The organism is Sediminicola luteus, assembly GCF_040566555.1.
Classification (GTDB): Bacteria; Bacteroidota; Bacteroidia; order Flavobacteriales; family Flavobacteriaceae; genus Sediminicola.
The window spans coordinates 1-230,686 of sequence record NZ_JBEWYP010000005.1; the positions used below are offsets into that span (position 1 = coordinate 1).

Annotated in this window: 195 protein-coding genes, 3 tRNA genes and 1 riboswitch (1 of these 199 cut by a window edge); of the genes, 81 read left to right on the plus strand and 117 right to left on the minus strand. The window is 40.4% G+C overall.

Going from position 1 to position 230,686, the window contains the following annotated elements:
* From ABXZ32_RS09780 to ABXZ32_RS09805, 6 genes are all read right to left on the minus strand, one after another.
* On the minus strand, positions 1 to 427 hold a 427-nt coding region (locus ABXZ32_RS09780; protein WP_354618499.1), incomplete at its 3' end, for a fibronectin type III domain-containing protein.
* Between the two features lie 182 nt (positions 428 to 609).
* The gene (locus ABXZ32_RS09785; protein WP_354618500.1) at positions 610 to 3,099 is read right to left on the minus strand and encodes a T9SS type B sorting domain-containing protein; all 2,490 of its coding nucleotides are present in this window, start codon (positions 3,097 to 3,099) and stop codon (positions 610 to 612) included.
* Positions 3,100 to 3,220: 121 nt separating this feature from the next.
* Entirely contained in the window at positions 3,221 to 4,105 is an 885-nt protein-coding gene (gene fabD, locus ABXZ32_RS09790) for an ACP S-malonyltransferase (RefSeq protein ID WP_354618501.1), read from the minus strand.
* A 261-nt stretch (positions 4,106 to 4,366) separates the two neighbouring features.
* A complete protein-coding gene (locus tag ABXZ32_RS09795) occupies positions 4,367 to 4,882 on the minus strand; it encodes a gamma carbonic anhydrase family protein (protein ID WP_354618502.1) in 516 nt (171 codons plus the stop codon).
* 35 nt (positions 4,883 to 4,917) lie between these two features.
* Entirely contained in the window at positions 4,918 to 5,649 is a 732-nt protein-coding gene (locus tag ABXZ32_RS09800; RefSeq protein ID WP_354618503.1) for a LytR/AlgR family response regulator transcription factor, read from the minus strand.
* The gene (locus tag ABXZ32_RS09805; protein ID WP_354618504.1) at positions 5,649 to 7,853 is read right to left on the minus strand and encodes a histidine kinase; all 2,205 of its coding nucleotides are present in this window, start codon (positions 7,851 to 7,853) and stop codon (positions 5,649 to 5,651) included. Before ABXZ32_RS09805 ends, ABXZ32_RS09800 begins: the two co-directional genes overlap by 1 nt.
* 216 nt (positions 7,854 to 8,069) lie before the next feature.
* On the opposite strand from ABXZ32_RS09805, the gene ABXZ32_RS09810 reads away from it, so the two are divergent.
* A complete protein-coding gene (locus ABXZ32_RS09810) occupies positions 8,070 to 9,248 on the plus strand; it encodes a vWA domain-containing protein (protein ID WP_354618505.1) in 1,179 nt (392 codons plus the stop codon).
* Between the two features lie 46 nt (positions 9,249 to 9,294).
* Here the strand turns inward: ABXZ32_RS09810 and ABXZ32_RS09815 are convergent, their stop codons facing one another.
* Entirely contained in the window at positions 9,295 to 10,284 is a 990-nt protein-coding gene (locus ABXZ32_RS09815) for a PorP/SprF family type IX secretion system membrane protein (RefSeq protein ID WP_354618506.1), read from the minus strand.
* Positions 10,285 to 10,407: 123 nt separating this feature from the next.
* Between ABXZ32_RS09815 and ABXZ32_RS09820 the strand changes: the two genes are divergently transcribed.
* The 4 genes from ABXZ32_RS09820 (at position 10,408) to ABXZ32_RS09835 (ending at position 14,667) form a co-directional block, all read left to right on the plus strand.
* Positions 10,408 to 11,310, plus strand: coding sequence for a NifU family protein (locus ABXZ32_RS09820; protein ID WP_354618507.1), 903 nt, complete (start codon positions 10,408 to 10,410; stop codon positions 11,308 to 11,310).
* Positions 11,311 to 11,389: 79 nt separating this feature from the next.
* On the plus strand, positions 11,390 to 11,590 hold the full coding sequence (locus tag ABXZ32_RS09825) for a dodecin family protein (protein ID WP_354618508.1): 201 nt from the start codon (positions 11,390 to 11,392) through the stop codon (positions 11,588 to 11,590).
* Between the two features lie 134 nt (positions 11,591 to 11,724).
* The gene (locus tag ABXZ32_RS09830) at positions 11,725 to 13,776 is read left to right on the plus strand and encodes a thioredoxin domain-containing protein (RefSeq protein ID WP_354618509.1); all 2,052 of its coding nucleotides are present in this window, start codon (positions 11,725 to 11,727) and stop codon (positions 13,774 to 13,776) included.
* A gap of 72 nt (positions 13,777 to 13,848) precedes the next feature.
* Positions 13,849 to 14,667, plus strand: a complete 819-nt coding sequence (locus ABXZ32_RS09835; protein ID WP_354618510.1) for a mechanosensitive ion channel family protein — start codon at positions 13,849 to 13,851, stop codon at positions 14,665 to 14,667.
* Here ABXZ32_RS09835 and tsaB read toward each other — a convergent pair.
* From tsaB to ABXZ32_RS10000, 33 genes are all read right to left on the minus strand, one after another.
* Positions 14,664 to 15,338: a tRNA (adenosine(37)-N6)-threonylcarbamoyltransferase complex dimerization subunit type 1 TsaB gene (gene tsaB / locus ABXZ32_RS09840; protein WP_354618511.1), complete on the minus strand. Its 675-nt coding sequence runs from the start codon at positions 15,336 to 15,338 to the stop codon at positions 14,664 to 14,666. The two genes, ABXZ32_RS09835 and tsaB, sit on opposite strands and share 4 nt — an antisense overlap.
* 18 nt (positions 15,339 to 15,356) lie before the next feature.
* Positions 15,357 to 16,706: a TolC family protein gene (locus ABXZ32_RS09845; RefSeq protein WP_354618512.1), complete on the minus strand. Its 1,350-nt coding sequence runs from the start codon at positions 16,704 to 16,706 to the stop codon at positions 15,357 to 15,359.
* Between the two features lie 29 nt (positions 16,707 to 16,735).
* A complete protein-coding gene (locus ABXZ32_RS09850; RefSeq protein ID WP_354618513.1) occupies positions 16,736 to 17,866 on the minus strand; it encodes an efflux RND transporter periplasmic adaptor subunit in 1,131 nt (376 codons plus the stop codon).
* A 33-nt stretch (positions 17,867 to 17,899) separates the two neighbouring features.
* A complete protein-coding gene (locus ABXZ32_RS09855) occupies positions 17,900 to 19,162 on the minus strand; it encodes an ABC transporter permease (protein ID WP_354618514.1) in 1,263 nt (420 codons plus the stop codon).
* A 1-nt stretch (position 19,163) separates the two neighbouring features.
* Positions 19,164 to 20,393, minus strand: coding sequence for an ABC transporter permease (locus tag ABXZ32_RS09860; protein WP_354618515.1), 1,230 nt, complete (start codon positions 20,391 to 20,393; stop codon positions 19,164 to 19,166).
* Positions 20,386 to 21,087: an ABC transporter ATP-binding protein gene (locus ABXZ32_RS09865; protein WP_354618516.1), complete on the minus strand. Its 702-nt coding sequence runs from the start codon at positions 21,085 to 21,087 to the stop codon at positions 20,386 to 20,388. The genes ABXZ32_RS09860 and ABXZ32_RS09865 overlap by 8 nt, the downstream gene beginning before the upstream one ends.
* Positions 21,088 to 21,481: 394 nt before the next feature.
* Complete coding sequence (locus tag ABXZ32_RS09870) at positions 21,482 to 21,700, minus strand: hypothetical protein (protein WP_354618703.1); 219 nt, start codon at positions 21,698 to 21,700, stop codon at positions 21,482 to 21,484.
* Positions 21,701 to 21,715: 15 nt separating this feature from the next.
* Positions 21,716 to 22,249, minus strand: coding sequence for a DUF420 domain-containing protein (locus ABXZ32_RS09875; protein ID WP_354618517.1), 534 nt, complete (start codon positions 22,247 to 22,249; stop codon positions 21,716 to 21,718).
* A gap of 1 nt (position 22,250) precedes the next feature.
* Positions 22,251 to 22,976 carry an SCO family protein gene (locus tag ABXZ32_RS09880; RefSeq protein WP_354618518.1) on the minus strand — a complete coding sequence of 242 codons (726 nt, stop codon included), beginning with the start codon at positions 22,974 to 22,976 and terminating at the stop codon, positions 22,251 to 22,253.
* Complete coding sequence (locus ABXZ32_RS09885) at positions 22,976 to 23,608, minus strand: hypothetical protein (protein WP_354618519.1); 633 nt, start codon at positions 23,606 to 23,608, stop codon at positions 22,976 to 22,978. Before ABXZ32_RS09885 ends, ABXZ32_RS09880 begins: the two co-directional genes overlap by 1 nt.
* A gap of 69 nt (positions 23,609 to 23,677) precedes the next feature.
* Positions 23,678 to 24,061 carry a cytochrome C oxidase subunit IV family protein gene (locus ABXZ32_RS09890; protein WP_354618520.1) on the minus strand — a complete coding sequence of 128 codons (384 nt, stop codon included), beginning with the start codon at positions 24,059 to 24,061 and terminating at the stop codon, positions 23,678 to 23,680.
* Positions 24,062 to 24,126: 65 nt separating this feature from the next.
* Complete coding sequence (locus ABXZ32_RS09895; RefSeq protein ID WP_354618521.1) at positions 24,127 to 25,101, minus strand: cytochrome c oxidase subunit 3; 975 nt, start codon at positions 25,099 to 25,101, stop codon at positions 24,127 to 24,129.
* A gap of 154 nt (positions 25,102 to 25,255) precedes the next feature.
* Positions 25,256 to 25,834, minus strand: coding sequence for a cytochrome c oxidase subunit 3 (locus ABXZ32_RS09900; RefSeq protein WP_354618522.1), 579 nt, complete (start codon positions 25,832 to 25,834; stop codon positions 25,256 to 25,258).
* A 6-nt stretch (positions 25,835 to 25,840) separates the two neighbouring features.
* Positions 25,841 to 26,740 carry a heme o synthase gene (gene cyoE, locus ABXZ32_RS09905; RefSeq protein WP_354618523.1) on the minus strand — a complete coding sequence of 300 codons (900 nt, stop codon included), beginning with the start codon at positions 26,738 to 26,740 and terminating at the stop codon, positions 25,841 to 25,843.
* Positions 26,741 to 27,007: 267 nt separating this feature from the next.
* Positions 27,008 to 27,712, minus strand: a complete 705-nt coding sequence (locus ABXZ32_RS09910) for an energy transducer TonB (RefSeq protein WP_354618524.1) — start codon at positions 27,710 to 27,712, stop codon at positions 27,008 to 27,010.
* Between the two features lie 52 nt (positions 27,713 to 27,764).
* Positions 27,765 to 28,166 (minus strand): VanZ family protein, encoded by a 402-nt coding sequence (locus ABXZ32_RS09915; protein ID WP_354618525.1) that lies wholly within the window; start codon positions 28,164 to 28,166, stop codon positions 27,765 to 27,767.
* Positions 28,159 to 28,539: a glycine cleavage system protein GcvH gene (gene gcvH / locus ABXZ32_RS09920; protein ID WP_354618526.1), complete on the minus strand. Its 381-nt coding sequence runs from the start codon at positions 28,537 to 28,539 to the stop codon at positions 28,159 to 28,161. Before gcvH ends, ABXZ32_RS09915 begins: the two co-directional genes overlap by 8 nt.
* A 126-nt stretch (positions 28,540 to 28,665) precedes the next feature.
* Complete coding sequence (gene sov, locus ABXZ32_RS09925; RefSeq protein ID WP_354618527.1) at positions 28,666 to 35,829, minus strand: T9SS outer membrane translocon Sov/SprA; 7,164 nt, start codon at positions 35,827 to 35,829, stop codon at positions 28,666 to 28,668.
* A gap of 5 nt (positions 35,830 to 35,834) precedes the next feature.
* Positions 35,835 to 36,416 (minus strand): Holliday junction branch migration protein RuvA, encoded by a 582-nt coding sequence (ruvA, locus tag ABXZ32_RS09930; protein ID WP_354618528.1) that lies wholly within the window; start codon positions 36,414 to 36,416, stop codon positions 35,835 to 35,837.
* A 9-nt stretch (positions 36,417 to 36,425) separates the two neighbouring features.
* Complete coding sequence (locus ABXZ32_RS09935; RefSeq protein ID WP_354618529.1) at positions 36,426 to 38,723, minus strand: NADP-dependent malic enzyme; 2,298 nt, start codon at positions 38,721 to 38,723, stop codon at positions 36,426 to 36,428.
* Positions 38,724 to 38,846: 123 nt separating this feature from the next.
* Positions 38,847 to 40,181, minus strand: a complete 1,335-nt coding sequence (locus ABXZ32_RS09940; protein WP_354618530.1) for an MFS transporter — start codon at positions 40,179 to 40,181, stop codon at positions 38,847 to 38,849.
* 208 nt (positions 40,182 to 40,389) lie between these two features.
* Positions 40,390 to 41,310 carry a tRNA epoxyqueuosine(34) reductase QueG gene (gene queG / locus ABXZ32_RS09945; RefSeq protein ID WP_354618531.1) on the minus strand — a complete coding sequence of 307 codons (921 nt, stop codon included), beginning with the start codon at positions 41,308 to 41,310 and terminating at the stop codon, positions 40,390 to 40,392.
* Positions 41,311 to 41,315: 5 nt separating this feature from the next.
* Complete coding sequence (locus ABXZ32_RS09950) at positions 41,316 to 42,638, minus strand: cytochrome P450 (RefSeq protein WP_354618532.1); 1,323 nt, start codon at positions 42,636 to 42,638, stop codon at positions 41,316 to 41,318.
* 66 nt (positions 42,639 to 42,704) lie between these two features.
* Positions 42,705 to 43,727 carry a Holliday junction branch migration DNA helicase RuvB gene (gene ruvB / locus ABXZ32_RS09955; RefSeq protein WP_354618533.1) on the minus strand — a complete coding sequence of 341 codons (1,023 nt, stop codon included), beginning with the start codon at positions 43,725 to 43,727 and terminating at the stop codon, positions 42,705 to 42,707.
* Positions 43,728 to 43,791: 64 nt separating this feature from the next.
* Positions 43,792 to 44,619 (minus strand): GIN domain-containing protein, encoded by an 828-nt coding sequence (locus ABXZ32_RS09960; protein ID WP_354618534.1) that lies wholly within the window; start codon positions 44,617 to 44,619, stop codon positions 43,792 to 43,794.
* Between the two features lie 138 nt (positions 44,620 to 44,757).
* Positions 44,758 to 46,584 carry a cytochrome c oxidase subunit I gene (locus ABXZ32_RS09965; RefSeq protein WP_354618535.1) on the minus strand — a complete coding sequence of 609 codons (1,827 nt, stop codon included), beginning with the start codon at positions 46,582 to 46,584 and terminating at the stop codon, positions 44,758 to 44,760.
* A gap of 40 nt (positions 46,585 to 46,624) precedes the next feature.
* On the minus strand, positions 46,625 to 47,686 hold the full coding sequence (locus ABXZ32_RS09970) for a cytochrome c oxidase subunit II (protein WP_354618536.1): 1,062 nt from the start codon (positions 47,684 to 47,686) through the stop codon (positions 46,625 to 46,627).
* Positions 47,687 to 47,719: 33 nt separating this feature from the next.
* A complete protein-coding gene (locus ABXZ32_RS09975; RefSeq protein ID WP_354618537.1) occupies positions 47,720 to 49,048 on the minus strand; it encodes a quinol:cytochrome C oxidoreductase in 1,329 nt (442 codons plus the stop codon).
* Positions 49,049 to 49,065: 17 nt separating this feature from the next.
* Positions 49,066 to 49,626, minus strand: coding sequence for a c-type cytochrome (locus ABXZ32_RS09980; RefSeq protein ID WP_354618538.1), 561 nt, complete (start codon positions 49,624 to 49,626; stop codon positions 49,066 to 49,068).
* Positions 49,627 to 49,636: 10 nt separating this feature from the next.
* Complete coding sequence (locus tag ABXZ32_RS09985) at positions 49,637 to 50,158, minus strand: DUF3341 domain-containing protein (RefSeq protein ID WP_354618539.1); 522 nt, start codon at positions 50,156 to 50,158, stop codon at positions 49,637 to 49,639.
* A gap of 2 nt (positions 50,159 to 50,160) precedes the next feature.
* The gene (nrfD, locus tag ABXZ32_RS09990; protein WP_354618540.1) at positions 50,161 to 51,888 is read right to left on the minus strand and encodes an NrfD/PsrC family molybdoenzyme membrane anchor subunit; all 1,728 of its coding nucleotides are present in this window, start codon (positions 51,886 to 51,888) and stop codon (positions 50,161 to 50,163) included.
* A 30-nt stretch (positions 51,889 to 51,918) separates the two neighbouring features.
* Positions 51,919 to 55,032, minus strand: a complete 3,114-nt coding sequence (locus tag ABXZ32_RS09995) for a TAT-variant-translocated molybdopterin oxidoreductase (RefSeq protein ID WP_354618541.1) — start codon at positions 55,030 to 55,032, stop codon at positions 51,919 to 51,921.
* Positions 55,033 to 55,071: 39 nt separating this feature from the next.
* Entirely contained in the window at positions 55,072 to 56,427 is a 1,356-nt protein-coding gene (locus tag ABXZ32_RS10000; RefSeq protein ID WP_354618542.1) for a c-type cytochrome, read from the minus strand.
* Positions 56,428 to 56,657: 230 nt separating this feature from the next.
* Between ABXZ32_RS10000 and ABXZ32_RS10005 the strand changes: the two genes are divergently transcribed.
* The gene (locus tag ABXZ32_RS10005; protein ID WP_354618543.1) at positions 56,658 to 57,029 is read left to right on the plus strand and encodes an SPOR domain-containing protein; all 372 of its coding nucleotides are present in this window, start codon (positions 56,658 to 56,660) and stop codon (positions 57,027 to 57,029) included.
* A 74-nt stretch (positions 57,030 to 57,103) separates the two neighbouring features.
* Here ABXZ32_RS10005 and infB read toward each other — a convergent pair whose 3' ends face one another.
* The 6 genes from infB to ABXZ32_RS10035 all read right to left on the minus strand — a co-directional run bounded on the left by infB (position 57,104) and on the right by ABXZ32_RS10035 (position 63,737).
* Positions 57,104 to 59,905, minus strand: a complete 2,802-nt coding sequence (gene infB, locus ABXZ32_RS10010) for a translation initiation factor IF-2 (protein WP_354618544.1) — start codon at positions 59,903 to 59,905, stop codon at positions 57,104 to 57,106.
* 43 nt (positions 59,906 to 59,948) lie between these two features.
* Entirely contained in the window at positions 59,949 to 61,181 is a 1,233-nt protein-coding gene (gene nusA / locus ABXZ32_RS10015; protein WP_062058072.1) for a transcription termination factor NusA, read from the minus strand.
* A gap of 13 nt (positions 61,182 to 61,194) precedes the next feature.
* The gene (rimP, locus tag ABXZ32_RS10020; protein WP_062058068.1) at positions 61,195 to 61,656 is read right to left on the minus strand and encodes a ribosome assembly cofactor RimP; all 462 of its coding nucleotides are present in this window, start codon (positions 61,654 to 61,656) and stop codon (positions 61,195 to 61,197) included.
* Positions 61,657 to 61,798: 142 nt separating this feature from the next.
* Complete coding sequence (locus tag ABXZ32_RS10025) at positions 61,799 to 62,263, minus strand: PepSY-like domain-containing protein (protein WP_354618545.1); 465 nt, start codon at positions 62,261 to 62,263, stop codon at positions 61,799 to 61,801.
* Position 62,264: 1 nt separating this feature from the next.
* Positions 62,265 to 62,477, minus strand: a complete 213-nt coding sequence (locus ABXZ32_RS10030; protein WP_354618546.1) for a hypothetical protein — start codon at positions 62,475 to 62,477, stop codon at positions 62,265 to 62,267.
* A gap of 12 nt (positions 62,478 to 62,489) precedes the next feature.
* The gene (locus tag ABXZ32_RS10035; protein ID WP_354618547.1) at positions 62,490 to 63,737 is read right to left on the minus strand and encodes a Pycsar system effector family protein; all 1,248 of its coding nucleotides are present in this window, start codon (positions 63,735 to 63,737) and stop codon (positions 62,490 to 62,492) included.
* Between the two features lie 288 nt (positions 63,738 to 64,025).
* On the opposite strand from ABXZ32_RS10035, the gene ABXZ32_RS10040 reads away from it, so the two are divergent.
* Complete coding sequence (locus tag ABXZ32_RS10040) at positions 64,026 to 64,181, plus strand: hypothetical protein (RefSeq protein ID WP_354618548.1); 156 nt, start codon at positions 64,026 to 64,028, stop codon at positions 64,179 to 64,181.
* Positions 64,182 to 64,462: 281 nt separating this feature from the next.
* Here ABXZ32_RS10040 and ABXZ32_RS10045 read toward each other — a convergent pair.
* Positions 64,463 to 64,534, minus strand: a tRNA-Gln gene (locus ABXZ32_RS10045).
* Positions 64,535 to 64,700: 166 nt separating this feature from the next.
* Between ABXZ32_RS10045 and ABXZ32_RS10050 the strand changes: the two genes are divergently transcribed.
* Entirely contained in the window at positions 64,701 to 68,036 is a 3,336-nt protein-coding gene (locus ABXZ32_RS10050; RefSeq protein WP_354618549.1) for a DUF2723 domain-containing protein, read from the plus strand.
* Positions 68,037 to 68,077: 41 nt separating this feature from the next.
* On the opposite strand, the gene ABXZ32_RS10055 is transcribed toward ABXZ32_RS10050, so the two are convergent.
* The 3 genes from ABXZ32_RS10055 to ABXZ32_RS10065 all read right to left on the minus strand — a co-directional run bounded on the left by ABXZ32_RS10055 (position 68,078) and on the right by ABXZ32_RS10065 (position 70,474).
* Positions 68,078 to 68,374 (minus strand): thioredoxin family protein, encoded by a 297-nt coding sequence (locus tag ABXZ32_RS10055; protein ID WP_062058062.1) that lies wholly within the window; start codon positions 68,372 to 68,374, stop codon positions 68,078 to 68,080.
* 91 nt (positions 68,375 to 68,465) lie between these two features.
* Positions 68,466 to 69,695, minus strand: coding sequence for a metallophosphoesterase (locus ABXZ32_RS10060; protein WP_354618550.1), 1,230 nt, complete (start codon positions 69,693 to 69,695; stop codon positions 68,466 to 68,468).
* 56 nt (positions 69,696 to 69,751) lie between these two features.
* On the minus strand, positions 69,752 to 70,474 hold the full coding sequence (locus ABXZ32_RS10065) for a copper homeostasis protein CutC (protein ID WP_354618551.1): 723 nt from the start codon (positions 70,472 to 70,474) through the stop codon (positions 69,752 to 69,754).
* Between the two features lie 42 nt (positions 70,475 to 70,516).
* Between ABXZ32_RS10065 and ABXZ32_RS10070 the strand changes: the two genes are divergently transcribed.
* Both ABXZ32_RS10070 and polA read left to right on the plus strand, forming a co-directional pair.
* A complete protein-coding gene (locus ABXZ32_RS10070; RefSeq protein WP_354618552.1) occupies positions 70,517 to 71,512 on the plus strand; it encodes an isoaspartyl peptidase/L-asparaginase family protein in 996 nt (331 codons plus the stop codon).
* A gap of 57 nt (positions 71,513 to 71,569) precedes the next feature.
* Positions 71,570 to 74,407 carry a DNA polymerase I gene (gene polA / locus ABXZ32_RS10075; protein WP_354618553.1) on the plus strand — a complete coding sequence of 946 codons (2,838 nt, stop codon included), beginning with the start codon at positions 71,570 to 71,572 and terminating at the stop codon, positions 74,405 to 74,407.
* 74 nt (positions 74,408 to 74,481) lie between these two features.
* Here the strand turns inward: polA and ABXZ32_RS10080 are convergent, their stop codons facing one another.
* Both ABXZ32_RS10080 and ABXZ32_RS10085 read right to left on the minus strand, forming a co-directional pair.
* A complete protein-coding gene (locus ABXZ32_RS10080; protein ID WP_354618554.1) occupies positions 74,482 to 74,964 on the minus strand; it encodes a lipocalin family protein in 483 nt (160 codons plus the stop codon).
* Between the two features lie 70 nt (positions 74,965 to 75,034).
* A complete protein-coding gene (locus ABXZ32_RS10085) occupies positions 75,035 to 77,656 on the minus strand; it encodes a DUF5916 domain-containing protein (RefSeq protein ID WP_354618555.1) in 2,622 nt (873 codons plus the stop codon).
* Between the two features lie 260 nt (positions 77,657 to 77,916).
* On the opposite strand from ABXZ32_RS10085, the gene rplM reads away from it, so the two are divergent.
* From rplM to tsf, 4 genes are all read left to right on the plus strand, one after another.
* The gene (rplM, locus tag ABXZ32_RS10090) at positions 77,917 to 78,372 is read left to right on the plus strand and encodes a 50S ribosomal protein L13 (protein ID WP_354618556.1); all 456 of its coding nucleotides are present in this window, start codon (positions 77,917 to 77,919) and stop codon (positions 78,370 to 78,372) included.
* Positions 78,372 to 78,758, plus strand: a complete 387-nt coding sequence (gene rpsI / locus ABXZ32_RS10095; RefSeq protein ID WP_062058039.1) for a 30S ribosomal protein S9 — start codon at positions 78,372 to 78,374, stop codon at positions 78,756 to 78,758. Before rplM ends, rpsI begins: the two co-directional genes overlap by 1 nt.
* 268 nt (positions 78,759 to 79,026) lie before the next feature.
* Positions 79,027 to 80,025, plus strand: a complete 999-nt coding sequence (rpsB, locus tag ABXZ32_RS10100; RefSeq protein WP_062058036.1) for a 30S ribosomal protein S2 — start codon at positions 79,027 to 79,029, stop codon at positions 80,023 to 80,025.
* 102 nt (positions 80,026 to 80,127) lie between these two features.
* A complete protein-coding gene (tsf, locus tag ABXZ32_RS10105; RefSeq protein WP_354618557.1) occupies positions 80,128 to 80,952 on the plus strand; it encodes a translation elongation factor Ts in 825 nt (274 codons plus the stop codon).
* A gap of 285 nt (positions 80,953 to 81,237) precedes the next feature.
* On the opposite strand, the gene ABXZ32_RS10110 is transcribed toward tsf, so the two are convergent.
* Positions 81,238 to 83,100, minus strand: coding sequence for a M61 family metallopeptidase (locus tag ABXZ32_RS10110; protein WP_354618558.1), 1,863 nt, complete (start codon positions 83,098 to 83,100; stop codon positions 81,238 to 81,240).
* A 183-nt stretch (positions 83,101 to 83,283) separates the two neighbouring features.
* Here ABXZ32_RS10110 and pyrH point away from each other — a divergent pair, with 183 nt between their 5' ends.
* The 7 genes from pyrH (at position 83,284) to ABXZ32_RS10145 (ending at position 93,262) form a co-directional block, all read left to right on the plus strand.
* Positions 83,284 to 83,991: a UMP kinase gene (gene pyrH, locus ABXZ32_RS10115; RefSeq protein ID WP_062058021.1), complete on the plus strand. Its 708-nt coding sequence runs from the start codon at positions 83,284 to 83,286 to the stop codon at positions 83,989 to 83,991.
* Between the two features lie 44 nt (positions 83,992 to 84,035).
* Complete coding sequence (gene frr / locus ABXZ32_RS10120) at positions 84,036 to 84,590, plus strand: ribosome recycling factor (protein ID WP_062058019.1); 555 nt, start codon at positions 84,036 to 84,038, stop codon at positions 84,588 to 84,590.
* 81 nt (positions 84,591 to 84,671) lie between these two features.
* The gene (locus ABXZ32_RS10125) at positions 84,672 to 87,182 is read left to right on the plus strand and encodes a DUF5686 and carboxypeptidase-like regulatory domain-containing protein (protein WP_354618559.1); all 2,511 of its coding nucleotides are present in this window, start codon (positions 84,672 to 84,674) and stop codon (positions 87,180 to 87,182) included.
* A 47-nt stretch (positions 87,183 to 87,229) separates the two neighbouring features.
* Complete coding sequence (locus ABXZ32_RS10130) at positions 87,230 to 89,626, plus strand: efflux RND transporter permease subunit (RefSeq protein WP_354618560.1); 2,397 nt, start codon at positions 87,230 to 87,232, stop codon at positions 89,624 to 89,626.
* A gap of 98 nt (positions 89,627 to 89,724) precedes the next feature.
* Positions 89,725 to 91,158: an asparagine--tRNA ligase gene (gene asnS, locus ABXZ32_RS10135; protein ID WP_354618561.1), complete on the plus strand. Its 1,434-nt coding sequence runs from the start codon at positions 89,725 to 89,727 to the stop codon at positions 91,156 to 91,158.
* Positions 91,159 to 91,199: 41 nt separating this feature from the next.
* A complete protein-coding gene (gene rpoN, locus ABXZ32_RS10140) occupies positions 91,200 to 92,657 on the plus strand; it encodes an RNA polymerase factor sigma-54 (RefSeq protein WP_354618562.1) in 1,458 nt (485 codons plus the stop codon).
* Complete coding sequence (locus ABXZ32_RS10145) at positions 92,657 to 93,262, plus strand: hypothetical protein (RefSeq protein ID WP_354618563.1); 606 nt, start codon at positions 92,657 to 92,659, stop codon at positions 93,260 to 93,262. The genes rpoN and ABXZ32_RS10145 overlap by 1 nt, the downstream gene beginning before the upstream one ends.
* On the opposite strand, the gene ABXZ32_RS10150 is transcribed toward ABXZ32_RS10145, so the two are convergent.
* The 8 genes from ABXZ32_RS10150 to ABXZ32_RS10185 all read right to left on the minus strand — a co-directional run bounded on the left by ABXZ32_RS10150 (position 93,257) and on the right by ABXZ32_RS10185 (position 98,485).
* Entirely contained in the window at positions 93,257 to 93,949 is a 693-nt protein-coding gene (locus ABXZ32_RS10150; protein ID WP_354618564.1) for a porin family protein, read from the minus strand. The genes ABXZ32_RS10145 and ABXZ32_RS10150 overlap by 6 nt on opposite strands.
* A gap of 90 nt (positions 93,950 to 94,039) precedes the next feature.
* A complete protein-coding gene (locus ABXZ32_RS10155) occupies positions 94,040 to 94,522 on the minus strand; it encodes an ExbD/TolR family protein (RefSeq protein ID WP_354618565.1) in 483 nt (160 codons plus the stop codon).
* Positions 94,523 to 94,543: 21 nt separating this feature from the next.
* The gene (locus tag ABXZ32_RS10160; protein ID WP_354618566.1) at positions 94,544 to 95,170 is read right to left on the minus strand and encodes an ExbD/TolR family protein; all 627 of its coding nucleotides are present in this window, start codon (positions 95,168 to 95,170) and stop codon (positions 94,544 to 94,546) included.
* A 12-nt stretch (positions 95,171 to 95,182) separates the two neighbouring features.
* Complete coding sequence (locus ABXZ32_RS10165; protein WP_354618567.1) at positions 95,183 to 95,626, minus strand: hypothetical protein; 444 nt, start codon at positions 95,624 to 95,626, stop codon at positions 95,183 to 95,185.
* A 26-nt stretch (positions 95,627 to 95,652) separates the two neighbouring features.
* Positions 95,653 to 96,441 (minus strand): MotA/TolQ/ExbB proton channel family protein, encoded by a 789-nt coding sequence (locus ABXZ32_RS10170; protein WP_062057988.1) that lies wholly within the window; start codon positions 96,439 to 96,441, stop codon positions 95,653 to 95,655.
* A 79-nt stretch (positions 96,442 to 96,520) separates the two neighbouring features.
* A tRNA-Ser gene (locus ABXZ32_RS10175) sits at positions 96,521 to 96,608 on the minus strand.
* Positions 96,609 to 96,674: 66 nt separating this feature from the next.
* Positions 96,675 to 97,703, minus strand: coding sequence for an asparaginase (locus ABXZ32_RS10180; RefSeq protein WP_354618568.1), 1,029 nt, complete (start codon positions 97,701 to 97,703; stop codon positions 96,675 to 96,677).
* Positions 97,704 to 97,717: 14 nt separating this feature from the next.
* Positions 97,718 to 98,485 (minus strand): TatD family hydrolase, encoded by a 768-nt coding sequence (locus ABXZ32_RS10185; RefSeq protein WP_354618569.1) that lies wholly within the window; start codon positions 98,483 to 98,485, stop codon positions 97,718 to 97,720.
* 36 nt (positions 98,486 to 98,521) lie between these two features.
* On the opposite strand from ABXZ32_RS10185, the gene ABXZ32_RS10190 reads away from it, so the two are divergent.
* A complete protein-coding gene (locus ABXZ32_RS10190; RefSeq protein WP_354618570.1) occupies positions 98,522 to 98,974 on the plus strand; it encodes a retropepsin-like aspartic protease family protein in 453 nt (150 codons plus the stop codon).
* A gap of 32 nt (positions 98,975 to 99,006) precedes the next feature.
* On the opposite strand, the gene odhB is transcribed toward ABXZ32_RS10190, so the two are convergent.
* Positions 99,007 to 100,236: a 2-oxoglutarate dehydrogenase complex dihydrolipoyllysine-residue succinyltransferase gene (odhB, locus tag ABXZ32_RS10195; RefSeq protein WP_354618571.1), complete on the minus strand. Its 1,230-nt coding sequence runs from the start codon at positions 100,234 to 100,236 to the stop codon at positions 99,007 to 99,009.
* Positions 100,237 to 100,263: 27 nt separating this feature from the next.
* A complete protein-coding gene (locus ABXZ32_RS10200; RefSeq protein WP_354618572.1) occupies positions 100,264 to 103,065 on the minus strand; it encodes a 2-oxoglutarate dehydrogenase E1 component in 2,802 nt (933 codons plus the stop codon).
* 142 nt (positions 103,066 to 103,207) lie between these two features.
* Here ABXZ32_RS10200 and ABXZ32_RS10205 point away from each other — a divergent pair, with 142 nt between their 5' ends.
* Positions 103,208 to 103,699, plus strand: a complete 492-nt coding sequence (locus ABXZ32_RS10205; RefSeq protein ID WP_354618573.1) for an alpha-ketoglutarate decarboxylase — start codon at positions 103,208 to 103,210, stop codon at positions 103,697 to 103,699.
* Here the strand turns inward: ABXZ32_RS10205 and ABXZ32_RS10210 are convergent.
* The 4 genes from ABXZ32_RS10210 to ABXZ32_RS10225 are packed head-to-tail and all read right to left on the minus strand — an operon-like array spanning position 103,696 to position 107,547.
* Complete coding sequence (locus tag ABXZ32_RS10210) at positions 103,696 to 104,049, minus strand: hypothetical protein (RefSeq protein ID WP_354618574.1); 354 nt, start codon at positions 104,047 to 104,049, stop codon at positions 103,696 to 103,698. The two genes, ABXZ32_RS10205 and ABXZ32_RS10210, sit on opposite strands and share 4 nt — an antisense overlap.
* A 31-nt stretch (positions 104,050 to 104,080) precedes the next feature.
* Positions 104,081 to 105,358: a metal-dependent hydrolase family protein gene (locus tag ABXZ32_RS10215; RefSeq protein ID WP_354618575.1), complete on the minus strand. Its 1,278-nt coding sequence runs from the start codon at positions 105,356 to 105,358 to the stop codon at positions 104,081 to 104,083.
* A 9-nt stretch (positions 105,359 to 105,367) separates the two neighbouring features.
* Positions 105,368 to 106,387: a UDP-glucose 4-epimerase GalE gene (gene galE, locus ABXZ32_RS10220; RefSeq protein WP_354618576.1), complete on the minus strand. Its 1,020-nt coding sequence runs from the start codon at positions 106,385 to 106,387 to the stop codon at positions 105,368 to 105,370.
* A gap of 5 nt (positions 106,388 to 106,392) precedes the next feature.
* Positions 106,393 to 107,547, minus strand: coding sequence for a DegT/DnrJ/EryC1/StrS family aminotransferase (locus tag ABXZ32_RS10225; RefSeq protein ID WP_354618577.1), 1,155 nt, complete (start codon positions 107,545 to 107,547; stop codon positions 106,393 to 106,395).
* 93 nt (positions 107,548 to 107,640) lie between these two features.
* On the opposite strand from ABXZ32_RS10225, the gene ABXZ32_RS10230 reads away from it, so the two are divergent.
* The gene (locus ABXZ32_RS10230) at positions 107,641 to 108,876 is read left to right on the plus strand and encodes a 3-deoxy-D-manno-octulosonic acid transferase (protein WP_354618578.1); all 1,236 of its coding nucleotides are present in this window, start codon (positions 107,641 to 107,643) and stop codon (positions 108,874 to 108,876) included.
* 118 nt (positions 108,877 to 108,994) lie between these two features.
* Positions 108,995 to 110,347: a sugar porter family MFS transporter gene (locus ABXZ32_RS10235; protein WP_354618579.1), complete on the plus strand. Its 1,353-nt coding sequence runs from the start codon at positions 108,995 to 108,997 to the stop codon at positions 110,345 to 110,347.
* 405 nt (positions 110,348 to 110,752) lie between these two features.
* Here ABXZ32_RS10235 and ABXZ32_RS10240 read toward each other — a convergent pair whose 3' ends face one another.
* The 4 genes from ABXZ32_RS10240 to ABXZ32_RS10255 all read right to left on the minus strand — a co-directional run bounded on the left by ABXZ32_RS10240 (position 110,753) and on the right by ABXZ32_RS10255 (position 115,557).
* Entirely contained in the window at positions 110,753 to 111,148 is a 396-nt protein-coding gene (locus ABXZ32_RS10240; RefSeq protein WP_354618580.1) for a response regulator, read from the minus strand.
* Complete coding sequence (locus ABXZ32_RS10245; RefSeq protein ID WP_354618581.1) at positions 111,138 to 113,393, minus strand: PAS domain-containing protein; 2,256 nt, start codon at positions 113,391 to 113,393, stop codon at positions 111,138 to 111,140. Before ABXZ32_RS10245 ends, ABXZ32_RS10240 begins: the two co-directional genes overlap by 11 nt.
* A gap of 492 nt (positions 113,394 to 113,885) precedes the next feature.
* Positions 113,886 to 115,190 carry an NAD(P)/FAD-dependent oxidoreductase gene (locus ABXZ32_RS10250; RefSeq protein WP_354618582.1) on the minus strand — a complete coding sequence of 435 codons (1,305 nt, stop codon included), beginning with the start codon at positions 115,188 to 115,190 and terminating at the stop codon, positions 113,886 to 113,888.
* A gap of 160 nt (positions 115,191 to 115,350) precedes the next feature.
* The gene (locus ABXZ32_RS10255) at positions 115,351 to 115,557 is read right to left on the minus strand and encodes a YgaP family membrane protein (protein WP_354618583.1); all 207 of its coding nucleotides are present in this window, start codon (positions 115,555 to 115,557) and stop codon (positions 115,351 to 115,353) included.
* A 393-nt stretch (positions 115,558 to 115,950) separates the two neighbouring features.
* Here ABXZ32_RS10255 and ABXZ32_RS10260 point away from each other — a divergent pair, with 393 nt between their 5' ends.
* The gene (locus ABXZ32_RS10260; protein WP_354618584.1) at positions 115,951 to 116,712 is read left to right on the plus strand and encodes a hypothetical protein; all 762 of its coding nucleotides are present in this window, start codon (positions 115,951 to 115,953) and stop codon (positions 116,710 to 116,712) included.
* A gap of 190 nt (positions 116,713 to 116,902) precedes the next feature.
* Here the strand turns inward: ABXZ32_RS10260 and ABXZ32_RS10265 are convergent, their stop codons facing one another.
* On the minus strand, positions 116,903 to 117,481 hold the full coding sequence (locus tag ABXZ32_RS10265) for a hypothetical protein (protein WP_354618585.1): 579 nt from the start codon (positions 117,479 to 117,481) through the stop codon (positions 116,903 to 116,905).
* Between the two features lie 282 nt (positions 117,482 to 117,763).
* Between ABXZ32_RS10265 and ABXZ32_RS10270 the strand changes: the two genes are divergently transcribed.
* Positions 117,764 to 118,045, plus strand: a complete 282-nt coding sequence (locus ABXZ32_RS10270; RefSeq protein WP_354618586.1) for a hypothetical protein — start codon at positions 117,764 to 117,766, stop codon at positions 118,043 to 118,045.
* A 266-nt stretch (positions 118,046 to 118,311) separates the two neighbouring features.
* On the plus strand, positions 118,312 to 118,776 hold the full coding sequence (locus ABXZ32_RS10275; RefSeq protein WP_354618587.1) for a YybH family protein: 465 nt from the start codon (positions 118,312 to 118,314) through the stop codon (positions 118,774 to 118,776).
* 428 nt (positions 118,777 to 119,204) lie between these two features.
* On the opposite strand, the gene ABXZ32_RS10280 is transcribed toward ABXZ32_RS10275, so the two are convergent.
* The 9 genes from ABXZ32_RS10280 to ABXZ32_RS10320 all read right to left on the minus strand — a co-directional run bounded on the left by ABXZ32_RS10280 (position 119,205) and on the right by ABXZ32_RS10320 (position 130,521).
* The gene (locus tag ABXZ32_RS10280; protein ID WP_354618588.1) at positions 119,205 to 120,563 is read right to left on the minus strand and encodes an NAD-dependent succinate-semialdehyde dehydrogenase; all 1,359 of its coding nucleotides are present in this window, start codon (positions 120,561 to 120,563) and stop codon (positions 119,205 to 119,207) included.
* Between the two features lie 109 nt (positions 120,564 to 120,672).
* Complete coding sequence (locus tag ABXZ32_RS10285; protein WP_354618589.1) at positions 120,673 to 121,932, minus strand: C45 family peptidase; 1,260 nt, start codon at positions 121,930 to 121,932, stop codon at positions 120,673 to 120,675.
* A gap of 120 nt (positions 121,933 to 122,052) precedes the next feature.
* The gene (locus tag ABXZ32_RS10290; RefSeq protein WP_354618590.1) at positions 122,053 to 123,615 is read right to left on the minus strand and encodes a biotin carboxylase; all 1,563 of its coding nucleotides are present in this window, start codon (positions 123,613 to 123,615) and stop codon (positions 122,053 to 122,055) included.
* A 17-nt stretch (positions 123,616 to 123,632) separates the two neighbouring features.
* Positions 123,633 to 126,380, minus strand: a complete 2,748-nt coding sequence (locus ABXZ32_RS10295) for an aminotransferase class I/II-fold pyridoxal phosphate-dependent enzyme (RefSeq protein WP_354618591.1) — start codon at positions 126,378 to 126,380, stop codon at positions 123,633 to 123,635.
* Between the two features lie 3 nt (positions 126,381 to 126,383).
* Complete coding sequence (locus ABXZ32_RS10300; protein WP_354618592.1) at positions 126,384 to 126,791, minus strand: VOC family protein; 408 nt, start codon at positions 126,789 to 126,791, stop codon at positions 126,384 to 126,386.
* Between the two features lie 18 nt (positions 126,792 to 126,809).
* Positions 126,810 to 127,751 (minus strand): carbon-nitrogen hydrolase family protein, encoded by a 942-nt coding sequence (locus ABXZ32_RS10305; RefSeq protein WP_354618593.1) that lies wholly within the window; start codon positions 127,749 to 127,751, stop codon positions 126,810 to 126,812.
* Position 127,752: 1 nt separating this feature from the next.
* On the minus strand, positions 127,753 to 129,066 hold the full coding sequence (locus ABXZ32_RS10310) for an aspartate aminotransferase family protein (RefSeq protein WP_354618594.1): 1,314 nt from the start codon (positions 129,064 to 129,066) through the stop codon (positions 127,753 to 127,755).
* Between the two features lie 103 nt (positions 129,067 to 129,169).
* A complete protein-coding gene (locus ABXZ32_RS10315; RefSeq protein WP_354618595.1) occupies positions 129,170 to 129,577 on the minus strand; it encodes a PepSY-like domain-containing protein in 408 nt (135 codons plus the stop codon).
* Positions 129,578 to 129,813: 236 nt separating this feature from the next.
* Positions 129,814 to 130,521 (minus strand): Crp/Fnr family transcriptional regulator, encoded by a 708-nt coding sequence (locus tag ABXZ32_RS10320; RefSeq protein WP_354618596.1) that lies wholly within the window; start codon positions 130,519 to 130,521, stop codon positions 129,814 to 129,816.
* 287 nt (positions 130,522 to 130,808) lie between these two features.
* Here ABXZ32_RS10320 and ABXZ32_RS10325 point away from each other — a divergent pair, with 287 nt between their 5' ends.
* The 13 genes from ABXZ32_RS10325 (at position 130,809) to ABXZ32_RS10385 (ending at position 150,408) form a co-directional block, all read left to right on the plus strand.
* Positions 130,809 to 131,522: a hypothetical protein gene (locus tag ABXZ32_RS10325; RefSeq protein ID WP_354618597.1), complete on the plus strand. Its 714-nt coding sequence runs from the start codon at positions 130,809 to 130,811 to the stop codon at positions 131,520 to 131,522.
* Positions 131,488 to 132,834, plus strand: coding sequence for a DGQHR domain-containing protein (locus tag ABXZ32_RS10330; protein ID WP_354618598.1), 1,347 nt, complete (start codon positions 131,488 to 131,490; stop codon positions 132,832 to 132,834). Before ABXZ32_RS10325 ends, ABXZ32_RS10330 begins: the two co-directional genes overlap by 35 nt.
* A gap of 236 nt (positions 132,835 to 133,070) precedes the next feature.
* A complete protein-coding gene (locus tag ABXZ32_RS10335) occupies positions 133,071 to 136,241 on the plus strand; it encodes a sacsin N-terminal ATP-binding-like domain-containing protein (RefSeq protein WP_354618599.1) in 3,171 nt (1,056 codons plus the stop codon).
* Between the two features lie 671 nt (positions 136,242 to 136,912).
* Positions 136,913 to 138,280 carry a DNA (cytosine-5-)-methyltransferase gene (gene dcm, locus ABXZ32_RS10340; RefSeq protein WP_354618600.1) on the plus strand — a complete coding sequence of 456 codons (1,368 nt, stop codon included), beginning with the start codon at positions 136,913 to 136,915 and terminating at the stop codon, positions 138,278 to 138,280.
* Entirely contained in the window at positions 138,274 to 139,806 is a 1,533-nt protein-coding gene (locus tag ABXZ32_RS10345; RefSeq protein ID WP_354618601.1) for an ATP-binding protein, read from the plus strand. The genes dcm and ABXZ32_RS10345 overlap by 7 nt, the downstream gene beginning before the upstream one ends.
* Positions 139,806 to 141,992, plus strand: coding sequence for a Z1 domain-containing protein (locus ABXZ32_RS10350; RefSeq protein WP_354618602.1), 2,187 nt, complete (start codon positions 139,806 to 139,808; stop codon positions 141,990 to 141,992). The genes ABXZ32_RS10345 and ABXZ32_RS10350 overlap by 1 nt, the downstream gene beginning before the upstream one ends.
* Before the next feature lie 2 nt (positions 141,993 to 141,994).
* Positions 141,995 to 142,972 (plus strand): PD-(D/E)XK motif protein, encoded by a 978-nt coding sequence (locus ABXZ32_RS10355; protein WP_354618603.1) that lies wholly within the window; start codon positions 141,995 to 141,997, stop codon positions 142,970 to 142,972.
* 5 nt (positions 142,973 to 142,977) lie between these two features.
* Entirely contained in the window at positions 142,978 to 143,679 is a 702-nt protein-coding gene (locus tag ABXZ32_RS10360; RefSeq protein ID WP_354618604.1) for a hypothetical protein, read from the plus strand.
* Between the two features lie 320 nt (positions 143,680 to 143,999).
* Positions 144,000 to 144,809, plus strand: a complete 810-nt coding sequence (locus ABXZ32_RS10365) for a hypothetical protein (protein WP_354618605.1) — start codon at positions 144,000 to 144,002, stop codon at positions 144,807 to 144,809.
* Between the two features lie 2 nt (positions 144,810 to 144,811).
* Positions 144,812 to 145,663, plus strand: a complete 852-nt coding sequence (locus tag ABXZ32_RS10370) for an SIR2 family protein (protein WP_354618606.1) — start codon at positions 144,812 to 144,814, stop codon at positions 145,661 to 145,663.
* A gap of 39 nt (positions 145,664 to 145,702) precedes the next feature.
* On the plus strand, positions 145,703 to 145,924 hold the full coding sequence (locus ABXZ32_RS10375; protein WP_354618607.1) for a hypothetical protein: 222 nt from the start codon (positions 145,703 to 145,705) through the stop codon (positions 145,922 to 145,924).
* 219 nt (positions 145,925 to 146,143) lie between these two features.
* Positions 146,144 to 147,721, plus strand: coding sequence for a hypothetical protein (locus ABXZ32_RS10380; protein WP_354618608.1), 1,578 nt, complete (start codon positions 146,144 to 146,146; stop codon positions 147,719 to 147,721).
* On the plus strand, positions 147,718 to 150,408 hold the full coding sequence (locus ABXZ32_RS10385) for a phospholipase D-like domain-containing protein (RefSeq protein ID WP_354618609.1): 2,691 nt from the start codon (positions 147,718 to 147,720) through the stop codon (positions 150,406 to 150,408). Before ABXZ32_RS10380 ends, ABXZ32_RS10385 begins: the two co-directional genes overlap by 4 nt.
* A 346-nt stretch (positions 150,409 to 150,754) precedes the next feature.
* Here ABXZ32_RS10385 and ABXZ32_RS10390 read toward each other — a convergent pair whose 3' ends face one another.
* A complete protein-coding gene (locus ABXZ32_RS10390) occupies positions 150,755 to 151,021 on the minus strand; it encodes a hypothetical protein (RefSeq protein WP_354618610.1) in 267 nt (88 codons plus the stop codon).
* A gap of 51 nt (positions 151,022 to 151,072) precedes the next feature.
* A riboswitch (SAM-I-IV-variant riboswitch) is annotated at positions 151,073 to 151,166 on the minus strand.
* Positions 151,167 to 151,272: 106 nt separating this feature from the next.
* Positions 151,273 to 151,488, minus strand: a complete 216-nt coding sequence (locus tag ABXZ32_RS10395) for a hypothetical protein (RefSeq protein WP_354618611.1) — start codon at positions 151,486 to 151,488, stop codon at positions 151,273 to 151,275.
* A gap of 448 nt (positions 151,489 to 151,936) precedes the next feature.
* On the opposite strand from ABXZ32_RS10395, the gene ABXZ32_RS10400 reads away from it, so the two are divergent.
* From ABXZ32_RS10400 to ABXZ32_RS10430, 7 genes are all read left to right on the plus strand, one after another.
* Positions 151,937 to 152,245 (plus strand): hypothetical protein, encoded by a 309-nt coding sequence (locus tag ABXZ32_RS10400; protein ID WP_354618612.1) that lies wholly within the window; start codon positions 151,937 to 151,939, stop codon positions 152,243 to 152,245.
* A 19-nt stretch (positions 152,246 to 152,264) separates the two neighbouring features.
* On the plus strand, positions 152,265 to 152,882 hold the full coding sequence (locus ABXZ32_RS10405; RefSeq protein WP_354618613.1) for a hypothetical protein: 618 nt from the start codon (positions 152,265 to 152,267) through the stop codon (positions 152,880 to 152,882).
* 225 nt (positions 152,883 to 153,107) lie between these two features.
* Complete coding sequence (locus ABXZ32_RS10410; RefSeq protein WP_354618614.1) at positions 153,108 to 154,439, plus strand: MBL fold metallo-hydrolase; 1,332 nt, start codon at positions 153,108 to 153,110, stop codon at positions 154,437 to 154,439.
* 390 nt (positions 154,440 to 154,829) lie between these two features.
* Positions 154,830 to 155,039, plus strand: coding sequence for a hypothetical protein (locus tag ABXZ32_RS10415; protein WP_354618615.1), 210 nt, complete (start codon positions 154,830 to 154,832; stop codon positions 155,037 to 155,039).
* 73 nt (positions 155,040 to 155,112) lie between these two features.
* Entirely contained in the window at positions 155,113 to 155,397 is a 285-nt protein-coding gene (locus tag ABXZ32_RS10420; RefSeq protein ID WP_354618616.1) for a GIY-YIG nuclease family protein, read from the plus strand.
* Between the two features lie 346 nt (positions 155,398 to 155,743).
* Positions 155,744 to 156,139: a response regulator gene (locus tag ABXZ32_RS10425; RefSeq protein ID WP_354618617.1), complete on the plus strand. Its 396-nt coding sequence runs from the start codon at positions 155,744 to 155,746 to the stop codon at positions 156,137 to 156,139.
* 331 nt (positions 156,140 to 156,470) lie between these two features.
* Positions 156,471 to 156,617, plus strand: coding sequence for a hypothetical protein (locus ABXZ32_RS10430; RefSeq protein ID WP_354618618.1), 147 nt, complete (start codon positions 156,471 to 156,473; stop codon positions 156,615 to 156,617).
* Between the two features lie 171 nt (positions 156,618 to 156,788).
* On the opposite strand, the gene ABXZ32_RS10435 is transcribed toward ABXZ32_RS10430, so the two are convergent.
* Both ABXZ32_RS10435 and ABXZ32_RS10440 read right to left on the minus strand, forming a co-directional pair.
* A complete protein-coding gene (locus ABXZ32_RS10435; RefSeq protein WP_354618619.1) occupies positions 156,789 to 157,019 on the minus strand; it encodes a hypothetical protein in 231 nt (76 codons plus the stop codon).
* Positions 157,020 to 157,549: 530 nt separating this feature from the next.
* Positions 157,550 to 159,472 carry a S9 family peptidase gene (locus ABXZ32_RS10440; protein WP_354618620.1) on the minus strand — a complete coding sequence of 641 codons (1,923 nt, stop codon included), beginning with the start codon at positions 159,470 to 159,472 and terminating at the stop codon, positions 157,550 to 157,552.
* Between the two features lie 311 nt (positions 159,473 to 159,783).
* Here ABXZ32_RS10440 and ABXZ32_RS10445 point away from each other — a divergent pair, with 311 nt between their 5' ends.
* The 3 genes from ABXZ32_RS10445 to ABXZ32_RS10455 all read left to right on the plus strand — a co-directional run bounded on the left by ABXZ32_RS10445 (position 159,784) and on the right by ABXZ32_RS10455 (position 161,624).
* Entirely contained in the window at positions 159,784 to 160,422 is a 639-nt protein-coding gene (locus ABXZ32_RS10445; protein WP_354618621.1) for a hypothetical protein, read from the plus strand.
* Between the two features lie 65 nt (positions 160,423 to 160,487).
* Positions 160,488 to 160,841 (plus strand): DUF805 domain-containing protein, encoded by a 354-nt coding sequence (locus ABXZ32_RS10450; RefSeq protein WP_354618622.1) that lies wholly within the window; start codon positions 160,488 to 160,490, stop codon positions 160,839 to 160,841.
* Positions 160,842 to 161,297: 456 nt separating this feature from the next.
* Positions 161,298 to 161,624 (plus strand): hypothetical protein, encoded by a 327-nt coding sequence (locus ABXZ32_RS10455; protein ID WP_354618623.1) that lies wholly within the window; start codon positions 161,298 to 161,300, stop codon positions 161,622 to 161,624.
* A 38-nt stretch (positions 161,625 to 161,662) separates the two neighbouring features.
* On the opposite strand, the gene ABXZ32_RS10460 is transcribed toward ABXZ32_RS10455, so the two are convergent.
* A tRNA-Leu gene (locus ABXZ32_RS10460) sits at positions 161,663 to 161,744 on the minus strand.
* Between the two features lie 255 nt (positions 161,745 to 161,999).
* On the opposite strand from ABXZ32_RS10460, the gene ABXZ32_RS10465 reads away from it, so the two are divergent.
* The 4 genes from ABXZ32_RS10465 to ABXZ32_RS10480 all read left to right on the plus strand — a co-directional run bounded on the left by ABXZ32_RS10465 (position 162,000) and on the right by ABXZ32_RS10480 (position 167,160).
* Positions 162,000 to 163,388, plus strand: coding sequence for a dipeptidase (locus ABXZ32_RS10465; protein WP_354618624.1), 1,389 nt, complete (start codon positions 162,000 to 162,002; stop codon positions 163,386 to 163,388).
* Between the two features lie 285 nt (positions 163,389 to 163,673).
* Positions 163,674 to 164,039 (plus strand): BlaI/MecI/CopY family transcriptional regulator, encoded by a 366-nt coding sequence (locus ABXZ32_RS10470; protein ID WP_354618625.1) that lies wholly within the window; start codon positions 163,674 to 163,676, stop codon positions 164,037 to 164,039.
* 2 nt (positions 164,040 to 164,041) lie between these two features.
* Complete coding sequence (locus ABXZ32_RS10475) at positions 164,042 to 165,838, plus strand: M56 family metallopeptidase (RefSeq protein ID WP_354618626.1); 1,797 nt, start codon at positions 164,042 to 164,044, stop codon at positions 165,836 to 165,838.
* A 221-nt stretch (positions 165,839 to 166,059) separates the two neighbouring features.
* A complete protein-coding gene (locus ABXZ32_RS10480; protein WP_354618627.1) occupies positions 166,060 to 167,160 on the plus strand; it encodes a DUF4407 domain-containing protein in 1,101 nt (366 codons plus the stop codon).
* 50 nt (positions 167,161 to 167,210) lie between these two features.
* On the opposite strand, the gene ABXZ32_RS10485 is transcribed toward ABXZ32_RS10480, so the two are convergent.
* Positions 167,211 to 167,348: a hypothetical protein gene (locus ABXZ32_RS10485; protein WP_354618628.1), complete on the minus strand. Its 138-nt coding sequence runs from the start codon at positions 167,346 to 167,348 to the stop codon at positions 167,211 to 167,213.
* Between the two features lie 265 nt (positions 167,349 to 167,613).
* A complete protein-coding gene (locus ABXZ32_RS10490; RefSeq protein ID WP_354618629.1) occupies positions 167,614 to 168,420 on the minus strand; it encodes an energy transducer TonB in 807 nt (268 codons plus the stop codon).
* 133 nt (positions 168,421 to 168,553) lie between these two features.
* On the opposite strand from ABXZ32_RS10490, the gene ABXZ32_RS10495 reads away from it, so the two are divergent.
* Positions 168,554 to 169,417 (plus strand): winged helix-turn-helix domain-containing protein, encoded by an 864-nt coding sequence (locus ABXZ32_RS10495; protein ID WP_354618630.1) that lies wholly within the window; start codon positions 168,554 to 168,556, stop codon positions 169,415 to 169,417.
* Between the two features lie 162 nt (positions 169,418 to 169,579).
* Here ABXZ32_RS10495 and ABXZ32_RS10500 read toward each other — a convergent pair whose 3' ends face one another.
* Positions 169,580 to 171,232: a solute:sodium symporter family transporter gene (locus ABXZ32_RS10500; RefSeq protein ID WP_354618631.1), complete on the minus strand. Its 1,653-nt coding sequence runs from the start codon at positions 171,230 to 171,232 to the stop codon at positions 169,580 to 169,582.
* Positions 171,233 to 171,484: 252 nt separating this feature from the next.
* Between ABXZ32_RS10500 and ABXZ32_RS10505 the strand changes: the two genes are divergently transcribed.
* Positions 171,485 to 172,345: a hypothetical protein gene (locus tag ABXZ32_RS10505; RefSeq protein ID WP_354618632.1), complete on the plus strand. Its 861-nt coding sequence runs from the start codon at positions 171,485 to 171,487 to the stop codon at positions 172,343 to 172,345.
* A gap of 27 nt (positions 172,346 to 172,372) precedes the next feature.
* On the opposite strand, the gene ABXZ32_RS10510 is transcribed toward ABXZ32_RS10505, so the two are convergent.
* On the minus strand, positions 172,373 to 176,086 hold the full coding sequence (locus tag ABXZ32_RS10510) for a metallophosphoesterase (RefSeq protein WP_354618633.1): 3,714 nt from the start codon (positions 176,084 to 176,086) through the stop codon (positions 172,373 to 172,375).
* Between the two features lie 54 nt (positions 176,087 to 176,140).
* Here ABXZ32_RS10510 and ABXZ32_RS10515 point away from each other — a divergent pair, with 54 nt between their 5' ends.
* On the plus strand, positions 176,141 to 177,343 hold the full coding sequence (locus tag ABXZ32_RS10515) for a Pycsar system effector family protein (RefSeq protein WP_354618634.1): 1,203 nt from the start codon (positions 176,141 to 176,143) through the stop codon (positions 177,341 to 177,343).
* Positions 177,344 to 177,442: 99 nt separating this feature from the next.
* Here ABXZ32_RS10515 and ABXZ32_RS10520 read toward each other — a convergent pair whose 3' ends face one another.
* Positions 177,443 to 179,815 (minus strand): GAF domain-containing protein, encoded by a 2,373-nt coding sequence (locus ABXZ32_RS10520; RefSeq protein WP_354618635.1) that lies wholly within the window; start codon positions 179,813 to 179,815, stop codon positions 177,443 to 177,445.
* A gap of 112 nt (positions 179,816 to 179,927) precedes the next feature.
* On the opposite strand from ABXZ32_RS10520, the gene ABXZ32_RS10525 reads away from it, so the two are divergent.
* Positions 179,928 to 180,833, plus strand: coding sequence for a metallophosphoesterase family protein (locus ABXZ32_RS10525; RefSeq protein WP_354618636.1), 906 nt, complete (start codon positions 179,928 to 179,930; stop codon positions 180,831 to 180,833).
* A 90-nt stretch (positions 180,834 to 180,923) separates the two neighbouring features.
* The gene (locus ABXZ32_RS10530) at positions 180,924 to 181,802 is read left to right on the plus strand and encodes a cation diffusion facilitator family transporter (RefSeq protein ID WP_354618637.1); all 879 of its coding nucleotides are present in this window, start codon (positions 180,924 to 180,926) and stop codon (positions 181,800 to 181,802) included.
* Between the two features lie 38 nt (positions 181,803 to 181,840).
* On the opposite strand, the gene ABXZ32_RS10535 is transcribed toward ABXZ32_RS10530, so the two are convergent.
* The 3 genes from ABXZ32_RS10535 to ABXZ32_RS10545 form a co-directional block, all read right to left on the minus strand.
* Positions 181,841 to 182,254, minus strand: a complete 414-nt coding sequence (locus tag ABXZ32_RS10535; protein ID WP_354618638.1) for a hypothetical protein — start codon at positions 182,252 to 182,254, stop codon at positions 181,841 to 181,843.
* 108 nt (positions 182,255 to 182,362) lie between these two features.
* A complete protein-coding gene (locus tag ABXZ32_RS10540; protein ID WP_354618639.1) occupies positions 182,363 to 183,094 on the minus strand; it encodes an energy transducer TonB in 732 nt (243 codons plus the stop codon).
* Positions 183,095 to 183,271: 177 nt separating this feature from the next.
* Positions 183,272 to 184,033, minus strand: coding sequence for a slipin family protein (locus ABXZ32_RS10545; protein WP_354618640.1), 762 nt, complete (start codon positions 184,031 to 184,033; stop codon positions 183,272 to 183,274).
* Positions 184,034 to 184,524: 491 nt separating this feature from the next.
* Between ABXZ32_RS10545 and ABXZ32_RS10550 the strand changes: the two genes are divergently transcribed.
* Both ABXZ32_RS10550 and ABXZ32_RS10555 read left to right on the plus strand, forming a co-directional pair.
* Complete coding sequence (locus tag ABXZ32_RS10550; RefSeq protein WP_354618641.1) at positions 184,525 to 185,169, plus strand: hypothetical protein; 645 nt, start codon at positions 184,525 to 184,527, stop codon at positions 185,167 to 185,169.
* A gap of 29 nt (positions 185,170 to 185,198) precedes the next feature.
* A complete protein-coding gene (locus ABXZ32_RS10555) occupies positions 185,199 to 185,909 on the plus strand; it encodes an SGNH/GDSL hydrolase family protein (protein ID WP_354618642.1) in 711 nt (236 codons plus the stop codon).
* Between the two features lie 19 nt (positions 185,910 to 185,928).
* Here the strand turns inward: ABXZ32_RS10555 and ABXZ32_RS10560 are convergent, their stop codons facing one another.
* Positions 185,929 to 188,103, minus strand: a complete 2,175-nt coding sequence (locus ABXZ32_RS10560; RefSeq protein WP_354618643.1) for an acylase — start codon at positions 188,101 to 188,103, stop codon at positions 185,929 to 185,931.
* Positions 188,104 to 188,330: 227 nt separating this feature from the next.
* Between ABXZ32_RS10560 and ABXZ32_RS10565 the strand changes: the two genes are divergently transcribed.
* Positions 188,331 to 190,067, plus strand: coding sequence for an ABC transporter ATP-binding protein (locus ABXZ32_RS10565; RefSeq protein ID WP_354618644.1), 1,737 nt, complete (start codon positions 188,331 to 188,333; stop codon positions 190,065 to 190,067).
* Between the two features lie 72 nt (positions 190,068 to 190,139).
* Here ABXZ32_RS10565 and ABXZ32_RS10570 read toward each other — a convergent pair whose 3' ends face one another.
* From ABXZ32_RS10570 to ABXZ32_RS10610, 9 genes are all read right to left on the minus strand, one after another.
* A complete protein-coding gene (locus tag ABXZ32_RS10570) occupies positions 190,140 to 190,469 on the minus strand; it encodes a 2Fe-2S iron-sulfur cluster-binding protein (RefSeq protein ID WP_354618645.1) in 330 nt (109 codons plus the stop codon).
* A gap of 104 nt (positions 190,470 to 190,573) precedes the next feature.
* The gene (locus ABXZ32_RS10575) at positions 190,574 to 191,629 is read right to left on the minus strand and encodes an NAD(P)/FAD-dependent oxidoreductase (RefSeq protein WP_354618646.1); all 1,056 of its coding nucleotides are present in this window, start codon (positions 191,627 to 191,629) and stop codon (positions 190,574 to 190,576) included.
* Between the two features lie 66 nt (positions 191,630 to 191,695).
* Positions 191,696 to 191,938 (minus strand): NifU family protein, encoded by a 243-nt coding sequence (locus tag ABXZ32_RS10580; protein WP_062057665.1) that lies wholly within the window; start codon positions 191,936 to 191,938, stop codon positions 191,696 to 191,698.
* 2 nt (positions 191,939 to 191,940) lie between these two features.
* Complete coding sequence (locus tag ABXZ32_RS10585) at positions 191,941 to 193,080, minus strand: Mrp/NBP35 family ATP-binding protein (RefSeq protein ID WP_354618647.1); 1,140 nt, start codon at positions 193,078 to 193,080, stop codon at positions 191,941 to 191,943.
* Positions 193,081 to 193,238: 158 nt separating this feature from the next.
* The gene (locus tag ABXZ32_RS10590; protein WP_354618648.1) at positions 193,239 to 193,586 is read right to left on the minus strand and encodes an MGMT family protein; all 348 of its coding nucleotides are present in this window, start codon (positions 193,584 to 193,586) and stop codon (positions 193,239 to 193,241) included.
* Position 193,587: 1 nt separating this feature from the next.
* On the minus strand, positions 193,588 to 194,217 hold the full coding sequence (locus ABXZ32_RS10595; protein WP_354618649.1) for a LysE family transporter: 630 nt from the start codon (positions 194,215 to 194,217) through the stop codon (positions 193,588 to 193,590).
* 3 nt (positions 194,218 to 194,220) lie between these two features.
* On the minus strand, positions 194,221 to 194,892 hold the full coding sequence (trmB, locus tag ABXZ32_RS10600; RefSeq protein WP_354618650.1) for a tRNA (guanosine(46)-N7)-methyltransferase TrmB: 672 nt from the start codon (positions 194,890 to 194,892) through the stop codon (positions 194,221 to 194,223).
* Between the two features lie 139 nt (positions 194,893 to 195,031).
* Entirely contained in the window at positions 195,032 to 196,087 is a 1,056-nt protein-coding gene (locus ABXZ32_RS10605; protein ID WP_354618651.1) for a sensor histidine kinase, read from the minus strand.
* Positions 196,087 to 196,773, minus strand: a complete 687-nt coding sequence (locus ABXZ32_RS10610) for a response regulator transcription factor (RefSeq protein ID WP_354618652.1) — start codon at positions 196,771 to 196,773, stop codon at positions 196,087 to 196,089. The genes ABXZ32_RS10605 and ABXZ32_RS10610 overlap by 1 nt, the downstream gene beginning before the upstream one ends.
* A 181-nt stretch (positions 196,774 to 196,954) precedes the next feature.
* Between ABXZ32_RS10610 and ABXZ32_RS10615 the strand changes: the two genes are divergently transcribed.
* From ABXZ32_RS10615 to ABXZ32_RS10640, 6 genes are all read left to right on the plus strand, one after another.
* Positions 196,955 to 199,786: a TonB-dependent receptor gene (locus tag ABXZ32_RS10615; RefSeq protein ID WP_354618653.1), complete on the plus strand. Its 2,832-nt coding sequence runs from the start codon at positions 196,955 to 196,957 to the stop codon at positions 199,784 to 199,786.
* 36 nt (positions 199,787 to 199,822) lie between these two features.
* On the plus strand, positions 199,823 to 201,790 hold the full coding sequence (locus ABXZ32_RS10620; RefSeq protein ID WP_354618654.1) for a hypothetical protein: 1,968 nt from the start codon (positions 199,823 to 199,825) through the stop codon (positions 201,788 to 201,790).
* A gap of 140 nt (positions 201,791 to 201,930) precedes the next feature.
* A complete protein-coding gene (locus tag ABXZ32_RS10625; protein WP_354618655.1) occupies positions 201,931 to 202,239 on the plus strand; it encodes a T9SS type A sorting domain-containing protein in 309 nt (102 codons plus the stop codon).
* A gap of 180 nt (positions 202,240 to 202,419) precedes the next feature.
* The gene (locus tag ABXZ32_RS10630; RefSeq protein ID WP_354618656.1) at positions 202,420 to 202,743 is read left to right on the plus strand and encodes a T9SS type A sorting domain-containing protein; all 324 of its coding nucleotides are present in this window, start codon (positions 202,420 to 202,422) and stop codon (positions 202,741 to 202,743) included.
* Between the two features lie 100 nt (positions 202,744 to 202,843).
* Positions 202,844 to 203,821, plus strand: coding sequence for a LuxE/PaaK family acyltransferase (locus ABXZ32_RS10635; RefSeq protein ID WP_354618657.1), 978 nt, complete (start codon positions 202,844 to 202,846; stop codon positions 203,819 to 203,821).
* 237 nt (positions 203,822 to 204,058) lie between these two features.
* On the plus strand, positions 204,059 to 204,601 hold the full coding sequence (locus tag ABXZ32_RS10640) for a quercetin 2,3-dioxygenase (RefSeq protein ID WP_354618658.1): 543 nt from the start codon (positions 204,059 to 204,061) through the stop codon (positions 204,599 to 204,601).
* A 65-nt stretch (positions 204,602 to 204,666) separates the two neighbouring features.
* On the opposite strand, the gene tyrS is transcribed toward ABXZ32_RS10640, so the two are convergent.
* A complete protein-coding gene (tyrS, locus tag ABXZ32_RS10645) occupies positions 204,667 to 205,962 on the minus strand; it encodes a tyrosine--tRNA ligase (protein ID WP_354618659.1) in 1,296 nt (431 codons plus the stop codon).
* Positions 205,963 to 206,146: 184 nt separating this feature from the next.
* On the opposite strand from tyrS, the gene ABXZ32_RS10650 reads away from it, so the two are divergent.
* The gene (locus tag ABXZ32_RS10650; RefSeq protein WP_354618660.1) at positions 206,147 to 207,160 is read left to right on the plus strand and encodes an NAD-dependent epimerase/dehydratase family protein; all 1,014 of its coding nucleotides are present in this window, start codon (positions 206,147 to 206,149) and stop codon (positions 207,158 to 207,160) included.
* On the opposite strand, the gene ABXZ32_RS10655 is transcribed toward ABXZ32_RS10650, so the two are convergent.
* Genes ABXZ32_RS10655 through ABXZ32_RS10665 form a run of 3 tightly spaced genes read right to left on the minus strand, consistent with a single transcriptional unit; the run spans position 207,135 to position 209,642 of the window.
* The gene (locus tag ABXZ32_RS10655; RefSeq protein WP_354618661.1) at positions 207,135 to 207,578 is read right to left on the minus strand and encodes a DUF4296 domain-containing protein; all 444 of its coding nucleotides are present in this window, start codon (positions 207,576 to 207,578) and stop codon (positions 207,135 to 207,137) included. The two genes, ABXZ32_RS10650 and ABXZ32_RS10655, sit on opposite strands and share 26 nt — an antisense overlap.
* Positions 207,575 to 208,912 carry a dihydroorotase gene (locus ABXZ32_RS10660; RefSeq protein ID WP_354618662.1) on the minus strand — a complete coding sequence of 446 codons (1,338 nt, stop codon included), beginning with the start codon at positions 208,910 to 208,912 and terminating at the stop codon, positions 207,575 to 207,577. The genes ABXZ32_RS10655 and ABXZ32_RS10660 overlap by 4 nt, the downstream gene beginning before the upstream one ends.
* Before the next feature lies 1 nt (position 208,913).
* Complete coding sequence (locus ABXZ32_RS10665) at positions 208,914 to 209,642, minus strand: polyprenol monophosphomannose synthase (protein ID WP_354618663.1); 729 nt, start codon at positions 209,640 to 209,642, stop codon at positions 208,914 to 208,916.
* Between the two features lie 128 nt (positions 209,643 to 209,770).
* Between ABXZ32_RS10665 and ABXZ32_RS10670 the strand changes: the two genes are divergently transcribed.
* Genes ABXZ32_RS10670 through ABXZ32_RS10680 form a run of 3 tightly spaced genes read left to right on the plus strand, consistent with a single transcriptional unit; the run spans position 209,771 to position 212,846 of the window.
* Entirely contained in the window at positions 209,771 to 211,438 is a 1,668-nt protein-coding gene (locus ABXZ32_RS10670) for an ArnT family glycosyltransferase (protein WP_354618664.1), read from the plus strand.
* Positions 211,438 to 212,094: a DUF4271 domain-containing protein gene (locus tag ABXZ32_RS10675; protein WP_354618665.1), complete on the plus strand. Its 657-nt coding sequence runs from the start codon at positions 211,438 to 211,440 to the stop codon at positions 212,092 to 212,094. Before ABXZ32_RS10670 ends, ABXZ32_RS10675 begins: the two co-directional genes overlap by 1 nt.
* Positions 212,095 to 212,099: 5 nt before the next feature.
* Positions 212,100 to 212,846 carry a uroporphyrinogen-III synthase gene (locus tag ABXZ32_RS10680; protein ID WP_354618666.1) on the plus strand — a complete coding sequence of 249 codons (747 nt, stop codon included), beginning with the start codon at positions 212,100 to 212,102 and terminating at the stop codon, positions 212,844 to 212,846.
* 34 nt (positions 212,847 to 212,880) lie between these two features.
* On the opposite strand, the gene pckA is transcribed toward ABXZ32_RS10680, so the two are convergent.
* Positions 212,881 to 214,497, minus strand: a complete 1,617-nt coding sequence (gene pckA / locus ABXZ32_RS10685; RefSeq protein WP_354618667.1) for a phosphoenolpyruvate carboxykinase (ATP) — start codon at positions 214,495 to 214,497, stop codon at positions 212,881 to 212,883.
* A gap of 72 nt (positions 214,498 to 214,569) precedes the next feature.
* The gene (locus ABXZ32_RS10690) at positions 214,570 to 214,956 is read right to left on the minus strand and encodes a DUF423 domain-containing protein (RefSeq protein ID WP_354618668.1); all 387 of its coding nucleotides are present in this window, start codon (positions 214,954 to 214,956) and stop codon (positions 214,570 to 214,572) included.
* Between the two features lie 80 nt (positions 214,957 to 215,036).
* Here ABXZ32_RS10690 and ABXZ32_RS10695 point away from each other — a divergent pair, with 80 nt between their 5' ends.
* Positions 215,037 to 216,410, plus strand: coding sequence for a saccharopine dehydrogenase family protein (locus tag ABXZ32_RS10695; RefSeq protein WP_354618669.1), 1,374 nt, complete (start codon positions 215,037 to 215,039; stop codon positions 216,408 to 216,410).
* A 47-nt stretch (positions 216,411 to 216,457) separates the two neighbouring features.
* Complete coding sequence (locus ABXZ32_RS10700) at positions 216,458 to 216,928, plus strand: Lrp/AsnC ligand binding domain-containing protein (RefSeq protein ID WP_354618670.1); 471 nt, start codon at positions 216,458 to 216,460, stop codon at positions 216,926 to 216,928.
* 54 nt (positions 216,929 to 216,982) lie between these two features.
* Here ABXZ32_RS10700 and ABXZ32_RS10705 read toward each other — a convergent pair whose 3' ends face one another.
* From ABXZ32_RS10705 to leuS, 4 genes are all read right to left on the minus strand, one after another.
* The gene (locus ABXZ32_RS10705) at positions 216,983 to 217,678 is read right to left on the minus strand and encodes a zinc metallopeptidase (RefSeq protein ID WP_354618671.1); all 696 of its coding nucleotides are present in this window, start codon (positions 217,676 to 217,678) and stop codon (positions 216,983 to 216,985) included.
* Between the two features lie 127 nt (positions 217,679 to 217,805).
* Positions 217,806 to 218,906 (minus strand): alanine dehydrogenase, encoded by a 1,101-nt coding sequence (gene ald, locus ABXZ32_RS10710; RefSeq protein ID WP_354618672.1) that lies wholly within the window; start codon positions 218,904 to 218,906, stop codon positions 217,806 to 217,808.
* 251 nt (positions 218,907 to 219,157) lie between these two features.
* Positions 219,158 to 219,415: a SemiSWEET family sugar transporter gene (locus ABXZ32_RS10715; RefSeq protein ID WP_354618673.1), complete on the minus strand. Its 258-nt coding sequence runs from the start codon at positions 219,413 to 219,415 to the stop codon at positions 219,158 to 219,160.
* Between the two features lie 107 nt (positions 219,416 to 219,522).
* Positions 219,523 to 222,363 (minus strand): leucine--tRNA ligase, encoded by a 2,841-nt coding sequence (leuS, locus tag ABXZ32_RS10720; protein ID WP_354618674.1) that lies wholly within the window; start codon positions 222,361 to 222,363, stop codon positions 219,523 to 219,525.
* A gap of 218 nt (positions 222,364 to 222,581) precedes the next feature.
* Here leuS and ABXZ32_RS10725 point away from each other — a divergent pair, with 218 nt between their 5' ends.
* From ABXZ32_RS10725 to ABXZ32_RS10750, 6 genes are all read left to right on the plus strand, one after another.
* The gene (locus ABXZ32_RS10725) at positions 222,582 to 224,471 is read left to right on the plus strand and encodes a T9SS type B sorting domain-containing protein (RefSeq protein WP_354618675.1); all 1,890 of its coding nucleotides are present in this window, start codon (positions 222,582 to 222,584) and stop codon (positions 224,469 to 224,471) included.
* A 107-nt stretch (positions 224,472 to 224,578) separates the two neighbouring features.
* Complete coding sequence (locus ABXZ32_RS10730; RefSeq protein ID WP_354618676.1) at positions 224,579 to 225,457, plus strand: cell division protein FtsX; 879 nt, start codon at positions 224,579 to 224,581, stop codon at positions 225,455 to 225,457.
* Positions 225,458 to 225,466: 9 nt separating this feature from the next.
* On the plus strand, positions 225,467 to 225,730 hold the full coding sequence (locus tag ABXZ32_RS10735; protein ID WP_062057567.1) for a DUF3098 domain-containing protein: 264 nt from the start codon (positions 225,467 to 225,469) through the stop codon (positions 225,728 to 225,730).
* Positions 225,731 to 225,733: 3 nt separating this feature from the next.
* Positions 225,734 to 226,519 (plus strand): undecaprenyl-diphosphate phosphatase, encoded by a 786-nt coding sequence (locus ABXZ32_RS10740; protein WP_354618677.1) that lies wholly within the window; start codon positions 225,734 to 225,736, stop codon positions 226,517 to 226,519.
* The gene (truB, locus tag ABXZ32_RS10745) at positions 226,519 to 227,223 is read left to right on the plus strand and encodes a tRNA pseudouridine(55) synthase TruB (protein WP_354618678.1); all 705 of its coding nucleotides are present in this window, start codon (positions 226,519 to 226,521) and stop codon (positions 227,221 to 227,223) included. Before ABXZ32_RS10740 ends, truB begins: the two co-directional genes overlap by 1 nt.
* Positions 227,224 to 227,294: 71 nt before the next feature.
* Positions 227,295 to 228,023 carry a hypothetical protein gene (locus ABXZ32_RS10750; protein WP_354618679.1) on the plus strand — a complete coding sequence of 243 codons (729 nt, stop codon included), beginning with the start codon at positions 227,295 to 227,297 and terminating at the stop codon, positions 228,021 to 228,023.
* Here the strand turns inward: ABXZ32_RS10750 and ABXZ32_RS10755 are convergent.
* From ABXZ32_RS10755 to ABXZ32_RS10765, 3 genes are all read right to left on the minus strand, one after another.
* Positions 228,006 to 228,632, minus strand: coding sequence for a thioredoxin family protein (locus tag ABXZ32_RS10755; protein ID WP_354618680.1), 627 nt, complete (start codon positions 228,630 to 228,632; stop codon positions 228,006 to 228,008). The genes ABXZ32_RS10750 and ABXZ32_RS10755 overlap by 18 nt on opposite strands.
* An 83-nt stretch (positions 228,633 to 228,715) precedes the next feature.
* Positions 228,716 to 229,645: a YitT family protein gene (locus ABXZ32_RS10760; protein ID WP_354618681.1), complete on the minus strand. Its 930-nt coding sequence runs from the start codon at positions 229,643 to 229,645 to the stop codon at positions 228,716 to 228,718.
* 73 nt (positions 229,646 to 229,718) lie between these two features.
* Positions 229,719 to 230,686, minus strand: partial view of a TolC family protein gene (locus ABXZ32_RS10765; RefSeq protein WP_354618682.1) — the 3' portion only. 436 nt of this gene lie beyond the right edge of the window; the window shows 968 of its 1,404 coding nt (coding positions 437-1,404); its start codon lies off the right edge, out of view; it ends in the stop codon at positions 229,719 to 229,721.

Below are 230,686 nucleotides of genomic sequence, written 5' to 3' on the forward strand. Positions count from 1 at the left end.
TCGCGGCCAGTCCCGTCGGTGCGCTGGGAGGTGTCACATCACCTGTAGTGGTCACATCAAGGGCCACACTCTGAGCAGAGGTGTTAGTTCCGTCCGTGGCCGTCACCGTATATGAATAGGTAGTGTTCGGGGACAGTCCAGTCACATTAAAGGTTGTTGTCGCTCCACCAGTGGTTCCTATACTAATACCGTCCTGGAAGATTTCATAGTTGGTAATAGGTCCTCCTCCAAGATCTGATGAAGCATCCCAAGTTAGTGTGAAACTTGTTGCTGTAATCGCACTTGCCGTTAAATTCGTCGGAACACTCGGAGCCTGCCCATACCCACTAAAGCCAAAAACTAACAAAGACCCCACAAAAAGAAGAGTCTTTAAATGTTTTTCATAACCAACGATGGTAAGAAATTTATATAGTATTTTCAAAATCATAGTTCATAATCTATAAACCCACCTATTTCGAACCACAGTTTAGCTGTAATTAATCGAAAAATAAGGGGCTGTAATATTACGAAAAAAGGAGCCTATAGGCTAACTATCAGGGTTAAATAAACAAATATCAGATAAATGGCCAAATACCATAGAAGGTTTAAATTTTGTAATCCTATTCTTAATTATCTCATGATCTGGATCCACCCCTTTTTTACTTCCGAGCCATCACCTAGATTCATTACGTAAAAATAGGTGCCTTTTGGCAATTGCCCGTTAGTACCCTCGCCTGTCCAAGTATTATCATATCTGGATACCGAAAAGACCTGATTGCCATTTCGGTCGAATATTTCCAGCTTATTGTTGGGATAGTTTTGGACATCATTGATTTTCAACACATCATTGACCCCATCCCCATTGGGTGAAAACTGATTAAAGACAAAACCGGACTCATCTCTGGTGATGGGACCTACCACAACTGTGGCCGTACCCACATTGTTTTCCGCATTCCCATCTGTTGGGGAAGAACTTACCAGAGAGGCTATATTTTGATAGGATCCCTCCTTTGGTACCGTTACCATTATGGTCAGGGTACTTACCTCTTCTGGCGCAATGGCCATTAACTCCCATTTACCGGCTCTTTCATCATAGAATCCGTTGGAAGCCACGTGTGACACATATTGAAAGCCCAAATTCACGTCTATAAGTTCATTGATGATCACATCCGCAACTGCAAATTGACCAAGATTGGTCAAGGTGATGGTAAAAGTTATTTGCTGTCCCACTATTGGGTTGGCATTGTTTACCTCCTTGACAAGCTCAAGGTCCGTTATACATGCTGCTGAAATATTTGGGATACAGGCATCTTCATTGGCAGGATCCAATTGATCTACCACCCCATCGTTATCAGAATCCAAGGTATTGGAATCCAAAGCATCAATTATCCCGTCTCCATCTTCATCCAAGGGATTGTTGAGATCATCGCCTACTTCCACCCCATCATTTATCCCATCCCCATCCGTATCTGGATTATTGGGGTCTGTGCCCAAGGTGTTTTCGCTCACATCAGCAATGCCATCATTATCTGAATCCACGGTACAAGCCGTTACCGAGATGGTAACTGACACCGAGGTATTGGCACATGGGGCCTGCGCCCCTGTAGTGGTATAGGTAAATACATAATTACCATTTTCTTTTCCTTGAAAATTAACGACATTTCCCGCTCCAATTTTAATTGATTTTGAAGGATCTGTCGTGACTGTCCATTTGCCGGCATCTGCGCCAGTAAGGGTATTGTCCAGATCCAAGGTGGTCTGCCCTCCAGAAGTCTGACTGCAAACAGACCTATTTCTTGTTGTTCCTGCATTAGGCTCTTGATTCACCGTTACCGTCACCGGCACCCTTGCAGAGGTACAGTCATTGGCCGAGGCCTGTGCATAAAAGACTCTGGTAACACTTACATTGGCCTTAAAGGTAGGCCCTTCGGCCAATATTGTGGTGCTCATATCAGAGTCGTACCACCTGATAGTAGCATCCTCACTTGCGGTCGCTACCAAATCAACCGTGCCTGCCCCACAGATCGGTTCAGGATTCGTACCAGAGATCTCAGGGGCCTCATTAAGCTCCAGTTCCAAACTGGCCCCTGGGCCATAACAATCATTGGTAGCATCATAGAAAAATCCGAAATAGGTTGCAGCAGTAGTAACAACTGTATTTGTAATCCTCCCGGCAACATTATAGGGATCCGATACCCTACTCCAGACAAGGGAAATCCCTGATGGAATGGCACTAACATACTCGTTCAGATCTTGATTTATATTACCACAAAATACTGTGGCGACGGTAGGATCCAGTTCCGGGGTCGTGTTTTGTATGGAACACACCTCATCGTCCACAATGGTACCGATACCCGTATCATCAGTAATACCCACCAAAACACTGCTCACATTGCTCAAGGTCACCTTGAAAGTTTCCTCTTTTTGCTCCACCACCATATCGTTGAGAATAGGAACTGATATGGTCCTGCGCTGACCACTCTCACCTGTAAAACTCAATGTGCCGCTGGTGGTCGTATAATCCTGACCTGCCATTGCAGTGCCGTTTGATGTAGTGAAATCGAATGTAAAACTTCCGATGGAATTACCCGTTAAGGTGACTGTAAAAATTGCAGGGCCTCCATTCTCGTTCACCACCACATCATCAATGGAAATATTAGATTCCACCACAGTTTCATTGTCCTGATTGGTGACTTGAATCTTACGATCCTCTAATTCGTCATAATCCTCGTCATCAGTATCATCAATACCAATGATGATATTATAGGTAATTGGGCCATCAGGAATAGCATCATCTACCGGTTCAACTTTAACCGTCTGCTTTTTGCTCCAATTTGATCTTTTAAAGGTCAATGATTTTTTGGACACTGTTCCTTCCGTCAAATCTTCAGAAACAATAAACAACTTGACATTATCGTCGGGACGGGAATTTAGCACCACCGTAAACTCAACATCATCGCCTCCTTCTATTGTTGTCAGTGAAGTTGGAGTAATCGTTATCCCCGCCTGCCCATAAGTATTGGAGTAAAGTAAAAACACGGCGCAAATCAGCAGTGATCTTACTATAGATCTACCTGCGACAGGATACGTATTACGGAAGAATGAGTAAATTATCTTCATTTAATGCAATTAAAATTGATTAAATATAAATCACCCAAAAAAAGTCAAAAAAAATGGATTGGGCTAACCTGTATGCATTAAAGAATTAGCTCAATCCATTATATGGTATTATGTAGGTAAATTAGGACAGTTCAGCGGATTTTGTTTCTGCTTCCGGGTGTATTTTTTTGACCAAACCTTGTAATACTTTCCCTGGACCAACCTCTGTAAACAAAGTGGCCCCATCTTGCACCATATGCTGTACACTTTGGGTCCATTTTACTGGCGCGGTCAATTGAGAAATCAAGTTCTTTTTAATTTCGTCGGCATTGTTTACTGCCGTGGTAGGAACATTTTGATAAATAGGACATGTAGGTGTACTGAATTTTGTGTTTTCAATCGCAGCTGCCAATTCTTCCCTTGCAGGCTCCATCAAAGGAGAATGAAAGGCCCCACCTACCGGTAATACCAACGCTCTCCGAGCTCCAGCTTCCTTTAGTTTTTCACAGGCTTCATTAATGGCTTCTACCTCTCCGGAGATCACCAATTGTCCCGGACAGTTATAATTTGCCGGTACAACAATTCCCTGTATCTTAGAACAAACCTCCTCTACAACAGCATCATCCAAACCTAAAACGGCCGCCATGGTACTTGGCTGCAACTCACAGGCTTTTTGCATGGCTAAAGCTCTTTGTGAAACCAATTTTAATCCGTCTTCAAAGGTCAAGACTCCATTGGCCACCAAGGCAGAGAATTCTCCCAAGGAGTGTCCAGCTACCATATCCGGTTTAAAGCTTTCACCCATTACCTTGCTTAAAATAACCGAGTGTAAAAATATTGCCGGCTGGGTTACTTTGGTTTCTTTAAGATCCTCAGGCGTACCCTGGAACATAATATCAGTAATGGAAAATCCCAAAATAGCATTGGCCTTTTCAAAGAGCTCCTGCGCCAATGGATATTTTTCATAAAGATCTAACCCCATTCCAACAAATTGCGCTCCTTGACCGGGAAATATATATGCGTTCATTCTATTTAAGTTTAAGTTGAAACAAAAATAAGATTTTTGAATTAATGAGGCGTATTTGCGCCATGGTTATCCTAATCAAATGTAATTTTCCATCTATGAGCATGTCTTATTATAACACGGCTGGACTCGATATGATCCTCTAAATGGCTAAAAAAAATAATATATCTCGACTGCCCTCGACATGAACTATCCTGAAGCTGGCACTTTCACGCAATTAGTCCTCTACTGCCCTCGTCCTGACATCGTAAAATTTATAAAGGCTTATTCTTCCTTGAACCAACTAGAGTATTTCACATAGGCATTGGCGATCCTATCGACCTCTCCCGAGCTAAGTTCCGGACTGATATCCTTGATTTTTTTTGCCGGCATCCCAGCAAAAATGGTTCCAGCAGGCACATGGGTCCCTTTGGTAAGGACTGCTCCTGCAGCAATAATACTGTTGCTTTCAACCACACAATCATCCATAATGATACTGCCCATACCAATAAGCACATTATCATGAATGGTACACCCATGAACCAAGGCGTTATGCCCAATGGAAACATTGTTCCCAATGGTAGTGGCAGCTTTTAAATAAGTACAGTGAATAACGGCCCCATCCTGGACATTGACCTTGTTGCCCATTTTAATGAAGTTTACATCACCCCTTAAAACAGCATTGAACCATATGCTACATTGACTGCCCATAGTCACGTCCCCAACGATGGTGGCGTTATCTGCGATATAACAATCTTCTCCAATTACAGGTGTTTTTCCATTTACGGTTTTAATGACCATTGTCTATTTATTTGTGTTCAATTACGTTTAACTCTTTACTCAAAATACGATAAAAGCTGCTGTTTTCTTGAGGCCGATACCAATAATTCCTTTCCATTGGATATCACGACACTCCCTCCTTTTCCTTTTTTATATTTGACTACCTCGTTTACATTGACCAGATAGGACTTATGAATTCGGGCAAAAGCAAAATCCGATAGCGCTTCTTCAAAATATTTTAAGGTCTTGCTTACCACCAATCTTTGGTTTTCCAAATAGATTTCCGTGTAATTATCATCTGCCTTGCAATACAATATATCTGACACATTGAGTACCTGAAAACCATCTTGTTGGGGAAGGGTTATTTTTCCATCAACCCTATTTATTACCGGGGTAAGGATTTTATCTTCCAAAGCATTTTCCCGCTCTTTCACCTCAGCTACATAGGCTACCGACTTCACCAACTCATCTATATCAATGGGCTTCATCAAATAGTAGGCCGCATGATGGTTTAGGGCATCCATGGCATACTGGTTATATGCTGTTACAAAAATAGTCTCAAAAGTCCGATCTGGCAATTGATCCAATAAATCAAAGGCATTTCCATAAGGCATTTCTACATCCAGGAACACCATATCGGGGTTATTTTTATTCAACAAAACCAACCCCTCCTTTATGGTGGCTGCTTCCCCCAGGACGCTTACATTCTTACAGTATTTGGCTAGGTAATTCCTCAGGATCTCCCTGCTATTGGCCTCATCTTCTATGATCAATGCTGTTAATCCCATTATTCTCTTTTTAATGTCAATTCTACCTTGGTACCAGTTTCATCCTCAAAAAGGTCAGCTATGGAAACGGTTATCCTATCCTTATACATATCGTTTAAAATGGCGATTCGTTTTTTAATATTCCCCATTCCTTTGGATTGCTGTTTCTTTTGATTGGAGGTTTTTAACTCCCCAGATTTTTTACGACCAATACCATCATCTGAAATAGTGATCAATATCTCATTTTCCTCTTTTTGATGTAGTTCAATTTTTAAAAATCCCTTCTCCTCCTTATAACGAAGACCATGCCAAATGGCATTTTCTATATAGGGCTGAAGCAACATGGGCGGGATTTGAAATTTATCAATCTCTATTTTTTCATCTACATATAAATGGTACTCAAATTTATCTGGAAACCTACTATGCTCCAATTTTACATAGAGCTCCAATAAGTCGAGTTCTTTCGACAAGGGAATAAAATCTTCCTCTGAATTCTCAAGAACTGACCTCATCAACATTGAAAAATCACTCAAAAACCTATTCGCGGCTCGTTCATCATTTTTGGCGATATAATTATTGACAGAATTAAGGGCATTAAAAATAAAATGAGGGTTCATTTGTGAACGCAAAGATTTTAAAGCCAATAAATTATTGGCCAGTTTTTGTTGCTTATTGCTCCTATAAAAGAAAAACACCACCAATCCCATTAATAACAATCCAAAAACCAAGGAATAAATGACCCAAGTCTGCCTTTTATTATTTTCTGCAATCAGCTCTTGCTCGGTTAGGGCAAGGTCATATTTACTTTGCGATAGCTCCCTCTCCTGCTCCAATCCCGATATTCTGCTCTGCTTGGCCGCTATTTCCCGATTAAAACGTGCCGCTCTTGAAATTTCCTGTTCCTTTCTTACGTAGAGCGTATCCACCACGGAAACATATTGCTGGTAGGTTTCCAAGGCTTTGGAATATTCTCCTTTATACTTGTAGACCTCGGATAATTTCCGCGTCGCATCCTTTTGCACTACCAAATCATCCTCGGCATCGGCTTCTTTGATACTTTGTTCCAAGTAGGGAATGGCCTCTGTTAACTTGTCCTGAGCTATGTAAGCATTGGCAATCTTATAATTGATGCGTTGGGTGGTTATTGTATCTGAAGTGGTAGTACCCCTATTTTTTGTCGGCTTGGACTTGGGAATCTTGTTCAATTCGTCCAAGCTTTTTTTCCTCAATTCAATTTCTGCCGAATATTGACTTTTTTGATTATAAAAATCGGCTACTTTCTCTTTTTCCTGTACGGCACGCTGGGGCGCTTGTTTACTGGCCAGTTCCAAAGAACTATCGTAAAACTCTGCAGCCCGTTCCATTTTATTATCTCGGGCATAGGCATTCCCAATCTTGGAATTAAGATCGGTCATCTTGGGTGTAATCAAGTTCCTTTTGGCCAACTCCAATCCCAAATTATAATTCGCCAAGGCCTCTTTGTTTTTCCCAAGACCCATATTGGCATCCCCTAAACTTTCATATATCTCCACTTTTTGATAAGGGATGGTCGTTGCGTCTTTGCTTAGGGAGTTAAAAATGACTTCGGCCTTTTTGTACTCCTTATTCATGAGATAGGCCTTCCCCAATAAGATTTCTGTTTTCACTGATTTCTTGTTCCGCAGTGCATCCAGATAGTTGGCGATCGCCAAATCATATTGCTTATGGTAATGGTATATTTCTCCCAGGGTACTCAAGGATGCTGCCATTTGACCCTTATCACCCCTATTTCCCAATTGCAAAATGGATTTTGTTATAAAATCCAAACTCTTTTCAATATTCGATTTCTTGTAGCGGAGTGCAGAATCCAATAACATCTGATGGGAAATCTTAGATCCCAAATCATCCCTATCCTCAAGACTCCCCTTTTTATTCACTTCATAACCTTCCACCAAGACCTTTACGTCCTCTTGATTTTTAATAGTATAATAAACGGTCTGGAAATCCGGACTTTCAATCTGCAAGCGATCCCCAACAACCACATTTATTCTGAATTCGCCAAGTCCATTGGTAGTGGTATAGCTCCCTCTTTGATTGGAAACGCCCACCCCACTTAAAGGAGCATTATTTTCCTTACCTACTACAGACCCCTTTAATTCAAAAGCACCCTCCCTTTGCTTTACCTGGGATGTGACCGCGGTAAAACTAAAAAGAAGAAGGACTAAAAAATATTTTGTTCTGGGCATGAGGACTATTGAATGCGTTAAACTTAACTGATTTAAATGATATTAAAAAATGTGAAAATCACGATGTATTCGATGTTCAATCCAAATTTTGCCCCTTCACACAATCAAAGTTTAAGTTCACTCATTGGAATAGCAGCTTCACTCATTATCGGTTTTATTTATAAAAAGATGGATTTAGATTTAAGGGTAATTCATTATTAATTAAAACCAAGAAGTATGAAAAATTTAATACTATTTCTAAGTATAGGTTTCCTTATCTTAAGTATGGGAGAAGCTTTTGGAGCTACCAATGAAGGAAACAACAGTGATGCTCCCTTTGGCTATAAGGTAGAAGCAAAACAATCGGCATTCAAATCCAAGCCTACTGTAAAGATTGCGCTCTTATTGGACACCAGTAATAGTATGGATGGTCTAATCAATCAGGCCAAAGCGCAATTATGGGATGTAGTCAACAAATTTGGGTATGTTAAATGCGGTAATGACACTAGGCCCCAATTACAAATAGCGATTTATGAGTATGGCAATGACAACCTTTCTTCTCGTGAAGGATACATAAGACAGGTAATAGGTTTCAGCAGTGATCTGGATGAGATCTCTGAAAAACTCTTCTCTTTGACAACCGATGGCGGGGAGGAATATTGCGGACAGGTCATACAGACTTCTTTGAAACAATTGGACTGGGGTAAAAATGAGGACGACCTAAAACTGATCTTTATCGCCGGGAATGAACCATTTTCTCAGGGCAAATTAAATTATTGGGACGCTGCTGCCAATGCCAAAGAAAAGGACATTGTTGTCAACACCATCTTCTGTGGAAATTATGAGCTGGGGATCTCCACAAAATGGAAGCATGGCGCCATATTGACTGGAGGGGAATATATGGCCATAGACCATAATAGAAAAGTAGTACATATAGTTACTCCTTACGATGATGTGATCTTACAATTGAATGTCCGACTCAATAGGACCTACATTTCCTATGGTGCCATGGGTGCCACAAAAATGGCGATGCAAAGCACACAAGACCAAAATGCGGAAGCCATGGAGGAGGCGGTAATGGTAAAGAGGGCAGTAAGCAAGAGTTCCAGATTATACAGCAATTCTGAATGGGATTTAGTGGATGCCTCTAAAAAAAGAGACTTTGACGTTTCCAAAGTTGAGAAAGAGCAATTGCCACAGGAATTAAAAAATAAATCTGATAAGGAGATCACCCAATTTATCAATTCCAAAAAAGAAGAAAGGGAGAAAATCCAAAAAGAGATACAGGAACTGAATAGTAAGCGTGAAGCCTATTTGGCAAAAAACCAAAAGGACAGCTCTAAAGGGGAATTGGAAAATGCATTATTATCAGCGATCCAAAAACAGGCCTTGAAGAAAAATTATACCTGGGAATAAAATAGAATTCAAGCTTATTGTGTTTATGCGATAAGCTTGTTTTTTTTTAATTGACGGCAGGACATTTACAATCGTACCTTTTTTCAGTTTGACCAAAGTCGTACCCCAAGGTAATCTGGTGGAAACCACCATTGTCAAACCTAATATCACCCATCTGATAGGAATAGTTATAGGATACCAAAAACTGACCTATATTGGCGCCCACTATTGGGGTCACCAATTGTAAGCGTTGTTCTCCAAAGCTACCGTTGGTCTGAAATTGTGCCCCATCAAAACTTCTTCTATAGGAGAGTCCGCCCCAAATCGTACCAAAAGGAACGCTTTTATATACCTTGGCGTTGATATCAATTGTTTTTTCTTTCGTGAAATCTGTCATCTGAAATAACATGGACGGCTCCAATTGTATTTCACCTTTTCCAAAGACATAACCTACAGAAAACAAATATCTCCTAAGGTTATCAAACTCGTTTGCAGTGTACAGATCGCGTCCACTTCCCAAGGCATTCAATACTGCCGTATGCGCATAGAATTCCAAAAAATTATATGAAAAACCAAAATCCACATTAAAATAGGCCGCCGTATTTTTAACTCCGGTAATCACCGGATCAGGAACAATGGACCTAAATTCAGTTTCATCAAGGCTGCTAAGAATTACACCTACACTTGCTCCAAAGGATAATTGATTTAGAAAACGCTCATCCCCACCTAATTTCAGGTGATGGGCATAAGTTCCTTTAAAACCTGTTTGGGAATGGTAGCCATTGGAATCGTTAAAAAGAATTCCGCCCAAACCACTATTTTCACCAACCCTAAAATTGGCATTAAAAGTCTGAAGACTGGGAGCTTCCTCTACATTGAACCATTGTTTTCTGGCCGTTAGCCTTATTTTACCACCATCACTAATACCCGCCATAGATGGGTATACCAAATAATAATTATCCGCTAGGTAATCAAAGTAAACTGGAATACCTTCCTGTGCCACGGCTGGCGTACTAAGCGCAAATGAAGCCATTAAAGCCAAAAGAAGTTTTTTCATCTAGAATATGGGGTAAAATATTTAAAACCGTTCAAATATAAAATATAACGGATGAAATACTACATTAGTATAAAGTGGGTTAAATAGGAATTCCTTCGTACTTTTGCATAAAATATTTTTGCCATGAAAGAATACACAATCACCATATACGAAACTACCAATCCACATATACTAAAATTTGAGACTAATCATTTCATAACCAAGAACAACAATTACGAGTTCAAGGATATTGATCAGGCCAAGAATTCACCATTGGCACAACAACTTTTCTACCTGCCATTTGTAAAAACTGTTTATATCTCCGGTAATTTTATTGCTTTGGAACGATATGATATTGTACAATGGTCCGATGTCAGGGATGAAGTGGCGCAACAAATTGTGGAATATCTTAACAGTGGTGCACCTATTGTTCATGAAGAGCAGGACGAAAAGAAGGTACCCGCCACGGTTTACGCAGAAAACACACCAAATCCGGCAGCCATGCGCTTTGTGGCCAATAAATTGTTGGTTCCTACTGCTTTTGAATTTAAAAATATTGACGAAGCCAGGGATTCAGCTTTGGCAACAGAACTATTTAAATTTCCTTTTGTCAAAGAAGTCTTCTTTGACGAAAACTATGTATCCGTCACCAAATATGAAGTTGCCGATTGGAATGATATCACCCTGGAAATAAGGGAATATATAAGAAATTTCATTGCCGATGGCAAAGAAGTGGTCTCTGCCAATAGTGTTGCCAAGCAAAAGGCAGAAGCGCCGTCGAGTCAAGTACATTTAGATAGCTTGGACGACACTTCAAAAAAAATAATTGACATTTTAGAAGAATATGTAAAGCCCGCAGTAGCCAGTGATGGTGGTAATATCCTTTTCAAATCGTATGATGAGAAAACCAAAACTGTAAACGTTGTTCTTCAGGGAGCATGTAGCGGCTGCCCTTCCTCTACCTTTACTTTAAAGAATGGTATAGAGAACATGTTAAAAAACATGATGGGAGATAAGATCAACCAAGTTGTTGCCCTAAACGGTTAATTTGTTGCACTATATGAATAATTCATAGTGATTTTAAGGGAAATTTTCTATTTTTAAGAGAACTCTAAAATTATATACTATGTCAGTTTTAAAAGTGATCGAAATATTGGCTAATTCCAATAAAAGTTGGGAAGATGCAGCAAAGAATGCCGTAAGTGAAGCCTCAAAATCTGTGAAAAACATCCGTTCTGTTTATATCAATGAACAGAGTGCTACAGTAAAAGACGGGAAAATGGATAATTATCGCGTTAACGTCAAAATTACATTTGAAGTTGGATAAATTTCCAATAATAATTGAATTAAAGCGCCTCTTAAGGGCGCTTTTTTTATGTCCATTAAAGCCCTCTTTTGTACCTTCATACAATAGAACTTAATTATAATTCCTTTTTTTCTCATTTTATAGAAACATAGAGCATGACCCATAAACACACCAATAACCTAATTCACGAGAGCAGCCCCTATTTATTGCAGCATGCCCACAATCCGGTACATTGGGAAGCCTGGAGCCAAGAACTCATGGCACGGGCAAAAAAGGAAAACAAATTGGTATTGGTAAGTATAGGATATGCCGCATGCCATTGGTGCCATGTCATGGAACACGAATGTTTCGAGGATGAAACTGTGGCCGGGGTAATGAATGAGCATTTTATTTGCATTAAGATAGACAGGGAAGAACGCCCGGATATAGACCATATTTATATGGATGCCCTGCAAATGATGACCGGAAGTGGTGGATGGCCGTTAAATGTTGTCACCCTTCCAGATGGAAAACCCTTTTGGGGTGCCACCTATGTGAAAAAACAAGACTGGATGACCGTGCTGCAGCAACTTGCTGACTTGTATAAAAACGAGCAAAAAAAGGTCATAGAATATGCCGAGAATTTGGCCGAAGGAATCCGCACCATCAACCTGGTTGAAAAAAAAGAAGGGGCTCCCGTTTTTTCAATGGCACAATTGGATGAGGCCATAGTACAATGGTCCTCCTATTTTGATACTTTTTTAGGGGGACATAAACGTGCCCCTAAATTTATGATGCCGTGTAACATAGATTTTCTTTTGCATTATGCCACAATAAGAAATGACCAGGCCATTAAGGACTACGTGAACGTAACTCTGACACGCATGGCAAATGGTGGAATTTTTGATCATGTAGGAGGTGGATTTTCCAGATATGCCGTGGATACCAAATGGCATGTGCCTCATTTTGAAAAAATGTTATATGACAACGGGCAAATGGTAAGTTTATATGCCAAAGCATTTGCAGCTACAAAAAACAACCTCTATAAAAAGACGGTAGAGGAAACGATAAGCTTCGTGACTGAAGAACTTATGGCCCCGAACCATGGATTCTACTCATCCTTGGATGCCGATAGTTTAAACACTGAAAACAAGTTGGAGGAAGGTGCTTACTATGTTTGGACGGTTAGTGAATTAGAGAATTTGTTAGGGGACGACTTTAAAATCTTTAAGGATTATTACAACATAAACGACTATGGGCATTGGGAGCATGGCAACTATGTCCTAATTAAGGATGTACCTGACCTGGAAATTGCGGCCAGGCATTCATTGACCATTGAGGAATTAAATGCAACCATTGAAGCATGTAAGGTTATTTTAAAAAATGAAAGGGATAAAAGAAACCGACCCAGATTGGATGACAAGATCCTGACCTCATGGAACGGCCTGATGCTAAAAGGATTGGTAGATGCGTATAGGTATCTTCAAAACGATGCTTATTTGGATTTGGCAGTTAAGAATGCCAATTTCATTCTGAATCATTTAACCACTGAGGAAGGCGGGCTATTTCACAACCATAAAAATGGAACAAGTTCCATCAACGGATTCCTCGAAGATTACGCATCGGTAATAGATGCACTTTTTGCACTTTATGAGGTTACATTTGATGAGAATTGGCTCTTAAAAGCAAAAGAACTTTTGGACTTTTGTATCACTAATTTTTATGATGAAGGAAGTGCGCTCTTCTTTTTCACCGCAAAAAGTGATGCCTTTGTAATTAGAAGAACCTTAGAAGTTGCTGACAACGTCATCCCGGCATCTAATAGTATTATGGCGCATTGTTTGTTTAAAATCGGGAAACTCTTTCCCAAGGAAGGCTATGATGATCTTGCACAGCAAATGCTCTTAAACGTCCAAGAGAATTTTACCAAAAATGCCCAGGGCTATGCCAATTGGCTTCATTTGGTCCTCTATTACCAACAGAACTTTTATGAAATCGCTATTGTAGGCAATGAATCGGGGGTAAAAGCAAAAGAATTAAATGCCCATTATTTGCCTCAGACTCTCGTGGCAGGAAGCAATAAACCAACAAACGACCTCCTATTATTACAAAATAGATTTGTGGAACAAGCCACACCAATTTATATCTGCCAAGATGGGAGTTGTAAATTACCAGTCAATACCATTGAAGAAACTTTGTTACAGGTGAGCACTATTAGCGAGGATTAACAGTACTTTAAGCCCATAAACTTGATAGGCGGTCCTATTTTTTGTTTTTTTGTTAAAATTTTAGAAAAGTATATGATAGAAATAGAGAAAGTTGAAAAATACGTAGGCGATTTGACCCAATGGGCCATTGAATTCTTACCTAATATAATAGCTGCAGTGCTGATCCTTTTTATAGGACTCTGGGTAGTTAAAATGATTAACAAATTGGTCCGCAAGTTCTTTGAAAGACAAGAGTTTGATTTGGCCCTGGAGCACTTCCTACAAAGCTTTATCAGCATAGCCTTAAAATTCCTATTGTTTGTATTGGTGATCACACAATTGGGGGTACAATCATCTTCTTTGGTAGCCATTGTGGGTGCGGCCGGACTTGCTGTTGGTTTGGCACTTCAAGGCTCTTTGGCGAATTTCGCCGGCGGGGTACTGATACTGATCTTTAAACCTTTTAAAGTAGGAGATTTCATTTCTGCCCAAGGTGTGGATGGTACGGTTACGGAAATTTCTATTTTCACCACAAAACTGAGCACCTTTGGAAATCAGACTGCCATTATTCCCAATGGACAATTATCCAATAACAACATTATCAATTACAATGCTCAGGACACTAGGCGGGACAAGATCACCATGGGGATAGGATATGGTTCCAATATTAAAGAAGCCAAAGAAATATTGCTTAAAATCTGTGCAGAAAATGAAAAGATCCTTAAGGATCCAGCCCCAGTGGTTTATGTAGATGCTTTGGCGGACAGTTCCGTAAACCTTTCACTCCGTTTTTGGGCGAACAATCCAGATTTCTGGGAGGCGCACTTTCATGTAATGGAAGAAACCAAATATAGATTTGATGCAGCAGGGATTGAAATTCCATTCCCACAAAGGGTTATACACCAGGCCTAGGCCTTTTTCTTCTGCAAAACAAAATCCTTTAAATAATACGGTTCGAAGTAGGCGACATTTTCAAAGTCGTTTGCTTCGAATTTTTTTTGGGACAATTGCGCCATCTCCCGAGCAGAAGGAACAACTGTTGTATCCAATACAATATTGGGGTGATTTAAGACTCCCTTGCACTTCTCCGCTCCACTGCCCATGATATGAACGGTGTGGGTGTCTGTATATTCCTTAAATGAGTCCTCATTGATGATTTCAGCTTCTGTAGCCCTTATCTCCTTCAAATCCCGGCTATAAACAGCGGAATAAACCTCCATTCTTCGGGCGTCTAGAACGGGAATGATCAGGTGACCCTCTGGCACAACAAGCTGATGGGCCATACTCTCTAGAGTTGGGATGGAAATAAGCGGGACGTCCAAAGAAAAACAAAGCCCTTTAGCTGCCGAAACACCAATACGCAGTCCGGTATAAGACCCAGGACCTTTGCTTACAGCTACGGCATCTATATCTTGCAATGAAAAGGAAGCCTCTTTCAAGACTTCCATTATAAAATTATGTAATTGTTCCGCATGCGAATAATTGGCACTGTCATATTCTTTGATGGAAATTACCTTCCCATCTTTTGCCAAACATACCGAACAATTTGTTGTAGCGGTTTCTAAATTTAATATCAAAGCCATAATGGCTACAAATATACTTTAGTTTACGGTTATAGGAATACCAAAATAAAACTCTAATACCTTCAATCTAAAAATATAGTCATATTTTGTACGTATCAAATCAGCCTCGGCATTATCTACCCTAGCTTGTGACTGGCTAAAATCGAAGGCATTCATCAATCCTACTTCAAAACGCTCCCTTGTATACTCATAAGCAGTTCTTCTCGCCTCTAAGCTCTTTTGAGCCGCTTCATAGGACTTGTAAGAATTTTTGACATCGGCATATGCTTGGTTCACGTTGGCTTCCAAAGCCAATTTATCCTGCTCTAACTGAATCCTTGATCTGTCAACATTAATTTCTGACCTCTTGATATTATTTTTTACACTAAAGCCATTGAATATGGGAATGCTTAACTGGGCACCATAGGAGATACCATCGTTCATCCATAATTGATCCCCAAAACTTGTGGTCATAAACGTATTGGTATTGGGATCAAATGTCGGCTGATCCGAGTATCTGGTATTGTAATTAAAAAATCCTCTTAACGTGGGATAAAGTGCACCCTTGGCAATGTCCAAATCTTTCTCCGCAACATCTACATTAGATTCTGATAATTTAATATCGTTTCTGAATGTAAGAGCCTTATCAAAAATAGTCTTGGGCGAATTGTCCAATATATTAGATGGGGGCACCATAAATTCTTGGTCTACTATATCAAAATTATCGTAATCCGTGATTTGAAGCAATTGGGCCAGATTGATACGGGAAATAAACACAAGGTTCTCCGCATTTACAATTTGTTGCTCCTGAGTAGCAGCAGTGGCTTCTACCTCCAATAAATCGCCTTTTGGCACTACGCCCGAGTCTACCAATTCTTTGGTACGTTTTAAATCCTGTTCCGTAACGGCATACTGTGCCCTAAAAACAATAAGGGATTCCTTGTTCAATAATATTTGCAAGTATCCATTGGCTACAGCCAATCCAATATCGTCCTTTAAATCTTCCAATCTATACTGACTGGCCAGTGCCGCAAGCTTGGCACGGTTCAATCTATGGATGTTTCTTAGGCCGTCAAAAAGAACTGCGGAAGATGACAATCCACCAGACGCCGTAACAATGGTTGTAGTTACGGGCTGATTGTTGGTTGGGTCAAAGGATAATCCAGTATTTCCCGATAAGGTGGAAGAGGCACTTAAACTTGGAAGAAAACCTCCAATGGCATCCGATTTATCAAGCTTTATACTTTCCAAATCCAGTTCAAACTGCTCAATACTCAAGTTATTCTCGTAGGCGTAATCGACACACTCTTGTAATGTCCATTTCTTCATTTGTGCCGTAACCGATCCTATTGAAAAAAGAACCAAAACTATTATAAACTTAATTTTCATTGGTAACTGTTTTTGATGATTGAACTAGTTTAGTTTTTTTCTTCGTCTTCCTCAGTTCCCTTCTTAATAGGCTCTGTCTTGTTCCAAATCTTCACTTTGTCATCCTTGGTAAGTCCTTCTAAAATTTCAACATTGACTCCGTCCGAAATTCCGATTTTAACCTCCCTACGCTCAAATTTCTGGTCGCCAATTAAGACTTCCACATAAGGCTCATCCGTTGTTTTGTCAAATTGCAACAAAGCCTCCGGAATCACCATAACACTGTCTTTTTTCTCCAAAACAAGGGAGGCATTGGCACTATAACCGGCACGAATTAAAAACTCTTCCTCAACCGTCACATCCCCTTCAATCTTAAATTGAACTGCTCCTGATTCTTCCACACCTTTTGGTGCAATAAACCTAAGTTTGGCATCAAATTCCTTATCATTGATGGCGCCCAAACTAATCTTTAAAGGCATCCCCAATTGTAACTTTCCAACTTCCCCTTCATCTACCTTTCCTTCAAAGATCATAATACTTAAATCCGCAATGGTGGCAATGGTGGTTCCATCATTGAAATTGTTACTTTGGATCACTTGATCCCCTTCCTTTACAGGGATCTCCAATATAGTTCCCGATACAAGAGCCCTAATATTTGTATTAGCGGTTGCAGAGCCTCCTGCAGAGCCTACACGAATGATCTGATAATCGGATTGTGCATTTTGCAATTCCAATTTAGCTTGGTCATACCGAAGTTGTTGTGAATTAAAATCCTGACTGGAAACAACTCCTTTATCAAATAGTATTTTATTTCTGTCGAATTCAATTTTGGTGTTATTCAATGCAATTTCGGCATTCCTTACCCGCCCCTTGGCTTGGTTTAAAGATTGCTCATTGGGCACCACCTTAATTTTTGCGATCAAATCCCCTGCCTTCACTTTAGCACCTTCCTTTAGATATATCTTATCTATAATACCTGAAACCTGAGGTTTAATCTGCACCTCATCCTCTGGCACTACCTTCCCCGTCGCCACAGTTTTCTTTTCTATATTGGCGGTAAAAGGATTTTTTGTTTCGTATGTAATGGCAGATTTGCTATTCGTTTTTACGAAAAATGCTGCAGCCCATAATGCTCCCAACACTACGACACCTATCAATACGTATTTTAGAATTTTGTTCATTTTGATCGTCTTTATTTAATGATATAGTTTAGTTTATTCTTCTCTTAATGCGTCAATTGGTTTTATGCTTACGGCACGTTGGGCGGGTATCAACCCGATCAATGTTCCTAAGACGACCATAATTGCCAAGGCTCCCAGAACATAAGGGATTGGCACTGTTGGGTTGGCATAGGGAAAATCTGAATCCTGTGTAAACCTGTTGATAAGACTCAGCACTCCTGCACCCAATATGATGCCTATAACTCCCGCAATCATGGTCAAAAGAACCGACTCCATGATAATAAGGGCGCGTACCTCTCTTGGTGTTGCACCTAAAGCCCGCCTAACTCCTAATTCTTTGGTTCTTTCCTTAACGGAGATCAATAGAATATTACCAATTCCTATGACCCCGGCCAGTATAGTAGCTATCCCCACTACTAGGGACAAAAATGTCAGGCCTTCAGCAAATCCCACAATTCTATTAAAAATCTCCCCCAGATTAAAGGAACCAAAAGCCCTCTCATCTTTGGGATTTACATTGTGAATGGATTTAAGGAGTGTCTTTACATCTTTTTCCACCTGAATAACATCTGCATCGTCATAGGCTGCAATGGTCAACCATGAAACATCTTCACCCGTATTGTACAATTTTCTAAATGTGCTGAAAGGAATGTAGATATCCGAATCACTTTCAAAACCGCCCCCAGGTGTAAATTTATGCACCCCTACTACTTGAAAGAACACATTATCTATCCGAATAAATCCTCCTATAGGATCCTCCCCTTTTTCAAATATCTCTTTTTGGGTTCGTTCTCCAATGACACAGACCTTTCGTGCCTGGTCTATATCCTCATCATTGATAAATCTGCCTCCATCATATATCTTCTTAGTGGCTATTTTTGTCAATACAGGATAATCCCCATAAACCGCATAATTTCCAGACTTAGTACCTCTAATAATCTGGGCTGGACCGCTGCCAAAAATACCCTTTACGTTTCTTGGGGCTATATATTGAATCTCAGCAATCCTATTTTCCAGTACGGTTACATCCTTTAATTTTAGTTGTAACTGCCTTCCGGTTTTAAATCCTTTATAGGGCATACTGGTATTTTGTGCCCAAGCGAACATACTGTTCATGGCCACATTTTCAAATTGTTTTTCAAAACCATTGTCCAACCCCTTTGCCGCACCGGACAATACGATATAAATAAAAATACCCCACAAAACACCAATCACCGTAATGATGGTACGGGTCTTGTTCTTACTTATAGAACCGTATATTTCCTGCCATGTATTTCTGTCAAATATAAATCGCATGTTATTCGTCTCTTAAGGCTACAATAGGTTTAATATCGGCCGCTCTTTTTGCAGGTAAATATCCTGCAAGCGCACCAAATAAAATCAATACTATAGTGGCTGATATGGCCATGGTTAAATTGATAAATGGATTGGTAATAAAATAATCCTTCAGCGTATCTCCAAGAGACCCCAATAGGGCAATCCCCAAGATCATTCCTATAAAACCAGATATAGTGGTTATAAAAACTGATTCCAATAGTATAGTGCTGATAACAGATTTAGGTGTGGCACCCAAAGCTTTTCTTATTCCCAGTTCCTTGGTTCGCTCCTTCACCACAAACACCATAATATTACTGATACCTATAATTCCGGCAATAATGGTCCCAAAGGCCACGAAGGCAACAATTATCTGTAAAACCCTTGCGAATTGCTGATTTTGTTTTAGCTGATCGGCAATATTTCTGATAAAGATTCCGCTCTCATCATCTGGGCTAATATTTTTCTTATCCTTGATGAACCTGGTCAGACTCCTGTCAAAGGCCATCGCCCCGACATATCCAATTTCTGGTCTAAACCCAACGATAATTTGATCTATCTTATCTGTATTCTTCTCAATAAGCTGTCTTGTAGTGTATGGGATATATATGGTCCTTTCCTCATTGTCCCCACCCTCGTCCTGAAAAACTCCAATGACCATAAATGCGCTTCCGCCTATGTCAATATAGTTGCCAATGGAATTATCCGAGCCAAATAGATCCCTTTCTACCAATCTTCCGATAACCGCGTATTTAGTTCTATTGGTAACATCAGCTTCGTTGATGTACCTACCTTTCATCATTATGGTCTTTTCAGCATACTGATGGGCAGGACCTACAGCTCTATTGGAATAGTTGTTGGATTCATTTTTATATTTTACCAAGCTACTTCTAGAAATCCTTGGGGTGGTATACTCCAAAAACATGGGAAAATTCTTTTCTATATCGGCTAAATCGCTGTTTTCAAATTCTATTTGCCTATTTGCCTTATAGCCCTTGTATGGTTTTGTGGTCCTTCCTGGGAATACAAAAAATACGTTGGTGGCATCGTCCCCAAAAAATTCATCAAAGGTATTGATCAGTCCGTTTCCGAAACCAAAGAGTACCACGAAGATGAAAATACCCAATGCAACGGTAAACCCGGACAAAAAAGTCCTCAGTTTATTCTTTTGAATCGTCTGGAAGATTTCTTTCCAATTGTCCCTACTAAACATATTGCGACGCTCTTACCTGTTCAACCTTTTTATCTTCCAGAATTATCCCATCCTTCAAATGAACAATTCGCTTGCACATATTGGCTATATCAGGTTCGTGCGTAACAATTAAGATGGTGTTTCCCTTATCGTTAATTTTTTGGATAAGATCCATTACTTCATAAGAAGTTTTACTGTCCAATGCTCCCGTTGGCTCATCTGCCAGCAATACTTTTGGTTCTGCCGCCATGGCCCGTGCAATGGCCACACGCTGTTTTTGTCCACCGGAAAGCTCATTGGGCAAGTGTCCGGCCCATTCCTTTAGACCTACCTGTTCCAAATACTTCAAAGCCTTTTCTTGTCGTTCTTTCCTCCCTACCTTTTGATAGTATAGAGGCAGGGCCACATTTTCAAGAGCAGTTTTATAATTGATTAGGTTGAAGGATTGAAATACAAAGCCCAGAAATTTGTTTCGATAATTAGCCGCCTTGGTTTCGTTTAGATTGATGATGGGTACACCATCTAAAGTATAGGACCCTTCATCCAATTCGTCCAACATGCCCAGAATATTCAATAAGGTTGATTTACCAGATCCTGAAGAACCCATGATGGCTACCAACTCTCCTTCTTCAACAGAAAAATTAATACCTTTTAGAACATGGAGGGAATTGCTTCCCATCTTATAGGATTTATGAAGATCTTTAATTTCTATCATAACAAAATTGAATTGGCTATTTGCGTTTAAATACGCTGATAAGACTAGGTAGATTCCTTTTTGTTACAACTTTTGGTCTAAAATATTTTCAAATGGACTACTTCTTTATTTTTTTGAGGTTTTCAAATTAAAAGAAACTGCCGCCAAATGACCAATCACCCGCACAATATTAGCGATTATGGAACAGGGCAACTTTCAACACCTCAGTTACACTAATTAGCATGTCCAGGGATAGGCATAATCAGGTATAACTAGGAGAAAGGCAATTAATAAATAAGAGTTGTAAAAGGTGAAGGAGTCGAAATGGAAGTAGTTCACATGTAGCCGGCAACGATGAGGGATAGTAGAAGGTATTCATAGAATATGCCAGCATCCCAAGGAGGTGCGAACCTTCCTAAGTTCTCATCTTTCTATAAATAAAATAAAATAAACCTGCTACCAGAATATAGGGAACCGCCATAAGGTAAACTATCCCGTTATTGATCCCTTCTGCAGCAGAAGTATCAGCCTCGCTCTCCAAGACCGCCCGACACATGGCACATTGGGCCTCCATTAATTGTGGCAGGAAAACCGCTAAAAGAGTTAGAACAACAAGGATGCTTTTATTTTTCAAAATGCGTACTTTAAATTATTGAATATAGTAAGGGGATATCATCAAATATACTACCACCCCCGTCACAGCTACATACAGCCATATTGGAAAGGTAATCTTTGCCAATTTCCTATGTGCTTCAAACTTCTTCAAATAGGCTCTAGCATAGGTTCTCAATACCAATGGAATAATAGCAATGGACAAAATGATGTGTGTGATCAATATAAAATAATAGACCCATTTGATCCAACCTTCCCCACCGAAGGTTGTGGAATCCGAGGTCATATGATAGGCCACGTACATGACCAAGAACGCCAAAGACAAGGCAATACATGTAGTCATTAGGTTCTGGTGCAACGTTCTCTTCCCATTTTTTATGGCCCAGACTGCCACTATCAACAATAGAGCGGTAAGTCCGTTCGTAGCCGCATAAATTGGAGGCAAAAAGGAAAGTGGCTCCACATTCGGCAATTTTACACCAAACAAAATAGCAACCACTACTGGGATCACTATAGAAACCAAGGTAATCAGTTTATTAAATTTCTTCTCTTTTAAAGCAACGGTATCCATCCTATTCTTCCAATAATTTTTTAATATCCTCTTTTAAAATAGCAATCTGTTCTTTTTCGCCCTGTTCGTTCTCACCCTCAGATTCCGAGATGGTCCCCCTGTAGTAAATAATTGGGTTCCCAAAGTCATCCACCCGAGACCTGATGAATCCTTTTTTATCAATCAAGGCAAATAGTCCCGAATGTTCAAAGCCTCCAGGGGCATTGGGTGTTTGGGCCGCAAAAATATTAAAGCCATTATTGGCCAAGTCATAGATTTCTTCATGACTACCGGTCAACAAATGCCAATCTATATTAGTTATCCCATAGGATTCGGCATACTTCTTTAAAACCGTAGGGGTGTCGTACTCTGGATTAATGGTAAACGAAGCCACTCCAAAATTTTGAAAATCTTTAAATTCTTCTTGAATCTCCACCAAATTCTTGTTCATTATGGGACAGATACTCGGACAGGTAGTGAAGAAAAATTCTACTACATAAACTTTACCCCTATAATCCTTTTCTGTAATGACCAGGCTGTCTTGGTTGACCAATGAGAATGTTGGAACCCTTCTTTTTTCACCGTTAAATTCTATGTAAGACAAAGCTCCGCTGTTATCCTTTACGTTCATTCGATCGTTCTCCACAACTGTTCCGCTCTGAATACGGTCCACAATTCTAGGAATAAATATGATTCCAAAAATCAGTACAATCAATGAAACCCAAACATACGTGTATTTATTCTTCATTAGTTGCTTCTTTCGGCGTTGTTCTTCTTTAAGGCCATGCGGTATTCCGCAAAGATGATCTTTACATCATCTTCCATCTTATTGTTCAGATCTGCCACTGAGGATGTATTAAAACCGTATTTGGTGCCATTGCCTTCATCGTCCTTTCTTCCCCTAAGGCTTATATCCTTATCCACAATAAAAACAAAGGGAGTACTCAGATTTTCCTCTAGTGTAAGATCGGTTTTTAAGCTAGCGAACATGGTCTTTATTTCATCTGGCTCCCCATATATGAACTTCCATTTGGAAATATCCCCTAGACTTCCTAAATCTTTTTTTAATTCCTCCACCTTAGCCTCTGTACCCTTGGGCATGACCATGACGAATTGAAAATCGTTGAACTCGTAGAAAGGTTTATATATCTTTTGGTTCAAGTTAAAAGCGTTCCCTTTTTTAAGCTCTACATTCTCCCCCAAAAATCCAAGTATGGTAATTTTATCCTGCAACGTATATGCCGGATCTATCACGGAAATATCGGAGACTTTTTCTGTAAGTATTGGAAGTTTTCCAAAATTATTTATACCTGATGCAAAAAAGAGATAGGCAACTATGGGAAGTATAAATAAAACGACTAAAACGAATACTTTTTTCATGTGGTATGGTAGGGTACAAAAATAAAAAAGACGGTATAAATACCGTCTTTTAATACTGTTAATAATACGTTAGAAATTCCATTTGATGAAACCATCCTTGTATACTTGAAAGATATAATCTGCTTCGAACAACAAAATAAACATAAGATAGGCAACCAGAAAAATTGGAGTCCATACTATGGTTCTTCTCAAAGAGCTTTTCTCATCCCGCAAGTGCATAAAATCCCAAGCGATATAGTATGCCTTGACCAAGGTCAAAATGATGAATATCCAGTTAAGCGATTTCATCCCCAAAACATAAGATTTGGTCAACATTTCGGGCTTGGCTATACCTAAGGCAACCTCTACAGCTGTAACCAAGGTTAAAAAAACCAATACTCCCCATATTTTTTGGGTGTTCGACTTAAATTTCAAAAGACCTCTAAATATTTCTAATTTATGCGTGTGTGCCATTTTGTATGTTTTATATGGACCTTCAAAAGTTTAAATTGTTTTGAAGGTTGTATTTTTTATTATGATTAAACCAGATAAAAGAATGTGAATACGAATACCCAAACCAAATCCACAAAGTGCCAGTAAAGTCCAACTTTTTCTACCATTTCATAGTGTCCCCTGCGCTCGTAAGTACCTAAGATAACATTGAAAAAGATAATAAGGTTGATCATTACCCCAGAGAAAACGTGGAATCCGTGAAAACCTGTGATAAAGAAAAAGAAATCTGCAAACAAACGACTCCCATATTCATTATGGATCAAATTTGCTCCTTCCACCACGTATTTGGCATTATTTAAAGATTTTAAGGATTCATCCCTACTAAGAACTGTTTTCTCACCTTCTTCATTTATCATTTCTGTACGAATGACAATATTAGAGTTGGCCTTGAAACCTTCAACCACTTCATTTACGGAGTAGGTAGGCAACGTCCCTTCACCAACAAACCAAAGTCCGCTTTTTCTTTCATGAGCTACTCGCTCTTCTGGTAATTGGGTTGTAAAATCACGTAAGGCAGCACGTTCACCACTATCTGCCTTTACAAATTGTAGGATACGTCCTCCTTTGGTCTCAATAGCGCCATAGTCACCTTTGATAAAGGTAGCCCATTCCCATGCTTGGGAACCAACGAAGATTGCACCTCCGATAATTGTCAGGAACATGTACCAGATAACGCTGTTCTTTTTCATTTTATGTCCAGCATCCACAGCCAATACCATCGTTACGGATGACATGATCAGGATAAAGGTCATAAACGCCACATAGTACATTGGGAAATTCCCATGAAAGAAAGGAACGTGGGTAAATACCTCATCGGCAATAGGCCATGTTTCTATAAACTTGAATCTGGAAAATCCGTAAGCCGCCAAAAAGCCGGAAAAGGTCAAAGCATCAGATACAATGAAGAACCACATCATCATTTTACCATAACTTGCTCCTAAAGGTTGGTTACCGCCTCCCCAAACGTTTTCTTCTGTACCCGTTGTTACCGTAGTATCCATATTTGAATTATCGTATTAATAAAATTTTCACAAATTTACATTTTTTTCGTCTACACAAAATTTTTGCCTTTTAAAATATGGGAAAAATTTCAAGTATTTTGGGAAGTAGGTCCTATTTAAGACCCTATTCCCCAAGATTTACCTTTATTTAGTTTTAATAGAAATAAAAGAACAAAATTAGATAGACCCATAAAAGGTCCAAAAAGTGCCAAAAGGTAGCCCCCAATTCCAATCCTAGATATTCCTTGGAGGAGTATTTTCCTTTAATCTGTTTGTACAACACCACTAAAAGTGAAATTAGCCCGGCAACCACGTGCAAGATATGCACCACCGCAATCAAAAAGATGTAGGACATGGTAATGCTGCTCGTTGGCCCGGTAAAATAATATCCTTGGGCAATCATTTGGGAAAACCCGTTGAACTGCAAAAAGATAAAGCTTACTCCCAAGACCAAGGTAAGCAACAGCCACCTGGTACACATCTTGGCATTATCGGCCTTTACGGCAGATTTAGCCATCATATAGGTTATGCTGCTCAGTACCAATACCAAAGTACTATATAAAAACGAGGATGGCAATTGTAGATCGGAAAGCCAGTCTTCCCGGGTACTACTCACAATGTAGGCACTGGTCCAACCAGCAAATCCCATAATTAAACTTACTATCCCGAACCAGAGCATCATTTTCTTTGCCCTATCGTTCTTCTCCTTCGGAGTACCTGTTGTTAAATCCATAAATTATTAAATAAATTTATCCACTACATAAACCACTTGCATCAATGTAATATAAGTGACACTTGCCAACATAAGATTTTTGGCAGATTTGTTATCTTTTCTTTCATAAAGCCGCATCGCAAAAAACAACATCCCCAAGCCCATCGCAAAAATTAGAATTGCGGCTACAATGGACAATTGAAGTCTTCCCGTTATTCCGAAAACCGGAATAATAGAAATTACCATCATCCAAATAGTATACATGATTATCTGAAGGGCGGTGCCTTTGTCTTTTTTACCCGTGGGCAACATTTTAAAACCTCCTTTTTTATAATCCTCATCCAACATCCATCCCAAGGCCCAAAAATGTGGAAACTGCCAAAAGAACTGTATCATAAAAAGAGTTCCGGGCTCTATTCCAAACTCATTGGTTGCGGCAACCCAGCCCAACATAAATGGTATGGCCCCAGGAAAAGCCCCTACAAAAACAGAGAGGGGTGTCTTGGTCTTTAAAGGCGTATAAACACTGGTATACAAAAAGATGGAAATGGCACCGAACATTGCTGTCTTCGGATTCAAAATATACAAAGATACCAAGCCGACAATGGTTAAAACCACTGCAATGACCATTGCGGTAGTAACCGACATTCTTCCAGAAGGAATAGGCCTGTTTTTGGTCCGGTTCATCAGGGCATCCAAATCCTTTTCAATAACTTGGTTAAAAGCATTGGACGCACCTACCATGCAATACCCGCCAAAAGACAATAAAAAAAGTGATAGATAACTAATCTCCACCGCACCAAGAAAGTATCCGGCGATAGATGAAAAAACCACGCTTACCGCCAGCCTAGCTTTGGTAATTTCTTTAAAATCAGCAAATATCAAAGACCATAAGGTGCTTTTTGCTGTTTGAACCGCAGTCTTCATCTAGAATTTTTAAAAGGAGTGCAAAGATAAGACCCAAATGATTTTTTTCCAACCTAATACGGGTATTTATGTTATTTAGAAGACATATTACCTTCTCCTTCCTTAAAACCATTAGTATGGGAGAAAATAATTGTACACTCACCACCATTTTTAACACGTATAATTATAATCCTGGGAGTATAGAAAAAGAAAAACCCAGGCCTAGGCCTGGGTTTTTTATTACTTCTAAACAAACCCTCCAAAAAGGGGATGTCCTTAACTTCGTTATTACTGTAGCTTAAAGGTAATTGGAATACTAAATGGAACCCTTACAGCTCTACCTCTTTGCTTACCAGGAGTCATCCTTGGTAATTTACTGATAATTCTTTCTGCTTCTTTTTCCAAGTTTTGGTCAGGTCCACGCATTCTAACGTTTCCGATACTACCATCTTTTTGGATCACGAACATAACACTAACTCTACCTTGAACCCCCATTTCTTGGGCAATTTCAGGGTAACGGAAGTTTTTACGGATGTGTTGTTGCATCATATCATTGAAACATGCTCTTTTATCCTTCTCGTTTTCACAACCTGGAAAAACAGGAACGTCTTCAATAACCGCGAAAGGAACGTCGATATCCTCTTCTACATCCTCTACTGCGATATCATCTACTTCAATGATTTCCTCCTCTTGGGAAGTTTCAGTAGATTTTATTACTGTCTCCTCAACCTCAACCTCATCTTCAACAACGGTAATGATCTCCGGTGCTGCTGGTGGTGGTGGTGGTGGTGGAGTTTTTATTTGCTCTGTCATTGGAACTTCTTCATCCAACATATCTTCTACGTTCAAAGAAACGTCATAGGTAGTCTGTTCATCGTAAGTCTTCCATTCCAAAGCACGCCATATAATCAACATTACAACAGCTAAGCCTATAACGAAGTACATGCCGCTGTTTTTTGTCAAATCTGCTTTTGGATTCTTTTTTGGTTCCATATAGTTAGTTTTAAGGTTTGCTAATTTAATTATTAATTTAGTAAAAAAACAATTAATTTTTCCATTTTAACTGCCTTTTCCCAGAAAATGCGAGTTTTATTGCCAGAGCCCCTACTAAAGCCCCTAAAGTATTGGCCATTACATCAAATACATCTCCCTCTCTATCAACAGTTAACTCGCTTTGTACTACCTCAATAACTATACCATAAAGTATAACTGCGATAACAATTGTTAGAATTGATTTTTTCATATCATTTTCACCCTGAGTTCTTTCCCTAAGGAACAAAGCCCCTAAGACCGCTGCCATAAAATAAAAGATAAAATGAACCAGCTTGTCCATAAAGGGCAGTTCAAAATCTGGTAAGTCGCCTTCTGAAAATGAAAATAAGCTGAGCAGTGTTATGAACACCATCCAGCTTATAAATGCAATTGTAAAGATGCTTTTCTTAAGCACCTATCAATTCTTTGTAATCCGCATCACTAAGAAGACCGTCAACTTCCGATGGGTCACTTAGTTTTATTTTTATCATCCATCCCTCTCCGTAAGGATCGGTGTTCACTTTTTCAGGTTCATCCTCCAACATTGTATTGAACTCAATAATCTCTCCACTCAAAGGCAGAAAAAGATCAGAAACTGTTTTGACAGCTTCTACCGTTCCAAATATTTCTTCCTTATCCAAAGTTTCATCCAAGGTCTCTACCTCTACGTAAACGATATCCCCCAATTCCCCTTGGGCAAAATCTGTGATCCCCACTGTTGCAATATCCCCTTCAATCTTAATCCACTCGTGGTCTTTGGTATACTTTAATTCGGATGGTACGCTCATGTCTTTTAATTAAATGTTAGAGCCGCAAATGTATGGGATTTTGGTAATCTATTCAAAAAAAGTAATCCATTATTAACAAATCACAACTAAGACCTTTCCCAGGCATTAAAGTGGATTCTTAACTTCCTAGTTACCAAAATTATACCTTATGGTAAACCCAGTATTTATTGTTGATTGTGGAAATGCCGTAGAAACCGCAAACTGCGAAAAAGAGTAATCATAAAAGAACAGGGCATTCAAGGTTTTACTCAAGGCGTAATCTGCCGTAAATTTAACCGAGAGCAGGTTTTGTCCAGAGGTAATTTGATTGTTCGTAATATCCAAATTTCGTATAATGGTCACATTGTCCCTTAAGGTTGCGTCTGCTTTCAAATTCAGATCCCCTTTGAAACGTTGTTTCTCACCCCCGATATTGGTCACCAATTTCACATCCTTGAATCTGTATCCCAAGCCAACGGTATACTCTTTTCCATTGATCTCCGTAAGTAGGTCGTTATCAAAACTTAGGGACAACGCCCTATCTGTTCGTACCTCCGCCACAACGCTCATGGAATTTTTCATTTCAAAATCGACCCTCATCAAGGGATTGAACTGATCCGTCAATACCACATTATTAATAATATTGTCCGGCAGAAAATCGCCGTTCTCCGGGTCAATGGAAGTATTTTGTTTCTCTAAATTGGTCTGGAAGGAATTGATACTATAAGCGGCCCTATACCCATGACTCAGGGAGAAGCGCTTAAACTTACTCTTAAACCACTTGTTCTGCATCAAGCCGGTATACTTTATATTCCAGTTGGGAATTGGAATATCCCTAAAGGCATCCAAGTTCACCCTATTCACATCTTGTCCCGTATAGGCTGCAAAGAAGGCCGGCAATAAGACTTCTTGTTGATTCTTGCCATATCGTTCCGGATAACCATCTGCATCCACCTGACCTGTTCCCTGTCCTCTATCGGACACCAATCTGTTGGCTATGACGATTCTATTATTTTTAAACTCTTGAAAGCTCTCTGAAGTAAATTCATCGCTTTTTCCAAAGGAGGTCCCTATCATGACCGTAGAAATACTGAAGTTCCCATAGTTGTTCCCCAGTAAATTTTCATACTCAAAAGAGCCGTCTCCCAACTCATTCACCTTAAAATTTTCCTGATAGCTTTCTGAATACTGCCTGTCAGCCACCAAATCTATGGTAAGATCTTTTATGGGTTGTGCCGTTGCGGTGATGTTCAATTGCTTATTGGTACGTTCTATAAATTGTTGGTTAAACTCTGTAAAAGTGGTAAGCCATCCATTCCGGGCAGCTTCAAAACGCACATCGGCCTGACTCCCAAAAACAAATCCTATAGTTGGCTTTGCCGTACCGATAAACCCGATGGATCTGGTATATCCAGGAAGTACCTTTCCATTATTCTCACTGTAATTAAAATTCACCCTTTTTACCATGGTCAAGATGTCCACAGCAGTATTGAATAGGCCACTGGTTTTCTTTTGGGCTTTTTGTTCTGCCTCAGCTTTTTTAGTAAGGTTGCCTGCCTTATCCCTCCTAGTGGAATTGACACTTACCACATCTTTGGCAGTTCTTTTCTTCAGCCCTAAATAATCATACAATTTCTGCATCCCCAAAGAAGCGGTAATCGTATGGGTATTGGCGTTTTGGATGGTGTTGATGGACACGTTTTCCTGTCCTGGTTCCAATCTCGCTATTTCATTAAGTGCATCTCCGCCCCTTTGCCAGTCAAAATTACTAGTGTAACTGTATTGGGCATTGATAAAATCCAACGCGGGTATTTTGTTAAAAGGCACCTCATAGTTCAATTGCATCTGCTGGGCATGCCTATTGGGTTCCCCAATATCCCAAAAACCATCCCACAATCCTAGGGCCGGATCTATTCCCGAATCCTCATTGCCCGCCTCTTCAAAATAGTTACGGACAATATTGTTATTGGAAGCTGTTAAATTCAATCGCAAAGACTTGCTCAGGCTATAGTTTAATGCATATTGCCAATTAAAGAGATAGTTACGCTGCTGTAATACCGGCAGATCCAATGATTCTACCCCTGGTTCCAATACATCCCTAAAACGTTGTTGGTTGAAAGATCGGTTGATATTTGAATTGACGGCAATACTTGTTGGCAGTAAGTTAAAGTTTACATCTTTCAACCATTTCAAATACCTACCATTGAATAAAGAATCCTGCTTTGCAAAAGGAGCCACAGAGGCGGGCTTAAAGTTATGGTTGTAGACCATTCCCGTTACCACGTTTTGATCTCTTAATTCCGCTATTTCAAAATCCCTATGGTCCGTTTCATTATAGGAATAGTTCAAGGTGAAGTTTTCAACATCGTAAAAATTTGCATCGGCTTCCTCTCCACGATTTTTTCGAACCCCAATAAGGTTGATACTTGTTCTTTTGGTATAATCTTCGGCCTGCTCCTTAATGGCATCGGCTTCAGCCTGAGAACTAGCAGTAGCTACTCTGTCCTCCAATTTTAAATCATCGTATACGGGATCAAATTCGGGAGTTATTAGTTGTTCTGATATCCCATAATTGAAGGGCAATTGAATCCCCCATTTTTTGGGCAGCAATTGACCTACGTTCACATTGGTCACCACGTCATAAGAAATAGCGTCCTCCCTTGATCTCTCGTTCGGCATTTGATCTATGCCCCCGAAGCCTGAAGTGCTCTTGCTACCCGTAGCCGAGAAGTTTGCGAAATCGGCAATATTGGCATCCACGGCGGCCACGGCAGCCCATCCCCCATTATTGTCCAGACCGGCAAGTCGCAATTCATTAAACCAGACCTCACCTCGAGCGGGTAAATTATCAATGTTTTTAACCCCCACCATTACACTTCTTAAACTCCCCAAGGATGGGTTACCTCGTATTCCAATACGAGCCCTTCCCGGTGTTCTCGGAGCAAATTCTTCGACAGCTACCACATCCCCATCCACAATTTCATAGTAGTTGACAGTGTTCAAGGATTGGTTGGATATGCCCAAAGACTTTACCTTAGAGAGGTCATTTAAAGGAATGTCGATCTCATTCACTTCTGGCCAAATATCAGTATCCAAGGAAGACCCGAATGGCGTAAACTGTAATGGAAGTTCAATTTGATAAAAGTTTTGGCTGAAATCTGTTCCAATTCTTAAGAAACCTACCAAAGGTGTTTCGTCATTGGTATAATCACTGTCCACAATTTTCTCGGCATGCATGAACATCTTTAAACGCTCATACTGTCTAATATCTATATTCACATTTTTGAACACTCCCCTTGAATCCTCAGATTCCAAATTTTCCACCACAAAGGAAAGGGATTGTTCATTTTGGCGAATTATAGTGTTGTTATTGTTCAATTGCTCCCTGATGACTCCAGGAGGCAGGACATATGGTATAGGTGTTCTTCCATTGTTTTCTTCAATATTCACCGTATTCACATCCACAAAGGTACCATCGTCAGCAGGGTTATTATCTACCTCTGGCTGCAAGGAATTTGTGTAGGTACGCCAATCGCCACGGACCAGATCCAAGGTCGCGAAACGAAGGACCACATTATCGGAGAAATTAGTGAGGTACATACGCATAAAGCTAATGGACCTAAAATCACTAATACCGCCAACGGCATCCGTAAAATCACTAAGTGGAATTTTGTATTGTATCCAACGACGGTTCAAAGTTGTGCCATTGGGTAACTGAGGGGTAACCCCTTCTTTTATATCGGTTACATACTTGTCATTAATAGTGGTGTTGGGCTTAATGGCGATACGATATTCATAATAACTGTTGACCGTATTCATGGTAAGATCCCTGTCTATATCTTCTACATCGGGCAAGGTGGTGGAACCCCTATTGGTATTGGTGACCTGCACAGGAGAGTTGCCTTGCGGGTTGTTAAAATCCAAATATCTATTTAAAATGCTCCCATCCCTATTCAGGTAATATTGGTAGTTATCCAAGGCAGGGTCATTCCCTGGGTTGTTGGTATAGATTGATCCTTCTGCAGCATCATCAAGACCATCAAATCCTAAATCCTGTAAACCCCTGTTGGTTTCATTGGTATCAAAAGCATATACCAAAGATTGGGTTGCGGGTACTTTTCCCCAGGCAGTAGGAGTTACCAAATCGTTGCTATTTACACCTGGCAAACCATTCTCATATTGTTTTCTCCCATCTTTTAGAATATCCTCAGATATGTTACCAAAGTTGAAGACCAATTCCCCACTGGAGGTGGTGTTCCCGTCTACATAAGGATCCAACACCCAAAACTGAACAAACTCCACATTGGACTGCTCAAAATTGGTGCTGCTCAAGGAACGCATGATTCCTCCCCATTTAGAATTCGGTTGTTCTCCCGCAAAATTTGGGTTATCGTTGTATGGTCCTTTTGCATTTGGGAAATAGGAAACATCCAATGTGCTCTGAACAGTCGTTTGTCCTTGGGCAATATCTACCTGAGGAAAAACCTCATCAATAAATACCCTTCTTGTCGGATTGGTAGAAACATCGGAATCTGTAATTCCTGAAGGTCTTTGATTGGTGTAAAAAATAGGATCGATCGTATACCACGCCATTTTCGCCCTTTGGTATCCTGTTTCCAATCCGCTCTTTCCATCTGCAAATTCTACCGGGGTACTGGCCAAAGACCAACCTAGGGAAGAGCGGATATCTATAAGGGACTGGGCCCCTTCAAAATCATCTACATACGTTGTTGTTTCCCCTTCAAAATCTGCATTTTTAGGCGATCCGGGCTGCAGCCAAGCTATCTCACCTCTTACTGATACATTGGAAGGTACATCGGTATCTATATTGGGCAATTTATTTGCCAATCTTGTAAGGAATGGCACTTCGGTAGAAAAATTCCCGTTAACGCCAAAAATACTATTGTTGACCGGCTCCACCCCATAGTTCGATTTTTGGGTCAAGGGACGTTCATTAAGATTCAACAAGGTGGCACCCAATAGGAAATTCTTATTAAATTGGTGCTCCACATTTACTCCTGTAAACCTTCTGCTCTGTTGGCCGAATACCGCATTGTTCTCCACGGAGATGTTAATAGGGGTATTGGAAGCCTCCAAACTTGGATCTAAAATCTGCACTGTTCCCGCTTGGTAGTTTACGGTATAATCTATCCCTTCTTGCAATTGGCGACCTCCAGCAGTTACTCTAACCGATCCCTGGGGCACGTTAAAGGCTCCGATAGGAATACCATTACTCCCCTCCGATTTATACTGACCTTTTAGGATAAACTTGTTTTTATCTGCGTCCTGAAGTGCTGCTGCCTTGGTGAGGGCATACATATTCCTAAAGACATACTTCTGTTGGTTCACATTGTATCCCTGACCATCATTGACGTCATAGGTACCGCCTCCCAACGTTTCAAATAAATATTCGCCAAAGGGTTCTACCTTGGTGAAAATAATTCTTCCCGATTGAGTATCCACGGTGATTCCGGGCACAAAATCAAAAAAACCATCCCCTCCGCTTTGGACATCGTTGTATGTATTTAATCGGTCAAGATTAAATACATCCAAAAGAATTCGTTCTTCCAACGGCTTAGGTGTATTGGGCCAACCAGCCCCTGGAGAATTATCTACTGGAGTAATGTAATTTCTTGGGGTAGGATCGGAATATAAAATGTTCAACTTGAAATCATCCTGGCTCAACTGAAAAGCACCTGTGGAATAGATGTTTTTCATCATTAAGTCCCAAATAGGATCTATTACATTGGTGATATTGCTCTTTAATAGCTTTAGTACTAGAGTATTATTGTTGACTGCCGGACTCTGGGCTCCCGAAGAAACGGTGGTGGCATCTATTCCCCCATTGGCAAATTCACCCACTTGGTAAACTTCCCCATTGTAGGTATATTGATATGCAACGGCCAAAACCTCATCATTGCTAAGGCGTTGGTTCAGGGAAACATACCCTAATTGAGTACTGAACTGGTAGTCCCGTCCATTTTCCAATTTCCGTGCATTCTCCAAGATGGCATAATCAAACCCTTGGTTCACATCATAACCCGGTATATTAAATCCGTTATCTACAGTGGCTATATCCCTCACCTGTGGGGTTAATGCACCTCCATTGCCGATCAAGGCCGGATCGTAATCATTGGCATTGTTCCTTGGCAAATCTCCGGCTGAAGAAGAATTAAAAAACCCTGGTGGGTTTCCGTTGAGCCTACCTATTCTTGTTTTGGAAGGCACCGCCTCCCCAAGATCCTGTAAGGCCACAACATTTCTCACATTTAAGGTCTGCTGGCTTCTGTTGGTCACCCAAACTTCGAGCCTGGTAATCTGTACCTGGCTTCTGATGTACGGGTAATTTTCCAAGGCCCTATCGTAGTTGTCCCTGAAATACTGTGATATAAAAAAATGCTTGTCCTCATCATAGTCGAGCGAGGATAGGGAATAATCATTTAATGTTCCCCCACCTTGAGCTACTACGGTATTACTTTGTGAGCGTTGTTCCGAAAAAACAGCAGTTACACTGGTCTTTCCGAATTGCAACTTCGTTTTAACCCCAAACAAACTTTGAGCTCCCGTGATCAAAGAGCTGTTCAATGGCATATTCACGTTTCCAACTTCTATGGATTGGATAATATCATCCTCTGTGGGTGTATAATCTAACTTCACCAGATTTTGGAAATCGAAAGTGGCCTCGGTATCATAATTGGCGGTAACTTGAAGTCGCTCTCCAATTTTACCCAACATGCTTAAGCTTATACGTTGATCAAAATCAAAGGATAGGTTGGTACGATTTCGGGGGGAAAGTGCAGGATTGTCGTTCTTTTGCCAAATGACACCCAAGTCCATGGCAACCGATCCCTGTGGGATCACCTCAATGGTATTGCCACCAAAGATAGATTCAAAAAAATTATTGTTGACGTAAAAATTGGGGAGTAAGTTTTTGCGAGCTTCCTCACTTCCAGCTTTCTTTCCGGAATAGGCATCCCTCTTTTCTTTAAAATAGGATTTCATATCCTCCTTTTTTACCAGATCCTGGTACTGTTCCGGAGTTAGAATGATCGGATAGCTGATATCGTATTTCCCAACACTTTCCGTATAGATATAACGGTCCATTTTGGGATCATAGGTATACTTTGCGACGATGCTATTGGGGTCTTTCATCAAAAGTCTCCCAAGGGCTACTCCTGTTTTTGTAGAATCTACTTCTTGTTCTTCCGTTTCCTGGGCAGAAGCAGTTTGTAGGGTCGCCATAAAAATGACACCAATTAGTGAAAGCTTAAATAGAAAAGATGTAAGAAATGATTTTGCCCCTGTTTTCAAACTTTTTACAAATTTTTAAGCGCCAGTTTAATAATATTCTCAACGCTTAGTGAGGGATCTTGACCCAAAACTTTATCCACCACTTTTTCTGCATGTTTACGGACAAATCCAAGAACCTCTAATGCTGATAACGCTTCATCTTTGTTTGTATTGTTTGAAGTAGCCGAAACTTCATCGATATCATAAATTTTAAGAATTTTATCCTTCAAATCCAAGATTACCCTTTGGGCCGTTTTTGCTCCGATCCCTTTTATTCCCTGTATTGTGGGGACATCACCAAGGGCAATTGCGTCCCTAACTTGACCAGGTGACAAGGAGGACAACATGGTCCGTGCCGTACTGGATCCTATTCCCGAAACAGACAATAAAAGTCGGAATATTTCACGTTCAGATTTTTCAGCAAATCCAAACAAGGTATGCGAATCTTCCTTCACCTGTAAATGGGTAAAAAGCATGATGCTTTCCGAATCTCCAATTTTAGAAAATGTATGTAAGGAAATATTAACAAAATATCCTACCCCTGAGCACTCAATGACTACATGGGTAGGATTTTTCTCAACTAATTTCCCCTTTAGATGGGTCACCATAAATGTTGCTTATTTAGCCTCAGATTTTGCTTTCTTTCTTCTTTCTCTTTCTTGCGCATCCACAACGGCTACGGCGGACATGTTGACAATTTCATCAACACTGGCCCCCAATTGCATGATATGGACAGATTTACGCAACCCGACCATTATTGGACCTATAGAATCTGCCTTATTCAATTCCTTTAGGAGTTTATAGGTGATGTTCGCCGATTCCAAGTTAGGGAACACCAAGGCATTGACGTTCTTCCCTGCCAGTTTGGAAAATGGGAACTTGCTTTGGTGCAATTCCTTGTTTAAGGCAAAATCGATCTGCACTTCTCCATCTACGACCAAATCAGGATTTGATTCGTGTAAAATCTTGACCGCCTGCTTAACTTTTGAGGCGTTTGGATGGACAGAAGAACCAAAATTGGCATAGGACAACATTGCCATCACAGGCTGAAATCCGAATGTTTTTGCAACGTTTGCGGTCATCTTGGCTATTTCTGCCAATTCTTCCGCATTAGGATCTATATTAATGGCGGTATCCGCTAAGAATAAAGGCCCACGATCTGTGATCATTATATTTACGGTAGCAACTTTCTTTACGTCCGATGCCTTTCCAATAACTTCAAAAATAGGTTTTACCACAGTTGGATAGGCCCTAGAGTATCCAGAGATCATACCATCTGCATCCCCTTCCCTTACCATCATGGCGCCAAAATAATTACGCTCCCGCATTTTTATGCGAGCTCCGTATAAGCTTACGCCACTTCTATTCCTTGATTCGCAATATTTAATGGCATATTTATCTTTAGTAGCACTGGATTCGTCGCTATTGGGATCTATAATGAGTACGTCTGCATCAAATTCGAGCTCCTTTTTAAGCTCAAGGATAACCTCTTTTCTACCTAATAAGATAGGAATAGCGATCCCCTCGTCATAGCTGATCTGCGCTGCTTTTAATACATCCAAATGATCTGCCTCGGCAAATACAATCTTCTTCGGATTGGATTTTGCCCTGTTATGTAGCAAACGAACCACCTTATTATCATTTCCGGATCGTTGCAGGAGCTCTTCCCTATATTTATCCCAATCTTCAATAGGCAATTTGGCAACACCACTTTCCATGGCTGCCCGTGCTACCGCTGGTGGGATTTCTGAAATAAGTCTTGGGTCAAATGGCTTAGGAATAATATAATCCTTCCCGAAGGTCAGCCTAGTTTCACCATAGGCAATATTCACTTGTTCTGGAACAGGGGCCTTGGTAAGTTCGGCCAATGCCTTAACCGCCGCCATCTTCATTTCCTCATTGATCTTGGTGGCCCTAACATCTAACGCCCCTCTAAAAATAAATGGGAATCCAAGCACATTGTTAACTTGGTTAGGATGATCTGACCTTCCTGTGGCCATGATAATATCTTCCCTCGTCTTGTACGCTATTTCATAGGCAATCTCAGGATCTGGATTGGCCATTGCAAAAACGATAGGGTTATTGGCCATGGACAATAACATCTCTGGACTTACGATATTGGCAATGGAAAGACCTACAAAAACATCGGCATCTACCATCGCTTCCTCTAAAGTGTCAATCTTTCTGTCCGTCGCAAATTCCAGTTTCTCCCCTGTAAGGTTGTCCCTGTCACTACGGATTACCCCTTTGCTATCGAGCATTACAATATTCTTACTACTGGCTCCGAAGGCCTTGTACAATTTGGTACAGGAAACGGCCGCAGCGCCGGCACCACTGATGACGATACGTACGTCCTCTATTTTCTTTTTGGTAATCTCAAGAGCGTTCAGTAGAGCGGCAGCAGAAATTATTGCCGTTCCGTGCTGATCATCGTGCATTACAGGAATATCCAGTTCCTCCTTTAGCCTTCTTTCAATTTCAAAGGCTTCAGGAGCCTTGATATCCTCAAGATTGATTCCTCCAAAAGTTGGGGCGATCATCTTAACGGTCTCTACAAATTTGTCCACGTCCTTGGTATCAATTTCAATATCAATACCATCGATATCCGCGAAAATCTTAAATAGAAGACATTTACCTTCCATTACTGGCTTGGAGGCCTCTGGCCCTATATCTCCCAATCCCAAAACTGCGGTTCCATTGGAAATGACCGCAACTATATTGCCTTTGGCTGTATATTTATAAACGTTATCCTTATCCTTTGCAATTTCCAAGCAAGGTTCCGCCACACCAGGGGAATATGCAAGACCTAAATCCCGCTGTGTCGCATAAGGTTTTGTAGGGACAATCTTTATCTTTCCAGGTTGTGGCTTGGCGTGATAGACCAAAGCTTCCCTTCTCCTTTTTTCTTTGCTCATATAAATGTGATTTAAAAAATCAAATTTAAAGGTAATCTTTATAAAAGCGTAAAAAGATCCCAGTTTTATCCAAACAAAATGAGCCTCCCAGACTGGGGCATAAAAGTATTGTCCAATTAAATATTAAGCCTCAACGGATTCTTTGGCTTTTGAAACGTTTAATCTTAGTGCCAGTACTGCTGCAATAACAAAAAATACACCAGCAAAAAGGATAGCGTTAACAGCATTTCCGCCCAAGAGATATTTATAGATGGGACCAAATGTCAACGTTTCAATTCCCATGGGAATAACAATCATCATGTTCAAAATACCCATGTATACCCCACGTCTTTCTTGTGGAACTACTTTGGAGACCATGGTATATGGTATACCCATCATCGCCGCCCATCCGATACCAAATAATACCATTGGAACAAGCACTAATTTTGGATCACCAATGAAAGGAATAGAGAATAGTGCCAAGGCCACACCCACCAAACTTATGGAGTACACGTTTTTACCCCCATATTTCAAAGTCAAAGGGACCAATGCCAAGGCAACGATCATAGTGACAATGTTATAGGTTAAACTCATTTGTGCCGATTGCGAAGCAGCTTCAGAAATCCCATAATCCATGGTAAGCATGAAGAGAGGAGTTATATACTGCCAGTACACGAATAACGCGTACCATTGAAAAAGATAGACTGCTCCCAGTTTCCACATGAAAAGCGGCATCTCCTTTATAGCGCTTACAATTTCTGCAAAAGGTTTTGCTATGCGCTGGCCTATTGGTTTTGCCCTAGTTTCATTGATTTCAGCCAGTTCTTCCGGAGTCGGTGGAATTTCCGGGGTTTTAAATACGGACCATAATATGGTCGTAATAGAGAGCATGCCTCCTATATAAAACGAATAATAAATCCATTTAGGAATCTTGCCTGCAGTTTCAACGGTTTCGGCCCCGAAGATATATTGGAACAATACAATTGATCCCATAGCCAAAAGAATTCCGGCACCCACAAAAAGACTTTGCATTTGATAGCCAAGACTCAATTGCTTTTCCGGTAATTTATCACCAACAAAAGCACGGTATGGTTCCATGGCCATATTATTACCAACATCCAATATCCATAATAGCCCTACTGCGAACCATAAGGCCGGACTAGATGGAAATGCGAACAAACACAAACTACCAATAATGGCACCGATCAAAAAGTAAGGCTTACGTCTACCCCATTTTGGAGACCAGGTCTTGTCGGACATGGCACCAATAATAGGCTGAACGATTAATCCGGTTACCGGACCGGCAATATTCAAAATAGGAAGCATTTCTTCCGATGCGCCCAGGAATAGAAAAATAGGGTTAATGGCGGTTTGTTGCAGTCCAAAGCTGTACTGTATACCCAAAAAACCAACATTCATATTAAAGATCTGCCAGAAACTTAATTTCGGCTTTTTTATCATTGTCAAAATCTTATTCATGTTCTCTAAAATATGTTACGTTTTCAGCCTTTTTGTTCGCAGACAAACAACTATACTGTTATTTAGATTTGTTAAGTTTCACAGTCAATTCTTGAGGAATTCACAAAACCTACAGTCCCCGAATATAGTATAATTAGTTCCTTCTTAAAAAAAACTTAAAAAGAAAATCAAAATATACTTTACGAAAACGATGTAGTGAACCGCTGTTTTATTTTAGAAAATCAATATTCCTTGACAAACCTGAGAATTTTGTTCGTTTCACTGCTGATTTTTGGAATACTTTTTTGAAGACGTCCTCGGTAATTTCTTCCCAATCCTTTTTTGTCATCGACAATAGATCGGGATGTGGATTAAATAGGGGTTCGTTGTGGGATTTAGAAAACCTGTTCCAGGGGCATACATCTTGGCAAACATCACAGCCAAACATCCAATCGTCCATTTTCCCCCTAAAATCGGACGGTATCTGATTCTTTAATTCTATGGTAAGATAGGAGATACATTTACTGCCGTCCACCACGTATGGCTCCACAATGGCTTGTGTGGGACATGCATCCAAGCAAGCGGTACATGTGCCGCAGTGGTCCGTTACTCTTGAGTCATATTCCAAATCCAAGTCGACGATCAGCTCGGCTATAAAATAGAAGGATCCCACTTGTTGGGTCAATAAATTGCTGTGTTTTCCTATCCATCCCAACCCGCTCTTCGCCGCCCATGCCTTATCCAAGACGGGTGCGGAATCTACAAAAGCCCTTCCGTTCACCTCCCCTATTTCCTGGGTGATAAATTCCTGGAGCAACTTTAGTTTGGTTTTTATGACATGATGGTAATCTTGCCCATAAGCGTATTTTGAGAGCTTATAACTATCGTCGTTTTGTTCTACCTGTGGATAATAATTTAGTAGTAATGAAATGACGGACTTGGCCCCATCGACCAGTAATCTTGGATCTAAACGTTTGTCGAAATGGTTTTCCATATACCCCATTTCGCCGTGCATATTTTTGCTGAGCCATTGCTCCAGTCTCGGTGCCTCCTCTTCCAAAAATTCGGCTTTTGATATGCCGCATGACAGGAAACCGAGCCTTTTGGCTTCGGCTTTTATTAGATCGGTATGTTTTTGAATATTGCCCAAATCAATTATCGTTCTTCAAACAATAAAGGTACACACTTTGGCTTCAAAGATATCAATGGATTGATTTCCACTTTTCCCAAAGAAGTTTTGATCTTGTATTTTTTAGTGATTTCCGCTACCGCCAGGATCATTTCGTACATAGCAAAATTATTGCCAACGCACATCCTGGGCCCTGCCCCAAAAGGATAGTAGTAATCACTATAATCCTTCTTATCCGTAGTATTGAATCGACTAGGAATAAATTCTGAAGGTTTCTCCCAAAAATCGGCATATCTGTGTAGTTCGTAAACTGACATTAATACAAGGGTATCCTTTGGAAGGGATATGCCCTCAAAAGAATCATCTTCTGTGGCAATCCTATCTATCACGTAGGCCGGCGGATACAAACGTAGGGCCTCCTCCAAGCACTGTTTTACCAATTGAAGCTGCATGGCACCCTGCATGAGATCCATCTCGGGATCATCAAAATCTACCTTAGAAACTTCCTGATAAACCTGTTCCTGGATTTCTGGGTGACTTGCCAATAGAAACAATGTAAAGCTAAGGGCATTTGCTGTAGTCTCATGGCCCGCGGTAAAAAGTATCAATACTTCATCGATCAATTGTGCGTCGGACATGGGCGACCCATCTTCATATCGCGCCTTAAGTAGCATATCCAGGAGATCGTCTTTTTCCTGGCCAGAAGTCCTTCTTTCCTCAATAATTTCCAAGAGCAACTTTTGGCCTTCCTTGCCCATGGCCAAGTGTCGGTCTATTTTGCCACTTAACCGATACCACCATCGCAAATAGGGCTGTCTCATCTCTTTGATCAGCATCCGTTGATTCGCTTCCGTAATATGTTGCAATTGGGACATTTTCTCCCTGATGTCGGTACTGCTAAATAGGGATTTTGCCACCACTTGAAATGCGAGGTCCCCCATGAGCGGAAAGATATCCTCTTCTGTATTGGGTTTTATACGCTTGAGTTCAAAGCGTATTGACTCCCTTATGACCCCCATTAAATTCTGTAGCTTCTTTTTGTGAAATGCAGGCTGTACCATCCGCCTATGGACCCGCCAATGTTCTCCAGTGGATGTAAGGATGCCATGACCTATATATTTGGCAAGATCCACCGTTTGTAAAGGTGATTTTTCGAATTTTTTATGCTGCTTTTGTAGAATATGCTTAATGAGCCCTGGATTTCTGGTAAAAAGAACCGTTTCCTTGGTGGTCAACTGTACTTTAAAAGAATCCCCATGGGCCTCAAAATTTTCATGGTGAAAGGGCAAGGGATTTTTTAGAATTCTCCTTGCATTCTTTAAGACTTGAAACCTGGATATTAACTTCAAAATGTTCTTTTGATTACGGGACCTTCAGCATAAATACCAAATATGGACTACTGGGTGCGGTAGCGTTTAAAAAAGTCCGCCTTGGACACTCCCTTTGATTCTTCCCAAATGTTTGTAGGCCAATTCTGTAACTTCCCTACCTCTAGGGGTACGCATGATAAAGCCCTGTTGAATCAAGAAAGGCTCATACACCTCTTCTATGGTTTCAGCACTTTCTGAAACTGCTGTAGCCAGAGTGGTGATCCCCACAGGACCTCCTTTAAATTTATCTATAATGGTCGTCAATATTTTATTGTCCATTTCATCCAAACCATGGGCATCTACATGTAATGCCTTTAGACCAAAGCGAGAAATTTCCATATCTATCTTTCCATTGCCCTTAATTTGTGCAAAATCCCGCACTCTCCTTAAAAGGGCGTTGCAAATTCTAGGGGTTCCCCTGCTCCTTCCGGCTATTTCGATAGCAGCATCTTGGGTGATTGGGGTCTTTAAAATTTCCGCACTGCGTTCCACGATGGTAGACAGCAGTTCTGTGGAATAATATTGTAATCTACTCTGAATTCCAAAACGGGCGCGCATGGGAGCGGTCAATAATCCAGAACGGGTGGTAGCTCCAATAAGGGTAAAAGGATTCAAATTGATTTGTACAGATCGGGCATTGGGGCCCGATTCTATCATAATATCTATCTTATAATCCTCCATGGCGGAATATAAATATTCCTCCACGATTGGACTTAATCTGTGTATCTCGTCTATAAAGAGAACATCCCTTTCATCCAAGTTGGTTAACAAACCCGCTAAATCCCCTGGTTTGTCGAGCACGGGACCTGATGTCATTTTTATTCCAACCCCAAGCTCATTGGCCAAAATATGGGCTAAGGTAGTCTTCCCCAAACCTGGAGGACCATGAAACAAGGTATGGTCCAGAGCCTCCCCTCTTAAATTGGCGGCCTGAACAAAAATCTTTAGGTTTTCAAGAACTTGTTCCTGACCCGTAAAATCATCAAAGGAAATGGGGCGCAATGCCCTTTCAATATCAAATTCCTCGTTGGAAAGATTATCAGCCGTTGGATCTAGGTTCTCATTCATATACCTACAAAGATAATGGAAAATGCCGCTACTTCTTTAGGGCATGGGTCGTTAATTTAAAGCCCTAATCCTTTCTTTTGATCAGCTCAGAAGTATCCAAAAACTCCATAATAGTAATCTTGGGATTGCCATAGATATAGGTCTTGGAGGACCCGCTAGTAGTCAATTCCAAATCTTCCAGAGCCCTTAGATAAGCGCTCGTTGAATTTTCCAATTTAACCTTAATTACCTTTGCCTCATATCGTTCTGCTTTGAAGTCGGCATTATCAACGGCTTCAACTTGAACCATACCTACGGTGCCTTCCATACTAGCCGAAGCGTTAGAAGATAATTCTATATAACTTGATTCTCCAACTGTATAAATTCTGGCATCTGCCCTATCCTTCATATTCACATGCAGGGAGTCTGCTGCGAAGTTGAAGTCCCCAGAACTTTTCTCGTCCATTCGTACACGCACTAATGCAGCGCTTGCGTTGATTTCCATTCTTGCAGATCCCAATACTTGAATATCTAAAATATCAGTTGCAATAGATTCTTTGGACACCATTTTCCCATCTTGTTGAACAAGCTGCACCAAATCTGTGTAATACACAGTAATATCCAGTTTCTTTTTGGATTGTATCTTATAGAAAGAAGAAATATAAAGGGTACTATCCTCCACTTTAAACTTCAAAACATCCAGAAGATTATCGTCTGCTACAACCTTGTAGCCTTCCATTGGAGCTCTCACCAACTCAATTTCCAAATCGTCCTTTAGCTCTATGGCATTAAATGCCGCTAGCTCTTCCTTTACCTCGGCAACGGTCCTATTACCCTTAATTTTCGGTTTTCTCTGTGCCACTACACCCACATGGACCAATAGCAACAGAAGTACAGTTAATTTCTTCATCATTTTAATTTTTACCCAGCTGGGCTTTTTATTACCAGTATTAAAGATATTATAAAATAGTATAATACCCATTCATTAGCCGTGGATATAAAAAAACCCCCAACTAAAATTAGTTGGGGGTTTTCACTTTATCTTAGAACCTTAGTGGTGCATTTCTTCTTCATTCTCCTGTAAAGGCGTCGTTTGTGGAACGAAATCCTGTCCAGGAATTATGTATTCCCCATTTTCATAGGTCTTACTGTAATCATAAGCCCAACGGTGTACTTCCGGGATTTTACCAGGCCAGTTTCCATGCATATGCTCTACAGGAGTAGTCCATTCCATAGTGTTGGATTTCCATGGGTTTTGAACTGCTTTCTTTCCGTAGAATATACTGTGTATAAAGTTATACAAGAAAACGATCTGAGCCACACCTGCGATAAGAGCGAATGTAGTGATCAATATTTGAACATCGGTAAGATCATCAAACATTGGGAATGCCGTATTTTGATAGTAACGTCTTGGTACTCCAGCCATCCCAACAAAGTGCATTGGGAAGAATACCCCATAGGCACAGATTGCCGTGATCCAGAAATGAACATACCCTAAGTTTTTGTTCATCATTTTTCCAAACATTTTTGGGAACCAGTGATATACACCTGCGAACAAACCATAAAGCGCAGAGATACCCATTACCAAATGGAAGTGGGCTACTACGAAATAGGTATCGTGAACGTTGATATCCAAAGTACTATCCCCAAGTATAATTCCTGTTAAACCACCACTAATAAATGTGGAAACCAAACCAATTGAGAATAGCATGGCCGGGTTTAGCTGAAGGTTACCCTTCCATAATGTAGTTATATAGTTGAAAGCCTTTACCGCTGATGGTATCGCAATCAATAGGGTTGTAAATGTAAATACAGATCCAAGGAATGGGTTCATACCAGAAATAAACATATGGTGACCCCATACGATAGTTGATAGGAATGCAATGGCCAAAATAGAGGCAACCATCGCCCTATATCCAAAGATAGGCTTACGTGCATTGGTAGACATAACTTCAGAAGTTATACCCAAAGCAGGCAAAAGAACAATATATACCTCAGGGTGACCCAAGAACCAGAACAAATGTTCGTAAAGTACAGGGGAACCACCTTGGTAGTGCAACACTTCTCCTTGGATAAAAATGTCCGATAGGAAAAATGAAGTTCCAAAACTTCTATCCATGATCAGCAACAATGCTGCTGAAAATAGTACAGGGAAAGATATTACACCGATAACTGCCGTTACAAAGAACGCCCAGATTGTTAATGGCAATCTTGTCATGGACATCCCTTTGGTACGCAAGTTTATTACCGTAACGATATAGTTCAAAGAACCAAGTAAAGAGGAAGCGATGAAAATAGCCATAGAAGACAACCACATTGTCATTCCCAATCCAGAACCTGGTTGGGCCATCGGCAATGCAGACAACGGAGGATAAACCGTCCATCCTGCAGCTGCCGGTCCTGATTCCAAAAATAGGGAGCCCATCATTATCACAGAAGACAAGAAGAACAACCAATAAGAAATCATATTCAAAAGACCAGAGGCCATATCTCTTGCACCAATCTGCAAGGGAATCAATAAGTTACTAAACGTACCACTTAATCCCGCCGTTAAAACGAAGAAAACCATGATGGTTCCGTGGATGGTCACCAATGCCAAGTAGACATCAGCATCCATTACTCCTCCAGGTGCCCATTTACCCAATACAGCTTCAAAGATTGGGAAAGATTCACCAGGCCAAGCCAATTGCATTCTAAACAATAAGGACATAGCGATACCAACAAAACCCATGATCAAACCAGTAATCAAATACTGCTTTGCAATCATCTTATGATCTTGACTAAATATGTATTTAGTTATAAAGGTTTCTTTATGATGATGCCCATGATCATCTGCGTGATCCTCTACATGTGCGTGTGCGTGTGCTGTTGCAGACATAATCCTATTCTTATTTTATATTAATTTTCTTTTTATAGCCTTATTCCTGGATTGAAGCAATTGTAGCCGCAAATGTCTGCTGTTCAGCCATCCATTTGTTGTAATCCTCTTCAGATTCTACAATAATCTTCATTTGCATGTTATAATGTGATTTTCCACAAATCTTATTACATAGCAATATATAATCGAATTCCCATGGTTCGGAGTTAGGTAAACCTTGGGCTGCTTTTTCCGCCCTGATACCATTAACTCTTTTCACCTTATCCACTACGTCCGGATTTAGACGCATTTCTTCTGTTGTAATTGTAGGAGTATAGGAAAATTGTGTAATCATCCCTGGAACACAGTTCATTTGAGCTCTAAAGTGAGGCATATATGCAGAATGCAATACATCCTGAGACCTCATTTTAAAGTTCACCTTTCTACCAACAGGTAAGTGTAATTCCTTAACAATGATATCATCACCGGCATTTGGATCGGATTCATCCAATCCCATTACATTGGCCCTATCGATATCAATCATCCTTACGTTGGCCTCACCAAGAACATTGTCCTCTCCACCATATCTCGCTGTCCAGTTAAACTGCTGCGCATATAATTCCACGATCAACGGATCATCCTCATCATTGATATCCATGATATTGGTCCATGTGTAAAGTCCCCAAAGAATCAATCCGGCCAAAACCACTACTGGGATGATGGTCCAAATAAACTCCAAACGATCGTTATCAGCATAGAATAATGCCTTTTTACCTTTTTCACCTCTGTACTTGTACGAGAAGTAATGAAGTAATGCCTGAGTTAACGTTTGAACGATAAAAATAATAACAAATGATGTTATCATCAAACTATCATATTCCCCACCATGCTCAGATGCAGCTTCAGGAAGTAATACTTTGGTGTATTTCCAGAAACTGAAAATGGTTATTCCGTATAGGAATATTAAAAACGCAAACATGAGGTAACCGTTATACTTGTTATCCTTGTCGTTTGCTATTTGCGAATTATCTGTCTTGATCTGAGACAATTCAAATATTTTGGTCATTTGCCAAATTGCAATTGCCACTAATACTAAAACAGCTATTGTTAATAATGCAGTCATTGTATGATTTGATATTATTCTTTAAAACTAATTCTAATAATGAAAATGCTTACTCTCTTCAATGAACGGGTTACGTTTTGGTTGCATTGGGGCCTTTGTCATTGCCCTAAAGATCCAAAATATAAACAATCCACCGAATAATAATACCGCTCCAATTTCAGGAATCCCAATATACCATTGGTCACCTACTGTAGATGGCATTATCATATTAAATATGTCTATGTAATGTCCACATAATATAACAACACCTGCCATTACGATAAACCAATTCATCCTTTTGAAATCGCTGTTCATCAAAATAAGAACAGGGAATAAAAAGTTCATGGCCACCATGCCGAAAAATGCCAGTTTGTAATCAGCGATACGCGTTACGAAATAGGTTACTTCCTCCGGGATGTTAGAGTACCATATCAACATAAATTGAGAGAACCATAGGTAAGTCCAAAATATACTGATACCGAACATAAACTTAGCCAAATCGTGTAAATGACTATTATTTACCTCTGGTAGAAAACCTCTAGATTTTAAATATATGGTAACCAAAGCGATTACAGTAATTCCAGATACGAACATACTGGCAAATACATACCAACCGAATAACGTACTGAACCAGTGTGGGTCAACACTCATGATCCAATCCCAAGACATCATGGATTCCGAAACCAAGAACAACACCAAGAATGCGGCAGAAGCTCTAAAATTCTTTACAAAGCTACTGTTATCGCTTGACTCATCTTCACGTAATGACAATTTTCTTGAATACTCACGGTATCCGATCCAAATAGCCAAATAGATAGCTGCCCTGATCAAGAAAAAGGTTGGATTTAAGTAACCCGCTTTACCCTGCAACAACTTATCCTCTGCAACTACTTCGGGATCCATCCAAACGAATAGATGGTTCAAGTGCATCGTGGAAAGTACTAAAATAACGAATACAATAATTCCTCCAGGAACTATGTAAGACGTAATTCCTTCCATTACCCTAAATAACAAAGGGGACCATCCTGCCTGTGCAGCACGTTGGATTGCATAAAATGCCAAGGTACCCAATGCCAACATCATAAAGAAAAAAGCTGCCACATATAGCGCAGACCAAGGTCTGTTCTGTAATTGGTGCAACAAATGCTCGTCATGTGAAGAGTCATGTGCCTCGGCAACAGTAGCAGCTCCATGCTCACCTTCTTCAGCGTGCATTGTTTCCGCTCCATGATCACTTCCGTGTTCATCACCGTGGCTGGCAACCATAGCTTTTGCTTCTTCAACATTGGACGGCATTGAAACGAATCCAACTCCAACACCCAGTGCGCCAACAACCATTAAAATAATTGAAGCAATTTTTAGTCTATTTGAAAAAGTGTACATACTTCTAAATCTATGTATTATTTTGTTAAGTCTTGTTTCAGTTTCATAACGTACTCGGCTACTTGCCAACGTTCCTTATGATTCAGTTGGCCTGCGTAAGACCCCATGGAGTTTAGTCCATAATAGATGGTATGATAAGTACCTCCCACGCTAATGTTACGTGCCGCATCGTCATAACTTGGAACACCCAATATTTTTTCACGCTCCACCAAAGTACCTACGCCATTACCTTTTTCACCGTGGCAAATAGCACAGTAAATATTGTATAATTCCATTCCCACCTTCATATTGTCCTCCGTCTGAAGAGAATCTAGTGGACTAGCCTGTAACTTGGCCAAATCCCTACCCTCAGGATCATTCTCGAATTCATAGGGCATCCAACCTCTAGGAATGGTATTGTCCGCAGGTAACTGAGCCTCCATTTGACGTGGAAGAAAATCTACCTTTTCATAGGTCTCATAACCAACAGGAACATACATGTTAGGCATGTACTGATAGTTTCGGCTATTCTTATCAGAACAAGATGCTACTGATAAAACCAATCCTAAAACAATTACTATTTTGCTAAAACTGCTCATAATATTATGACTACTTTTCTGTAATATTAATTTCCACTGCCCCTGTACTCAGCAACAATTCTTTTAATTCAGCTTCATTATCATGAATCTCTATTTCCATCAGGAAATGATCATCTGTTGTTCTTACATCTGGATTTTCAGCTTCTTTGAAAGGCCACAATTTACTTCTCATATAAAAAGTGATCACCATTAAGTGAGCCGCAAAAAATACCGTAAGTTCAAACATAATTGGAACAAAGGCCGGCATATTCTCCAAATAACTAAAACTTGGTTTACCACCAATATCCTGAGGCCAATCTTGAATCATCATATAATTCATCATTGTAATGGCTACTCCCAAACCAATACATCCATACATAAAGGACATAATAGCAAGTCTTGTTGGAGCTAGACCCATGGCTTTGTCCAAACCGTGCACAGGAAAAGGACAATACACCTCTTCGATATGGTATTTGGCAGCCTTTACTTTTTTGACCGCGTGCATTAACACGTCGTCGTCATTATAAAATGCATGTATAACTTTAGATGACATAATTACTTCTTGTTATTTAAAATCTTAGCCTGTCCTGCCCAATCATCCCTCTGTGCCCTTCCTGGAAACGATCCAGTTATTGAGTCCAACAAGTCATATTCTTTTTGGGTCATTCTACTTACCTGAGCAAAAGTATATACTCCAATTTGATTTAAGGTAGCCTCCATTTGAGGACCAATACCTTTTATCTGCTTCAGATCATCCGGAGTATCAACTGCACTGTCAAAAACACCAATTGATGTTAACAAGGCAGATACTTTCTCTTTAGCATCTGGTTCAGGAAGAGACTTTTTCTCTACAATCTTTTCCTTTATGTCAGCTATCCTATTAATTTCATATAATGGCTTACCTGCATCTCTTAAGGTCTTGTATTTCTCACCAGAAGATTTTAAGATCGACTTAACTTCTGCCTGCGCAATTACAGGGAAGGTTCTTGCGTACAATAAGAAAAGTACAAAGAAGAAACCAATTGTTCCTATAAATATCCCAATATCCACAAAAGTTGGGGAGAACATGGTCCATGAAGATGGAAGGTAATCCCTGTGCAAGGAGGTAACGATAATTACAAAACGCTCAAACCACATTCCTATGTTCACCACAATGGAGATAAAGAAAGAGAACATGATACTTGTTCTTAACTTTTTGGACCACATAAACTGTGGAGAGAACACGTTACAGGTCATCATTGCCCAGTACGCCCAAGCGTATGGTCCAGTTGCCCTGTTCAAGAACGCATACTGCTCGTATTCCACACCGGAATACCATGCCATGAACAACTCCGTAATATATGCACATCCAACGATAGAACCTGTAATCATAATTACAATGTTCATCAATTCAATATGCTGTATAGTAATATATGCTTCCAAGTTACTCACCTTTCTCATAATGATCAACAAGGTGTTCACCATTGCGAAACCAGAGAAAACTGCACCAGCAACAAAGTACGGTGGGAAGATAGTGGTATGCCATCCTGGGATTACCGAGGTAGCAAAGTCAAAAGATACAATGGTATGTACAGAAAGTACCAGTGGGGTAGCCAAACCGGCCAATACCAAAGAAACTTCCTCAAAACGTTGCCAGTCTTTTGCACGACCTGTCCAACCAAAACTTAGCAAACTGTATATCTTCTTCTGGAAAGGCTTCACAGCCCTGTCACGGATCATCGCAAAATCTGGCAATAATCCTGTCCACCAGAACACCAATGATACCGAAAGGTAGGTTGAGATTGCGAACACGTCCCAAAGCAATGGGGAGTTAAAGTTCACCCATAGCGATCCAAACTGGTTTGGGATTGGCAATACCCAATACGCCAACCATGGTCTACCCATGTGGATGATTGGGAACAATCCTGCCTGAATTACAGAAAAGATGGTCATAGCCTCCGCGGAACGGTTAATGGCCATTCTCCATTTCTGTCTGAACAATAGAAGTACAGCGGAAATCAACGTTCCTGCGTGACCGATACCTACCCACCAAACAAAGTTGGTAATATCCCAGGCCCAGCCCACAGTTTTGTTCAATCCCCAAGTACCAATACCTGTAGAAATAGTATAAATAATACAACCGATTCCCCAAAGGAATGCCAATAGTGATATGGAAAAAACAATCCACCAGTGTTTGTTGGCTTTCCCTTCTACCGGAGCTGCAATATCAACGGTTACATCGTGGTAACCTTTGTCTCCAATTACTAGGGGTTTTCGAATAGGTGCTTCGTAATGCGACGCCATAATTTATAATATAGTTACTTTACTTTTTTATTATGCTTCGTTTGTATTTCTCACTTTTACATGATAGAACACATTAGGTTTTGTACCTACATGCTCCAACAAGTGATACATACGGTCACTCTTTTTCAACTCAGCAATCTCACTTTCTGAATCATTGATATCCCCGAACTTCATAGCTCCATTGCTACATGCAGCGGAACAAGCGGTCTGGAATTCATCATCCTTAACCGTACGGCCCTCTCGTTTGGCATCCAAAATACTCTTTTGTGTCATTTGAATACACATAGAACATTTTTCCATTACCCCACGGGAACGTACATTGACATCAGGGTTGATTACCATTTTACCCAAATCATTGTTCATATGGTAATCAAATTCATCGTTGTTGTTGTATAAGAACCAGTTGAAACGACGCACTTTATAAGGACAGTTGTTGGCACAATATCTCGTACCCACACATCTGTTGTATGCCATGTGGTTCTGACCTTGACGGCTATGCGATGTAGCAGCAACAGGACAAACAGTCTCACAAGGAGCATGGTTACAGTGCTGACACATTACTGGCTGGAAGGCTACCTGTGGATTGGTCGCTGGATCTTCCAACTCTCCAAATCCTCCTAAAGAACCTTGATCACCCGATAATCCGGCAAAATCATCTTTTTTCTGATCATCCTGTGCAAAGGTATCTTCTGAAGAGTAGTACCTATCGATACGCAACCAATGCATATCCCTAGATTTTCTCACTTCTTCCTTACCAACTACGGGAACGTTATTTTCTGCATGACAGGCTATAACACATGCCCCACATCCTGTACAGGCATTTAAATCTATAGATAGATTGAAGTGATGTCCTATGGATCTATCAAAGCTGTCCCATAAATCAACAGAAGTAGCATCTACCTCTTGGTGATCCAAAGACACCTTTGGCACTTCATTCCATATATGGGCATCTTTAGTATTGAACACCTCCAAAGTAGTTTCTTTGATGATATCCCCTCTACCCATTAATGTTTTCTGTAATTGAACACATGCAAACTCATGCATTCCGGCAGACTTCTCAATGCTTACCGCTTGCTCACCGGCAAAACCTTGATACAACACATAGGCGTTAACACCTGTCTGCATCTCGTCTTTCATTCCTGCTTTTCTTCCGTATCCAAAAGAAAGACCTACTGAACCGTTTGCCTGTCCTGGCTGTATGATAACAGGAACATTATCTACACTTACACCATTTACGGTCAATTTGGCATAACTACCATTTAAACCGCCGTTGGCTACATTTTCATTGATCAAGCCAAGCTTTTCAGCATCGGCCTTGGAAACAGTCACATAGTTGTCCCAAGAAACCCTTGTAATAGGATCTGGAAACTCTTGCAACCAAGGGTTATTGGCTTGCTGCCCATCTCCCATTCCAATTTTGGAATACAAGGACAACTCCATCCCTGTTGTGGATGTCGCTGAAGCCAAACTGCTTATAGCTGAAGCTAATGGTACCGCTGTACTTTCCATGGCATCAGCCACAGGAGCAACAGTTTCAGCATCAACTGCCGGAGCGGCCGATGCGGCAAAAACACCATCGTGCAATGCTTGGTTCCACTCTCCGGAACCTAAAATACCAGCTCCCCAAGTTTCCTTGATATATTCATAATACGTCTTATCGCTATCCATCCACTTTAAAAGGGCAGTCTGAAGCTGACGCGTATCAAACAATTCCTTTATCGTAGGCTGCATTAAGCTATAATGACCTTTTTTCATTTCTGTATCGCCCCACGATTCCAAAAAGTGGGAAGAAGCACCAACATACTGCGCCACAGCAGCAGTCTCAGTGTTATTCAAAGCAAAGGCTACAGATAAATCAACTTTTTTAAGTCCCTCTGCAAAATCAGCGCTGTTTGGCAATGAATACATTGGGTTTACACCATCAATGATCAAAGCACCAACAGTTCCCGCATTCATATCGGCAATCAACTTATTAACCGCCGCTACATTACCTTGCCTTACATATTTAGGAGCCTTGGCATCGAAAGCCTTGCTCTGCAACATCTCATTAATTGCCAATACCACAGACTGTGCATTGACATCGTCCAATCCTGTTACCACTACGGCATCAGATCCAGCTTTTTGGATCTCTTTTGCGGCAGCTTCGACAGCCTTGGCTATTTTTTCCGGCAGCTCCCCACCAACAGACGTTCCGTTCAACTGACCGTACAACTTGGCCAAAGCCACTTTTTGTTGTGATGGTGTTAACGCGGTACGCTTATCAGCATTGGCACCAGCCAAAGACATATTGGATTCAAATTGTATATGTCTGGACATTTTTCCATTCTTCGGTATACGACCTTTGGAATATCCACTATCATATCCTCCACCTTGCCAATCTCCCAAGAAATCAGCACCAAAGGATACAATAAGTCCAGCTTTTTCAAAATCATAATCAGCCAAAGCCCTTTCGCCATATTTGGCAGCAAAGGCACTTAAAGCAGCATCTTCAGAAACAGCATCGTATACCACATGGTTCACATTGCCAAAAGCCTCTTTAAAATCCCCAACCAATCTTGATGTAGACGGACTAGCATAGGTTTGTGTCAAGATCGCGATCTGCTTTCCTGAATTCTTCAAAGAACCCAATTTAGCTTTAACAGCATTGTCAAGAGTACTCCATTCAACAGGCTCCCCATTGAACATTGGCCCTTGCAATCTTGTACTATCATACAAGGACAATACAGAAGCCTGAACTCGTGCATTTGCACCTCCGTTCACTTTGGCATCAGTATTATTCTCAACCTTGATAGGTCTGCCCTCACGTGTTTTGATCAAGATACTTGCAAAATCAAAACCGTTGGCTATAGTTGTAGCGTAATAGTTAGCCACACCTGGAATTATGCGTTCTGGTTGAACCACATAAGGTATAGACTTAATTACAGGTCCCTCACAAGCCGCCAAAGAAGCTGCAGCTGTACTAAAACCAACGTACTTAAGAAAGTCCCTTCTGTTTGTTGAAGTGGATGCCAAATTGTCCTTATTCCCCAAAAACTCATCTACTGGGATATCCTGGACAAATTCATTCTGTCTTAGCGTCTCAACAATGGAATCGTTAGGATTTAACTCCGCCTCGCTCTTCCAATATTTTTTGTTTGATGACATATGATATATCTGAAAATTATCTTCTTGTTAACCTTAATATTAATAGTGACATTTACCACATTCCAATCCACCCATCTGAGCAGCAGTCAGTGTTTCTACACCGTACTTTTTGGAAAGTTCCTCATGTATCTTATCGTAGTACTCGTTACCCTCAACTTTTACATTGGTCTCCCTATGACAGCTGATACACCATCCCATTGTCAATGGTGAATATTGGTACATTATTTCCATTTCCTCCACAGGACCGTGACATGTCTGACATTCAACCCCGGCCACAGAAACGTGTTGGGAGTGGTTAAAGTAAGCAAAATCAGGAAGGTTGTGGATTCTTACCCATTCTACAGGTTGTGAATCACCAGTATACTTCTGGTTCTCCTCATCCCAACCGACAGCTTTGTAAAGTTTTTTAATTTCCCCTGTATAAAAATCATTGGTGTACCCGTTTGCCAAATCTTCTGGACTTGGCCCTTCTGGGTTACCTTTGTATTCGTAGATGGATTTATGACAGTTCATACACACATTCAATGCAGGAATTCCAGAATGTTTGGAAACTCTTGCAGAGGAATGACAGTACTTACATTCTATTTCATTGTCACCCGCATGGATCTTGTGCGAATAGTGAATTGGTTGCACCGGTGCGTACCCTTGATCGATCCCAACTTGCATAAAGTAACCATATACATAATAGGCACTTCCCAAAAGAAGAAAGATCACGGTAACCAAAACTAAAAATTGATTTTGGGCGAAAGCTTTCCAGATTGGCGTTCTTTTCTGCGCCTTATCCTTTTCTACTACAACCCCATTGGCCTCAGCAATACGCCTCAAGGTCTGGTTGACCAAGACAAGCATTACCACCAATAAACCGAATACCAAAACCAAGGCACCCAAAATAAGCTCATTTGAGATTCCGGATGCAGCAGGTGCCTGCCCAGGAACTGCCCCTGGAACGGGAGGAACTACAGCCGCAACTGGAGGAGCATCGGTATAAGCAAGGATATTATCAATATCAGCATTGCTCAATGTCGGAAAAGCCGTCATTGCCGCCTGATTGTACTCATTGTAGATTTTCACAGCAGCAGGATCGCCTGATTTAACCATTCCTGCACTGTTCTTGATCCAAGTGTACAACCACTCCCTATCATGCCTTTCAGTAACGCCAGCCAAAGCAGGGCCGGTCATTTTTCTATCCAAAGCGTGACAAGCAGCACAATTTTGATTAAACAATTGCTTTCCTTTTGCTGGGTCACCCGCAGACGCAGTAGCCTCTGCAGCAACCTCCGTATCCGCTGCAACAGCCTCCTCTTGAGAAAAAAGAGATGTTGAAGACAGTAGAAACACTACCAAACTGATACCTAAAAACTTAGAAATTTGATTACGGTATGGAACCTTTTTCATATTAAAAATATTTCTATCGAAATCTTGGCACGATATTTACTTGATATTGTACAAGCTATACTTATCGCCGTTTAAATTGCTGACAAAAATACGACATAGACTTTATTTTGGAAATGTTAATGGATTGATAATTTATAATTTATAGCCATTCTAAATAGAAAAATATTATACTTGTTTGAAGGATAAAAAATTACTTTTGCAAAAGTCTTTAATACTAAGCTAGATACACTATGAGAACAGTTTTCAACGCCCTGATATTGCTATTTTTTTCTACGGTAAGTTTTGCCCAACAGGGAACAATTTCAATAGAGCAAGATCCAAAAATTGACGCCCTGGTCCAGATTTATAAGTCGAGCCCCGACATAGCGTCCGTGTATAGAATACAGATATATTTTGGATCCCTCAATGATGCAAAGGACATTAAAATGCAGGCGGAAGGGGATTATCCAGATTGGTATTCCAAGATAGATTTTATCTCACCAAGCTACAGGGTGAGGATAGGCCAGTTTAAAACAAAGCTCGATGCAGAGCGCAATCTTATGGATGTTCGTAAGAAATATCCAAGCGCGATGCTTATACAGCCAGAGAAAAAACAGTCTTAATATTCTTACCTTTTTAAAACAAAAAAACCTGTCTTCCGACAGGTTTTTTTTATGTAATATTCTAAGTATTTAGCTTACTTAAGCTTCTTCTTAACTGCTACTTCTTGGAAAGCTTCTACGATATCCAATTCCCTGATATCATTGTAGTTCTTAACCTGAAGACCACAATCGTATCCTTTGGCTACTTCCTTGACATCGTCCTTGAATCGTTTCAAAGAGGACAATTCACCGGTGTAAATAACAACACCATCACGGATCAAACGAATATTGGAGTTTCTAAAGATCTTCCCACTGGTAACCATACAACCTGCAATGGTTCCAACTTTAGATATTTTAAAGGTCTCCCTAATTTCTGCCGTACCTGAGATCTCTTCCTTCATTTCTGGAGAAAGCATACCTTCCATGGCATCTTTTAGATCATTGATCGCGTCATAGATAATGGAGTACATTCTGATATCTATTTCTTCTTTTTCAGCCATGGCCCTGGCATTACCCATTGGCCTTACGTTAAATCCAATGATTACCGCATCTGAAGCCGAAGCCAACAATACATCTGATTCTGTTATTGGACCAACCGCTTTGTGAATAATATTCACCTGGATCTCATCGGTCGTTAATTTCTGGAAGGAATCCGTCAATGCTTCCACAGAACCATCCACATCCCCTTTCAGGATAATATTCAACTCTTTAAACTCACCTAATGCAATTCGTCTTCCAATCTCATCCAAGGTAATGTGACGCTGTGTCCTTACAGACTGCTCTCTCATCAACTGGGCTCTTTTGGCAGCTATCTGCTTAGCTTCCCTCTCATCTTCCAGAACATTGAATTTATCACCAGCTTGTGGTGCTCCATCCAATCCTAAAATGGAAATAGGTGTAGAAGGTCCTGCTTCTTTAACGATATTACCTCGTTCATCCTGCATGGCCTTAATCTTACCACTGCAAGTTCCCGCCAAGACATAATCTCCAATCTTAAGCGTTCCAGATTGTACAAGGACAGTGGAAACATATCCTCTTCCCTTATCCAAAAATGCTTCAACTACGGTTCCCGTTGCCAAGCGATCTGGGTTAGCCTGCAATTCCAATATTTCGGCTTCCAACAATACTTTTTCCAGAAGCTCCTTAACTCCTGTTCCAACTTTTGCAGAGATATCATGGGACTGTATCTTACCTCCCCAATCTTCTACCAGTAGGTTCATTTGAGCCAAACCTTCCTTGATCTTATCAGGGTTTGATGTTGGCTTATCAATTTTGTTGATGGCAAAGACAATAGGTACACCAGCCGCTTGTGCGTGGCTAATAGCCTCTTTTGTCTGTGGCATGATCGCGTCATCCGCAGCCACTACAATAATGGCTATATCGGTGACCTGTGCTCCACGAGCCCTCATTGCGGTAAACGCCTCGTGACCAGGAGTATCTAAGAATGCAATCTTCTGACCGCCTTCAAGAGTCACACCATATGCTCCGATGTGCTGGGTAATACCCCCACTTTCACCTGCAATAACATTTTCCTTTCTAATATAATCCAGCAAAGAGGTCTTCCCGTGATCCACGTGACCCATTACTGTAACAATTGGAGCTCTAGGCTTCAAATCTTCGGGTGCATCTTCAGCAACCTCGATAGTCTCCTCGATATCTGCTGAAACGAATTCTACCTCATACCCAAACTCATCGGCTACGATAGATAGTGTTTCCGCATCCAATCTTTGGTTCATGGTTACCATGATCCCCAAGGACATACAAGCAGATATAATTTTTGTAGTAGGAACATCCATCATCACCGCTACCTCGCTTGCCGTAACAAATTCGGTAACTTTAAGGATTTTGCTCTGCAATTCTTGCTGCTCAAGATCCTTCTCCGTTTGTTGACGGTGCTGATCTCTCTTGTCCCTTCTATATTTTGCTCCCTTACCTTTTTTGGATTTCCCTTGCAATTTCTCTAGGGTCTCACGTACTTGTTTTTGAACATCTTCCTCGGTAGGCTCTACTTTAGGGCCTTGGCTAAAACGTTGTCCAGGTGGCTTTCTTGGACCGCCTGGTGCATTTTTACCCCTTGGACCTGTTCCAGATTGTCTCGGACCTGTTTTTTGACCCGGAGTACTAACAATACGTTTTCTTCTCTTCTTTTTATCAGCACTGTCACCAGCTTTGGAAACCTCTTTCTTCTTCTTAGGTTTCGCAAATTTTGATAAATCTATTTTGTCCCCAGTGATTTTTGGACCACTAAGTTTCTGGTATTGCGTTGTGAGCGTTTCATTCTCAGGGGTCTTTTCAGCTTCTTCAGCAGGAGCTTTTTTCTCCTCTACTTTTTCTGCTTTCTCGGCCACCTTCTTTTCAGCAGGCTTTTCTGTCGCTACAGGTTTTTCAACCTCTGCTTTTTTCACGGGCACCTCAGCTTTCACCTCGGGCTTCTCCGCTACTACTTCTTCTTTCTTCTTCTCCTCTTTTACCGGCTCTGCAGCTTTTGCAGGAGTTTCCTCGACTGCCTCTGGCTCTTGCGCCTTCTTTTTAGGGGAAAGATCTATCTTACCTACTGTTTTTGGCCCAGATAGCTCCGCTTTCGCCTTCACTACCTGCTCTGAAGCAGCTTTTTTCTCCCTCGCCAGTCTCTTCTCCTCTTGCTCTTGCTCCAATTGTTGACGCAGTGCCTCCTTCTCCTTCCTCTTCTCCTCACCAACTTCCTTGGATGCAACTTTCTTGCTCATATCCGTCTGGAACTCGTCCAAAAGAACCTGATACACCTCATTGGAAATTTTTGTTGTAGGCCTAGCTTCCACATCGTGACCTTTGGCCCCAAGGAAATCTACCGCCCTGTCCAGTGAAATATTAAGTTCCCGTAGAACTTTATTAAGCCTTATAGTTGCATTATCTGCCATAAATAGATATTCGTATTCTTATATTTTCCCGCTAATATATAGCTTAATCTTCTAATTCTTCTTTTAGCACACGCACAACTTCTAAAATTGTCTCCTCTTCTAAATCAGTACGTTTAACCAAATCATTCACATCCTGCTCGAGGACGCTCCTTGCTGTATCCAACCCAATTTTCTTAAGCTCGTCAATAACCCAGCCTTCAATTTCATCAGAAAATTCAGTCAATTCAACATCTTCTTCCACACCTTCGCGGAAAACATCAATTTCATAACCGGTCAATTGTCCGGCCAGTCTTATATTGTGACCTCCCCTACCAATAGCCTTGGAAACCTCCTCTGGCCTAAGGTATACTTGGGCTGTCATCTTTTCATCATCCAATTTTACCGAGGAAACACGAGCTGGACTCAATGCCCTGGTCACCAATAATTGTGCATTACTGGTCCAATTGATAACATCAATATTTTCATTCCCCAATTCCCTAACGATACCATGGATACGGGAACCTTTCATCCCCACACAGGCACCAACTGGATCTATCCTATCATCATAGGAATCCACAGCTACTTTTGCTTTTTCTCCAGGAATACGTACCGCCTTTTTAATAGTGATCAAACCATCAAAAACTTCCGGAATCTCTTGGAAGAACAACTGCTCCAAAAACAATGGAGAAGTTCTGGACATAATAATGACAGGCTTGTTGCCTTTCAGCTCCACACTTTCAATTATTCCGCGAACGTTATCACCCTTCCTAAAGAAGTCTGCAGGAATCTGCTTGTCCTTTGGCATGATGATTTCATTGCCTTCGTCATCCAATAAAATAATGGCCTTATGTCTAATATGGTGAACCTCTGCAGTGTAAATTTCACCTTCCAGATCCTTAAACTGCTTATAAATGGTTGTATTGTCGTGTTCGTGGATTTTAGAAATAAGGTTTTGACGCAAAGCCAAAATTGCCCTTCTTCCCAAATCTATCAATTTCACTTCTTCAGAAACATCTTCACCCACTTCAAAATCGGGCTCAATCTTGCGCGCTGCAGTAAGTGAGATCTCCTCATTGGGATCCTCAACCTCACCATCCTCTACAACAACCCTGTTTCTCCATATCTCTAAATCTCCTTTATCAGGGTTTATAATGATATCAAAGTTGTCATCTGAGCCAAACTTTTTCTTAAGAGCGTTTCTAAACACATCTTCCAAAATCGCCATCAGCGTAACCCTGTCAATGAATTTATCATCCTTAAACTCGGAGAAAGATTCTATCAGCGCAATATTTTCCATTCTGAACTACTAATTAAAATTTTAATACAACTTTTGCTTCTTGAATATCAGAAATTGCAATCTCTTGCTTTTTCTGAACTGTTACTTTACCCTTGCCCACAGGTTTGGGTTCACGTGCCTTCCACTCTAAAGTGATGCTATCTTCCGTTGCAGCCGTAAGTTTTCCTTCAAAATTACTATCTTGACTCCTTACTTCCAATATTCTTCCTATATTCTTTTTATACTGTCTTGGCATAACCAAAGGCGTGGTAGCTCCCGCAGATTCAACTTCTAAGGCAAAATCATGCTCTTCCCTGTCCAAATTGTGCTCAATGGTCCTACTTACCGCCATGCAGTCTTTCAACGTTACCCCGTTATCACCATCTAACGTCACCTTGATCTTATTATCGGATGACATCTTAAAATCGATCAAAAACAGTGATTGATTCTCCTCTAGGGCCTGATTTAAAAGTTCTGTTACTTTGTCCTTCAACATAAATTTAAGTAATAAAAGAGGGGACTAATAGTCCCCTCATGAATACTTTATATTCTTTCAGCGGTGCAAATATACGATTTTTTATTTCACTTCCCAATCAATTTTTGATCAGGGCTTTAAGAGAAACTCAAAAAGATATCATTTAGTTCAGTCGCCTTCCATCAGCCGTAAACTCTATATCTTTTTTTTCACCGTCACGTTTGAATTCCACATCATAAAAAACACCTTTTGAATGATGATCCACCTTTTCAATTTCTACGATTTCATAATCATCAAATTGTTCCTTGATCAGATCCCTTACTATTTTTGGCAAGTCGTCCTTATCTATACTTTGTTCCGTTTCAATCCAATCCCCATTAGGTGAAAAATCGGCGCGGTAATGTTTCCCGTCCTTTTTAAATTTGGATTCGTAGTTCCCATTGCTGTCCTTTTTCCAATCCGGATCGTTCTCCCCTGGATATTTGCTTTCAAAAGAGGCCTTTACCTCATCTGGAACTTGGCCCTGGGCTTTGGTTTGGCAGGCGGTCAACACCATTACCAGACCGGCAATCATTACAAGTGATTTGCCCATGCCTTGGAAAACAGACCCCATAGTGCTCTTCTTCATTTTAATTATCATCTGTTTGTCCATCTACCTCTTCTTTTACATCTTTATAAGCTCCTTTCACCTCTTCCGCGGCACGATCAACACCATCCCCGGCCTCTTCACTTGCCCTTTCAATGGTATCCCTATCTTCCACTTCCTTCTTTTCCTCCCTGCAACCACTAATTCCGAAAACTAGGGAGGCGACCATTACTAATCCAAATACTGTTTTTCTCATGATACTTAATTTTTAATTTACTGTTTTATTCGCTTCCTCTTTTGGTAATTCAGTCAAGGGCTTAACCGCTTCCATTACTTTTTCGGACCCATAAAATTTTAATGCCACCCCAAAGGATATTACCGAGAGGATGATTCCTATCATAAAAATCGAATATGTCCAACGAAGAATCCTATACTTGCGACTAAGGACAGACCCCAAGTAATACAGGTCCATCGTCAACATCTCATATATCGCATCCTTCGTCTCTACTGTTCTTTTTATAGCCTTAATAAAATTGTCGATGGGTATCTGCTCAAAATTTCCAAAAAAGAGCAGGTTGATCTTCTCATTCTCTAAATTGTCCACATCAATTTCCGATTTGGTAACATTGGGCCTAGTTGCCAGCACTGACAATACCATTGAGGCTATACTGAAGAGAATAAAGATGGATGTAGGTATCAAAAGATAGGTATTGGAAGGGTCGTCCAAAATTGGCACTAAATTGGCCAGTAAAAGAGAGATGATAATCGCATTGACCGAAAGCAATATGTTGGCTTTGGTATCCGCAATATCACTAAGCTTCATATGGTTTCTCAACGTAACACGATAGAGGGTCTGCACTCCACGTTGCGGACTCTGATCCTTCATCTTCACTTTTATCTCCGCCTTCCTAAATTCCTTTTTGTCCTTCTTTTTGGCCTTGATCAAACTCTTTAGGTTATCATCCTTCCCTTTGCTCCATTCATTTTTAGCATAAGAAGTGTAATAAGTATGTTTTCCAGATAATAGCTTAATATATTTTTTTCTCCATTTTCTAAGCGGAAATTCCTTTTGATTTAATTGGGTTTGCTCTTTGCGATGTAATTCTATTTTTTCAGGCAGACCGTCAGTACTGTAGTAGTAAGAAACGGCATCATGCAGCAACTCCCCTTCTGGGGTTTGGGGTCCTTCTTTCGAATGCAATTCCATGATAAGCCCCTCCACACGATCAATACCTTCCTTAGGGTATTCATTTGATTCCAAAAATTTCCTGGCTATGGCCACACTGTCCGCTGCCACATCCTCCACTTTGCCCGAAAAACCAGTATAGAGAAACCATGCTGCCAAAAGAACAACCTCTTTGTCCGCTTCATTTAATTCCTCTTCCTTTGATAACTCTTCCACTGCACCCACAACTTCCCGGGTCCTTTCTGGATTATGAAACACACACTCATTACCCAACTTGACCTGAAGTATATCCAGCACAAAATCTTCAGCCTGTTTTATTAGTTTTCCCATTAGTTTACCTACAATTAAGTCTCCATGTTAAAGCACCTCCAAAAGCTCTTCCCGGTCTAATCTGACCACTTCTGATTTTACTTGATATAAAGGTATTCTGCCGGTCGTCAACAAGAAGACCTTATTGCTAAAAATAATAACGCAATCCAACTGAAGGCGTAAGCCCCTTGGCACACTGCGCCAACACTGGGGTAAATCAATTGAGTTAATTTAAACTAGAAAAACGCACATCCCATCTTAAGAAGCCAATTACCTTAGCCACATATTACAACCCAAATAAACAAACACATGAAAGTCATCTCTTGGAAATTTATAGCAGCATTATTTTTTGCATGGATCATTATATTCTTTCTTTTCCCACAGGTTGGGGAAATCATCCATATGCTACCCCTGATTTCAGGTTACCTCACCATCAACAAACTGATCACGGGATCTGAGATCTAATAAGGTTTCATATTAATTGCCGATAACCCAATTTGAAAGCTCGGAAGATTTTTAATTCTTCTTTTACCCGGCAAACCACTTTTCTACATCAAATGTGTTCTGGCGTATCCAATCTCGGGATATTCCCCTTCCCACCTATAAGTATAATTCCAATTTTCGCTGTATGATCCAAGCGGACAATTGTGCAGTTCTTATTAAGAATTTCTTAGTTCCCACAGAATTAAATAATTAGCAAAAAAAAATCCCGATACTTTTCAGTATCGGGACTTCCATTTTGGATGTTGGCCTACTAGGACTCGAACCTAGAACGACTGGACCAAAACCAGCTGTGTTGCCAATTACACCATAGGCCAGCATTGCTTAAGAGCGTGCAAATTTAAAACAAAGTTTAATATGCGCAAATATTTTGGGCAACAATATTAAAAAAATGAAAAAAAACCCTGTTAAAGGTTTGCGAAAAATTTCATCGCATATCTATTTTAATTAGTAAATTCGCCCCAACTGGTAAATTTGGCATACATGTTTTCGAAAGATTTTGAGAAATGGGACACCATCCTTGGATGGGTCGTTTTTTTTATAGCCCTAATCACATATGGTATAACCGTTGAGCCCACGGGCAGTTATTGGGATGCTGGTGAATATATTGCCACCTCGGCAAAACTTCAAGTAGGTCACCCTCCGGGAGCACCGCTACTCCAAATGTTGGGGGCTTTTATCTCCATGTTCGCCCTGGAGCCGGGACAGGTTGCCAAAATGGTCAATTACCTTTCGGGAATTTCCAGCGCCTTTACCATTTTATTTCTATTCTGGACCACGACCAACCTCGTAAAAAAATTGATAGGCAAAGATGAACCAATTACAAACAGTAAGGCAATCGCCATATTGGGAAGTGGTTTAATCGGCGCCTTGGCGTTCACTTATTCTGATAGTTTTTGGTTCAACGCTGTCGAAACAGAGGTTTACGCCATGGCAAGTTTAATCATGTCCCTACTACTTTGGTTGGGATTGAGATGGACAGATGACCTGGACGATCCAAGAGGCAACAGATGGCTGATCCTTATGTCCTTTGTGGTGGGTCTAACTTTTGGAATACAGTTTATGGGCTTTTTGACCATTCCTTCCATTGGCCTATTGTACTACTTTAAAAAATACAAGACCACTACCGTTAAAAATTTCCTGTTGGCCAATATTTTGGTCGTGGCACTTTTGATGCTGGTCTATAAATTTTCCCTGACCTATGTCTTGGTTGCATTTGGCTGGAGTGAGATATTCTTTGTCAATACCATTGGACTTCCCTTTAATTCAGGGACCATCATCATGGGACTTATTTTCATAAGTGTCTTTTATTTTGGCTTGAGCTATACCCGAAAAAACGATTTTAGGAAAGCAAACACCCTTGTTCTATGTGCCATGTTCCTTTTCCTAGGGTTTTCTTCATGGCTGATGCTCCCCATTAGGGCCAATGCCAATACGGTCATCAATGAAAACAACCCTTCGGATGCACGTTCCTTATTGGCCTATTACAACAGAGAACAATACCCAGGGGTAGATAGTCCTATTTACGGTACTTACTATTCCAATTTGTTTGCTACCTCAGGCACAGAGGTGGATGATAAGCCTAAATACGAAAAAGATGAAAAGCTGGGCAAATATGTTATTGTCAACCATTACAAGGAATCTGTACCAGGTCCCAATAAAGACCATGTAGGGCTACTTCCAAGGATGTGGAGTGAACAAAATGCGGAGAATTATATGAAGTATTTTGGACCTTTGGATTTCAAGATAAAACCAGAATACAGGTCCAACGGAGAACTCCGTGATGCCGTAAACCAATTTAGGAACGGACTCACCACCGGTGAGATCCAAGAAGAACAATACATACGCTTCCTAAAGGAATTTAGTGAATACATAGAAGTTATACCGCCGACTGTTTGGGAGAACGTCAAATATATGATCGACTTCCAATTCGGATATATGTATTGGCGTTATTTTATGTGGAACTTCACAGGTAAACAAGATGACATTCAAGGCAGGTACGACAATCATGGCAACTGGCTGAGCGGTATTAATTTTATCGATAATCTTTTTAGGGGGAGCCAGGATAATCTACCCAGTGATGTCCTGAACAACAAAGGTAGGAACACCTATTTCTTCTTGCCACTACTCTTGGGGATCATTGGCCTTATTTTCCAAATAACTAAAAACCCAAAACAATTCTGGGTTTTACTGGTATTTTTCCTATTTACAGGGCTCGCCATTCAATTTTACACGAACCCCTCTATTTTTCAACCAAGGGAAAGGGATTATTCATTGGTAGGCTCATTTTACGTATTTGCCATATGGATCGGAATTGGGGTGTATGGATTGTTTGATGAATTTAAAAAATTGATCGCCCCAAAAATATTGGCGCCTGCATTGACAATCATATGCCTTTTGGCCGTTCCAGGGGTGATGGCTTACCAAAATTGGGACGACCATGACAGATCCAATAGGTTTACAGCAGAATCAACGGCAAAGGCATATCTGGAATCAACCCAAAAGAACGCTGGGTCCATGTTGTTTACCATTGGGGACAACGATACCTTCCCATTGTGGTATGTACAAGAAATAGAAGGTTACAGAACGGATGTCCGTGTTATCAATACAAGTCTTTTTGCTACAGATTGGTATATCGACCAGATGAAAAGACAAGCCTATGAAAGCGCCCCAATTCCTTCACAACTCACCCATGACGATTATAAATACGGTTCAAGGGACGCCATTTACTACCAAGGGGTGACGGAAAGTCGTTGGAATATTAAAGACTTCATGAATTGGGTGGGAAGTAACAAACCACAGACTAAGTTTAAACATATTTTACAAAAACAAGGTGCGGACCTCAGCGATTATTCCGAAAGCAACCAGGACATAGTTTACTACCCTACCAATAAGATCAGGATTCCCGTGAACAAAAAGAATGTCTTGGAAAGTGGCTTGGTAAAACCAAAAGATTCTGCCCTTATCGTTGATTATATAGATATAGACCTTCCTAAAGGGGCACTGCCCAAAAATAGGATCATGATGTTGGATGTGATCGCCAACAACGATTGGAAACGTCCCATCTACTTTTCTGGAGGTAGTTTTGATGACGGGGAGTACATTTGGATGAAGGACTACCTGCAATTGGACGGTCTTGTCTATAAACTTATACCAATCAAGACAGAGCGATTAAGTCCGTACGAAATGGGACGCATCGATTCTGACCTGATGTACGATATTGTAAAAAAATGGGAATGGGGCAATGCGGGAAGCCCAGATATCTACCACGACCCACAGACTAGGTCCCAAGGTCTTTCCTTTAGGGGTAATTTAGCTCGACTAACAGAAACGCTCATTGCGGAAAGGAAGATTGACAAGGCCAAGGAGATCATCAATATAGCCATGGAAAATATGCCGCTGGACTATTTTGGATACTACGCCTTTGTTGAACCGTTCTTGGACGGGTATTACAAAGTTGGGGAAACCCAAAAGGCCAGGGACCTGTTCCAAAGATTGAAGAAGAAATATCAGGAGCGATTGGAATATTATGAGAATATCCCATTGAATCAGCAATATGAAAACATCAATGATATCATAGCCGATATGGAGGGGTACCGAAGGAATATTGATATTCTAATTGGCAACAGGGATAAGGACCTTGCGGAAAAGGAAACCCTGATCTTTAATGAATACATAGATAAGTTCAGCCACTTTTACAAGGACGATATGTTGGAAGACGACCTCCCTATGGAAGAAGAGCTGGAAATGATGGACAGTATGGAAATTGATGGTGGCACGATGCCAATGGACACGGTCCCTTCAGTCATTGAAGAATAGAGCAATAAAAAAGCGGGATGATGATCATCCCGCTTTTTTGTTTAAATATATTCGTTTAAAATCCCAATCAAGGTATTGGCATCCTGTTCGCCACTTTGGCGCCAAACCATTTCACCTTTTTTATAGATCATAAGGGTTGGCAAGCCTTTCACCCTTAATGCCTGTGACAGCTCTTTGTTCTTTTCAACATCGATCTTAATCACCTTTCCTTTATCGCCCAAGGCTGCTGCAACATCCCTCAATACGGGATGCATGGCCGTGGATTGTTCATTCCACTCTGCATAAAAATCTAACAGAACAGGTACGTCTAAATCAATTAGTTCACCAAACTTGGACATATAGAAACATTTCGGTTATCAATCAAAAGTAAGAAAAAATGTTAAAATACTAACGATAGCTGTGTTTTTGTAGAATTTTAGTGCGTTAAAACTACACCATTGGTTTCTTTTTCAAAGTAATTACCGTTATCTCAGGCCAAATGCCCACCCTTCCAGGATAGCCTAAAAAGCCAAAACCACGGTTCACATTTATATATTGTCCCAATTCCTCATAGACCCCTGCCCAATATTTATACCTCCATTTTACCGGACTCCACTTCACCCATCCTGGAATCTCTATCCCAAACTGCATCCCATGCGTATGTCCGCTCAACGTTAAGTGATAATGATAATCATCATGGATCACCTTGTCCTCCCAATGGGATGGATCATGACTCATTAAAATTTTGAAATCGTCCTTAGCTATATTGGATTTGGCCATATTAAGGTCTCCAGCTTTTTTGAAGCCCCCTCTTCCCCAGTTCTCAACACCTATCAAGGCAATTTTGGCACCGTCCTTTTCCAGATACCTGCTTTCATTCAATAAAAGGTCAAACCCAATGTTCCTTTGAAGGATTTTTAAATCCTCGAGATTCTTCATTTTCTCTTCTGGGGTAGCCCAATCTATATAATCCCCATAATCATGGTTCCCCAAAACGGAAAACTTTCCATCTTTCGCCTCCAGGGTAGAAAACAATTCTGTCCATGGATGCATCTCGTCAGCTTTGTTGTTTACCATATCCCCTGTAAACAAGAGCACATCACTTTTCTGACGATTTATAAGATCAATGGCATACTCAATCTTCTTCCGATCATCGAAACTGCCACTGTGCACATCTGAAATCTGGGTGATCTGGTAATTGTGAAAGGCTTCCGGTAGATCATCAAACTCCAAATTGTACTTAAGCACCTTAAAATTGTATTTTCCCTTGTACATCCCATACAATAGGGCACTAAAGGGAACAGCTGCAATCCCCATGGCCAGGATACTTAAAAAACGTCTTCTTTCCGGGAAAGTAAATTCTTTTGCCGTACCGAACAATTTCTGGTATCCCCCACTCATCATTCGAAAGATATCTTCTGAAAACAGAAAAAGGATCGTGATCAACTTAAAGGTCAGCATTGTCAACAAGAGTCCAAATGCATAACTTTTGGGCCTATTTAAGACCCTACCTGTATCATCCCCAACGGTAAACTGATATACAAAATTCCCCAAGACCAAAAGTGACAACAGAATAAAGGCATAATACACCCAGGGATATCTGGAAACCGTTTTTAAGGCTTGAAGGGTATACAAACCCAAGGCAAGATAGATGGCAATAAATATGATCCAACGAAGCATAGACTACTTTTTTACAAAGATATTTTATAATTAGGACGACCTGCCTATTTTATATTTCATTTAACCAATCCCTTAATTGCTCTTATCATACTTTCATCCGTCAGGGCAACAGCTTCCTCCCTAAAAAAGGCTGGGCTGTTCATAGATATACGGGGAAGGGCATCCAGGGTTTTATAAAATTTTGTTCCAGATAAATGTACCGCTTTAAATTCCCTTTTCTTAAACTCCAATACATTTTCTGGTTTAACACCTCCTCCAGGCATTATCGTACAGGCAGAAGCCTTTTCCTGCAATCTTTCCAATGACTGCATCCCTTTTACGGCAGTAGTCTCTTGACCAGAAGTCAAAATATTGGCTACCCCCAGCCCTTCAAGTTGCTCCAAGGCTTCTATAGGATCCAACACCCAATCAAAGGCCCTGTGAAAAGTAAATTCCATTCCCTTGGCCACGTCTACCAATTCTTTGGTGCGTTTTACATCAATTTTAAAATCTTTATAAAGCACGCCAGAGACAACACCCTCAAACCCCATGTCCCTGCAAAAAAGAATATCATTTTTGATTGTTTCAAAATCGGATTTTGAATAGGTAAAATCCCCACTTCTGGGTCTGACCAGTACATGAACGGGGATGGAAATATGCTCTTTTACACTTTTCATCAGCCCTGGGGATGGGGTAATTCCACCAACTCCAAGTTCCACACAAAGCTCTATCCTATCTGCTCCTCCGTTTTGGGCGTTCAAGGCAGATTCCAAAGAATTGGCACATACTTCTATGATCATATTCCCTATATTTAGGTCCTTAAAAATAAGCAACCCAGACAGATGAAACGCAGAAATTTCCTTAAAAATTCCACGATGGGCACGGCTGGATTAATTTCTACACCCATACTCGCTTCCTTAGATAAAGACCGGTCCAATCCCTTAACGGATGCACAAAGCCTCATAAAACCGTTTCCTATTGTAATCTGTACCTGGAACTTCGCCAATGCCACAGCCAAAGCCTGGGAAGTGCTCAACGCCGGAGGAAATTCACTTGATGCCGTGGAACAAGGTGTTATGATTGAGGAGGCCGATGTGGACAACCAAACCGTGGGCAAGGGAGGTAGGCCGGACAGGGATGGAAATGTTACCCTGGATGCCTGTATTATGGATAAGAATGGTAATTGTGGAGCTGTAGTTTACCTTCAAAACATTACCCATGCCGTTTCCGTAGCCCGTAAAGTGATGGAGAAAACTCCGCATGTGATGTTGGCCGGGAAAGGGGCAGAACAGTTTGCATACGCAAATGGTTTTGCAAAGGAGGACCTCCTTACCGAAAAATCCAAAAAGGAATGGCTGGAATGGAAAAAAACTAGCCAATACAAGCCTATCATCAATATTGAAAACCACGACACCATAGGGATGCTCGCCATTGACAAAAATGGGGACATTTCCGGGGCTTGTACCACCAGCGGGATGGCCTATAAATACGGTGGACGTATAGGTGACTCGCCTATAATTGGTGCTGGATTATTTGTAGACAACGAGGTAGGTGGGGCTACGGCCACTGGAGTTGGAGAAGAAGTGGTACGCACCGTCGGGAGTTTTTTAATTGTGGAACTCATGCGACAGGGAAAATCACCACAGCAGGCCTGCGAGGAGGGCGTCCGAAGAATCATGGCCAAAAATAAAGACAGAAAGGATTTTCAAATTGGCTTTATTGCTATCAATAAAAAAGGGGAAACAGGATCTTATTGCGTGCATCCGGGATTTTCCTATAATATGATTTCAGATCAAGGGCAGGTGAACCAGCCTTCAGAATCCTATATTAAACCTTAAGTGCTTCCAAAAAGATCATAATCTTTGTAGCTTTGAAAATAAATTAGACCACCCGAAATGGCAGAACAAAAAAGACTTTTTTTACTTGATGCTTATGCATTGATTTTCCGAGGCTACTATGCCTTGATCAAGAATCCAAGAATAAATTCCAAGGGGATGGATACCTCTGCCGTGATGGGCTTTGTAAATTCCCTTTTTGATGTTATCAAAAGAGAAAAACCGGATCATTTGGCGGTTTGTTTTGATAAGGGAGGAAGCACCGAACGTACAGAAATGTTCGCAGACTACAAGGCCAATAGGGATGAAACTCCGGATGCCATCAGGCAGGCAGTGCCCTATATCCAGGATATTCTGAAAGCAATGCACATCCCTGTCGTGGAGCTTTACGGATTGGAAGCGGATGATATTATTGGCACCTTGGCCAAACAGGCAGAAAAAGAGGATTATAAGGTATTCATGGTGACCCCGGATAAGGATTTTGGGCAACTGGTTTCAGAAAACATTTTTATGTACAGACCCGCCAGAATGGGCAATGGGATAGAAATTTGGGGGATTCCAGAGGTAAAAGAACGCTTTGGAGTGGAGCGTCCCGAACAGGTCATAGACTATTTGGGAATGATGGGCGATGCCAGTGATAATATCCCTGGACTCCCAGGCGTTGGGGACAAAACGGCAAAAAAATTCATTGCGGAGTTCGGTTCTATGGAAAACCTTTTGGCGAATACGGATAAGCTTAAAGGCAAAATGAAGGAGAAAATCCAGGAAAACAAGGAATTGGGGATCCTATCCAAGAAGTTGGCAACCATTTGCGTCACTTGTGATGTAACTTTTGATGCCAAGGACTATGAATTGTCCATGCCCGACAGCGAAAAAGTCCAAGAACTCTTTGAAGAATTGGAATTTAGAAGACTTAAAGACCAGTTCTTGAAGTTATTCTCTACCGAGGAAGAAACAACAACCACCCAAGTAAGCAGCACCCCAACTGCCAAAAAACAGGCGCAAGAGGCCGGAGGCGGTCAGTTTTCATTATTTGGAGGGGATGTCAACCAACCTTCAGGAACACTGGAATCGGTATCGAGCAGAAAATCCATAAAGGAGGTTCCCCATGTTTACCAAAGTGTAGCACCGGGAATGGCGATGAAATTGTTTATTCAGAATTTGCTAAAGCAGACCTCGGTTTGTTTTGATACGGAAACAACCTCATTAAATCCTTTGGAAGCACAACTGGTAGGGATCGCCTTCAGTTGGGAACCTGGCAAAGGCTTTTATATCCCATTTCCAGAAGAAAAGGAGGAGGCCCAGGAAATCATAGAACAATTAAGGCCCTTTTTTGAATCCGAAAATATTGAAAAAATAGGACAGAATCTTAAATATGACATCAAGGTTCTGGATAAGTACAAGATAAAGGTAAAAGGCAAATGTTTTGATACCATGCTTGCGCATTACCTTATCAATCCAGATATGCGGCACAACATGGACGTATTGGCCGAGACCTATTTGAACTATACACCCATATCCATTACCGAATTAATTGGGAAGAAAGGAAAAAACCAGATGTCTATGAGGGAAGTGCCTCTGGACAAGCAAACAGAATACGCCGTGGAAGATGCGGATATTACGTTTCAATTGGCACAAAAATTTAGACCAGAACTTGCCGAGGCAAAAACAGAAGATCTTTTCAATGATATAGAAATCCCACTTTTGCACGTCCTGGCAGATATGGAGTTGGAAGGAATTAAATTGGATACCGAATTTTTAAATTCCTTATCCAAAGACCTGGACAACGATATCAAAAACCTGGAAACAAAAATTTACGAAGACGCTGGGGAAGAGTTTAATATTGGCTCCCCAAAGCAATTGGGAGAAATTCTTTTTGACAAAATGAAACTGGTAGATAAGCCCAAGAAAACCAAAACCGGGCAATATTCCACCGCGGAAGACGTACTTTCCTATCTTGCCAAGGACCACCCTATCATCCAACATGTTCTTGATTATAGGGGACTTTCCAAACTAAAGAGCACCTATATAGATGCCCTACCGGGACAAGTGGAACCAACTACGGGTAGAGTACATACAGATTATATGCAGACCGTTGCGGCTACAGGAAGACTGAGCAGCAACAACCCTAACCTCCAGAACATCCCAATACGAACCGAAAGAGGAAGACAGGTTCGCAAAGCTTTTGTTCCAAGAAATGAGGATTATATTTTATTGGCCGCGGATTATTCCCAGATAGAACTTCGCATCATTGCGGCACTGAGTCAAGAAACCACGATGATAGAGGCCTTTAAAAATGGAGAGGATATCCATGCCTCAACTGCCTCTAAGGTTTTTAATATCCCATTAGACGAAGTGACCAGAGAACAGCGTAGCAATGCCAAGACCGTCAACTTTGGAATTATCTATGGGGTATCGGCATTTGGACTGAGCAATCAGACCGACCTTTCCAGAGGAGAGGCCAAGGACCTGATAGATACGTATTACAAAACCTATCCGAAATTGCGCAACTATATCAGCGAACAGATAGATTTTGCCAGGGAACACGGTTATGTACAGACCGTTTTGGGCAGGAGAAGATATTTAAAGGATATAAATGGGAGCAATGCAATTGTCAGAGGTGCTGCGGAACGAAATGCTGTGAATGCGCCCATACAGGGAAGTGCTGCGGATATCATAAAAATAGCCATGATCAATATCCATAGGAAATTGGAGGAGGGCAATTTCAAGAGCAAGATGTTGCTGCAGGTACATGATGAATTGGTCTTTGATGTATACAAACCTGAATTGGAAGAACTAAAGACCATGATTAAAACCGAAATGGAAAATGCCTATACGCTATCCGTACCATTGGATGTGGAATTGGGGGTTGGGGACAACTGGTTGCAGGCTCATTAATAAGGATCCAACATTAAACAAAAAGCCCTTTTGGAGATCCAAAAGGGCTTTTATTATATGATATGTTTTAGATATTATCTTTTCTTGAAGACGATTTCTGTTCCTGTTAAGCTTTCTGCTTCGATATCTTCCCCAGCAACAATTAAACTACTACTATTAAGCTGTATGGTTGCCGTCTCCGCCATCCCAGTAGCATCGGTAATGGTCAGCTGGTCACCTTCCAAGCTCCATGTTGCATCTTCTTCCTCGAAACTTGTGGGACAAGGGATGGATGTTGCATTGAAATCGATCGTAATATCACTGACACCACTTCTGGTGATCAACGTGCCATCGGCCTTAAAGGTAAGTGCCAATAACTCACAATCCTGTGCAATCAAGACATCAAAGATTCCCTTAGCAAATAAAAGATCTTGATTGCTTGAATCATCGACCTTTAATTCTGCCACATCCCAAGTACCCTCTATGGAAGCAGTTCCCATCGGGTTTTCTTTATCCGATGAACATGAAAATCCCAATAAGGCAACAATTACTAGACTTAAAAAACTACGTGTGATCATGTCGAGGGTTTTAATTTTAGGACTAAACGACGAAAATAGTTATTTATTTCCTAATCACAGCCCTATATTTCTATTTCGCAAATCTGTAGGTAGCTTTTAAAAGAAAGGTGTTGTTTAATTTCTCATTCAATATTTGACGATCCAAACTTCGCCCTAAGGTATCCCTTGGATCCCCTAAGCCAGTAACCCCTTGTGCCCAAACCAAGAAAATTTCACTCCCCGGAATATACTCCCATCGCAAGACCAGATTTGACCTAAACTGTACAAATGAAAAGTCGGGATCACCAATACTATAATCAACGGACCCATTACTGTCCTCGTCCACATTGTAAACGCCATTGTCCATGGATATTTGATTCTGATCAAAGAGCGTAATACGTTCATTCAAGTCTTTGGCAATTGGATTGTTCACGTAATTAAAATCAGTGTACCTACCCCTCGAAATGAACGGCTGACCATAATACTGTATGGACAAGTTGGGATTGATGGTATAATTGACCCTCAACGTGGTCGCCCAAGTATCCTGACGAATATTGGCGGTAATATAACGGGGTACTCCATCAAATGACGTTTCAGTCACATATTGGGTTTTGTTTGGATTTTTCTCATACTCCGTCTGCAAGTTGATGCTCAGGGCATTAAAAGGCTGGTAGTTTAGCCTGCCCACAAATCTAACAAGAGAAAAGTTATCCTGTTTAGCCTGGCTATTTACATGACCCATCACAAAACTCAATTTCTTTCGCCTGTCCGATCCAAAAAATAAGTACGCAAAATTCTCTTCAGAAAAACGCCACCTCGGTCCGCCTCTTAAAAAGGTATTGATAAATATTCTAGGTTTGTGCGCTGCCCCAAATTCTGCCCACCAATTATTCCTGAAAATAAATTCACTGTTCAGGTCGTACTGTGTCCTGTTAAAATTACCATCAAAATCATAGGTAGTCAGTTGGCCTACTCCTATATATATATTCCTAAAATTCTCCAAGGGCTTAATTGTTCGCCAGCTCACACTGGAATATTGTCTAATTTCATCGGCTTGCCTGAGAAACCCAATATCATTAAGCTCCAATTCAGGAGACTTCCAGCTCATCCCTGTATTGTACAACCAATGGCCTCCCCCTGCCTTACCACCTTCTAGCTTACCACCGGTTCCCGTTAAGGATGTCCTATCGCCATCTACCTCTACATGCCCGGCATCTACCCTTTGGAACAAATGAGTGATGGATTCTTGGGTTGCCCTAATAGACTCTTCACTGCCAATCACATGACTGGCGACTATATTTCCTTCGATAAAATATTTACGATCCTTCCAACTATGTTTAAAATCTACTCCCCCTGAATATGCCGCTTGCCTAAGAAAATCTAGACTTGGTTCCAAATCCCTGTTCGTTGCCGTAAAAATACCCCCAACATAAGAGTTCCGTTCATTAAAATCTTTTTGTGCCCTGGCCACTAAATAATTCGTCAGAGGCTCTACCAATTCCTCCCTTTCCTGTCCATTATTATTTATCTGGGCGAACATTCTACCCGTTACACTCTCCAAAACCCCCAAGGACCATCCATTTTTAGTTTTTCCAGAAAACTTGGCCGCCCCTAAAATGGTAGAGTTTTGAGGCTGATTCACAAAATCGCCATTAGTGACAGTAGCACTCCCTTGCGGACTCCGGCCTATACGTCTGGAGTAAAATACATTGTCTTGATTGTTGGCGAACCTGTAGTCGAATATATTTTTGTTCTCCACAAAAAATGGCCGTTGTTCTTGGAAAAATATCTGAAAGCCATCAAGGGCAATGGCACCAGGATCGGCCTCTACCTGTCCAAAATCGGGATTAATGGTAAGGTCGAGCGTAAGGTTGTTGGTGATTCCGATCTTCGCATCCACCCCTCCGTTCAATTTGGTATCGGACCCATCCCTAAACGGATTCCCTTCCTCCTTAGGATAGGTGTCCAGCTTAACTACGGTAAAAGGTTGGATCTCCAATTGCCTTTGTGGCTCAATGTCTATCAATCCCCTAAGTTCCCCAAATTCACTTACCCATCCTGGAGCATCACGCGGCACGCGCTGCCAAACAGAACGCTCATCCTTCCTAAAAAGGATCCGTTGCACCTGTAGACCCCAAACTTGCTCTTGGCTCTTTCCAAACCGAAGTTGGCTAAAAGGAATTTTCAGTTCTGCGGTCCAACCCTCCCCATCTAAATTGGTCTTGGTATACCAAATAGGATTCCAACTGGCATCCCAATTATTACCATTTTCGGAAATAAATTCGTCCCCTTTTACCCCTGCTGCCGAAACAGAAAATGAAAAACCGGTCCGCTTATCCAAATAACTATCTATATTGACCTCTACAATATCCCCTTGAAACCCATCCCTTCTCGACAATCGTTTTTCGATGCTGTCCGGCGCCTTATCAAAAGCTTGTATCCCGATGTATAAATTCTTGGCGTCATAGACAATTTTGAATCGTGTGCTAAAAGTTGGAGGGGTATTCTCATCTGGTCTCCATTCCACAAAATCTCCGGCCCATTCCGTTTCATTCCATGCGGCATCGTCCAGCAAACCATCTACTTCCGGGGCTTCCTGTTCAGATACCACATGTGTGGTGTATGAACGCTTTGCAATGGTTGATTTGGTCGTTTGGGCCGAAAGCACGGTGGTCGCAAGAAGAAAAAGGGCGAATAGGTTATGCCTTTGCATTTAATTTAGGTTGATTAGGATTGCTCCTCTAAGGACTTACAAAACCACGGTATTGTTACAGTATAATTTCTATTTAATATATTTTTAACATTTAAAAAAAATGAAGTTCTCAAATTTGCAATGTAATATTCGACCTAAAATGCACTGGCTTAAATCTTTGAAAAAATAATACCAAACAACCATTTGTATTTCAAGTTAATAGTTGTACATTTGCAGCCCGTTTAACGGGATTGAAGTGTTTAATAAATAAATAAATTAGTGTGGACACATTAAGCTATAAGACAATTTCGGCCAATAAAGCTACCGTTCAGAAGGAATGGTTATTGGTTGATGCTGAAGGGGAAACATTAGGAAGATTGGCTTCCAAAGTGGCTAAAATGCTACGAGGAAAGTACAAGCCTAATTTTACACCGCACGTTGATTGTGGAGATAACGTAATCGTTATCAATTCAGAAAAAATCCAACTTTCTGGAAACAAATTAGAGTCGAAGACCTACATACGCCACACAGGGTATCCTGGAGGACAGAGGTCACAGACTGCTAGTGAGTTGATGGAAAAAAATCCTGCGCAAGTTATAGAGAAAGCTGTGAAAGGGATGTTGCCTAAGAACAAGTTAGGTGCTGAACTTTTCAGAAATCTAAAAGTGTATGTAGGATCTGAGCACAACCAAGAAGCGCAAAAACCAACAGCAATTAACTTAAACGAATTTAAGTAATGGAAGTAATTCACAAAATCGGTAGAAGGAAAACCGCTGTTGCTCGTGTTTATGTTTCAGAAGGTAAAGGAAACATCACAATCAACAAAAAAGACTTGAATGTATACTTTCCTACTGCTACTTTGCAGTACAAAGTAAAACAGCCTTTCGCATTGACAAGCAACGACGATAATTTTGACGTAAAAGTCAATGTTTATGGTGGTGGTATCACTGGACAAGCAGAAGCGATCCGCTTAGCTTTATCTAGAGCTCTATGTGAAATGGATGCTGAGCACAGACTTGTTTTGAAGCCAGAAGGCCTTCTTACTAGAGATCCAAGAATGGTTGAACGTAAGAAATTCGGTCAGAAGAAAGCTCGTAAGAAATTTCAGTTCTCGAAACGTTAATACTTTATTGTTTAAAGTATTGCGGTGGGTGGGATCAATCCCCAACATATTGATCCAAAAAAAGCTGAGGGCAACCTTAGCCATTCATTAAAGTTCATTGATATATCCTAACCAGTTTAGGATAAATTTAAACCATGTTGTCGTTGTCCCAAAGGAACACGTAAGACACTTTGGAGCATAGTTTAGCATCTAAATGCTGAAGGCTACATTATAATGATGTACCACTTTAGTATTGCTAATTCAACAGAACGTAAACTAGTACAAAAAAATGGCAAACAATATTGAAGTAAAAGACCTTCTAGAGGCAGGTGTACATTTTGGTCACCTTACAAGAAAATGGAATCCAAACATGGCTCCCTATATCTATATGGAGCGTAACGGGATTCACGTTATCAACTTATACAAAACTGTTGCAAAATTAGAAGAGGCTAATGAAGCCCTTAAAAAAATTGCAGCATCTGGTAGAAAAATTCTTTTCGTTGCTACCAAGAAACAAGCAAAAGACATCGTAGCTGAAAAAGCTGGAAATGCAAACATGCCTTACATCACTGAAAGATGGCCTGGTGGAATGTTGACCAACTTTGTAACTATCCGTAAAGCCGTTAAAAAAATGGCCTCTATCGATAGAATGAAGAAAGATGGTACTTTCAACACCCTTTCTAAGAAAGAGCGTTTGCAAGTTGAGCGTTTACGTGCAAAATTGGAGAAGAACTTAGGTTCTATTTCTGAAATGACACGTCTACCTGCTGCTTTGTTCATTGTAGATACCATGCGCGAGCACATCGCCGTTAAAGAAGCATTAAAATTGAACATTCCAATTTTTGCTATGGTAGATACCAATTCCGATCCAAGACCTATCGATTATTTGATCCCATCCAATGATGATGCTTCTAAATCTATCGATGCTATCTTGTCACACGTTTCAAATGCTATTATCGAAGGATTGGCAGAACGTAAGTCGGAGAAAACAGAGAAAGAAGAGCCTAAGGCTGCTGCTCCTAAAAAAGCTGCAAAACCAGATGACTTGACTAAAATTGAAGGTATCGGTCCAAAAATTGCCGAAGTTTTCAACGAGCAAGGCATTATGACTTTTGCTGATCTTGCTTCCAAAACTGAAGATGACTTAAAAGAAATCTTGGTTGAAGCTGGTTCTACTTTTGCTTCCAACAACCCAGCTTCATGGGCCAAGCAAGCAAAAATGGCTGCTGAAGGTAAATGGGCAGAGCTTAAAGAATGGCAAGAAACTGTAAAAGGTGGTGTAGAATAAACCCCTTTTTCCATACTATAAACTAAATATTAATTTAACATTGCCCTAAACCAAATTGCGTACCACGTAATTACTTTAGGGCAATATTAAAACATACACAAAATGGTAAAGATTACCGCTGCAGAAGTAAATAAATTAAGACAGACCACAGGTGCTGGAATGATGGATTGCAAAAAAGCCTTGGTGGAAGCTGAAGGTAATTTCGAAACTGCAATTGAAATTCTACGTAAAAAAGGTCAAAAAGTAGCTGCCAATAGAGCTGATAGAGAATCTTCAGAAGGTGCAGCTATTGCAAAAGTTAGTGCTGACAATACCTCTGGTGTTGTTATCTCTTTGAACTGTGAGACCGACTTCGTAGCTAAAAACGAATCTTTCGTTACTTTGGCCAACGAACTTGCTGATCTTGCTTTGAATTTTGACAAAAAAGAAGATTTTCTTGCTGCAGATTTCAAAGGTATCACTGTACAGGACAAACTTATTGAGCAAACTGGAGTTATCGGAGAAAAACTTGAAATCGGTGGTTTCGAGAGATTGAGTGCTCCTTTTGTTGGATCTTACATCCACGCAGGAAACAAAATAGCTACATTGGTTGGACTTTCTGCTTCTGTTGATGGTGCAGATGTTGCTGCTAAAGATGTTGCTATGCAAGCTGCTGCAATGAATCCTGTTGCTTTGAACGAAGCTGGTGTAGACCAATCTATCATAGACAAAGAAATAGAGATCGCTAAAGACCAATTGCGTCAAGAAGGCAAGCCAGAAGCTATGTTGGACAATATCGCTAAAGGTAAATTGAACCGTTTCTTTAAAGATAACACCTTGGTAAACCAAGATTTCATTAAAGACAGCAAACAAAGCGTTGCACAATATGTAAAATCTGTAGATTCAAACCTTGAAATTACAGGATTTAAAAGAGTTGCCCTAGGGTAAGCTCTTCCTTATATAAATTAAAAAACCGCTTCCATAAGAAGCGGTTTTTTTGTACCCAAGAATTAAAACTTGCATAGTATTCCATTTGCCCTCAACCGTTTTTTTGAAACACTATTACATACGATATCCATTTTGATACCAAAGACTTTTCCGGCACACCTACCAATTAATTGTTCTGGTTGTTATATCAACAAACCAGAGCATCTATCCCTCCACAAGTATTCAAAATAAAGGGGTGCTACTCTTACGAATAGCACCCCTTTATTATAGTTTTTTATATCGCTCTTAGCCTTTCATCCAAACGTTCCTTAAAGCCACTTGTTCTGAAGTTGCGTTTTCAATAGGGACAATAGTTTCTAGCTCTACCATAGGAGTTCCCACTGTACCCGATAAGGTAATTTCTTCACCATCGCGCGCCACAACCATTTGTATCTCCTTATCAGCAGTCCAACCAAAACTCGCTCCAATAATGGGTCTTATGGTCTCCAAAGATATGTTCACTCCATCTATATTCTTTATTACGTCACCCCCCTTGGCTCCCAAATCAATAAAAAAGCTGTTCAAAGTGATCCCTTCCCTTATAAAAATAGCATTGTCGTTGTTTTCATCAACGTCGATATATGGAATATCCCCATTCAAAAAATAACCACTCTCCTGGGTTACGTCTGTGATCGTTAAACCTACTTTAGATAAATAGGCAGGGTAATCAATAGGGGAATTTCCAATCACATGGGTTTCAAAAAATTCTCCCACTTCCGGATAGGTCATTGCGGTAATTTCACCAATTAGCTCACTGTCCTCAAAAGGAACTTGATCTCCGTATTTCTTTGAAAGCTCCTTTAACAGCCATAAGACCCCTTTTTCACCTTTACTCAGATCCCGTAAGGTAATGTCCAAAGCCATATTGATCAAGGTTCCCTTTTCATATACATTGGCATAATTCTCCTTATATGGAGCCACTAAGATGTTTTTGCTCATTTCCGTAAAGGACATGTTATCATCATAACTTTTGGCATTATTGATCTTGTCCATAATTCTCTTGTAGAATTCTGTCTCATCAATGAGTCCCTGTTGAATTTGGAATAGATTGGCAAAATATTCGGTAGTACCCTCGTACATCCACAGATGCTCGGACATTTTTGGATCGTTAAAATCAAAAAATTGAATTTCCTTGGAATGTACACTCAAGGGCGTAACGATATGGAAAAATTCATGGGATACAACATCAACCATGGCCTGTTCCAAACGATCCAAGGGCATTTGCTCAGGCAATACCACCACGGTGGACGTATGATGTTCCAAGGCCCCAAAACCTGACGCATCTTCCTCCCCTAACGTGGAGAGGTATAAAATAATATTGTATTGTTTGGTACTATTGACTTCTCCCAAAAATGATTTTTGAGCGCCCATCATGGTTTGCATTCTTTCCTTAAGATCTGAAGCCGTGTACATCTGGTTAGGGGAATAAAGCACCAAGTTAACGGTGATCCCACTTATTTCAAATGATTCAGCGGTAGCTTTTGCGTACATGATAGGATTGTCTATCACCTCAAAATACCTACCGGCCACAAAAGTATCCATCCCATTGGTCCCACTCTTTTTGGTCAAGGAAGTGGTTGATGAAAGATTAGAAGGAGCGCTTATGGCAATCTCATAAGGTACCTCTTTTAATCCGTCAAAATACCCTACAAAACCATGCAGATTTAGCATGAAGTTCTCCCCTTTTAGAATATTGGTACCTGCTGGCGAAAAAACTGCTTCCTGCACCTCCCCTTCCGTATCATAGGTATCATTTACCTCATAGGTTACCTTATCCAGGACTTTCCCATTGCTTATATTCCAGGTATTATCATCCGATTTTGAAAAAGACAATTCTTTCCCTTTATAATCATAAGCCTTAAAATTTTGGATATATTTTCCATAATTATCCTCACTGTATGTCCCGGGAACAGTTTTTGGGATAAAAAACGTAACATTATCCGTGGTAAAGGCGCCTGGATCTACACTCACCTTGACCCGATCATCCACAACATTCACTAAATCTATAGAAGTCATAATAGGCCTATTGGAGGCAGGTACCAAGTTCTTGGACGCACCGCAACCCATTAGAGATAATCCGGCAAGGATAATCAATACAGTTTTTTTCATTTTAAAATTTTAAGAAGTTTGTCTCGGGCCGCAAAGTACAATCCCGATAATTCCTACAAGATTATAAAATAATATACAGACAATCATCTCTCTTTACAAATAATTAAGACTACATTAAAGACATACGAAGGCTTCCGTAAATTATTTTGATTATTTTTGCTTCGATTAAATCAATAAAACACCATGCAGTATAAAAGAATACTTCTAAAACTTAGCGGAGAAGCATTAATGGGGGAAAGACAATATGGAATTGACCCCAAACGCCTTTCCGAGTATGCCGAGGAAATAAAAATTATTGTCGATAAAGGAGTAGAAGTTGCCATAGTTATAGGTGGTGGAAATATTTTTAGAGGTTTATCTGGAGAGAACAATGGGATAGACAGGGTTCAAGGAGATCATATGGGGATGTTGGCAACGGTCATCAATGGCCTTGCACTACAAAGTGCCCTAGAGGTAAAAGGTATCCCTACCCGCTTACAATCAGCCATAAAAATCAACGAAGTTGCCGAACCATTTATCAGAAGGAGAGCAATCAGACATTTGGAAAAGGGAAGGGTTGTGATCTTTGGAGGAGGAACCGGTAATCCATATTTCACCACAGATTCTGCCGCTGTCCTAAGAGCTATTGAAATTGAAGCCGATGTAATCCTTAAGGGAACAAGAGTAGACGGAATTTATAGCTCAGATCCAGAAAAAGACAAAAATGCCACCAAGTTCAACACCATTTCCTTTACGGATGTGCTGAACAAAGGGTTGAAGGTTATGGACACCACAGCGTTCACTTTGAGCCAAGAAAATGAGCTCCCAATTGTGGTTTTTGACATGAACAAAAAAGGAAATCTACTTAAAATTGTTTCCGGAGAGAATGTTGGTACCATGGTAAACATTTAATTTTTGTTACTTTTAGATAGATTAGTTTTTAAATTTTAGCATATATGAACGAAGAGATAAGTTTTATTATTGATACGGCCAAGGAATCTATGGATGCTGCCATGAAACATTTGGAAAAGGCGTTTGTAAAAATTAGGGCCGGAAAAGCGAGCCCAATTATGCTCTCCAGTGTAATGGTTGAATATTATGGCTCTCAAACTCCATTAGGACAAATTGCCAACGTAAATACTCCGGATGCAAGAACAATATCTGTTCAGCCATGGGAGAAAAACATGCTTCATGAAATTGAAAAAGCGATCATGAACGCCAACTTGGGATTCAACCCCATGAACAATGGTGACAACATCATCATCAATGTGCCGCCCCTTACCGAAGAGCGCAGAAAAGACTTGGTAAAACAAGCCAAGGCAGAAGCGGAAGATGCCAAAATTGGAATTCGTAATGCGAGACAGGAAGCCAACAAAGAAATAAGAAACGCAGATATCTCCGAAGATTTACAAAAAAATGCTGAGGCAGATATCCAAGAGCTTACCAATACATACATTAAAAAAATTGACTCCGTTTTAGGCATTAAAGAAATTGAAATAATGAAAGTCTAATCGCATGATTAGCTAATTGAACAAAGAGCGCCATATGAGTCGCTCTTTGTTTTTTTAAATATCCTTAACTACAATATACTTGTGAAAAGCGCCTTACTCTATTTCGTATTATTTTTCACAACACTGACTTGGTCCCAGACAATATCTGGCATAGTCAAGGACAGGAAAACCAACAAACCCTTGCCCTTCGCCTCTATTGAACCCAACAACGGTTCTGGCACCATCACAGATTTTGACGGCCAATTTGTCTTGGAAAACGCCAATGACATTACCCTGATCCAAGTGGGCTATATTGGTTATGCCCCACTGGAAATTACCATTACTCCCAATAAATCTTTTTACACCATCCTAATGGACCAATCCATGGTAGTCCTGGATGAAGTGGTCCTAAATTCCTATGTAAAATCTACCGAGGAGATCATTAAAAAAGCCATCGCCTATAAAAAAACGAACAAACCAGAAAAAATTCTGGACAGTTATTCCTTTAAGGCCTACCATAAGCTTTTGGTCACTGCTCCGGTAGATTCCATTAATCCGGCCATTGATTCCATCTACGTACGGGACAATGGCGAATTGCGCTTAAAAGAATTGGATTCCACCAATTTTAATTTAAAAAAACAACTTACCAGATCGCACCTGTATATAGGGGAAGAGGCCTCCTCCTATAAATACACCAAGGACAATGGCAGGCAAAAGACCATTAATGCAATCCGCATGGCGGGTTTTAAGGAGCCTATCTATGAAGTTTTGGGACTTCAATTCCAATCCTTTTCCTTTTATGACTCCGATTACATCCTTCTGGAAAATGAATATATCAATCCACTTTCTGCACTAGGCCTAAAAAAATATAACTATAAAATATTGGAGGTGACCAAAGACGGGGCGTCATCTGCATTTATGATTTACTATTCCCCAAAAGATCAAAGTCAAACCCAAGGCTTAGAAGGTGTGCTTTACATCAATACAAGCACCTATGCCCTTCAAAAAGCCATTGCCCAGACTAAGGAAGTTTTTGATGTAAAGGCTACCCAGACCTTTAAGTATCATCCCGAAGAAAATATCTGGTTCCCTCACAGTAAAGAAATAAAAATAAAAAAAGGTGACACGCCTAAAAGCCTATCCTTTTTAGGAAATAGATTTGAAATTAGAAAAGGTCAACAAGACTCTACCTTGGTACATTCCAATCCCCAGAATGCCGAAGATCTCGTATATCTTATCTCTGAAGAGCATAATTTTGATGTTGCCCTCAACCCGCCCATAAAAATTAAAAGAAAAGGCCTGGCCATTAAGATTGAAGACGACGCCTACCAAAGGGACGAGGTCTTTTGGAACACGTTTAGAACAGATACCATCACCCCCCTTGGGAAAGAAACCTATGTTTATATGGACAGTTTGGTGGATCAAAAAAATGTGGAACCCAGATTGAACCGCACAAGAAAGCTATTGCAGGGATATTACCCTACCAAGTACTTTGATTTTGATTTGAGGTATATCCTTAAATACAATAACTACGAAGCCTTTAGGCTAGGTCTTGGCGCTATCACCAACAATAATTTTTCCAACAAACTTTTCCTCAACGGATATGCCGTCTACGGCACCTTGGACCAAAAGTTCAAATATAGCTATGGGGCAACGACCAGGCTGAGCAAGGAATACAATACCTGGCTGGGCATCAATTACACCGATGACCTAGTGGAATCTGGGAGCTCAAAATATATTACGGACAAGCGAACTTTCTATTTGTTTGAGCCGCGGTTGTTCAATATTTCTTCTTTTTATGCCACCAAGAACACTTCGGTGTACCTGGACCATGATTTCACCCCCAAATTGAACAGTAGGCTACAATTCTCCAAAAGCTTCAATGACCCCACTTACAATTACACCTATGTGTTGGATGGGCAGAATTATAATACGTATGATTTAACCGAGGCCACCTTAAGTTTTCAGTGGAACCCGTTTTCTGAATACATGCAGGCCCAAGAGGAAAAGAGGACCCTAAAGGATGGCTTTCCCCAGTTCACCCTGCAAGTTTCACAAAGTCTCCCCAACGTTATGGATGGCGATTTTAATTTTACAAAATTCAACTTCAAGGCCTTTTATGTCAAAAGATCCCTCAACAAAACCAGGACGGAAATTTTGCTCAATAGTGGCTTTGCCTTCGGGGATATCCCGCTTACCCACCTGTACCACATCTCTCCAAACCAACCTGACGGAAGTGTTATCATGGACCGATTTTCGGTCACTGGTAGGGAAAGTTTCGAAACTATGTTCTTTGATGAATTCTTCTCGGACCGCTTTATCATGGGGCAAATAAGGCACACCTTGAGACCCTTCAAAATCAGTGGTCGCATTAGACCTCAATTAGCCCTGATCACTAGAAGTGTTATTGGCGATATTTCAAATATTGAAAATCATGTAGGCCTAAATTTTGGGTCGCTTAATAAAGGATATTTTGAAAGCGGCGTTGAATTGAACAGGATTTTGGCAGGATTTGGGCTAAGCTTCTTTTACAGACATGGAGCCTATCATCTCCCAACTTTCGATGATAATATCTCCTTTAAATTCACCTATTATTTCGGTTCTGGTTTTTAGGTACGTTAGCAATGATTTTCTACCTTTGACAACTATAAAAAATCTCAATGGTAGCTAAGCTAACACAAGGGTTCTGGGCAAAAACGGCCAGGCTGATCCTCCGCAATAGAATCTTGATCTTAATACTCATTGCTGCAATTACTGTTTTCCTTGCACTTCAGTGGCAGAATATGCGATTTTCCAATTCAGAAGCAAATCTGTTGCCGGACGATCATCCCATCAACTTGGAATATCTTTCTTTTCTGGAACAATTTGGCGAAGAAGGAAATGTGGTGGTCATTGCCGTACGCGATAGTTCCTTGTTCACTCCTGAGAAGTTCAACCGATGGAACAAGCTCAGTAAGCAAATGGATGCCTTTCCTGAAGTAGATTTTGTATTGTCAACGGACAATTTGCAGGAACTGGAAAAGGACAATGAAAAACAAGAGTTTACCTTAAGGCCCTTCATCAAAAAAACGCCTACCACAAAAAAAGAAATCGATAGCCTCACCAACCACCTGTTCAACGACCTGCCTTTCTATGACGATGTCATCTTCAATAAAGAGAGCAAAACGGTAAGGACGTTGATCTATTTGGACAAGGATATAGTGAACACATCGGTGCGAAAAGACTTTATTCTTCAAGATTTCAACAAACTGATTGCCAATTTTGAAAAGGAAACTGGCATGGATGTCCGTATTTCAGGGATGCCCTATGTACGGACCATGAATTCCCAGAATATCATAGACGAGATCGGGAAATTTATCCTGGCCGCCTTAGGAGTTACCTCCTTGATCTTCTTCTTTTTCTTTAGAAGCTTCAGGGCCACCTTTATTTCCATGTTCGTGGTGATCATAGGTGTAATGTGGGCATTTGGAATCCTCGGCCTGTTGCGATATGAAATAACGGTATTAACAGCCTTGATACCGCCCCTTATCATTGTGATCGGGATCCCCAATTGTATTTTCCTGATCAACAAGTACCAACAGGAAGTTAAGAAACACGGGAACCAAGCCCTTTCCTTACAACGTGTTATTTCCAAGATTGGGAATGCCACCCTCATGACAAATATCACCACGGCATCTGGTTTTGCTACCTTCATCATTACGGATAGCAAACTCTTAAAGGAATTTGGTATTGTGGCATCTATGAATATCATTGGGATATTTATCCTGTCACTTTTGATCATTCCTATCGTTTACAGTTTTATGTCCCTTCCCAAGACAAAGCATTTAAAGCATTTGAACACTAAATGGATAGAGACATTCGTCACCTGGATGGAACGAATAGTCAGGGAAAGAAGAATTTCCGTTTATGTTGTCTCTATTGCCCTTCTCGTGGTCAGCATCATTGGGATGTACCAAATAAAAATTTCAGGGAGCCCCATTGAGGACATGCCAAAGAATGCAGAGTTCTTTAAGGATATCCGATTCTTTGAGGAGGAATTTGATGGCATTATGCCGGTAGAAATTGTCGTGGACACCGAGCGCAAAAAAGGGGTTCTAAAATCTGCCAACTTACGGAAAATGGACCAAATTGGAGAGGTCATCCAAGAAATTCCGGAATTATCCAAGCCCATTTCCGTGGTCAATATGGTCAAATATTCCAAACAGGCCTTTTACAATGGCCTTCCAAAATACTATCAGTTGCCCACCACCCAAGAAAGCACATTTATCATGGATGTGGCAAGGAAGTCATCAAATGATGGCAACCTGTTGAAGAGCTTTGTGGACAGCACAGGCCAAACTGCACGGATCACCACCTATATGAGGGACGTGAAAACGGAGCGTATGGAAGAAATCCAAGGCAAGCTCCAGGAGAACATAGACAAAATTTTTCCTGAGGACAGATACAATGTTTATCTCACTGGAAAGGCCCTGTTATTTCTAAAGGGAACCAAATACCTGGTAAAGAACCTCGTTATGTCCCTGGCCCTGGCCATTGGTCTGATCGGACTTTTTATGGCCTATTTGTTCCGTTCCTTCAGAATGATAGTAATTTCTTTGATCCCCAACCTTTTGCCACTGGTCATAACGGCAGGGGTCATGGGCTTTGCCGGCGTACCCATAAAACCATCTACTATTTTGGTATTTAGTATAGCGTTTGGGATTTCGGTGGATGATACCATACATTTCCTTGCCAAATACCGGCAAGAACTGATCGCAAACCAATGGAGGATCAAAAAATCCGTTTATGCCGCATTGAGGGAGACCGGAGTAAGTATGTTCTATACCTCTATCGTTCTGTTCTTCGGCTTTTCGGTATTTATGATCTCCAGCTTTGGGGGCACAGTAGCATTAGGGGCCTTGGTGTCGGCAACATTATTGTTCGCCATGTTGGCCAATCTTATTTTACTGCCGAGTTTATTGCTTTCCTTGGAGCGAAGCATAGCCAATAAAACAGTTCTTAAAGAACCACAGATTGATATTCTTCCAAAAGAGGAACTCAATAGCACAGAAAAATAAAATATTTATACCGTCAAAAGCAGCATTATGAAGTTGTCAATGCGGTCACTATTTACCAAAAAACTATCTTTACAATATTAAATTAGAAGTATTTTCAAATGAAATCACAAAGTATCCAAGAGCTCTTGAGCGGCAAAAATGTATTACAGGAAGTCACCGTTTTTGGGTGGGTAAAAACTTTTAGAAGTAACAGGTTCATTGCATTAAACGATGGCTCAACACTCAACAACATTCAATGTGTTGTCAATTTTGAAGATTTTGAAGATGAACTTCTAAAACAAATATCCACTGGTGCCGCCCTAAAAGTCACCGGAACACTAGTGGAAAGTCAGGGTAAAGGCCAGTCTGTAGAGATTCAGGTCAAAAATGTTGAAGTTTTAGGATCGGCAGACCCAGAGACTTATCCGATACAACCCAAAAAACATTCCTTGGAATTCCTAAGGGAAAAGGCCCATCTTAGGATTAGGACCAATACGTTTAGTGCCGTAATGCGCGTACGTTCTGCCCTATCCTTTGCCATTCACCAATATTTTAGGGAGAACGGGTTTTATTATGTACACACTCCTATTGTAACGGGATCCGATGCAGAAGGTGCAGGTGAAATGTTCCGAGTAAGTACCTTGGATGCCAAAAATCCTCCTTTGACAGAAACAGGGGAAGTGGATTATAAAGAAGATTTCTTTGGCAAGGAAACTAATCTTACCGTATCCGGACAATTGGAGGCCGAAGCCTATGCTATGGCATTGGGCAAGGTCTATACCTTTGGTCCAACCTTCAGGGCAGAAAATTCGAACACCTCACGACATTTGGCAGAATTTTGGATGGTGGAACCTGAAGTGGCCTTTAATGATCTGGACGCCAACATGGACCTATCGGAAGATTTCATTAAAAATGTGATCAAATATGTGCTGGAGCATTGCCAAGAGGACCTGCAGTTTTTGGAACAACGCTTGTTGGATGAGGAAAAATCCAAACCACAAGCCGAACGCAGTGAAATGGCTCTAATTGAAAAATTAAAGTTTGTCGCGGAGAACAACTTCAAAAGAGTTACCTATACAGAGGCCATAGATATCCTTAAGAATTGCAAGCCGAACAAAAAGAAAAAATTCAAATATATCATCGATGAATGGGGTGCAGATCTGCAAAGTGAGCACGAACGTTATTTGGTGGAAAAACATTTTCAGTGTCCAGTAATCCTTTTTGATTACCCAGCTAAAATTAAGGCCTTCTATATGCGTTTGAACGAAGATGGGAAGACGGTTAGGGCCATGGATATACTTTTCCCTGGGATTGGTGAAATCGTAGGTGGCTCCCAAAGAGAGGAACGCTTGGATGTCCTAAAACAAAAAATCAGTGAGTTGGGCATAGATGAAAAAGAACTATGGTGGTATTTAGACCTAAGAAAGTTTGGAACGGCAGTTCACAGTGGTTTTGGACTTGGTTTTGAGCGTTTGGTGCTATTTACAACCGGGATGGGTAATATTAGGGATGTAATTCCGTTTCCTAGAACACCACAGAATGCGGAATTCTAATTGGAATTCTGTAACTTTATAAGAAAGCCTGCAACCCAAATATGCTAAAGCAACACTTACAGTTTAAGTTATCACAAAAATTATCTCCACAGCAAATTCAGCTGATGAAGTTAATTCAACTCCCTACGCTTGCCTTTGAACAACGTTTGAAACAGGAGCTGGAGGAAAATCCGGCCTTGGAAACGGGAAAGGAGGAAATTGAAAATCAGGAGGATGAATATGATGACATCTATGAGGATGAGTCCGACAGTGAAAACATAGCTGCTGAGGATATTAATATTGATGAGTATTTGAGTGATGACGAAGTGCCCGATTATCGGACGCAGGCAAACAACTACAGCTCAGATGATGAGGAACGCACCATTCCCTATGCTGCTGGCATTTCCTTTACCCAGTACCTCATAAATCAGCTGAACACGGTTTACCTAAGTGATGACGAGTGGGCCATTGCAGAATTCCTGGTAGGAAGTGTAGATGAAAGCGGGTATATCCGCAGGAGCATTTCAGATATTACGGACGACCTTGCCTTTACACAAAACATATATACCGACGAAAAAACGGTAGAAAAAATATTGAGGATCGTGCAAGAATTGGATCCTCCAGGAGTTGGAGCCACCAGTTTGGAGGAGTGCCTTATCATTCAATTAAAAAGAAAAGATCCTACTCCCAATACAGAACTGGCCATTGCCATTTTGGAAAAATCTTTTGAGCAGTTCACCAAAAAGCACTACGCCAAACTTATACAAAAGCACAATGTCTCTGAAGAGACCTTAAAGGAAGCCATTACAGAAATTGAACGCTTAAATCCAAAACCGGGCGGTTCCTATTCTGGAAATACCAGAATGATAGAACATATTGTTCCCGATTTTTCCATAAGAATAGTAGATGGCGAACTGGAACTTACCCTAAATGGCAGGAACGCCCCCGAACTACACGTGTCCAGGGAATACAATAATATGCTCGAAGGCTACAAGAACGCCAAGGACAAATCCAAGTCACAAAAGGATACTGTCATGTTCATCAAACAGAAGTTGGATGCCGCCAAATGGTTTATAGATGCTATTAAACAAAGGCAGCAAACACTTTATGTGACGATGAATTCCATCATGAACTATCAAAAGGAATTTTTCCTTACAGGAGACGAACGCAAGTTGCGCCCAATGATCCTTAAAGATATTGCCGATGAGATAGGAATGGATGTCTCAACAGTCTCCAGGGTTGCCAATAGCAAGTATGTGGACACCCCATATGGAACTAGGTTGATCAAGGATTATTTTTCAGAATCCATGAAAAATGAACAAGGGGAAGATGTCTCTACCAAGGAAATCAAAAAAATCTTGGAAACCGTTATTGGGGAGGAAACAAAGAGGAAACCTTTGACCGATGACAAATTAGCGGCCATTCTAAAGGATAAGGGGTACCCTATCGCCAGGAGGACCGTAGCCAAATACAGGGAACAATTGGGCATCCCGGTAGCAAGGATGAGAAAGGAAATATAATGAGGGCCTTTTATCAGCTAATCTCGTATTTGTTCCATCCTTTATTTATTCCTATTGGAGGCACATTGATGTACTTCATTATCACCCCCAAATACACCCCCTTGGAAATGCAGAGTGGGAATATCCTTCCCATTTTTATTCTTACGGTAATCATCCCCATCATTTGCTATTTCATTTTGAGGAATCTAGGAATGGTCACCTCCGTTTTTATGCCCACCATCCAGGAACGCAAATACACGCTCTATATAAGCATATCCTTGCTTTTGATGATAGTATACAAGGTAATCCCCAATAATTACTCCAGTGAGCTCTTTTACTTCTTTTTTGGGCTTATAACGGCAGCCTTGTCCTGCCTTTTGCTATTGTTCTTCAAATTTAAGAGCAGTGTGCACCTAATGGGAATGGGCAGCTTATTGATGTACCTCATAAGCCTTAGCATTCATTTTGAGATAAACGTGGTGATAGCCATAAGCGCCTTGACTTTGGCGACGGGACTAGTGGCCACCTCAAGACTGTACTTAAGGGCGCATAGCCGGTCAGAATTATTTGTCGGATTTTTAATCGGGACTATTACCCAATTAATGACCTTGAAATTCTGGTTATAAAATATAAAAAATGATTCCTATCCGAAGAGGTTTCACCTCTATAGGCTCCATGGTATCCAGAACAACACCATCTTCCAATAGTCTACTGAGGGCATAATAAATATGTATGTTCCATGTGTTATAGCCAACATTGAACATTAGGCCATATTGCAGCTTTTTGATGTCGGGATTGGAAAATCCGGTCTTCCCCGTATCGTCAACAAACTTAGACCTGCCTTCAAATATATATCCCAGTTTCCCCCCGGCGTAAACACGCCAAAATTTATAATCTGTTGCATTGGAGTTTCTCCATCTTATTTCAAGTGGAAATTCGATAACGTGGGTCTCTAACTTGCTCCGTTTAAAATCATCACTGGAAGTAAGGCCAGAATATGATATTTCTCCATTGACCTCTGCTGCAAAAAGATTGGTATAATATGAATTGAGGGCATAGCCCACTCCAATTCCAAGACCAAAGTTTCGGTCGTCATTCAAGGGAATATCTTTGATAATCCCTCCCATGATCCCATAGGAAAGATTCCTTTGTGTTATGTCCGTTGGCTTATTGAGCAACAAATTGTACGTAACACCCAGATAAAACTGATCCTCCAGGTAATTTTCGTCCACCGGAGCGCTCGCAGGAGGCTCTTGGGACCAACCCTGGACCGCGATAGTACCCATCAGAAATAACATTACATACTTCATCATATGAACCTTGTAAAAGTAAGATAAGATATAAAAAAAACGCTCCAAATTTACTTTGGAGCGCTTTGATCTATAAACTAATAATTTTTAAGCTTACTGTAAATTTCTGAAAGCATCACCCTCAAATGTGGTGTAGTTCACTTTCAGGGCATTCACTTTTCTTAATTCTAATTTGATATCGGATATGATACCCATATTGGCATTTTTGTCCACTTTAAGTGCAGTGGTAAGTACATTTTGCAATTCTTGAGGCTTTTTGGCCCTTTCAGCTAAAATATAATCCCCAACTTCCGAAGCACTGGCAAATTTATCGTTCAATTGAATCTTTGATTCTTTCCCATAAACTTTTTCGTACTCACGGGTTGGTTTCCCAACATAGATATAGATTACCCTATCCTTCTTCTCCAATTTCTTGATCTCAGAAGCATTTGGCAATGTATTCTCCACTTTCAATGTACTATCTTTCATAACGGTCACCGTCATAAAGAAGAACAACAACATGAAAACAATATCCGGAAGTGAAGCTGTGTTCACTGCTGGTAAAGCAGCATCCTTTTTCTTATTGAATTTTGACATTTTATATTGTTTTAGTTCTCTTTAGTTAGACGTCGCAGTTTCCGCCTCAGATAATTTCTGTGGAAACAGATCCTGGATTTTTGCTACCCTCTCCTTTAACTCATCACGCACAGCGGATGGTGTCTCTGGGTTTAGATACAAGGCTTCCATTTCTGTGAAATCCCTCTTATACAATCTCTGCGCTTCTCTATTACGCAAGTCATTATATGCTCCTACCAATTCGTTCTGTACAGTAATGTACGTTCCGTACTTGGTTTCCCTATCATTCTTTAAAGAAATAATAGCCTTAGTAGGATTATCAGAAGAAGCGGCATCTCTTTTCCCTTTACAGTAGCTACAGTATTCAGGTGTACCAGAAGCAGCGCCTCCGTTATCCAAGAAAGCTACGGCTTTCTTTCTAAGGTCCTTAATATTGGTCAATTCATTCTCAACCAATAACTGGCCATTTCTGTTGATGTTAACCGTAAAGATATTCCTTTCCTTAATAATCGGCGGTTCTTCTGTAGGCGGCTCTATCGGTGGCAACATACGATCCAAACCTGCATCTGTTTCAATAGTGGTAGTCACTAGGAAAAAGATAAGTAACAAGAACGCAATGTCTGCCATAGAACCGGCATTAACCTCTGGTGGTGCTCCTCTTCTTGGCATAACTATATAATTTTATTTACTAAACATTTTTTTGATTCCAGGAACGATCATCAAGAGAACAGCTACAGCGGTCAGGATGAAAAACACATTCAATCCCATACCTATTGTTCTAACTGTACCTTCCGTTGTTGGAATACCTTTGTTGGCCATTTCGGTAAGATCTACATCGGTACCTGTTGCCAATCCGTAAGAAACAGCAACTACCAATAATAAACCACCTAGGGCGAACAACGCTTTCTTCATATTATCAGGAGTAGTCAACAAGTTTTTAAGTGCAAAAACAACACTAAAAACAATTGCTATCCCCAATAGGATGTAAGTAATTATGAACATCAAGTTCATAGGCGTACTATTTACCGCCTCTGAAGCCGGCATATCTGCACTAGGCAACTGGAACCATAACAAGGCACCAATTAAGCTTAGGGCAACCAATATATATTTTAATATTTTGTGCATAACGCTTTCTGTATTAGGGGTGCGACTTATTTTTTGTGATCTACCAACATATCAATCAAAGCGATTGATGAATCTTCCATATCATTAACAATACCATCGATCTTAGCGATGATGTAGTTATAGAAGATTTGAAGGATGATCGCAGTGATCAAACCAAATACCGTTGTCAATAACGCCACCTGAATATCACCAGCAATAAGGGAAGCACTTAAGTTACCTACTGCAGCAATCTTTTGGAAGGCCTGAATCATACCAATTACAGTTCCCATGAAACCAAGCATCGGTGCAACAGCGATAAATAAAGACAACCAAGAAACGTTTTTCTCTAATTGGCCCATTTGAACACCACCGTAAGCAACTACAGCTTTTTCAGCAGACTCTACACCCTCTCCAGCTCTGTCCAATCCTTGGTAGAATATAGAAGCAACCGGTCCTTTGGTATTTCTACAAACTTCCTTAGCAGCTTCAACACCACCGGAAGCTAAAGCATCTTCTACGCTTTGCTTAAGTTTTGTTGTGTTGGTGCTAGCAAGATTTAAGAAAATAATTCTTTCAATAGCTACTGCCAAACCTAAAATCAAACATAAAAGAACGATACCCATAAATCCGGCACCACCTTGAATAAACTGTTCTTTCAATACTTGAGTAAAGCCTTTTTCTACTTCTGCAGGAGCTTCATCTTGTAACATTACTGCTGTTGTAGCAATTGACGATAGGTTTGAAACCAACGCTGTTGCTCCAGCTTTTGCATTTACGGTATTTGTGCTTAGTACAAACAACCCGGCCATGGCCAGGATAGAGAATAATCTTTTCATTTCTTTGAAACTTAAAATTAGTTAGTTAATAGGGTTAAAGATAAAAAAAATTTGTGATTAAAAAATTAAAACTTAAAAGCAGAGAGGAAGGGATTCGAACCCTCGATACCCTTTTGGGGTATACACACTTTCCAGGCGTGCGCCTTCGACCACTCGGCCACCTCTCTATTCCTTTGTTTTAGGGAGGCCAAATAACAAAAAAATAATTAGTAAAAGAAATTAAATCAGTTAATTTATTGCATTTCCCCTCTCAGCGAAGTTTCAAATATGGTTTTGAACAACTTAGCGGAAACATTGCTCCCCAGGAGATACATCAGTTTGGTAATGGCCGCCTCCGTTGTAATATCCTTACCATTAATAAGTTGCAGTTTTTGCAAATGTTCACTGGTTTCATATTGACCCATAATTACACTTCCTCCCGAGCATTGGGTAACGTTTACAATATGCAGACCGCCATCAATTGCATCCTTTAAATCTTGCAGCAACCACTCATCTGTTGGGGCATTTCCTGCTCCATATGTTTCCAAAACCAATGCTTTTAGCCCTGGAATTTTCAAAATACTTTGCAAAACGGATCTGTTTAACCCTGGAAAAAGTTTTAAGATAGCCACATTATCGTCCATTTTTTTATGGACAATGAACTTTTTATTTCTATTTCCCACCCATAAATGGTCATAGTGAACCTTTAAATGCACTCCAGATTCCGCCAGTTCGGGATAATTCAAGGATCCAAATGCCTCAAAATGCTCCGCATTGAACTTGGTGGTCCTATTGGCCCTGTATAACTTATATTCAAAATAAAGACAAACTTCTTTGATCACGGGTCCAGAACCATTTTGCAAGGCCGCAATTTGAATGGAGGTGATCAAATTCTCTTTGGCATCTGTCCGCAAATCCCCAATGGGCAATTGGGATCCGGTGAAAATCACAGGCTTGGCCAAATGCTCCAACATATAGCTAAGTGCCGAGGAGGTGTAGCTCATAGTGTCACTTCCATGTAAAACTACAAAGCCGTCATAATTTGCATAATGCTCTTCTATAATTGTTGCTATGGAAACCCAATGTGTGATATTCATGTTTGATGAATCTATCGGGGTGTCAAAGGAGACGCTATCAATGCTACAATCCAACTGACTCAATTCCGGGATATGCTTTTCCAATTTTTTAAAATTGAAGGCCTTCAGGGCGCCAGTGCTATAGTCTTTGACCATACCAATGGTACCTCCGGTGTAGATCAACATGATCTTGGTTTTATCTTCCATTTCCTTACTTCTTATTATATCCCAAAAATAGCTTTGGAGTTGGCCGTTGTAATTTCGGCAATTTCTTCTTCACTTCTTTTATAGATTCCCGAAAGCTTTTCCACTACGTTGATAAGGTACGCACTCTCATTTCTTTTCCCACGATAGGGAACGGGCGCCAAATAAGGTGAGTCCGTCTCCAAAACAATGTGTTTGGGGTCTATCTGGTCCAAGAAGATGTCTATTTTCCCATTTTTAAAGGTCACCACGCCCCCAATTCCCAATTTCATATTAAATCCAATAGCTCTTTGCGCCTGTTGGTAATCGCCGGCAAAACAGTGGAAGATACCAAAAAGATCATCCCCTCTCTCGCCTTCCAACACCTCAAAAATCTCATCAAAGGCATCCCTACAGTGGATGACAATGGGCAATTTGTGTTTTTTTGCCAGTTGGATCTGAAATTTAAAGGCTTCCTGTTGCTCCTTCAAAAAGGTTTTATCCCAATAAAGGTCGATTCCGATTTCCCCTACCGCATAAAACTTGTGGGTGGACAACATCTCCTCCACATGCTCCAATTCTTCATTAAAGTTTTCCTTTACATGGGTGGGATGTAGGCCCGTCATAAGATAGATATTGTCCGGATACGCTTTTTCCAACGCCAACATGGAGGCCGTATATGAAGAATCTATGGCCGGGATAAAAAATCGTTTTACCCCTAGATCCATGGCATTTTTTATGACCTTCTCCCTATCCTCATCAAAAGCCTCACTATATAAATGTGTATGTGTATCTGTAAGTATCATGCCGCAAAAATAGCCTTATCTTTGCCAAAAAAATAAATGAAAAGCCTCAAAAAGTTTTTAAAAGGCAAAAACTATATTCAGGTGCCGTTAGATCTAACTGCAACAGACCACTTTGAGATCATTGCCAAGATCAATGGCATCACCGGTAGATTTATTTTGGATACAGGCGCTTCCAATACTTGCGTCGGACTTGATAAAATTGAATATTTTGAACTGGTTTCCAAGAACTCCAAAATTAAGGCCGCAGGGGCTGGAGCCACCAATATGGAGACCCAAATTTCCACCAAGAACACTATTGAAATTGGGCAATGGTCCCAAGAGAAGGTGAAGCTCGTCCTTTTTGATTTGGTCCACGTGAACGAAGCTTTGATATCCCACAATGCACAACCTGTTGATGGGGTGGTTGGGGCCGACGTCCTAAAGAAGGGGAAAGCCATTATAGATTACGACAAAAAGTGCATCTATCTAAAACAAAAAAGCCCGAAGTAGACTTCGGGCTTTTTTTATATCTAATTTGAGGTTTATAGCTCCAAACCTTTATTTACATCATTATCCATCAACAATTCTACCGGACTCTCCAATGCCTCTTTAACCGCTACCAAGAACCCTACAGATTCCTTCCCGTCAATTATTCTATGGTCATAGGATAGGGCCACATACATAATAGGAGCTATAACCACCTTACCATCTTTGGCAATTGGTCTTTCCACTATATTATGCATACCCAAAATAGCACTTTGTGGTGGATTGATAATTGGAGTGGACAACATAGAACCAAAAACCCCACCATTGGTAATGGTAAAGGTTCCCCCCGTCATCTCATCCACGGTAATCTCACCCTCACGAGCTCTTAATGCCAATCTTTTTACTTCGGCCTCTACCCCTCTAAAAGATAGGTTCTCTGCATTTCTGATAACAGGTACCATTAACCCTTTGGGCCCGGAAACCGCGATACTGATATCACAAAAATCAAAGGAGATCATTTCTTTTCCATCTATCATGGAATTTACAGAAGGGTACATTTCTAATGCCCTGATCACTGCTTTAGTGAAGAACGACATAAAACCTAGACCTACTCCGTGCTTGTCCTTAAACTGATCTTTGTACTGGTTGCGAAGTTCAAAAATAGGCGACATATCCACTTCGTTAAAAGTGGTCAACATGGCCGTTTCGTTTTTCACCATCACCAAACGTTCCGCTACCTTACGGCGCAACATGGATAATTTTGTTCTTGTCTCACCTCTCTTACCGCCTTTAGGGGTACCCATGGATGGAACTGCATTGACTGCATCATCCTTGGTGATCCTACCATCCCTACCGGTGCCTTTGATGGAAGAGGCATCCATATTCTTTTCCTCTAATATTTTCTTAGCTGCCGGGGAAGCTGTCCCTGATGCGTACGTCTCTTTTGCTTTTGCAGGTTCTGCCGGTTTTTCAGCCTTTTTAGGCTCTTCCTTTACCTCTTCCTTTTCAGCTTTGGCACTAGCTTCCTTATCTCCACCGGCCGGTTTTTTGGCACTTGTATCGATCAAGCAAACTACTTCTCCTACTGCAACCGCATCACCGACCTCAGCCTTTAAAGTTATAATTCCACTATCTTCCGCAGGCAGTTCCAATGTGGCCTTATCGGAATCAACCTCGGCAATGGCCTGGTCCTTTTCCACATAATCACCATCCTTTACCAACCATTCTGCTATTTCTACCTCGGTAATAGATTCCCCAGGAGAGGGAACTTTCATTTCTAAAATCATTATTTTATAATTTTAATAGATGCGTTATTATTTTATATTTTCTCTTACCATGTTGTCCTTTGTCTTATCAAAAACATAGGTAATGACTTCTTGGTGACGTCTTTTGGAACGTACAGCGCTACCGGCAGCTGGGGAAGCATAGAATCTTCTTGAGGCTACCCTGAATTTGCTTACATCACTGAAGTGCATCAACAAGTGGCTCCAAGCGCCCATGTTACGTGGCTCTTCCTGTGCCCATACGATGTCATCCGCATTTTTATATTTTGCAATGATATCCTTCATTTGGGCCGCAGGTAATGGGAACAATTGCTCTACCCTTACCAGGGCAACATCATCCCTATTGTTTTCCTCTTTTACCGCCAACAGATCATAATAGAACTTCCCGGTACAAAATACCAAACTTTTTATCTTTTTAACATCTGCCGTTACATCGTCTATCACCTCCTGGAATTTACCATTGGCCATCTCATCTGCAGTGGAAACTGCTTTTGGATGACGCAATAGACTTTTCGGGGTAAACACGATCAAAGGTTTTCTAAAATTGGATTTCATCTGTCTTCGCAACAAATGGAACATGTTTGCAGGGGTGGTACAATCTGCAATGTACATATTATCCTTGGCACACAATTGCAGGTATCTTTCCATCCTTGCCGATGAATGCTCTGCTCCTTGTCCTTCATAACCGTGTGGCAACAACATCACCAAACCGTTTTGAAGCTTCCATTTATCCTCAGCTGCAGAAATATATTGATCGATCATGATTTGGGCCCCATTACTGAAATCCCCAAATTGTGCCTCCCAGATCGTCAAGGTATTGGGACTGGCCATGGCATAACCATAATCAAAGCCCACTACCCCGTATTCTGATAATAGGGAATTGTAGATTTGAAATCTTCCCTGATCTTCGGAAAGCATGTTCAATTGCATGATCTCCTCTTCACTTTCTTCTACTTTTACTACGGCATGACGGTGTGAAAACGTTCCGCGCTCTACATCCTGACCGGACATACGCACTCCGTAACCTTCATGCAACAATGTGCCATAGGCCAAAAGTTCTCCCATGGCCCAATCCAAAGTGTCCGTTTCAAAGAACATTTTCCTTCGGTCCTCGATCAACTTCACCACCTTGCGCAAGAACTTTTTCCCCTTGGGCAATTCTGTGATGATCTTGGCAATCTCTGTCAATTTCTTTTTATCGAAAGTGGTGTCCACCGGCTTCATCATCTCCTCTTCCTGCACCGCTTCAAAACCACTCCATTCATCTGCCATAAATGGCGTAATGATGGTTTTATCCAATTTTCTGGAATCTTCCAGATCCTCTTCCAAGGAAGCCTTGTATTCCTCTTCCAATTTAGGTACAAAATTTTCGTCGATAACGCCTTCTGCAATTAATTTCGCCGCGTAAAGATCTCTCGCATTCTGATGACTGGCAATAGCCTTGTACAGTTTAGGCTGGGTAAATCTAGGCTCATCACCTTCATTATGCCCGTACTTTCTATATCCCAATAAGTCCAAGAAGACATCCCTTTTAAAGGTCATCCTATATTCCAGGGCAAACAGGGAAGCGTGTACCACTGCCTCTGGATCATCTGCATTGACGTGCAATACCGGACTCAACGTCACCTTTGCCACATCGGTACAATAGGTAGAGGTTCTGGCATCCAGATAATTGGTAGTAAATCCTATTTGGTTGTTCACTACAATATGGATGGTACCATTTGTTTTGTACCCGTCCAAATCTGCCATTTGCACCACTTCGTACACCAAGCCTTGACCGGCTATGGCTGCATCACCATGGACAATAATCGGCAATACTTTAGAAAAATCGTCAGGGTAATACTCATCTTGCTTGGCCCTTGTGATTCCTTCCACAACCGCACCTACCGTTTCCAGGTGGGACGGGTTGGGTGCTATGTTCATTTTTATTTTATTTCCATTGTCGGACATCCTATCGGAGGTCCATCCCAAATGGTACTTTACGTCTCCATCAAAAATATCCTGCTCATAATCCTTCCCATCAAATTCCCCAAAAATATCCTTAGGGGATTTTCCGAAAATATTGGTAAGCACGCTCAACCTACCCCTATGGGCCATTCCCATCACGAACTGCTCCACACCCATTTCGGCGGCCCTTTCCACAACGGCGTCCAAAGCTGGGATCAAAGACTCGTTCCCTTCCAAAGAAAATCTTTTCTGCCCCACATATTTGGTATGCAGGAAGCTTTCAAAAGAAACAGCCTCATTTAATTTTTTTAGAAGATGCTTTTTACGGTCGTTACTGTAATTGGGATGGTTGTCGTTTATGTTCAACCTATTTTGAATCCATTCAATACGTTCAGGGGTTCTGATGTACATGTACTCTACCCCTATGGCGTCACAATAGATGCTCTGTAAGTGGTTAATGATCTCCCTTAAGGTGCTAGTGCCTATCCCAATGATTTGTCCCGCTGTAAAAACGGTATCCATATCCCCTTGTTCCAGGCCAAAGTTTTCTATGTCCAGGGTGGGGGTATACTTACGCCTTTCCCTAACGGGATTGGTTTTTGTAAACAGGTGCCCTCTACTGCGGTACCCATCAATAAGTTTTACGACCTGGAATTCCTTCTGAAGAGTTTGCGGAATTTCCACTTGCTGCCCCTGGGGCATGGTCGCACCAGCAGTTGAAGCTGGCAGATCCATTTCATCCCACGCACTCTCCTGCCCAAAGTCAAAACCTTGGAAAAACGCACGCCAACTTGGCTCAACGCTATCGGGATTCGTTAAATACTTGTCATATAGTTCTGCGAAAAAGGAAGTATGCGCAGCATTTAAAAAAGAATATTTATCCATGAACGGTTATCTCTGTCTTTTGAACAAAATTTAATCAAAAATACAACAATTAACATTTCCAAGCTTACCTTAGGGGTGAATATTGTAAAAATTAACGATTATTATGAAAAGGCAGCATTTCCTCCCAAAAAAAATTGTTTTGATGTTATTTTTCACGCTCAGCAGTTTTTTAGCTACAGCTCAGGACTATGGAAATTCAGGGGATTTTTGGAACAACGTACGCTACGGAGGTGGCATCGGTCTCGGTTTTGGCAGGGACACCTTTAACGCCGCTCTTTCACCAAGTGCCATATACCAGGCCAATGAACAGATTGCCTTCGGGTTAGGGCTCAATTTTAATTACTCTAAGTTCCAGGAATCCAGACTCATGGCTTATGGTGGCAGTCTTCTTACACTTTTCAATCCTATACGGCCCATTCAATTATCGGCAGAACTGGAACAGTTACGGGTGAACAGGGATTATGAATTTGAAGGCGCCAATATTGAGGATAACTACTGGTCTCCTGCCCTATTTATAGGCGTAGGCTACAGCAACCGCAACGTGACCTTTGGAATAAGATACGACCTGCTTTACGATGATGAAAAGAGTATTTATGCGGACCCGTTTATGCCCTTTGTGAGAGTCTATTTCTAATTGTATTTTGCCTTGAACCAGACTTTTTGCCATTCCCTTTTTAGGATAAGGAAAGTGACCTCATCGGCAACTTCAACCACATCTACCGCGGTGATGGCCTTCACCGTATTTTCGGGCACGTCAATAATATAAAGCAGATTGAGGTAGTCCGCGAATTTCTCCATGATAAGCACGTAGATTTTTTCGTGGATGACCTTTTTTAGATCTTCAGGGGCAATACCCTCCTCTAGTTCTATGAATATATTGGCCAAGCCGAAGTCTTTGATCAATTGGGCCACCAATTTGCCATATAGGTTTTCTGCCTCTGCTGTCTCCAGCAATTTTGCGCTATTGGGAAAATTTACTACCATATGCTATCTACGGATAATCCCAAGTTTTGGTTTACTCGTTTTTATAAACAGTGCCATTTTTCATAACAAAGGTCACTTTTTCCAAGGTTGCCACATTATCCACGGGATCCTCATCAACCGCCACGATATCTGCCAAATACCCTGCTTTTAACTGTCCAAGACTCTCGCCCATCCCCAATAGATCGGCATTGGTCACGGTAGCAGACGCCAAGGCTTCCATAACTGGCATTCCTCCTTCTACCATATACCCAAACTCCCTGGCATTAAGGCCATGTGTAAATACTCCGGCGTCCGTACCAAATGCAATAGGCACACCTTTTTTATAGGCCCTTTTGAACATGTCCGCCACCAAGGGTCCTACTTCTCTTGCCTTTTGGGCCACCACTTCTGGAAAATAACCTGGGATTGCCGCTTTCTCCACTACCTGTTTCCCGGCTATAATGGTAGGCACCAGATAGCTGTTGTATTTTACCATCATGTCCATGGTAGCATCACTCATAAAGGTCCCATGTTCAATGGTTTTTACGCCTCCCAAGATAGCTCTTTGCATCCCCTCGTCTCCATGGGCGTGGGCTGCGGTAAGCATTCCATAATCTTTGGCGGTTTCGGTAATGGCCTTTATCTCTTCTACGGTAAACTGTGGGTTACTCCCGCTTTTTGCGACACTCAGTACGCCTCCCGTTGCGGTAATCTTAATAACGTCGGCACCATCCTTATAGCGCTGTCTTACGGCTTTTTTACCATCTTCAGGAGAATTCACAACCCCTTCTTTTGGTCCTGGATCTCCCATAAGGTCACTTTTCATGCCGTTGGTAGGATCTGCATGACCCCCTGTGGTGGCAATAGATTTCCCGGCCGTAAATATTCGTGGGCCATCCACCAATCCTTTATTGATGGCATTTCGCAGGGATATGTTTACCCCACTGCCCCCTAAATCCCTAACAGTGGTAAAACCTGCCATTAGGGTATTCTTGGCATATACAGTTGATTCAAAGGCGATATCAGCCTCATTTTGCACATACCTATTGATGTATGTCTTGGGGTTGGATTCGCTTTCAATATGCACGTGCATATCGATCAATCCAGGGAGGACCGTTTTATTTTTTAGGTCGATACTCTTATCCTTTTCCCCTCCGGATACATAACCGTTTTTAATTTCCTTGATCTTATCTCCGGAAACTATGATGGTTTTTTCGGTCAAGACCTTGCCCGATTTCACGTCCACCACTTTACCACAGTGCAAATAGGTGTCCTGGGCGGTGACCAAAAAAGGCAATAATGCCAAAACGGATAGGAGTATCTTTTTCATAATATAATACTATTTATTTCTAACTTTCAATTCCCAATCCCAGGCAGATTTCATGGCTTCATCCAATGTGGATTCAGCTTTCCATCCAAGTATGTTATTGGCTCTGGTGGTATCCGCATAGGCTGTGGTAATATCACCGGCCCTACGGTCAACAATTTTGTAGTTCAACTTTTTCCCGGATACTTTTTCAAAACTTTTGATGACCTCCAAAACGGTACTTCCCGTTCCGGTCCCCACATTAAAGACCTCATAGTTCTCCTTGTTTTTTCCTTCTAGAAGCCTTTCCAATGCCACTACATGTGCCTTGGCAAGATCCACCACATGGATATAATCCCTTATACAGGTACCATCAGAGGTTGGGTAATCATCCCCAAAGACCGATAACTGCTCTCGCAATCCTACCCCGGTCTGGGTGATAAAGGGCACCAAATTTTGTGGCACTCCAATAGGCAATTCCCCAATGGCGGCAGAAGGGTGGGCGCCCATAGGATTAAAATACCGCAACGAAATGGCATTAAGACCAGAGGTCACCTTACAGGTATCCCTGATAATCTCCTCTCCTATTTGTTTGGTATTCCCATAAGGGGATTCAGCCGGTTTTACCGGCGCGTCTTCCGTGATGGGCATGGTGTCTGCCTGTCCGTAAACCGTGCAGGAAGAGCTAAAAATAAATCCAACTTTCTCCTTTTGGGTCAGCTCTTGAAGGATATATACCAAGGTGTTGATATTGTTCTCGTAATAGTGCAAAGGCATGTCCACACTTTCGCCCACCGCTTTTGAGGCTGCGAAATGGATCACCCCCTGAACATCCTGGTGTCTTTTAAAAAAATCGGTCACTTTTCCTTTTTCCCTAAGATCCATTTTTTCAAAAACGGGCTCTTTGCCGGTAATGGAGGTAATGCGCCCCAATACCTCTTGGGACGAATTGGAAAGGTCGTCAATGATGACGACCTCAAAACCTTTATTTTGTAATTCTACAACTGTATGCGAACCTATAAATCCAAGTCCACCCGTAACGAGTATCTTCATTTTATTTAATCGTTTATGAACTCAATAATTGTCTGTGTGATAAATTCGATCTGCTCCTCATCGAGCTCGGTGTGCATGGGCAGGGAAATGACTTCCTTCACCAATTGGTTGGTCACCGGAAAATCTGCCTCCTTGTACCGCTCATCCAAATACGCCTTTTGACGGTGCAACGGAATGGGGTAATAGACTCCACAAGGAATTCCCTTTAAACCTAAATGTTGCACCAGGGCGTCCCTTTGCCCGTTCATGATCCGCAAGGTATATTGATGGAAAACATGGCAGTCACAGGTATCACAAATGCCCTCACAGCCATTTACAGTTTTAGGGACCCTAATATTTTTCTGCCCCTGAAAAGCTTTGGAATAGCTCCTAGCGGCATCACGTCTCTTATTATTATAGGCATCCAGTTTCGGCAACTTTGCCCTTAGTACTGCCGCTTGAATGGAATCCAATCTGGAATTGACCCCTACCACATCGTGGTGGTAACGCTCATACATCCCGTGGTTCACGATCCCCCTTAAGGTATGTGCCAGGTCATCGTCATTGGTAAAAATGGCCCCGCCATCCCCGTAACAGCCCAAATTCTTAGATGGGAAGAACGAGGTTGCCGCAACATGTCCGATAGTTCCCGCCATCACTTTGGTGCCATCTGCCGATGTATGGGTGGCCCCAATCGCTTGGGCATTATCTTCAATAACAAATAAGTTGTGTTTTTTGGCGATTGCCATAATCACATCCATATTGGCACACTGGCCAAAAAGATGTACCGGGACAATGGCTTTTGTTTTTGGGGTGATCGCCTTTTCCAGGGCTACCGGATCTATATTGAAGGTGTCTGGATCAACATCCACCAAAACAGGGGTAAGTTTTAATAGGGCAATAACCTCTACCGTGGCGGCAAAGGTGAAATCTGCGGTGATCACTTCATCCCCTTGTTCCAGCCCCAAGCCCATCATGGCAATCTGCAGGGCATCCGTACCATTGGCACAGGGAATAACATGCTTTACGCCCAAATAGGTCTCAAGCTCCTTTTGAAAGGCATGAACCTCTGGTCCGTTTATAAAAGCTGTGGTTTCTAGAATTTGGGATATGGATGAATTGATCTGTTCTTTAATCGACTGGTATTGCCCGTTAAGGTCTACCATTTGTATTTTCTTCATCTTCAATATTTATATAACAATAATACAAAAATAAGGAACTGAAGCCAAGGTATTGTTGTAAAGAAACGTAATTTAGCACGAAACGATTACCGAGTGTTATTTCTATATAATTTAGCAGTACTAGTAGCGTCCTTCGTCCTAAAATTGGTCGCCAATTTTAGTCCCAAACTAAAATTGTTTGTAGATGGTAGAAAAAATGTCTTTTCCCAACTACAACAGGAAATCTCCGAACAAGACAAGGTTATCTGGGTACATACGGCCTCCCTTGGGGAGTTCGAACAAGGCCTTCCGATCATAGAAAAGCTAAAAATCGCCTATCCAAACTATAAGATCCTTGTGACCTTTTTCTCGCCTTCGGGCTATGAGGTCAAAAAAAATACATCTGTTGCCGATCTGGTCCTCTACCTGCCCTTGGACACGAAAAAAAATGCAAGGAAATTTATTGAATTGGCCAGGCCAAAGCTTGCCATTTTTGTGAAGTATGAAATCTGGCCCAACTATTTACAGGAACTCAAGCAACAGCAAGTCCCCACCCTTTTAATTTCGGCGATTTTCCTAAAGAGACAGGTTTTCTTTAAGGGTTACGGCGATTTTATGAGAAAGAGCCTGCATACCTTCTCCCATATTTTTGTGCAGGACAAAAATTCCCAGGATCTGCTCAATTCTATCGATATCAACAAAAGCACCGTAGCTGGGGACACCAGATTGGACCGGGTGTCGGAGATTTTGGAGCGGGACAATTCCCTGGATTTTATGGCGACCTTCAAAAAAGGGGACCTTTGCATGGTGGCCGGCAGCACCTGGCCAGAAGACGAGGCCATTCTCTTGGATGCTATCAATAAGGCCGACGAACAAATAAAATATGTGATAGCGCCCCATAATATCAAAGAGGCCCATATTCAAAAGCTCAAAGGGGCCATCACCAAAAAAACCGTGCTGTTCTCAGAGCTGGACAAAACCGAGTTTGCCGATGCCGAGGTGCTGATCATTGATACGGTCGGACTCCTTACCAAAATATACAGCTATGCCGATATCGCCTATGTGGGTGGTGGGTTCGCCACCGGACTCCACAACACCCTGGAGCCTGCCGTTTTCGGAATTCCGGTGATCATCGGGCCAGAATTCAAAGGTTTTAAAGAAGCGGAGGACCTGGTCCAACTAAAAGGGGTGCTCCCTGTTTCCGATAAGGTGGAATTGCAAAAGACTTTGGATGGACTGGTACAAAATCCTGGTTTTAGAAAAGAAACGGGAACACGCAACGCCAACTATATCACCCAAAACAAGGGGGCCAGTGTTAAAATACTTCACCATATAAAAACGCTGTTATAACGGGTGATTAGCTATTCCGGCAGGTACTTTTAAAGGTTTGGAACACAATCCAAAAAGCGGACTTTTTTTTATATCTCGATTGTTTTTTTAGTATGTTTACATACTTTGACCAACCACCATGAACAAACGTATCTTAAGAATTTCCCTCACCGCGGCCTTAGCGGGATTTTTATTTGGCTTTGACACAGTCGTTATCAGCGGCGCCAATTTACCCATCAAAGAACTATGGCAGACCTCCCCCTGGTTTCATGGCACCTTTATCATGTCCATGGCCCTATGGGGTACTGTTTTGGGATCGCTTTTTGGCGGTATCCCCTGCGACCGTCTGGGAAGAAAGAAAACCTTGTTTTGGATCGGGATCCTGTACACCATTTCCGCTTTAGGATCTGCTGTGGCCACTGATCCCTATATATTTTCCTTCTTTAGGTTTATAGGTGGCTTGGGAGTAGGTGCATCATCAGTAGCCGCGCCCATTTATATCTCGGAAATTTCTACCGCTCAGAATCGCGGAAAACTTGGAGCCTTATACCAGTTCAATATCGTTTTTGGTATTTTCATTGCCTTTATTTCCAATTACCTCTTGAAGGGATTTGATGGTGCCAATGATTGGCGTTGGATGCTGGGGGTCGAGGCCATCCCAGCGGTGATCTATTCGGTCATGGTCCTACAAGTACCAAACAGTCCAAGATGGCTTGTCCTTAACAAAAAAGACGAAGTGGGAGCCCTCAAAATGCTTACCTATATCTCCGATAAGGCGCAGGCATTGGTGAAACTCGAAGAAATAAAAAATTCCATCGGTGTAAAAACCGCCAAAGCCGGACTCTTTGAAGGGAAATACAAAAAGCCCTTGATACTGGCCTTCCTGATTGCTTTTTTCAACCAGTTGTCGGGCATCAATTTTGTGCTGTACTATGCCCCAGAAATATTAGAGAGAGCTGGATTGGGGGGAAAGGAATCCCTTTTCAATTCCATATCCATCGGAATTATCAACCTCATCTTTACCCTCATCGGTATTCAACTGATCGATAGATTGGGGAGAAAACAATTGATGAAAATAGGCTCCTTGGGCTATATTATCAGTTTGTCCATGGTGGGCTGGTGTTTCTATACCGGGGCGAGCTCTACCCTTCTTTTAATTTTCATCTGTGCTTTTATCGCCTCCCATGCCATTGGACAGGGAGCTGTGATCTGGGTGTTTATTTCCGAGATCTTTCCCAATAAGGTACGGGCCTATGGGCAGTCTTGGGGAACAGGGGTACATTGGGTTTTTGCAGCGGTCATCACCCTGATCACCCCTATATTTTTGGACAGCACGGATGGCGTTTTTAAGGACAATCCTTGGCCTATTTTTATATTCTTTGCCTTTATGATGGTCCTACAATTGTTTTTCGTGATCTTTATGATGCCGGAGACAAAGGGGATTTCCTTAGAGGATCTGGAGAAGCAATTTACCAGGGACAAAAGCGTATAACAGAGGGATCGGCAGCGACCTTAAAAAACAAAGGGAACTGTGGGATTTGTGGTGTATTCACCGTATTTGGACGATATTTTCAAGGATTCAATTGAAGATTCGCAATTTATTATGTAAATTTAGAACAAAGGTTCATCAAATGGAAATGGAAAACGAATTGACCATCGGCATAAAAATCCTGAACGGATTTCTCAGGATTATGGTTGCGGTATTGATAGTGATATTGATAGCCGTTATTTTTTGCTTGATATTGGCCGCCTTTGGTTTCTTTTAAACCACTAGGCTTGTTCCCTCGGCTTTAACACTGTACTACTTAACCAAATTAATTTTTATTTAGCACCCGTATCTATACGCTAACGGCTGATTTGCGTACCTCATATTTACGTTTTGGAGGGCGACCCAAAATTACCCCTGTTCCAAATATTCCAGGAGAACAGGAATAGCACCAACCTTATCTACGGTCAAGGGTTTTTGTTCAAAACTGATAATATTGTCATACTTTTTAGCCTTTTCCATATCCAAGATATCCACGGAAGAGGTCAATACAATAACCTTCATGTTACTTTCCAAGCCCTGCTCGTACACCGCATCCAAAAATTCCCATCCATCCATTATAGGCATGTTGATATCCAACAAGACCAAATAGGGCGTACCTTCTTTCCCGTTCCCTTTAAAATACTCAAGGGCATCGGAACCATTATCGAATTGCGTAATTAATTGGGAGGAATATTTTTTTAAGATCCGAAGATGCACATATTGTATGATCGGATCATCATCCACAAGAACAATCTTATTGGTCATTATTCAGTTGTTTGGTTTTCAATTCATTGGTGATCTGCGCAATATCCCTTGTTATCTGATCTATTTCATTGGAGGACTTACGAATCTCCTCCAACAAAAATTTATTCTCCCCCTCCATATTTTCCTCCGGATCCAACAATAAATTGGTAAGGCCCATCATCCGTACCAAGGGCGCCCTAAGTACATGGCTCTGCATCCAGGCAATCTTATTGAATTTAGAATTTTGGGATTCAATGGTCTTGATATGCTTGGTCAGTTCAGAGATATCAAAGGCCACTACCTGTCTACAGACACGTCCTTTAAAATTAATGGGATTGCTGTAGATACGGACATCAAATTCTTCCCCGTTGCTCTTACAGTGCCTAAATACCCCTTTATAAATCCGTTCGGAATTTGAACGCACATTCTCAATCTCCATCATCAATGGCTTAATCTCGCCCTCTGGCCTAATATCGGCAAGGGTGAGCTTCATAAACTCCCCTAGGCTATACCCATAACAATCTATGGCCGCGGAATTCACATCTAAAAATCGCAGGGTTTCAATATCATAGACCCAGGACGGTTGGGGCGAAAGATGAAATAGGTCGTTGTATTTTTTTTCGGATTCCTTCAGCTTCTCCAAGTATCTATTGGCCTCAGAAACATCCCTCATAGAACCCACCATACGGAAAGGACCCCCATTATCATTTCTTAGGATACTGGCTTTTTCGTGGATATCTATATAGGTGCCATCGCCCTTTAGAAAACGGTATTTCACCTCAAAATAATTCTGATCCGGATTTTTGAGCAACTCTTTTAATTCGTTCAATACCCTATGCACATCATCGGGGTGCATGTGATTGATCCTGGTCTGAAGCGTGACTTTCTCCTCCGGAAGTTCATGCCCAAACTGCTTCACATACCCAGAACCCCAGTACACATCTTCATTGATGATGTCCCAATCGTAAATTACTTCCTTGGTAAGGTCAATAATTCGCTGAAAACGTTCATTGGCAATTTTTGCCTTGAGCAGGTAGTTGTTTTTTTCTGTTATATCACAAAGGGCCCCGATCATACGAACGGCCTTCCCGTGGGCATCCCTGATGATAAAGGCCTTATCATTGACAGTAAGATATTCTCCGTTTGCTTTTCTAAATCGGTATTCCTCCTCCCAGTTTTCATTGTCCCCCAATAGGGAGTTATCAAAGCTGGTCTCTACCCGCACCCTATCTTCCGGATGGATGTTTTCTATCCACAGGGTCAAGCCTGCAACCGCATACTCTTCCGGTTCATGTCCATAATTTTCGAAAAAATTATCGTTCCAGTGCAAAGTTTCATTCTCCAGATCCAGATCCCAAATAGCATCTGAAGTAGCCTTGGACAGGTAGGTTAAACGCTGTAGCGCCCCTTCCAGATGTTTATAGTCCGTTTGCATTTGTGTGACATCCTCAATAGTACCCACCAATTGCAAGGGAACCCCTTTATTATCGCGTTTTACAGTATTGCCCGACTCCAGGAACCATTTCCAAGTGCCGTCTTTATGCCGTATTCTATAACTTACCTTGTAATTGCCAATAGTACCGTCCAAATAATCTTTCCATCTCCCTTTGAGCACCTCCAGATCTTCCTGGTGAATCATGGACTCCCATTTTAGCAAGGTCAAAGTATGTAACTCTTCCTCTTCATAACCCAGGAATGCAGCCCATTTGGCATCAACATATAAAATATCCTCCTCTAGATTACACGTCCAAAGGCTCAGTTTAGAGTTCTCAACAATATTTTTATTGATCTCTTTTTGCAGTTCAAGTTCCTTTTGCACAAAATTGAATACCTCCAAGGCCGGCTCCTCTTTCAATTCATCGGATACCTGTGAAACCACCGTGAGCAAGGCTTTTTCTTGATCGGAAGTGAACTCAAAGGGAGCATCGAAGATTAAACTCAACACCCCCAAAAATTTTCCTTCCAAGGAGGACAAGGGGCAACCTATAAAACCTGTAATAGCAACATCCCCCTTACCCCATTTTCCCGGATCGGGGCTATCTAGCTTTTGCACATTGGGTATGATGGTGATGTGGCTTGGGGAGTTTAACGTTTGGACCAGAAGTGGCTCCAAAAGACCTTTATCTTTAAGGGATAGGCTTTCCCCTGAAGCATGGTAGCTCTCCCTTTGATCCCCAGTTCTTGAGAGGACCACAGTAGATGCCCTACCAATATATTTGGCCAGATCCAGTAACGGCAGTATTTTTTCCAGCTGATTACTTTCCACGCTTGGGGATGGTTTTCTTGGAATTAAAAAAAATAGTCCTGTTCATTATCACCTATCACTATGTAAATACTACACCTTTTTGTTAATCACAAATGCCAGTTGTCATAAAATCAAAGCCTTATGAAATGGCACTATCCTTACAAGGTGTCTATAACACATAAGTAAGAAAATTATTATAAAATATCCAAGATTTGTAGGGCAAAATTAGGTTTTATTTCCGAATGATTGTCCATACTATGACGGATAATAGGCACAAAACGAAAGAGCGCCTTGAGCAACCGCAACAATCCAATCCAGAATCATAAAATCTACCCAAGAATTATTGAAATAGTATTTTCCTTTTTGGCGTACTTGGTCCTACATTAATAGCCCAGCATCCCAAGTGATAAAATACTACAGACCAATAAGGTCATATTTTAAAAATTTGTCGTAAAAAAAAGAAGATGAAACTTGTTATGTTTCATCTTCTTACCATGAATGGGGGAAATTTAATTATACGTTCTTGCCTTTCATCATTTTGTTCCAGTAGAGATATGGCAGCCCATATTTCTTCAGCATCCACAGTCTCCAATGCTCTTTGGCACTATCAAAAACAAGCATCTGCTTTAATTTGGGATCAGGGGTAAAGTTATTTTCATAATCAAACTCTGCCAACACCATTTTTCCATAATCAGTCACTAAAGGACAGGAGGAATACCCATTATAGGCTTTTGTCCCGATTTTGTTTTGTTTGATCAACAGGTCTATATTTTCCACCACAACGGGGGCTTGTTTTCTTACAGCCGCCCCTGTTTTTGCAGTAGGCAGGGAGGACACATCTCCCAAACTAAAAATATTTGGGTATTTGGTATGCTGCATGGTTTGTTTGTCCACATCCACCCATCCTGCCTCGTTCACCAAGGAAGATTCCCTTACAAACTTCGGAGCAACCGATGGCGGTGCCGTATGCAACATATCATAATGAATACCATAACGGATTCCTTCAATAGTCACTTTTACATCTTTGTAATTATACTGAAAAGTTTCATCCAATGGTTTCGCATCATCCCCTGACTTTACAACACAGGTTCCAGGCGCAATATCTTTGCCCAGTTCATACCAGGCAATCTGCTTTTCGCCATCTACCTCCACGAGTTTGTGATAAAACCTAAGATTGATATCCTTCCTATCTACCACCTTCAATAACGTATCGGCGATCCTTTTGATCCCAAATATTTTTGTCCCTGAGGTTGCAAAGACCACCTCCATATTTTTTCTAACCCCGGCTTTTCTAAAATAGCTTTCAGCCAAATACATGATTTTCTGTGGTGCGCCACCACATTTTATGGGCGTGGTTGGCTGTGTGAACAAAGCCGTCCCTCCCTTGAAATTTTTAATGACGTCCCAAGCGTGTTTGGAATCGGTATAGGTACTGCATACCACCCCTTTATCTATGGCGTCCCCCAATCCCGGCACCAAACTAAAATCGTAGGCCATTCCGGGAGCAACCACCAAATAATCATAGGTAACATCCCCTTTGCTTTCCGTATGAACCCGGTTATTATCCGGATCAAAACCAGTGGCCTTATCCTTTATCCAGGTAGCGCCCTTAGGTATGATGGATGCCATGGGTTTCGCTGTTTTGTCAAAGTCGTACGTACCGGCTGCCACCAAGGTCCAAGCCGGCTGGTAATAATGTGTATCAGATGGCTCGATAATAGCAATATCCTTTACTTTTTTCTGTCTCATAAGTTGTGAAGCTACCATAATGCCGGCCGTTCCCCCTCCAATAATCAGTACTTGATGATGTGATCCCATTCTAGGTATTTTGTTTAGTTGTACTTAAAGGTAGACCCTAAATTTCACTGGTACAGCAACAATAGTTACAAAGGGTATCCTTAACAGATATAAATTACAGAACACAACAAAGGGTATTGACCATGCCCATGTCAATACCCCTTATCAAACAATTCCATTTCTACTTTTTTGTCTTACAGGTATTAAGACCTACAATACTGTAAAGCGGACAAATGCTAACAAAACTGGTCAATACAAATATCCCCGCTAACGTCAGGAGTACATAGGCCAGTGTACCATCTATGATTTTCTGCCAATACAAGACACCGATCACAGCGGCAATAACAAATCGAATCATGCGGTCTGTGCCGCCCATATTTTTTTTCATGTTCTATAATTTAGTTGATTACATATTTTAGTCCTAACACAAAGGCGGTGATCAACCCCACACAAATAAGGCAAACCATAACTAACTTTAAAACCTTCCTTTGTTTCATGTTCAAAAATATATAACTCCCACAGAGAATTTACTGACCATTGTCATGAATTACCCAATTTGCAATCGCTCTTGGCTTTGGCCCCCTACCGTTTATTTTGATCATTCCTAATAAATGATTGGGTTTCCCCTTATGTGGCCCACACCCTGGGATATATACTAGATACCCTTCTTAACCGTTATACTTTCTTACGTAATTGATGTAGTTCAACGAAAAAAAGTAGGGTAAAACCAAACTCAGTTGTTTTACTATAATGTAAACCCAAATATTTAAAAATTACTACTATGAAACAATTAAATCAATGGCTCGGACTTGCACTACTTAGTGTATTCACCTTAATTTCCTGTTCTAAAGAAGAATCCGGATCGGGTTCTGGGAAACTGGCGTTGAGCGCAAAAAGCACAACTTCAGCATCAACCTCCTCCAAAGCAGGGACCACCTCCAAAAGTGTGGCAGAAGGTATTGAGATCACCGACTTCGTCATCAACCTTGTGGAATTTGAACTGGAAATAGACGTGGAAGAGCTGGAAATGGAAGATGATCAGAACGAAGATTGGGATGACGATGGTTACTTTGATTTCGAAGATGAAATTGAATTGGAAGGCCCCTTCACCCTAGACCTAATGGCGGGACAGATCAGCTTTCTGAATGTTACCGTTCCTAATGGCCGTTATGAGGAATTGGAGTTCAAGATCAACAAAAGCAAGGATGTCAACAGTGAGATTTTTGATAAATCGGTACTGATCAAAGGCTTCGTAAACGATGTTCCTTTTATTTTCTGGCATGATTTCATGGATGAAATAGAGATCGATTTTGAGGATCCTACAGTGGATGTTACAATTTCCAATAACACCGAAAACTTGGTGATCGACTTTAACCTATCCCTTTTGTTCAATTCCGTTAGCGGGATCGACCTCAGTGGGGCCACGGATGGCAACAACGATGGCATTATAGAGATTTCTCCCCGTGATGAAGACGGCAACAACGATCTTGCACAGATCATACGCAATAAGATGAAGGACATCATCGACCTATTGGAAGATTAATCCTGGAGAATATGATATATATAAAAACCTGGCTTGACTGCCGGGTTTTTATATGGCAACGCATGCTGTACCACCTAACCCTTAGATAACACAAAAAAAGCCTTCCGTTTCCGGAAGGCTTTTTGTATTGTACTGGTGTAGAGGAACATATCTTACACCCTAGGCCGCCAAAATGAGCGACTTCTCGTCCTTAAATTTTAATGCGTTTGTGCTCCATACTGTGCACCAACTGGGTCACAAACCATTTGAAGCTTTTGAATAATTGCTTTGTTTTCAGCAAGAACTGTGGCAAGGCGTAAGGCTCAAAATCGAACCTCAGGATTACCTCTTTGGCTTCGTCCCCGTGTATTTGAAGTCCGCCTTCGATCTCAAAATCGAGGCTATCAAAACGGGATACAGGTTTTGAACTGCGATCGCTGTATACAAAACTGTTTCCTGCCTTCTCCAGATAGAACCTAAAGGATGTGTATTCCCCAGGGTTCAGCTCCAGTGCGCTTTTGGACCTCAAAAAATGCCCTGTATGTAACCCTTTGATGGTCAAATTGGCCAAGGATGGGAAATCCTCAATAAAATGTTCCTTGCCAGCTTTATCTGTAGCAGACAATTTGATGATGTTAAGGGTCATTTCAGAAACTCCTTGCTTTGTGGCCATGTTATTTTTGAGCACCAAATCCTTGATTCTCTTTCCTTCTGCATTCCATTGGTCAACCATATCAAATGAATATGGGATCGTTTGATATATACTTGGATAAAATTTTACTTTCGTCATGATTGTATAGTTTTAAAAATTATACACTGCAAAGTTCCGACAGAATAACCCTTCAAAACTCCGCTCCCTTTTCCACTTTCTATGCTGTATTACCTTTTTAAGATAATATTAAGGAAGTATTATGTTAATATATCACAAAACCAGATAGTTATGGGTGATGTCATTGCGAGGTAAGCGCGGTAGAACAAACCGTCATTGCGAGCGGAACGGAGTTGAGCGTGGCAATCTCTTCAATGGAACACGAAAGAACAAACTGTCATTGCGAGCGGAACGGAGTGGAGCGTGGCAATCTCACCAATGGAACACACAAAGAACAGATTGCTTCACTGCGTTCGCAATGACGGTGGGGAAGATTGCTTCACTGCGTTCGCAATGACAGTCGCCAAGGGTCATTGCGAGCGGACCGCAGGGGAGCGTGGCAATCTTACCAATGGAACACAAGAAGGGCAGATTGCCACGGCTAAAACGCCTCGCAATGACGGCAGTGAAAAACAGATTGCTTCGGCCAAAACGCCTCGTAATGACGGTAGGGAAAAAGTCGGATCCTTTTTAGAGCAGGTTTAATATGACTCATTAAAACTACAGACCCAACCCACAAAATCTATATCGCTGTATTACTGTCACTTACACCCCTTAGTTACACAATCCGTCATCTTTTTATAACAAGTGGTAAAGCAATAACGACCGATTATACAAAATAGAATAGGTTCCTTACGAAAAGGGAGGAATGACCTGATTTATGAATTATCTTAGAGTATGAAAATCAACACTTTACGGGTGTTTATCAATGGTAAATTGCAATCATATTTCTAACCTTAAAACTATAGATCATGAAAAAATTCTCACTTGTATTCATTTTGCTCCTAATTATTTCTTGCGCCCAAGAACAAGAAAAGGTCGACACTGAAAAAGAAGAACAAGCACTGATGGAACTCAGCAGGGAATGGTCCAAAGTTGCGGCGACGGATGATATTGATAAGATTGTCAGTTATTGGTCAGATGATGCCATATTTATGATCTCTGGCCAGCCCACCCTAACAGGAAAACAAAGTATAAGGGATATGGTTGAAGAGATGTTCAACACTCCTGGTTTTACCATCAAGTGGGAACCCATAAGTGCCTCCGTCTCTGAAAGTGGGGATATGGCCTATCTGATAGAAAAAAATACAATGACCGTAAACGACTCCCTTGGAAATCCCATGACCAGTACCAGTAGGATTGTTTCTATTTGGAAAAAGAATGAAAATGGGGATTGGAAAAATGTGGTAGAGGTTGACGCTGCGGATCCGGAATAGACCAAACCGTCATTGCAAGCGGACCGCAGGGGAGCGCGGCAATCTCAACAATGGAACACACAAAGAACAGATTGCTTCACTGCGTTCGCAATGACGGTAGATTCAAGGGTCATTGCGAGCGAAACAGAGGGGAGCGCGGCAATCTTACCAATGGAACACGGAACGAACAGATTGCTTCACTGCGTTCGCAATGACGGAATTAAACTGTCATTGCGAGCGAACCGCAGGGGAGTGCGGCAATCTCAATAATGGAACCCGGAAAAGACAGATTGCTTCGGCCTAAAGGCCTCGCAATGACGGCAGGGAAAAACAGATTGCTTCCCTGCGTTCGCAATGACGGTGGGAACCAACAACGGACAGATTGCCACGGCCAAAAGGCCTCGCAATGACGGTGGGGATTCGCAATGACGGATTACCACAGCAATCTTTTAATGCTTCACATAAACCGTTTTTCTATTGACAAACTCCATCATCCCATCTTTGGCCAATTCCCGTCCGTAGCCTGAGTTTTTGGTGCCTCCAAAGGGCAATCTGGGATCAGATTTCACCAGTTCGTTCACAAAATACGCCCCATCACTAACTTTATGGGCATGTTGTAAGGCCAGGTCGGTGTTTTTGGTACAAACCGTTACCCCTAGCCCATATTTCGAATTTTCCGAAAGTTCAAAAGCGTGGTCTATATCCTTGGCCCTTATCATCGCGGCCAAAGGTCCAAAGGTCTCCTGGTCAAAAGCGGCCATTCCCGGCACTACCTCCCCCAAAATGGTGGGTTCGTGGTAACATCCGTTCTGATTGCCCCCTAATAACAGTTTCGCACCCTGCGCCACCGATTCCTTCACCTGGGCGTTCAATTGGTCGGCGAGATCTCGTCGCGCTAGCGGTCCTATGGTGGTATTGGCTTCCATCGGATCCCCATCTTTCAACTGCTTTGCCGCCTCGGTGAATTTCTGTACGAATTCATCATAAATGCCATCCATTAAAATAAAGCGCTTGGCCGCAATACAACTTTGCCCGCAATTCATCATCCGTGCCGTTACCGCAATTTTTACGCTCTGATCAATATCCGCATCGTCCCAGACGATAAAAGCATTGTTGCCCCCTAGTTCCAGCACCGTTTTCTTTATATAGCGCCCCGCCAATTCTGCCACGGCCGATCCTGCCCTTTCACTCCCCGTTAGGGTTACCGCTCTTACGGCATCGTGGGCAATGATTTTCTCGGTTTGGTCATGGTGCACAATCAGGTTCTGAAACACATATTCTGGATACCCTGCCCTAGTGAAAACCTCCTCTATTTGTTTGGCACAACCAAAGACATTGGGGGCGTGTTTTAGCAACCCTGTATTGCCCGCGGTCAACGTAGGTGCAGCATACCTGAACACCTGCCAAAAAGGAAAGTTCCAGGGCATAATGGCCAGAACAGCACCAATGGAGTCATGTCGCACAAAACTTTTTTCAGCATCGGTACTTATGGTTTCGTCAGCAAGAAAGTCCGACGCATTATCGGCATAATAATCGCACACCCATGCGCACTTATTGACTTCCCCCTTAGCTTCCGAAAGGGGTTTCCCCATTTCCAAGCTGATCATCTTTGCATATTCCTCCACATTATCGCGCAAAACCGCTCCTGCTTTTTTGAGCAATCCACAGCGCTCTGCAAGGGGTACCTTTTTCCAGGCCTCATGGGCGATCTTGCTTTTATTGAGTTTTTCCTCCAGTTCTTGTTCTGTAATAGATGTGTATGCTCCTACTTCCTGCCCATTGTAAGGGTTTATGCTTTTAAATTCCATATGTTATTAATTATAGGGTTCTACCCCTATTATTGATGATAGTTCTGTATGTATATAAACTGATTTTTTCAATTCAGTTAAATCTCACTTAAGGGGTTTCCTTGACTCTTTAATTCTTCCAATGGTCCCAATACCTACTCCCTACTTTTGCCCAGTAATCCGCTAATATTTCCCAAGAAATCTCACCTCTATGTACCAAACGATCACTCAGGGTCTGTAATTTTTCTCTTTCCCTGAATGGCGCAGCATGATCCATAGTATTCACAAGGGATGCTGCAACAGTTTCCTGCCAATCGGCATGTAAAGTACCATATGTCAGAGATTCCTGGGGCCATACTCCAGAGGTTTCCGGTGAAGCATTCATCAAGGTATCACTATTCTTTAGAACTTTCGCGGGTTCCCCAAACTGAATCAATTTGTGTGCCTCCGTAAAATTGTCGAACGACTGGTACATGACTTCATTGGGCCAACGCAGTTGCATGGTTCCTGCCACAGGTTGATAAGAACTGGTATACAACGTTCCAAAACCTTCACTGAAAAGTGTATTATAAAGGGGTCTTCTCAAGAATGCATCGGCCAAAGTTTTTGCATCCAAACCCTTTTGGGCCAAGAGATCGTTTAAAAATGCCGAACGCTCAAGGGTTTTGTTGAAAGTGGCGTTTTCAGGCCAATCTACCTGTATTTGGTGATTGGTGGCAAAGGCTGCATCAGTCACCAACGGTGTGCGATCCGGGGACAATAGCACGGTCTTAAATATACCCCTGCGGTCTACTACGGTTACGTTGTAGGCCATGTGCGAGGGAATACGGATCAATGCTGCAACTGCCTCTTCCACAGTATCGCAAAATTCAAGGACGTAACGCAAAATAAAGGGTATGCCAAAACCTTCCCCCACTACCTTTCGTCCGCCGAAGGTAAGTGAAATGGCCAGGCCACTCTCGTTCATCCCATCTACTGCCCCTATGAGACAATCGCTGGTTGCCATCACCTTTTTACCATTCCAGGAGCTCAGCAAAAGGGTCCCTTCAAATAGGTCCGGATGATAATCATAGTTCCTTACCAAGTGCACTTCATTTTCAACCAGCACAGCCTGTGAACATGCCGAAATATAGGCCGGCGGCTGAAAGCCTGTAAGAAATCGGGCCGCTACCACATCGGCATTGACCAGGTAACACAGCCTTTCGTATGTCGGGACCATTTCGGGCATATATTTTCTCAAAGCAGCCTGTGAAGTGGCCAAATCTGGAACAGAAGCTGCCCCTTTGGAGGTCAACCAGGAATGATAGGCTGGCCAATATGAATCAAATAAATTTTTGAATTTAGCACCAGGCTCCCCTAGTTCTGAAATAGCATTAAATTGTAATTGCATATTCTATGATAGATTAATTCTCCAATACAAAGAAATAAGGTCTATACAAAATTAACCTAAAGCCTTGAAGACTTGAGATTTATTATAGACCCATTCCCTTATAATAATTAATGCTAAACGTTATTTGGTCAAACTTCCGGTGAGTGCCAAAGGTTCTCTCTTATCTTCTGTAATTTGTGAAACATATTTTCCACGGATCGCTTTTATCCAAGCTTTTGCACGGTCGTTCAATTGAAAATCATCGGTCATCATACGGCCTCTTGACACCAAGATGCCCATATCTGCCCCTTCGTACAAATAATTCCCTTCCTTGGCAATATGCAGGAAAAATGCCTCGTTTTCTGACTCTACGGCCCTTCTATGGGTATCCATCCTGTCAAATTGTATATGCCCATTATCGAACATTTTCCAAATTCCCGATGGTGGGGCTTCGGATATATATTCAATGGTATCCTCGGTATGCTTGATGATCAATTGGCTCCATCCATCTATATTCTCCTGACGGGCCCATCTTTCGTTCAAATGTTCCACATCCAATTCATAATCCACATTCATCCATTCCAGGATATGGAATACAAAAAGTGGCGCATCTGCCAGAGCAAAAACTGCGTGGTTGGTAATGGAACTCGCACCTGTTACCCTAGGGTTCAATTCGCCAAGATAGATTTCTCCGTTGTCTTGATCGATTAGGAAATCCAGTTCAAAATAACCTTTATACCCTTCTTTTCGTAATTGGTCCCCAAAGAGTTGGGTATATTTTGTTGCCTTTTCCCGAATTTCTGGCGTAAAGGCATTTGGATAAATTTCATTACCGCACCATCCGCCTTTGTAAGGGGTCATTTCTTTAAACCCTACAAGCTCGGTCATCAAAGGGGCTACAATGGTCCCGTGCTTTGTCACACAGGCTTCAATAGCAGAACCTTTGCAGTTGATCCGCTTCATTATTTTTACTTCCTTTTCCTTTACAATTTCCTCTTCGTACTTTTTAAATTCTTCCTCATTGGAGATAAAAAAGGTGGTATGCCCAGAATCCCCAAATGGGGTTTGGATCACCAGATCAGTACCCAAAACCTTGGAAACTTCATTTAGGTGTGCATAATCCTTTACACGGGAAAGTACATAAGGGACACAAGCCACGCCTGCCTTTTCGGCAATTCGGTTTGTATTCACCTTGTTGTCCATGAAGGTCCTCATCTTGGCACTAGGGAACATAATTTCCAGTCCCAACTTTTTTGCCAGTTTCTCCGTCTTTTCATCAAACATAAGAAACATGGCCTTGCCGGCCGACTTCCCTTTTTTTCTAGTCGTCAGATAATCTTGGACCTCTGGATGTTGCAAGAGGTAGTTATTGATATCTTCTATACTCGTGAACTCGTCATGTGGTATTTCTTCCTTAGGGGAAAATACATTGGGGTGCTGCCCGTCAAAACATTCAATATGACAGATAAACTTAAAACCCTTGATCCACTCATCGGCCCCAAGCATATTAAAATTGGTGGCACTTATAAAATAAAGAGGCGTCTTATTTTTATGAAAAAATCGTCTTATATCGGATACCCCCTTAAGAACGGGCTTGGCAGCCACTTTCTTTACCGGAGTTGCAGCCGCTTTTTTAGCTGGGGTTGCTTTTTTGGCAACGGGCTTGGCGACTTTCTTTACTGTTGTTGTTTTCTTAGTTGTCATTTAAAATATTTTAATAGTTAGATTAGTTGCTTTTTCTTCTTTCCCATGGCCATTCCGCCGATGGATGTCGTAATCATATGTCTGTCCAGCACCTTTTCCTTAAATACCCTAAGTCCCAAATCGGATCGGTATCCGTGGATCTCGCTCACATCGAGCACCGTAAGAAAATTGATGATTTCCTCGCTCACTACCTGCCCTGGCACCAGTACGGGAAACCCGGGAGGGTAAGGAATTACAAAGGTGGAGGCTACCAGTTTTCTGCCTTTTGCCATGATCGACAAGACGTCGTTCAAGGGAACATATTCATAATTTTCTTCATCATAGGCCAAGAAATAGGCTTCCCTCAAATTACCTCCAGGGACACCAGGGACAGCCTGAAAGGAGTGATGGAAATAACTGAAATCTGGCAATGGCGGCACCTCTTGGGTCAAGGAATAAATACGTTTGTCCCGTATTTCCTTTTCCTTGTCGCTCAAGGATTTTACCTCATCGTCCAATTCATCCGCAATTTTCAATAGCGCATTGGTCAAATAGGTGATACTTCCTCTGGTGGTCCCTATGTTCGTCATGAAAAGCACCGTGTTCCTGGAGGTCTTGTTGATCTGGATATTGAATTTATCCATTAAATATTTGTTCTTGAAGGTATCCCCATCAACCCCTGTTTTTCCTATGTACAGAGTAATCTTGGTAGGGTCCAGCACAAATTCGTCCTTCTCCCATGCCTCTTCCATACGGTTCCACCCTTCATTTTTGGTATAGTATTCCTTGAGGCCTGTTTGTCGGTATTTATCCGGAATAAAATCTTGCACCGTCAGTACATCAAAGTATTTGCTCAACTGGGGATTATCATTGATCTTGGCCCTTAATACCATGGCCAGTTCAATACTCTTTTCCACCAGTTCAAAGCCTTCAAGCTGCACCTGTCGTCTCCCGATATCCAAGGAGGCCAACATCTGGTAATTGGGGGAGGTAGAGGTATGGGTCATATAGGCTTCGAGAAAGGTATTCTCGGTTTTGCGACGGAAATCCTCATCAAAAATATGGATCATGGAGCCCTGTCTAAAACTGCTCAAGGTCTTATGGGTACTCTGGGTGGCATAGACCCTTATCTTCACCTTATCGGGATCGGGCAATAAAGATTGTTCTCCCTCCTTTAAGCCTTTGATATGCTCCTTGTACTTCGCCCTATATTTTTCACTGCCGTATCTATCACAAAGCTTTTTAGCGGTATACATCCCCGTACGTTGCTTATAGTTATTGGCGAACCCTGCAAAGGCAAACCAGGCTTCATCCCATAAAAAGACCATATCCGGTTTTATAGCGAGCACTTGTTCCATCACCCGCTCCACATTATAAACAAGGCCATCAAACGTACAATTGGTCAGTAGCAACATCTTTACATTGTCCAACCTTCCCGCATCCTTTAATTGTAGCAATTTGGTCTTGATCTGCTCCAAGGGCACCGCCCCGTACATGGAATATTCTTCTATGGGGTAGGAATCCAGATACACGGGATAAGCGCCTGCCAAAACCAGACCGTAGTGGTGCGACTTATGGCAATCCCTGTCGATAAGCACTACATCCTGTGGTTTTACCAAGGCCTGCATCACAATTTTATTGGCGGTAGATGTTCCGTTCGTCACAAAATAGGTGTATTGGGAACCATAGGCATCACGTGCCATCTCCTGGGCCTTTTTTATAGGTCCCGTGGGCTGCAAGAGGGAATCCAGCCCCCCTGTGGTGGCCGAAGTTTCCGCCAAAAACATATTCCGACCATAAAAATCCCCGAAATCGTTGATCCATCTGGACTTGAAGACCGAATTCCCACGTGAGATGGGCATGGCATGAAAGACCCCTGTGGGTTTCTGGCTATATTCTACCAAGGCCGAAAAGAAGGGGGTGTTGTACCGCTCCGCAATTCCGCGCATAATGGTAAGATGCAGCTCCTGTATGTCCTCTGTTTGATAAAATATTCGTCTAAACCCCTTAATAGTGCTGTCCTTGAGATGTCCCAAAGCCGTATCGGTCACATAATAGGTATCCAACTCTGGGCGGTACTTCTTGATCAGTTCTCCCATGAGGGGACCCAGTTCGGTTTCCGGTTTCGATGAAAAATCGAGCTTGGTCACCTTTTCAATATAGGGCATGATAATTGGCGTGATCTTCTTTGAAAGATAGGGCGGCGCATAACGCACCACTACCGCCTGGATGTTGTGGTTGAACAGAAGGGCAATCATCACATCCTGAAAAGAACGCTGCACCACCACGCCATAGGTAAACTTGTCGTTGGGGGTCCGTAGGGCCCTTAGGCTATGCCTTAATTTACCCTCTTCCTGTTCGGAAATATCATCCACGAACAAGACCTCAAAATGGTTTTTGCGAACACTGACATGTTGATCGTGCTCTTCGGCAGATTCCATGCTCTGCTCATCAAAATCTATAAAGTCAGGGTTACTTCTATAGCTGTCCCCCACCAATTGTTTTGTGGTTTCTGCCACCATATGGCTCAAGGAGTCGTGCTCCTGACTGTTAAAGGCATTTAGGAGTTTGCGCATCCGCCCTTTTCCGGGGGAAGCAAAATAGCACTCCACCCCTTTCAGGTCCGTCAGCAATGCCTCGACCTTTTCCTTATGGTTTTTTTCGTTGGCGGACCCCTTCTGGCATCGGCCGAGCTCTGCCGTTTCGATTTTCAGTTTGTTCCAATAATCCACACGGAGTTGCCCGATGTTGTAATATGGTGCTCTTTTAGTTTTGTTCTTGGTCACGGTCTAGTTGTTTGAATGTAAAGCGAGTTTGTTTCCTTGGCAATCGATGAAAATGGCAAAGTACCCCGCATCTTCGCTGATCAGGGTCTTGGGCATCACGATGCGTCCGCCTGCCTCTTCCACCTTGTTGAGCACAACGCCCAGATCATCACCTCCGTTCAAATAGAGCAGCGGGCCCGTATCACTGGGAACTGACCCAGGGCCGGCAATGATAGCCCCACCAATGCCCTTGGTCGCAGGAAAAAAAGCCATGGCATTCACCTCCGTTACGTTTTGGGCCATTTCTATCCCGAAAATATGGTTGTAAAAATTCACAGCCTGCGTAAAATCGATCGCGGGAATTTCGAACCAACTCACATAATTTTTAATTGTCGCTTCCTTTTTCTTTTTACCAGTTGGAATTCCACCCATATTCGTTTGTTTTTAGATTTATAGTATGCCGTCCCCTTTGTAGTGGATGGGCGATGCTTGTTGATTCAATTCATTTTCCTTGATTTTCAATTCCGCGAGGGTATCGAGTCGCGTGGGCTTGATCAGCGGCCCCAGAGAATCCAGATAGGGCGTGGGCAGGTTGGGCTGGTAAATACCAAATTGACCCGTATGGATATGGTCCCTAAAACTCTTTAGGGGTTGTCCCAGACGTAAAATTCCCAATTCCCGACTCCTTCTGGCCCTTTCAATATCCAGTTCAAGCGGAATGATTTCCTCGGTCCCTTCAGACTGGTGCAGGATGCGGCCATCTGGCCCACAAACGATTGATCGTCCACAGCCTCCGGTATCCAGACCGTTCACATCAAACAAATAGCATTGGTTCACGGAGGCCATCGCCCTCACGATGGACAGTTCAATCTCCCGATCGATGGTGCCCGACATGGTAGGGTGCAAAATAACCTCTGCGCCCATCACCGCCAACGTACGTATGGTTTCTGGAAACCACATATCGTAACAGATAGATACGCCAAAACGTCCCACCTCAGGGACATCAAACACACAGTAATCCTTTCCTGGGGTTACTCCGGTCTCGTATGGATAAAACGGAAACATTTTCCTGTAGCGGGTCACGATTTCCCCTTCAGGGTTGATTACCGTGGCCGTATTGTAAATCTCGTCCCCACTTTTTTCGAAAATAGATCCTGGGAGCAACCAGATCCCATATTTCTTTGCCATGGCCTGCATTTCGGCCTCAAAGTTATTGGGGATCGGCTGTGCCGTATGTGTCAATGGCCCGTAGGCGCATAGTTCACTGAACATCACCATTTCTATCCATGGGTAAAGGTTCATCGTAATATCAAGTTTCAGCTTCATCATTTCCACATTGGAAGCGACCGCCGATACCTTCATCTGTATTCCTGCAATTGCGAATGGTTTCATTTTATTTTTTTCTAGCTTTTCTTATTTCGTTTTCAAAAATGGTCATCCCTTTGTCCAATTGTTCCGGGGTGATGACCAAGGGCGATAGTATTCTGATAATATTTTTATGGGTCCCGGCACTCAGCATGATCAGGCCGTTGTCCGAACAGCCCTTTACAATTTTGGCACAGATCTCTGCATCGGGTTGATTGGGATCGCCGTTTTTGACGAATTCGATGCCGATCATGGCACCAATTCCCCTCACATCCCCAATTTCGGGACACTCTTTCATTAAATTTTCCAAACGGGTCATGATGGTTGCCCCTACTTCCAAAGCTTTGGCATTGAGGTTTATCTCCTTCATGTATTTAATGGTGGCCAATGCCGCCACACTACAAATAGGACTCCCTATATAGGTACCCCCGATAGATCCTGCTGCTGCTGCGTCCATAATATCGGCACGGCCCACAACGGCTGCAATGGGTAGGCCAGAGCCCATAGATTTGGCATATGTGCTTAAATCCGGTTGCACCCCGTAATGCTGCCAACTGGCCCAATGGCCTGTTCTACAGAAACCACTTTGCACCTCATCCATAATAAGTAGGATGCCATGCTCATCACAAAAGGCACGCAGCCCCTCCAAATATTTTTGTGGAACGGGATTAAATCCGCCTTCCCCTTGGATAGGTTCCAAAATAATGGCCGCCACGCTTTTTATATCCACTAAGTTAAGGGCACTCTCATGCAGTCTTTTCAGTTCATCCTTTACAAAGGTGGCCTCATCCCGTTCCCCACTATAGCGGTACACATTAGGAAAGGGCAGTCTGTACACTTCTGGGGCAAAAGGACCACAGTCGTACTTATAGGTCACCTTGCTCGTCAAGGTCATCGCCATCATGGTACGCCCGTGATAGGCATCTGAAAAGCAGATCACTGCAGGCCTCTTGGTGGCCTGTCTTGCAATTTTTATGGCGTTCTCCACAGCTTCTGCACCCGTACTTACCAGCATGGCTTTGGTCTGCTCGCCGTGAGGCAGAATATTGATGAGTTCCTCACACAGTTCAATGTAGGGCTCATAGGTGACTACGTTAAAACTGGTATGTAAATATTTTCCTGCCTGTTCCCGGATGGCGGCAACAACGGGTTCCGGGCAATGTCCGGCATTTACTACCCCGATGCCCCCGGCAAAATCTATGAGTTCGCGCCCATCGGCATCAATAATTATAGCCCCTTTGGCTTCTGATACCGTAGCGGTATTGAATACACCCACACCATTGGCCACGGCATTCTTTCTTCGGTCTAGGAGGGCCTGGGATTTTGTCAATTCTTCTATCATGTTGAAATTTTCCTTTTTATTAGAGTTGATCGGTTACGCTATGTTGTAACCGGATATATGTATTTTGGTATTGGGGCAAGCTTTAGCTGTGAAAGCTGAATAGCTACATGAGCAGCCTCCCTACAATGTTGCCCGTAAGATCAAAGAGCAGTTTAATAGTAGCGGAACCTTCTGTTGAACTCATCTCGTAATGACTCCTATTTGGAGTTTGCACGTGGTAGATTTGTTTGTGGTCTTTCTTGGTATATTTTTCCTGTAGCGACAGTTGCAACTGGTCTGGAAGATTCTGCAAGGGCATGGCCGTTACCGTTTCTAGCCATTGGCCATCTCTGTTGAACAAGGCCGTGCATTTTTTCTTATTCAGGGTGAAGCTCACCTGCCATTTTAAAAGACCAACTTGATGCCATACAAGGTCTGTGGCTCTGGGAAATTGAGAGCTAAACGCAACAAATACAAAAGGGCTCACCTGGGACTTTTTATTTCTGAAGATCCGCAAAAGTGATAATGCCATAAGAGGGTTGTATTTTAGCTAGAGTACACGTGGTAGTTCCAGCAGATAATTCCAAAATCCAAAAAAAAGTGATAGCTCTTTGTAGAAGTTGCTTGCACATAGGGCCACCTTGGCCTACCTGTCTGTTCTAAAGATAGGGATTTAAAGCTTGATAAACAGGTACCTAGGTACCACTTTGGGATAATTGTTTAAAATAGGCAGGAAAGAAGAAGGGATTTTTGGTAGATATGTACCCCTTAAGGAAGGTGCTTTTCTTCGGCGATGGCCAGGAGGACTTCCAAATTTTTCACATTTATTTTTCTACGGCTCACGGAGATGGCCCCTACCCGTTTGAGTTCCTGGATATGCCGGCTCACCACAGATCTGGTAGTGCCAATAAGACCTGCGATCTCGTCATTGGGCAGGTTGTTGATCAGTTCCAGTTTACGGGTTTCCCCATTGATGTTTTTGAGGAGGAGGGCGGCAAGGCGCACTAGGGTACTGTGCAGGGTCACATCGGTGGCAATATTCATCAGCTGTTGCATCCGTTCCCCTAAGTAGGATATGATGGCCTTGTGCATTACGGGATATTCATTGATCCACAACCGCATTTGGTCCATGGGTATTTTTAGGACCTCCAGAGTGTCCAGGGCTTCCCAGTACACATCATTGGGTTCGGTATCCAGGAGCGAAAGCACATCAAAGACATCCCCTTTGGACAATACAAAGACCGTGTGCTCCCTTCCCGTATCGGGATTGGATTTGTAGACTTTTAGCCTGCCAGAAACAATAAAATGAAAGGTGGTGGCCACGTCCATGCTGTTTCTAAACGTCTTGGCCCGCCATTGTTCAGCTGTCATCTGGGAAAGAAGCTGGTCGAGGGCCTCTGCTTTGGAATCCTTTAAAAAGGAGGATTGTTGCAGGGCTTGTATATATCTTGGATAATCGTTGTGGTCCGAGGTCATAGATTGGAATAATTTTAAAGATATCAAAATTAGTTGAAAAGTGTATCCAGGAAGGGTATTTGGGATGATTAAACAATGGAACCCCTAAGAATGAAATGGTTGGAAATGCAAATCATTCTTCTCCTTTTGATCCAGGAGTACCCTATTCCGAACCATTCATACATCTCCCCCATTTAGCATGTAAGAAAATTCGTTTCGTTGCGTTTATATACTATATTAGGGGATTGAAGTTAATAGGTATATTTTAGCAAAACGTTGGCAGCCAGGAAAAAAAAACTAAATAATTAATGAAAGGATATAATTTACTATTAAATACAATTGCAGCAGTAGTTATCGGACTATCTGTAATAGGTTTAATTCTGATAACGATAAAGTCTCTTAACGTTGAAGAACCGATAACCAAAACAATATTAATTGAATACCACGGAATAAAAACAGATTCGATTAATGAACAGAATAAGTTAGAGATAATTAAGTTTGATTCTCTTTTAAAAGAAATAAAAGAAACTTCTAATAAAATTCAAAATCGACAGCTTGATTTAATCCAAGAAAAGGAAAACAATAATTTCTTTAATAAACTTTATGCAGCAATAGTCGCCATAATATTGGCTATTGCAGGCTTCTTTGGGTTTAAATCAACAAATGATATCAGATCAAGAGCAGTGGAGGAGGCTAAAATAGAATCTACTAGAATTGCAAAAGAAATTGCAGAACAATCTGCAAAAGAAGAATTTAAAACAATATTTGACGAAGAATATAGAGGGGAAGTCTTTGAACAAGCTACAAAAGCAAGTTCAGAAGTATTAAGAAAGGAAGTGGGAGAATTGGAAAATACTATTTTCAAATTAACTAAGAGAATTGATAAATTAGAAACTTCGAAAGAAAAACCAACTGAATCAGAACCAACAAGCTCGGATGAATCAATTAATAGTGATTCAGATGACAACGGAACAGACAATGGTATTAATGAAACAGAAAACCCTTTTGATAATGAACAATAAAACTAAAGAAATAAAGGGAATTTTGGTTAATCAATTAACCTCTAAACCTATTGGAATTAGCGCTATTGATTTTCCGACATTGCGCAATATAGTTAAGTTCACCGCTCGTGAACCTCAAAATTATGATCCTTTTGTTCCAACAAAAAGTGTGGAGCGGATTGAGAATGACGTTAAAAATTCCTATTATCAAAGACTAACCAATGACAAAAGAGTTAATAATATTTATAGATTTTTATTAAAGGAAATATCCAATATTCATTCTTCAAAAACAAATGCTTTAGGTTCATTTCCAACATCAGTAATTATTTCACTTGATTTAAATCAGGAATTCGACACAAAAAAAGAATATGTGGAATTTATTAAATCTGCCATACAAGAAGATTATATAGGTGCTTTTTATAGGGAAATTGAAGAAAATGAGTTTGAATTAACTATTCCAGACGGAAAGTTTGCCCTAATAGTTGATGGCCAACATAGAATAATGGGAATGATCAAGCTATTTATAGATGCTTCTAATAATGAAATTAAAATAGGCAGAAATAAATTAAATGATGAATATCCCTATTTAACCAATCAACATGTTTTAGATTATATAAAACAATTTGAGTTTAATTGTACTCTTTTATTAGGTTTCGACAAATGGGAACAAGGAAAGGTGTTTGCAGATGTTAATTTTAATCAAAAACCTGTAAACAAGTCTTTATACTACGATATTTTCGGTTCATATCCTGATCCTAATAAAAATGATATTTTCTTGTCTCATATGCTTGCTATGCACCTTAACAATAATAAAGATTCAGTAATTCGAGGTTTTATTAAAATGTTAGGTTCGGGCAAAGGCTTTTTCTCACAAGCATTTTTTGTAGAGGCCATTCTTAATCATTTTAGACCTAAGGGTATTTGGGCATCTTTGCCTATGGATTATTTAAATGATGGAAGCGATTATAAAATACTGCCTAAATTTTTTAAATCTTACTTTAAAGCGATCAAAGAAGTTTTCAATCCCTATTGGCCAAAAGATGATCAAGATAGCTCACGAAAATATCCTAACATTTTAAGTAAAACGACAGGGATGGGAGCATTAATTAAACTAATTGATCCTATATATAGAAAACTAAAGCTAAACACAGATTTTAATTCCATATCGGCTGAAGAGCTTACTATATTATTAAAATCTGAATTAGTTAAAGCAAAAGACAAGGGTTATGATTTCTTCTCGAAAGAGGGAGATTTTTCAGGCTCAGGAAGTTTAGGTTTACAGAATAAATTATATATAGCTTTAGGAAAGGAATTGGGCTATATTAAAAAATAAATTCCAGCTGCCAACAATTTATATAAAAAATAGCTAATATGGGCTTTTCCAAAGGTTTTTGTGTATTTGCGAAAACCGCCAAATTTTCAAATTTGGTTTTTTGTAAATAATTAAGATAAAAAGAAAAACTTAAAAATTCGGCTCGTATATAATCCGAAACAACAGCGTCTTTTAACACGCAACGTTTCATATACGGAGACGTTGTATACCATTAAAAACACAAGTCGCAAGCTACCATGCAAGAAGATAGAGACCTATTAATAGAGAAAACCCGTAAGGAAGACGAACGTTCTGATTTAAAACAGCATGCAGATGGCATGCTGCGTGATTTTGAAAAGTTCAATAAAAACTCTTCCAACCGAGCCATTTGGGAATTGGTTCAAAATGCCTGTGATTTAACCACGCAATGCAAAATCGAAATTGATTATCGATATAACCAATTTTCTTTCTCACATAACGGTAAAGCGTTTACCACTAAAACTTTAATATCTTTAGTAAAACAAGTAAGTGGTAAATATGGTGATGAAGATATTCCTGAAGTAGGTAAATATGGTACAGGTTTTTTAACTACTCATACTTATGGAAGGCGATTTAAGCTTAATTCCATTCTAGATGCAGGTGGATACTATTTGCCTATTAAAGATTTTGAAATTGACAGAACACCTAAAAATTGGCAAGACCTAAGCGACAATATTTCGGATCAGAAAAAGCGTGTTTATGATTTATTAGAGAGGGAAAGTGCAGTAGAAGTATCTGACTTAAAAACCACTTTCACCTATTTGCCCCAATCAGACAAAGAACTTGAATACATCAAAGAATCATCAAAATATTTAGATGATTACATTCCTTTGGTTTTTACCATAAACAACAGGTTGCAAGAAGTTGTAATTCGTCAAGAAAATGGAAAAACGGACACCTATCGATTTCAAAGTAAACATGAAATAGAAAACGACAAAGGGATTGACTTGCACCAATCTATTCTTCTTAAGAACAGTGAAGAAATTCATCTATATAGTATAAAAGATGAGAAAGAAGAAATTGAAATTATTCTACCAATTAACAAGAATAATGAGGTTATTGAGTTTAATGAGAACATTGCTCGTTTATTTTATTACTATCCTTTAATTGGATCAGAAGATTTTGGTGTAAACTTCATCATTAACTGTAACAAGTTCTTTCCGACAGAACCTAGAAACACCATTCACCTGAAAAGCGACAAAGACCAAGTAAAAGCAGATGAAGAAGCGAATAGGCTTATTGTCGATAAATGCTCGAACCTTATTTTTGCGTTTTTAGAAAGCAACATCATTGAGGTTAAAAACCCATTACTATACACCAATGTTTACTTTAGAACGAACAGTGACGATACTTTTTTGAACGGGTACTTCAATGAGCTAAATAATAAATGGAATTCTCGATTAAGTGAACTGCCCTTTGTTAAAATAAATGATGGCTATAAGTCTATAAATAGCGTAAGTTATCTATCGGAAGATTTTTTAAATACAGAGGATGGCCTTTTCGATTGTTTTTATGAACTCATCTCAAAGTTTTATTACAACATCCCTGTTAAAGAAGATATTATCAAATGGAGCAAACACGCCATTAATTGGGATAATGAATCTACCACTTTTATTACCCATAGTGATTTACTTGATAAAATAAGTGAATGTAGTCTTCAAGATTTTAATGAAACTATACTTGTACAATACTATAAACACATTATTGATTTTGTTGATCTGGCCTATTTCAACGATTTAGCCTTAATTCCCAACATAGAAGGGAATTTCAACAAAATTGGAGTGTTACAGAAACCCGACAACCTCAATGATACACTTATTGAACTAGGGAGAGTTTTAATACCTGCCTCAATTTCAAAATTGATTCACCCTGCCTTTAATTTCAGCTTTTCTCTAAATTTATTTAATCGCAGGAATTTCTCTGATGAGGTTAAAAACGCCCTAGATGAAAAAAACATAAGTGATTACATTTTTTATCCTGAAAATCTAAACAGTGAATATTACCATTTTGATTTAGTGGAATCGAAAAATAAAGTTGACGAACCCTATTTCAAATCGTTATTAGAGTTCTGTAAACTTACCAATAGTTTAGATTCAACTAGTAAACCAAACCAGCTATTAAAAAAGATTTCTACATACTACAACTGGGATGAAAACCTAATTCACCTTCCTAGTTTAAGTGAAGACATTGAAAATGTTGAGTACCGTTCAACTCGAAAAATATTGATTAAAATATTTCTCAATCTAATTGCACTGCACAATAACGATTGGGTAAAAGGGAATACTACTTTTATGAGTGACTTGTGTTCGCTTTATGACGATAGCTACAAAGAGATTTATAAGGAAAGTAAAATATATCCCAATCAATTATTCGAACTGCATTTGGCTGAAGATTTAAGGAGAGATAAAGGCATTACCCCTGAAATCAAACAGTTCTATTCAGCAGTTGAAAAAAAAGACATCAACGAAATATTAAGTATAGCAGGGTTTAACAACTTTTTGCCAGAAGATAGCTTCATTAATAATAGATACCTCACGACTATTATTGAAGAAACCTTATTTCAGGGTAATATAAGTGATATAGAAAATCATCCATTTAAAAGCACTATACTCAAAATCATCCCACTTTTAACAGACCAGAATTATCAACTATTGTTTCCTCAGTTAAATGATAAAAAGGCTAGTATAATGATTTCGGTGGTTTCTAAAGAAGAAACGAAAGAAGATATATTTTCAATAGTGACCCTGGATGATGAAAAAATCAAAATCATTGGTGACCTTGTAAGAAAATCCAATTTCGAAGAAATTTTGAATAAGGCACTTGAAAGTATTGAGGATGAAAATCAACATAAAGCGAATTTTCAATTCAAACATCGAATCGGAACTCACATAGAAGAAAAATTGAAACAACACTTAAAACTGTTATTTCAGCCTGAAGATATTAAATGTGAAGTATTAGGTGAGCAAGATGGTCAGGATATCGTGATCAAAATAAAGGATGAGATCAAATATTACATAGAGGTAAAATCAAGATGGGATAAACGGACTTCAATCAGAATGTCAAGGAATCAAACCTTGAGGTCTAACGAGCATCATGAAGTTTATGCGCTTTGTTCTGTAGACATGACTGACTATCATGAAGAAGACAGATTTGAAATTGCAGACATCAACAAAATATTAAACAAAATAAAGTTCGTCAACAATATTGGAGAAAAAGTTGAACACTTAGTAGTTGTTTTTGAGCAAACAAAACAGCTTGATGAAATCCACCTAGATGGAGACTATAGAACATTAGTGCCTCAAAAAGTAATTGAAGAATTTGGAATAAGTTTTAATCAATTTGAAGATTACTTGATAACTTCATTAAAAAATACAATAACTGTAATTTAAAATAAAAACGGCATACAAAAACGCATATAAAAATAGGCGAATTAGCAATAAATTTAAGGCTTTTGGCTCGTATCAAACTTTGTGCTCAACTGGAAGTTTTGTGCTTCGTAATCGCCTACTTTTCATATACTAACCGTTGTAGCCAATTTGAGAAATGTATGCATTTACTGAAAATTTAGAATATTACATCGACCAATACCACTTGGAAAAACAAATATTCCGAATTGGTAAAGCAATCAAAAAAAGAGGTTGGCTCGAAAAATCTAAATTTTTATCAATCTGTCTCTGGAAATCTAGAAGACCGAAACGTTTATATAATTTAAACACGGACGAAGAAGTGATTTCCAAAACAAAATTCTACCATTGGTAACCATATACAAATAAATAAACAGCGTATTATTAATAACTTAATGATAATTTTTATACTCATATCGCGAGACACAAAAAAATGTTATTTAGATTGTGCCACTAAACTAGATTTTCAATTTTATGAACCGTATTAAAGAGGTTTTAGAACAAAATGGAATAAAGCAAGTTTGATTGGCTGTATAACTTGGAAAGAGGTGCAATTTGGTAAACCACTATGTTCAATAATCTCCAAACAAATATTGTAAACCAGCATAAAATTGCACATATAATAAATGTATGTGTAAAAGAACTATCAATTGATAATGAGTAATAAACTAAAATTTATTGATCTTTTTGCAGGCATAGGAGGATTTCATTATGCTTTGAAAGAATTAGGGCATAAATGTGTTCTTGCCAGTGAGATACAACCAGATTTAAGAAAAATGTATGCTATAAATCATCATGATCTTCCTTCAGAGAACATTATTGGGGACATCCATAATGATATTAGGACAGAGGATATTCCTTCTTTTGATATCTTATGCGCTGGATTTCCTTGTCAACCTTTTTCTCAAGCTGGGTATAGAATGGGATTGAATGACCCGGTGAATGGAAATCACTTTCTTAAACTAGTGGAGATTATAAACTTTCACAAGCCCTCTTATATTTTTTTAGAGAATGTTCCGAACTTAAGAGGGCATGATGACGGAAATACCTGGAAAATAATAAAAACATCACTAGAAAAGGAGGGGTATAAAGTAGATGAACGTATATACTCTCCAGATCAGTTTGGAGTGCCTCAGCATAGAAAGAGGATTTATATTGTAGCTATAAAAACTAATGGTAAAAAATTAGATATTATTTACCCGTCTCCAGAGGAAAATATAAATATCAATTTTAATGATTATTTAGAAAAGGGCCCTAACGAAGACATACCCTTAAAAGAAGAAACATTAAAACACATTCTTCATTGGGACAAGTTTGTTACGAATATCGCTGAAAAAGAAGGGAAAGATATTCCGCGCTTCCCAGTTTGGTCAATGGAGTTTGGTGCTACCTATCCATTTATGCCTAAAGCAACGAGCAAATATGCCCTATCAGACCTAAACAAAACCAAAGGTAAATTTGGTCTTTCCATAAATGCTAAATCAAGAAAGGACTTAGAAAACTATCTTCCCAAATACTCATTGACTGATCAAGATGTTTTCCCTAGATGGAAGACTAGTTATATAGAAAGTAATAGAAAATTTTTTTTGAGACATGCTGATTGGATAGAAGATTGGAAAAAGGATATTGTTAATTGGAAATTGAGTCATCAAAAATTTGAATGGAACTGTGGCACTAATGTAGACTATTCTCTAGAAGATAAAATCATTCAATTTAGACCTTCAGGAATTAGAGTAAAGAACAGAGATAGATTCCCAGCATTAGTATTGTCTACAACTCAAGTTCCAATCATATTTGATAAATATAAAAAAGGAGGAGCCGGATTTAGGTATATCACAAAGAGAGAGGCTGCAAACCTTCAAAGTATGCCAAAAGAGAACTTTGAAATAATGGATAATCATGTTTCAGCATATAGATCATTTGGAAATGCAGTGAATGTAAAAGTTATCAAGGAAATTGTAAGATCGGTAATTGGAACAGCAATAAAAACTATGAACAAATCAGATAAGGAAAAGATATGCTAAAAATAGGAGACAGCGTTTCAATAAAAATACAAACTGGGGTTTACGGGCAGTTTCGAAACTTAAACAATAAGGTTTGGTATGCTTTGGGCGAGTTCGTAGATAACGCTGTTCAAAGTTTTGAAAACAATAAGCATACATTAACTCAAATTCATGGAGCTAATTATTCTTTGGAGGTTAGAATAACAATCAATAAAGATGATGACTTTATTACAATAAAAGATAATGCTGCAGGCATTGGTTTGGATAATTACTATCGAGCTTTTGAACCTGCTCATATCCCTATTGATAATACAGGCTTGCATGAGCATGGCATGGGTATGAAAACTGCTGCCATTTGGCTTTCAAATGTATGGACTGTAAAAACAAAGGCAATTGGAGAAGATGAAGAAAGATTTGTGGAGTTTGATTTACAAAAAGTAATTAATGAAAAGAAGGAAGTTTTAAATTTAATTAAAACACCTAAGAACAAGGAGGAACATTACACAGAATTAACGCTAACTAAATTATCTAATAACTCACCATCTAATCATCAATTTGATAAGATTAAGAGACATTTAGCAAGTATATATCGAAACTTTATTCGATCGGGTGATTTGAAACTTTATATAAATGGGGAGTTATTAACCTATGTTGATCCCGAAATCTTAATGGCTCCTTATTTTAAAGACTTAGATGGTAAAGATATTTTATGGAAGAAGGAAATAGATTTTTCATTTAGCAAATATTCAGCAAAAGGATTTATAGGGGTGCTAAAGACAATGAGTACGAATAAATTGAATGGAATTTCTTTATTTAGAAGAGGAAGAGTTATTGTTGGAAGTCATGATGAAAAATACAGACCCAAAGAATTATGTGGGCAAATTGGCTCACCGAGGTACAAGAGAATATTTGGAGAGTTGGAATTAAATGGTTTTGGAGTTAGCTTTAATAAAGGAAGTTTTGTTGAAGTTGAAGACCTTGAAGCATTAATGAATGCACTAAAAATCGAAATATCTAATAAAGATTTTGATTTATATAATCAAGCCGAAAAATATGTAAAGCCTAAAGCTAAGGAACACAATATTGATGTTGCTAAAAAACTTGTAAAAGCATTTAAAGTAGCAAACAGAAATAAAAGTATTGATGATAAAACATCTGCTTTGGATGTCCCTCCTCCCGAAGATGAAGCTATTCAAAAAAAGAAACTTCAAAATGTTGAAACTATAGATTCTTATGTTGACAAATTTACTTTGAAAGGTAAAGATTATGAATTTAAGCAAGAGTTTATTACTGATCAAGAAATTAGCAGTTTGTATTTTTTGGAAATGGAGAAGAATTCAGACAATAAAATAAAAGTGGTTTATAAGATAAATTTGGCTCATGTTTTTTTTAGTCAATTTGAACAATTTAAAAAGGATTCAGATTACCAACCCATTGTAACTATTATAAAAACTCTGGTTCTTTCCGAGCTAATTGCTCCTGAAGAAGGAACAACCAATGGAAGTAATATTAGACTAAATTTCAATAAATTTCTAACCAATATTTAATGACTTCGAAAATTAAAATAATTAAGGAAGAAGGCAATTTTGAGGTCAAATTAGGAGAAAGAACTCTGGAATTAATCAAAAGATTGGAAAAGTTGAATGAGGAGGAAAAAGAGACTTTACTCAAAGAATCAGCAGAAATTTTATCACATTGTGTCAATCCTATTGATACCATTGGTCAAATTACTGGATTGGCTGTTGGATATGTTCAAAGTGGAAAAACAATGTCATTTACAACATTATCTACTCTTGCCATTGATAATGGATTTAGAGCAATTATCTATTTTGCTGGAACAAAAAACAACTTACTTGAGCAAACTACTAACCGACTAAAGAGGGACTTACTAACTTCATCAAAAAACAGAAAAAATTATAAAGTTTATCAGAACCCTTTAAGCGATGACAACCATACAAATAATATTCACAATGCCTTTAAACAAAGAAACTCTCCGACTATTCTAATTACCATTTTAAAATCGGAGAAATATATCACTGAATTAGCAAAACTTTTTAGTAGCTATGAAATAAAAACTGAATTAGGAAACAATGGCGTATTAATTATAGATGATGAGGCAGATCAGGCAAGTTTAAACCGCTATGCTAGGTCGAATTGTAAGTCAGCAGATTGGGAGGAAAACCAATACAGTTCTACATATGCTAGTATTTTGAAACTAAAATCAAGTTTACCAAATCATTCTTACATTCAATATACCGCAACCCCACAAGGTCCTTTGTTGATTAATTTGATGGATTTACTATCTCCTGAATTTCATGTGGTATTGACCCCTGGCGGAGCATATACAGGAGGTAAGGCGTTTTTTGTAGACAACCCGGATTTAATACTTGCTATTCCTCCGAAAGAGGTTTATCACCATAAAAAAAATAATCTCACAGAATGCCCTGAAAGCTTAGTAAATGCATTACAAGTATACTTAATTGGTGTTGCACTACAAGTTAATATTTATGAAAAGGAAGAATTCCTTTCTATGATGATTCATGCGGATAGAGAAACAGATGCTAGTAAGAAATTTATTTCATGGGTCAGTAATATTATAACTAGTTGGGGAGATAAACTTGCCTTACCGGATTCAGACCCAGGTAAATTAGAGTTATTAAGTTCTTTTGAAAAAAACTATAATGAAGCCGTTAGAAGGATAGATTCAACTCCTTCTTTTGAAAAAATTATGTTTGAGGTTTTAGAGGTAATTCTTGATACAAATATTCATTTGGTTATTGGGAAAAATAATCCTGAAGTTAAAAGTGGTAATGAAAAAATTGACTGGAATAATGCTTCTTCTCATATTTTAATTGGTGCAGATTTACTAGATCGTGGATTTACAGTTGAAGGACTTGCAATAACTTATATGCCTAGGAATTCTGTAAGTAAATCTAATGCAGACACCATACAACAAAGATGTCGCTTCTTTGGTTATAAAAAATCATATCTCGATTCTTGTAGAGTATACCTGCCAATCGATTCAATTCTAGACTATTGCGAATATGTAGAGCATGAAGAGATTATAAGGAAACAATTAAAATCATCAACCTTGAGGGAATTGGAGCAAGTGATGGTTTTAGGTGATCAATTGAACCCAACAAGAAACAATATTTTATCCGATGATGTTATACGTCACAAACTAAATGGGTGGAGGCAAATGAATGCGCTTGAGCATATCAATGAAAATATTGAGTATGTAGAAAATTTTATTAGTTCACAATCATTCGAGATTTATGAAGACTATGGAACTGTGCAAAGAAATCACAAGTTTATTAAGTTGCCAATTAACGATGTGATTGAATTTTTAAATAAATTTAAAATTGCCGGAGTGCCTGATGCCCTTAGAAAGTCTTCGACTATTCAATATTTGAGATATTTGGCAGATAAAAGCAAGATAGATTATGCTTATATATTTTTAATGGCTTACGATGCACCAGAAGGTCGAGAACGCAGACTTAATGATGTAAATGAGCACTTATTTATTAATAATATTTTTATGGGTCGATCAAATGATGGAGGTGAAACTTATCCTGGTGATAAAGGCATTAAGATGGATGACTCATTATGTATTCAAATACATAAAGTGAAATTAAAACATAATTCTTCGAAATGGAATCAAACAAAACTTTACACTCTTGGTCTATATTATCCTGAAGAATTGTCTCACACGCTAATTGGAATTGTAAATTAAACATGGTAGATCTTTTTAAAAAATATCTAAAACTTAAGGAGAAGGGCACTACAAAAGATGGTTTTATACTAGTTGACACTATTCCTGAAATTAACTGTCATAAAATGGGAGTTTCTAATGCTGGATTACCGATTTTTTTTATTGCAACTCGAGATCGTGATGAAAGTGCCCTTGACATCAAATTAAAACTGATTCAAGTTGAATTTCAAAAGAATTGTGAACTAATCTCTGAACAAGGAGAAAAGAAAAATGGAGTTTACAGTATAGTATCATTAAAATCTGACTCTGAAGAATTAGTTAAATACTTCATAAATACTGTATTTTATTTAATAAGACAATTAGAAGAAGATCCTTCATTTAGCCAGATTAAATCTGAATTAAATAATTTAGTTAACCTATTTCAGAGTTTAACTAAACCACCAAAAAAAACCATACAAGGTTTATGGTCAGAGTTATTATTTATTGAACAATCTGTAGATCCATACTATCTAATTGGCTGTTGGCATCAAAACAAATCTGATAGATATGATTTTAATGATGGCTATGAGAAATTAGAAGTTAAAAGTACAAGTAAGCCAAATAGGGTGCATCGATTCAGTTTAAGTCAATTGCAAGTAATAAGTAATACATTAGTTTTAATAGGTTCTACATTTACTATTGAAATAGCAAAAGGAGTAAGTGCAAATGACTTGATTCAAGAGATTAGTAGAAAGGTAACAGACTCATCATTAATGTTTAAAATAAATAAGGTAGTTGCAGAAACTATGGGCAATGAAATTGAACGCATCTACGATACATATTTCGATTATAAACTAGCCATAAATTCAATTAAATACTATGACATTCAAGATGTCCCTACGATTGTTAATGCTCTAATACCTCTGGAAATTACCAATGTTAAATTTGACTGTGATCTAACTGGAGTCTCTGAAATCCATGAACAATCAACTAACTCAAAATTATCAAACGCATTATTTTAAGAGGTATGAGAAAACTACCAAAAAAAGAACTGAAGGATCTGTTTATTACTGAAGTCGCAAAAGAAGGTGGTATATGTGCCAATAGCAATCCATTTATTCTTAAAATGGGAGGCTTTAGTTATTACGTGTTTATAAAGAATATATCACCAGCTTATTATAAGAACTATCCAGATATTACTCGAGTACAACTACCAACTAGCGACAGATTTAAAGTTGTGATTGATAGCGATTTAGAGTTTATTATTCTAGGATATGATTTAGAGAACGAAGTGTTTGTCTCATGGAATCCATACAAGATAAAGGATCGCCTGAACTCAAAGGGAAATGTATCTCTTTACTCAAGGTTAAGTTTACAATCAGAAGTGAATGTAAATCAATTCAAAGAAGGATATTTATCAAACGGGGATAAAATAGTGCTGTTCAAAAGAGAACAGCTAAATAAATTCTTCATTGAAATTGAAAGATTTTATGAAGATTTTAGTATCTCACAGGCAAATAGGAATTATATAGGTGAAAGAGATAATCACAACAACAATCTTGAAGTCGAGGAAATAAGAAAAATCATTGAACCTTTATTGTTGGAACATAAAGTATTGCAAGCGGTAAGTTTATTGGCTGATAAATATAAGGGTGGTCATTCTGATAGAGAATTAACATTTAAAGAATGGTTCGAAATTGTCAATGTTCATTATAAAAATCTATTTTAAACTCTTTGGTCTGCTTAAACAAAATGACATTTATGATTGGTTACATCATTGTTTAAATTAACAGGCACATCATAATTCAGGTTCCTTAGGTTGCCAAAGTAATTGAGTTAATAACAGACTATATCTATCAGAAAAATTCTAAACTAATAATATGTTCAATAAGGATTTTAAAATAAGTGAAACAAGGCAATTTGAAAGTCATATTTAGACAGATTGCAAGAACCTCGTTTTTATCATAATTCGTGTTAAGTAGAAAAAAAGCGGATGATTCCTTCACTTTTAGAGGTGTTAAGTATAAAATCTTGGAAATAAGATAAGATATGATAGAAACCATAAAATACGCTACCATAAGTAAGATCTACGTGAAAAATATGATTTTCTATGACAATAATAAATCTGATGAACTAATAAAACTGTGCAGATCTTATGGCATAACATATTTGCCAGGGCAAGATAGAAAATCTTGTTATCGCCTAGTTGATAATGAATTCCATTTATCAAAGCTAACCAAGGATCTCATCTGCTATCCATATGATAGATTATTTAATGAAGCTACTCTTCGAAAATTCGAAAGTGGTAATCATGACGAAGTCATGTTTGTTATTGAAGATGATAAAATAAAGGGTGTGGTCCACGTTGTTGACTATAACACAGATTTCATCAACTATGAATTTTTTAAAGCTACCTACCAATTTGAGAACCTATTGCGCCAATTATTAATAAATAACGGAGAAAACAATGAGAGCTTACTAAAATGGATGAGCTTGAAAGCCGAAAAAAATAATCATTGGAAAAAAAGACTTGAACAATGCGTCCCAAAAGAAGGATCGAAACTAATAGAGGAAAATTTAAGAAGAATAAATTGTAATCCATTTCAGACCTTTTTCTTAAATGATTTATTGTATTTCGTAGCTTCCAGAAAGTATGTTTCAAAAGGCTTTAGGCAAAATTTAGAATCAATAACAAGTATTAGAAATTGGGTAGCTCATAATAAAGACCTCACCCATAAGCCTCAAATAGAACATGGCCCATTATACAGAATAGAGGAACTTAAGGAATTTGTAAATAATGCGAATACTTTTTTCAAATGCTTTGAGGAATTAGAAGAATTAATTTTATCTGAAAACTAATAATGGGGCTACTTAAAGAAACTATTATTGAATTGAACAGACCCGCTATTCTCTTGGGGAATGGAATAAATTTATTGGAAAATACGTTTATTGATTGGAAGGCATTACTAAAAAAATTGGGAGGCAACGACATTAAATTTGAAGGTCTCACATATAATGAGATCTACAATTTCATAGAACTTAAAAAGGACGATGACAGGAAATTAAAAAACAATGTAGCCTTGGAACTTCAATCTCCAAAAAAATCAAGATTAGCTCCACATTCTTCATTTATTGAACTTATGGTGCAATATGATTGCCCTGTACTTACAACTAATTTTGATTTAGCCCTTGAAACATCTAAAGATTTAGAATCTTTCAGAATAACCAAAAAAGGTTTTACAAGATATTATCCTTGGGATATATATTCTGGAATAAGTCAATTAAAAACCCCGATAGATGGATTTGGCATATGGCATATTCACGGCATGACAAAATATTTAGATAGTATTAGATTAGGTTTAACTGATTATATGGGTAGTGTTGAAAGATCTCGTAAATGGATTCATAGAGGTCCTGATTCTCTATTTAGAGGCAAGGATCAATTATATTGGCCAGGAAAAGATTCATGGCTTCATATATGGTTTAATATGCCATTAATAATTGTTGGTATTAAATTAGAAACACAAGAGATTTTTATACGTTGGCTACTAATTGAACGCGAAAGGTATTTTAGAAAATTTGAAGTTAGACGAAGAAAAACTGTTTTTTTGAGTACTCGGAATGACACAAGAATAAATAATTTTCTTGAAAACTTAAACATAAAGCATATCACAACATCCTCTATTGATCACTATGCCCTCCTCTATTCGTGATAAAGAAAATATTGATTGAACAAAATAAAATAATAATAGATGGCAGTATTAGGAAGAATCATTATAGTTAATAACGAGCATATCAATTTGCGTTCAGGAGACGTAGTTGGTGACGTAATTATAGACAGGGACTATTTGCAATTAAGAACCTATGCAATGGGTGATGTAGATTGCGAACGCGGTTCTAAACAAAACATTCAGTTTACCAAAGAGAAAGCACGAGAGTTTAGAGATTTATTAAATGAATTTTTAGGTGAGTAGATTTTTATGAATCTATTATTGCAAAAATTGAAATTGATACTGGTGAAAGGTTATTAGAAAATTTAGATAACCTTGCTAAAAATAAAGTTAGGAGTTACCTCAATAATTTAAGAAGTATTGGTGATTTTGCAATTCGAAAGCATTTTAATGCTGTTCAAGAATAATGATAAAACAAACATTCACACTTGATTCTAGGTTTTTATTTAATATAAATAATAAATGAGCATACGTCAATTCGAAACCAACCAAGTAAAAGCACCATTTCTAGGAAAACCACATTACCCTATATCTGGCCTAGATCAATTAGGCTTAAACTTGACTAGCGAACGTATTTTTGATTTATTACTTCCAGGACTTAATAACGTAACACAGCGCATACGCTATTATTCTTTTTATTGCTGGTTCTTTGATTGGTATTCTACAACAATAAGAAACACTTCCCGGAGTAAACAAAATAATTATTTAAGACGTGCTGAATTTTTACTTGCACTTATTGCAGCATTTAGAAAACAAGGAGGTGTTCCTGGAATCACAAAAGCACTAACTATTTTCGAATCTAGCGATGAGACAATTGATCTTAAGGCAGGAACTCAGGAAGGCTCTAATAGTGAAGGCTCATATTGGAAAAATCCTCGTGGCGTACTAGGTCAGTATTACATAAGTTCCATAAAGCAAATGGGGATTCTTGGAGATCAAGGTGATAAGGAAGGATTATATATTCGTACAGATTTCGATCATCAAACTAAAGTATCAGGGAAGCAATTGGCAGATGCTTTTATTCAAAATACCTCAGCAAGTCTTCAAATTTTCACTGAAGCCATTGAAAACAATTACATTACTAAAAGAGAACTTGCGCATTTGAGCAAAGATTTTAATATGCTAGTTATTCCTGGTGCCAGTATGGAAGAACAATTATTATGGAAGCTATTTTCTGGTGTAGATAGACCTAAAGAGAATCAAGAAACTTATTTTAGAAAGGAAACAATCAAATTGCTGCTTTCTAACATTACTCAATATCAGAATGAGGAAAAATACAACCAATTAAATGTTCCTTTTTCTATTTATAGTTCTGGATGGGATTCTGATTATTCTACAACTGAAAAATTATGGTACTTTTTTATTTTAGAACAGTTTTGGAGTGTTTCTTGTACAGGCTGTCTAGATGCTTTTATTAATATATTAGATGAAGAGTCTAGTAATAATTGGATAGATGAAATAGAATTAATTAATCATATAGTCTCAAAAGTCATAAATCTATTTGAAGCGAAAGGGGCTAATGCACATGAGCGTTTGTTTTTTAAAAGTCCTTTTATGCAGGAATCAGTTGAAGAGTTAGTTTATCTCTCAAAAAAAGAAACTAATCCTTATATTAAAATATCTCTGACACTTTACGCCATACAAAAATTATTTCTCGAAAATGAGGATAGTGTTAGTGAACTTACAAACCTATCTAGCACCTTCAAAATACACACAGCCAGTAGTTTTCTTGTTGCTTATAACGATTTTGATTCAAAACGTGATTTCAATATAATTGAATTTGTTAAATATTTTATAACTCTTTACATTATTAATAGGCATCATTTTGTTGCTTTGAGAAAGCTAAACGCAACACAAAATAGCGCTAAATTCTATAGAGAAGATGGTATGATAAGATTTGTAGATCATTTTTTTTATGATTATTCATCACCAAGAATTCACACCTTATTTGACTTTATGCGTGACCTAAATATAATTGATTCTGAAACTACAACTTTAACAACTAAAGGTCTCGAACGACTAAACAATCTAGAACTATGAAAATAGAGCGTTCTAATATTCTAGAGTTGATAGGTACAGGAAAAAATAAATATCACAGTTGTGTTATTACAAGTTATAGCATTGATTTAGCTTTTTTTGAACAGCTTATATTGCCTAGATTAAGAAACGTAGGTATAACAAATATTAATTTATTTGTTGATGCTTCTATGTTAGAGAAGTATTTAGCTTCTCACTTAAGTAGCAGTTCTAAAAAGTTCAAAGCAAATTATAGTATAACCCCTGTACATATTGTAGGAGCTTTTCATCCCAAAATGCTTTTTTTAGCAGGTTTAGACAAAGGATATCTATCTATTGGTAGCGGTAATATTACGTCAAGTGGTCTTTTATATAATGATGAAATATGGTCCTCTTTTTACACGGGTAAAGAACGTACAGATACCCAACCTGTTTTTAATTCTGCTTGGAATTATATTCAAACATTGTCATTACACTGTTTTGATATCAACCGAACAAAAATTGGGTGGATAAATCAGCACTCTCCATGGTTAAACAAACTTGACAATATTTCTAACCTAACAAAATCTATAAAAGACGCTGTTTACAAATTATCCTATACTCAAAAAGATCATTCATTATACAAAGATGTTATTAGTGAGCTCTCTATAAATCCTAAAAGCATTAAAATCATTGCACCTTATTTTAATCGCTCTGGAGCATTTTTACAAACATTAATAGATGATTTGTCCCCTACGGAAATGCATTGTGTAGTTGACAAAGAAAATGGTTTGCTTCCCGTAGATTTCAAATCAAGTAAAAGTGAATTTTCGGACTGGAGTGACGTGATTAAAAATGAAAACTCAAAAAGTATTCAACGTCTACACGCAAAAATGATTCAAATAGAATATGCTAAAGAGACAATTTTTATTCTAGGTAGTGCCAACGCAACTGTAGAAGCTTACGGCATAAGCAATAGATCCTTTAAAAATGATGAAGCGGTTATTACTATCAAATCTGAAAAACCCAGAGATTTTCTTAAAGAACTTGGTATTAATATTCCAAAATTAGGAACATTGAATATACAACAAGCTAAAAATGTTGAGATCCAAGATCTAGAATTTCCAAAATTCCTTATAAGAATAAAACATGCAGAACTCAATGATCAAAACTTAAAACTCACATTGGACAAGAGTATTTCAGAACCCTACTTCTTAAGAACTTTCAATAATGCCAATGAATTAATTGAGAAATTTGAATTATCATCAGAATCTACTTTAATTCAAACAACATTAATAAAAACCGAAGGTGTGTTTAAAGTCGGCATATTCGCTTTAGAAACACTTGAAAGAATTTCAACCTTTGGGTTAATACAGAATACCAACGTACTTAAAAAATCTAATCCAGATGAACGATTAGCACGCTTACAAAGTTTTGAACATCTAGATATTTTTAATTCTTTAAACTATGAGTTAGTATTAGATTTTTTAGACCAAGAACGAATATTCAAAGAGAGTGCAACTGCTCAATATCCATCGATAGCAGAAATGGGTGTTAAAGAAGACGAGGGGGAAATAATTTCGGAAAGAGAATACAATAAAAATGCAAGCCTTGCTCTTGATGAACAAGTTACTAGTGAAAATATTACATCTTTGGTGGAAGAGTTTCTAGACGTACTAAAGATAAGAGAAAACCAAGAAGAAATTTCTAGTAATAGTGAAGAAAAGGCTCTTAACGCTGGAGATGATGGTATTGATGAAAACACCACCTTAAAACACACTCAAAAAGACACTAGTACAAAAGAAGGTCAGCGTATTACTCATAAAATTGAAAAAACAATCAAATCTGTCTATTCTTTGATTCTAGCAAGATATCAAATTGGGATTCCACAAGAGACTCGTTCTTTGAATGCTCTTTTCATAGGATATCATATACTATTACATTTTTGGGAGGAAACTTATACAGAAGACATAAGTACAATTAAAATACGTTATAAGAAATTAAAAAACCTCAATAAATTAGAAAATCATTTTGATCTCAAACGATTAGAATCTCAAATTGAATCTGCTATAAACGAAGTGAGTTATACTATAGATTATTCCAAACTTAATAAACTTTCACAATTTATTGATAACCAAGAAGAATTTAAAATAACTGGCACACCATCAGAACCCATAACCCTTCATCATCCTTATATTAATGGAAAATACATAGAATCGTATACGGATGATAATTTGATATATAATTTACTTAATAATGGTGTATCTAATATACTGCGGTCTATTAAGAACAAAGAACTACTCTTAACTGAAACCCAAAAAATTAAGCTCCTCGTGCTTACCAATCGTATTTTAAATCTCATAAAATGGAAATATAATTTTGAATATTATAAAAACCTCTTTCTTTTAAACTTGTATGAAATAATAAAAGCTGAAGAACTTCTACTTGGAAATAACATAAAGGATCTTAAGGATATTAAGGATTCTGACATCTTCAAACAATACACGACATACAAAATGATGCTGTTAGAAGGTAAATTGACATCAGTACCACTAGGTTCACACCTCGTAAATTCTATAATTTACAGCACACAATTAGGCTTCTGCAAGCTAAAAGTGGTTAGAAAAGATAATAAAATAGATTTAGATAGTCCGTTGGGAGAAAGCTTCAATTTTGGTGATTACAGAGGATATTTTAAAGTTTTTGTTGGACAAAACATAAAGCTATTTTAATGCTTACACCTCAAATAACTAAATTAAACAATGATATTTAAATTATAAATTCACTTAAACCTTTTGAAATTAAAAAATTTTAACCCTGTATAATACAGACTAACATGGAAAGACTCATGCTTTCTAAAGCAACACTAATAGGAGGATTATAATGCGAAAAATCTTTGTACTTATACAATCATAATTACAATTTAAGGAATGTTATTTCTCAGCAGCAAGCTATTTTTGATCAAGGTACAAATGTTGGTATTTTAGCCCAAGAGTTATTACCTAAAGGTGTAGATGCATCCCCTACCAGCTATTGCAAAATACAAGAATCTATTTATAAAACTTAAGATTTTATTGGTTATTTGGTCAGAAAAGAAGTTCTCCTACCACTAAGGCTAATGACCATATTATCTTCAAAATTGATGGGGCTCTCTCCAAAGCGTTCCAGAAAAATTTTTCGCAAGGCCAAGAGCTTTAAAGCTTGTGCATGCACGCCCACAATACCTATGTTAACTTCTCTGTTGTATTGTTCTAGTATAGATTTATTAGACAGGTTTATAAGGTCCCTGTAAAACGTCTTAAATGTCTCTTGGTCTCCTTTACGGGAAACAAATACGTATTTCATAATACATTCTTTTTTAGGGTTAATGCATCAGGTAAAGAATAATATACAGTGGATAATCATTTGTTTTGACTGGACTGTCCGTATGCTGAACCACCGTGGCTTTTGTGCTCGGTTGGTACGCAATATTGCGCTCCTGATACTCCCCTAAAAGTAAAGATTTTTAATAACAGAACCAAAAAATTAAAGTCATACAATCCGTATATCAATTACGTTAATTAGAATACCCCAACGTGCAATCCAGTTTGGTGAAATTATTTTTTATTTTTATTACCATAAAATTTTTCCGCATCCACAATTAGATTTACAATCAACAGCATCTTATCGCACTTTGGGCATTCAAAATCCATCACAGCTTCATGTATCTCTCCAAATGCCTCCTTGGTAGCACCTTTCCAACCACATTCACAAGCAAGTTGTAACGTTTCTGACTGCTTGTTATATTCTGAGACATGTATGTGTTTTGCCATATATTATTTTTTGTAATTATCGCTTTAAATAGTTTTCAAAAATTAATTCACTTGACTTCATCTCATTGTCAAGCTTTTATTTTGGAGAATATACTATAACAAATACAATAATTCTTAATTATTGAGTTTATATACTATAGCTAATGATGAATTACTGACAGTAATAAGTCAAAGCCTTTCAAAAACTTATGATAAATACTGAATTAGTCAGAAAAAAGATAAGAGCATTTATAATATTAAATATTTTTATTTGGACGATCAACATAACGCTACTGATACTCTCTATCTATCATTATTATCTAAACAACTATAACCTAAACATGGATATTTACTTCATGATATTATTAGTATTGAATATCCTTTCGTTTTACTTGACCTATAAAATTGCAGACAAACTCCAATTTCTAAAATATCAATTCAACCATTTTACCAACCTAAATTAACCCTTATGTACAAAGACTTATTTGAAAATTCCAAACCTGAAAAAGTATATGTTCATTGCCCTAGTTGTGGCTATGGTTTTACACATAAGAAAAAATTTAGCGGTAAGATTACTGGTGGTAGTGGAGGAGCAGCTGCCGGCGCAATGTTGGGCGCTAAAGTAGGGCTGGCCATGGGGCCTTTGGGTGCAATGGCAGGTACTATTCCTGGGGCAATACTTGGAGGAATTTTTGGTAAAGACTTAGGCAAAAAGTATGACAACCCAAGATGTCCATTATGCGCAACATCCTTCTCACTTCCAAACAATTTAAAATAAAATTTTAACCCAACTTGATATGAAAACCTACTTATCTGAAATAGTACCAAAAATCCAGCATTTTTCAAAAAAATTAAATGATCTGACAGTATTACAGCATCAGAATTGGGTATCCATAAGTGAAATCAACGAACAAAAAATTGTATATATATTTAGAAAAAATGGGCAGTTGTTGATCTCTGAAAATGGATTGATTACCAAGGCCGTGTATGAATACATAAATTCTGAAACTTTGATGATTGATTATAATGACAAATCAATGCTCCTAAAACATGGCTTTTTAGATGAAGACGTAATGGCACTAAAAATAGATGGTAACGATGGCTTCGCATTCTTTGTTAATGAAACGAATTCAACCCACGAACTGAATACGATTGAAGACACAAATAAATTTTTAATTACTAAATATCTGAATGAATTACAAGAAGTAAAAAATAAAGAACTAGAAAATAAAAAGTTTTACTATTTGGACAAAAATACACTCGAGGAACATGGCCCTTATTCTTTCAAGAAAATTCAAATTAAGCTAAGACAACAAAAGGTGAGTAGATCATTTTATGTTAGAGAAACTTGGCAACCAGATTATTCAGGTAAGAGAAGAATAGAGGATTTAATCACTGCATTTAATGATATTTAGTCAATTTTATCTTGGAACTCTTTTTATAAAATTGGTCATATTATCCCTTAATTAATTCCAATACATTTACCCATCCTTGAATAACCCAAATCCCAAACAAGTCAAAGATTAAAACAATATAGTCAGCCTTCCTACAATCATCTTCATAATTTTAAGCATGTAACCAATGTTACTGCACAACTGTTTTAGAATTGGTATTTTTAATACTTCAAAACAAAGACGATTATGAAAGTAGAACAATTTGAATATAAGCCCTTATCACACTATTCCTATGCCCTTATCAGCGATGGGGAAATGGCCATTATAGATCCGGAGCGGAACCCCATGCAGTACTATGCTTTTGCAAAGGCCAACAATGCCAAAATAAAAGCAGTCATAGAGACGCATCCGCATGCAGATTTTGTGAGTTCGCACCTGCAGATCCACAAAGAAACCGGGGCCACCATTTACAACAGTGAGAAATTGGGGGCAGATTATCCCCACCACTCCTTTGACGAGGGCGATAGCATAAAAATTGGGAAAGCCACCCTAAATGCCATCAACACCCCTGGCCATTCCCCAGATAGTATCACCATCGTTGCCAAAGAAGGAGACAAAACCATCCTCTTTACGGGCGACACCCTTTTTATAGGTGATGTGGGCCGACCAGACTTACGTGAAAAAGCCGGTAAGATGAAGGCCAAACGCCAGGAGCTTGCCGAGGCCATGTACAATACCATACAGGAAAAATTCACCCATTTGCCGGATGATGCCATCGTATATCCCGCCCATGGTGCCGGGTCGCTCTGTGGGAAGAGCATGAGCGATGCCAATAGCAGTACCCTGGGCAACGAACGGATGGGGAATTGGGCGTTTAAAAAACAGACCCAAGAAGAATTTGTAGACACCCTGCTCGATAGTCAGCCCTTTATTCCCTCCTATTTTGGGTATAACGTGGATGTGAACAAAACGGGGGCAGCAACGCTTAGAAATGCCATTGCGGGAGTGCCCTTTCAATTGGATGCCTCCGCAAAAGGACTGATCGTGGACGTGCGGGAGGAAGCGGAATTTAAAAAAGGCCATCTCAAAGGGAGTATCAATATTCAGGCAACCTCCGAAGATTCGAAGTTCGAAACCTGGTTGGGGGCCATCGTGGCACCTGAGGAGAAATTCAGCTTGGTCATCGACAAGCCCGAGGATTTGGAACCCATGTTGCACCGGGTGGCGAAAATTGGGTACGAAAAACAATTGCAGGGCGTCCTGACCCTTTCCAAGGAAAGTTTACTAAAAATGAAGCCCTTGGATCTGCAGGATTTCAAAAAGAACCCGGACAAGTATACCATTGTGGACATCCGCAACCAGAGCGAGATCAACGAGGGCAAGTTTTTTGAAAAGGCCTTGGAACATCCCCTCAATGAGCTACGGGAATCGGCAAAGAACATTCCGACCAACAAGCCTGTTGTGGTGCATTGTGCCGGTGGGTACCGCAGTGCTGCCGGGAGTAGTATTCTGGAATCCGAATTGGATGGGGTTACGGTCTTTGATTTGAGCGAGGATGTGAATGACTTTAAGAAATAATGGTCATTGCGAGCGTAACGGAGTGGAGCGCGGCAATCTCATGAATGGAACACGAAAAGGGCAGATTGCTTCGGCCAAAAGGCCTCGCAATGACGGCAGGGACAAGCAGATTGCTTCACTGCGTTCGCAATGACGGAAAACAACTGTCATTGCGAGCGGACCGCAGGGGAGCGCGGCAATCTTTATGAATGGAACCTGGAAGGGACAGATTGCTTCGGCCAAAAGGCCTCGCAATGACGCAAACGAACTGTCATTGCGAGCGGAACGGAGAGGAGCGCGGCAATCTCATGATTGGAACCCGGAAGGGACAGATTGCTTCACTGCGTTCGCAATGACGGAAGCTAAATGTCATTGCGAGCGGACCGCAGGGGAGCGCGGCAATCTTTATGAATGGGACACGAAAAGGGCAGATTGCTTCGGCTAAAAGGCCTCGCAATGACGGTAGGGAAAAGGAAAGGCAGAAAAAACTGTCATTGCGAGCGGAACGTTGTGGAGCGCGGCAATCTCATGAATGGAACACAAAAAGGACAGATTGCTTCGGCCAAAAGGCCTCGCAATGACGGCAGGGACAAGCAGATTGCTTCACTGCGTTCGCAATGACGGAAACTAACTGTCATTGCGAGCAGAACGGAGTGGAGCGCGGCAATCTCATTAATGGAACTAAAAAGCAAAAATGAAAGAAGGCTTTGTATACATACTCACTAACAGAAACAACACAACTCTTTACGTTGGGGTTACTTCCAATTTAATACTGCGCATACAAGAACACAAAGAGAAGAAGGACAAAAATTCGTTTACGGCCAGATACAACCTAAGTAAGTTGGTGTATTACGAAACGTTTCAAAACATGGGTGATGCCATAGCCAGGGAGAAACAACTAAAAAGCGGTAGCAGGGCTGACAAAATAAAATTAATAGAACGTGAGAATCCTGAGTGGAAGGATTTAAATGAAGGTTAGGGCAAACAACAAACAGATTGCTTCACTGCGTTCGCAATGACGGTAGTTTCAAGGGTCATTGCGAGCGGAACGCAGTGGAGCGCGGCAATCTTTTAATTGGAACCTGCAAAGGACAGATTGCTTCGGCTAAAACGCCTCGCAATGACGGCAGAGAAGAACAGATTGCTTCACTGCGTTCGCAATGACGGAAGATTTGCAATGACGGAAGTGTAGCATTTCTATTGGTTAGGACACATAAATTATGGATAACGTTCCCATTTTTGCAATAATATTTTTAAGTTAGCCTCTTGGTATTGCCAAGAACGATAATGCAGGTAGCATTTAAAATTATATTAAATACTAAAATTTGAGACCAGTTGTATTGATTATTGATGATGATATGGTATCGCAATTTTCTACAAAATATGTGGTAAAACAATGTGAGCAAGACGCCTTGGTCTACATGAGCGATAATGGAGAGGATGCCCTACTACAACTGTCGCAGTTCATATCAAACGGTGAGGATTTTCCGGACGTAATCTTCCTGGACCTTGTAATGCCTGGTATGGGAGGTTGGGAATTTATTGAGCGATTTCAAAAAATGCCCGGGCTGACAAAAAATACCAAAATCTACATATTATCGGCTTTTACAAGCTCCAAGGACAGAAATAAGGCCAAAAACAATTCGTATATAGCTGGCTTTTTTGACAAGCCCATCACCAGAAATATTGTCCATTCCATCTTTCCTTCCTATACCCTTTAGGGTAATGACGGCAGGGGACAAACAGATTGCTTCACTGCGTTCGCAATGACGGAATTAAACTGTCATTGCGAGCGAAATGAAATGGAGCGCGGCAATCTCATTAATGGAACACGAAAGGATCAGATTGCTTCGGCCAAAAGGCCTCGCAATGACGGTAGGGAAAAACAGATTGCTTCACTGTGTTCGCAATGACGGAATTAAACTGTCATTGCGAGCGAAATGAAATGGAGCGCGGCAATCTCATCAATGGAACCCGAATTGTACAGATTGCTTTGGCTAAAACGCCTCGCAATGACGGCAGCGAAAAACAGATTGCTTCACTGCGTTCGCAATGACGGAAGCCAACGGTCATTGCGAGCGGAATGAAATGGAGCGCGGCAATCTTACCAATGGAACCCATAAGAGACAGATTGCTTCGGCTAAAACGCCTCGCAATGACGGCAGGGACAAACAGATTGCTTCACTGCGTTCGCAATGACGGAATTAAACTGTCATTGCGAGCGGAACGAAGTGGAGCGCGGCAATCTCATCAATGGAACCAGTAATGGGCAGATTGCTTCGGCTAAAACGCCTCGCAATGACGGCAGGGAAAAGCAGATTGCTTTGGCTAAAACGCCTCGCAATGACGGCAGGAAAAAAACAGATTGCTTTACGACACTCGCAATGTATTTTGGGGACTGGCCTCTTTTGGTGCTTTCAGATTAATATCCAACAGGTTCACATCCTCATCGGACACAAAATTGTAATACCCAAAAAAATCAAAGTCGTGCTTCTTCAACACTTTCATCAGGTCCTTGACCAACAGTTCACGTTCGGTATGAGAAATAGGCTTGTCGTTCTTCTTGTAGTAGAAACCGTTTACTTTTAAATTTTTCTCCATGTGAGATTCGGGGGTTAGCATGTTTATTGTCCAGCTCCTTTTGGGAGCCTTCTAGGTTAAGTTTATTCGGCTCAAAACTTTTTGGGAAGCTTTGATGCCGTTGCCAATTGAAAACGGTCAATTATGGCTCATATTGCCCTTTCACCGCGTATTTTAACGAAAAATATCCAAAAAATTTAATCGCTTTTCTTCGTCAGATTTCTAAAAACCTGACTGTCAATTTACAACCGTCGGAACCGGGAAGGAACAGATTGCTTCACTGCGTTCGCAATGACGTTGGGGAAACGAAAAACAGAACAAAAGGTCATTGCGAGCGGAACGAAGTGGAGCGCGGCAATCTCATCAATGTAAACCGGAAAGGGCAGATTGCTTCGGCCAAAAGGCCTCGCAATGACGGCAGGGACAAACAGATTGCTTCACTACGTTCGCAATGACGGAATTAAACTGTCATTGCGAGCGGAACGGAGTCGAGCGCGGCAATCCCATCAATGAAACCGATATGACATTAATTCATGACTTCAGACCCTGATTTATTCTAAATGCTTTTCCAAAAATTCTACCACTCGTACGTAGGCAGTAATACGGTTGTCCATCTTACGAATGCCATGGCCCTCATCAGGGAATCTCAAGTATTCCGCAATGCCACCATTATCTCGGATACCTTGAACAAACCGGTCCGATTCTGTAATCGGATCCCGTGGGTCATTGGCCCCATGGAGTACCATTACAGGTGATTTAACCTGATCTATATATTTTATAGGGGAGATGGACTCGAAGAATTTGCGGTCTTCTGGGTCATCGATGTCCCCGTACTCCAATCGGTCACTAGCTTTGAGATAAGGTGCTGCCCCTTCCAAGGCTGTGATCCAGTCGGAAACCCCTACGAAGGCAACGCCACAACTGAAGACATCGGGTAAACGGGTCATGGCTGCCATTGTAAGGTAGCCTCCGTAAGAACCACCCATGACTGCCACCTTATTCTTATCTATTATCCCTTCTCGGGAAAGGTAGTTTACAGCGTCTTCAAGATCGTACAGTTCACTTTCCCTTTTACGCCTATCGTTCTCGCGGGCATAGGTTTTCCCATAACCCGTAGATCCCCTAAAATTAAGATCGAATACCGCGAATCCTTGAGCTACCAAGTATTGGGTTACAGCACTAAAAGTTGGCCTTGCTTGAGCTGTAGGCCCTCCATGGACAAGAAGCACCAAAGGGGTTTCCTTGTTCATTTCCTTTATTGGATATAGAAGCCCATGAATCGTGAGACTGTCACGGGATTGGAAACTATGTGCCACGGGATGTACCATCTTATCGAAATCCAAACCGGCATTATTGGAACGGGTCACGCGCCGCACTTCCTTACTTCCTGCGGTGCCTGCCCATAGATCTCCAGGTATGTTAGGGCCAAAAACATTAGCTAATAGTGTTTTACCGTTTTCAGCCTTTCGCAGTACATAAACTCCATTGGGCCACTCGGGAGGTGTAATTTCTGATCGGTCATTCAGGTCCATGATATGGTGTTTGCTAAACCCGTTGTCATTAGCTACCCAGTGAATTATATTTTGTTTGTCGTCGTATAGTATTTGGTCAATATCAAAATCTTCCTGAAGTATATACTCCATGTTACCGGTTTTAATATCAAAACGGGCTATACCCAGATACTCCGCATCGTTATTTGTTCGAAGAAAGAAAGAGCTCCCATCTTGCTTCCAATGGATATCAGAAAATTGGGACCTGTCCCCTTCACTAGTTATTGGACTAAGGGTAGCATCTGGAATGTTCAATAAAAATAGGTTATTCGCGTCTTCCGCTATACTCTCCACAATTACCACCATATTGCCATCAGGGGAAAAGGAAATAGGGTAATATCCCATTTTTCCCTCGTAAACTTTTTTATCTGTATTTGTACCAATATCAAAAACGTGAATATCATAATCAGTACCATTGCGCTCCGTAGTAGCATACACAAATTGGGAGCCGTCCTTTTTGAAATCCCCAAATTCCCTGAAGGCATCTGAAGGAGGCAACAATTCTTTTTCCTTCAGGCCATCTGCAGAAACTAGGTAATATCCCATGCGCTCATTTCCCTCTTTATCTGTAGCGTATAGGATTTCCTCATGAGCGGGGCGCCATTGGTGAAAGGTTACCGAATTGCCATAAGTAAGTTGCAATGGGGCTGACAACTGAAAAGTTTCCGTAATCCAAACCTGAGGCTCCCCTGTAAGATCTGTACGGTACGCCACATGTAATCCCTCAGGCGAAATAGAAGGAGCATAAGCATCCTGTACATTCAGGAATCGTACAATATCCGGTTCGTTAGATCCAGCGAGGGCAACCCTGTTGGCCACCGCTACAGGGATATCAGATTCAAAGGCGTCTTTTTTTTGCTCTTGCTTTTCTTCTCCGCAGGCCATCAGTATTAGTAACAGAAAAAAATAATGTGAAAGTTTCATATTGTATTAATTTAGAAGGATGTTGAGTTTCATTGGCCAAAAAATAAGCCTTCGGAGGTGTAGAAAAGATAATACATTATTTTCTATTATGGAATGTATTTACTCAAAAAAGCCAAGGTTTGAGTGATGGTGATGCATATATATAAATTAAATATCGAAAATGTGATTGACCAAAACTGCACTGAAATTATCTATTGACAACTCTTTAGAAATCAATACAATAGAATTTAATCTTAAAAATTACTTTTGTTTAAAGAATATAATCTATATGTTAGCGTTAAACCAACATATAAAACTTTAAAACAAAAAGCATGAAATTTTCACTTTACCTATTATTTTTCTTTACTGTAAGCTTATCCTTTGCCCAGACCCATTTGTATGTGCACAATGATGCGGATGCCTATGTCGCCAAAACCGAATCCATGGCGATCATCCCATTTGATGTACAAGTTAAATTACGACCAAAACAACTAAAGGATTTTACCTCTGAGCAAATCACGGAAATGGAACGTAAGGAGGGGCTTGATGTGCAAAGAGCCATGCATTCATGGTTTTTGAAGCGTAAAAAAAGAGGGTCAATGAATATCAATGTACAGTCACCTTCCAAAACTAATGCGCTCCTAAAAAAAGCAGGGGTAGACCTTACTGAATTGGATGCTTATTTGGTAAGTGAATTGGCTACAATTCTAGGTGTAGATGCCATTATCAAAGGTTCCATGGAAACTTCCAAGCCTATGTCTGATGCGGCAAATATCGCCATTGGAGTATTATTTGGTGGTTTTGGTGCTTCTAGTCAAGGAATTATCAACATGGACATTGTAAACGCTTCAGACGATGAGTTGGTAGTCAATTACAATAAGAAAGTAAAAGGTGGATTGGGTACCAATGCCGATGACATGATCAACACCCTAATGCGTAAGGTAACCAGACGTATTCCATATACGCAATAATCAAAAGGTCATTTTGATCATTTAACTATCACATAGACTAAATAATAACCAACAAACCAAACCTTATGTTTAAAAACCCTTTTTCCTTTGAAGGTCGTATTAGAAGAACTGAATATGGCTTGAGCTATTTGATTTACATGTTTATCTATTTCACTGCATTGACCATACTGCAATTGGGAGGGGATTATGCTGCAATGATTTTCTTTATTTGCCTTATACCATTATTATGGTTTATGTGGGCACAAGGGGCCAAAAGATGTCACGATCTCGGTAATAATGGCTGGTATCAATTAATTCCATTTTATGTGTTTTGGCTTCTATTTGCGGATAGTAAACCTGGCACCAACGAATATGGAGATAACCCAAAACATGCCGAGGCCAACTCAAGAAATGATTATCAAGATCGATCCCTACAGTAAACTTTTGTACAATTGAAATCTAGATAAATTTTCCCAGTATAGGTCCCATTGGAATAAAGTCATTGCGAGGTTAGCGCGGCAATCTCATTAATGGAACCCGGAAGGGACAGATTGCTTCGGCTAAAACGCCTCGCAATGACTGTGGGATTGACTTTGACGGTTGTGTCGCAATGACGGTAGAAAAAAACTGTCATTGCGAGCGGAACGAAGTGGAGCACGGCAATCTCATGAATGGGACACGAAAAGGGCAGATTGCTTCACTGCGTTCGCAATGACGGTGGGGAAACGAAAGGAAGAAAAAAACTGTCATTGCGAGCGGACCGCAGGGGAGCGCGGCAATCTCATAAAAGGGACACGAAAAGAACAGATTGCTTCACTGTGTTCGCAATGACGGATTCAAAAGGTCATTGCGAGCGGAACGGAGTGTAGCGCGGCAATCTCATTAATGGAACACGAATGAGTCAGATTGCTTCGGCCAATGGCCTCGCAATGACGGCAGGGAAAAACTTAAGGCAGAAAAAACTGTCATTGCGAGCGGACCGCAGGGGAGCGCGGCAATCTCATGAATGGGATACGAAAAGGGCAGATTGCTTCACTGCGTTCGCAAGGACGGATTCAAAAGGTCATTGCGAGCGGAACGTAGTGGAGCGCGGCAATCTCATTAAAGAACCAGTAAGGGACAGATTGCTTCGGCCAAAACGCCTCGCAATGACGGTAGAAAAAAAAGATTGCTTCACTGCGTTCGCAAATGATGGTGGGGAAAAAGTTAATGGTGGTCCATAAAAAAAGCCTCTCTAAAAAGAGAAGCTTTTTTAACTAAGTACAGGCGGAGAGACTCGAACTCTCACACCTCACGGCACTAGATCCTAAGTCTAGCGTGTCTACCAATTCCACCACGCCTGCATTTCAATAAGTAATAATGAGGCACTAGATCTAACTCTAGTTGGCTACCTCCCGATAGCTATCGGGACCACCACGCCTGCATTTCAATACCTCCTTAAAAAGTCGGATTTTAACATCCAATTTGGTTTATTCCAATAGCTATTGGGACAACCTCACCTTTAAAAGGACTGCAAATATAAAGCAAATTTTGTATTATGAAATACTTAGTCAATAAAAAGTTCTTTTTTGTATTTTTATGCCTCATTAAAACATTCTATGCAAGACATATCAGCTTACGTTGCCCAAAATAAAGAACGCTTCATCAATGAGCTAGTCCAACTCCTAAAAATTCCATCCGTCAGTGCCGATCCTGCTTATTCCCAGGATGTTATGGATGCCTCGGCTTCCGTAAAAACCTCCCTTTTAGAGGCGGGCTGCGACACCGTGGAAGTCTGTGAGACCAAGGGATACCCCATTGTGTACGGAGAAAAAATAATTGACCCAACCCTGCCCACCGTCCTGGTATACGGACATTACGATGTACAACCCCCAGATCCGGTTGAACTATGGGACTCCCCTCCTTTTGAGCCCGTCATAAAAAATACGGAGCTGCATCCCGAAGGAGCCATCTTCGCTAGAGGTGCCTGCGACGATAAGGGACAAATGTATATGCACGTAAAAGCATTGGAATATATGGTAAAACACAACCAGCTTCCGTGCAATGTGAAATTCATGATAGAAGGGGAAGAAGAAGTAGGTAGTGAAAACCTCTCAGAATTTGTGGCCAATAACAAGGAGAAGCTCGCCAATGATATTATCCTTATTTCCGATACCGGAATGATCGCCAAGGACGTCCCTTCCATTACCACGGGACTTAGAGGCCTCAGCTATGTGGAAGTGGAAGTAACCGGCCCCAATAGGGACCTGCATTCTGGACTTTATGGAGGCGCGGTGGCGAATCCGATCAACGTTTTGACCAAGATGATCTCCTCCCTTCACGATGAAAACAACCATATTACCATTCCCGGGTTTTACGACAAAGTAGAGGAACTCTCCACAGCCGAGCGTGCCGAAATGGCCAAGGCCCCCTTTAGCTTGGAGAAATACCAGAATGCCCTACAAATTGCCTCCGTTTACGGGGAAAAAGGATATACTACCAACGAACGCAACTCCATTCGTCCAACCCTGGATGTCAATGGAATTTGGGGCGGCTATATTGGCGCCGGTGCCAAAACCGTGATTGCCAGCAAGGCCTTTGCCAAAATCTCCATGCGCTTGGTCCCAAACCAGGATTGGAAGGAGATCACCCAACTTTTCAAGAACCATTTTGAAAGCATCGCCCCTGCCGGAGTTACGGTAAAGGTTACGCCCCACCATGGTGGGCAGGGCTATGTAACACCCATTGACCATATCGGTTACAAAGCAGCATCCAAGGCCTATGAGGCTACCTTTGGGAAAACGCCCATTCCACAACGTAGTGGCGGGAGTATCCCCATTGTTTCCCTCTTTGAAAAAGAATTGGACAGCAAGACCATCCTTATGGGATTTGGCCTGGATAGTGATGCCATACATTCCCCTAATGAGCATTTTGGGGTGTGGAACTACCTAAAGGGAATTGAGACCATCCCTCATTTCTACAAACATTTTACGGAGCTTTCCAAATAAAGCACATTGTTCCAAAGGGCGGAGTCGGGCGTAATTAACCTTCCGACTCCGCTCGAGGGGACAAATGACAACTACGCTACATTCCTTCTTGGGCGTTCCCCTGCGGGTTGCTCTTTCCGCTATATCTTTTAATAATAGGCTTACCAAATAGCGTAAATCCGAACCATCCCTCATTAAAAGGATGCCGCTGCAATAGCTAACGCTTTTCAATTAATTATTACTCTACACTTGTAGAATTGAAATAATTGTTCTATGTTTGTAGAGTACACTCTAATATTGTAGACCATGCAGCTCTCAAAAACCGAAGAAGAATTAATGAACCACCTATGGAAACTGGAAAAGGCCTTTATGAAAGACCTTTTGGAGGCCTATCCGGAACCTAAACCAGCCACCACCACCGTGGCCACTCTTCTAAAGCGCATGAATGACAAAGGATTTGTAGCCTATAATTTGTTCGGCAACTCCAGGGAATATTACCCCTTGGTGAAAAAGAAAGACTACTTCTCCAAGCATGTCAATGGCCTTATCAAAAACTTTTTCAATGACAGCGCTTCCCAGTTCGCATCCTTTTTTACCAAGGAAACGGACCTCACAAAAGAAGAGTTGGAAGATCTAAAAGCCATCATTGATGTAGAACTTAAAAAGAAATAATTATGTGGATCTATCTCTTAAAATTTAGCGCACTCCTGGCCATTTTCTTGGTGTTCTACAAGGTCTTTTTGGAACAGGCCACCATGCACCAATTCAAACGATTCTACTTATTGGGGGCTTTCCTTGTTGCCATGAGCATTCCGGCCATTACCTTCACCGAATATGTTTTGGTGGAACCGCAAACCTTCAGCACAGATTTTGTACAAGCCTCAAGTTTAGGGCAAAATCACACCCTTATAAATGAACCCATTACTTATTTTCCCTATATCCTATGGGGTCTCTACGGACTTGGGGCAGCCTTGTTCGCCATCAAATTTTTAATCAACCTATCAGGGGTCATCAAAAGGATCAATAATAATCCGAAAGAAAAGTCCGGTCCCTGCCAACATGTTTTGCTGCAAGATCCAATAGCACCACATACCTTTTTCAGCTATGTCTTTTTCAACAAGAAAAAATACATATCGCACCAGATTCCACAAGAAGTTTTCTGGCATGAAGAGACCCACGCCAAACAAAAACACAGTCTGGATATTCTACTATTAGAACTCCTGCAAATTGTACTATGGTTCCATCCCCTGATCTATATTGCCAAGCATTATATAAAATTGAACCACGAATTCTTGGCAGACGAGGCTGTCTTGAACAAAGGTGTAACCACCTCTACCTATCAAAAAATATTACTGGCATTTTCTTCTCCAGATATTCCAGAACCAATTTTATCAAATTCAATCAATTATTCATCAATCAAAAAACGAATCATCATCATGAAAACACACACCTCCAAAAAAGCCCTTTGGCTCAAAAGTCTATTGTTGCTGCCGCTATTGGCACTACTCCTCTATAGTTTTAGCGATAAACAAATTGTGGAAATTGAGCGGAATACCAAAAGTTCAGAAACAACCACACTAGCACAAGTAGGCACGGTAAGCCAAACCATCAACGGGCAGGACATTGAGATTCTCATCAACAAAAATGGACAGCTATCGGTCAATTCCTATTTTGTAAAAATGGAGGACTTAAGTTCCTATTTAATGAAATACAACCAAGACCTTTCCAAGGAACAACGGTCACAAACCATCCGATCTTTTATCACCATAGATAAGGACACCCCAAAAGAAGTTATTAAACAAGTGGAAGCTATATTAACGGACTATGGGGTGGCAACCATAAATATTTTGGGGAACGAAGCCCTCGTCCAAGAAAAAGGCGCTACTAAGGCAGAGATCAAAGAATACAATGCCTTGGCCAGTAAGTACAATTCCCAAGCAAAAGGAAAGTACGTCATCAAAACAAAGGACATGACACGCATAAAGCAGCTTTACGATCGCATGACCTTGGAACAAAAGGCATCGGCAGAACCTTATCCGAACTTTCCGCCACCGCCACCGCCAGCAGCGGCTCCAAAGGTTATCAAAAATTCAGAGTTGCCACCGCCACCACCTCTTCCGGAAAATGCCCCTGAAGCAGACAGGATGGCGTATGAAAAGGCCGTGAAAAATTATAAAAAAGGAAATCCCGGACTAGTTTATGAGCACAAAAACGAAGATGGGGAAATGGTAGAGGTTGTTGTGATTACAGACGAAAATAATGTAGCACCGCCTCCACCCCCTATGCCTCCATCCAAACACTTAGCCAAATTGGCCGAAGAAGGTGCAAAATTCTATCTGAACGGAAACCCTATTTCTTCCGAGGAGGCTCTTAAAATAGCTGAGAAGAACAAGGATATTAATATCAATATTGAAGGGTTAGATTCTGAGCCGCCAATGGTCAAGATCACTACCAAGACAAAGAAGAACTAAGTTGTATCAAAACCTCTCGACTCCGCTCGAGGGGACAACCGTCGGGTTGAGGACAGTCGAAACCTAAATCAACAATGATCAAAAACCTCTCAACACCACCCGAGGGGCAACAAAAAACCATAACAAACGTTAAAGCCTTCATTTTGAAGGCTTTTTTTGTAACAAATCAACAATAATTACGTTCTAACCACCTATATGAACATCAATCAAATCAGAACACTATGTTACAATCATTCTTTATTCTCTGTTCGGGGGCCGATGCCTCTATTCTAAAAACGTGCTCCCCTGGGGAACAAAACAAATATGCAGGTATAGGCGCCACGGTATTCTTTACCGCCGTTATGGCCTTTGTAGCCAGTAGTTATGCCCTATATACCGTTTTTGACAATATTTATATGTCCATCGGCTTTGGACTCATCTGGGGTTTGCTCATCTTTAACCTGGACCGCTTCATTGTCTCCACCATTAAAAAGACCGGCAGTCTGAAAAACGAATTCTTGCAGGCTACCCCAAGAATACTATTGGCCATTATCATTGCTGTGGTCATCTCCAAACCCTTGGAAATGAAAATCTTCGAAAAGGAGATCAACCAGGTGCTCTTGGAACAAAAAAATGAACTGACCCTTTCCAATAAAGACCAGATAGCGCTTCAGTACAATCCCAAAATAGCCGAGCTACAACAAAATATTGTCGGCCTAAAAAATGAAGTCGCCCTAAAGGAAACAGAAACCAACGCCCTTTACGATACCTATATTTCAGAGGCGGAAGGTACTGCGGGCACCAAACTTTTGGGAAAAGGCCCCGTATATAAAGAGAAGAGGGAGAAGCACGATGCCGCCCTAGCGGAATTGCAGCAGTTAAAAGGAGATAACGCCCAAAAAATAAGCGACCTGGAAAACCAAATTAGCGGTCTTGAAGTCGACTATAAGGAACAGGTAAACGGGTCACAGCCTATCATAGATGGCTTCGACGGACTCATGGCACGTATCAGTGCCCTGGACAAACTCCCCTGGTTTCCTTCGTTTTTTATATTTCTATTGTTTCTGGCCATTGAGACCTCCCCCATTATTGTAAAACTCCTTTCTCCAAGAGGACCTTACGATTATAAATTGGAGGATGAGGAAAGTGCCGTTAGAACATGGGCCAGCCAAAAAGTCGCCCAACGTGAACTGCTTTTCTCCACTGATACTGCCCTCAACAAACAGGTCTATGACGATCTTACCAAGGAAGAGGAAATTTATAGGTACAAAAAGCAAAAAGCAGAGGAACTCCTGAAGCTCCAAGCAGATGCCTTTCATCAACTGCAGATAAAAAATCTTTAGATCAGTTTAATTTTAACGTACCGCTTATATAAGTCCTAGCTATTATAGAACTAGGCTATTGGGGTTACCGTGCTTAGGACAAGAGCTTCATTGGTAAGGAATACATCGCATATGCGGTACCTTTTTCTTATTGGACCGTTCACTTCCAAATAACCAGTGTATCTTTTGTTTTTCTTACTTGTTTTCATGGGTGACTTATTTTAAGTTATACCCAAAAATACTGAGCTAGGAAAACTAAAAGTTTCAACTTATGTTGAGTGGCCTTTTACTATAGGCAAACGGTCATTTACGTAGGACAACACATTAGAAGACATTATTATTTCTATCAAAAAAAAGCCATCAGGGTTATCCTGATGGCTTTTCTATAACTTCTACAACACCTTAATTGATGCTGGTATTGTGAGAATCCAAACTACGACCATAAAGTGACATTAAGAACAAGTGGTCGTTTAATTAACATCCCATCAATCCAAAAGAAAGCACCAATTCTTGATCTACTTTTTCTCCTTTTGAATTTTCAGCTGGTTGCCATTTTCCAGGCGTCTGCTTGATTAGTTCTATCATCCTTTGATCAACTTCAGGGAAATTTGATGAACTATCCAGGGCTACATTTTCTATAGTTCCATTTTTTGTTACCGTAAAATAAAGCTTTGCAGGTTGCAATTTATCCTCTACTACATTAACCCAACTTTCTTTGCTGTTTTCTCTGAGAAATTCCATTAGGACATCTTTCCCTTTAAGATATACTGCTTGCTTTTCCGGAACAATCGTTAGGTGGGGCGTCCAGTAGCTTTCTTCTAGCTCTCCGGTTTTATAATTTTTCTGCGTAACATCAGCTATTATCTTAAGGCTGATGGAATAATCGGAAGTCCTAAGGAGTTTTAACTGAGCGGAAGTTAATTCACCACTGTTACCAGATTCGCGAATATTAGATTCCTTGTCATTTTCGATAACAATAACCTCCACAAATTTGTATGTCACAATCTTTTTGGCATCATCGTCTTCCATAAAATCGGCAAAAGACGTGACCTTATTCAAATCTTCCTTTTTAATGGGACCGAACCTTGTCCCCACATCGTAAATATAATCTGCAAAGTATCTAAAGTCCATATTCTGCGATGGACCCTGATTGCTGGCTAAATTTAAATTGTCTGGGATGTTTATTTTATTTGATTCTGAAGTAGATCTGTTCACAAATCCAAAAGCCATTAAACCCAGGATTAGTATTGAGGCACATAAGACAAGAATGTTCTTTTTCATAACTATGAATTTCAGGATTTATATGTACCAAAACTATGATGAAATGAGCCTTCAACATCCCCATCTTTTGTAAATTAATGTAAATTTTATGTAAAACATTCTACATTGTCAGTTAATCGAATAGTTTTGTAAAATGCACCCAAGACTTTTTAAAATCTTAGGCTTCAGTTTTGTCTTGCTCTTGCTGTTCATCACCAGTTCTAATGCCCAAGACACCCCTGATGATAAACAGATTGTAGTGTCTTTGAGAATGATAGGACATCAAATCCTACTCAAATCAAAAGATAGTACCTCTCGTGTACTGCCCATATTAAAAGAAAATGGTTCCTACAGAATCCGATTTGAAAATGAGTTTCAGTTCAATCCAGAAGAACTGGTTTCCACTATTGATAGCATTGTTAATGAAACAGGATTGGCAAATAGCTATATCGTGGAGATGGATGATTGTGCAACTAAGGAGGTGATCTATAGTTTTATGGTGGACGAGATCACAAAATCGGACATCATCCCGTGCAAAGAAAGAATACAACCTAAATCCTGTTACAGCCTTTTATTTACTTTAATAAAACCCAACAAGCCAGTACCAGACACAAGTCAGTCGAATTATTTATGGGTTGTTGCTGCTGTACTCTTCATGCTAATTGCTTCGGTTCTATTTTTTCTATGGAAGAGAAGGAAGACACCTAAGAACGACCCAAATTTAATCTCTTTGGGGGCATATCATTTTGATAAACGCAATACAGAGCTTATAATTGAACATCAAAAAATAGTCTTGACCAGTAAGGAGGCAGATCTTCTTCTTTTACTTTATAACGCTGCCAACAAAACCGTGGAACGAGAGGTTATTCTAAATATGGTCTGGGGAGATGAAGGGGATTATGTGGGAAGAACCCTAGATGTTTTTATTTCAAAATTGAGGAAGAAACTAGAATTTGATTCAAAAGTGAAAATCGTAAATATCCGTGGCGTAGGCTATAAACTCGTAATGGATATTTAGACTTATGAACAATCCTCTCTATAGGCGAATGGTCATTTGCACAAGACAAAACCTTAGTTTACTGAATTGATTCCTATCCAAAATAAAAGCCATCAGGGTTATCCTGATGGCTTTTATATAACTTCTACACCATCTTAAATGATGCTACTCTTGTGGTAATCCTTACTTCGCAAAGTAGATATAAATACCAATCACAATGGTACAGATGGCTATACCAACGATCTTAATATGTTTATAGGGAACTATATCCACTTGTTTGGTGTACTCCAACTCAAAGGGAGTTGCCCTTGGTTTGAAATAGCCAATGATCAACATGATTACCACGTTGGACAAAAATAAGATAGCCATTACATGTAAATAATGTGGGTAGGCATCCGCTTCCACCAATTTTAGGGCCGCAGGATCTGTAACCCCAGCTGCTTTTGCAGCTGCAAGAGCGCTTTCCTTCATATTGGGACCAAGCCAAAACTGACTGATTATATACAAAAGGGAACCCGAAAAAATACCAATTTTTGCTGCAATGGCAGGTACCCTCTTAGTTAAGTACCCCACTACAATTATGGTGAAAATTGGAATACTATAGATTCCATTAATTTCCTGTAAATAATTGAATAAACTTCCCGCATTGGCAATCAACGGGGCGATGAACATAGCCGCTAGTGCCAAGATAACCCCAAATATTTTACCGTACTTAACCACGGTTCTTTCGGGAGCCTCTTTATTAATATGTTGTTTATAGATATCAATCCCAAATAAGGTCACCGAACTGTTGAGCACACTATTAAAGGAACTCAAGATGGCGCCAAAGAGAACTGCGGCGAAAAATCCGACCATAGGTTTTGGCAATACTGCCCTCACCAATTCTGGATAAGCAAGATCACTGGAAGCTAGTCCACCTTCAAAATAATGATAGGCGATCATTCCCGGCAACACCAAAATTAACGGCCCCAAAATCTTTAAAAAGGCAGCCAATAACAATCCTTTTTGACCTTCGGCCAAGTTTTTGGCACCCAAAGCACGTTGTATGATCTGCTGATTGGTTCCCCAATAAAACAACTGCACCAACATCATCCCCGTAAAAATGGTAGAAAATGGCACCTCTTGTCCAGTATTTCCCGTAGAATCGAATCTTTCAGGCTCTGTAGTCATCAATAAATTCAACCCATCCAAAACACTGCCGTCCCCTATGGCCATCAATCCAAAAATTGGAATTAAAAAACCGCCGGTAAGCAGCCCGATCGCATTGATGGAATCTGAAACCGCTACCGCCTTCAAGCCACCAAATACGGCATAAATGGAACCTATGATCCCAATACCCCAAATACAGATCACCAAGGCTGTTGAATCTGATACACCCAATAAAGTGGGCACATCGAACATACCGCTAATGGCAACCGAACCAGAGTAAAGAATTACTGGCAATAACACCACCACATATCCCGTTAAAAATAATCCCGAAGTAATTGTTTTGGTGCTAACATCAAACCTTTTCGCCAAAAACTGGGGTACGGTGGTCAAGCCACCCTTCAGGTATCGTGGCAATAAAAATACCGCAGTTATTACCATGGCAATCGCCGCTAAGGTTTCCCACGCCATCACGGATAATCCGTCCGTATAGGCACTTCCGTTTAATCCGACAATTTGTTCTGTAGATAGGTTTGTAAGTAAAAGAGAACCTGCTATAACACCGGCCGTTAGACTTCTGCCTCCTAAAAAATAACCATCAGATGAACCTTCATCTGTTTTCCTTGTGGCATAATAGGAGATTATACCTACCAATGCAGTGAAGCCAACAAAAGATAATATTCCAATCATAAGTATGAGTTAATTAAAGTGGTTTGATTATTCCGCATAAATATATTGGATTTTTTACACATATGATGGTTTCCTCAGAAAGTATCCAGAATAATAACATTTTAGCGTCTGACCCTTATAAAACGCTATTTCTAATTGTATTCTAGAAATTAACCATAAAAGAAATCCTATTTTTTATAAAATGGAGTTAAATCTTACCCCTTTCCGACAATTTCCCTTGAAGCCTCCTAAAATAATCCTAGCTTTGATAATATGACAAGATTTGCTACCCTTTTCCTAATTGTTTTGTTTACAAGTTGTTCCAACTATGGTCAGCTGACCTTTGTCACCAAACTGCCCCATAAAATCAGTGAAAGTTCCGGGTTGGTGCAGATGGACAATGCTACCATTTGGACCATTGAGGATCATGGGAATGAGGATGAATTGTACCAGGTGGATTTTGAAGGGAATCTGCTCAAGGAACTAAAGGTCAAGAACGGAAAAAATGAGGATTGGGAAGACCTTGCCAAAGATGACCAAGGCAATGTTTATATAGCGGACACCGGCAACAACAACAGTGATCGCAAAGATCTGGTAATCTATAAAGTTCCTAATCCGGAAATTGAACCCGGGGACAAGATAGATGCGGAAAAAATTGAATTTTACTTTTCTGACCAAAAAGATTTCACCCCTAAAAAAGAGGAAAAGGTATATGACTGCGAGGCGATCTTCTATCACAACAAGTTCCTGTACCTCATCACCAAAAACAGAAGAAGGCCTTTTAATGGAGAGGCCAGAATCTATAAGGTTCCCGCAGAAAAAGGAAATTACAAGGCTGAATTTATAGGCTCCTTCAATACCTGTGATGAGCCCAATACCTGCATAATAACATCGGCGGACATATCCCCTGACGGCAAAAGAATAGTCCTCTTGGGGTATGGAAAATTATGGGTCTTTACGGATTTTACCTGGGATAATTTCACCAAGGGCAACATGGAGACCATAGATTTAGGGGCCACCACACAATTGGAAGCCGTTGCCTTTAAAGTAAATTCCAACACCTCTTTGCTCCTAACAGATGAGGAAAGAGGCGATACAGGACAAAATTTGTATTCCTACGAATTGAAGCATTAAAGTACTGCCCAAGTATTAGCCATTAGATTAGAAGCCAAAGCCTAGACCAAAGGACAATCGTGGACCTTCTTCACTATAAAATAGCGCCACTTTAAAAGACATCAGGTCTGCGGCGTTTAGGAATAAACCTCCCCCATAAGATGTATGCCATTCATTGGAAGCCTGGCCTGGCTGCCAAACCCTTCCATAATCAAAACCTCCGTACATCCCCAGGGATACGGGCAAGATCCCAGTTCTCATTTTGCGCAACCTCAGCCTTAAATCAGTATTCTGATAATAGGAAGTCTTCCCAACAAACCTTTGATTCCTATAGCCCCGAGGACCGTCAGTAGCCCCTATGCTGGCACCTTGGTAAAACTCGTATCCATTTCCAATATTAAAATGGGCCTTCCATTTGGTGGCCAATACAAGTTTGCCACTGGGTATAAGTTTATGGTCCAACGAAAGTGTGGGGATAATATACCCAAAGCTTTCCGCTTCCCCATCTACATTTGTTTTATACCCTACTTCCAAGGAAGATCCCATCCCCAACGTAGGAAATGCGGCATTATCAACATTTGAATAGTCGTATACGGCATCTATTCCAACAAACTGCTTGCTATTTTCTTCCCCATTGGCAACATAGAAGGTGTTGATAAAACGATCTGAAGTTTCTTCAACTTCTATATGCTCATAGGATATCCCTGTTCTAAAGCTGGCACCCAACTCACCCCTCCATATAATAGATGGGGCAAAGCTCAACGTCTTTAACCGAACCCTGTTATAATCGAGCTCCAATTCATCATCTGGATTTTCCGTCTCATTCCCAAAGCCAAAGAAATTGATACTGAAATTAGGACTGGTGAACCTACCATTGACCATCAGGTTCCAATTTTCAAAAACATGGGCAAATTCCCCCGAATAATTAAGGTCAAACCCACTTGTGCCAAAATAATAACCGGCATTAAAAGTGTGTTGGGTAGTAAACGGATTTTGTCTTAGTTTATAAACAGTGAACGTATTGCTGATTCCCAATTTTAAACCGTCATCGGGGTTAAAGCCTACCGTTGGTACCAATTGATTCTGTTTTTTGATCAATTTTAAAGGCTGATAGGTATTCGTTTCATACTCATCTGTCAATTTAACTTTAGCGCCTCCTGTTTGTTCAATTTTGTTGTCCTTGGATTTGTAATCGTAAATGGCAATATTGGCACCGTTTCCAATTTTATAGGTATCGGTTCCATTACCCCCAATTAATTTTATGATAATGGATGAATTACCTTCTCCCATGGTTTCAAAATGATCCCCATCATTGAGGCCGTAGATCCAAATTTCTTTTGTTGTCCCTCTATCAAAGACCTTATCAAAAAATAGCTTTTCCTTTTCCCCTTTAATTATTCTATATGCCTTTATATCCACATCTCCATTGGCAAGTATATTAATATCGAACCAATCGTCCTTATCGGTCCCGGTCACTACCGTAAGTCGGCTTAATGCCTTGTAATAATCGTCTGCAATTTTGGGTAGCGCCTCCAATCGGGACAACATTATCCTTTTAATCTTTCCTAGGGTTTCATCTTGTACCTCCTTAGGAAACATTGCCAAGGATTCATCTATTACCCCTTCTGTAATGCTATTTTGCAATAGCAAAACTTGTTTCTCCCATTGCTCTTTTTTGGTGCCATTAAGCAAGGTCATATCCAATGAAAACGGATTGGAATTAAAGGTTTTGACATTACGGATGTTCTCATTGAACCCTTCCATAAGCTTCAAAGCAGGGATAAGCCTGGTGGAGATATTCATTAATAAACCGTCACCCATAATGGAAAAAACTTGGTCCCTATCCCTTGGAATAGGTCGGTATAACACCTTGTCCGGTATTTCGTCCTTAAACTCTGCCCATCGCCACTGGTCCATATGACGATCCCAATCCCCAATGACCATATCAAAGAGCCTTGCCCTTATATACATATCCGTATCAACGATATACTTTTCGTCTGACCTTAATTTTTCCAATAAATCATAGGTGCTTTCAATATCCTTGGCATTCCCGAAGCTATTTAAATCATCATGTCCTTCGGATACATGCTCTTCTATCATATAGAGCTCATCTCCAAAACCTGTATTAAAATCTTCCAATGCCGGTTGCTTGGGAACATAAAACAATTTGGGATTGGTGTGGTATATCTGGGCAGCATCGGAAAGGATGCCCATGGTAAAGGGGGCATAGGGATGTGCACCGGTGTAAAAATCTTCCAATAGGCCCTCGGTGTACGTTTCTTCAAAATCTCCAATAATGTACTGATCCTTAAAGGCCATCGCCTGTAAATAGCGTTCCGCCTCTTTTTTTAGGGCGCGCATTACATATTCCTTCCCGCTTTTATGTTGGAGGCGCAGCGACTTGGATTGATGTCCGCCTCCTTTACGAATAGGGGTTAGTCCCCCATATAACGTATCCAATTCGACCGTAGGAACCGTAACTTTTGTCCCATAATATTTCCTGTACCGCTCTCCCCAGATAGCTCTAAAAAAGGCACTCTTGTCTACTTCCTCTTCTGTATAAATGGAGGTTTGTACTTCTTTTGGAAACTTAGAGGGATACTTGTTCTCATTTACTGTGGTATCCCTTGTATATATTCCAGAAGTGAAAAGAAATTCCTCTTTTTCAATATCATTGGCGTCCACTCCATAGTAACGCACCCTAGAGGAACCATCCTTATAGACCTCAAGTATGGCATATCCCATGCGCCCCGTGGAAAACTTACTGCCATTCAATAAATTTGTCGCTCCCTTTTTTGCGCCAGACCCACTGACTATCTGTGGTACATTTCGCTCTACAATATATTGAAGGGAATGTTCGTGCCCTGAAGTCACTATAACTTTTTCAGAATAATTGGCCAAGGTTACTATGCGATTGATCAACTCCTGATACCTTTTATTCTGCATATCTTCTATTGAGGCACCCGCAGTTTTCCGAAATAAATTCACCAACGTACCTAAGATAGGAAGTGGTCCCACCTTGCTCTTTGGATAAAATTGTTGGTACAGGGTATATTGCCCCCCATGTGGCCCATAACTGAACATGGGATGGTGCATGGCCAGTAGGATTGTTTTTCCAGCATTTTTCTTGATTTCATCCTCCAACTCGGCAAAAAATTTCTCACGGCTATTTATTTCACAGTCCTCGTTCATGGACGGTCTTTTATTCCAATTGGTCAAGTACCATTCCGTATCCATAACGATCATCACCACCTCCTCATTGATGTCCACCTTTTCCAAGGGACATCCATTTTCTGGCAAGAAGGAATCTTTTCTATCCAAGGTCATCTCTACATATTCTTCCTGTCTTTTTAACCCTTTTAAACCTTCCGTATACCAATCGTGATTGCCAGGTATAAAAATGACCCGTCCACGATAATCCTTAACCGTGTTCAGTTGGGCATCCAAATGGTTTTTGGCATTGAAATAAGCCACCGTGGAATCCTTTGGATTGGGAAGGCCAGCAGGATAGATGTTATCCCCTAGGAATACCGCTGTACTATTGGTATCGGCTTTTTTTAATTTCTCTTGAAAAATTTTCAATGCAGGATTCATCCCTCCCTTGGGCGATAGCCCGGCATCACCTATCAGATAAAAAGTATGGGAAATCTCCTTAGTGGTAGTCTTATCCTCGGCATTTTCCTCATTGAGATATTTTGCCTCATATGTAGCACAATTAACAAACAAGAGAAGAATCGCAATAAGGGTAAAATGTTTATGCATACCAATAAAGTTAGAAAATTTAATTTTGTAATTTAGGAACCGTAAAAATGATGTATGTCAAATATTATTAAGGAAGCCGAAGATTTTGTTACCAATTTATTGAACCAACAGTTGTCCTCCAATTATTTATACCACAACCTAAGGCATACCCAAAGAGTTGTTAAAAATACTAAAGAATTGTTGGACGCTTATGACTTGAATGATAAAGAAAATGAAGCAATTGAATTGGCAGCTTGGTTTCATGATACAGGTTATACTGAAGGATCCTTGGATCACGAAGAAAAAAGCTGTGTGATAGCCAAAAAATATCTTGAAGGGAAAAAGTATGATACAGCAGGAATAAAAGAGATTTGTCGTCTGATCATGGCCACCAAACGCTTTTATACCCCTCAAGATCTATCCGAGGAGATCCTTAAGGATGCCGACTCCTCACATCTGTCCAGCAAATCCTATATAGCCACCTCCGAATTATTGCGCGAAGAGCTTTCAAAATTAGATATTGCCCATTATTCCACGAAAGACTGGAGGAACGAAAACATCAAAATGTTCCGTACGGAGCACCGGTTTTACACGGATTATGCCAAGAAAAACTGGCAAAAACGAAAAGATAAGAACCTGAAAAAACTGGTCAAGGGCAAAAAATCGGAAAAAAAGCTGATCAAAAAAGAGTCCTTAAAAGCAAAACTCAAAAATGAAAGTCCAGATCGGGGCATACAGACCCTTTTCAGGGTTACCCTGAGAAACCATCTGACCTTAAGTGATATTGCCGATACCAAGGCCAACATCCTGCTCTCGGTAAATGCAATCATCATTTCCCTGGCCTTATCCAATCTAATTCCAAAGTTGGACAACCCTTCCAATGACTATTTAATTTACCCAACAATTATTTTTGTATTGTTCAGTGTGGTCTCCATGGTACTTGCTGTTATGGCCACACGCCCAAATGTGACTAGGGGAGAATTCACCAAAGAAGATGTCGACCAAAAGAGGGTAAACCTGCTCTTTTTTGGAAATTTCCATCAAATGGGATTAAAGGAATATGAGTGGGCCATCAATGAATTGATAAAGGATAGGGATTACATTTATTCCTCCCTGACCAAGGATCTTTACTTCTTGGGATTGGTCCTCAACAGAAAATACAAGTTATTGAGATGGACCTATACCATCTTTATGATCGGCATGATCTTATCTGTAATAGCCTTTGCATTTTTCTTTAAATATTTTGGTCCAGATAGGGCATTACCAATAGTACAATAGAAATCTCTTGGCCCTCTTGGAATCCAAGGGCATGAAACAATAAAACCATCAATTTGCCTTTAGCAGCATTGATGGTTTTTTACTTATAGTTATAAACTCCTAAGACTCTATCTCATGAATAAGATCATCGTAGGTGAAAGTACGTTCAGTTTCTTTGCCTTTGGTATAGAGGAATTCTACCCGTATGGCCTTTAAACCAGAGACCCCCTGAAGACCTTCCAGTTCCACGATCTCTATATTATTTGTGAAGTAGCCTTTGGACTTTAAAAATTTAATATACCTGAGGTATTCCAATTCATCCTTCTTTTGTGAATAGACGATACTGAGCTTCCCTTTTTGGGTCAGGCGCTCATCCGTGCCTTTGATATAGGATTTGTCTATTCTCTTTTTTATTACCTCATACCTTGCGTTATAAGTGCCATCCACATCAAAGCGTTTCTCATCCATTCTAAATCGGATGGACAAAGAGGTATTGTACACCAAGATCATAGAAGCAACATCCAACTGTACCGGTAATTTTGGCTTTAAGTTGTAATAACTGTTTTCCATTTCGCACATAACCTGCAATTGCCATAAGCGAAGATTATTGAGGTAAATGGGATCAAAATCCCTATCCCCAACAATAGAATCCCCAATATACATATTGTGCTCTACGCCATCTGTCTTGTACCGTTCAAAAAAGTGGGGAAACATTTTTTGCGCTTCTTCCTGTTTCTTATCTATTACGGCCGCCAACTTTTTATTGATCAGCATGACGCTTTCGTCATAATTCCTACGGTGGTCGTAGTAGGAATGGGTAGCCCCATCTATATGGGTCTCATAGGTCATGATGGATTTATAAAGTTCCTTATCCTTCTTTTTAAGATGGTTGAATACGGGGTTGATCTCATTAACCACAAAGTCAAAGATCACTTGCTCACTTGTGGTGTCGAGTACTTCTTTAATTTCATTGATATGGTTGTCTACCCTGAACATGAGTTCTTCATAAATCGGTAGCTTTTTACTTTCCCAAGCCTCAGCCAAAATAGTATTGATCTCGGACAATTGGATGAGCAGGTCGCGCTGAATTGCGGAATTCCTCGCATGTGAAGAATCCTTTATATCTATCTGACCATATAAGGGATAGACGTCCTTAAACGCTATTTCCCTAAATACGGGTTGCAGGCCTTGAACATCATCGGCAATAAAACGCTTGGCCTCTTCTTTAAAACGCCAATAAACGGAAGAGTGAACAGAGGTACATTCGTGCTGAATAACCACATCCACCAAATTGGACTCTTCTATTTTTGATCGCAATACCGAAGAAACGATGTATGGCATCACGTCTGTTAACTTCGTGGCATTTACACTGTTTAGGGCATTTCGGTTTTCCGAAACAAGCTCCAGTACACCCAATAAATTTCCATTATCGGCAATTGGGGCCAAGATTGCACTTTTTACACCCTGTTCTTTCAAGGCGCTATAAAGTCTATTTTTCTTTGAAAGCTTAAAATACTTTTCTACGTCTGCAATGGAGAAGAAGGTATTTTGACTAATTAATTTCTCAAAAGATGCTTGACATAATGCCTCGTCACATCTTTCCATTTCCTCTCCGTTGAGGATATAGCTTTCTATATGGAGCCCAAAGACCTTTTCAAACTGGTTCTTTTTAGGATTATAATTGACAAACCCTACCCTTATATCCGGGATATTGAAAAGGGATTTAAAGGTGTTCTGTAAGTTTTGTACAAAATTTTCTGTCCCTCTTTTATTTGATGCAATTAAGCTCGATTTGATCTCGGAAATGGATTGTTCGGCTGTTACATCGAACATATTGGAGATTACAAAGCCTTTTGAAAGGAAACTATTGGGAGGGATTTTTTCCTTCCACAACTCCAGATCATCAAAACGTTCCAACAACTCGTCTACATCATCTTGCGTCAAATCTTTCGCCAATTCGGTGGGAATGATCTCAACAAAATCTGCATTGTATAAGATGCGGTAATTTCGCATTACCCCATTGGCATCAGGGATATCATAAAAAAGCGGCCTTTTAAAATCTAAATGAAAGCCATAGTGGAAATTCAAGATGACCGTACAGCTCAAGATATAATTTAACTTCTCCGGATTGTCCCGAATTTCCAAGTTAAAGTCGTCCCCAGCATCCGCCAATATTTTCTTAAATCGAGGTGAGGAATTAAAGATTACATTTTCAAAGGGCAATGAGGCAGTTTTGATCTCATTGGACCCTAATATTACCGGAAAGGTGTCCTGGAGGATATACTTGATCAAATCCTTGTGCTTCTCCAAAATAGAAACATCCGAAAAACCCTCTCTTAATTCTGGAAATGGTGCCGCAGCCTCTAAGATAAGTTTGGCCTTTGTGGCGAGAAACTTATCCTCACTATTGGCCATAGCTTCATACTGTTTCAATAATGTATTGAAACTTATGAGCTGCACCAATGGCGTCTCTCCTCTTTTTACCTTTTCCATTTTATATTTGTCTAACAATAACACCCAAAATTACAAAATAAAGCGCATATATTTCTGAGCCTAAATTCCTTCTGATCCATCACTTTTTTGGATATTTATATAAATTTAATAAATGTCTTCCAAATCACGCTTAACTAGAGCCTATACCAATGCCAAGGTGGTTTCCTTTGATGACACCTCCAAATTTATACTTTTCAGTGACTGTCACAGGGGCGATAATAGTTTTGCAGACGACTTTGCCAATAATAGAAACATCTATTTCCATGCCTTAAAAACATATTTCAACAGGGGTTTTCAATACTGCGAACTGGGAGACGGAGACGAACTTTGGGAGCATCTGTCCTTTGAACCCATTTTTGAGGCCCATAAAAATATTTATCAATTACTAAGGGATTTTCATCTGGAAAAGCGCCTGCATATGATCTGGGGAAACCACGATATGGTCTATAAGGATCCAAATTATGTGAAGGAACATCTCTCCAGTTATTTTGAGCCTATAGACAATTGCAATAAGGAACTATTTGAGGGGATCACCTATCATGAGGCAGTGGTCCTAAAACATAGTGAGACGGGGCAAGAACTTTTTTTAACCCATGGCCATCAGGCCGATTGGTGGAACTATACCTTTTGGCGCTGGGGTAGATTTTTGGTACGGGTCCTTTGGAAGCCCTTACAGGTATGGGGCATCGCGGACCCTACCAGTCCCGCAAAAAATTACAAGGAATTGATCAAAGTGGAGAGAAGGATAAAAAAATGGATTCTCGAAAATGATGAGCAATTGACCATATCTGGGCATACCCACCGCCCCCGATTCCCTTCCCCAGGGGAAATTCCGTTTTTCAATGATGGGAGTTGTGTGCACCCAAGGAGCATTACAGGCCTCGAAATAGAAAATGGGGCCATCTCCCTTATAAAATGGCAAATAGCCACCAAAACCGATGGGACACTCCAGATTGTAAGGGTACTATTGGAAGGACCCCAAAAGTTATTGGCCTTCAAAAAAGCCAAAAACCTATAAACTATAACAGCAACATATATACCTTGGAAAGGCGTCACAGCTGGCGCTAATTTTCCATAAGTTTGCAGTTCCTAAAATGTGATTCATAACGTGAGTAATTTTACCAATAAAGAAAAGGCCATTAGGACCACCTATCTCAGTATTTTTGGGAATCTGGCGTTGGCTGTTGCGAAGGGTATCACTGGTGTTTTTGGAAATTCATATGCCCTCATTGCAGATGCTATTGAATCTACAACAGATGTGTTTTCCTCCATCCTAGTGCTTTTTGGGTTAAAATATGCCACCAAACCAGCAGATGAGAACCATCCTTACGGACATGGTAAGGCAGAGCCCCTGCTCACCTTTGTAGTGGTTGGCTTTTTAGTGGTTTCCGCCACCGTCATCGCCTATGAAAGCATACAGCATATCCTAACCCCGCATAAGGTACCTGAAAAATTCACGCTCGTGGTATTGGGTATTATTGTGATCATTAAGGAGATATTCTATCGGTTTGTCTCAAAAAAAGGAAAGGAGACCAAAAGTGGCGCTTTACAGGCCGATGCTTGGCATCACCGAAGCGATGCTGTCACTTCCTTAATGGCCTTTATCGGAATTTCCATAGCCATTTATATGGGAAAGGGTTATGAGACTGCTGATGACTGGGCGGCACTTTTGGGTTCTGGCTTTATCATGTACAACGCCTTTAAGATTTTTAGACCTGCGCTGGGAGAAATCATGGATGAACATATGTACGATGATTTTATTTCCGACATAAGGGCAACCTCCAAAAAAGTGGAAGGTGTCATTGGCACTGAAAAATGTTTTGTACGTAAGGCCGGGCTAACCTTTCACGTGGACCTGCATCTTATAGTAAAAGGGGATATCAGTGTGCGGGAAGGGCATGATATTGCCCATAGGTTGAAAAATGTACTGCAGGTTGAGTTTCCAGAAATATCGGATGTCCTCATCCATGTGGAACCAGCATATTAGAATCAAAACCCAGTAATTTACTATAAACCTAGTGCTATCTAATCATGCATGGGACAGACTTTTGTAGAGTCTAGCATCATCATGCCTTTCATATGTGGGTTATTGGCCATTCTTCGGCACATCATCCTACATTGGGCCGAATCCTTTTCCATCATAGCCATCATATGATCCATCATCATACCTGCCTTGGTGGAATCTTTGCTTATTTCCCCCATCATTTCCTTCATATGCATCATGTCGCGCTTTTCGCCCATAAGGTGTTTCGCTTCCTCATGAGCGATCATTTTATCCATAAACTGACTTATCATTTTGTCATCATTGATAATGGTCTCCATGATTTCTACCCTATCCTCCTCACTTTGAAGAGCTTTAGCTGTATTCACCTTCTCTTTTCCACAACCAAATACGAGTAGAACACCCCCTAATAGTAAGATTTTTTGATAAATTCCCATGACTTTCTTTTTGGTTTATAATCAAGTAACCCCACAAAAGTACTCTTGTGCCACCAGTCCCAAAATGATCAAGGTCATGTTGAGGCCAGTGCTTGTCCTTTGCTTAGATTAACCATCTTCCAACCTAAAGGTAATGGGCATATTATAAGGCACTTTAACCGCTCTTCCCCTTTGTTTCCCAGGAGTCATTGGAGGAAGTGAAGAAATGATGCGGTAAGCTTCCTTTTCCAGGTAAGCGTGGGGCCCCCTGGTTGCAATATTGGTTATGTTTCCTTTAGTATCAATAACAAATTGTACGTACACCCTACCTTGAATTCCTAAATCTACGGCCGCTTCCGGGTAGGTGAAGTTTTTTCGCACATGTTCCATTACTTTGGCCTGAAAACATACCTTTTGTTCCTCATTGCTAATGTTTTTATCACATCCGGGATATATTGGGACATTTTCGATTATGGCAAAAGGAACCTCCAAGATTTCCTCTTCCTCCACCACTTCAATTTCTTCGACCCTAATAATTGGTTTTTCAATTATGGCTTCCTGACTGGATTCGGTGCTTTGGATGACCGTTTCCTCTATTTCCACAACATCCTCCACAACTTGAATGATTGCCGGTGCAGCGGGAGGAGCTGGAGGGGGTGGTATTTTAAAGGCTTCAACAATGGGCACATCCTCTTTAGGTGCTTCCAAGATTTCTACAATTCTCCGCTCCTGCACGTCTTTTTTATAGGTCTTAAATTCCAAAGCTCTCCACGTTAAAAAGAGCACCAAAGCCAGCCCAATTACAAAATAGAGCCCACTGTTGCGATTTAAGTCCGCCTTTGGATATTTTTTGAGTTTCATGACATTCCGTTTTAGTGTGTTCGCAGAATAATCAAATACCGCCTGTATTGGTTATGATACTTGCGGTGAGGGCCTTTGAGGAAGGGCCTTGTTTACTTTTGGAAGTTAGCCCTCATACGTTCAAATTTCCCAGTTCAAACTGGTTTTCAAAAAATGGTCGGTGGCTATTTGTTTACTTTATTCCTTTGGGTCGGATTTCCTTTGTTTTCTCGCTTTTCTTGGTAAAACCTCCTCAGGGAATGGGAAGAGAATGGTAGAATTCTTTTCCGCTGCTATATGTGATAATGTCTGGTACAAGCGTAATTTAATGGCCGAGGGGGATTGGTCTATTAACTTCCCCGCTTCCAGTAATTTTCTTGCCGCTTGTTCTTCGGCCAGTGCCAGGATGATTCTTGCCCTTCTGGACCGTTCTGCCTCAGCTTGGTTGGCCATCATCCTCTTCATATTTTCGGGTAATTGAATATCCTTGATTTTAACATCGATAATCTCTATACCCCACTCTTTTGTTTCCAACTCAACAATGGATTTTATGTTCTTGCCCATTTCTTCACGCTTGGATAAAATGGTATCCAACTCTACCTTCCCACAAACATCCCTAAGTGCCGCCTGTGATAATTGGGTAATTGCAAATTTATATTCTTCCACTTCCAACACGGCCTTTTCCGGATCAATGATCTTAAAAAAGACTACGCCATCTATACTACAGGGCACATTATCCTCGGTCATCACTTCTTGTGACACCACATTAAAGGTAATTACCCTTATGTCCACCATTTGTATGGTCTCTACAAAAGGTATAATCCATCTAAAGCCGGGCTGTAGCGTTTTGATGTATTTACCGAACCTGAATTTTAATGCCCTCTTATATTCAAAGACAACTCGAATTCCAGCAAGTAAAAACAATCCAAGAATCAACGCAAACAGAATAGGTGGATTCATACTTTTTCATTTAGAGATTCAATACCCATAATCCCTTTATAGGTCTTAAAAAATTAGTTGAATATCTGACCAAATTCAATTACCATAAAGTTTCATTAAAAAACTGTCAAGATATTTTAACCGCTCCCTATTAAATTTACGAAAATTATCGCCAAATCAATGCCGATCACGTGTAATTAACGCTGTATTTAACACACCTTACCACGCTTTTTAAATCTTTTTTAGTGCTGACCTGCAGTTGTTTAATAAAATTTACACCAACAGCACACCCTGACCCAACCTGCCAAATCCTGTGTTCCTCATTTGGCTTCTTTAACATTTAGATTTTACTCGATATAATTGAATTGTTTATTTCAAATCGAAAAAACTTAAGGTCAATATGCCATTTAATGGCAGATCCTTAGCTTCTGATATCGAATTTAACAGCAAATTAAACACCCATGGCAGGGTATTTGCTATTTTTACCCCAATATTGGTATTTAAGGATCACTATGAAATTCAGTTTGATTTTTGCTTTTTTATTGCTTTTTTCTCTCCAAAGTTTTGGACAGCTAGATGGCACCATAAAATCTATAAAGATTGAAAATAGCGACAAGAACCTGGATATTAAGCCCAGCAATCAAGGTACGGCCTTAAAATTCCCTTCCGTTCTGGACAAAAAACCAGATTACAATCTGAAGGACTCCTTGATGGCGAGAAATGTTAAAATGCTTCCGGACACGGAGCTAAAACAGGCAGGGTACGACCTTAAGATTGATCCCAAAGTCAGGGAAAAAGAAAGCACCGCCTCCAAGGCCCACTATGGTGACATGTATTTGGGTGATGTAAAAACCACTTCCAAATTTGTTGGTATCGTGTGTAGGGACCACGAATTTGTAGACGGCGATAGGGTAAAAATAACAGCCAATGACCAGGTTGTGGAACCCAATCTGTTTCTAACGGCCTCTTTTAAGGGAATTAATTTGGATCTGAACAAAGGATTCAACCGTTTGGATTTTGAAGCCTTGAACCAGGGATCCTCCGGTCCCAATACCGCCCAGGTGGACGTATATGATGACAAAGGAAAACTCATTTATTCCAACAGGTGGAATTTATCCACAGGCTCAAAGGCCAGTTTGATCATTGTAAAAGATTAAAAAAAACACGTAAGAAATTCACTATTTACATGCGTACATTGTTGTCTTTGGCTTTTGGTTTTATCCTCCTTAGTTGCTCTACCGGGGAAGACGCCTTTTCCAACAGCAACAATCCCAAGCCCCCTATAGAATCCGCAGCTGCCTTTCACTACTTGGCCCTGGGGGATAGTTATACGGTTGGGGAAAGTGTGCCCAATGATCAAAGTTTTCCCGCCGAACTAAAGGACAGCCTACAAACATCCTTGAATACAAGCATAGCATTGGAAATAATAGCCGTTACCGGTTGGCGCACGGACAATTTGCAGACTGCCGTAAATTCCGGCACTAAAAGAGCATCATATGACCTTGTTACTTTATTGATAGGGGTGAACAACCAATTTCAGAACAGACCTTTTGAGCAATACGAGAAGGAGTTTCCAGAGCTGCTTGAGCATGCCATTACCTTGGCCAACGGAAGTCCTAAAAACGTGCTGGTGGTTTCCATTCCTGACTATGCCTTTACCCCCTTTGGGCAGAATAGGGACGGGGAAAAAATTTCCCGTGAAATTGATGCCTATAACGAATTTGCCGCCACAGTTGCCAGGGACAATGGTGTACCCTTTGTAAATATCACTGACATCACTAGAAAAGGCCTTGAAGATCCTTCCTTGGTGGCCAATGATGGCCTGCATCCATCCGGGAAAGCCTACAAACAATTTGCCAAACGGATCTACCCGTTGATTTTTCCGCTATTCAATTAGTCGGAACGTATACCACGTCTTATTTCTCCCCTGGATGATAGGTTTTTTTTGCTCGTTTTAAAACGTCCTCTTTATAAAATGGCACGTCTTTAAACTCCATATCAGCATAGCGCTGTGCCTGATCATTAAAATGAGGGGATTTGGGATCCCCGCTCTGCCCACCTGCAAGCATGCTTTTGGCCTTTACTTTTTCTCCAAATTCTACCACGGCAACAAAGCTGTTGCCCCTAGTACCATAAATCTTTTTCGTATTGTTGGCATAACGGGCACCGTAGGCGGCCAATGCCCCCCAGCGTCCAGAAGCAAACCCGATGGCAATACTGGGAAGGCTGTCGCTAAAAGGTTGTAGGATATCCCCATTTAATCGCTGGTACCTGTTTATTTCACCCCATGGGGTATTCCAAGTTCCAAAATCTTCATCCATTTGCTCAACCACCTCTAGGAACACTTCCAAACGTTCGGCATACGGGGATTCCGTGCCCAGATAGTTCATCAATTCCATATCGCTCAACCCTTCCGGACTATCACCAATCCTCCCATAAAGGGTTCCGTAATAATGGGCCAATGACATCCCTACCGCTTCTTTGGAGGTCCTAAGATCCCACTGCCTCAAAACCTCAATTGGCTCCTTTAATTTTGGATTTTTAGGACTGGTTTTATCATAGGCATCCACCAGCCCGGGAATCAATTTTTCAAAGGCCGGTAAATATGGGTCATGCGCCAATTTAATGAGACTATCCAAAGTATACCCCTTTCTATTTTTCAACAGTTCAATGGCATGGACCCCTCTGAAATTTTCCTGGTCCCTTGACATATAATTGGGATAATCCTTCTTCTTCGGACTGTATTCCAATGCCGAGGTATAGGGGGTTGAATTGCAATTCTGAATCCAACCATTGGCAGGATTTAGCACTAAAATATTCTCATCTACCGTATGCAATCCCTGCCAATCCGTTTTAGGATTACTACCATCTACAGGCTTTGAATAATCAAATATAGTATCCCTTTTGGGCACAAAATTACCGTGGAAGTAAGCAATATTGCCCTCTGCATCGGCATAAACAGTGTTGTTGGAGGAATTGGTACGTATATCCATCATTTCCCTAAAGCCCTTATAGCCATCCTTTTTGGTACGCACATACGATTGTTCCAAGGCCTTGACCGGATCCCACATCATGGCCGTAGCCACCCATTGGTTTTCCGCCATATGGGTAATGGGGCCGTGATGGGTGCGATAGGCTGGAAAAGATTTTTCCTTTAAGGAATCCCCTACTTTATATTTTAAAACGATATTGGAGGTCTCTACCTTACGTAACTCCTCCCCATAACTATACATCAATTTCCCATCCATTTCCATGACATTTTCCTTGAATTCGTCCATGATATCGGTATAGGTAGAGGTATGCATCCACCCCGTTTTCTCATTGAATCCCTGATAAACAAAAAACTGGCCCCAAGTCACGGCGCCATAGGCATTGAGGCCTTCTTCACTGACAACGTGGACTTCCCCCCTAAAATAAAAAGAGGTGTGGGGGTTGATCAACAACATAGCATTGCCCGACTGGGTCAATTTCCCCGAAATGGCAATCCCATTGGATCCTTGTGGCTCCAGTTCGGCCTCTTTTTTCTCGGCCTCCAATTCACTAAACTCCGGTACGGACATGTCCCCTTCGTAAAAGGCCTGAATCTTCTCGGTGGATATCTGTTCTAAATCCCCTCCAATGGATCCCTCACTAAAACACATCGGCATCCATGGTTCAAAATGGGTTAATAGCCTGGGCTTAACCTCTGGGTGGGTATGCAAGTAATAATTAACCCCATCGGCGAAGGCGTCGCACAACTTTTTCAACCATTCAGGACTCTTTTCATAGTTGGCTTTCGCCTCCTCCTCGGTCATAAAAAGTTTTGCTCTGAGGTCACTATATATAGCTCCCTCCCCTTCTACTTCTGCCAAACGACCAGTGGCCCATATGTAATTTTGTTCTACCCTATAAAAATCGTCCTCACATTGGGCGTACAAAAGCCCAAATACGGCATCGGCATCGGTCTTTCCGTAAATATGGGGCACTCCAAAATCATCGCGAATAATGGTGGTATTATCGGCATAAGTCTGCCAACGTTCCTCTTCGGTTTGGGTGGTATTGGTATTACAGGCTACAAGGGCCATTAAAATACAGGTGTATAATAGTTTCATGGGTAGTAAGATTAATTATTTCAATTTTATTTGAAAATGGAATACTCCTAAATTTATAACGGTATGGATGTTCAACTTGATGGCATGAAAATAATCGACCTACCATTGAAATACTAATTTAAACTTAAAAATTTCGTATCCAGAATCACTTCCCCCTCTGTTCCCTTAATTTTAGGTAAATTGCGGGCTTAAATTTCGACTATCCCTAATAAAATTTCATTCATAAAATGTCCGATAAAAAAGTTAATATCCTCACTGCCTTTAAAACAATAATCTGGCCTAGACGCAATATTGTATTTGTTGGGCTTTTGCTCATTGTGATCAGTAAGGCTGCCAGTTTTGTGGCCCCGATGTCCCTCAAATATTTAATGGACGACATTATTCCCAACAAAAACATGGAGCTGTTGAAAATCCTGGTCCTGGCCGTTGGGTTTTCAATTTTAGTACAGGCGGTGACCTCCTTTCTGCTCACGAAAATATTGAGCGTTCAGGCTCAGTATCTCATTTCAGAACTAAGGGCCCAGGTTCAGCGAAAAGTATTGTCCCTCCCTATCCGATTTTTCGACAATGCAAAATCGGGAGCCCTGGTTTCCCGTATCATGAGCGATGTGGAAGGGGTACGAAACCTTATTGGGACAGGTTTGGTGCAATTGGTAGGTGGCACCATTACAGCGGTGGTATCTCTGGTACTGTTGATACGTATCAGTCCGTCCATGACCGTTTTTACCTTGGTACCACTGGCCATCTTTGCGTTGATTGCCCTAAAAGCGTTTAAGGTTATCCGCCCTATCTTTAGAAATCGCGGCAAAATCAATGCCGAGGTAACCGGAAGGCTAACGGAAACTTTGGGAGGCATAAGGGTTATCAAAGGATTCAATGCAGAGGCTCAGGAACACAAGGTTTTTGAAGATGGGGTGGAGCGACTGTTCCAGAACGTAAAAAAGAGCCTTACCGCAACTGCCTTTATGACCAGTTCCTCTACCTTTCTCCTAGGCTTGGCAACAACAGGAATCATGGGGATTGGTGGATATAAAATTATGATGGATGAACTCACTGTTGGGGAGTTTTTGACTTTTACCTTTTTATTGGGATTGATGGTGGCCCCCATTGTTCAAATGAGCAATATTGGAAGTCAATTAACAGAAGCCTTGGCAGGTCTTGACCGTACAGAGGAACTGATGAACATGACTGAAGAAATGAACGAGGAGGACAGGACCACTATTTTAGAGAACGTAAAAGGCGATATCGCTTTTAATGACGTATCCTTTGCCTATGAGGAAGACAAGGAAGTATTGCACAATATTAGTTTTGAAGTGAAGTCGGGCTCCGTACTCGCCCTCGTGGGAAGTTCAGGTAGTGGTAAATCCACTATTGCCGGTTTGGCAGCCTCCTTTCTAAACCCACAATCTGGAAGTATTACGGTTGATGGGATAGATTTGGCCACCGCTAACTTGGGAAGTTATAGACAACACCTAGGAGTGGTGCTCCAGGATGAATTTCTTTTTGAGGGAACCATAAGGGAGAATATCCTTTTTCCAAGACCCAACGCCTCTGAAAAAGAATTGCTGGCAGCTGTAAAATCTGCTTATGTAAATGAATTTACAGACCGGTTTGAAAAAGGATTAGATACCTTGATTGGGGAGCGTGGGGTTAAACTTTCAGGCGGACAACGCCAGCGTATTGCCATTGCAAGGGCCATCTTGGCAAACCCAAGGGTCTTGATCTTGGATGAAGCCACCTCCAATTTGGATACCGAAAGCGAAGCCTTGATTCAAAAGAGTTTGGCAGCCCTGACGGAAGGGCGTACAACTTTCGTAATCGCCCATAGATTGAGCACCATTAGGAAAGCTAATCAGATTTTGGTCATTGAAAATGGCCGTATTGCCGAGCAAGGGACCCATGACGAACTTATTGCCAAAGAAGGCAGATACTACAATCTCTTCACCTATCAGGCGAGAATATAAAAAACCAAAAGACCTGCTTTTTAGGAGGCAGGTCTTTTGGTTTATGTAGTAATAAATGGAAGAAAAAATAATTTAACTCTCCGGAGCCAACTCCACTTCCAAGCCGTTTAAATCTTCGGTCATATGGATCTGACAGCCCAAACGGCTATTGTCCTTTACGTAAAAAGCTTCGGCCAACATTGCATCTTCATCATCCGACATTTCAGGAAGCTCATGACCAGAATTCACATAGCACTGACATGAGGCACACATGGCCATGCCGCCGCAAATCCCTATGGTACCCTCAGGTGCCAATTCATAGGACCGAACAATTTCCATAAGGTTCATGTTCATATCAGTTGGGGCATCCACTTCATGTAGTACGCCTTCCCTATCCTTAATCTTTATTTTAATATCGCTCATGGGCCGTTGGTTCAACAATTCAAATTCTTGGCAAATTTAATAGGTTTCTTTAAAGTTATGATGCTAACCTAAACCCTTTTAACAACTTTGAAGATTTTGTGATATTACTCGATGGATTTGACCACAGATTTTTCAGCTTCTTTTTTGGTTCCATCAAAGCCCGTTACACCACCAACGGTAGTGTACTTCATCACATAGCGTTTCTCAGGGAATATGCGTTGATAGGCACTCTGGCACATTAAGGTGGCCTCATGGAACCCACAAAGGATGAGCTTTAGTTTCCCGGGATAGGTATTCACATCCCCAATGGCATAGATGCCTGGAATATTCGTTTGGTAGTCCAACGTATTATCAACCTTAATGGCATTCTTTTCTATTTCCAGTCCCCAGTCTCCAATAGGTCCTAATTTTGGCGATAGTCCAAATAATGGGATATAATCATCTACGCTCAAAACAATCTCTTCCCCTCCAGTTTTCTGGATAACAACAGCTTCCAAGGTATCTTTTCCCTGCAACCCAATTATTTCCGCTGGGGTTATCAAATTGATTTTTCCCTGATTTTTAAGGTGCCGTACCTTTTCAACGGAATCCAGAGCTCCCCTGAATTCATTTCTTCTATGTACCAAGGTTACCTCCGATGCTACGTCTGCAAGGAAAATACTCCAATCCAGGGCAGAATCGCCACCTCCGGCAATGATCACCTTCTTATTGCGGTACACCTCGGGATCTTTGATCATATAGGCTACTCCGTTATCCTCATATTTGGAAAGGTTTTCCAACAAGGGTTTTCTCGGCTCAAAACTACCCAGCCCTCCTGCAATAGCAACAATTGGCGCCTGATGCTTAGTACCTTTGTTTGTGGTTACAATAAAGGAACCATCGGATTGTTTTTCTATGGTCTGTGCGCGTTCCCCTAAGGTAAATCCTGGTTGAAAGGGCTTGATCTGCTCCATAAGATTGGACACTAAATCTCCGGCCAAAACTTCAGGAAACCCAGGGATGTCGTAAATGGGTTTTTTGGGATAAATTTCAGAGCATTGTCCTCCTGCCTGAGGCAAAGCATCTATCAAGTGGCATTTTAACTGAAGTAATCCTGCTTCAAAAACGGCAAAAAGACCCGTAGGTCCCGCACCGATTATTAATATGTCTGTTTTGATCATGTATTCGTATTCTTAAAATAGGTAAAACTAGGATAGGGCTCCCGGACGGTTTATGACATCCATCAGTTATTGAACCACATTCACTACTTCCTCAATTTGTGGGGCATACTTTTTAATGGTCATTTCCACCCCGCTTTTCAGGGTCATTTGATTCACACTGCACCCCACACAAGCACCTTCCAATTTTACTTTTACAGAAGTGTCATTATCTATAGAGATCAGGGAGATATCTCCTCCATCACTTTGTAAAAATGGACGTATTTCTTCAAGTGCTTTCTCTACATTGATCTTAATTTCTTCTGACGTCATAGCTATTTCTTTTTTACGGCCGAACAACCTGCCATTGTAGTTATTTTGATTGCTTCTGTTGGTGGTATGCTCTTGTTTCTGCTAACCACTTCCCTAACAACATTCTTAGTTAATTCTTCAAAAGCCTCCTCAATTGGGGTTGCGGTTTGCAATGCTGCCGGCCTCCCAATATCTCCAGCCTCCCTGATGCTCTGTACCAATGGAATTTCTCCCAAAAATGGCACATCCAAATCTTCAGCCAAATGTTTGGCACCTTCCTTCCCAAATATATAGTATTTATTATTTGGCAATTCTTCTGGGGTAAAGTAGGCCATGTTTTCCACGATTCCCAAAACCGGTACATTGATGGCTTCCTGTTGGAACATGGCAACTCCCTTGCGGGCATCTGCCAATGCAACTTCCTGAGGGGTACTTACCACAACAGCTCCCGTTACAGGAAGGGATTGCATGATGCTTAGATGTATATCACCGGTTCCCGGAGGAAGGTCTAACAACATAAAATCCAACTCTCCCCAATGGGCATCAAAAATCATTTGGTTCAAAGCCTTTGCAGCCATTGGTCCCCTCCAAATCACAGCTTGATTGGGCTGGGTGAAAAACCCGATGGATAATATCTTTACCCCATAGCTTTCTACGGGCTTCATCTTGGATTTACCGTCAATATTGACCGCCAATGGTTTTTCATTGACAACATCGAACATGATGGGAGCCGAGGGCCCATAAATATCGGCATCCAGCAGCCCTACCTTAAAGCCCATCTTGGCCAGGGTTACCGCCAAATTAGCTGTTACGGTAGATTTTCCTACGCCGCCCTTTCCCGAAGCAACGGCAATGATATTTTGTATACCTGGGATAGCCTTACCTTTTATCTCATTGACTTTGGGTTTTGCCGGGGCATCCACCTTAATGTTGATTTTGATCTTGGCCTTTTCATAGACCTTGGCGTGAATGATCTTTAGAATTTCTACCTCTGTTTTCTTACGTGCCTGAAGGGTTGGATTGCTGATAGTGATGTCTACCTCTACCTCATCGCCAAATACCATGACATTGGTCACCGCACCGCTTTCCACCATGTTCTTGCCCTCTCCAGGGACTGTGATCTCTTCAAGAGCCGCAAGTATATCTTTCTTATTAAATTTCATTATAAAGATTTGCTTTTCAGCATTAATTAAATTGATTCTAAATTACAAAGATACGGTATAGGCATGAGATTAAGAAAGGGCAACAACTTAAAAGTAAAATAGGGCGATAATGTTTATCTATCGCAAAACAAACCCACTAAAAGGGCATTAAAACCATGTTACTGATAGTATTCCCCTAGCTCTTTATTTGGATCCCAAAAGCGCTTTTCAAAATCTACGATTTGAAGCCCATGGACCTGCACGCCTTCATTTTCCAATAATTGCTGCATTAGATTGGTACCATCAAAATGGTGTTTGCCCGTTAACAGTCCCTTTCTATTGACTACCCTATGAGCCGGTATGTCTTCCATATTATGTGATGCGTTCATGGCCCACCCTACCATGCGTGCACTTCTGGCGGCGCCCAGATATTTGGCTATGGCCCCATAGGAAGTCACCCTCCCATAAGGGATCAAACGAGCAACTTCATAGACTTTTTGAAAGAAATTTTGGTTCTCCTCAGCCATATCAATTATATAAAATCCGGATAACGGTTATTACAAACAATATTAGCATCAAGGCACTCAAAATATAATTGGAATTCTTTGAAAACCCGCTGGAACTGGCGTCCAACTTATAAAAATACACGGTATACAAATATAAGACCGCAAAGGTTCCAGATCCTGCCGCGAAAATAAAGATGAAAATGTCCTGTGCTTGGAATTTGATCCATCCGGAAGCATTCCACATCGCATTAACCCCACTGTAATAAGGGATCGTCAGTAAGTTTAAGGCTGCCAATAATACCCCCTTGAAAAAGCTGTTCTTTTTACTGACCTTAACAACTTTAACGATCTTTTTCTTGTTCTTTTTGCCTACCACAAAAAAGTAAATAGTAAAAAAAGCAAATACCAAGAGGGCAATTTGAAGCAGTATATCTATAACCTGGGGATTGTTATGGAGGAATTTAGAAATGTACACGGCAATAAATGCCTGTACCATGATCATGGAAGAAACCCCAAGGCTGAAAATTATTCCGTTCAGCTTACCTTTTTCTACACTGGTCTTGGCCGCATTCATATTGAGAAGTCCCGGCGGTACGGTGGCCATAAAGGCCGCAGAAAAAGTGGCAAAAAAAAGAATTATAAGATGTGTCATAGGTTACGAAACCCTAAACTTGGTATAGGTGATTGGTTTTCCTTTGCCAAGATACTGTTTTTCGTAAAAAGTCTGTATTTCCAACACTTCTTTCGGACTTCCTTCATTTTTATACACATCGTGATTGGCATAAACCACTTCCAATCCCAAGCCGTGCAATAAGCCAAGGGTGTATCCGTGCATAAATTCGCTGTCGGTCTTTAGGTTAACAACCCCGTCTTCTTTAAGAATAACCTTATACTTTTCTAAAAACGCCTGATTGGTCAAGCGGTGTTTGGTACGCTTGTATTTAATTTGGGGGTCTGGGAAGGTGATCCAAATTTCAGATACCTCATTTTTTCCAAAGATCTGGTCAATCAACTCAATTTGAGTCCTAACGAAGGCTACATTGTTCAACCCTTCCTGTATAGCAGTCTTGGCACCTCTCCAAAAACGGGCCCCTTTAATATCTACGCCTATATAGTTTTTGTCAGGATCTTGTTTTGCCAAACCAATGGTATACTCTCCCTTGCCACAGCCCAATTCCAAAATAATAGGATTGTCGTTGCCAAAAAATGAGGCCCATTTGCCCTTTAGCTCAAAAGTGCCATCCTCAATTTCTTCCCTACTGGGTTGAACCACATTTTTAAATGATTCGTTCTCCTTAAATCGCTTTAGCTTGTTTTTACTTCCCACGGAAATCAAAATTTTATTGATTTGGCAAAGCTAAGGAAATCTTGCAATGTTTTGAATTGTGTTCTTTTGCAAATTGGAATTGACTAAAAGTATTTTGGTCGCTTCCCTGAACTGAAGCCCAGAATAACCAATAACTGAACTATACTACTTTATTTTTAGCCTTCTCTAGGGTGAATGAAAACTCGGAACCGACACCTAGTACACTCTCTACATAAATCTTTTCGTCGTGAGCCTCAATAATGTGCTTTACTATGGAAAGTCCCAGGCCTGACCCTCCCTCTGTTCTGCTTCCGCTCTTATCTACCCTATAGAAGCGCTCGAAAAGTCGAGGGATATGTTGTCTGGCAATGCCTTCGCCATTATCGGTTACCCTAACGATGACCTTATTCTTGATCAAGTTCTCAACACTCACCTCCGTGGTTCCGTTCTCATTCCCGTATTTTATAGAATTGACAATGAGATTGGTGACCACTTGTTGTATTCTTTCCCTATCCGCACGAACTATGATCGGATGTATATATTCCATATCAAAAGCCAAGGTGATATTTCTTTTGAGTGCCTTCATTTCCAATAAGTCGAACACACTTTGGATCAATTCTATGATGTCAAAATCCGACATTTCCAAATGTAGGTCCCCCACCTCCAATTTGGTGATCATATCCAGATCCTTTACGATATAGATGAGTCGCTCTACCCCTTTATTGGCCCTTTGCAAATACTTTTTCCTGACATTTTTGTCTTTCATGGCCCCATCTAGCAGGGTAAGTATATACCCTTGGACGGTAAATAATGGCGTCTTTAATTCGTGGGACACATTTCCCAAAAAATCCTTGCGGTATTCTTCCCTAATCTTTAGAGTATCGATCTCTACTTTTTTATCCTTGGCGAATTTCTCTATTTCTTGGGTCAAGGTCGCCATATCTGTAGTAATGGTTCTAGATGACAAGGAGGAAGATTCCAACAACGAGATATCGTCATATATTTTTTTGGCCCTTTTATAAATAAATTTTTCTACCCGGACCTGAATGACAAAAAAGGATATTAAGAAGGAAAGGAAAGCAAAAATACTGAGTAAGGACCAATCTATGGAGGCCTTAATTTGCATAAAGAACCCCATACAAACGCTTAAGACACCTGCGATTAACAGGGCCGACCTAAAGGCAAATTTGTATGATTTTCTTAGCGTTATTGCCATTATAGAACAAACTTATACCCAACACCTTTTACGGTCTTAAAATGCTCGTCACCAATTTTTTCACGTAATTTTCTAATATGCACATCAATGGTACGGCCTCCAACGACCACCTCATTGCCCCATACCTTGTCCAAGATCACCTCCCTTTTGAACACCTTGCTGGGCTTGGATGCCAATAAGGCCAACAATTCAAATTCCTTTTTAGGCAAAATGATCTCCTGTCCTTTGTTGACTATCTTATATTCTTCACGGTTAATAACAATGGAACCAACTTTGGTAATTTCTTCCGAGCCGTCAGCTTCATCTTTAAGCCTGCGCAACAAAGCCTTTACCTTGCTGACCAACACCTTTGGTTTTATAGGCTTGGTGATATAATCGTCGGCACCTGCATCAAAACCGGCAACCTGGGAATAGTCCTCTCCCCTAGCCGTCAAAAAGGTAATAATAATATTTTCCAGGCCTTTGGTATTCCTGATGATCCCACAAGCTTCAATACCATCCATTTCCGGCATCATCACATCCATAATGATAAGGTGCGGCTGCTTTTTTTTAGCTTTTGCCACTGCCTCCACCCCATTCTTTGCCGTAAAAACCTCATAGCCCTCTGCAGATAGATTGTAACCGACAATCTCCAAAATATCCGGTTCGTCATCTACTAAAAGTATCCTAATCTCATTATTGTTCATTGGTCATGCTCTTGGTTTATTCGTTCAAAAGTAAAGATAATACCATTACGAAATGTCCGCTTAACGATGATTTAATATGGTAACCTTAAGGTAACACTAACAAAATAAACCTTTAACACGGGGGTAACGTCAAGATTACAACATGTAAGTTTCTTTGCTGCAACTTTTAGAAATGAATATAATGAGATTGTTATTGTTGAGTTTTTGCTTGGTATTTGTACTGCAGACCAAGGCACAAGAAAACACAGGAAGGATTGTAGGAAAATTGATCGACAAAGAATTGAACGACGAGCCACTACCTTTTGCCAATGTATTGATTAAAGGTTCCACAAAAGGGGCTACTTCAGATTATGATGGGCTCTATGAAATCAGCGACTTAACTTCGGGCACCTATACCATAGCCTTTAGCTATTTGGGCTATGAGACGGTAGAAATACCTGAAGTTCAAGTAACCCCAGGAAAGGTTACCACCCTGAATATCCCGATGAGCGCCAACCAAGGGGTAACCCTGGACGAGGTTGTGATAACCGTTTCTGCGAGGAAGGACTCCGAGACCGCACTGATCCTAGATCAAAAAAGAGCCGTTGAAATAAAGGAAAGCATCGGGGCGGTTGAATTGGGAAAAATAGGAGTTTCAGATGTTGCGGCGGCCACTACAAAGATTTCAGGGGTAACAAGCAGCCAAACCTCTGGGGATGTATTTGTAAGGGGTTTAGGAGACAGATATCTTTCCACTACATTAAATGGATTGACCATTCCTTCAGATGATGTTGAAAAAAAGAATATTGACCTATCCCTTTTTCCAACAAGGGTTATTCAGAATGTAAGCATCAGTAAAACATACACCGTTGAGTCTTCTGCCGATCAGGCTTCAGGGGTTATTGATATTACCTCACGGGAGTTGAGTGGCTCAGAAGAACTTTCCGTTGGCGCATCAAGCGGGATCAACACCAATGTGGCCAAGGGCGGGGTTTGGGACAATTTTAGAGTATCCCAAAACTTAAGAAATACCTCTTTTGGATTCTATACCAAAAACCAATCTACCCTGCAGAGCATTACGCAACAGGGTTGGAATACAGACAAACAGGATGTCCCTTTGGATTACTCCTATTCCATATCCGCGGGGAAAAGATTCAACGATAAACTGGCGGTGTTTCTAACCGGTTCACATTCCCAATCTTACGGCTACAAACAGGGTCTTTTCCGCCAATTTAGATCTAACTTCATTGATGATACGATAACGGATGCCACTACCTTTAAAAAGAATATTGTCAATTCGGCCCTTTTGGATGTCTCCTACCATATAAATGATAAGAACAAGATTAAGTCGAGCACTTTTTTTGTGAATAAATTAAACGAGGAGGTTTTTGAAGGAGGTAGGAATGGGGAAGCAACCATTTTTGAAGAAACCGCTCCCTCTGAAGGTCTTTTCCAATTCATAAGGGACCAGAATACAAAACAGACCCGTTTGCTTATCACCCAACTTTTGGGCACTCACCAAGTAACAGAGAAAAATACGTTGGAATGGGCTGGAGGTTTTAACCTATTAAATGCCGATGAACCCAACAGAATTAGAAACGAGGTAAACTTTGACCCGGATGGCACATTTGTACAGTTGGGAAGAAATGGAGGTTTCCAACAAAGGAAATCGAGCCAATTGATCGAAGACTCAGAATTTACTGGGCATGTAAAGGACATCTTGCGCATTATAGATGAAGACAACAAAACCTTTAAAATCGAAATTGGAGCTTCCTATAGAAATAAGACAAGGGATTTCAGCTCAGAGTTTATTGGCGTGGAAGAAACTTCCACCAATGCCATCAACCCCCCATCCATTGATAATCTTGGAGGCATTTTTCAACAGGCAAACTTTGACGATGGATTGTTAAAAATCAATCGTCTTGGGACTAATGCCAAGGGAGAAAGAAAAGACATTTACACTGGGGAATTGGACTCTAAAGCCTTCTTTTCAGATTTCAACGTAGGTCTTGAAAAATGGAATTTCAACGTGGGTATGCGCTACCAACAAGACCAAATCAATGTAACCTATGATATTGGGAATTTATTCCCTAGAACAGGAAAAAGTATCAAGGAATACAACAATCTATACCCAAGTTTAAACATTAAGTACAGTATAAACGAACTTAGTGCTTTTCGACTCGCTGTGAGCAGAACACTTACCTTGCCCGAATTCAAGGAAGTCTCTCCTTTTGAATATGTATCTCCAACAGGACAGATCACAAGAGGTAATGTTGACCTGGAGGCCTCCCGCAACCTAAATTATGATCTAAAATGGGAATATTTCCCCACTGCCGGGCAACTGGTATCTGTGACCGCATTTTACAAGAACATTGCAGACCCTATCAACAGGGTTAGGGACAGAGGTTCTGCGGGCGTGTTCTCTTATTTTAATTCAGCGGACAAAGCTGAAGTATTTGGTCTTGAGATGGAAACGAAATTGGATTTAGCAACTCCAAAGCCAATGGAAGACGGTGCCGATAATTCAAGCTATGGCCTTAACATGGTGTTCAATGCAACTAGAATGTTTCATAGGCAGGACCTAAAAGAGATTTTCGACGATAACGGCAATCTGGTCCGTAGTTTCCAATATAACAATTTAACAACTACCGATTTACAGGGGGCTTCCGACTGGATTTTCAATTCTAGCCTAAATTTCACCACTGCATCCGATAATCCCTTTGCGATATCATTGACCGCTAATTACGCCTCGGACAAAATCTATGCATTGGGCGTCCCTACAGATCAAGCGAACAGGGATATTTTTTACGATGCGGCAATAATAGAAAAAGGCTTTGTGACTTTAGATGCTGTAATGAGCCAAGCTTTAGGAAAGAATTGGAACATACGCCTTGTTGGCAAAAATCTTCTGAACCCAAATATTGAACAGACCCAATCTGTAAGGAATAGCGGTACGGGCATTGCCCAAGACCAGACAGTGTTGTCCTATACCACGGGGGTTGGCATTAACCTAGGAGTGAATTATACATTTTAATTAAAAAAACATCGAACCGAAATTAAAATCTTTATTATGACCACAAAAAATTTGAATTTAAAAATGTTATTTATTGCAACTTTCGCCATTTTGGCCGTAAGCTGCAGTACCGACACCTCATCTACAGACGAACCATACACCCCTCCTCAAGGAGAAGGTACCGAATTGAATGGCACACTAAACGAAGACAGGACCTTGGACGGCACAAAACAGTATACCCTTACCGGTACTTATAGTGTCTCAGCGGGCGCCACCTTGACTATCCCTGCTGGAACCAAAATTACGGCCAACACGGCATCCGGTAATTCAACCAGCACATATATTGTAGTTCAAAAAGGTGGAAAAATAAATGTGCAGGGTACTGCCAACAACCCCGTAGTATTGACCTCCAACAATGAAACTCCAGGAGATTGGGGCGGCTTGGTAATTGCAGGAGATGCTACAACGACGGAAGGCACAAATGCCACGGCAGAAATTGGACAAATCGCCTATGGTGGTTCAAACGATGCTGACAATTCTGGCTCCATAAATTATATGATCATCAATTACGCCGGAGCTCAGATCAATGCAGAATCACAGTTCAATGGTCTTACCCTATATGCCGTTGGTTCAGGTACGGCTATTAACAATGTTGCTTTGCTAAACGGTACAGATGACGGGGTAGAATTCTTTGGAGGTACTGCCTCTATCACTAACCTTTACCTGGAGAACAATGAGGATGATGCCATTGACTGGACAGAAGGTTGGAGCGGTACCGTTACCAATGCGTATGCCCTTCATTCCAAAGCCGGTTTTTCCACAGCAGTTGAAGCGGACGGGATCAACAACAACCCAAAATTGGTAAACTTTACAGCTGTATCTTCTGTTGGCGGTACCGCCTTACAGTTCAAAAAAGAATCAGGCGCTACTATAACCGGACTTTCATTAGCTGGTTACGATATTAGTGTGGACATGAAGGACAATGGCCCCTTAGCCAATGTTCAATTCGATGGAGCAGCTGCAGATCCCGCAAAAAATTATATAGCCGCACCAACCGTTGATATAGCTACCTTTTCGTGGGTTAATTCCAACACTGCAGTGGAAACGAGCGTATTGACCGGCAGTATAACTTCTGACTTGACCTTGAATGCGAAAATCACGTATTTCCTTGATCAAACCTTAAGTATTGAAGCAGGTGCGAAATTGACCATTCCTGCAGGTACAAAAATAATCGCCGATGTTGAAAGCGGAAATGAGACAAGTACTTATATTTTAATTCAAAAAGGCGCCCAAATTGATGTTCTGGGAACTGAAGCTGCACCAGTGGTAATGACCTCAACCAATGAAACTCCCGGAGATTGGGGCGGCCTGGTGATTGCGGGTGATGCAACTACAACCGAAGGCACAAATGCCACCGCCGAGGTAGGACAAATCGCTTATGGCGGTTCCAACGACGATGACAACTCTGGAACTATTAAATATTTGATCATCAACTATGCCGGCGCGCAGATCAATGCCGAATCACAGTTCAACGGATTAACCCTTTATGCCGTAGGATCGGGTACCACAATCGAAAACGTAGCGGTATTAAATGGGACAGATGACGGTGTTGAGTTCTTTGGAGGAACCGTTACAGCTACTAACATGTATTTTGAAAACAATGAGGATGATGCCGTTGACTGGACCGAAGGGTGGAATGGCTCTATTACCAACACATATATATTGCACAATAAATCCGGATTCTCTACAGCATTGGAGGGCGATGGGGTAAACAACAACCCAACATTCACCAACTTGACGGCAGTTTCAACTGTTGATGGCATGGCCCTGCAGTTTAAAAAGACCTCTGGAGCAACATTTACCAATGTGAATATTTCTGGTTACGTTACAAACGTGGACATGAAGGACAATGGGCCATTGGCCAATGTAATTGTAGATGGTACTCCATTGACAAATGCCAATGACAATGTTTTTAATGGAACTTTAGTGGACATCAGCCTATTTGCCTGGGCTACTGAAAACTAACCCCATTACTTAACATATATTCTATAAAAACGCCCTTACAAAGGGCGTTTTGTGCATTTCATCGATTATATTTAATTTTCTCCCGATCGTTGTATTCTTCTGGACGGCAAAATTACTACCTTTATTCTATATCCAAATAAATGAAGCACCTTTACCTAATTCTTCTTTTTTTCATTTCTACAATGGCCTTCAGCCAGCAGAAAACCAGTGCAGGTGAAATTGAAGGTTTAAGTGTGTATCCTAACCCCGTGACCAACGGTAAAGTATTCATTAAAACCAAGGATAATTCGCCCAAGAAAATCATGATTTTTGATGTCTTCGGAGGAAATTTATTGGAAACCACCATTTTAGGTTCAGAATTGAATCTGGCTAATTTGGATGCAGGGGTATATATGATCCGAATCTTTGAAAAAGATAAGGTGGCTACACGCAAATTGATTGTCAAATAAGCGACTACTTTCTCTATATTATCTTTTTAAAATGCTATAAATCTGTTTTTTAGCATCTTACATCCCTGCTCACCGTTAACAAAATCCCTTTCACCTACAAAAATCGGTGTTTCACAACAAATAGTGTTCGAAAGAATTCTACTTACCTACATTTACAGTCAACATCCCAAATTGGCTTACATGAAAAGAATTTACCTTACCATATTACTTACGTTTAGCTTTTTGCTCTCAGCGCAAGAAATGGTTGATATTAAAACTCCCAAGAATGCCGAAATTACTGGATTTAAATTATATCCTAATCCGGCCTTTGACGATGTGGTGTATGTATCAACTAAAATGAACGATACCAAGGATATTGTGGTATACGATGTATTTGGGGCCGTTGTCCTAAAGGACAGGATAGCTACAAATTCATTAAATATAGCCCGATTGATCCCTGGCGTATATGTGCTTCAAATCACGGAAAACAATAAAACGATGACCAGAAAATTGGTCGTAAAATAAACTACCCCATGTAACTTAATCAATGAAGCCCCTACAAAAGGGGCTTTTTTTATTTTACACCATCAAAGGTATCCTTACTTTTGTCCTTTTAACATTGACCATGGACTTTCAAAGCATCTTCGAATTAAAAAGTTCCGACGAATTTCAGGCAAAAGCGCTGGAAGTTTTTGGTTACCAATACCAAAACAATTCGGTATACCGTAAATTTTGTTCACTATTGGGGAAGAACCAGGTCAATGTAACCCATTTGAACGATATCCCCTTCTTGCCGATTGATTTTTTTAAATCCAAAAAAATAGTTTCCGCTTCCAAAATCCCAAAAACCATATTTACTAGTAGTGGCACCACGGGCAGTATCACCAGCAAGCATTTTGTTTTGGATACTAAAATTTATGAGTACAGCTACACCAAAGCATTTGAGCTTTTTTATGGTGATATCTCCAACTACTGTGTGTTGGCACTCCTTCCTTCCTATTTGGAGCGGAAAGGATCGTCATTAATATATATGGTAGATGACCTAATCAAAAAAAGCAAGCATCCTGAAAGCGGCTTTTATTTGAATGAGATTGATCTGCTCAAGAAAAAAATACAGGATTTGGATGCTCAAGGCACCAAAATTTTGCTCATTGGTGTTTCCTTTGCCCTCTTGGATATGGTGGAAAAACATTCCCTTCAATTAAAGAATACCATTATAATGGAAACTGGCGGGATGAAGGGCAGAAGAAAGGAAATGATCCGGGAAGAACTTCACGCCATATTAAAAAAGGGATTTGGGGTAGAGCATATACATTCAGAATATGGCATGACCGAGCTTTTATCCCAAGGGTACTCCAAGGGAGATGGCATCTTTAATGCCCCGCCATGGATGAAAATTCTCATTAGGGATCCAGAGGACCCCATGGCCTATATGTCTCCCGGAAAAACGGGCGGGGTCAATGTCATAGATCTTGCCAACATACATTCCTGTTCCTTTATTGCCACCCAGGATCTGGGGAAGGCATATCCCGATGGGAGTTTTGAAATTTTGGGTCGTTTTGACAATTCGGACATTAGGGGATGTAATCTTATGGTGCTCTAACGTATTATCAGTCCACCAACAACTTACCAATTATAAACAATTGACTTCCAGATATATAAAAATCAGCATTATCTTCCTGTTGATTTTATAATTTTACCCCTTTCAAGCCTAAAATAAGGTTTCATCTTCGCTCCAAATCTTATCCATCAACGGGAACACCTAGGCTTTAAGTTTAATTATTAAAACTACTTTATCCACTTATGAAATGGTTGTATTGTACAATTAAAATACCATATCATGAAACGAAAAGATTTTATCAAACACAGCATTTGGGTGGGAGCTACTGCCTTTACCCTGCCTGCTTTGGGAAACCCCTTAAACAAAAAGACCTCAGAGGAACCATTGGATCCTAAAATTATCAGGAACGATGAAGGAAAGACCATCAATGTCCTTGGAGACATACAGACCTTTAAATTGACAGGAAAGGATACCAACGGTCTCTTTACCCTCATTGAGGAATACAATACTCCAGGCACGATGATCCCTCCGCACGTACATACCAAGGAGGATGAAATATTCAAAGTATTGGAAGGGGAATTGGAACTGACCGTAGGCGATAAAACCACGGTTTTAAAAGCTGGTGATCTGGCTTTTGGCCCCAGAAATGTCCCTCATTCCTGGAAAGTGATAGGTGATAAAAATGCCAAGGTAATTTTGAGCGTCTTTCCTGCTGGGATAGAAAATATGTTTGAAGAATTGGGCGCTTTGCCACCCGGACCACCGGATATGGAAAAGGTCATGGAGATCTGTGCTCGTCAAGGGATATCCTTTCTTAAATAACCAACATAAAAAAACGGGCATTGAACCATTATCAATACCCGTTTTTTAAATTTTAATTCTTGCTTCTAATTGACTACCAGCACAAAATAATTCTTCTTACCACGCTGTAAAAGCACGTATTTTCCATTGATCAAATCTGTCGCAGTAATGGTATAGTCTTCCTTTACCTTTTCCTTGTTCACCGAAATGGAGTTTTGCTTTAATTCACGCCTTGCCTCCCCATTGGATCCCAAAAATCCTGTTTTGGCCGCTAGTGCCCCTATCATATCCAATCCTTCTTCTATATCCTTTAGAGCCACTTCGGCTTGGGGAACACCTTCGAAAACATCCAAAAATGTCTTCTCATTTAATCCTTTCAGATCAGCAGAGGTAGATTTACCAAATAAAATATCACTGGCCTTAATAGCATTGTCCAAATCATCTTGGGAATGTACCATAACCGTAATCTCTTCCGCCAATCTTTTTTGAAGCACCCTTAAATGCGGGGCTTCCTTATGCTCAGTAGCCAAAGCTTCAATCTCTTCTTTGGTTAAAAAAGTAAATATCTTAATATACTTCTCCGCATCCTCATCTGAGGTGTTCAACCAATATTGATAGAATTTATAAGGAGATGTCCTGTTGGCATCCAACCAAATATTTCCGCCTTCGGTCTTTCCAAATTTTGTCCCATCGGCTTTGGTAATCAAAGGACAGGTCAAGGCATAGCCCTTTCCCCCTGCAATCCTTCGGATAAGCTCTGTTCCTGTAGTTATATTGCCCCATTGATCACTTCCTCCCATTTGAAGGGTACAGTTGTGTTTTTGGTAGAGGTGAAGGAAATCATACCCTTGTACCAATTGGTAGGTGAACTCCGTAAAGGACATCCCTTCTTTGGCTTCGGCCGAAAGTCGTTTTTTGACCGAGTCTTTCGCCATCATATAGTTCACGGTGATATGCTTCCCAACGTCCCTAATAAATTCCAAAAACGAGAAGTCTTTCATCCAATCGTAGTTGTTGACCAAGATGGCGGCATTATCTTCATTGCTCTTAAAATCCAGGAAACGGGACAATTGTTCCTTTAACGCATTTTGGTTATGCCGCAGTGTAGCCTCATCCAATAGGTTACGTTCCGCAGATTTCCCTGAAGGATCTCCAATCATTCCTGTTGCACCGCCCACCAAAGCATATGGTTTATGCCCTGACAATTGAAAGTGTCGCAAAAGCATAACCCCTACAAGGTGTCCAATATGCAAGGAATCGGCCGTAGGATCAATCCCCACATATGCAGCCTGCATCTCACTTAACAAATGTTCTTCTGTTCCGGGCATTACATCGTGCAACATTCCCCTCCATTTTATTTCCTCTATGAAATTTGAAGCCATGCTTGTCTCTTATTTTTACAATAGCTGCAAATATAAAGGGTATCACGGTCTTTTTATAGGTATTGGTTCCAAAAATTAGGGACCCCACCTAAAAAATCAGGCTTCTTGTCGCACTATAACTCATGATCTGTATTCTGGGAGCAAGAAATTAAAAGCTTTATGGATTATTGCCTAAATTTGGGCCATGGTTTTAGTCACAGGAGGAACGGGCTTGGTGGGATCACACCTGCTGTTCAAATTAGTGGAACAAGGTATTAAGGTAAGAGCGATCCATCGTGCGGAAAGCGACCTTTCTAGAGTGGAACGAATATTTTCATATTACACTGGGCAATCCTCTGAATTGTTTGAAAAAATTGAATGGGTCACCGCCGATATTAATAATATCCCCGATCTGGAGAAGGCTTTTGAAGGTGTTACCCATGTTTACCATTGCGCCGCATTAATTTCCTTTGACCCCAAGGATTATGGCCTATTGCATAAGGTCAATGTAGAAGGAACTGCAAATATCGTCAACCTATGTATCGCAAATACTATTGAAAAATTATGCTATGTCAGCTCCATAGCCGCCATTGGAAAAAGTATTGGAGTAAAGGAGGCTACTGAGGAGAACGACTGGCAACAATCCAACTCAAGTGCATATTCCATTACCAAAACAGCTGCTGAATTGGAAGTATGGAGAGGTTCCCAAGAAAATGTTCCCGTTGTAATCATCAATCCAGGGATTATAATAGGTCCCGGATTTTGGGAAACTGGAAGTGGACAGTTATTTAAAAGGGCGAGCAGGGCACCAAAATATTTTCCCCCAGGCGGATCAGGTTTTGTAACGGTTTCCGACGTTGTTTCTATTATTACAAGCTTGATGAAATCGGACATCCAAAACGAACGCTTTATTGTCATCTCCAAGAATTTGACCTATCGTGAAATATTGGAAAAACTAACCATGGCCATGAAAAAAGTGCCACCCAAAAAACAGATTCCTGGTTGGGTGCTGGAGGTCCTATGGCGATTAGATTGGTTTTGGTCCCTTATTACCAATTCAAAAAGGCAATTGACAAGTGCTTCTGTGTTTTCCTTAAAAAATAGGACATTATATTCCAATGCCAAGGTAATTGAGAGCCTGGATTATGAGTTTGAACCTTTGGATAATGCAATTTCGTTCTCGACCGATATTTTTATGGAAGAGAATCCTGCACTGTAGGCCGTAACTCTTTGGTTGGCTTTATTTTGTTCTCTTTTGCTTTATCGCGAGCCTCCCTTATACTATCTGCCTTTATTTTTCGGGCTTCGTCCATTACTTTCTGAACAGACTCCAGTCGGGAATCGACTTCTTTATAAATGGCAACATATTCCGATGGAATAGAGGCATAGTATAGGTTGTTCTCAACAAATTGTACGCTATCTATCCCGTATTTGGTATAAAGATACTCCATGGTCTCAATCTTATTTTTGACCAAAATATCCGTACTTGTGTTCTTCGCAGCTGTAAGAATGGCAAGATCATAAAGTATATCCGCCATTTTTTCCTTAGAAATCAATTGCTCTGGTTCTTTGACCACCTTTTCGCCACAAGAGACGAGGATTACACAAAAAATAAACAATACCGCTTTTTTCATCATTCCCTATCAAAGGTTAATCGTTGTGCATTTTTCAATTCTGAAAAATTGCCTTGCTCATAGGCCAAATGGCCATTCACAAAAGTATGGGTTATTTTGGATTTAAAGGTTTCTCCTTCAAATGGGGACCAACCACATTTATAAACAATATTTTCTTTGGCAACTTTCCAGGGATTATTGAGGTCAGCCACTACAAGATCCGCAAAATATCCTTCCCTTAGGAATCCTCTTTTTTTCAATTGGAACAATTTTGCAGGGTTATGGCACATCTTTTCCACCATTTTTTCCAGGGAAATCTTACCATTATGGTAATTTTCCAACATGGCAGGGAGGGCGTGTTGTACCAAAGGTCCGCCAGAGGGGGCATTGGTATAAACATTATCTTTTTCTTCTAGGGTATGGGGGGCATGATCTGTTGCGATCACATCAATTCGATCGTCCAATAGCGCTTCCCATAATTGTGCCCTATCCTGTTCGGTTTTTACAGCTGGATTCCATTTGATCAAGGAACCTTTTTTGTCATAGTCACTATCGGAAAACCATAAATGGTGGATACAGACCTCAGCGGTAATTTTCTTTTGCTCCAGAGGAATATCATTGCGGAAAAGTGATGTTTCCATCCCTGTGGACAAATGAAAAACGTGTAACCTTGCGCCAGTTTCCTTGGCCAAGGCAATTGCCTTGGAAGAAGAGAGGTAACAAGCCTCAGCACTTCTTATTATAGGATGGTATTTCATAGGGATATCATCCCCGTATTCCTCCTTAAACCGTGCCATATTTGCTCTTATGGTACCCTCGTCCTCACAATGGGCTGAGATGACCATCTCGGTATTTCTAAATATTTTCTCCAAGACCAACTCATTGTCCACCAACATATTCCCAGTGGAGGATCCTAGAAATAATTTTACTCCAGAGCATGCATTTTTATCGAGCCTTTTGAGCTCCTCCAAATTATCATTGGTACCCCCAAATAAAAAGGAATAGTTGGCATAGGCCGTATTGGCAGCTATGGCAAATTTCTTTTCCAGCTCTTCAATGGTAGTCGTCTGTGGATTGGTATTTGGCTGTTCCATAAAGGAGGTTATCCCTCCTGCTATTGCCGCCCTGCTTTCTGTAGCTATGTTGCCCTTATGCGTTAGTCCTGGCTCCCTAAAATGTACCTGGTCATCAATAACCCCAGGAAATAGGTGCTTGCCTTTTAAATCGATGACTTTAGTGTTTGGATCACTAATGTCCCCGTCTATTTTTACGATCAGCTGGCCTTCCAATAATATGTCACCTTCCACGATGGTATTTTCATTTACCATCCTTACATTCTTCAAAAGCGTCTTTCCCATACTAAAATTTATGTCGTTGAAATATACTGCTCAGCTTCATTTTTAAAACCCCGAAAATGGCTTCCCCTACAATGGAGGAACTCATTTTTGACTTTCCCCTTATCCTATCTGTAAAAATAATGGAGATTTCCTCTATTTTGAATTTTTTAAGGTGTGCCCTAAATTTCATTTCTATCTGAAAGGCGTACCCCACAAACTTAATGGTATCCAAATTTATCTCTTCCAGAACCTTGCGTCTATAGCAGACAAAACCTGCGGTTGGATCGTGCACCTGCATACCAGTGATCAGCTTTACATAAAATGATGCGCCATAGGACAACAACATTCTGTACAAAGGCCAGTTCACTACGTTCACCCCTTTTTTATAACGCGAACCCACTACCACATCTGCGCCATTGACACATGCCCTGTACAATCTTGGAAGGTCATCTGGCCGATGTGAAAAATCCGCGTCCATTTCAAAAATGAAATCGTATTTGCGGTCTATTGCCCATTTAAAGCCATGTATATAGGCGGTTCCCAGTCCTGATTTCTCCTTCCTCACCTCCAAAAAAAGTCTGTCCGAAAATTGCTGTTGCAATTCCCGAACCTTATCTGCCGTGCCATCGGGAGAATTATCATCCACAACTAATACATGAAATTTTTTTTCAAGCGCAAAAACCGCTTTTATAATCGCTTCAACGTTTTCTATTTCATTGAAGGTGGGAATGATAACTAAACTGTCTTCCATTGACTACGGTGATTTGCACAAAAATAGTATTTTAAACCCTCTTAAGAAATCCTCAATGTGTTTTATGATATTTTTAAATCCTTTGAACACAGTAATAATTCGTAATTTTGGACCGTTTAAAATTTGAAATGATACCAAAGCTACCAAAAATCCTTCTCTATTTATTGATTGCACTGTTTGCCCTTAACATGGCACAGAGCTATTTTACAGAACTCATTTTTGACGAGGCCTACTACTGGTACTATGCCCAAAATATGGCTTGGGGGTATTTTGACCACCCTCCTATGGTTGCCCTCATGATCAAAATGAGCAGTGTATTTTTCAATGGGGAACTTGGGGTTCGCTTTATGAGCTGCATTCTATCCGTAGCCACCTTTTTAGTGTTGTGGCTTTTGATAGAAAATCCAAAAAAAGAGCGGTACGGGGTTCAATTTTTTGTGTTGGTATTTTCCATGACCTTGATCAATGCTTATGGCTTTTTTACATTGCCCGATACCCCTTTTCTATTTTTCACGGCTTTGTTCCTGCTACTTTATAAAAGATTTATTGCCAAACCCTCGGCTTTATTGGCCCTGGGCCTAGGAATGGTGATGGCGGCATTGATGTACAGTAAATACCATGCCGTATTGGTTATTCTCTTTACGTTGCTCTCCAACATAAAACTGGTTTGGAATAAATACGCCTGGTTATCCGTGGCAGTTGCCCTCTTGTGCTATACCCCTCATTTTTATTGGCTGTATGAAAACGACTTTGTTTCCATAAAATATCACCTTTATGAACGCCCCAATAGGGCCTATGAATTTGCTGATTTTACCTTGGGGTATTTTGTTAATTTGGTAGCACTCTTTGGACTTACCTTTCCATGGATCTATAAATCCCTTTACAAAACCAAGGCCAAAGATCAATTCACCAAGGCGCTGTTGTATTTAACTTATGGCGTGCTGATATTCTTTTTCATTTCCAGTTTTAACCGCAGGATACAGACCCAATGGATCATTGTAATATCCATTCCTATGGCCATTATGGCATTCAATTATCTCTTGGAAAATGATAATGCCAAAAAATGGATATACCGCTTGGGCCTTGCCAACATTGCTATTCTTCTTTTTCTTAGGATTGGATTGGTTTACGAGCCGCTATTTCCTGTGGTTTATGAAACCCATGGCAACACCAGATGGGTAGGTGATATCAAATCCCAGATAGGGGATATGCCCGTTGTTTTTGAAAATTCGTATAGAAGCGCCCCTATGTATGCCTTTTATTCAGGAAGCCCTACCTATTCCCTGAACAATATTATGTACCGACAGAACCAGTATACCATAGATGATTCAGAATCCAAGGTTCAGCATCAAAAGATACTATACATCTCCAAATACACCAAGAGTGGCGATATTACCCTCAACTGGCCAGACGGAACTGTCTTTTATGGAAATTATATGGAAAATTTTGAGTCGTTCCGAAAATTAAGATGCTATGTTGCCGAAGAAAATATAACGCTCAATACGGATCAGGAGCTTACTTTAAAAGTTTTCAACCCTTATGAAGCCAACATCCCCCTTGAAAAAATAAAATTTGGGATAGCCTATCTCAATGATTACAAACAAGTCATGGAAACATTACCTTTACCAATGACGCCAATAAACAAGGAAGCGCTCACTATAAAAGCCCAAGACACTACAAAATTCACTTTTAAATTACCTAAACCCAAAATGGAAAATCCTGGATTCTTCAAAATAAGTATCTCGGAAAATGGACTTTATATGGGAATTAATGGGGATAATATTAAATTAGAATAATGGAACCAACGCTTCGACTCATAGACACCGCCGACTGGATCACCTTGGTACTTTTGACCAGTATATTTTTCGTGGTGATTGGGAAGAGCTTTTTTTATAATAGGTTCATCAATTTTATCATCCTCCCCTTTAACAACAAGTACGTGATCATGTACAATAAGAAGGACAGGTTGATTAATTGGTTCCATATATTCCTGACCTTGTTCCAACTTTTTAATTTCGCTCTTTTTATTTACCTCGCAAGACGAATCCTCTTTCAGCTGGACAATAGCGCGTACCCTTTTATCTATGTTCTGATCTTAGGGATGCTAGCCCTCTTTTTACTGGTGAAAGTGGTCCTACAACTATTCAACGCCTTTATTTTTAATATCACATCCACTATTAGCGAATTGATATTCAAAAAACTCACCTACCTCAATTATAGCGGGATTGTCATGTTTCTTGCGAACGTTATTTTGACCTATGCCTTAAATGACTCAAAAACTGTTATTTACATAAGTATTACCCTTGTTTTGATCATAAATTTAATAGGATGGGTCACTGTGATAAGAAATCATCAATTTTACATTACTAGTAACATTTTCTATTTTATTTTGTACCTTTGCGCACTCGAAATTGCGCCTTTTGTGATAATAGGAAGCTACTTTAAAGACTGATGCTTATGAAAGTAAAGACGATTTTGGTTTCCCAACCAGAACCGAAAATGGAGAACTCCCCATATTCACGACTGATTGAAAAAGAAAAAGTAAAGGTCGATTTTAGACCTTTCATCCACGTGGAAGGAGTTGATGCTAAGAATGTTAGGCAACAAAAAATTGATTTGAACAATTTTACCGCCATCATACTTACCAGCCGAAATTCCGTTGATCATTTTTTCAGGATAGCCGATGAAATGCGATTCAAGGTTCCTGATACCATGAAGTATTTTTGCCAATCTGAAGCCGTAGCGTATTATCTACAAAAATATGTGGTTTACAGAAAAAGAAAAATATACGTTGGCAAAATGAATTTTGTTGACATTACTCCATTATTAAAAAAATACAAAAACGAAAAATTCTTACTGCCATCTTCTGATGTGCTAAAACCAATTGTTCCAGAATTGTTGAATTCTATGGAACTTAATTGGACAAGAGGAATTTTCTACAAAACGGTCATCAGTGATCTTTCGGATCTAAGGGACGTTTATTATGATATCTTGGTGTTCTTTAGCCCTTCAGGAATTGAATCGCTATTAAAGAATTTTCCAGATTTTAAGCAAAACGAAACGAGAATTGCCGTTTTTGGTAATTCTACCGTGAACGCTGCCACCGATGCAGGACTAAGGATAGACATTAAGGCTCCAACGCCCGACACTCCTTCCATGACCATGGCATTGCAAAAGTATATCACTACACAGAACAAGAAATAAAAAAAAAGCCTCTTTTCAGAGGCTTTTTTTATGTTTAGAATGCATATCGTTGCGGTCCGCCACGCCTGATTTCCTCATTGGCATAAGACTCATATTTCTTGAAGTTTTCCCTGAAGGCATTGGATAATTTAAACGCCGTTTTATAATAGGCCTCATCATCGTTCCAGGTTGTCCTAGGACTCAATACTGATGTTGGCACTCCAGGACATTCCCTAGGCTGGGCAACACCAAAAACAGAATGGATATGATAGGTATCATAGCTGTACATACCCAAATCCCCATTAAGAGCAGCTTGGATCATAGCCCTGGTATACTTTAGTTTCATACGGGTTCCGACACCGTAAGGACCACCGGTCCAACCAGTATTCACCAACCACACATTAACGCCTGAATCCTGCATTTTCTTACTCAACATTTCCGCGTACTTGGCCGGGTGCAAAGGCATGAATGGCGCACCAAAACAAGCAGAGAATGATGGTATTGGTTCAACTACCCCTGCTTCTGTACCAGCAACCTTAGCGGTATACCCTGACATAAAGTGGTAGGCAGCCTGACTAGGGGTTAATTTTGAAATTGGAGGCAAAACCCCAAAGGCATCTGCCGTTAAAAAGAAAATATTTTTCGGATTCTTGCCAATGGAAGGCTCTTGTATATTATCAATATGGTAAATAGGATAGCTTACCCGGGTATTTTGGGTAATGGAGATATCCGAGAAGTCTACCTCTCCTTTACTGTTTAAAACTACATTTTCCAGTAAGGCCCCTTTTTTGATCGCCCTAAAGATATCTGGCTCATTCTCTTCAGAAAGATTTATGACCTTAGCATAACAACCTCCCTCAAAATTAAAGACTGTATTTTCAGCTGTCCAGCCATGTTCATCATCCCCGATAAGTTTTCTATTGGGATCTGCGGACAACGTTGTTTTTCCAGTCCCTGATAATCCAAAAAAGATAGCGGTATCCCCATCCTCACCTACATTGGCGGAACAATGCATTGGCATTGTATTCTTCTGAACGGGAAGAATAAAGTTCAACGCAGAAAAAATACCTTTCTTAATTTCTCCTGTATAGCCAGTACCTCCTATCAACGCTATTTTCTTGGTAAAATTTAATATGGCAAAATTGTGCTGACGGGTACCATCAACTTCTGCATCGGCCATAAATCCTGGGGCGTTGATAACCGTCCACTCAGGAGTAAAACCTTTTAAATCTTTTTCATCTGGCCTAAGGAACATATTGTAGGCAAACAAACTGGACCACGGGTATTCTGCAATGACCCTAATATTGGTCCTATAATCTGTATCTGCACAGGCATAACAATCCCTAACGTAGAGCTCCTTATTATTTAGATATGAAATGACCTTGTCATATAGGGCATCGAATTTGTCGGTTTCAAAGGGAATATTGATATTTCCCCACCACACTTTATCTTCGGTAATGGCATCTTTAACAATAAATCGGTCCATGGGAGACCTTCCGGTAAATTCCCCGGTATTTATTGCGAGGGCCCCTGAGGACGCTTCTTTTCCCATTCCTTTTTCCAAAGCGATGGCATGAAGTTTTGAAGGGGATAACTGATAGTAAATATGGTCACTTTCAATCCCATAATCTTTTAACGAAATCGATTTCGTCAATTGGTCAGAACTATTCATAATTTTGTTAGTTTATAAACTTGTACAAAGCTATAAAAAATAAAAACGAAAGCCCCGTAAATAAACCTTTATTCAAACCCTTTGTCGAAAAATACGAATCCCCAACAAAATCCATCCAAAAATTAACAAACCGCCACCTATTGGTGTTAAAATAGCTATTTTTTTAAAGTCAAATGCTGTTAACTCGTTTGTTGCCAAGGTGTAAATGGAACCTGAGAATAACAACACCCCTGCTACAATAAGATAAAATATGGTCTTTTTTGAGGATGCAGGAATAAAATTCATGCTACCCAAGAACAATAGGAACAAGGCATGGTACATCTGATAGGTAACCCCTGTTGTAAATGTTTCCACATTCTCCGTTGACACCAACTTTTCCAACCCGTGCGCCCCAAATGCGCCCAGGACTATAGCCGTTAGTCCCAATATGACGCCCACTCCTAAAATTGTTTTGTTCATAACTTATTTCGGTATATTTATTATATTTATAACAATTTGATACTTTAGTATCCATTGAATTTACAAAAGTAAGGAAACAGATGTTGAGAAAGATACTTGTAGTTGGAGCTGGTAAATCCACCTCCTATTTATTGGATTATTTATTGGAAAAAGCAGAAAGTGAAAAACTTCATGTTACCATTGGGGACCTTCACCCTGAACATATAAGTGATACTGTAAAAAACCATCCACATTGTACAGTTGTCACCTTGGATATATTTCAAGAAGATCAGCGTCACCAAGCCATACAAAATGCAGAAATTGTAATTTCCATGCTACCGGCCCGTTTTCACATTAAGGTAGCCCAAGATTGTTTGAAATATGGAAAACATTTGGTGACGGCCTCTTATGTGAGTGATGAACTCCTAAAATTGGACCAACAGGTAAAGGACAAGGGGCTTGTTTTTATGAACGAGATCGGCCTAGATCCCGGAGTAGACCATATGAGTGCCATGCAGGTCATAGACCGCATAAGGAATAAAGGGGGCAAACTGTTATTGTTCGAATCTTTTTGCGGCGGCTTGGTTGCTCCAGAAAGCGATACCAATCTATGGAATTACAAGTTTACATGGAACCCGAGAAATGTAGTAGTTGCCGGACAAGGGGGTACCGCCAAATTTATACAAGAAGGCACCTATAAGTATATCCCCTACCATAAGCTGTTCAGAAGAACAGAATTTATGAACATAGAAGGTTATGGAAAATTTGAAGCCTATGCCAATAGGGATTCCCTTAAATACAGGGAAGTTTACGGCTTAAATGATGTATTGACCCTTTACAGAGGCACCATGAGAAGAGTAGGATTTTCCAAAGCCTGGAATATGTTCGTACAATTGGGCATGACGGATGACAGTTATACTATTGAGGACTCCGAAGGGATGTCCTACCGCGAATTCGTAAATTTATTTTTACCCTACTCCCCCACAGATACGGTAGAACTGAAACTGAGGCTCTATTTGAAAATAGACCAAGATGATATTATGTGGGACAAACTTTTGGAGTTGAACCTTTTTGACAGCTCCAAGACCATTCCTTTGAAAAACGCCACCCCGGCGGAAATCCTCCAACATATTCTTGAGGACAGCTGGACCTTGGGCAATGAGGATAAGGACATGATTGTCATGTACCACAAATTTGGATACGAGATAGATGGGGTAAAAAAACAGATCGATTCCAATATGGTGGTCCTTGGTGAGAATAGGACACATACCGCTATGGCAAAAACCGTTGGCCTACCCGTAGCGATGGCCACCCTCTTAATATTGAACAAAAAAATTACAACTCCCGGAGTACAGATACCCATTAACAAGGAAGTTTATGAACCTATATTAGATGAATTGACGGAATACGGCATCAATTTTAAAGAGCACGATGTGTGCTATTTGGGCTATAATCCCGATTCTATTGCAGGTTAGAATCTATAACTAAATAGTTATATTTACCATTATATTGAAACCAAAAAATGAAATCTACCGAGGAGAACATTAAAATTGATGGGATTGACAAAAAGATACTACGGTTCCTCATGGCCGATGCCCGTAAGCCTATTTTAGAAATTGCAAGACATATTGGCATTTCCGGAGCGGCCATCCATCAGCGTCTGAGAAAATTGGAGGCCTCGGGACTCATCGCAGGTTCAAAGTTCATCGTCAATCCGAAAGTTTTAGGGTACACCACTATGGCATATATTGGCATATATCTGGACAAGGCCATGAGCAATCCTTTGGCCGTAAAGGAACTGGAGAAGATCCCGGAAGTACTTGAATGTCATTACACCACTGGTAACTGGTCTATTCTCATAAAAGTACTTTGCAGGGACAACGAACATTTAATGAACGTGCTCAATAAGGATATCCAACAAATTGAAGGTGTCTCACGTACCGAGACCTTTATATCCTTGAACCAACAGATAGATAGACAAATAACCATATAAAAAAAGGACGATATAAAATCGTCCTTTTTTTATTCCTTCTTTTGATTCTAATTTCTAATCCCTTCCACCAAGAACTTGAAGAGCCCAATAGACCAATGTTGCCAAAGATCCAATAGCGGCAACCAAGTAGGTGCGGGCAGCCCATTTCAAGGCATCCTCTGAGCCTTTATATTCTTCTTGACTCAACATATTCTTATTCTTTAACCAAGCCAAGGCACGGTTACTGGCATCATATTCCACAGGAAGAGTGATAAAACTGAACAAGGTGGCAAAACCCATCATCACCAAGCCGGCAACAGCCACCCAATATCCAAAGCCTACTCCAGCAGCGGCGCCCAACATAATACCTCCAAATACGATCCATGTAGACATCCCGGAAGTGACACTCACCACTGGTACCAATTTAGAACGCATCGTCAACCATTCATAGGCCGTGGCGTGTTGAACCGCGTGCCCGCATTCGTGAGCTGCAACAGCAGCAGCGGAAGCATTTCGCTGATTATATACACCTTCACTTAAATTCACTGTTTTATTGGCCGGATTATAATGATCCGTTAACATTCCCGGGGTGGAAATAACCTTTACATCCCTGATCCCATGATCGGCCAACATTTTTTCTGCAATTTCAGCACCGCTCATGCCATTGCGCAGATGCACTTTGGAATAATGCTTAAATTTATTCTTTAGTTTATTACTGACCAACCAGCTCACCAAGGCAATTGCACCCAAAATAATATAATACATCAACATAATTTCGTCTTTTTAATGATAAATATAGTAAAGATTCCTTTTTCTATTATCAAGTAATTCTTCTTTAACTATAATCAAAAACCCCGCCAAAAAATGACGGGGTTCCCAGTATGACAAAATGTACTGTTTACACCTCAACGGCTTGCCAATTAAAGGCTTCAATAATCTCCTTATATATCACTTTTCCCTCTACAATGTTCAACCCCTTTTGCAGGGATGCATCTGTTCTACAAGCTTCTACCCAACCTAAATTGGCCAATTTCAAAACATAGGGCAAGGTAACATTGGTCAGGGCCATAGTAGACGTATAAGGAACCGCCCCTGGCATATTGGCCACACAATAATGGACCACATCATCAATAATAAACACAGGATTCTCGTGCGTCGTTGGCCTTGTGGTCTCTACACATCCGCCTTGGTCTACTGCCACATCCACAATTACGGTACCTGGACGCATATCCTTTAGCATATCCCTAGTAATAAGATTAGGAGCCTTGGCCCCCCTTAACAGGACCCCACCAATGATCAGATCATGGTCCTTTATATGTTTTCTGATATTAAATTCATTTGAGAATTCTGTTACCACGTGGCTTGGCATTACGTCATTGACATAACGGAGCCGCTTCATATTTACATCTAAAATAGTAACATGAGCCCCTAGTCCGGCTGCCATTTTTGCAGCTTGTATTCCCACAATACCAGCTCCAAGCACCAAAACTTTTCCCGGGGCCACGCCCGGAACTCCACCCAATAATACCCCACGACCCTTTTCTGGTTTCTCCAGGTATTTAGCCCCTTGTTGGATAGCCATTCTCCCCGCGACTTCGGACATGGGTGTCAACAATGGCAATGTCCCATCTTCATCCTCCACAGTTTCATAAGCAATACAAATTGCCTTACGGTCTATCATGGCCTCCGTGAGGGTCTCACTTGAAGCGAAATGAAAATAGGTAAATACCACCTGTCCTTTTTGAATTAGGCCATACTCTTCTTTTATTGGCTCTTTTACCTTAACGATCATATCGCTCATGGCGTAAACCTGTCCGATGGTATCCAAAACAATGGCCCCTACCTGTTGGTAATCCGTATTAAAAAAACCACTCCCGTCGCCGGCACCTGACTGTACGTAGACCGTATGATTATTTTTCACCAATTCGAAAACCCCGGCTGGTGTCATGCCCACCCTGCTTTCGTTATTTTTGATTTCTTTGGGAATACCGATTCTCATCTTTTTGTTTTTTGCATCACTAATAGGGAAAAAACAAAGCCTGTAGGCACAGAGCTTTATTCCTTCCCATCAATTATGATTATTAGAGTATCAAAAATGGGATAAATAATCGACATTAAAAAAGAAAATGGTCTAAATAATAGGGGGTGCCTATATATTTTTATCATTTTATCAAAACATACCCCTGTAAAATAGGGGGTGCTTCTATTTAATTTAATATAAAACGATATAAATATTAAATAATAGGGGGTCTACTTATATTTTAATTTTAGTAGGATAACGATCAACACTAGGAGCGCCGTCACACTATTGGCCAATATAATGGATAAGCTTCCAATTTGGATTCCGTATATGAGCCACAGGATCACGCCCATAAAAAAACTAAGGTACATGGTCAAGGAGATATCCTTTGTTGCTTTCTGTGTCCATGCCTTATAGACTTGTGGCACAAAAGAAGCAGTGGTCAAAACAGCAGCAGCCAATCCTATTATTTCAATTTGATCTATCATAATACCAGTATTAAATGATAATGCACAGGGAATCTTCCCATTGGCGGGAAAGCCAATGGATTGAAGTATTTCCGCTTAAGTAGTTATTCACCCCCTAAGAGAGGACACTACCCCACAACGTTTACAATTTTCCCAGGAACTACAATTACTTTCTTTGGAGTGCGACCTTGTAGTTGTTCTTGTGTTTTTTTATGGGCCATAACGGCGGACTCAATATCGGCTGCCGACATATCTGCGGGAAGCTCCATTTTAAAACGCATTTTTCCGTTAAAGGAGATAGGATATTCCTTGCTGCTCTCCACTAAGTATTTTCCATCATATTTTGGAAATTCTGCAGTTGCGATAGAAGCTTTATATCCCAATTTACTATATAATTCCTCTGCTATATGAGGGGCATATGGAGAAACCAAAATGGCCAGAGGTTCCAAGATGGACTTGCTGGTACATTTTTGAGTAGACAACTCATTAACACAGATCATAAAACTGGATACCGAAGTGTTGAAAGAGAAATTCTCAATATCCTCCTCTACCTTTTTAATGGTCTTGTGCAATGTTTTAAGATTATCCGCAGTCGCCTCCTCATCTGTTACGTTGAATGCTCCTTCTTCGCCGGAATGATAGAGTCGCCACATTTTTTTCAAAAAGCTGTGGACACCGGTTATACCGGCCGTATTCCAGGGCTTGGACTGCTCCAAAGGCCCAAGGAACATTTCGTACAAACGCAAGGAATCTGCCCCATAATCTTCGCATATACTATCTGGACTGACAACATTATATTTGGATTTGGACATTTTTTCAACCTCTCTGCCAACAATATAAACACCGTCTTCTAAGAGGAATTTAGCGTCCTTAAAGTCGGCATAAAGTGGATTTTCCTTGAACTTTACCAAATCCAACTCATCTGAAGGATTCACCAAGGACACATCTACGTGAAGTGGTTGTACAGATCTGTCTCCTATTAAATTTTTTGAAACCAAGGTATTTTCACCTTCAATCCTATAAATAAAGGCACTGGTACCGGTAATCATCCCCTGATTAATGAGCTTCTTTGCAAATTCTTCTTTGGGAACTACCCCTTTATCGAAAAGAAATTTTTGCCAAAAACGGGAATACAACAAATGCCCGGTGGCATGCTCACTTCCGCCAATATAAAGATCCACATCCTGCCAATAGTTAATGGCATCCTGCGAAAATATCTCACTTTCATTATTGGGATCCATATACCGATTAAAATAGAAAGAGCTCCCCGCCCAACCTGGCATGGTATTCAGCTCTAATGGGAATACGGTCCTATGATCTATCATCTTATTGCTGACCACTGTATGCTCCACCGTGTTCCATGCCCAAGTAGTGGCATTCCCCAAAGGCGGTTCCCCCGTTTCCGTAGGTAGGTATTTTTCAACTTCGGGCAATTCAATGGGCAGGTATTTTGACTCGATCATTTGAGGCATTCCTTCCACGTAATATACCGGGAATGGCTCCCCCCAATAACGCTGACGGCTAAATACCGCATCACGCAATCTATAATTGATCTTCCCTTTACCCTGCTCCAATTTCTCCAATTCGTAAATGGCCAATTTAACCGCTTTTTTATAAGGCAGCCCGTTAAGGAAATCAGAGTTCGAAATAATGGTCTTTTCTTTATCCGCAAAAGCTTCTTCAGAGATATCGATCCCCTCAAAAATATTGGGAATAGGGATATTGAAATGTTTTGCAAAATCATAATCACGCTGATCCCCGCATGGAACGGACATTACTGCTCCTGTTCCATAGCCCGCCAACACGTAGTCCCCTATCCAAACCGGAACAGGTTCTTTCGTAAACGGATGTGAGGCATAGGCACCTGTAAAAGCCCCTGATATGGTCTTTACATCGGCCATACGATCCCGCTCCGAACGTTTTGCGGTAGCTTCTACATAGTCCGCTACTTCCTCTTCTTGTTCTGGGGTCGTAATTAAGGACACCAATTCATGTTCTGGTGCCAAGGTCATAAAACTGGCACCAAAAATTGTATCTGGCCTGGTCGTAAATACCTCAATTGGATAAGAATTTTTTACATCTCCAGAAGGAATTGTATGAAAGGTTACCGAAGCACCTTCCGAACGGCCAATCCAATTTACCTGGGAATCTTTTAATGGCTGTGGCCAGTCCACTTTTTGCAAATCGTCCAACAAGCGTTGGGCATATGCAGATATTCTCATACTCCACTGGGTCATCTTCTTACGGATCACCGTGTGTCCGCCACGCTCGGATACCCCATTGACAATTTCGTCATTCGCCAAAACGGTCCCTAGGGCAGGGCACCAATTGACCTCCGTTTCGGCCAAATAGGTCAGCCTGTATTGCAATAAAATTTCTTGTTTTTTCTTCGGAGTAAATCCGCTCCATTGAGATGCCGTGAAAGCAACCACATCTTCATCACATACTGCCTTAACACCGCTATTACCATCTTGCTCAAATAAAGCAACAAGCGTAGTTATATCTTCAGCCTTATTAGCTTCCTTATTATACCATGAATTAAAAAGTTGAATAAAAATCCATTGTGTCCATTTATAATAATCGGGATCAGAGGTGCGTACCTCCCTGCTCCAATCGAACGAGAACCCGATTTTATCCAATTGCTCCCTATACCTTTTAATATTGGCAGCCGTGGTAATGGCCGGGTGCTGTCCTGTTTGTATCGCATATTGCTCCGCTGGCAACCCAAAAGAATCATATCCCATTGGATGCAGTACATTAAAGCCCTTATGTCTTTTGTAACGGGCATATATATCACTGGCTATGTAACCTAGCGGATGTCCCACATGCAACCCGGCTCCAGATGGGTAGGGAAACATATCCAACACGTAATATTTTGGTTTATCAGAGGTGTTTTGCGCTTCAAAAGTGCCTTTTTCGGCCCATTCTTTCTGCCATTTATCCTCAATCTGTCTGAAATCGTAGCTCATATCAAAATATTTCTATAGTCCTGCCGTTTTACAGTAGCAACAGTATGGTATATCGGGCAAAAATAAGTTTAATCATTGAAAGGGGAAAAGATATTATCAACTTACAAAACTGAGATCAAAACCAATATTGAATTATTCTATTGAATATGATGGTTTTTTGAAATTTTAATGTGGTAAACGGCCCGAAGAATTATTACGTTGACAAATATACAAACAAGGTGAAAAAAAGGAATATCCAAAGACATTTACTGCTATTGCTCTTAGTCGGCTTTTGCAGTATCCAGCTACAAGCCCAATTGGGGTTTTGCCCTGGCAGTTCGGGTGATCCTATCTTTGAAGAGAATTTTGGAACCGGTACCACCAATGGCCCGCAATTACCGGCGGGAACCACCACCTATACCTACACCTCAGGGGCACCCAACGATGGATTTTACACCCTTTCCAGTAGAACCAATTACTTTAGCTGGCACGACACTCAAGATCATACCCCCAATGACACAGATGGCAAAGCCCTTATTATAAATGCTGATATTAATGCCGGGGAGTTTTTCCGATATAGGGTAGATGTTCTTTGTGAGAACACCACCTATGAATTTTCTTCTTGGTTGCTAAATCTACTGCCCCTTTCGGGATGCCTGAATGCCGGCATTCCTGTAAATGTAGATTTTGAGATCTGGGACGATACAGATACCCAATTATTGGCATCTGGGAATACTGGGGATATCACAGGAACCACTTCACCTCAATGGAATCAATATGGCCTGGTTTTTCAAACAGAGCCTGGACAGACGTCCGTAATTCTAAAAATGATCAACAATTCTCCTGGTGGATGTGGAAACGACCTCGCCATTGACGATATTGTATTTAGAACCTGTGGAGATTTAGTTGAAATTACAGACTTAATGAACGAAACTGAGATTTCGGTTTGTGAAGCAGATGCCCCAGTAACCATCTCAGAATTGAATGCCACTCCTGATTTTTCAGTTTATAGCACCCATGCTTTCCAATGGCAATCCTCTAACTCCAGTAGCAGTTGGACAGATATTCCTGGAGAGACCGATCCAACCTTTACCCCTGCACCCATTTCAGAGTCTACCTTTTTCAGGGTAAAAGTAGCGGAAGATCCCATCAACCTCATCAGCCCACTTTGTAGCTCTGTCTCGGAGGTATTTAAAGTGCTTGTCGTCAATACCCCATCCGCCCCCACAAGTAATGGTGATATTTCGGCATGTAGCAACGACCCCATTCCTTTGGAGGTGAGTACACTTTTTGGGATAAAGGTAAACTGGTATGATGCTCCCACAGGAGGCAACTTGCTGCTGGCGGACAGCCATACCTATCAACCCACAGCGAACGGCACCTTTTATGCCGAAGCGGAAACCTCTGTTGCGGGTTGTATCTCTGACACAAGAACAGCTGTTTCCATTTTCTTTTACCAATTACCGGAGGTGGAAGATGAAACGGTAGCATTTTGTGAAAATTCCCAGACCATCTTAGATGCAAATTATGCGGGTACGGACCCTGTGACCTATGAATGGAACACTGGAGAAACTACATCCCAAATTACGGTGGCTGCGCCAGGCACATATACCGTTGGGGTTACCAATTCCGATGGATGTACCAACGTTAAAACAATTACTTTGGAGCAAGTAGATGCCCCGATTATTTCCAATATTTCTTCAGATGAATATAGCATCTTGGTCACTACCACCTTTGAAGGGGATTTTGAATATTCCCTCAATGGCACTGATTATCAAGACAGTTCCGAGTTTGAGAATACCCAAGGCGGCCGGTATACCATATATGTCAGGGAAAAAAATGGATGCGGGGAAGTTTCCATGTCCTATACACATTTTGTAATCCCGAAATTCTTTACCCCAAATGGAGACCCTTACAACAATACCTTTGATCTTGTTGGCATAGAAAATTACAGCTCTTCCAGTGTCAACATCTTTGACCGCTACGGAAAACTTATAAAAAACTCTAGAAACTCCCCCTTTTCTTGGGATGGAACCTTTAATAGTAGAGAATTGCCCTCGGGGGATTATTGGTATATAATACAGATAGAGGACACTACCTTTAAGGGGCACTTTTCCTTGAAAAGATAACCTTCCAATACACCTATTTAAATACTTTTATTAAAATACCTCGGAAAACCTAAAGGGCCATTTCATATTCAATTTACTTTATTACTTTTACGTCATGATTTTTCGCTATGAGCAAATCTTTTGAACGCTATCAAAAAAGAAAACTGATCTCCTCTTATTTCTCGGTGGTACTTAGCATAGGCCTTGTACTTTTTTTACTGGGAATTTTGGGTCTTTTGGTATTGAATACCAAAAAAATGGGGGATCATTTTAAAGAACAGATATCCATTTCGGTCTTCTTAAAGGACAGTGCAAAGCCTGTGGAGGTAGACCAACTACAAAAAAGTTTGGCCTTGGCAGAATACACCCGATCTGCAACCTACGTTTCCAAAGAGGAGGCTGCGGAACAGCACAGTGAGGAAATTGGTGAAAATTTTATCGAATTTTTAGGCTACAACCCTTTAAAGAACTCTATAGATGTAAAGCTGAAAGCAGATTTTGTCTCCACAGAGCAAATAGAGGATATTGCTTCCAACCTAGCCTCCAAGGGATATGTGGACGAGGTGAGTTACGACCAACCTTTGATCACCTTATTGAACGAAAACGTAAAACGCATTAGCTTTTGGATTTTGGTGGCCAGTGCCATCTTTACCTTTATTGCGGTATTACTGATCAATAGTTCTATTCGTTTATCCATTTATTCCAAAAGATTTATCATTAAAACCATGCAAATGGTGGGCGCTACCAAGAAATTTATTCGTCGGCCGTTTATTTACACCAATATTAAATTAGGCATGTTGGGAGCATTCTTGGCCTTGCTAGCCTTGGGCGGCACCCTTTACTACGTAAACGATCAATTTCCCGAACTGAACCTTATGGACGATCCACTTGTCCTAGGCTTATTATTTGTCGGCGTTTTTCTTTTGGGAGTGCTTATATCCGTTTTGAGTACCTTTTTTGCCACACAGCGTTTTTTAAATCTTAGGACAGACGATTTATATTACTAAATTTGCGGTATGAAGAAAAACAGCACGAATCAGAACCAAGGTCCGAAACCTGAATTTATCTTTCAAAAAAAGAACTATCTTTTTATGTTCATCGGCTTGGCCTGTATGGCGTTGGGATTTATCTTAATGAGCGGAGGAGGCAGTGACGATCCTACTGTTTTTAACCCAGAGATATACAACTTCAGGAGAATCCGTTTGGCCCCTACCTTGGTGCTATTGGGACTGGGTATTGAGATCTACGCCATTTTGTTGAACCCCCACAAGAAAAAATAAATATTGGACTTACTACAAGCTATTATTCTTGCCATCATTGAAGGCATTACCGAATATTTACCTGTGTCATCAACAGGGCACATGATCATCGCATCTTCCTTTTTTGGAATTGCGCAGGATGATTTTACCAAATTGTTCACCATTGTCATCCAATTGGGGACCATCCTTTCCGTGGTGGTACTATACTTTAAGAGATTTTTCCAAAGTTTGGATTTCTACTATAAACTATTGGTCGCCTTTATTCCAGCCGTAGTTTTTGGATTGTTATTAAGTGATGTCATAGATTCCTTACTGGAAAATCCGTTGACCGTGGCCGTGTCCTTGGTTCTTGGGGGGATCGTCCTATTAAAGGTTGATGATTGGTTTGGGGATGCCGAAAATACGGAGATCTCCTATCGTACCGCTTTCAGAATTGGGCTTTTCCAGTGTTTGGCAATGATTCCCGGTGTCTCCAGAAGTGGAGCCAGTATTGTAGGAGGTATGACACAGAAGCTTTCCAGAACAGCTGCAGCTGAATTTTCTTTTTTCTTGGCCCTGCCTACCATGTTGGGTGCCACTTTAAAGAAAAGTTATGACTATTACGATGCAGGCTTTACCCTTACCAGTGATCAGGTCAATTATTTGATCATCGGGAATGTGGTCGGTTTTTTAGTGGCACTATTTGCCATTAAAACCTTTATCGGATATTTGAGCAAGCACGGTTTCAAAATGTTTGGGTACTACCGTATCATTGTAGGTTTGGCCATTCTAATCATACATTTTTTCATTAGACCTCTAACCGTGATATAATGACGAAAGAAGACTACTTGCAAGGTCAGATATTGCTGATAGACAAACCGCTCACCTGGACCTCTTTTCAAGCAGTAAATGCCTTAAAATGGGCTATCCGACGAAAATTTGAACTCAAGAAAATAAAAATAGGCCATGCGGGGACATTAGACCCTCTTGCCACTGGACTACTCTTGGTCTGTACTGGAAAATTTACCAAAAGAATAATCGAGTTACAGGGTCAGGTAAAAGAGTATACGGGCACCATTACCTTGGGGGCCACGACCCCTTCTTATGATCTTGAGACCGAAGTTGACAATACCTATCCCACAGGGCACATCACAGAAGAACTGATTCATCAGGCCACAGAACAGTTTATTGGCGAAATTCAACAATTCCCGCCTGTATTTTCCGCCCTAAAAAAAGACGGAAAAAGGTTGTACGAGTATGCCAGGGAAGGAAAAGAAGTTGAAATACAATCGAGGAGCGTTGAAATTCTCAAATTTGAAATATCCAATATTGAAATGCCCAACATTACATTCCGAGTCGTCTGTAGTAAGGGCACCTATATTAGGTCTTTGGCCAATGATTTTGGCAAAGCATTGGATTCTGGCGCACATCTTTCTTCGTTAAGAAGAACCAAAATAGGTGATTTCAACGTAGATAATGCAGTAACACCTCTTGATTTTCAGGATGCACTGCTTCCTGATCGATTGAATACTTAACGACAAAAGGGTTTAGTCCCACTGTCCGTCAATTATATAAAATCTAGAAAACCACAAGAGGTTTTAGATGTATGAAATTGAATAGAAGTCAACTTTCCTTTTTGATAACGTTCTTTTCCATGTCCCTAATAGTGTTGGCCCTTTACAACATTCATTTAGGTGCCAAGGAGCAGGAGGAGTATATTATTGAGCTTACTCTGCTTGATGACGAAGAGTTGGAAAAATTGCTGGAAGAAGAAAATAAAGTTGATAAGGTGGTGGATCAACCTAGTCAGAGCAAAAGTAATCTCGCCGTAAACGAAGCGTCAAAACCAAGCTTTGGAAAGCCAGAACCATTAAAAACCCTGGAGGAACTCAGGGAAGACCAAGAAACATCTTCCACTAGCGACGAAGAAACCGATTTTCTGAATTCTACAAACGGTTATGGCGCCAACCTTCAAAAACTAGCCAAACAACGAGAAGCGGCCAAGCAAAAACTCGGGGAATTAGAGGCCAAGAAAACAAAAAGCACCAGCTATTCCAAAAGAAGTACTACCGTCTCCTATTCCTTGGTGGACCGTTATCATTATGATCTACCCATTCCAGTTTATACCTGTATTGAGGGAGGAAAAATTGTCATCAATATTCTTGTTGATCCCAGTGGCTATGTTGTAGAAGCAGAGGTAAATAAAAAAAGTTCCAATACTTTGAACGGATGTCTAGTAGAAAATGCCATTACCTATGCCCTCCTGGCAAGATTTAATTCCAGTGACGTTGAAAACCAAAAGGGAACAATTACCTACTTATTCCAAGGAAAGTAAATGCATCAGATCGGACACAGTATTTTTCCCTTTATCCCTGTTGTACCAAACTTGTAGCTCTTCCTTAAACTGTGGTGTAAGCTCTCCGTGCTCTTTTTTATAGTCATCGGCCAATTGTGCGGCCTCACTAGGTCTTGGTCCCCATGTCCATAGGATACGGTTAGTAGTAGCATCAATCGCCAGCAATTTGGGAATTGATCTGGACCCCTTGGTAAGAAAATATTGCATGAGCTCTAAATGCTCATCCCTTTGAATTATTTTAAGGCTAATATTTGGATTTATCTCTGCAAGTTTGTTGATGACGGGCAGGGTTTGAGCAGCATCCCCACACCAACTTTCAGAAAGGACCAACCATGTCATTTTATTGGAGATTTTAACCATCTTGACCTTTACATCCTCAGGCAACTTTATCGTTTTGTCTAAACGCTTCATTCGTTGCTGGTTCAGCTTTGTATAATCCATATACATTTGGGTCTGTTCCAGTCCGGTTGTTCCAGACCTTAGAACCAATTGGTCCATCAATAATCTATAGTCACTATAGGACAAGGCATTGGAGACACCCTTGATTATCAGTTTTTTTATTGCTTTTTCTTTGGTATTATATGCCAATGTTCCTCAGTTTAAGACAAAAATAAACGTCTCTTTTATTTAGATGATGCCAACAATCCCATAAAACGGGTTGCCGTAAACACTTATAAATGCCTCTTCTTTATCATACCTCCGCGGGTATCGTTGATACTGTTCATCACCACAAAGGCATCGGGATCTATCTTGGAAATCTCAATATTCAACTTTCGTATTTCCAATCGGGTAATTACGGTATAAATCACATCATAATCATTATGAATTCCATGTTTCCCATATCCACCCTTGGCGCGGTATATAGTTAACCCCCTTCCCAATTTTTCTGTTATCATGATTCTCATAGCTTCACTTTTCAGCGAAATAATGGTAACACCTGTATATTCTTCAATACCATCCACTATAAAATCTAAGGTTTTCGAAGCCGACAAATAGGTCAGCATGGAATAAAGGGCAGTTTCAATAGAAAGCAAGTAAGCAGCAGCTAGAAATATGACTACGTTAATAAGTATAATGATATCCCCAATTGTGGTCCCCATCTTTCTACTTAAAAAGATGGCCAAAACCTCCGTTCCATCCAAAACACCACCTCCTCTTATGGAAAGTCCTATTCCTGCACCTAAAAAGAAACCCCCAAAAACGGCTACCAACAATTTATCCTGGGTAATTTCTGGAAAGTGCATGGTGGCCAATACCAAGGCAAGACCTAATATGGCTAAAGATGCTTTTATGGCGAATGTCTTTCCAATAACCTTGTACCCAAGTATTAGAAATGGTATGTTCACCACTATGATCAAAAGATATAGTGGCAATGCGGTTATTTCCGTAGCCAACAAAGAAATTCCCGTGGCCCCACCATCTATAAATCTATTTGGCAATAGAAAACTCTCCAGACCAAATGCGGCAGAAAATATTCCCATTACTATAAAAAAGGTATCCTTAAAAAAGGAATTGAAGCTTATACGCAGTTTACGGGAACGTTTTAAATAAGACCCTGCATGGCTTAACACCCTATAACCTTTATTAATTCTTCCGTCCATATGGTCCAGCTTTTTGATTATACGATGAAATTAGTCTTTTCTTTAAACTTTTAAAGTCAACTCGCCCTACCGTTTACAAGTTTTCCGGATTTACAGCCAAACTGTTGAACAATTTTGCTTTTGTTGTAAAAAATTTATTTTGGACCTGGTTTCGCTTCAGCTCTGAATCTATGAGTTTGCTTTCCCTGGAGTTGATTAAAAAAATGGAGCTTTCGCCAAAGCTGAATTTGCGCTCTTCAGCTCTAAGCATAGCTTGGTAATTTTCAACAATATCAGCTATTAGTTTATTCTGTACCTCAAAAGATTCTAACTCTCTGTAAATGGCAACAATTTTGTTTTTCAATTCAAGTTGGGTATTATCCAATTCGTACTGGGCGTCTTGTAATTTGTATTTTGCCAATTTCAGATCGCCCCTCTCTTTTCTAAGAAACAGGGGTAACTGAAAATTAATTCCACCCTTATAATTTTGGGTTTCCAAGGAATTTATGAATTCGGGGGTCTCCGTCAAGAAGTTAAATTCCAAATCTATTGTTGGCAACAGCTTGTTGGCTTTGAACCTTTTATCCACCTCAAGACCTTCAATTTTGTAAGAAAGGGATTTTAGTTTCGGGTGTTTATCGATGGAGAAACTATCCAAGGGCATTCCCATAATTTCCAAGGTTGTATCTATATCCGCATCCAAATTTGAATCGGGCACCACGTTACTTTGTAATTCCACAGGAATATTATTGTTCAGCCAAAGAAAATTAGACAGCTCCAAGGACTTGTTCATCAACCTTACTTTGGCCTGCTCCATCCCAAGGGCCCTATCCTGGACCACAATTTTTGCCTCTACCGTATCAATAGCGGCAATTTCCCCTGCAAGCGCACTTTTTCGGACACCTTCAAACCTGACTTGGGCATTGTCATAAAAGTTATTGAATATCTCCATTTCATTATACGCCTCCAACCAATCAAAATAAGCCAGCGAGGCCTTAAAAAGGATTTGATTGATAAGAAGATCACGGTCCGCCTTACTCTGCTCGCGAAAAAGCTTCGCCT

Excerpts from the sequence above, each read along its gene's own strand:
- ABXZ32_RS09785 (WP_354618500.1), bottom strand. The coding sequence starts at position 3,099 with ATGAAGATAATTTACTCATTCTTCCGTAATACGTATCCTGTCGCAGGT.
- fabD (WP_354618501.1), bottom strand. The coding sequence starts at position 4,105 with ATGAACGCATATATATTTCCCGGTCAAGGAGCGCAATTTGTTGGAATG.
- ABXZ32_RS09795 (WP_354618502.1), bottom strand. The coding sequence starts at position 4,882 with ATGGTCATTAAAACCGTAAATGGAAAAACACCTGTAATTGGAGAAGAT.
- ABXZ32_RS09800 (WP_354618503.1), bottom strand. The coding sequence starts at position 5,649 with ATGGGATTAACAGCATTGATCATAGAAGATGAGGCCAATAGCAGGGAG.
- ABXZ32_RS09805 (WP_354618504.1), bottom strand. The coding sequence starts at position 7,853 with ATGCCCAGAACAAAATATTTTTTAGTCCTTCTTCTTTTTAGTTTTACC.
- ABXZ32_RS09810 (WP_354618505.1), top strand. The coding sequence starts at position 8,070 with ATGAAAAATTTAATACTATTTCTAAGTATAGGTTTCCTTATCTTAAGT.
- ABXZ32_RS09815 (WP_354618506.1), bottom strand. The coding sequence starts at position 10,284 with ATGAAAAAACTTCTTTTGGCTTTAATGGCTTCATTTGCGCTTAGTACG.
- ABXZ32_RS09820 (WP_354618507.1), top strand. The coding sequence starts at position 10,408 with ATGAAAGAATACACAATCACCATATACGAAACTACCAATCCACATATA.
- ABXZ32_RS09825 (WP_354618508.1), top strand. The coding sequence starts at position 11,390 with ATGTCAGTTTTAAAAGTGATCGAAATATTGGCTAATTCCAATAAAAGT.
- ABXZ32_RS09830 (WP_354618509.1), top strand. The coding sequence starts at position 11,725 with ATGACCCATAAACACACCAATAACCTAATTCACGAGAGCAGCCCCTAT.
- ABXZ32_RS09835 (WP_354618510.1), top strand. The coding sequence starts at position 13,849 with ATGATAGAAATAGAGAAAGTTGAAAAATACGTAGGCGATTTGACCCAA.
- tsaB (WP_354618511.1), bottom strand. The coding sequence starts at position 15,338 with ATGGCTTTGATATTAAATTTAGAAACCGCTACAACAAATTGTTCGGTA.
- ABXZ32_RS09845 (WP_354618512.1), bottom strand. The coding sequence starts at position 16,706 with ATGAAAATTAAGTTTATAATAGTTTTGGTTCTTTTTTCAATAGGATCG.
- ABXZ32_RS09850 (WP_354618513.1), bottom strand. The coding sequence starts at position 17,866 with ATGAACAAAATTCTAAAATACGTATTGATAGGTGTCGTAGTGTTGGGA.
- ABXZ32_RS09855 (WP_354618514.1), bottom strand. The coding sequence starts at position 19,162 with ATGCGATTTATATTTGACAGAAATACATGGCAGGAAATATACGGTTCT.
- ABXZ32_RS09860 (WP_354618515.1), bottom strand. The coding sequence starts at position 20,393 with ATGTTTAGTAGGGACAATTGGAAAGAAATCTTCCAGACGATTCAAAAG.
- ABXZ32_RS09865 (WP_354618516.1), bottom strand. The coding sequence starts at position 21,087 with ATGATAGAAATTAAAGATCTTCATAAATCCTATAAGATGGGAAGCAAT.
- ABXZ32_RS09875 (WP_354618517.1), bottom strand. The coding sequence starts at position 22,249 with ATGGATACCGTTGCTTTAAAAGAGAAGAAATTTAATAAACTGATTACC.
- ABXZ32_RS09880 (WP_354618518.1), bottom strand. The coding sequence starts at position 22,976 with ATGAAGAATAAATACACGTATGTTTGGGTTTCATTGATTGTACTGATT.
- ABXZ32_RS09885 (WP_354618519.1), bottom strand. The coding sequence starts at position 23,608 with ATGAAAAAAGTATTCGTTTTAGTCGTTTTATTTATACTTCCCATAGTT.
- ABXZ32_RS09890 (WP_354618520.1), bottom strand. The coding sequence starts at position 24,061 with ATGGCACACACGCATAAATTAGAAATATTTAGAGGTCTTTTGAAATTT.
- ABXZ32_RS09895 (WP_354618521.1), bottom strand. The coding sequence starts at position 25,101 with ATGGATACTACGGTAACAACGGGTACAGAAGAAAACGTTTGGGGAGGC.
- ABXZ32_RS09900 (WP_354618522.1), bottom strand. The coding sequence starts at position 25,834 with ATGGATTTAACAACAGGTACTCCGAAGGAGAAGAACGATAGGGCAAAG.
- cyoE (WP_354618523.1), bottom strand. The coding sequence starts at position 26,740 with ATGAAGACTGCGGTTCAAACAGCAAAAAGCACCTTATGGTCTTTGATA.
- ABXZ32_RS09910 (WP_354618524.1), bottom strand. The coding sequence starts at position 27,712 with ATGGAACCAAAAAAGAATCCAAAAGCAGATTTGACAAAAAACAGCGGC.
- gcvH (WP_354618526.1), bottom strand. The coding sequence starts at position 28,539 with ATGAGCGTACCATCCGAATTAAAGTATACCAAAGACCACGAGTGGATT.
- ruvA (WP_354618528.1), bottom strand. The coding sequence starts at position 36,416 with ATGGTGACCCATCTAAAGGGGAAATTAGTTGAGAAAAATCCTACCCAT.
- ABXZ32_RS09935 (WP_354618529.1), bottom strand. The coding sequence starts at position 38,723 with ATGAGCAAAGAAAAAAGGAGAAGGGAAGCTTTGGTCTATCACGCCAAG.
- ABXZ32_RS09940 (WP_354618530.1), bottom strand. The coding sequence starts at position 40,181 with ATGAATAAGATTTTGACAATGATAAAAAAGCCGAAATTAAGTTTCTGG.
- ruvB (WP_354618533.1), bottom strand. The coding sequence starts at position 43,727 with ATGAATGAGAACCTAGATCCAACGGCTGATAATCTTTCCAACGAGGAA.
- ABXZ32_RS09960 (WP_354618534.1), bottom strand. The coding sequence starts at position 44,619 with ATGATGAAGAAATTAACTGTACTTCTGTTGCTATTGGTCCATGTGGGT.
- ABXZ32_RS09965 (WP_354618535.1), bottom strand. The coding sequence starts at position 46,584 with ATGTCTGCAACAGCACACGCACACGCACATGTAGAGGATCACGCAGAT.
- ABXZ32_RS09970 (WP_354618536.1), bottom strand. The coding sequence starts at position 47,686 with ATGACTGCATTATTAACAATAGCTGTTTTAGTATTAGTGGCAATTGCA.
- ABXZ32_RS09975 (WP_354618537.1), bottom strand. The coding sequence starts at position 49,048 with ATGTACACTTTTTCAAATAGACTAAAAATTGCTTCAATTATTTTAATG.
- ABXZ32_RS09980 (WP_354618538.1), bottom strand. The coding sequence starts at position 49,626 with ATGAGCAGTTTTAGCAAAATAGTAATTGTTTTAGGATTGGTTTTATCA.
- ABXZ32_RS09985 (WP_354618539.1), bottom strand. The coding sequence starts at position 50,158 with ATGTCATCTAAAGTTATACATGCATTTTATAATGACGACGACGTGTTA.
- nrfD (WP_354618540.1), bottom strand. The coding sequence starts at position 51,888 with ATGGCGTCGCATTACGAAGCACCTATTCGAAAACCCCTAGTAATTGGA.
- ABXZ32_RS09995 (WP_354618541.1), bottom strand. The coding sequence starts at position 55,032 with ATGTCATCAAACAAAAAATATTGGAAGAGCGAGGCGGAGTTAAATCCT.
- ABXZ32_RS10000 (WP_354618542.1), bottom strand. The coding sequence starts at position 56,427 with ATGAAAAAGGTTCCATACCGTAATCAAATTTCTAAGTTTTTAGGTATC.
- ABXZ32_RS10005 (WP_354618543.1), top strand. The coding sequence starts at position 56,658 with ATGAGAACAGTTTTCAACGCCCTGATATTGCTATTTTTTTCTACGGTA.
- infB (WP_354618544.1), bottom strand. The coding sequence starts at position 59,905 with ATGGCAGATAATGCAACTATAAGGCTTAATAAAGTTCTACGGGAACTT.
- nusA (WP_062058072.1), bottom strand. The coding sequence starts at position 61,181 with ATGGAAAATATTGCGCTGATAGAATCTTTCTCCGAGTTTAAGGATGAT.
- rimP (WP_062058068.1), bottom strand. The coding sequence starts at position 61,656 with ATGTTGAAGGACAAAGTAACAGAACTTTTAAATCAGGCCCTAGAGGAG.
- ABXZ32_RS10025 (WP_354618545.1), bottom strand. The coding sequence starts at position 62,263 with ATGAAGAAGAGCACTATGGGGTCTGTTTTCCAAGGCATGGGCAAATCA.
- ABXZ32_RS10030 (WP_354618546.1), bottom strand. The coding sequence starts at position 62,477 with ATGAGAAAAACAGTATTTGGATTAGTAATGGTCGCCTCCCTAGTTTTC.
- ABXZ32_RS10035 (WP_354618547.1), bottom strand. The coding sequence starts at position 63,737 with ATGGGAAAACTAATAAAACAGGCTGAAGATTTTGTGCTGGATATACTT.
- ABXZ32_RS10040 (WP_354618548.1), top strand. The coding sequence starts at position 64,026 with ATGAAAGTCATCTCTTGGAAATTTATAGCAGCATTATTTTTTGCATGG.
- ABXZ32_RS10050 (WP_354618549.1), top strand. The coding sequence starts at position 64,701 with ATGTTTTCGAAAGATTTTGAGAAATGGGACACCATCCTTGGATGGGTC.
- ABXZ32_RS10055 (WP_062058062.1), bottom strand. The coding sequence starts at position 68,374 with ATGTCCAAGTTTGGTGAACTAATTGATTTAGACGTACCTGTTCTGTTA.
- ABXZ32_RS10060 (WP_354618550.1), bottom strand. The coding sequence starts at position 69,695 with ATGCTTCGTTGGATCATATTTATTGCCATCTATCTTGCCTTGGGTTTG.
- ABXZ32_RS10065 (WP_354618551.1), bottom strand. The coding sequence starts at position 70,474 with ATGATCATAGAAGTATGTGCCAATTCTTTGGAATCTGCCTTGAACGCC.
- ABXZ32_RS10070 (WP_354618552.1), top strand. The coding sequence starts at position 70,517 with ATGAAACGCAGAAATTTCCTTAAAAATTCCACGATGGGCACGGCTGGA.
- polA (WP_354618553.1), top strand. The coding sequence starts at position 71,570 with ATGGCAGAACAAAAAAGACTTTTTTTACTTGATGCTTATGCATTGATT.
- ABXZ32_RS10080 (WP_354618554.1), bottom strand. The coding sequence starts at position 74,964 with ATGATCACACGTAGTTTTTTAAGTCTAGTAATTGTTGCCTTATTGGGA.
- ABXZ32_RS10085 (WP_354618555.1), bottom strand. The coding sequence starts at position 77,656 with ATGCAAAGGCATAACCTATTCGCCCTTTTTCTTCTTGCGACCACCGTG.
- rpsI (WP_062058039.1), top strand. The coding sequence starts at position 78,372 with ATGGAAGTAATTCACAAAATCGGTAGAAGGAAAACCGCTGTTGCTCGT.
- rpsB (WP_062058036.1), top strand. The coding sequence starts at position 79,027 with ATGGCAAACAATATTGAAGTAAAAGACCTTCTAGAGGCAGGTGTACAT.
- tsf (WP_354618557.1), top strand. The coding sequence starts at position 80,128 with ATGGTAAAGATTACCGCTGCAGAAGTAAATAAATTAAGACAGACCACA.
- ABXZ32_RS10110 (WP_354618558.1), bottom strand. The coding sequence starts at position 83,100 with ATGAAAAAAACTGTATTGATTATCCTTGCCGGATTATCTCTAATGGGT.
- pyrH (WP_062058021.1), top strand. The coding sequence starts at position 83,284 with ATGCAGTATAAAAGAATACTTCTAAAACTTAGCGGAGAAGCATTAATG.
- frr (WP_062058019.1), top strand. The coding sequence starts at position 84,036 with ATGAACGAAGAGATAAGTTTTATTATTGATACGGCCAAGGAATCTATG.
- ABXZ32_RS10130 (WP_354618560.1), top strand. The coding sequence starts at position 87,230 with ATGGTAGCTAAGCTAACACAAGGGTTCTGGGCAAAAACGGCCAGGCTG.
- asnS (WP_354618561.1), top strand. The coding sequence starts at position 89,725 with ATGAAATCACAAAGTATCCAAGAGCTCTTGAGCGGCAAAAATGTATTA.
- rpoN (WP_354618562.1), top strand. The coding sequence starts at position 91,200 with ATGCTAAAGCAACACTTACAGTTTAAGTTATCACAAAAATTATCTCCA.
- ABXZ32_RS10145 (WP_354618563.1), top strand. The coding sequence starts at position 92,657 with ATGAGGGCCTTTTATCAGCTAATCTCGTATTTGTTCCATCCTTTATTT.
- ABXZ32_RS10150 (WP_354618564.1), bottom strand. The coding sequence starts at position 93,949 with ATGATGAAGTATGTAATGTTATTTCTGATGGGTACTATCGCGGTCCAG.
- ABXZ32_RS10155 (WP_354618565.1), bottom strand. The coding sequence starts at position 94,522 with ATGTCAAAATTCAATAAGAAAAAGGATGCTGCTTTACCAGCAGTGAAC.
- ABXZ32_RS10160 (WP_354618566.1), bottom strand. The coding sequence starts at position 95,170 with ATGCCAAGAAGAGGAGCACCACCAGAGGTTAATGCCGGTTCTATGGCA.
- ABXZ32_RS10165 (WP_354618567.1), bottom strand. The coding sequence starts at position 95,626 with ATGCACAAAATATTAAAATATATATTGGTTGCCCTAAGCTTAATTGGT.
- ABXZ32_RS10170 (WP_062057988.1), bottom strand. The coding sequence starts at position 96,441 with ATGAAAAGATTATTCTCTATCCTGGCCATGGCCGGGTTGTTTGTACTA.
- ABXZ32_RS10180 (WP_354618568.1), bottom strand. The coding sequence starts at position 97,703 with ATGGAAGATAAAACCAAGATCATGTTGATCTACACCGGAGGTACCATT.
- ABXZ32_RS10185 (WP_354618569.1), bottom strand. The coding sequence starts at position 98,485 with ATGATACTTACAGATACACATACACATTTATATAGTGAGGCTTTTGAT.
- ABXZ32_RS10190 (WP_354618570.1), top strand. The coding sequence starts at position 98,522 with ATGAAAAGCCTCAAAAAGTTTTTAAAAGGCAAAAACTATATTCAGGTG.
- odhB (WP_354618571.1), bottom strand. The coding sequence starts at position 100,236 with ATGATTTTAGAAATGAAAGTTCCCTCTCCTGGGGAATCTATTACCGAG.
- ABXZ32_RS10200 (WP_354618572.1), bottom strand. The coding sequence starts at position 103,065 with ATGGATAAATATTCTTTTTTAAATGCTGCGCATACTTCCTTTTTCGCA.
- ABXZ32_RS10205 (WP_354618573.1), top strand. The coding sequence starts at position 103,208 with ATGTTATTTTTCACGCTCAGCAGTTTTTTAGCTACAGCTCAGGACTAT.
- ABXZ32_RS10210 (WP_354618574.1), bottom strand. The coding sequence starts at position 104,049 with ATGGTAGTAAATTTTCCCAATAGCGCAAAATTGCTGGAGACAGCAGAG.
- ABXZ32_RS10215 (WP_354618575.1), bottom strand. The coding sequence starts at position 105,358 with ATGAAAAAGATACTCCTATCCGTTTTGGCATTATTGCCTTTTTTGGTC.
- galE (WP_354618576.1), bottom strand. The coding sequence starts at position 106,387 with ATGAAGATACTCGTTACGGGTGGACTTGGATTTATAGGTTCGCATACA.
- ABXZ32_RS10225 (WP_354618577.1), bottom strand. The coding sequence starts at position 107,547 with ATGAAGAAAATACAAATGGTAGACCTTAACGGGCAATACCAGTCGATT.
- ABXZ32_RS10235 (WP_354618579.1), top strand. The coding sequence starts at position 108,995 with ATGAACAAACGTATCTTAAGAATTTCCCTCACCGCGGCCTTAGCGGGA.
- ABXZ32_RS10240 (WP_354618580.1), bottom strand. The coding sequence starts at position 111,148 with ATGACCAATAAGATTGTTCTTGTGGATGATGATCCGATCATACAATAT.
- ABXZ32_RS10250 (WP_354618582.1), bottom strand. The coding sequence starts at position 115,190 with ATGGGATCACATCATCAAGTACTGATTATTGGAGGGGGAACGGCCGGC.
- ABXZ32_RS10255 (WP_354618583.1), bottom strand. The coding sequence starts at position 115,557 with ATGAAAAAAAATATGGGCGGCACAGACCGCATGATTCGATTTGTTATT.
- ABXZ32_RS10260 (WP_354618584.1), top strand. The coding sequence starts at position 115,951 with ATGAAACAATTAAATCAATGGCTCGGACTTGCACTACTTAGTGTATTC.
- ABXZ32_RS10265 (WP_354618585.1), bottom strand. The coding sequence starts at position 117,481 with ATGACGAAAGTAAAATTTTATCCAAGTATATATCAAACGATCCCATAT.
- ABXZ32_RS10275 (WP_354618587.1), top strand. The coding sequence starts at position 118,312 with ATGAAAAAATTCTCACTTGTATTCATTTTGCTCCTAATTATTTCTTGC.
- ABXZ32_RS10280 (WP_354618588.1), bottom strand. The coding sequence starts at position 120,563 with ATGGAATTTAAAAGCATAAACCCTTACAATGGGCAGGAAGTAGGAGCA.
- ABXZ32_RS10285 (WP_354618589.1), bottom strand. The coding sequence starts at position 121,932 with ATGCAATTACAATTTAATGCTATTTCAGAACTAGGGGAGCCTGGTGCT.
- ABXZ32_RS10290 (WP_354618590.1), bottom strand. The coding sequence starts at position 123,615 with ATGACAACTAAGAAAACAACAACAGTAAAGAAAGTCGCCAAGCCCGTT.
- ABXZ32_RS10300 (WP_354618592.1), bottom strand. The coding sequence starts at position 126,791 with ATGGGTGGAATTCCAACTGGTAAAAAGAAAAAGGAAGCGACAATTAAA.
- ABXZ32_RS10305 (WP_354618593.1), bottom strand. The coding sequence starts at position 127,751 with ATGAAACCATTCGCAATTGCAGGAATACAGATGAAGGTATCGGCGGTC.
- ABXZ32_RS10310 (WP_354618594.1), bottom strand. The coding sequence starts at position 129,066 with ATGATAGAAGAATTGACAAAATCCCAGGCCCTCCTAGACCGAAGAAAG.
- ABXZ32_RS10315 (WP_354618595.1), bottom strand. The coding sequence starts at position 129,577 with ATGGCATTATCACTTTTGCGGATCTTCAGAAATAAAAAGTCCCAGGTG.
- ABXZ32_RS10320 (WP_354618596.1), bottom strand. The coding sequence starts at position 130,521 with ATGACCTCGGACCACAACGATTATCCAAGATATATACAAGCCCTGCAA.
- ABXZ32_RS10325 (WP_354618597.1), top strand. The coding sequence starts at position 130,809 with ATGAAAGGATATAATTTACTATTAAATACAATTGCAGCAGTAGTTATC.
- ABXZ32_RS10330 (WP_354618598.1), top strand. The coding sequence starts at position 131,488 with ATGAAACAGAAAACCCTTTTGATAATGAACAATAAAACTAAAGAAATA.
- ABXZ32_RS10335 (WP_354618599.1), top strand. The coding sequence starts at position 133,071 with ATGCAAGAAGATAGAGACCTATTAATAGAGAAAACCCGTAAGGAAGAC.
- dcm (WP_354618600.1), top strand. The coding sequence starts at position 136,913 with ATGAGTAATAAACTAAAATTTATTGATCTTTTTGCAGGCATAGGAGGA.
- ABXZ32_RS10345 (WP_354618601.1), top strand. The coding sequence starts at position 138,274 with ATGCTAAAAATAGGAGACAGCGTTTCAATAAAAATACAAACTGGGGTT.
- ABXZ32_RS10350 (WP_354618602.1), top strand. The coding sequence starts at position 139,806 with ATGACTTCGAAAATTAAAATAATTAAGGAAGAAGGCAATTTTGAGGTC.
- ABXZ32_RS10355 (WP_354618603.1), top strand. The coding sequence starts at position 141,995 with ATGGTAGATCTTTTTAAAAAATATCTAAAACTTAAGGAGAAGGGCACT.
- ABXZ32_RS10360 (WP_354618604.1), top strand. The coding sequence starts at position 142,978 with ATGAGAAAACTACCAAAAAAAGAACTGAAGGATCTGTTTATTACTGAA.
- ABXZ32_RS10365 (WP_354618605.1), top strand. The coding sequence starts at position 144,000 with ATGATAGAAACCATAAAATACGCTACCATAAGTAAGATCTACGTGAAA.
- ABXZ32_RS10370 (WP_354618606.1), top strand. The coding sequence starts at position 144,812 with ATGGGGCTACTTAAAGAAACTATTATTGAATTGAACAGACCCGCTATT.
- ABXZ32_RS10375 (WP_354618607.1), top strand. The coding sequence starts at position 145,703 with ATGGCAGTATTAGGAAGAATCATTATAGTTAATAACGAGCATATCAAT.
- ABXZ32_RS10380 (WP_354618608.1), top strand. The coding sequence starts at position 146,144 with ATGAGCATACGTCAATTCGAAACCAACCAAGTAAAAGCACCATTTCTA.
- ABXZ32_RS10385 (WP_354618609.1), top strand. The coding sequence starts at position 147,718 with ATGAAAATAGAGCGTTCTAATATTCTAGAGTTGATAGGTACAGGAAAA.
- ABXZ32_RS10390 (WP_354618610.1), bottom strand. The coding sequence starts at position 151,021 with ATGAAATACGTATTTGTTTCCCGTAAAGGAGACCAAGAGACATTTAAG.
- ABXZ32_RS10395 (WP_354618611.1), bottom strand. The coding sequence starts at position 151,488 with ATGGCAAAACACATACATGTCTCAGAATATAACAAGCAGTCAGAAACG.
- ABXZ32_RS10400 (WP_354618612.1), top strand. The coding sequence starts at position 151,937 with ATGTACAAAGACTTATTTGAAAATTCCAAACCTGAAAAAGTATATGTT.
- ABXZ32_RS10405 (WP_354618613.1), top strand. The coding sequence starts at position 152,265 with ATGAAAACCTACTTATCTGAAATAGTACCAAAAATCCAGCATTTTTCA.
- ABXZ32_RS10410 (WP_354618614.1), top strand. The coding sequence starts at position 153,108 with ATGAAAGTAGAACAATTTGAATATAAGCCCTTATCACACTATTCCTAT.
- ABXZ32_RS10415 (WP_354618615.1), top strand. The coding sequence starts at position 154,830 with ATGGGACACGAAAAGGGCAGATTGCTTCGGCTAAAAGGCCTCGCAATG.
- ABXZ32_RS10420 (WP_354618616.1), top strand. The coding sequence starts at position 155,113 with ATGAAAGAAGGCTTTGTATACATACTCACTAACAGAAACAACACAACT.
- ABXZ32_RS10430 (WP_354618618.1), top strand. The coding sequence starts at position 156,471 with ATGACGGAAGCCAACGGTCATTGCGAGCGGAATGAAATGGAGCGCGGC.
- ABXZ32_RS10435 (WP_354618619.1), bottom strand. The coding sequence starts at position 157,019 with ATGGAGAAAAATTTAAAAGTAAACGGTTTCTACTACAAGAAGAACGAC.
- ABXZ32_RS10440 (WP_354618620.1), bottom strand. The coding sequence starts at position 159,472 with ATGAAACTTTCACATTATTTTTTTCTGTTACTAATACTGATGGCCTGC.
- ABXZ32_RS10445 (WP_354618621.1), top strand. The coding sequence starts at position 159,784 with ATGAAATTTTCACTTTACCTATTATTTTTCTTTACTGTAAGCTTATCC.
- ABXZ32_RS10450 (WP_354618622.1), top strand. The coding sequence starts at position 160,488 with ATGTTTAAAAACCCTTTTTCCTTTGAAGGTCGTATTAGAAGAACTGAA.
- ABXZ32_RS10455 (WP_354618623.1), top strand. The coding sequence starts at position 161,298 with ATGAGTCAGATTGCTTCGGCCAATGGCCTCGCAATGACGGCAGGGAAA.
- ABXZ32_RS10465 (WP_354618624.1), top strand. The coding sequence starts at position 162,000 with ATGCAAGACATATCAGCTTACGTTGCCCAAAATAAAGAACGCTTCATC.
- ABXZ32_RS10470 (WP_354618625.1), top strand. The coding sequence starts at position 163,674 with ATGCAGCTCTCAAAAACCGAAGAAGAATTAATGAACCACCTATGGAAA.
- ABXZ32_RS10475 (WP_354618626.1), top strand. The coding sequence starts at position 164,042 with ATGTGGATCTATCTCTTAAAATTTAGCGCACTCCTGGCCATTTTCTTG.
- ABXZ32_RS10480 (WP_354618627.1), top strand. The coding sequence starts at position 166,060 with ATGTTACAATCATTCTTTATTCTCTGTTCGGGGGCCGATGCCTCTATT.
- ABXZ32_RS10485 (WP_354618628.1), bottom strand. The coding sequence starts at position 167,348 with ATGAAAACAAGTAAGAAAAACAAAAGATACACTGGTTATTTGGAAGTG.
- ABXZ32_RS10490 (WP_354618629.1), bottom strand. The coding sequence starts at position 168,420 with ATGAAAAAGAACATTCTTGTCTTATGTGCCTCAATACTAATCCTGGGT.
- ABXZ32_RS10495 (WP_354618630.1), top strand. The coding sequence starts at position 168,554 with ATGCACCCAAGACTTTTTAAAATCTTAGGCTTCAGTTTTGTCTTGCTC.
- ABXZ32_RS10500 (WP_354618631.1), bottom strand. The coding sequence starts at position 171,232 with ATGATTGGAATATTATCTTTTGTTGGCTTCACTGCATTGGTAGGTATA.
- ABXZ32_RS10505 (WP_354618632.1), top strand. The coding sequence starts at position 171,485 with ATGACAAGATTTGCTACCCTTTTCCTAATTGTTTTGTTTACAAGTTGT.
- ABXZ32_RS10510 (WP_354618633.1), bottom strand. The coding sequence starts at position 176,086 with ATGCATAAACATTTTACCCTTATTGCGATTCTTCTCTTGTTTGTTAAT.
- ABXZ32_RS10515 (WP_354618634.1), top strand. The coding sequence starts at position 176,141 with ATGTCAAATATTATTAAGGAAGCCGAAGATTTTGTTACCAATTTATTG.
- ABXZ32_RS10520 (WP_354618635.1), bottom strand. The coding sequence starts at position 179,815 with ATGGAAAAGGTAAAAAGAGGAGAGACGCCATTGGTGCAGCTCATAAGT.
- ABXZ32_RS10525 (WP_354618636.1), top strand. The coding sequence starts at position 179,928 with ATGTCTTCCAAATCACGCTTAACTAGAGCCTATACCAATGCCAAGGTG.
- ABXZ32_RS10535 (WP_354618638.1), bottom strand. The coding sequence starts at position 182,254 with ATGGGAATTTATCAAAAAATCTTACTATTAGGGGGTGTTCTACTCGTA.
- ABXZ32_RS10540 (WP_354618639.1), bottom strand. The coding sequence starts at position 183,094 with ATGAAACTCAAAAAATATCCAAAGGCGGACTTAAATCGCAACAGTGGG.
- ABXZ32_RS10545 (WP_354618640.1), bottom strand. The coding sequence starts at position 184,033 with ATGAATCCACCTATTCTGTTTGCGTTGATTCTTGGATTGTTTTTACTT.
- ABXZ32_RS10550 (WP_354618641.1), top strand. The coding sequence starts at position 184,525 with ATGAAATTCAGTTTGATTTTTGCTTTTTTATTGCTTTTTTCTCTCCAA.
- ABXZ32_RS10555 (WP_354618642.1), top strand. The coding sequence starts at position 185,199 with ATGCGTACATTGTTGTCTTTGGCTTTTGGTTTTATCCTCCTTAGTTGC.
- ABXZ32_RS10560 (WP_354618643.1), bottom strand. The coding sequence starts at position 188,103 with ATGAAACTATTATACACCTGTATTTTAATGGCCCTTGTAGCCTGTAAT.
- ABXZ32_RS10565 (WP_354618644.1), top strand. The coding sequence starts at position 188,331 with ATGTCCGATAAAAAAGTTAATATCCTCACTGCCTTTAAAACAATAATC.
- ABXZ32_RS10570 (WP_354618645.1), bottom strand. The coding sequence starts at position 190,469 with ATGAGCGATATTAAAATAAAGATTAAGGATAGGGAAGGCGTACTACAT.
- ABXZ32_RS10575 (WP_354618646.1), bottom strand. The coding sequence starts at position 191,629 with ATGATCAAAACAGACATATTAATAATCGGTGCGGGACCTACGGGTCTT.
- ABXZ32_RS10580 (WP_062057665.1), bottom strand. The coding sequence starts at position 191,938 with ATGACGTCAGAAGAAATTAAGATCAATGTAGAGAAAGCACTTGAAGAA.
- ABXZ32_RS10585 (WP_354618647.1), bottom strand. The coding sequence starts at position 193,080 with ATGAAATTTAATAAGAAAGATATACTTGCGGCTCTTGAAGAGATCACA.
- ABXZ32_RS10590 (WP_354618648.1), bottom strand. The coding sequence starts at position 193,586 with ATGGCTGAGGAGAACCAAAATTTCTTTCAAAAAGTCTATGAAGTTGCT.
- ABXZ32_RS10595 (WP_354618649.1), bottom strand. The coding sequence starts at position 194,217 with ATGACACATCTTATAATTCTTTTTTTTGCCACTTTTTCTGCGGCCTTT.
- ABXZ32_RS10605 (WP_354618651.1), bottom strand. The coding sequence starts at position 196,087 with ATGGCAATAACGCTAAGAAAATCATACAAATTTGCCTTTAGGTCGGCC.
- ABXZ32_RS10610 (WP_354618652.1), bottom strand. The coding sequence starts at position 196,773 with ATGAACAATAATGAGATTAGGATACTTTTAGTAGATGACGAACCGGAT.
- ABXZ32_RS10615 (WP_354618653.1), top strand. The coding sequence starts at position 196,955 with ATGAGATTGTTATTGTTGAGTTTTTGCTTGGTATTTGTACTGCAGACC.
- ABXZ32_RS10620 (WP_354618654.1), top strand. The coding sequence starts at position 199,823 with ATGACCACAAAAAATTTGAATTTAAAAATGTTATTTATTGCAACTTTC.
- ABXZ32_RS10625 (WP_354618655.1), top strand. The coding sequence starts at position 201,931 with ATGAAGCACCTTTACCTAATTCTTCTTTTTTTCATTTCTACAATGGCC.
- ABXZ32_RS10630 (WP_354618656.1), top strand. The coding sequence starts at position 202,420 with ATGAAAAGAATTTACCTTACCATATTACTTACGTTTAGCTTTTTGCTC.
- ABXZ32_RS10635 (WP_354618657.1), top strand. The coding sequence starts at position 202,844 with ATGGACTTTCAAAGCATCTTCGAATTAAAAAGTTCCGACGAATTTCAG.
- ABXZ32_RS10640 (WP_354618658.1), top strand. The coding sequence starts at position 204,059 with ATGAAACGAAAAGATTTTATCAAACACAGCATTTGGGTGGGAGCTACT.
- tyrS (WP_354618659.1), bottom strand. The coding sequence starts at position 205,962 with ATGGCTTCAAATTTCATAGAGGAAATAAAATGGAGGGGAATGTTGCAC.
- ABXZ32_RS10650 (WP_354618660.1), top strand. The coding sequence starts at position 206,147 with ATGGTTTTAGTCACAGGAGGAACGGGCTTGGTGGGATCACACCTGCTG.
- ABXZ32_RS10655 (WP_354618661.1), bottom strand. The coding sequence starts at position 207,578 with ATGATGAAAAAAGCGGTATTGTTTATTTTTTGTGTAATCCTCGTCTCT.
- ABXZ32_RS10660 (WP_354618662.1), bottom strand. The coding sequence starts at position 208,912 with ATGGGAAAGACGCTTTTGAAGAATGTAAGGATGGTAAATGAAAATACC.
- ABXZ32_RS10665 (WP_354618663.1), bottom strand. The coding sequence starts at position 209,642 with ATGGAAGACAGTTTAGTTATCATTCCCACCTTCAATGAAATAGAAAAC.
- ABXZ32_RS10670 (WP_354618664.1), top strand. The coding sequence starts at position 209,771 with ATGATACCAAAGCTACCAAAAATCCTTCTCTATTTATTGATTGCACTG.
- ABXZ32_RS10675 (WP_354618665.1), top strand. The coding sequence starts at position 211,438 with ATGGAACCAACGCTTCGACTCATAGACACCGCCGACTGGATCACCTTG.
- ABXZ32_RS10680 (WP_354618666.1), top strand. The coding sequence starts at position 212,100 with ATGAAAGTAAAGACGATTTTGGTTTCCCAACCAGAACCGAAAATGGAG.
- pckA (WP_354618667.1), bottom strand. The coding sequence starts at position 214,497 with ATGAATAGTTCTGACCAATTGACGAAATCGATTTCGTTAAAAGATTAT.
- ABXZ32_RS10690 (WP_354618668.1), bottom strand. The coding sequence starts at position 214,956 with ATGAACAAAACAATTTTAGGAGTGGGCGTCATATTGGGACTAACGGCT.
- ABXZ32_RS10695 (WP_354618669.1), top strand. The coding sequence starts at position 215,037 with ATGTTGAGAAAGATACTTGTAGTTGGAGCTGGTAAATCCACCTCCTAT.
- ABXZ32_RS10700 (WP_354618670.1), top strand. The coding sequence starts at position 216,458 with ATGAAATCTACCGAGGAGAACATTAAAATTGATGGGATTGACAAAAAG.
- ABXZ32_RS10705 (WP_354618671.1), bottom strand. The coding sequence starts at position 217,678 with ATGTTGATGTATTATATTATTTTGGGTGCAATTGCCTTGGTGAGCTGG.
- ald (WP_354618672.1), bottom strand. The coding sequence starts at position 218,906 with ATGAGAATCGGTATTCCCAAAGAAATCAAAAATAACGAAAGCAGGGTG.
- ABXZ32_RS10715 (WP_354618673.1), bottom strand. The coding sequence starts at position 219,415 with ATGATAGATCAAATTGAAATAATAGGATTGGCTGCTGCTGTTTTGACC.
- leuS (WP_354618674.1), bottom strand. The coding sequence starts at position 222,363 with ATGAGCTACGATTTCAGACAGATTGAGGATAAATGGCAGAAAGAATGG.
- ABXZ32_RS10730 (WP_354618676.1), top strand. The coding sequence starts at position 224,579 with ATGAGCAAATCTTTTGAACGCTATCAAAAAAGAAAACTGATCTCCTCT.
- ABXZ32_RS10735 (WP_062057567.1), top strand. The coding sequence starts at position 225,467 with ATGAAGAAAAACAGCACGAATCAGAACCAAGGTCCGAAACCTGAATTT.
- truB (WP_354618678.1), top strand. The coding sequence starts at position 226,519 with ATGACGAAAGAAGACTACTTGCAAGGTCAGATATTGCTGATAGACAAA.
- ABXZ32_RS10750 (WP_354618679.1), top strand. The coding sequence starts at position 227,295 with ATGAAATTGAATAGAAGTCAACTTTCCTTTTTGATAACGTTCTTTTCC.
- ABXZ32_RS10760 (WP_354618681.1), bottom strand. The coding sequence starts at position 229,645 with ATGGACGGAAGAATTAATAAAGGTTATAGGGTGTTAAGCCATGCAGGG.